This window comes from Winkia sp. C0117E2 (assembly GCF_056590455.1).
In genome coordinates this window covers 57,672-276,251 of the sequence record NZ_JBWPWD010000004.1, presented here as the reverse complement: position 1 = coordinate 276,251, position 218,580 = coordinate 57,672, and the positions used below count along the sequence as shown (strand labels likewise).

General features: G+C 58.1%; 204 protein-coding genes, 6 tRNA genes, 1 other RNA gene and 2 pseudogenes (1 of these 213 cut by a window edge). 137 read left to right on the top strand and 76 right to left on the bottom strand.

The genetic code is table 11. The annotated features are described in order from the left end of the window. Positions 1 to 321, bottom strand: a 321-nt coding sequence (locus AC1EKG_RS07355) for a hypothetical protein (RefSeq protein WP_481067795.1), incomplete at its 3' end; no start/stop codon positions are given. Here AC1EKG_RS07355 and AC1EKG_RS07350 point away from each other — a divergent pair. From AC1EKG_RS07350 to AC1EKG_RS07340, 3 genes are all read left to right on the top strand, one after another. Then, complete coding sequence (locus AC1EKG_RS07350; protein WP_004807230.1) at positions 307 to 915, top strand: GNAT family N-acetyltransferase; 609 nt, start codon at positions 307 to 309, stop codon at positions 913 to 915. The two genes, AC1EKG_RS07355 and AC1EKG_RS07350, sit on opposite strands and share 15 nt — an antisense overlap. Before the next feature lie 153 nt (positions 916 to 1,068). Continuing rightward, positions 1,069 to 3,594 (top strand): ATP-dependent Clp protease ATP-binding subunit, encoded by a 2,526-nt coding sequence (locus AC1EKG_RS07345; protein WP_004807232.1) that lies wholly within the window; start codon positions 1,069 to 1,071, stop codon positions 3,592 to 3,594. 104 nt (positions 3,595 to 3,698) lie between these two features. Next, the gene (locus AC1EKG_RS07340) at positions 3,699 to 4,943 is read left to right on the top strand and encodes a TIGR04053 family radical SAM/SPASM domain-containing protein (protein ID WP_004807233.1); all 1,245 of its coding nucleotides are present in this window, start codon (positions 3,699 to 3,701) and stop codon (positions 4,941 to 4,943) included. Positions 4,944 to 4,967: 24 nt separating this feature from the next. Here the strand turns inward: AC1EKG_RS07340 and pdxT are convergent, their stop codons facing one another. After that, positions 4,968 to 5,606, bottom strand: a complete 639-nt coding sequence (pdxT, locus tag AC1EKG_RS07335; protein ID WP_004807235.1) for a pyridoxal 5'-phosphate synthase glutaminase subunit PdxT — start codon at positions 5,604 to 5,606, stop codon at positions 4,968 to 4,970. Then, a complete protein-coding gene (pdxS, locus tag AC1EKG_RS07330; protein ID WP_004807237.1) occupies positions 5,606 to 6,538 on the bottom strand; it encodes a pyridoxal 5'-phosphate synthase lyase subunit PdxS in 933 nt (310 codons plus the stop codon). Before pdxS ends, pdxT begins: the two co-directional genes overlap by 1 nt. A gap of 185 nt (positions 6,539 to 6,723) precedes the next feature. Between pdxS and AC1EKG_RS07325 the strand changes: the two genes are divergently transcribed. From AC1EKG_RS07325 to AC1EKG_RS07315, 3 genes are read left to right on the top strand one after another with little or no spacing between them, the layout of a single operon-like run. Continuing rightward, positions 6,724 to 7,833 carry an ABC transporter substrate-binding protein gene (locus AC1EKG_RS07325; RefSeq protein WP_004807240.1) on the top strand — a complete coding sequence of 370 codons (1,110 nt, stop codon included), beginning with the start codon at positions 6,724 to 6,726 and terminating at the stop codon, positions 7,831 to 7,833. Further along, complete coding sequence (locus tag AC1EKG_RS07320) at positions 7,826 to 8,815, top strand: FecCD family ABC transporter permease (protein WP_004807242.1); 990 nt, start codon at positions 7,826 to 7,828, stop codon at positions 8,813 to 8,815. Before AC1EKG_RS07325 ends, AC1EKG_RS07320 begins: the two co-directional genes overlap by 8 nt. Then, entirely contained in the window at positions 8,812 to 9,576 is a 765-nt protein-coding gene (locus tag AC1EKG_RS07315; protein WP_004807244.1) for an ABC transporter ATP-binding protein, read from the top strand. The genes AC1EKG_RS07320 and AC1EKG_RS07315 overlap by 4 nt, the downstream gene beginning before the upstream one ends. Here the strand turns inward: AC1EKG_RS07315 and AC1EKG_RS07310 are convergent. The 9 genes from AC1EKG_RS07310 to AC1EKG_RS07270 form a co-directional block, all read right to left on the bottom strand. After that, complete coding sequence (locus AC1EKG_RS07310) at positions 9,573 to 10,457, bottom strand: FAD:protein FMN transferase (protein ID WP_481067794.1); 885 nt, start codon at positions 10,455 to 10,457, stop codon at positions 9,573 to 9,575. The two genes, AC1EKG_RS07315 and AC1EKG_RS07310, sit on opposite strands and share 4 nt — an antisense overlap. Then, complete coding sequence (locus tag AC1EKG_RS07305; RefSeq protein ID WP_004807249.1) at positions 10,441 to 10,956, bottom strand: FMN-binding protein; 516 nt, start codon at positions 10,954 to 10,956, stop codon at positions 10,441 to 10,443. The genes AC1EKG_RS07310 and AC1EKG_RS07305 overlap by 17 nt, the downstream gene beginning before the upstream one ends. Continuing rightward, complete coding sequence (locus tag AC1EKG_RS07300) at positions 10,953 to 11,678, bottom strand: ABC transporter ATP-binding protein (RefSeq protein ID WP_004807250.1); 726 nt, start codon at positions 11,676 to 11,678, stop codon at positions 10,953 to 10,955. The genes AC1EKG_RS07305 and AC1EKG_RS07300 overlap by 4 nt, the downstream gene beginning before the upstream one ends. 10 nt (positions 11,679 to 11,688) lie before the next feature. Further along, positions 11,689 to 12,903, bottom strand: a complete 1,215-nt coding sequence (locus tag AC1EKG_RS07295; RefSeq protein WP_004807252.1) for an ABC transporter permease — start codon at positions 12,901 to 12,903, stop codon at positions 11,689 to 11,691. Positions 12,904 to 12,906: 3 nt separating this feature from the next. Beyond that, the gene (locus AC1EKG_RS07290) at positions 12,907 to 14,181 is read right to left on the bottom strand and encodes an ABC transporter permease (RefSeq protein ID WP_004807254.1); all 1,275 of its coding nucleotides are present in this window, start codon (positions 14,179 to 14,181) and stop codon (positions 12,907 to 12,909) included. A 10-nt stretch (positions 14,182 to 14,191) separates the two neighbouring features. Then, on the bottom strand, positions 14,192 to 15,490 hold the full coding sequence (locus AC1EKG_RS07285) for a Fe-S-containing protein (protein ID WP_004807255.1): 1,299 nt from the start codon (positions 15,488 to 15,490) through the stop codon (positions 14,192 to 14,194). A gap of 26 nt (positions 15,491 to 15,516) precedes the next feature. Beyond that, on the bottom strand, positions 15,517 to 16,167 hold the full coding sequence (locus AC1EKG_RS07280) for an iron transporter (RefSeq protein ID WP_004807257.1): 651 nt from the start codon (positions 16,165 to 16,167) through the stop codon (positions 15,517 to 15,519). A gap of 29 nt (positions 16,168 to 16,196) precedes the next feature. Next, positions 16,197 to 17,783, bottom strand: coding sequence for an FTR1 family iron permease (locus AC1EKG_RS07275; protein WP_004807258.1), 1,587 nt, complete (start codon positions 17,781 to 17,783; stop codon positions 16,197 to 16,199). A 195-nt stretch (positions 17,784 to 17,978) separates the two neighbouring features. Further along, positions 17,979 to 18,911: a DUF3152 domain-containing protein gene (locus tag AC1EKG_RS07270; protein WP_004807260.1), complete on the bottom strand. Its 933-nt coding sequence runs from the start codon at positions 18,909 to 18,911 to the stop codon at positions 17,979 to 17,981. A gap of 249 nt (positions 18,912 to 19,160) precedes the next feature. Between AC1EKG_RS07270 and ppdK the strand changes: the two genes are divergently transcribed. The 4 genes from ppdK (at position 19,161) to AC1EKG_RS07250 (ending at position 29,552) form a co-directional block, all read left to right on the top strand. After that, complete coding sequence (gene ppdK / locus AC1EKG_RS07265) at positions 19,161 to 21,866, top strand: pyruvate, phosphate dikinase (protein ID WP_004807262.1); 2,706 nt, start codon at positions 19,161 to 19,163, stop codon at positions 21,864 to 21,866. Between the two features lie 255 nt (positions 21,867 to 22,121). Next, positions 22,122 to 25,274: an FG-GAP repeat protein gene (locus AC1EKG_RS07260; protein WP_070425062.1), complete on the top strand. Its 3,153-nt coding sequence runs from the start codon at positions 22,122 to 22,124 to the stop codon at positions 25,272 to 25,274. Between the two features lie 163 nt (positions 25,275 to 25,437). Next, complete coding sequence (locus AC1EKG_RS07255; protein WP_065420863.1) at positions 25,438 to 28,299, top strand: FAD-binding and (Fe-S)-binding domain-containing protein; 2,862 nt, start codon at positions 25,438 to 25,440, stop codon at positions 28,297 to 28,299. Positions 28,300 to 28,352: 53 nt separating this feature from the next. Beyond that, entirely contained in the window at positions 28,353 to 29,552 is a 1,200-nt protein-coding gene (locus AC1EKG_RS07250) for a hypothetical protein (RefSeq protein WP_004807269.1), read from the top strand. Here AC1EKG_RS07250 and AC1EKG_RS07245 read toward each other — a convergent pair. The 3 genes from AC1EKG_RS07245 to AC1EKG_RS07235 form a co-directional block, all read right to left on the bottom strand. Further along, complete coding sequence (locus tag AC1EKG_RS07245; RefSeq protein ID WP_004807272.1) at positions 29,549 to 30,685, bottom strand: alpha/beta fold hydrolase; 1,137 nt, start codon at positions 30,683 to 30,685, stop codon at positions 29,549 to 29,551. The two genes, AC1EKG_RS07250 and AC1EKG_RS07245, sit on opposite strands and share 4 nt — an antisense overlap. Further along, positions 30,682 to 31,794, bottom strand: coding sequence for a homoserine O-acetyltransferase MetX (gene metX / locus AC1EKG_RS07240; protein WP_040315323.1), 1,113 nt, complete (start codon positions 31,792 to 31,794; stop codon positions 30,682 to 30,684). The genes AC1EKG_RS07245 and metX overlap by 4 nt, the downstream gene beginning before the upstream one ends. A 212-nt stretch (positions 31,795 to 32,006) precedes the next feature. Further along, positions 32,007 to 33,305, bottom strand: coding sequence for an O-acetylhomoserine aminocarboxypropyltransferase/cysteine synthase family protein (locus tag AC1EKG_RS07235; protein WP_004807275.1), 1,299 nt, complete (start codon positions 33,303 to 33,305; stop codon positions 32,007 to 32,009). Positions 33,306 to 33,759: 454 nt separating this feature from the next. Here AC1EKG_RS07235 and AC1EKG_RS07230 point away from each other — a divergent pair, with 454 nt between their 5' ends. Continuing rightward, positions 33,760 to 35,139 carry a C40 family peptidase gene (locus AC1EKG_RS07230; RefSeq protein ID WP_004807277.1) on the top strand — a complete coding sequence of 460 codons (1,380 nt, stop codon included), beginning with the start codon at positions 33,760 to 33,762 and terminating at the stop codon, positions 35,137 to 35,139. Between the two features lie 35 nt (positions 35,140 to 35,174). After that, positions 35,175 to 36,128, top strand: a complete 954-nt coding sequence (locus AC1EKG_RS07225) for a PfkB family carbohydrate kinase (protein WP_004807278.1) — start codon at positions 35,175 to 35,177, stop codon at positions 36,126 to 36,128. Positions 36,129 to 36,302: 174 nt separating this feature from the next. Here the strand turns inward: AC1EKG_RS07225 and AC1EKG_RS07220 are convergent, their stop codons facing one another. Further along, the gene (locus AC1EKG_RS07220) at positions 36,303 to 36,839 is read right to left on the bottom strand and encodes an inorganic diphosphatase (protein ID WP_004807280.1); all 537 of its coding nucleotides are present in this window, start codon (positions 36,837 to 36,839) and stop codon (positions 36,303 to 36,305) included. A gap of 101 nt (positions 36,840 to 36,940) precedes the next feature. Between AC1EKG_RS07220 and dacB the strand changes: the two genes are divergently transcribed. The 5 genes from dacB (at position 36,941) to folE (ending at position 42,787) form a co-directional block, all read left to right on the top strand. Then, positions 36,941 to 38,416, top strand: coding sequence for a D-alanyl-D-alanine carboxypeptidase/D-alanyl-D-alanine endopeptidase (gene dacB / locus AC1EKG_RS07215; RefSeq protein WP_004807281.1), 1,476 nt, complete (start codon positions 36,941 to 36,943; stop codon positions 38,414 to 38,416). 5 nt (positions 38,417 to 38,421) lie between these two features. Continuing rightward, positions 38,422 to 39,492, top strand: coding sequence for a tRNA lysidine(34) synthetase TilS (gene tilS / locus AC1EKG_RS07210; protein ID WP_004807284.1), 1,071 nt, complete (start codon positions 38,422 to 38,424; stop codon positions 39,490 to 39,492). A 62-nt stretch (positions 39,493 to 39,554) separates the two neighbouring features. Next, complete coding sequence (hpt, locus tag AC1EKG_RS07205; protein ID WP_040315281.1) at positions 39,555 to 40,106, top strand: hypoxanthine phosphoribosyltransferase; 552 nt, start codon at positions 39,555 to 39,557, stop codon at positions 40,104 to 40,106. Between the two features lie 87 nt (positions 40,107 to 40,193). Then, positions 40,194 to 42,212, top strand: coding sequence for an ATP-dependent zinc metalloprotease FtsH (ftsH, locus tag AC1EKG_RS07200; RefSeq protein ID WP_004807287.1), 2,019 nt, complete (start codon positions 40,194 to 40,196; stop codon positions 42,210 to 42,212). Between the two features lie 5 nt (positions 42,213 to 42,217). Continuing rightward, positions 42,218 to 42,787, top strand: a complete 570-nt coding sequence (folE, locus tag AC1EKG_RS07195; RefSeq protein WP_004807290.1) for a GTP cyclohydrolase I FolE — start codon at positions 42,218 to 42,220, stop codon at positions 42,785 to 42,787. Here folE and AC1EKG_RS07190 read toward each other — a convergent pair. The 3 genes from AC1EKG_RS07190 to speC all read right to left on the bottom strand — a co-directional run bounded on the left by AC1EKG_RS07190 (position 42,777) and on the right by speC (position 47,506). Then, positions 42,777 to 43,685, bottom strand: a complete 909-nt coding sequence (locus tag AC1EKG_RS07190) for a DMT family transporter (protein ID WP_048706778.1) — start codon at positions 43,683 to 43,685, stop codon at positions 42,777 to 42,779. The genes folE and AC1EKG_RS07190 overlap by 11 nt on opposite strands. A gap of 124 nt (positions 43,686 to 43,809) precedes the next feature. Then, positions 43,810 to 45,261 carry a putrescine-ornithine antiporter gene (potE, locus tag AC1EKG_RS07185; protein ID WP_004807294.1) on the bottom strand — a complete coding sequence of 484 codons (1,452 nt, stop codon included), beginning with the start codon at positions 45,259 to 45,261 and terminating at the stop codon, positions 43,810 to 43,812. 43 nt (positions 45,262 to 45,304) lie between these two features. Then, a complete protein-coding gene (speC, locus tag AC1EKG_RS07180) occupies positions 45,305 to 47,506 on the bottom strand; it encodes an ornithine decarboxylase (protein ID WP_048706779.1) in 2,202 nt (733 codons plus the stop codon). Between the two features lie 518 nt (positions 47,507 to 48,024). Here speC and folP point away from each other — a divergent pair. The 4 genes from folP (at position 48,025) to AC1EKG_RS07160 (ending at position 51,351) form a co-directional block, all read left to right on the top strand. After that, the gene (gene folP, locus AC1EKG_RS07175; RefSeq protein ID WP_004807297.1) at positions 48,025 to 48,876 is read left to right on the top strand and encodes a dihydropteroate synthase; all 852 of its coding nucleotides are present in this window, start codon (positions 48,025 to 48,027) and stop codon (positions 48,874 to 48,876) included. Further along, positions 48,873 to 50,132 carry a 2-amino-4-hydroxy-6-hydroxymethyldihydropteridine diphosphokinase gene (gene folK, locus AC1EKG_RS07170; RefSeq protein WP_004807299.1) on the top strand — a complete coding sequence of 420 codons (1,260 nt, stop codon included), beginning with the start codon at positions 48,873 to 48,875 and terminating at the stop codon, positions 50,130 to 50,132. The genes folP and folK overlap by 4 nt, the downstream gene beginning before the upstream one ends. Continuing rightward, a complete protein-coding gene (locus tag AC1EKG_RS07165; RefSeq protein ID WP_004807302.1) occupies positions 50,132 to 50,608 on the top strand; it encodes a DUF3180 family protein in 477 nt (158 codons plus the stop codon). The genes folK and AC1EKG_RS07165 overlap by 1 nt, the downstream gene beginning before the upstream one ends. A gap of 170 nt (positions 50,609 to 50,778) precedes the next feature. Further along, positions 50,779 to 51,351, top strand: coding sequence for a DUF4232 domain-containing protein (locus AC1EKG_RS07160; RefSeq protein WP_004807304.1), 573 nt, complete (start codon positions 50,779 to 50,781; stop codon positions 51,349 to 51,351). On the opposite strand, the gene radA is transcribed toward AC1EKG_RS07160, so the two are convergent. Genes radA through AC1EKG_RS07145 form a run of 3 tightly spaced genes read right to left on the bottom strand, consistent with a single transcriptional unit; the run spans position 51,348 to position 54,967 of the window. After that, on the bottom strand, positions 51,348 to 52,739 hold the full coding sequence (gene radA / locus AC1EKG_RS07155; protein ID WP_004807305.1) for a DNA repair protein RadA: 1,392 nt from the start codon (positions 52,737 to 52,739) through the stop codon (positions 51,348 to 51,350). The genes AC1EKG_RS07160 and radA overlap by 4 nt on opposite strands. 35 nt (positions 52,740 to 52,774) lie before the next feature. Next, on the bottom strand, positions 52,775 to 53,446 hold the full coding sequence (locus tag AC1EKG_RS07150) for a potassium channel family protein (RefSeq protein WP_004807307.1): 672 nt from the start codon (positions 53,444 to 53,446) through the stop codon (positions 52,775 to 52,777). Positions 53,447 to 53,479: 33 nt separating this feature from the next. Then, entirely contained in the window at positions 53,480 to 54,967 is a 1,488-nt protein-coding gene (locus AC1EKG_RS07145; RefSeq protein WP_004807309.1) for a TrkH family potassium uptake protein, read from the bottom strand. Between the two features lie 190 nt (positions 54,968 to 55,157). Here AC1EKG_RS07145 and AC1EKG_RS07140 point away from each other — a divergent pair, with 190 nt between their 5' ends. Together AC1EKG_RS07140 and AC1EKG_RS07135 are read left to right on the top strand one after the other, a co-directional pair. Then, positions 55,158 to 55,373, top strand: a complete 216-nt coding sequence (locus AC1EKG_RS07140; RefSeq protein ID WP_004807312.1) for a helix-turn-helix domain-containing protein — start codon at positions 55,158 to 55,160, stop codon at positions 55,371 to 55,373. Positions 55,374 to 55,439: 66 nt separating this feature from the next. Beyond that, entirely contained in the window at positions 55,440 to 55,538 is a 99-nt protein-coding gene (locus AC1EKG_RS07135; RefSeq protein WP_003792170.1) for a 30S ribosomal protein bS22, read from the top strand. A 63-nt stretch (positions 55,539 to 55,601) separates the two neighbouring features. Here the strand turns inward: AC1EKG_RS07135 and AC1EKG_RS07130 are convergent, their stop codons facing one another. Further along, on the bottom strand, positions 55,602 to 56,435 hold the full coding sequence (locus AC1EKG_RS07130; RefSeq protein WP_004807314.1) for an HAD family hydrolase: 834 nt from the start codon (positions 56,433 to 56,435) through the stop codon (positions 55,602 to 55,604). Positions 56,436 to 56,469: 34 nt separating this feature from the next. Between AC1EKG_RS07130 and AC1EKG_RS07125 the strand changes: the two genes are divergently transcribed. Beyond that, complete coding sequence (locus tag AC1EKG_RS07125) at positions 56,470 to 57,135, top strand: histidine phosphatase family protein (protein ID WP_004807316.1); 666 nt, start codon at positions 56,470 to 56,472, stop codon at positions 57,133 to 57,135. Here the strand turns inward: AC1EKG_RS07125 and AC1EKG_RS07120 are convergent. The 4 genes from AC1EKG_RS07120 to AC1EKG_RS07105 form a co-directional block, all read right to left on the bottom strand. Next, complete coding sequence (locus AC1EKG_RS07120) at positions 57,132 to 57,500, bottom strand: PLDc N-terminal domain-containing protein (protein ID WP_004807318.1); 369 nt, start codon at positions 57,498 to 57,500, stop codon at positions 57,132 to 57,134. The genes AC1EKG_RS07125 and AC1EKG_RS07120 overlap by 4 nt on opposite strands. 40 nt (positions 57,501 to 57,540) lie before the next feature. Further along, positions 57,541 to 57,687, bottom strand: a complete 147-nt coding sequence (locus AC1EKG_RS07115) for a hypothetical protein (RefSeq protein WP_155855899.1) — start codon at positions 57,685 to 57,687, stop codon at positions 57,541 to 57,543. Between the two features lie 64 nt (positions 57,688 to 57,751). After that, positions 57,752 to 58,057, bottom strand: a complete 306-nt coding sequence (locus AC1EKG_RS07110; RefSeq protein WP_004807323.1) for a hypothetical protein — start codon at positions 58,055 to 58,057, stop codon at positions 57,752 to 57,754. Further along, positions 58,057 to 59,022 (bottom strand): hypothetical protein, encoded by a 966-nt coding sequence (locus AC1EKG_RS07105; protein ID WP_004807325.1) that lies wholly within the window; start codon positions 59,020 to 59,022, stop codon positions 58,057 to 58,059. Before AC1EKG_RS07105 ends, AC1EKG_RS07110 begins: the two co-directional genes overlap by 1 nt. Positions 59,023 to 59,299: 277 nt before the next feature. On the opposite strand from AC1EKG_RS07105, the gene AC1EKG_RS07100 reads away from it, so the two are divergent. Further along, complete coding sequence (locus AC1EKG_RS07100; protein WP_004807328.1) at positions 59,300 to 61,672, top strand: carbon starvation CstA family protein; 2,373 nt, start codon at positions 59,300 to 59,302, stop codon at positions 61,670 to 61,672. 5 nt (positions 61,673 to 61,677) lie between these two features. Beyond that, a complete protein-coding gene (locus AC1EKG_RS07095; protein ID WP_004807330.1) occupies positions 61,678 to 61,866 on the top strand; it encodes a YbdD/YjiX family protein in 189 nt (62 codons plus the stop codon). A 74-nt stretch (positions 61,867 to 61,940) separates the two neighbouring features. On the opposite strand, the gene AC1EKG_RS07090 is transcribed toward AC1EKG_RS07095, so the two are convergent. From AC1EKG_RS07090 to AC1EKG_RS07075, 4 genes are all read right to left on the bottom strand, one after another. Then, entirely contained in the window at positions 61,941 to 62,816 is an 876-nt protein-coding gene (locus AC1EKG_RS07090) for a 1,4-dihydroxy-2-naphthoate polyprenyltransferase (protein ID WP_004807332.1), read from the bottom strand. A 53-nt stretch (positions 62,817 to 62,869) separates the two neighbouring features. Then, positions 62,870 to 64,006: an AMP-binding protein gene (locus AC1EKG_RS07085; RefSeq protein ID WP_481067793.1), complete on the bottom strand. Its 1,137-nt coding sequence runs from the start codon at positions 64,004 to 64,006 to the stop codon at positions 62,870 to 62,872. Further along, complete coding sequence (locus AC1EKG_RS07080; RefSeq protein WP_481067792.1) at positions 64,003 to 65,298, bottom strand: YkvI family membrane protein; 1,296 nt, start codon at positions 65,296 to 65,298, stop codon at positions 64,003 to 64,005. Before AC1EKG_RS07080 ends, AC1EKG_RS07085 begins: the two co-directional genes overlap by 4 nt. A gap of 151 nt (positions 65,299 to 65,449) precedes the next feature. Next, complete coding sequence (locus AC1EKG_RS07075; protein WP_004807339.1) at positions 65,450 to 66,430, bottom strand: 1,4-dihydroxy-2-naphthoyl-CoA synthase; 981 nt, start codon at positions 66,428 to 66,430, stop codon at positions 65,450 to 65,452. A gap of 69 nt (positions 66,431 to 66,499) precedes the next feature. Here AC1EKG_RS07075 and AC1EKG_RS07070 point away from each other — a divergent pair, with 69 nt between their 5' ends. The 4 genes from AC1EKG_RS07070 (at position 66,500) to AC1EKG_RS07055 (ending at position 71,086) form a co-directional block, all read left to right on the top strand. Then, complete coding sequence (locus tag AC1EKG_RS07070) at positions 66,500 to 66,832, top strand: hypothetical protein (protein ID WP_040315282.1); 333 nt, start codon at positions 66,500 to 66,502, stop codon at positions 66,830 to 66,832. After that, positions 66,822 to 67,805, top strand: a complete 984-nt coding sequence (locus tag AC1EKG_RS07065) for an o-succinylbenzoate synthase (protein ID WP_004807342.1) — start codon at positions 66,822 to 66,824, stop codon at positions 67,803 to 67,805. Before AC1EKG_RS07070 ends, AC1EKG_RS07065 begins: the two co-directional genes overlap by 11 nt. Beyond that, on the top strand, positions 67,805 to 69,523 hold the full coding sequence (gene menD / locus AC1EKG_RS07060) for a 2-succinyl-5-enolpyruvyl-6-hydroxy-3-cyclohexene-1-carboxylic-acid synthase (RefSeq protein ID WP_004807344.1): 1,719 nt from the start codon (positions 67,805 to 67,807) through the stop codon (positions 69,521 to 69,523). The genes AC1EKG_RS07065 and menD overlap by 1 nt, the downstream gene beginning before the upstream one ends. A 78-nt stretch (positions 69,524 to 69,601) precedes the next feature. Continuing rightward, entirely contained in the window at positions 69,602 to 71,086 is a 1,485-nt protein-coding gene (locus AC1EKG_RS07055; RefSeq protein WP_004807346.1) for a S1C family serine protease, read from the top strand. On the opposite strand, the gene AC1EKG_RS07050 is transcribed toward AC1EKG_RS07055, so the two are convergent. Next, positions 71,083 to 72,339, bottom strand: coding sequence for an isochorismate synthase (locus AC1EKG_RS07050; RefSeq protein ID WP_004807347.1), 1,257 nt, complete (start codon positions 72,337 to 72,339; stop codon positions 71,083 to 71,085). The genes AC1EKG_RS07055 and AC1EKG_RS07050 overlap by 4 nt on opposite strands. 52 nt (positions 72,340 to 72,391) lie before the next feature. Between AC1EKG_RS07050 and AC1EKG_RS07045 the strand changes: the two genes are divergently transcribed. From AC1EKG_RS07045 to AC1EKG_RS06945, 21 genes are all read left to right on the top strand, one after another. Beyond that, on the top strand, positions 72,392 to 73,177 hold the full coding sequence (locus AC1EKG_RS07045; protein ID WP_004807349.1) for a demethylmenaquinone methyltransferase: 786 nt from the start codon (positions 72,392 to 72,394) through the stop codon (positions 73,175 to 73,177). A 228-nt stretch (positions 73,178 to 73,405) separates the two neighbouring features. After that, the gene (locus AC1EKG_RS07040; protein ID WP_004807350.1) at positions 73,406 to 74,806 is read left to right on the top strand and encodes an FAD-dependent oxidoreductase; all 1,401 of its coding nucleotides are present in this window, start codon (positions 73,406 to 73,408) and stop codon (positions 74,804 to 74,806) included. A gap of 91 nt (positions 74,807 to 74,897) precedes the next feature. Next, positions 74,898 to 75,278, top strand: a complete 381-nt coding sequence (ndhC, locus tag AC1EKG_RS07035) for an NADH-quinone oxidoreductase subunit A (protein WP_004807352.1) — start codon at positions 74,898 to 74,900, stop codon at positions 75,276 to 75,278. Between the two features lie 13 nt (positions 75,279 to 75,291). After that, positions 75,292 to 75,876: an NADH-quinone oxidoreductase subunit B gene (locus AC1EKG_RS07030; RefSeq protein ID WP_004807354.1), complete on the top strand. Its 585-nt coding sequence runs from the start codon at positions 75,292 to 75,294 to the stop codon at positions 75,874 to 75,876. Next, positions 75,873 to 76,595: an NADH-quinone oxidoreductase subunit C gene (locus AC1EKG_RS07025; RefSeq protein WP_004807356.1), complete on the top strand. Its 723-nt coding sequence runs from the start codon at positions 75,873 to 75,875 to the stop codon at positions 76,593 to 76,595. The genes AC1EKG_RS07030 and AC1EKG_RS07025 overlap by 4 nt, the downstream gene beginning before the upstream one ends. Beyond that, the gene (locus tag AC1EKG_RS07020; protein WP_004807357.1) at positions 76,595 to 77,962 is read left to right on the top strand and encodes an NADH-quinone oxidoreductase subunit D; all 1,368 of its coding nucleotides are present in this window, start codon (positions 76,595 to 76,597) and stop codon (positions 77,960 to 77,962) included. Before AC1EKG_RS07025 ends, AC1EKG_RS07020 begins: the two co-directional genes overlap by 1 nt. Beyond that, positions 77,962 to 78,693, top strand: coding sequence for an NADH-quinone oxidoreductase subunit NuoE (gene nuoE, locus AC1EKG_RS07015; RefSeq protein ID WP_004807359.1), 732 nt, complete (start codon positions 77,962 to 77,964; stop codon positions 78,691 to 78,693). Before AC1EKG_RS07020 ends, nuoE begins: the two co-directional genes overlap by 1 nt. After that, complete coding sequence (gene nuoF / locus AC1EKG_RS07010) at positions 78,690 to 79,988, top strand: NADH-quinone oxidoreductase subunit NuoF (RefSeq protein WP_004807360.1); 1,299 nt, start codon at positions 78,690 to 78,692, stop codon at positions 79,986 to 79,988. The genes nuoE and nuoF overlap by 4 nt, the downstream gene beginning before the upstream one ends. Beyond that, positions 79,985 to 82,549: an NADH-quinone oxidoreductase subunit G gene (locus AC1EKG_RS07005; protein ID WP_004807362.1), complete on the top strand. Its 2,565-nt coding sequence runs from the start codon at positions 79,985 to 79,987 to the stop codon at positions 82,547 to 82,549. The genes nuoF and AC1EKG_RS07005 overlap by 4 nt, the downstream gene beginning before the upstream one ends. Before the next feature lie 11 nt (positions 82,550 to 82,560). Beyond that, on the top strand, positions 82,561 to 83,868 hold the full coding sequence (gene nuoH, locus AC1EKG_RS07000) for an NADH-quinone oxidoreductase subunit NuoH (RefSeq protein ID WP_040315340.1): 1,308 nt from the start codon (positions 82,561 to 82,563) through the stop codon (positions 83,866 to 83,868). Continuing rightward, a complete protein-coding gene (gene nuoI, locus AC1EKG_RS06995; protein WP_004807365.1) occupies positions 83,852 to 84,517 on the top strand; it encodes an NADH-quinone oxidoreductase subunit NuoI in 666 nt (221 codons plus the stop codon). Before nuoH ends, nuoI begins: the two co-directional genes overlap by 17 nt. After that, complete coding sequence (locus AC1EKG_RS06990) at positions 84,514 to 85,485, top strand: NADH-quinone oxidoreductase subunit J (RefSeq protein WP_004807368.1); 972 nt, start codon at positions 84,514 to 84,516, stop codon at positions 85,483 to 85,485. The genes nuoI and AC1EKG_RS06990 overlap by 4 nt, the downstream gene beginning before the upstream one ends. After that, a complete protein-coding gene (nuoK, locus tag AC1EKG_RS06985) occupies positions 85,482 to 85,781 on the top strand; it encodes an NADH-quinone oxidoreductase subunit NuoK (RefSeq protein WP_004807370.1) in 300 nt (99 codons plus the stop codon). Before AC1EKG_RS06990 ends, nuoK begins: the two co-directional genes overlap by 4 nt. Before the next feature lie 13 nt (positions 85,782 to 85,794). Further along, positions 85,795 to 87,741, top strand: a complete 1,947-nt coding sequence (nuoL, locus tag AC1EKG_RS06980; protein ID WP_004807371.1) for an NADH-quinone oxidoreductase subunit L — start codon at positions 85,795 to 85,797, stop codon at positions 87,739 to 87,741. Between the two features lie 15 nt (positions 87,742 to 87,756). Next, entirely contained in the window at positions 87,757 to 89,292 is a 1,536-nt protein-coding gene (locus tag AC1EKG_RS06975; RefSeq protein WP_004807373.1) for an NADH-quinone oxidoreductase subunit M, read from the top strand. A gap of 1 nt (position 89,293) precedes the next feature. Next, positions 89,294 to 90,853, top strand: a complete 1,560-nt coding sequence (gene nuoN, locus AC1EKG_RS06970) for an NADH-quinone oxidoreductase subunit NuoN (protein ID WP_004807375.1) — start codon at positions 89,294 to 89,296, stop codon at positions 90,851 to 90,853. After that, entirely contained in the window at positions 90,850 to 91,863 is a 1,014-nt protein-coding gene (locus AC1EKG_RS06965) for a polyprenyl synthetase family protein (RefSeq protein ID WP_004807377.1), read from the top strand. The genes nuoN and AC1EKG_RS06965 overlap by 4 nt, the downstream gene beginning before the upstream one ends. Before the next feature lie 114 nt (positions 91,864 to 91,977). Then, positions 91,978 to 93,174 (top strand): MFS transporter, encoded by a 1,197-nt coding sequence (locus tag AC1EKG_RS06960; protein ID WP_082149271.1) that lies wholly within the window; start codon positions 91,978 to 91,980, stop codon positions 93,172 to 93,174. A gap of 16 nt (positions 93,175 to 93,190) precedes the next feature. Beyond that, positions 93,191 to 94,189, top strand: coding sequence for an EamA family transporter RarD (gene rarD, locus AC1EKG_RS06955; RefSeq protein ID WP_004807380.1), 999 nt, complete (start codon positions 93,191 to 93,193; stop codon positions 94,187 to 94,189). A gap of 27 nt (positions 94,190 to 94,216) precedes the next feature. After that, the gene (locus AC1EKG_RS06950) at positions 94,217 to 94,432 is read left to right on the top strand and encodes a hypothetical protein (protein WP_004807382.1); all 216 of its coding nucleotides are present in this window, start codon (positions 94,217 to 94,219) and stop codon (positions 94,430 to 94,432) included. An 86-nt stretch (positions 94,433 to 94,518) separates the two neighbouring features. Next, complete coding sequence (locus tag AC1EKG_RS06945) at positions 94,519 to 95,961, top strand: FAD-dependent oxidoreductase (protein ID WP_004807383.1); 1,443 nt, start codon at positions 94,519 to 94,521, stop codon at positions 95,959 to 95,961. 52 nt (positions 95,962 to 96,013) lie between these two features. On the opposite strand, the gene AC1EKG_RS06940 is transcribed toward AC1EKG_RS06945, so the two are convergent. Continuing rightward, positions 96,014 to 96,511, bottom strand: a complete 498-nt coding sequence (locus tag AC1EKG_RS06940) for a YajQ family cyclic di-GMP-binding protein (RefSeq protein ID WP_004807386.1) — start codon at positions 96,509 to 96,511, stop codon at positions 96,014 to 96,016. Positions 96,512 to 96,677: 166 nt separating this feature from the next. Here AC1EKG_RS06940 and AC1EKG_RS06935 point away from each other — a divergent pair. The 5 genes from AC1EKG_RS06935 (at position 96,678) to AC1EKG_RS06915 (ending at position 98,584) form a co-directional block, all read left to right on the top strand. Continuing rightward, positions 96,678 to 96,760, top strand: a tRNA-Tyr gene (locus tag AC1EKG_RS06935). A gap of 91 nt (positions 96,761 to 96,851) precedes the next feature. Beyond that, positions 96,852 to 96,924, top strand: a tRNA-Thr gene (locus AC1EKG_RS06930). A gap of 21 nt (positions 96,925 to 96,945) precedes the next feature. Next, a tRNA-Met gene (locus AC1EKG_RS06925) sits at positions 96,946 to 97,019 on the top strand. Between the two features lie 52 nt (positions 97,020 to 97,071). Continuing rightward, a complete protein-coding gene (gene rpmG / locus AC1EKG_RS06920; RefSeq protein WP_004807388.1) occupies positions 97,072 to 97,242 on the top strand; it encodes a 50S ribosomal protein L33 in 171 nt (56 codons plus the stop codon). A gap of 109 nt (positions 97,243 to 97,351) precedes the next feature. Further along, on the top strand, positions 97,352 to 98,584 hold the full coding sequence (locus AC1EKG_RS06915) for a UDP-N-acetylmuramate dehydrogenase (protein ID WP_004807389.1): 1,233 nt from the start codon (positions 97,352 to 97,354) through the stop codon (positions 98,582 to 98,584). Positions 98,585 to 98,586: 2 nt separating this feature from the next. On the opposite strand, the gene AC1EKG_RS06910 is transcribed toward AC1EKG_RS06915, so the two are convergent. From AC1EKG_RS06910 to AC1EKG_RS06890, 5 genes are read right to left on the bottom strand one after another with little or no spacing between them, the layout of a single operon-like run. Beyond that, positions 98,587 to 100,254: an alpha/beta hydrolase gene (locus AC1EKG_RS06910; protein WP_004807391.1), complete on the bottom strand. Its 1,668-nt coding sequence runs from the start codon at positions 100,252 to 100,254 to the stop codon at positions 98,587 to 98,589. Between the two features lie 41 nt (positions 100,255 to 100,295). Then, on the bottom strand, positions 100,296 to 100,967 hold the full coding sequence (locus AC1EKG_RS06905; RefSeq protein WP_004807393.1) for a response regulator transcription factor: 672 nt from the start codon (positions 100,965 to 100,967) through the stop codon (positions 100,296 to 100,298). After that, the gene (locus tag AC1EKG_RS06900) at positions 100,964 to 102,514 is read right to left on the bottom strand and encodes a sensor histidine kinase (protein ID WP_004807395.1); all 1,551 of its coding nucleotides are present in this window, start codon (positions 102,512 to 102,514) and stop codon (positions 100,964 to 100,966) included. Before AC1EKG_RS06900 ends, AC1EKG_RS06905 begins: the two co-directional genes overlap by 4 nt. Positions 102,515 to 102,517: 3 nt before the next feature. Then, on the bottom strand, positions 102,518 to 102,658 hold the full coding sequence (locus AC1EKG_RS06895) for a hypothetical protein (RefSeq protein ID WP_004807396.1): 141 nt from the start codon (positions 102,656 to 102,658) through the stop codon (positions 102,518 to 102,520). Between the two features lie 8 nt (positions 102,659 to 102,666). Further along, positions 102,667 to 103,875: a pyridoxal phosphate-dependent aminotransferase gene (locus AC1EKG_RS06890; protein ID WP_004807398.1), complete on the bottom strand. Its 1,209-nt coding sequence runs from the start codon at positions 103,873 to 103,875 to the stop codon at positions 102,667 to 102,669. Positions 103,876 to 104,079: 204 nt separating this feature from the next. On the opposite strand from AC1EKG_RS06890, the gene AC1EKG_RS06885 reads away from it, so the two are divergent. The 12 genes from AC1EKG_RS06885 (at position 104,080) to AC1EKG_RS06830 (ending at position 112,614) form a co-directional block, all read left to right on the top strand. Further along, positions 104,080 to 104,155: transfer RNA gene (locus AC1EKG_RS06885), tRNA-Trp, on the top strand. Between the two features lie 91 nt (positions 104,156 to 104,246). Then, positions 104,247 to 104,471 carry a preprotein translocase subunit SecE gene (gene secE, locus AC1EKG_RS06880; protein WP_004807399.1) on the top strand — a complete coding sequence of 75 codons (225 nt, stop codon included), beginning with the start codon at positions 104,247 to 104,249 and terminating at the stop codon, positions 104,469 to 104,471. A 19-nt stretch (positions 104,472 to 104,490) separates the two neighbouring features. Continuing rightward, positions 104,491 to 105,342, top strand: a complete 852-nt coding sequence (gene nusG / locus AC1EKG_RS06875; protein WP_004807400.1) for a transcription termination/antitermination protein NusG — start codon at positions 104,491 to 104,493, stop codon at positions 105,340 to 105,342. Positions 105,343 to 105,493: 151 nt separating this feature from the next. After that, positions 105,494 to 105,928, top strand: a complete 435-nt coding sequence (gene rplK, locus AC1EKG_RS06870) for a 50S ribosomal protein L11 (RefSeq protein WP_004807402.1) — start codon at positions 105,494 to 105,496, stop codon at positions 105,926 to 105,928. Between the two features lie 76 nt (positions 105,929 to 106,004). Then, positions 106,005 to 106,715 (top strand): 50S ribosomal protein L1, encoded by a 711-nt coding sequence (gene rplA / locus AC1EKG_RS06865; protein WP_004807404.1) that lies wholly within the window; start codon positions 106,005 to 106,007, stop codon positions 106,713 to 106,715. 141 nt (positions 106,716 to 106,856) lie between these two features. Then, the gene (locus AC1EKG_RS06860) at positions 106,857 to 107,627 is read left to right on the top strand and encodes a TSUP family transporter (RefSeq protein WP_196793462.1); all 771 of its coding nucleotides are present in this window, start codon (positions 106,857 to 106,859) and stop codon (positions 107,625 to 107,627) included. Next, positions 107,615 to 107,767, top strand: coding sequence for a hypothetical protein (locus tag AC1EKG_RS06855; protein ID WP_176744649.1), 153 nt, complete (start codon positions 107,615 to 107,617; stop codon positions 107,765 to 107,767). Before AC1EKG_RS06860 ends, AC1EKG_RS06855 begins: the two co-directional genes overlap by 13 nt. Before the next feature lie 91 nt (positions 107,768 to 107,858). Then, positions 107,859 to 108,380, top strand: a complete 522-nt coding sequence (gene rplJ / locus AC1EKG_RS06850) for a 50S ribosomal protein L10 (protein ID WP_004807409.1) — start codon at positions 107,859 to 107,861, stop codon at positions 108,378 to 108,380. Between the two features lie 78 nt (positions 108,381 to 108,458). After that, complete coding sequence (gene rplL / locus AC1EKG_RS06845; RefSeq protein WP_004807411.1) at positions 108,459 to 108,842, top strand: 50S ribosomal protein L7/L12; 384 nt, start codon at positions 108,459 to 108,461, stop codon at positions 108,840 to 108,842. Positions 108,843 to 108,946: 104 nt separating this feature from the next. After that, positions 108,947 to 109,858, top strand: a complete 912-nt coding sequence (gene rsmA / locus AC1EKG_RS06840) for a 16S rRNA (adenine(1518)-N(6)/adenine(1519)-N(6))-dimethyltransferase RsmA (RefSeq protein ID WP_004807413.1) — start codon at positions 108,947 to 108,949, stop codon at positions 109,856 to 109,858. Beyond that, positions 109,855 to 110,793 (top strand): GHMP family kinase ATP-binding protein, encoded by a 939-nt coding sequence (locus AC1EKG_RS06835; protein WP_004807415.1) that lies wholly within the window; start codon positions 109,855 to 109,857, stop codon positions 110,791 to 110,793. The genes rsmA and AC1EKG_RS06835 overlap by 4 nt, the downstream gene beginning before the upstream one ends. Continuing rightward, positions 110,794 to 112,614, top strand: coding sequence for an ABC-F family ATP-binding cassette domain-containing protein (locus AC1EKG_RS06830; protein ID WP_004807416.1), 1,821 nt, complete (start codon positions 110,794 to 110,796; stop codon positions 112,612 to 112,614). It abuts the gene before it with no gap. Here AC1EKG_RS06830 and AC1EKG_RS06825 read toward each other — a convergent pair. Continuing rightward, complete coding sequence (locus AC1EKG_RS06825) at positions 112,611 to 113,219, bottom strand: TetR/AcrR family transcriptional regulator (RefSeq protein ID WP_040315344.1); 609 nt, start codon at positions 113,217 to 113,219, stop codon at positions 112,611 to 112,613. The two genes, AC1EKG_RS06830 and AC1EKG_RS06825, sit on opposite strands and share 4 nt — an antisense overlap. Before the next feature lie 94 nt (positions 113,220 to 113,313). Between AC1EKG_RS06825 and AC1EKG_RS06820 the strand changes: the two genes are divergently transcribed. The 21 genes and pseudogenes from AC1EKG_RS06820 to AC1EKG_RS06720 all read left to right on the top strand — a co-directional run bounded on the left by AC1EKG_RS06820 (position 113,314) and on the right by AC1EKG_RS06720 (position 129,360). Then, positions 113,314 to 113,384 (top strand) — tRNA-Gln (locus AC1EKG_RS06820). A gap of 46 nt (positions 113,385 to 113,430) precedes the next feature. After that, positions 113,431 to 114,189, top strand: coding sequence for a sugar phosphate nucleotidyltransferase (locus AC1EKG_RS06815; RefSeq protein ID WP_481067791.1), 759 nt, complete (start codon positions 113,431 to 113,433; stop codon positions 114,187 to 114,189). A gap of 38 nt (positions 114,190 to 114,227) precedes the next feature. Continuing rightward, positions 114,228 to 115,217, top strand: a complete 990-nt coding sequence (locus AC1EKG_RS06810; protein ID WP_004807422.1) for a ribose-phosphate diphosphokinase — start codon at positions 114,228 to 114,230, stop codon at positions 115,215 to 115,217. Between the two features lie 199 nt (positions 115,218 to 115,416). Continuing rightward, the gene (locus AC1EKG_RS06805; RefSeq protein WP_004807424.1) at positions 115,417 to 116,052 is read left to right on the top strand and encodes a 50S ribosomal protein L25/general stress protein Ctc; all 636 of its coding nucleotides are present in this window, start codon (positions 115,417 to 115,419) and stop codon (positions 116,050 to 116,052) included. A 66-nt stretch (positions 116,053 to 116,118) separates the two neighbouring features. After that, complete coding sequence (gene pth, locus AC1EKG_RS06800; protein ID WP_004807426.1) at positions 116,119 to 116,709, top strand: aminoacyl-tRNA hydrolase; 591 nt, start codon at positions 116,119 to 116,121, stop codon at positions 116,707 to 116,709. Between the two features lie 5 nt (positions 116,710 to 116,714). After that, entirely contained in the window at positions 116,715 to 120,281 is a 3,567-nt protein-coding gene (gene mfd, locus AC1EKG_RS06795) for a transcription-repair coupling factor (RefSeq protein ID WP_004807427.1), read from the top strand. Between the two features lie 234 nt (positions 120,282 to 120,515). Further along, positions 120,516 to 120,812: an ammonia-forming cytochrome c nitrite reductase subunit c552 gene (locus AC1EKG_RS06790; RefSeq protein WP_141740547.1), complete on the top strand. Its 297-nt coding sequence runs from the start codon at positions 120,516 to 120,518 to the stop codon at positions 120,810 to 120,812. A 92-nt stretch (positions 120,813 to 120,904) separates the two neighbouring features. Beyond that, positions 120,905 to 121,567 carry a tetratricopeptide repeat protein gene (locus AC1EKG_RS06785; protein WP_004807432.1) on the top strand — a complete coding sequence of 221 codons (663 nt, stop codon included), beginning with the start codon at positions 120,905 to 120,907 and terminating at the stop codon, positions 121,565 to 121,567. A gap of 7 nt (positions 121,568 to 121,574) precedes the next feature. Beyond that, positions 121,575 to 122,285 carry a cytochrome c biogenesis CcdA family protein gene (locus tag AC1EKG_RS06780; RefSeq protein WP_040315285.1) on the top strand — a complete coding sequence of 237 codons (711 nt, stop codon included), beginning with the start codon at positions 121,575 to 121,577 and terminating at the stop codon, positions 122,283 to 122,285. Beyond that, entirely contained in the window at positions 122,282 to 122,443 is a 162-nt protein-coding gene (locus AC1EKG_RS06775) for a hypothetical protein (RefSeq protein WP_004807436.1), read from the top strand. Before AC1EKG_RS06780 ends, AC1EKG_RS06775 begins: the two co-directional genes overlap by 4 nt. Before the next feature lie 67 nt (positions 122,444 to 122,510). Next, a pseudogene (locus tag AC1EKG_RS06770) lies at positions 122,511 to 122,810 on the top strand (cytochrome c biogenesis ResB family protein); the annotation flags it as partial. A 56-nt stretch (positions 122,811 to 122,866) separates the two neighbouring features. Then, positions 122,867 to 123,094: a hypothetical protein gene (locus AC1EKG_RS06765; protein ID WP_040315286.1), complete on the top strand. Its 228-nt coding sequence runs from the start codon at positions 122,867 to 122,869 to the stop codon at positions 123,092 to 123,094. Positions 123,095 to 123,115: 21 nt separating this feature from the next. Next, positions 123,116 to 123,439: a cytochrome c biogenesis ResB family protein gene (locus tag AC1EKG_RS06760; RefSeq protein WP_004807440.1), complete on the top strand. Its 324-nt coding sequence runs from the start codon at positions 123,116 to 123,118 to the stop codon at positions 123,437 to 123,439. Then, positions 123,439 to 123,627 carry a hypothetical protein gene (locus AC1EKG_RS06755; RefSeq protein ID WP_004807442.1) on the top strand — a complete coding sequence of 63 codons (189 nt, stop codon included), beginning with the start codon at positions 123,439 to 123,441 and terminating at the stop codon, positions 123,625 to 123,627. Before AC1EKG_RS06760 ends, AC1EKG_RS06755 begins: the two co-directional genes overlap by 1 nt. A gap of 135 nt (positions 123,628 to 123,762) precedes the next feature. Continuing rightward, positions 123,763 to 124,272, top strand: a complete 510-nt coding sequence (gene ccsA, locus AC1EKG_RS06750; RefSeq protein ID WP_004807445.1) for a cytochrome c biogenesis protein CcsA — start codon at positions 123,763 to 123,765, stop codon at positions 124,270 to 124,272. 58 nt (positions 124,273 to 124,330) lie between these two features. Then, positions 124,331 to 124,948 (top strand): TlpA family protein disulfide reductase, encoded by a 618-nt coding sequence (locus AC1EKG_RS06745; RefSeq protein ID WP_004807446.1) that lies wholly within the window; start codon positions 124,331 to 124,333, stop codon positions 124,946 to 124,948. Positions 124,949 to 125,001: 53 nt separating this feature from the next. Continuing rightward, positions 125,002 to 125,514, top strand: coding sequence for a hypothetical protein (locus AC1EKG_RS06740; RefSeq protein WP_070425068.1), 513 nt, complete (start codon positions 125,002 to 125,004; stop codon positions 125,512 to 125,514). A gap of 162 nt (positions 125,515 to 125,676) precedes the next feature. Further along, a complete protein-coding gene (eno, locus tag AC1EKG_RS06735) occupies positions 125,677 to 126,957 on the top strand; it encodes a phosphopyruvate hydratase (protein WP_004807450.1) in 1,281 nt (426 codons plus the stop codon). Between the two features lie 120 nt (positions 126,958 to 127,077). Then, on the top strand, positions 127,078 to 127,920 hold the full coding sequence (locus AC1EKG_RS06730; protein ID WP_081499190.1) for an FtsB family cell division protein: 843 nt from the start codon (positions 127,078 to 127,080) through the stop codon (positions 127,918 to 127,920). Further along, positions 127,917 to 128,438 (top strand): DUF501 domain-containing protein, encoded by a 522-nt coding sequence (locus tag AC1EKG_RS06725; RefSeq protein WP_004807453.1) that lies wholly within the window; start codon positions 127,917 to 127,919, stop codon positions 128,436 to 128,438. The genes AC1EKG_RS06730 and AC1EKG_RS06725 overlap by 4 nt, the downstream gene beginning before the upstream one ends. Next, positions 128,431 to 129,360: a Ppx/GppA phosphatase family protein gene (locus AC1EKG_RS06720; protein ID WP_004807455.1), complete on the top strand. Its 930-nt coding sequence runs from the start codon at positions 128,431 to 128,433 to the stop codon at positions 129,358 to 129,360. The genes AC1EKG_RS06725 and AC1EKG_RS06720 overlap by 8 nt, the downstream gene beginning before the upstream one ends. Here the strand turns inward: AC1EKG_RS06720 and nhaA are convergent. Beyond that, on the bottom strand, positions 129,346 to 130,617 hold the full coding sequence (nhaA, locus tag AC1EKG_RS06715) for a Na+/H+ antiporter NhaA (protein ID WP_231288196.1): 1,272 nt from the start codon (positions 130,615 to 130,617) through the stop codon (positions 129,346 to 129,348). The genes AC1EKG_RS06720 and nhaA overlap by 15 nt on opposite strands. A gap of 146 nt (positions 130,618 to 130,763) precedes the next feature. On the opposite strand from nhaA, the gene AC1EKG_RS06710 reads away from it, so the two are divergent. Beyond that, positions 130,764 to 130,840, top strand: a tRNA-Leu gene (locus AC1EKG_RS06710). A gap of 23 nt (positions 130,841 to 130,863) precedes the next feature. On the opposite strand, the gene AC1EKG_RS06705 is transcribed toward AC1EKG_RS06710, so the two are convergent. Beyond that, complete coding sequence (locus AC1EKG_RS06705; RefSeq protein WP_004807458.1) at positions 130,864 to 132,102, bottom strand: metal-dependent hydrolase family protein; 1,239 nt, start codon at positions 132,100 to 132,102, stop codon at positions 130,864 to 130,866. Between the two features lie 234 nt (positions 132,103 to 132,336). Next, positions 132,337 to 132,620: pseudogene (locus tag AC1EKG_RS06700) on the bottom strand (pyrimidine dimer DNA glycosylase/endonuclease V). Positions 132,621 to 133,152: 532 nt separating this feature from the next. Here AC1EKG_RS06700 and AC1EKG_RS06695 point away from each other — a divergent pair. Further along, the gene (locus AC1EKG_RS06695) at positions 133,153 to 134,016 is read left to right on the top strand and encodes a hypothetical protein (protein WP_004807460.1); all 864 of its coding nucleotides are present in this window, start codon (positions 133,153 to 133,155) and stop codon (positions 134,014 to 134,016) included. 135 nt (positions 134,017 to 134,151) lie between these two features. Here AC1EKG_RS06695 and AC1EKG_RS06690 read toward each other — a convergent pair whose 3' ends face one another. Next, a complete protein-coding gene (locus tag AC1EKG_RS06690; protein WP_004807461.1) occupies positions 134,152 to 134,661 on the bottom strand; it encodes a helix-turn-helix domain-containing protein in 510 nt (169 codons plus the stop codon). A 344-nt stretch (positions 134,662 to 135,005) separates the two neighbouring features. Here AC1EKG_RS06690 and AC1EKG_RS06685 point away from each other — a divergent pair, with 344 nt between their 5' ends. Both AC1EKG_RS06685 and AC1EKG_RS06680 read left to right on the top strand, forming a co-directional pair. Next, the gene (locus tag AC1EKG_RS06685; protein WP_004807463.1) at positions 135,006 to 135,878 is read left to right on the top strand and encodes a Bax inhibitor-1/YccA family protein; all 873 of its coding nucleotides are present in this window, start codon (positions 135,006 to 135,008) and stop codon (positions 135,876 to 135,878) included. Positions 135,879 to 135,941: 63 nt separating this feature from the next. Further along, positions 135,942 to 136,349 carry an FKBP-type peptidyl-prolyl cis-trans isomerase gene (locus tag AC1EKG_RS06680; RefSeq protein ID WP_004807464.1) on the top strand — a complete coding sequence of 136 codons (408 nt, stop codon included), beginning with the start codon at positions 135,942 to 135,944 and terminating at the stop codon, positions 136,347 to 136,349. 43 nt (positions 136,350 to 136,392) lie between these two features. Here the strand turns inward: AC1EKG_RS06680 and msrA are convergent, their stop codons facing one another. After that, positions 136,393 to 137,007, bottom strand: a complete 615-nt coding sequence (gene msrA / locus AC1EKG_RS06675) for a peptide-methionine (S)-S-oxide reductase MsrA (protein WP_004807466.1) — start codon at positions 137,005 to 137,007, stop codon at positions 136,393 to 136,395. Between the two features lie 92 nt (positions 137,008 to 137,099). Here msrA and AC1EKG_RS06670 point away from each other — a divergent pair, with 92 nt between their 5' ends. Continuing rightward, the gene (locus AC1EKG_RS06670) at positions 137,100 to 138,581 is read left to right on the top strand and encodes an AI-2E family transporter (protein WP_257993923.1); all 1,482 of its coding nucleotides are present in this window, start codon (positions 137,100 to 137,102) and stop codon (positions 138,579 to 138,581) included. 54 nt (positions 138,582 to 138,635) lie between these two features. Here the strand turns inward: AC1EKG_RS06670 and greA are convergent, their stop codons facing one another. Together greA and trhA are read right to left on the bottom strand one after the other, a co-directional pair. After that, on the bottom strand, positions 138,636 to 139,115 hold the full coding sequence (greA, locus tag AC1EKG_RS06665; RefSeq protein WP_048706824.1) for a transcription elongation factor GreA: 480 nt from the start codon (positions 139,113 to 139,115) through the stop codon (positions 138,636 to 138,638). A 105-nt stretch (positions 139,116 to 139,220) separates the two neighbouring features. Beyond that, complete coding sequence (trhA, locus tag AC1EKG_RS06660) at positions 139,221 to 139,910, bottom strand: PAQR family membrane homeostasis protein TrhA (RefSeq protein ID WP_082149273.1); 690 nt, start codon at positions 139,908 to 139,910, stop codon at positions 139,221 to 139,223. A 176-nt stretch (positions 139,911 to 140,086) separates the two neighbouring features. Here trhA and AC1EKG_RS06655 point away from each other — a divergent pair, with 176 nt between their 5' ends. Continuing rightward, the gene (locus AC1EKG_RS06655; protein WP_048706826.1) at positions 140,087 to 140,845 is read left to right on the top strand and encodes an isoprenyl transferase; all 759 of its coding nucleotides are present in this window, start codon (positions 140,087 to 140,089) and stop codon (positions 140,843 to 140,845) included. Here the strand turns inward: AC1EKG_RS06655 and AC1EKG_RS06650 are convergent. Both AC1EKG_RS06650 and xseA read right to left on the bottom strand, forming a co-directional pair. Then, positions 140,842 to 141,060 carry an exodeoxyribonuclease VII small subunit gene (locus AC1EKG_RS06650; protein ID WP_048706827.1) on the bottom strand — a complete coding sequence of 73 codons (219 nt, stop codon included), beginning with the start codon at positions 141,058 to 141,060 and terminating at the stop codon, positions 140,842 to 140,844. The genes AC1EKG_RS06655 and AC1EKG_RS06650 overlap by 4 nt on opposite strands. Then, on the bottom strand, positions 141,053 to 142,321 hold the full coding sequence (gene xseA, locus AC1EKG_RS06645) for an exodeoxyribonuclease VII large subunit (protein ID WP_048706829.1): 1,269 nt from the start codon (positions 142,319 to 142,321) through the stop codon (positions 141,053 to 141,055). Before xseA ends, AC1EKG_RS06650 begins: the two co-directional genes overlap by 8 nt. Before the next feature lie 139 nt (positions 142,322 to 142,460). Between xseA and AC1EKG_RS06640 the strand changes: the two genes are divergently transcribed. Beyond that, positions 142,461 to 143,468: a 4-hydroxy-3-methylbut-2-enyl diphosphate reductase gene (locus AC1EKG_RS06640; RefSeq protein WP_004807477.1), complete on the top strand. Its 1,008-nt coding sequence runs from the start codon at positions 142,461 to 142,463 to the stop codon at positions 143,466 to 143,468. A 52-nt stretch (positions 143,469 to 143,520) separates the two neighbouring features. Then, positions 143,521 to 144,606: a redox-regulated ATPase YchF gene (gene ychF / locus AC1EKG_RS06635; RefSeq protein ID WP_048706831.1), complete on the top strand. Its 1,086-nt coding sequence runs from the start codon at positions 143,521 to 143,523 to the stop codon at positions 144,604 to 144,606. A 53-nt stretch (positions 144,607 to 144,659) separates the two neighbouring features. Here ychF and AC1EKG_RS06630 read toward each other — a convergent pair whose 3' ends face one another. The 4 genes from AC1EKG_RS06630 to AC1EKG_RS06615 form a co-directional block, all read right to left on the bottom strand. Then, entirely contained in the window at positions 144,660 to 145,304 is a 645-nt protein-coding gene (locus tag AC1EKG_RS06630) for an MOSC domain-containing protein (RefSeq protein WP_481067790.1), read from the bottom strand. A gap of 112 nt (positions 145,305 to 145,416) precedes the next feature. Next, on the bottom strand, positions 145,417 to 145,863 hold the full coding sequence (locus AC1EKG_RS06625) for a PACE efflux transporter (RefSeq protein ID WP_004807485.1): 447 nt from the start codon (positions 145,861 to 145,863) through the stop codon (positions 145,417 to 145,419). A gap of 102 nt (positions 145,864 to 145,965) precedes the next feature. Continuing rightward, the gene (locus AC1EKG_RS06620; protein WP_004807486.1) at positions 145,966 to 146,499 is read right to left on the bottom strand and encodes a type 1 glutamine amidotransferase domain-containing protein; all 534 of its coding nucleotides are present in this window, start codon (positions 146,497 to 146,499) and stop codon (positions 145,966 to 145,968) included. A gap of 58 nt (positions 146,500 to 146,557) precedes the next feature. Continuing rightward, the gene (locus tag AC1EKG_RS06615; protein WP_004807488.1) at positions 146,558 to 147,562 is read right to left on the bottom strand and encodes an amidohydrolase family protein; all 1,005 of its coding nucleotides are present in this window, start codon (positions 147,560 to 147,562) and stop codon (positions 146,558 to 146,560) included. Between the two features lie 88 nt (positions 147,563 to 147,650). Here AC1EKG_RS06615 and AC1EKG_RS06610 point away from each other — a divergent pair, with 88 nt between their 5' ends. Next, positions 147,651 to 149,675: a Na+/H+ antiporter gene (locus AC1EKG_RS06610; RefSeq protein WP_481067789.1), complete on the top strand. Its 2,025-nt coding sequence runs from the start codon at positions 147,651 to 147,653 to the stop codon at positions 149,673 to 149,675. On the opposite strand, the gene AC1EKG_RS06605 is transcribed toward AC1EKG_RS06610, so the two are convergent. Both AC1EKG_RS06605 and AC1EKG_RS06600 read right to left on the bottom strand, forming a co-directional pair. Beyond that, positions 149,672 to 150,790, bottom strand: coding sequence for a glycosyltransferase (locus tag AC1EKG_RS06605; protein WP_004807492.1), 1,119 nt, complete (start codon positions 150,788 to 150,790; stop codon positions 149,672 to 149,674). The two genes, AC1EKG_RS06610 and AC1EKG_RS06605, sit on opposite strands and share 4 nt — an antisense overlap. Beyond that, on the bottom strand, positions 150,791 to 151,456 hold the full coding sequence (locus AC1EKG_RS06600; RefSeq protein ID WP_231288197.1) for a glycosyltransferase family protein: 666 nt from the start codon (positions 151,454 to 151,456) through the stop codon (positions 150,791 to 150,793). A gap of 538 nt (positions 151,457 to 151,994) precedes the next feature. Here AC1EKG_RS06600 and wecB point away from each other — a divergent pair. After that, positions 151,995 to 153,077, top strand: coding sequence for a non-hydrolyzing UDP-N-acetylglucosamine 2-epimerase (gene wecB / locus AC1EKG_RS06595; protein WP_481067788.1), 1,083 nt, complete (start codon positions 151,995 to 151,997; stop codon positions 153,075 to 153,077). 9 nt (positions 153,078 to 153,086) lie between these two features. Beyond that, positions 153,087 to 154,232, top strand: a complete 1,146-nt coding sequence (locus tag AC1EKG_RS06590) for a glycosyltransferase (RefSeq protein ID WP_004807499.1) — start codon at positions 153,087 to 153,089, stop codon at positions 154,230 to 154,232. On the opposite strand, the gene AC1EKG_RS06585 is transcribed toward AC1EKG_RS06590, so the two are convergent. Next, positions 154,229 to 155,515, bottom strand: coding sequence for an oligosaccharide flippase family protein (locus tag AC1EKG_RS06585; RefSeq protein ID WP_004807501.1), 1,287 nt, complete (start codon positions 155,513 to 155,515; stop codon positions 154,229 to 154,231). The two genes, AC1EKG_RS06590 and AC1EKG_RS06585, sit on opposite strands and share 4 nt — an antisense overlap. Positions 155,516 to 155,639: 124 nt before the next feature. Here AC1EKG_RS06585 and AC1EKG_RS06580 point away from each other — a divergent pair, with 124 nt between their 5' ends. Then, the gene (locus AC1EKG_RS06580; protein WP_004807503.1) at positions 155,640 to 157,217 is read left to right on the top strand and encodes an asparagine synthase-related protein; all 1,578 of its coding nucleotides are present in this window, start codon (positions 155,640 to 155,642) and stop codon (positions 157,215 to 157,217) included. On the opposite strand, the gene AC1EKG_RS06575 is transcribed toward AC1EKG_RS06580, so the two are convergent. The 4 genes from AC1EKG_RS06575 to mgtE all read right to left on the bottom strand — a co-directional run bounded on the left by AC1EKG_RS06575 (position 157,214) and on the right by mgtE (position 162,673). Further along, positions 157,214 to 158,062, bottom strand: a complete 849-nt coding sequence (locus tag AC1EKG_RS06575; RefSeq protein ID WP_004807505.1) for a DNA-methyltransferase — start codon at positions 158,060 to 158,062, stop codon at positions 157,214 to 157,216. The genes AC1EKG_RS06580 and AC1EKG_RS06575 overlap by 4 nt on opposite strands. 106 nt (positions 158,063 to 158,168) lie before the next feature. Next, positions 158,169 to 159,563 (bottom strand): L-serine ammonia-lyase, encoded by a 1,395-nt coding sequence (locus AC1EKG_RS06570; RefSeq protein WP_004807507.1) that lies wholly within the window; start codon positions 159,561 to 159,563, stop codon positions 158,169 to 158,171. Between the two features lie 33 nt (positions 159,564 to 159,596). Then, positions 159,597 to 160,889: an SLC5/6 family protein gene (locus AC1EKG_RS06565; protein ID WP_004807509.1), complete on the bottom strand. Its 1,293-nt coding sequence runs from the start codon at positions 160,887 to 160,889 to the stop codon at positions 159,597 to 159,599. A gap of 440 nt (positions 160,890 to 161,329) precedes the next feature. Beyond that, on the bottom strand, positions 161,330 to 162,673 hold the full coding sequence (gene mgtE / locus AC1EKG_RS06560; RefSeq protein WP_004807513.1) for a magnesium transporter: 1,344 nt from the start codon (positions 162,671 to 162,673) through the stop codon (positions 161,330 to 161,332). A gap of 59 nt (positions 162,674 to 162,732) precedes the next feature. Between mgtE and AC1EKG_RS06555 the strand changes: the two genes are divergently transcribed. Continuing rightward, positions 162,733 to 163,503 (top strand): Fpg/Nei family DNA glycosylase, encoded by a 771-nt coding sequence (locus AC1EKG_RS06555; protein ID WP_040315288.1) that lies wholly within the window; start codon positions 162,733 to 162,735, stop codon positions 163,501 to 163,503. Here the strand turns inward: AC1EKG_RS06555 and AC1EKG_RS06550 are convergent. The 3 genes from AC1EKG_RS06550 to AC1EKG_RS06540 form a co-directional block, all read right to left on the bottom strand. Continuing rightward, positions 163,500 to 164,102, bottom strand: coding sequence for a lysophospholipid acyltransferase family protein (locus tag AC1EKG_RS06550; RefSeq protein ID WP_004807517.1), 603 nt, complete (start codon positions 164,100 to 164,102; stop codon positions 163,500 to 163,502). The genes AC1EKG_RS06555 and AC1EKG_RS06550 overlap by 4 nt on opposite strands. Positions 164,103 to 164,154: 52 nt before the next feature. Beyond that, positions 164,155 to 165,681 (bottom strand): glycerol kinase GlpK, encoded by a 1,527-nt coding sequence (gene glpK / locus AC1EKG_RS06545; RefSeq protein WP_481067787.1) that lies wholly within the window; start codon positions 165,679 to 165,681, stop codon positions 164,155 to 164,157. Between the two features lie 162 nt (positions 165,682 to 165,843). Continuing rightward, positions 165,844 to 167,586: a glycerol-3-phosphate dehydrogenase/oxidase gene (locus AC1EKG_RS06540; protein ID WP_102201666.1), complete on the bottom strand. Its 1,743-nt coding sequence runs from the start codon at positions 167,584 to 167,586 to the stop codon at positions 165,844 to 165,846. A 108-nt stretch (positions 167,587 to 167,694) separates the two neighbouring features. Between AC1EKG_RS06540 and AC1EKG_RS06535 the strand changes: the two genes are divergently transcribed. From AC1EKG_RS06535 to AC1EKG_RS06510, 6 genes are all read left to right on the top strand, one after another. Then, positions 167,695 to 168,696, top strand: coding sequence for a sugar-binding transcriptional regulator (locus AC1EKG_RS06535; protein ID WP_231288198.1), 1,002 nt, complete (start codon positions 167,695 to 167,697; stop codon positions 168,694 to 168,696). A gap of 128 nt (positions 168,697 to 168,824) precedes the next feature. Continuing rightward, entirely contained in the window at positions 168,825 to 170,288 is a 1,464-nt protein-coding gene (locus AC1EKG_RS06530; RefSeq protein WP_004807525.1) for an amino acid permease, read from the top strand. Positions 170,289 to 170,683: 395 nt separating this feature from the next. Continuing rightward, positions 170,684 to 172,324: a peptide ABC transporter substrate-binding protein gene (locus AC1EKG_RS06525; RefSeq protein WP_004807527.1), complete on the top strand. Its 1,641-nt coding sequence runs from the start codon at positions 170,684 to 170,686 to the stop codon at positions 172,322 to 172,324. 60 nt (positions 172,325 to 172,384) lie between these two features. Then, the gene (locus tag AC1EKG_RS06520; protein ID WP_040315289.1) at positions 172,385 to 173,311 is read left to right on the top strand and encodes an ABC transporter permease; all 927 of its coding nucleotides are present in this window, start codon (positions 172,385 to 172,387) and stop codon (positions 173,309 to 173,311) included. Then, positions 173,304 to 174,245, top strand: coding sequence for an ABC transporter permease (locus AC1EKG_RS06515; RefSeq protein ID WP_004807531.1), 942 nt, complete (start codon positions 173,304 to 173,306; stop codon positions 174,243 to 174,245). Before AC1EKG_RS06520 ends, AC1EKG_RS06515 begins: the two co-directional genes overlap by 8 nt. Then, positions 174,245 to 175,993, top strand: coding sequence for a dipeptide ABC transporter ATP-binding protein (locus tag AC1EKG_RS06510; protein WP_004807533.1), 1,749 nt, complete (start codon positions 174,245 to 174,247; stop codon positions 175,991 to 175,993). Before AC1EKG_RS06515 ends, AC1EKG_RS06510 begins: the two co-directional genes overlap by 1 nt. 67 nt (positions 175,994 to 176,060) lie before the next feature. Here AC1EKG_RS06510 and AC1EKG_RS06505 read toward each other — a convergent pair whose 3' ends face one another. Then, positions 176,061 to 177,641, bottom strand: a complete 1,581-nt coding sequence (locus AC1EKG_RS06505) for an aminopeptidase P family protein (RefSeq protein ID WP_004807535.1) — start codon at positions 177,639 to 177,641, stop codon at positions 176,061 to 176,063. 50 nt (positions 177,642 to 177,691) lie between these two features. Between AC1EKG_RS06505 and AC1EKG_RS06500 the strand changes: the two genes are divergently transcribed. Beyond that, a complete protein-coding gene (locus tag AC1EKG_RS06500) occupies positions 177,692 to 178,534 on the top strand; it encodes a PHP domain-containing protein (protein WP_004807537.1) in 843 nt (280 codons plus the stop codon). A gap of 17 nt (positions 178,535 to 178,551) precedes the next feature. Here AC1EKG_RS06500 and AC1EKG_RS06495 read toward each other — a convergent pair whose 3' ends face one another. Next, a complete protein-coding gene (locus AC1EKG_RS06495; RefSeq protein WP_004807540.1) occupies positions 178,552 to 180,099 on the bottom strand; it encodes a DEAD/DEAH box helicase in 1,548 nt (515 codons plus the stop codon). A 170-nt stretch (positions 180,100 to 180,269) separates the two neighbouring features. Between AC1EKG_RS06495 and AC1EKG_RS06490 the strand changes: the two genes are divergently transcribed. Further along, positions 180,270 to 180,887 (top strand): ferritin-like fold-containing protein, encoded by a 618-nt coding sequence (locus tag AC1EKG_RS06490; RefSeq protein WP_081499191.1) that lies wholly within the window; start codon positions 180,270 to 180,272, stop codon positions 180,885 to 180,887. Here AC1EKG_RS06490 and AC1EKG_RS06485 read toward each other — a convergent pair. Beyond that, positions 180,884 to 181,105 carry a DUF3107 domain-containing protein gene (locus tag AC1EKG_RS06485; protein WP_004807545.1) on the bottom strand — a complete coding sequence of 74 codons (222 nt, stop codon included), beginning with the start codon at positions 181,103 to 181,105 and terminating at the stop codon, positions 180,884 to 180,886. The two genes, AC1EKG_RS06490 and AC1EKG_RS06485, sit on opposite strands and share 4 nt — an antisense overlap. A 113-nt stretch (positions 181,106 to 181,218) precedes the next feature. Between AC1EKG_RS06485 and AC1EKG_RS06480 the strand changes: the two genes are divergently transcribed. Continuing rightward, entirely contained in the window at positions 181,219 to 184,236 is a 3,018-nt protein-coding gene (locus AC1EKG_RS06480; RefSeq protein ID WP_040315290.1) for a PD-(D/E)XK nuclease family protein, read from the top strand. Beyond that, positions 184,233 to 187,385, top strand: coding sequence for an ATP-dependent helicase (locus tag AC1EKG_RS06475; RefSeq protein WP_004807548.1), 3,153 nt, complete (start codon positions 184,233 to 184,235; stop codon positions 187,383 to 187,385). Before AC1EKG_RS06480 ends, AC1EKG_RS06475 begins: the two co-directional genes overlap by 4 nt. Here AC1EKG_RS06475 and AC1EKG_RS06470 read toward each other — a convergent pair. Together AC1EKG_RS06470 and AC1EKG_RS06465 are read right to left on the bottom strand one after the other, a co-directional pair. Then, positions 187,372 to 187,578: a hypothetical protein gene (locus AC1EKG_RS06470; RefSeq protein ID WP_004807550.1), complete on the bottom strand. Its 207-nt coding sequence runs from the start codon at positions 187,576 to 187,578 to the stop codon at positions 187,372 to 187,374. The two genes, AC1EKG_RS06475 and AC1EKG_RS06470, sit on opposite strands and share 14 nt — an antisense overlap. 132 nt (positions 187,579 to 187,710) lie before the next feature. Continuing rightward, positions 187,711 to 188,784 (bottom strand): phosphotransferase, encoded by a 1,074-nt coding sequence (locus tag AC1EKG_RS06465; RefSeq protein WP_004807552.1) that lies wholly within the window; start codon positions 188,782 to 188,784, stop codon positions 187,711 to 187,713. A gap of 275 nt (positions 188,785 to 189,059) precedes the next feature. On the opposite strand from AC1EKG_RS06465, the gene AC1EKG_RS06460 reads away from it, so the two are divergent. The 17 genes from AC1EKG_RS06460 to AC1EKG_RS06380 all read left to right on the top strand — a co-directional run bounded on the left by AC1EKG_RS06460 (position 189,060) and on the right by AC1EKG_RS06380 (position 202,612). Next, complete coding sequence (locus AC1EKG_RS06460) at positions 189,060 to 190,241, top strand: TadA family conjugal transfer-associated ATPase (RefSeq protein WP_040315291.1); 1,182 nt, start codon at positions 189,060 to 189,062, stop codon at positions 190,239 to 190,241. Further along, positions 190,242 to 191,090 carry a type II secretion system F family protein gene (locus tag AC1EKG_RS06455; protein ID WP_004807556.1) on the top strand — a complete coding sequence of 283 codons (849 nt, stop codon included), beginning with the start codon at positions 190,242 to 190,244 and terminating at the stop codon, positions 191,088 to 191,090. After that, positions 191,087 to 191,971, top strand: coding sequence for a type II secretion system F family protein (locus AC1EKG_RS06450; RefSeq protein ID WP_004807557.1), 885 nt, complete (start codon positions 191,087 to 191,089; stop codon positions 191,969 to 191,971). The genes AC1EKG_RS06455 and AC1EKG_RS06450 overlap by 4 nt, the downstream gene beginning before the upstream one ends. A 3-nt stretch (positions 191,972 to 191,974) precedes the next feature. Continuing rightward, positions 191,975 to 192,151 (top strand): hypothetical protein, encoded by a 177-nt coding sequence (locus AC1EKG_RS06445; protein WP_004807559.1) that lies wholly within the window; start codon positions 191,975 to 191,977, stop codon positions 192,149 to 192,151. Next, complete coding sequence (locus AC1EKG_RS06440) at positions 192,144 to 192,551, top strand: hypothetical protein (protein ID WP_040315292.1); 408 nt, start codon at positions 192,144 to 192,146, stop codon at positions 192,549 to 192,551. The genes AC1EKG_RS06445 and AC1EKG_RS06440 overlap by 8 nt, the downstream gene beginning before the upstream one ends. Continuing rightward, a complete protein-coding gene (locus AC1EKG_RS06435; protein WP_004807564.1) occupies positions 192,541 to 192,951 on the top strand; it encodes a hypothetical protein in 411 nt (136 codons plus the stop codon). The genes AC1EKG_RS06440 and AC1EKG_RS06435 overlap by 11 nt, the downstream gene beginning before the upstream one ends. After that, positions 192,951 to 193,397: a pilus assembly protein TadG-related protein gene (locus AC1EKG_RS06430; RefSeq protein ID WP_004807566.1), complete on the top strand. Its 447-nt coding sequence runs from the start codon at positions 192,951 to 192,953 to the stop codon at positions 193,395 to 193,397. The genes AC1EKG_RS06435 and AC1EKG_RS06430 overlap by 1 nt, the downstream gene beginning before the upstream one ends. A gap of 36 nt (positions 193,398 to 193,433) precedes the next feature. Further along, complete coding sequence (gene prfB / locus AC1EKG_RS06425) at positions 193,434 to 194,549, top strand: peptide chain release factor 2 (protein ID WP_040315293.1); 1,116 nt, start codon at positions 193,434 to 193,436, stop codon at positions 194,547 to 194,549. A gap of 110 nt (positions 194,550 to 194,659) precedes the next feature. Next, positions 194,660 to 195,349 carry a cell division ATP-binding protein FtsE gene (gene ftsE, locus AC1EKG_RS06420; RefSeq protein ID WP_004807570.1) on the top strand — a complete coding sequence of 230 codons (690 nt, stop codon included), beginning with the start codon at positions 194,660 to 194,662 and terminating at the stop codon, positions 195,347 to 195,349. A 2-nt stretch (positions 195,350 to 195,351) separates the two neighbouring features. Then, positions 195,352 to 196,266 (top strand): permease-like cell division protein FtsX, encoded by a 915-nt coding sequence (gene ftsX / locus AC1EKG_RS06415; RefSeq protein ID WP_004807572.1) that lies wholly within the window; start codon positions 195,352 to 195,354, stop codon positions 196,264 to 196,266. Beyond that, complete coding sequence (locus tag AC1EKG_RS06410; RefSeq protein WP_004807574.1) at positions 196,267 to 197,517, top strand: murein hydrolase activator EnvC family protein; 1,251 nt, start codon at positions 196,267 to 196,269, stop codon at positions 197,515 to 197,517. A gap of 41 nt (positions 197,518 to 197,558) precedes the next feature. After that, complete coding sequence (gene smpB, locus AC1EKG_RS06405; RefSeq protein WP_004807576.1) at positions 197,559 to 198,089, top strand: SsrA-binding protein SmpB; 531 nt, start codon at positions 197,559 to 197,561, stop codon at positions 198,087 to 198,089. A gap of 69 nt (positions 198,090 to 198,158) precedes the next feature. Then, positions 198,159 to 198,527: a transfer-messenger RNA gene (gene ssrA / locus AC1EKG_RS06400) on the top strand. A gap of 715 nt (positions 198,528 to 199,242) precedes the next feature. After that, on the top strand, positions 199,243 to 199,527 hold the full coding sequence (locus tag AC1EKG_RS06395; RefSeq protein ID WP_004807577.1) for an HU family DNA-binding protein: 285 nt from the start codon (positions 199,243 to 199,245) through the stop codon (positions 199,525 to 199,527). Positions 199,528 to 199,691: 164 nt separating this feature from the next. Beyond that, positions 199,692 to 200,009 carry a DUF3039 domain-containing protein gene (locus tag AC1EKG_RS06390; RefSeq protein WP_231288199.1) on the top strand — a complete coding sequence of 106 codons (318 nt, stop codon included), beginning with the start codon at positions 199,692 to 199,694 and terminating at the stop codon, positions 200,007 to 200,009. Positions 200,010 to 200,044: 35 nt separating this feature from the next. After that, complete coding sequence (locus AC1EKG_RS06385) at positions 200,045 to 201,808, top strand: DEAD/DEAH box helicase (protein ID WP_101485998.1); 1,764 nt, start codon at positions 200,045 to 200,047, stop codon at positions 201,806 to 201,808. A gap of 57 nt (positions 201,809 to 201,865) precedes the next feature. Further along, positions 201,866 to 202,612, top strand: coding sequence for an apurinic/apyrimidinic endonuclease family protein (locus tag AC1EKG_RS06380; RefSeq protein ID WP_278614514.1), 747 nt, complete (start codon positions 201,866 to 201,868; stop codon positions 202,610 to 202,612). Here AC1EKG_RS06380 and AC1EKG_RS06375 read toward each other — a convergent pair. Next, entirely contained in the window at positions 202,609 to 203,961 is a 1,353-nt protein-coding gene (locus AC1EKG_RS06375; RefSeq protein ID WP_101485941.1) for a nicotinate phosphoribosyltransferase, read from the bottom strand. The genes AC1EKG_RS06380 and AC1EKG_RS06375 overlap by 4 nt on opposite strands. A gap of 118 nt (positions 203,962 to 204,079) precedes the next feature. On the opposite strand from AC1EKG_RS06375, the gene AC1EKG_RS06370 reads away from it, so the two are divergent. Genes AC1EKG_RS06370 through AC1EKG_RS06355 form a run of 4 tightly spaced genes read left to right on the top strand, consistent with a single transcriptional unit; the run spans position 204,080 to position 206,589 of the window. Next, positions 204,080 to 204,361 (top strand): ATP-dependent Clp protease adaptor ClpS, encoded by a 282-nt coding sequence (locus AC1EKG_RS06370; RefSeq protein WP_101485940.1) that lies wholly within the window; start codon positions 204,080 to 204,082, stop codon positions 204,359 to 204,361. 1 nt (position 204,362) lies between these two features. After that, positions 204,363 to 204,962 (top strand): DUF2017 family protein, encoded by a 600-nt coding sequence (locus AC1EKG_RS06365; RefSeq protein ID WP_101485939.1) that lies wholly within the window; start codon positions 204,363 to 204,365, stop codon positions 204,960 to 204,962. A gap of 9 nt (positions 204,963 to 204,971) precedes the next feature. Further along, a complete protein-coding gene (murI, locus tag AC1EKG_RS06360; RefSeq protein ID WP_101485997.1) occupies positions 204,972 to 205,775 on the top strand; it encodes a glutamate racemase in 804 nt (267 codons plus the stop codon). 10 nt (positions 205,776 to 205,785) lie between these two features. Beyond that, positions 205,786 to 206,589, top strand: coding sequence for an MBL fold metallo-hydrolase (locus AC1EKG_RS06355; RefSeq protein WP_278614515.1), 804 nt, complete (start codon positions 205,786 to 205,788; stop codon positions 206,587 to 206,589). A 3-nt stretch (positions 206,590 to 206,592) separates the two neighbouring features. On the opposite strand, the gene rdgB is transcribed toward AC1EKG_RS06355, so the two are convergent. Together rdgB and rph are read right to left on the bottom strand one after the other, a co-directional pair. Next, positions 206,593 to 207,216 carry an RdgB/HAM1 family non-canonical purine NTP pyrophosphatase gene (rdgB, locus tag AC1EKG_RS06350; RefSeq protein ID WP_481067786.1) on the bottom strand — a complete coding sequence of 208 codons (624 nt, stop codon included), beginning with the start codon at positions 207,214 to 207,216 and terminating at the stop codon, positions 206,593 to 206,595. Then, positions 207,209 to 207,943 (bottom strand): ribonuclease PH, encoded by a 735-nt coding sequence (gene rph / locus AC1EKG_RS06345; RefSeq protein ID WP_040315296.1) that lies wholly within the window; start codon positions 207,941 to 207,943, stop codon positions 207,209 to 207,211. Before rph ends, rdgB begins: the two co-directional genes overlap by 8 nt. A gap of 58 nt (positions 207,944 to 208,001) precedes the next feature. Here rph and nudC point away from each other — a divergent pair, with 58 nt between their 5' ends. Together nudC and AC1EKG_RS06335 are read left to right on the top strand one after the other, a co-directional pair. Then, entirely contained in the window at positions 208,002 to 208,952 is a 951-nt protein-coding gene (gene nudC / locus AC1EKG_RS06340) for an NAD(+) diphosphatase (protein ID WP_048706849.1), read from the top strand. Between the two features lie 20 nt (positions 208,953 to 208,972). Continuing rightward, positions 208,973 to 211,033: an ATP-dependent DNA helicase UvrD2 gene (locus AC1EKG_RS06335; RefSeq protein ID WP_278614517.1), complete on the top strand. Its 2,061-nt coding sequence runs from the start codon at positions 208,973 to 208,975 to the stop codon at positions 211,031 to 211,033. Here AC1EKG_RS06335 and AC1EKG_RS06330 read toward each other — a convergent pair. The 5 genes from AC1EKG_RS06330 to AC1EKG_RS06310 form a co-directional block, all read right to left on the bottom strand. Beyond that, positions 211,011 to 211,964: a hypothetical protein gene (locus AC1EKG_RS06330; RefSeq protein ID WP_101485933.1), complete on the bottom strand. Its 954-nt coding sequence runs from the start codon at positions 211,962 to 211,964 to the stop codon at positions 211,011 to 211,013. The genes AC1EKG_RS06335 and AC1EKG_RS06330 overlap by 23 nt on opposite strands. 85 nt (positions 211,965 to 212,049) lie before the next feature. After that, positions 212,050 to 213,564: a zinc-dependent metalloprotease gene (locus tag AC1EKG_RS06325; protein ID WP_101485932.1), complete on the bottom strand. Its 1,515-nt coding sequence runs from the start codon at positions 213,562 to 213,564 to the stop codon at positions 212,050 to 212,052. Between the two features lie 197 nt (positions 213,565 to 213,761). Continuing rightward, positions 213,762 to 214,601: a hypothetical protein gene (locus tag AC1EKG_RS06320; RefSeq protein WP_101485931.1), complete on the bottom strand. Its 840-nt coding sequence runs from the start codon at positions 214,599 to 214,601 to the stop codon at positions 213,762 to 213,764. Continuing rightward, a complete protein-coding gene (locus AC1EKG_RS06315) occupies positions 214,598 to 215,188 on the bottom strand; it encodes a DUF6318 family protein (RefSeq protein ID WP_101485930.1) in 591 nt (196 codons plus the stop codon). The genes AC1EKG_RS06320 and AC1EKG_RS06315 overlap by 4 nt, the downstream gene beginning before the upstream one ends. 311 nt (positions 215,189 to 215,499) lie before the next feature. Then, positions 215,500 to 216,201 carry a DUF6318 family protein gene (locus tag AC1EKG_RS06310; RefSeq protein ID WP_481067785.1) on the bottom strand — a complete coding sequence of 234 codons (702 nt, stop codon included), beginning with the start codon at positions 216,199 to 216,201 and terminating at the stop codon, positions 215,500 to 215,502. Between the two features lie 108 nt (positions 216,202 to 216,309). On the opposite strand from AC1EKG_RS06310, the gene AC1EKG_RS06305 reads away from it, so the two are divergent. Continuing rightward, positions 216,310 to 217,386: a YlbL family protein gene (locus tag AC1EKG_RS06305; protein WP_004807612.1), complete on the top strand. Its 1,077-nt coding sequence runs from the start codon at positions 216,310 to 216,312 to the stop codon at positions 217,384 to 217,386. Between the two features lie 3 nt (positions 217,387 to 217,389). Here the strand turns inward: AC1EKG_RS06305 and AC1EKG_RS06300 are convergent, their stop codons facing one another. Continuing rightward, positions 217,390 to 217,929: a PPA1309 family protein gene (locus AC1EKG_RS06300; protein ID WP_004807614.1), complete on the bottom strand. Its 540-nt coding sequence runs from the start codon at positions 217,927 to 217,929 to the stop codon at positions 217,390 to 217,392. A gap of 146 nt (positions 217,930 to 218,075) precedes the next feature. On the opposite strand from AC1EKG_RS06300, the gene AC1EKG_RS06295 reads away from it, so the two are divergent. Next, positions 218,076 to 218,580 carry the 5' portion of a UPF0182 family membrane protein gene (locus AC1EKG_RS06295; protein ID WP_004807616.1) on the top strand. 2,489 nt of this gene lie beyond the right edge of the window, so the window shows 505 of its 2,994 coding nt (coding positions 1-505); it begins with the start codon at positions 218,076 to 218,078; its stop codon lies off the right edge, out of view.

Sequence of the window (218,580 nt, the reverse complement as noted above, 5' to 3'; positions counted from 1 at the left end):
CTGAAAAGACGACATAGAAAAACCCGTTGGCCTCGAAAGGAAAATGGCTAAAACGAAAAAAATAAAACCTTTTACTCTTTGATTTTTGCGCCCCTGAAAGCGCAGATAAAACGACCAATAATCGGGTTTTCTGTAATCTGCAATGATTTGCGGCGGACGCTGCCACTCGCTGCCCATCCCGGCAGTATTTTGCCCGAAACTAGAGAACCGCCCCGCGTGATTCGCCCTACAATAGCTTGCGTTTTTGTCTAATTTTGCTAACTTAGAAGAGCGGATAAATTTAGAAATGCGAGGAATAAACAGAAATTGGTTCGCATCCAAGAAGCAAATAGTAACGAACAGATTAGACAAGCCGCACAGATTTTCGCAGATGCCTTCGCTAACGACCCCTCGTGCAGGGCAATGTTTCCCAGCGAAGAAGCCTGCCGCAAACTTATGGCCGCAGACGTAACGCTAGGCCTAAAAATCGGCTACATCTCCACACTCGACGTGGCGATTGACGAGGAAACCGGCAAGGTGATCGGTGCCCTTACCTCCCAGTCTCCAGACGGGAAGGTGAACAAGATTCGCAACACCCTGCTGGACATTTTTGAACGCTTTACTCCAAGCGGGCGGCGCGAACGCTTCCACGAAAGCAAGGTGGAAGCATTCCGCCCTCAGGAAAAGCACTGGTACCTGCGCACGCTCGGGGCGGCCCCCGAAGCGCGTGGGCAGGGCATCGGCTCGAAGCTGTTGCAGTACCGGTTGGGCATCATCGATTCTGACCCGGCTCCGGCGTTCCTGGAATCGACCACCCCCGCTAGCCAGCGGCTATACAAACGCTTTGGCTTCGAGACGGTGGCGGACGTGGCTACGCTGCCCGGGATTACGGTCTACGCCATGATCCGGCCAGCTAAAGTCAAAGCGCTGGTCTGAGCCAACTAGCGGCACTAAATAGTCAACCTAAAGGGCGTCCCCACTACCGAAAGGGGCGCCCTTTAACCTGTGCTGGCAGCGAACATTGCCGCAAGGGGGCGCGCGAAGCCTCCATAATGGAAGCAGTTTTTGCAATCGCCAAAAGGGAGTTTCATGTTCGAGCGGTTTACAGATCGGGCCCGCCGCGTCATCGTGCTGGCGCAGGACGAGGCTCGAAACCTCAACCACAATTACATCGGCACTGAACACCTACTGTTGGGGCTCATCACTGAGGGTGAAGGGGTTGCCGCCAAAGCCCTAGAGATGATGGACGTATCCCGCGACAAGGTGCGCGACGAAGTAGTGACCATCATTGGTTCGGGCGATCAGCCTGTCCCCGGGCACATCCCGTTTACTCCGCGCGCCAAGAAGGTACTCGAGCTGTCTTTGCGCGAGGCTCTTCAGCTCGGCCACAACTACATTGGCACCGAACATATTCTGCTTGGCCTAATTCGCGAGGGCGAGGGCGTGGCCGCCCAGGTGCTAACCAACCTGGGGGCTGACCTACAGACTGTGCGCCACAACGTAGTCCAGTTGCTTTCTGGCTACCAGGGCGGGCAGGCCGAGGGCGGGGAAACCGTCGGCGTCGGAGGCTCCTCCTCGCCACAGGGGCAAAAGTCCGGCTCGGCCATCTTGGACCAGTTCGGGCGCAACCTGACCAAGGCGGCCCACGAACAGAAGCTGGACCCGGTTATTGGCAGGAAGAACGAAATGGAAAGGGTCATGCAGATCCTTTCCCGCCGCACCAAGAACAACCCGGTGCTTATTGGCGAACCCGGCGTGGGCAAAACCTCCGTTGTCGAAGGCTTGGCACAGGCGATTGTGGCTGGCGACGTCCCAGAAACCCTGAAGGACAAGCAGCTTTACAGTCTGGACATGGGCTCGCTGGTGGCCGGTTCGCGTTACCGTGGCGATTTCGAAGAGCGTCTGAAGAAGGTACTGAAGGAAATCCGCACTCGCGGCGACATTATTCTTTTCATTGACGAGATCCACACCCTGGTAGGTGCGGGTGCCGCCGAGGGCGCAATCGATGCGGCTTCCATCTTGAAGCCGATGCTTGCCCGCGGCGAGCTGCAGACCATTGGTGCCACCACTAACGACGAGTACCGCAAGCACATCGAAAAGGATGCCGCCCTCGAACGCCGTTTCCAGCCGGTTCGGGTGGAACAGCCCACGGTTGAAGAGACGGAATTGATCTTGAAGGGGCTGCGCGACCGGTACGAAGCGCACCACCGCGTCATCATCACCGACGAGGCCATCAAGGCAGCGGCAACACTTTCCGACCGCTACATTTCTGACCGGTTCCTGCCGGACAAGGCGATCGACTTGATCGACGAGGCCGGTGCCCGCCTGCGCATTCGCCGCATGACCGCGCCGCCGGAACTTCGCGAGATTGACGAGAAGATTGCCGACGTGCGCCGCAAGAAGGAATCGGCGATCGACGATCAGGACTTCGAAGCCGCTGCATCCCTGCGCGACCAGGAAAAGAAGCTGTCCGAGGAGCGGGCGTCGAAGGAATCCGAGTGGAAGTCCGGCGACATGGACCGCATCGCCGAGGTGACGGAGGAATCCATCGCCGAGGTGCTGGCAATGTCTACCGGCATCCCGGTGTTCAAGCTAACCGAGACCGAATCTGCCAAGCTGCTGCACATGGAGGACGCGCTGCACAAGCGCATCATTGGCCAGGATGAGGCCGTGAAGGCCCTGTCCAAGTCGATCCGCCGTACCAGGGCTGGCCTGAAGGATCCGAAGCGTCCTGGCGGCTCGTTCATCTTTGCTGGCCCTACTGGCGTCGGCAAGACCGAGCTGGCAAAGGCTCTGGCCGAATTCCTGTTCGGCGACGAGGACGCCCTGATCCAACTGGATATGTCCGAGTTCGGCGAGAAGCACACCTCTTCCCGCCTGTTCGGTGCCCCTCCGGGATACGTCGGCTTTGACGAGGGCGGCGAGCTAACCGAGAAGGTCCGTCGCAGGCCCTTCAGCGTCGTCCTCTTCGACGAGGTAGAGAAGGCCCACCCGGACATCTTCAACACCCTGTTGCAGATCCTGGAAGACGGCCGCCTGACCGATTCGCAGGGGCGCCTGGTCGACTTCAAGAACACGGTCATCATCATGACCACCAACTTGGGTACGCGCGACATCAATAAGGGAGTCATGACCGGTTTCCAGGCCGCTGGGGAACTGTCTACCGACTACGACCGCATGCGCTCGAAGGTCTCGGAAGAGCTGAAGCAGCACTTCCGCCCCGAGTTCCTAAACCGTGTGGACGAGGTTGTAGTGTTCCCGCCGCTGAAGCGCAACGAGATCGTGCGCATCGTGGACCTGATGATGGGCCAGCTTTCCGAGCGCATGGCCGATCGCAACATGAAGATCGAACTGACCGCCGATGCTCGCGAACTGCTAGCGGACAAGGGCTACGATCCGGTGCTCGGTGCCCGTCCGTTGCGCAGGGCTATTCAACGCGAGATCGAGGATCCGCTGTCCGAGAAGATCCTGTTTGGCGATTTCAAGGATGGCGAGTCCGTGCAGGTTGACGTCGATCCAGACAATCCGCTGGAATTCGTGTTCAACCACCTGGGCGAAACCGTCCTAGAAGGTCAGCAAGAGGGCCAGCAGGAAGAACAGGTAGAGGCCGAATAGGCATTACAAGCACATAAGAATGTGGGCGGGGCGAAGGCCCCGCCCACACGTGTTTTCTGACGAGTAAAATGCGCCTGTCAAAAACCCGAATTTAGGAGTGAGCGATGGCTCCCCACCCACATGCCCTCTCAACTGGAAAAACGCGTAAGCACCCGGTGGTTCGCCAGATTAGACACGACTTAACGAAAAAGCCATTTATTGCAATTTGGGAAGTGACGCGAGCCTGCGCCCTCGTCTGCAAACACTGCCGTGCCGAGGCGCAGCCGCACGCTGCCCCCGGACAGCTGAGCACTGAGCAGGGGAAGAACCTCCTGGAACAGCTGGCGGCATATGACAAGCCGCGGCCGCTAGTGGTGTTCACCGGCGGGGATTGCTTTGAACGCAAAGACCTGGTGGAACTTGTCCAATACGGCACTGATTTGGGCCTGTCCGTATCGATTTCGCCCTCGGTGACCCCGCTGTTCACCCGCGAACGGCTGCAGGCTCTGCGCGACGCGGGCGGCAAGGCCATGTCGGTATCGATGGACGGAGCCACCCCAGAAACCCACGACGCCTTTCGGGGCATTACGGGTACTTTCGAGAAGACGGTCGAAGCCACCCGCAGGATCAACGAGGTAGGTTTCCGCCTGCAAATAAACTCCACGCTTACCCGCGGCAACATTCACGAGGCACCGGCAATGCTGGCGAAGGCCATAGAGCTGGAAGCCTTCATGTGGTACGTGTTCTTCCTGGTGCCTACCGGGCGCGGATCCCAGCTGAACATGCTCAGTCCTGCCGAACGCGAGGACGTGCTGCACTGGTTGCATGACGTGTCGGACCGAATCGCCATCAAAACCACGGAGGCGCCCCAATACCGCCGCGTTGCCTTCCAGCGCGATGAAGCACAGCAAAAGGGCGAGGCTTTGCCCGAGCGCGGCGAGCTCTACCACTGGCTGAGCGAGGAGACGACGCGGCTGATAGGGGCGCACGCCCGCAAGCCGCGGCTGCCACGCACGCCCTTGGCTATCAATTCCGGCTCTGGCTTCGTATTCATTGACCACGTTGGGGGCGTCTACCCGTCAGGGTTCCTGCCCATTCACGTGGGCTCGGTAAAAGACACCCCCTTGGCTGACCTGTACGCCAACAGCCAGGTTATGCGCGACCTGCGCACGCCCTCGGCATTCCACGGCAAGTGCGGGGTGTGCAAGTACAACCACTTCTGTGGCGGTTCCAGGTCAACGGCATACGCACTTACCGGCGACCCCTTGGCTAGCGATCCCACCTGCGTCTATGTGCCAGACGGGTACGACGGGCCCATGCCTAAGGGGTGGTCTGCCGACTCGCGGCCGTTGCCCCCAGGCTGCAACTAAGAGCTGCCTGAGGGCGGAGGGCCGCTAGGCCAGACGGTTTAGCAGGTCGGTGTGGAAGGTGGCGTCCCCGGTTAGTTCCGGGTGGAAGGACAGGGCCACAATGTTGTTCCCACGGACGGCAACAATGTCGCCATCTTCTTCAAGGCCCCCCTGCTCGGGCATGCGCCTGGCGAGCACCTGCACGTCCTCACCCACGCGCACAATCTTCGGCGCCCTGATGAAGGCGCCTCGAACGGGCCCCAAGGTGGTATCCAAGGTTACTTCTGCCGAGGCAGTCTGCGAGCCGTAGACATTCCTAGAGACGGTCGTATCCAATACCCCCAGGCTGGTCTGGCCAGGGGCGGCATCTAGCACCTTCCTGGACACCAAAATCATGCCGGCACACGTAGCCAGGCAGGGCAGGCCGTCTGCCAACAGGTCGGCCAGCAGCTGCTTCATATTGAAGATCTTCAGCAGCCGGTCAATGGTAGAAGATTCCCCGCCGGGCAACACGATGCCATCCAGGTGGGATTCCAGGTCTGCTTCTTTCCGCACCAGGCGCACCGTGGCGCCCAGGTCAGAAAGCATCTGAGCGTGCTCGGCAACCCCGCCTTGCAGGGCCAAAACTCCAATAGTAGGCCCGGAACCCGACTGGCGGGTTCCGGGCAATACCTGTGCCTTCATTACCAGCCGCGCTCCGCTAGGCGGTGCGGGGCAGGAAGGTCGGCAACGTTGATGCCAACCATGGCCTCGCCCAGGCCACGAGAGACGTCGGCAACTACTGCCGGATCGTCGTACTGGGCAACGGCCTTCACGATCGCCTTTGCGCGTGCCTCGGGGTTGCCGGACTTGAAGATGCCGGAACCGACGAACACGCCCTCGGCGCCCAGCTGCATCATCATGGCCGCGTCTGCCGGGGTGGCTACACCGCCCGCAACGAAGAGGACGACGGGCAGCTTGCCCTCGCGTGCCACTTCCTCGACGATCTCGTAAGGAGCCTGCAGTTCCTTAGCGGCAACGTACAGTTCCTCGGGGTTGGCCTGGTAGGTGGCCTGCAGCTTCGCGATCTGCGCGCGAATGGTGCGAATATGGGTGGTTGCCTCCGACACGTCGCCGGTGCCGGCCTCGCCCTTGGAACGGATCATGGCCGCGCCCTCGGCAATACGACGGATCGCCTCACCCAGGTTGGTAGCACCGCAGACGAAGGGGACCTTGAAATCGTGCTTGTCGATGTGGTGGGCGTAGTCGGCGGGGGAGAGTACTTCGGACTCGTCAATGTAGTCGACGCCCAGGTGCTCCAGGACCTGTGCTTCAACAAAGTGGCCGATGCGGGCCTTTGCCATGACCGGAATGGACACTTCGTCGATGATGGAGTCAATCAGATCCGGATCGGACATGCGGGCCACGCCGCCCTGGGCGCGAATGTCGGCAGGAACGCGTTCCAGAGCCATTACGGCAACTGCGCCTGCGTCCTCGGCAATACGAGCCTGTTCGGGAGTGACCACGTCCATGATCACCCCGCCCTTCAGCATGTCAGCCAAGCCGCGCTTGACTAGAGGGGAACCGGTACGAACTTCTTTTTCTGCGTCGCCCTTAGCGACATTGTTTTTCGTCATGACTCAATCTTGGCGGTAATTCTGGTCTAGCGCAAGATCCAGAAAAAGCGAAAACCAATAGACCAGTATTCTAGGCTGAGGTAGTCCGCAGATGCGGGATAGGGGTAGCTAATTTGCCATTTATGATTGAATTTATGAAGAACCGCACTGGATTTGCGGAATGTTTATAGAAAGTAGATATACCAATGCGAACCTCTAGAATCCTGGCTGCACTGCTGCCGCTAGCGCTCGTGCCGGCATTGGCCGGCTGTGGAGAACAGGCCAAAAATACCGATGCGAAGACGTCTGCTTCCCAAAGTCAGCAGGCCTCTAAGGAACTGAAATTTACAGACCAGGCCGACCACCAGGTGTCGGTCAAAGTCCCCGTGAAGCGTATGGTTGTGCTGCAACACCACAGCGCGGACATCCTTGCCCAGCTGGGAGCCCAAAAACAGGTAGTGGGCATCGAACAGAAGTGGAAACGCAACCTTGGAGACTACATGGTCGATGTGTTCCCGGGAATCGAGAAGCTGCCCACTCCGGGGCAACTCGACTCCATGAACGTCGAGCAGGTTGCAGCGCTGAAACCTGACATCGTCATCGTCGCCTCCCAAGCCAATCCCGCAGACCTGAAGAAGCTCGACGGCCTAAAGATCCCCTACGCCACGGTGTCCCTGCGTGCCGAGGGCAAGCAGGAAGAAGCCCAGAACCCGCGGCTGGCAGATTCAGACAAGGCCTACACCGACGGGCTGGAATGGTCCGTAAAGACCTTGGGGAAGCTGACCGGTAAGGAAGAAAAGGCCAAGAAACTGTGGGACTTCACCACGCAGTCCCGCAAATATGTAGAAGACAAAGTTGGCAAGGTTGCCGAACCCAAGACGGTGCTAGTTGCTAACGAGGGCGAACAAACCTACGGCAACGACAAGTACGTGGGCGCCCAGATGGTGCGCGCAGGCGCAAAGAACGTGGCTGCCGACGACATCCAGGGGTACAAGCAGTACAACTTCGAACAGGCCCTTGCCTGGGACCCCGACTATGTAGTGGTGCAGGACCGCTACCCGGAGGTGTACAAGGAAGTGACCACCGCGCCGAAGTGGCAGGCGATGCGCGCGGTCAAGGAGGGCAACGTCATCAAGGCCCCATACTGGACCAAGCCGTGGGGTAACCCCGATACCGATTCGATGGCCCTGGGCGAACCCTACTTCGCCCACAAGTTCTACCCGAACCTGGTAAGCGCCGACTACGTCCAGAAGAGGGTGGAAGACTTCTACAAGACCTTCTACGGCGTCCTCTTCAAGGGCAAAGTCAGTGAGTAAAACTACCCGCCTGGCCAGCGCAATCGGATTCGTAGTAGTGCCGGTCGCGCTGGCCTTGGCAGCTGCGGCAATCGGGGCTTTCCCCATCCCGCTGTCGCAGGTATTAGCGGCATTGGTAGGCAAAGCCGACCCCCAGATGGCAACTGTGCTGTACACGGTTCGCCTGCCCCGCATCGGCGCTGCCATCCTAGTGGGGGCGGCGCTCGCGGGGGCCGGTGCCGTATACCAGGCCATCTTTCACAACCCGCTGTCTTCGCCCTACACGCTCGGGGTAGCTAACGGAGCCGGCTTTGGGGCTGGCTTGGCCATCATCTTCGGAGCCTCCTCCATCCTGATCCAGGCCAGTGCCGTGGGGTGGGCAATCGTATCGGTTGGGCTCACCTTCTTACTGGCTAATGCCTCCCGGTCTGGACCGGTCACGTTGATCCTGTCGGGCATGCTGGTAGGTGCCTTCTTCGCCTCCCTTGTGTCATTCCTGAAATTCGTTGCTGACCCGTACGAAAAACTGCCCCAGATTGTCTTTTGGCTGATGGGTTCCATCTCGGCCATCTCAACTGCGCAGCTGCTGTCTATCCTGCCCGCCCTCGCCGTGGCCGGGGTAGTGATAGCGGCGTTCCTGTGGCGGCTGAACGCTATCAGTTTTGACGACAGATTTGCCCGGTCAATCGGCATCAACGTGACTACAGAACGCGCCGTCGTTCTTTTTGCCGCATCCGTACTAGCGGCCGTCGTAATTTCGGTGGCCGGCATCGTCGGCTGGGTAGGGGTAGTGGTGCCCCACTTCGCTCGCATGATAGTAGGTAACGACATGCGCAAAGTATTTGCCGCCTCCCTGTCCATGGGAGCCACGATGCTGCTAGGAATCGATCTGTTGGCTCGGACTCTAACCTCTGGGGAACTGCCACTAGGGGTGCTTACCGGCATCGTGGGGGTACCCATTTTCCTATTCCTGATAGTGCGAGGGCGGGTGAGCTTCGAATGATCGAGGTTGCCCACCTAGATTTCTCCTACGGGTCCCACCAGGTGTTACACGATGTTTCTTTCCGCATCGAGGCGGGGCAAATATTGAGCCTGCTAGGCCCAAACGGCATCGGCAAATCCACCCTCTTGGAACTGTTAGTAGGGTCCCTGAAACCGGGTCGCGGCAAGGTCTTATTGCAGGGCAAGGAAGCAAGTGCGCTCACCCCCAAGCAGATTGCCCACCAGGTGGCATATGTGCCCCAGCAGCTGCGCGCCGCATTCAACTTCTCGGTGCTCGAGGTGGTCACTATGGCCCGCACTGGAAGGCAGGGGTACTTCGCTTCGCCCTCGAAAGCCGACCGCGAGGTGGCCCAGCAGTGTCTGCAAACAATGGGGATCACCCACCTGGCAGACAAAGGCTACTCCCAGATTTCGGGAGGCGAACGCCAACTTTGTTCCCTAGCAGGTGCGCTAGCCCAGGACACCAAGGTAATAGTGCTAGACGAACCGACCTCGCATCTAGATCCCGCCCGCGCCCATATGCTGCTAAAACAATTGCGCGAACTGAACCAGCAACTGGGCAAAACCATTGTTCTTACCACCCACGACCCAAACCACGCCTTCTACTTGGGCGGATCGGTGCTGGCCTTGGCACGCGGTCGAGTAGCCGCATTCGGGCCGGTAGCTGAAGTAGCCACTGAGAAGTGTCTTGCCAGCCTATACGGTTGCCCCTTCACCCTGGGGCGTGTTGCTGGATGCACTGTGGCCGTGATTGCTGACTAGGAACGGGCCACTACGGTTACGCCCTCGAATAGAGCAGGAGGCATCTTGCCCACCAGCGCTGCCGTGGAACAGACCTCGGCCCGCATCCCGTTCGCGCAAGTAACGCTAACCTGGCGGGTGCCACTCGCGGCGGGACGCCCGGTGGCCGGATCGATGATGTGGTGCACCACCTGCCCCGATACCAGCTCGGGCAAGCACTGCAAGTAGTCTCCGGAGGTCGACAGCGAAGTGTGGGAGGAAAGCTCTACCACCTGCGAAATGGAGTCGACCCCTGCACGGATCCCCACAGTCCAGGGGCCTCCCAGCGTGGCTATAGAGGAGGTGCCGATGTCTACCAGGGCCCGCTCTATTCCCTCCTGTTCGCACAGGTCCCTGACCCGATCTGCCGCGTACCCTTTTGCTACCCCGCCGAGGTCGAGCATGCTACCTTCGCGAAGCCGGAAACGGAGTCCGCCGCCGTGTTCTAGAAGGTCTGTGGAGCAACTTGCACGGGCCGCAGCGATGGCGTCCTCTGAGGGGAGAGTAGGCGTCGTTCCGGCAGCTAACGCGGCCAGGTAGGCTTTGACGTCCCATAACTGGGCCAGCCGACCGATCAGGGGAGAGAAGGCCCCCTGCGAGAGCGCAGCGAGGTCCATGGTGGCAACCAGTACCCGGCCGGTCATCGGGTGGACTTGTACCCACCCGCCCCGGTTCAACTTCGAGATGTCAGAATCGGGTAAAAACTTAGACAGCAGCTGTTCCAGGCGAAACAATTCGCCCGCCACCTTCTGCTTTACCGAGTCAGGTAGCGGGGTAGCGGTGGTAATTGTAGCTACCGTCCCCATGGTGGGGACGGCAAAACGGCTGCGGTCTGAAAGAGCTGCCTTAGTAGTCTTCGTCATCCAACTTCAACGACGGGACGTCGATGCTGTCTACCGCTCCGTCATCCTTGACTCCCTGCGACTTGTAAATGGCTCGAACCGCGGCCTGCAAGAACTGACTGTGGGCTACCGTTGCTCCCGAGATGACGTCTACCTTCGTGGGGTCGCCCACCTCGGTCAGCTTCTTCGAATACTGGTCGTAGGAATGGACCACCGCCTGGGCGCGTTCGTAGTATTCCTGGTTACCTACCTCGCCGCCCTTGGTCTTGCCGTATTCCTTGTCCTTGACCTGCCCGTCTGCGGTCTTGGTCTGGTATTTCGTGTCGGTGATCTTCCCGTCCTTGACGGTGATCTGCACGGTACCAACCGCGCCCTGTTCGTCGGGGTTAGAGGCGCCCTCGAAAGTGCCGTCCTTTAGCGGCTTGGACATGTCCACCAACTGTGGCGGGGTGCAGGCACTTAGTACTACGGCCCCCAACATGCCAAACGCTGCCAGTTGCAGCGACTTCTTTGCGCTCACTTTGCCTCCTTGAGGATTGACCCAATGCCGGTGCGGTCGAAGCCTTCGCCCAACTTGTGGTTAGCTTCGCCCACCACCTTGCCGTGGTCCAAGCGAATTTCGCGGGTACCCTGGCTGGCCACCGTGGTGTCGTGTGTCACCACGATCAGCGTGGTGCCGTCCTTGTGCAGCTGCTTGAAAATGTCGAGCACAATGCGCTCATTCTTTTCGTCGAGGTTGCCGGTTGGTTCATCCGCAAGCACCAGCTTGGGGTAGTTTATCAGCGCTCTAGCAACGCAAACACGCTGCTGCTCCCCACCGGACAGCTGCGAGGGCAGGTGGCCGGCACGCTCCGCCAGCCCCACCCGATCAAGGGCGGCTAGCGCCTCCTTCTCGTCGGGCAGCGAATGGTAGTACTGGGCCACCATCACATTTTCGAGGGCGGTCAGGTGCCCAATCAGGTGGAACTGCTGGAAAATTAGGCCGATGGTTTCGCGCCGCAATTGCGTCAGATCGTGTTTGCTGGCCTTGGAAATGTCGTGGCCATCCAGCGTAACCTGGCCCTTCGAGGCCGTGTCCATGCACCCAATAATGTTCATCATGGTGGTCTTGCCAGACCCGGACGGGCCTACGATCGACAACCAGTCTCCCTGCTTTACAGTCAGGTCGACGTTGTCCAGGGCGTGCAGGTCGCCGTAGATCTTCGATACGCCTTGCAGCTGCAAGAGGGCGTCTTCACTCACTTTGAACTCCTTACTCTCCGCGCAGTACCAGGGCGGGATCGACTTCAACGGCTCGGCGCACAGGAATGGCGCTGGCCAGCGTAGATACGATGATGGACAGGATGATCGTGCCGAAGATGACCGACCAGTGCAGGGCCACAGTGCGGTGGAAAACGTTCAGCGAGATCACCTGTGCCAGGCCGTAGCCTAGGGCCGCCCCGGCGACGCCACCGACCAGGCCTAGGACTACGCCCTCGCCCAAGAATTCGGTGACAATGGACTTATCTTCAGCGCCGAGTGCCTTGCGCAAACCAATTTCGTTGCGCCGCTCAGTCACTACCGCCATCATGGTGGTGGACACGCCGATCATGATCAGTGCCAGCACGATCACCGTGATGATGACCATCAGCGAGCGCAGCATGTCCAGCACGGATGCATCCGAGTGGGCCAGTCGCGCTACCGGGGTGGCGGTGTAGTCGGCGTTCTTGGACACCTTCTCCGACAGGCTTTGCAGCGAATCCGAAGAAGCCGCAATCGAGAATTCGGCTACGGTAAGCGCAAACGGGTGCCCGGTCAACTGTTGCATGTCCTGCGGGAACATGTAGACGAAGCCGTCTTCGGGGCCACCAGTTTCGACGATGCCGGCCACCTCAACTGTTAGCTTTTGCGTCTTCCCGCCAGCTCCCGGGGCAGACTTCGAATAGTCGATGCTGCCGTCCTTCGCGGTGGGGGAGGGCTGCTTGGGCTGCGAGCTTTGCTTTTCAGCCAGCTTGGTCAGTTCGATCTGCGAGCCGCGCTTTGCCTCTGTTGCGTTCGCAATCTGCTTGCCAAGAAGGACGCTACCGGCCTTCTTCGGCCAGGCACCATCTACGTACCAGTACGGGGACATTTTGCGGACCGCGTTCAGGTCTGCGCCCACCGACACGTAGGGGAGGTCGTTGATGGTGATGGGCTGGTATTCGTAGCCCACAGCGCCTACCAGCGAGCCGTCCGGCACCTGCTTGGACACGTCCTGGACGACTTTCTTGTCCAGCGTCTTGCCTTCGCCTTGTGGCAGCACCACCATGTTCGCGCCGTAAGAGCGCATCTCCCGGGCCATCTGCCGGGGCACGTCCACCGCAATCGTGGCGAGGGCGGACAGGGTAGTAGCGCCAATTGCTACAGCCAGCATCGCTACCAGCACGCGCGAGCGGCGGCGCACGATGGAGGCCATGACCATGCGCAGAAACATTTTGCGTTTGTTCACGATTTACCTCCCGTGGAGCACTTCGGTCGGACGCAGCTTCAGCAGGAAGCGCACTGCTGGGATGGACCCGCCTACCACTACCAGTAGGACGAGGGCGGCTACGATGCCTGCCACTGCGGGGATTACCGTGATGGACGAGCCGAAGACCAGGTGGCCGATCAGCTGGGCGAGTCCGATTCCCGCCCCATAGCCGACGAGCCCGCCGACTAAGCCGATCAGAACGATTTCGGTAAGTAGCAGCCCGGCCACGGCGCGGTCGCGTGCGCCCAGGGCCTTTAGGAGCCCAATTTCGCGGGCGCGTTCCATTACGTTAGCGGTCACTAGGTTGGCAATGGCGAGGGCGGATCCTGCCATTGACAGGACCGTCACCAAGACCATCAACAACTGGGTCTTTTCTAGTATTGTGCCTTCCGACTGGGCCACCGCGCGCACCGGCCTGGCTACCGAGTCGGGGATCGCCTCTTCAATCTGGTAGGCGATGGAAGAGACGTAGGCGGTGCAGTACCAGGTTTCCTTCTCGGAAATTGACAGGGACTTGGGGTCCTTCGCTGCCTTGCGGGCCAGTTCGTTGTCAGGGGTAGTAAGCGCCGAAACTTCTACCTGCCCCACGGCGCCGGGCTTCTTCAGCAACTGTTGTGGCACCGAAATGTCGGCGTACACCTGCCGGTCCTCTTCGCCTCCGGTATTTACGATCGCGCGAGCGGTCACGGCAGCGGAAGCGCCTTCCTCGGAAATGGTGAAAGTATCACCCACCTTGATGTTCGCATCCTTGGCCACCTTCGCACCTACGATGGCGCCCCTGGTGTCTCCCTTCACCGGCCAGTTGCCCTGCAGCTTCCACCAGCCCCGCAGATTTTCCAGGCCCGTGTCATACTTTTCGCCCGACGGTAGATCCATGTGCTTGTTGAACCAGGTGCCAACCACGCGCACAGTGTTACCGCCAACCTGCGCGTCAGTGTCCAGCAGGGGAGCGAAATCCAAAATGTTGTAGGTCCAGAAGATCGTCTTGATGTTGCCCAGAGAATCTTCCTTCAAGTAGGACTGCTGGCGTTGACTCTGCTTGAAGTTGTACAAGTCCTGAATCACCGCGGCGCCCTTGGGGCGAACCACAATATTTGCGCCGTAAGCCTTCAGTTCCTGGGAGACCTTGTCGCCAACGCCGAACATGACAGACAGCATTGCGGTAGCCACCGAGGCGCCCAGAGCTACCGTTGCCATGATCATGAGCCTTCGCCCACGTTGGCGGAATAGGGCTCCTTTTATCATTCGCAAAAACATATATTCCGCCTTACTTGAAAATCTTTACCGAACCTTCGAGGGCGGACTTGGGGACGGTAAGTTTGCCCTCAGTCACCGAGTACTCCAGTGGGATGGGGTTACATCCGCCCTTGAACCCGATGGTCGCAATGTTCATTGCTACTTCGCAAAGCTTGCAAATGACATGCCCATCTTTTTCGTAGTAGCCGGAGGCGCCGCAAATGTCGCAGGCATCCAAGCCTACGCCGTAGGCGCTGCCGGCCTTCTTGATGACGATGAAGCGTACCTTGGTGCCATCCTTGGTCGGGTACTCGAAGCGGTGCAGGTGTCCGTCGTCAATCTGCTTTAGCGGGATCACCACGTTGGTGCCCTCTTCCTGGAATGCCTCCGGAGGGGACAGCTGGATCTCGCCGCTAGCAAAGTGAGCGCCCACAGTCAGCACGATCAGCGAGATGACCATGGCAATTACGTTGGTCCAGCCTGCCCTGCGCATCGAGCGCGAGCGGGCCCTCTTGAGCCTCTTCGCAGCCGGGTTCGGCCCGGAAATCTTTAGTGCCCGTCCTCGTACGTATAGGTAGATGGCGGCGCAAACGGTAATAGCCACGGCTGCGAAAGTGAGCATCGGTTCGTGGTTTACCAGGAAAGTCAAAAATGCTACGCCGGCAGGAACCAGGTAGATCGCCCTGATCGAGTACAACAGGCGCAGCAGCAAAAACACGTGCCCGGAGCTAACGAGCAGCATGAACAGGGTAGTAATGATTAGCGCGAAGGTGGGACGCACGCGGCACATGCGGGCGACCCCCAGTCCGGCCACCAGCACCAGCGCTAGTCCCAGGCAGTAGCCCACAATGTTCAAGAAAGTGGGAGTGGAAAAGAAAGTGGCACCCACGGGAACGAAGGTGCGTGCCTGCATGTAAACCTGCTGGCTGGCCCTGAACACTGTTAGGACAACCCACAGGGAACCGCACAGCTGGGCTGCCAGCGCCCACGGGCGGCGGACCGGCCTATCAGAGGGCGAAAGCGGCATCGCCTTCAGCGTTTTCCGCCCATTGATCCAGATGAGCACCAGCGTTACCAGTCCCAAGCCAATAGTCGGCTCCAAGGTAGTCAGCGTTAGGTGCTGCCGGTCAAAACGAATAATGGAATACAGGTGCACAATGACCATCGCCAGCCCCAACAGGGCCCCCAGCACCGTGCCCCACAAGACAGGGCGGGAACCCGGACGAACCGGGTCCCCGCCACTTGCCAGTGCAAGGGTAGGCGACAGTGCTCCCAACGTTAGGGACACGAGTAGCAGTGAAGCGACTACTTGTACCAGTTGTTCGAGCACTATCTTTCCTACCTATCTAGATTGATTTACCACCACGGGGAGGTCGCGGGATCCCAGTGCCAATTCTTGAACTCAGCAACGATCGGCTTGGTCCAGAACCTGCCCGGAACGCCAGTTTCCTTGTCGGTGTGCAGCATCCAGCCGTTGGCCTCAGGCGATTCTACGCTGACGCGCAGGGTGTAGTCGCCGGCCTCCAGCTTAGGCAGGTTTAGGCCGTAGTGCGGGCCGTCGGAGGCGTTCATGGGCATGAAAGTGCCGTCCTGAACCTTGTTGCCGTCCTTGCCGAGGATCTCGTACTTGACGGTCAGGCCAGGAATGAAGTCACCTGCGCCGTAGCCAAGCTTGTTGTCCTTGACTGCTGCGATGTCTGCTTCAAGGTGCATGGAAGCTTCAGCAGCAGAGACACCCATCTTGGGTTCCATTTCGACGGGCTGGAAGTAGACGGCCGAGATCTTGATGGGGCCTTCGTAGACGTCATCGCCGATCGGCTGTTCCTTGAAGCCGCCCTCGTCGCCTCCATCCTTCTCCTCGTCAGCCTTGTCGTCAGCCTTCTGCGAGGTAGAGGAATCCTTAGCGGAGTCGGCACCCTTGTCATGGCCTGCCGAGCAAGCGGTCATCGAGCCCGCCAGAGCAAGCCCCGCCACCAGCGCGGTCAGACGCTTCAGAGAGGTTTTCATTTATATCTCCATGTTGTATTGAGACGGTACTATTTTGTTTCATCTAGCGCGCGTGCACGCCTCTGCTTGAGGTAGGCATACACGAACAGGCCGCCAATGATCACGAGAACTATAGCTTGTGCAAGCAGGTTCTCGACTCTGGGGTAAATTCCCAAGAGGTCTACGGTGGGCCAGCCATCAAGCGGGGTAGCAGGCAAGGCGTCTGCCTCCTGCAGTTCCTTGATGCCCGAGCCGGTGAAGGTGAACGCCATGATCGCAAGGAAAATGGAGGTCACGATGAAGAACGGGCGCAACGGGATGCGCACGCTGAAGATGCGGATGAGGGCGTAGATGATGACTAGGCAGACAACGCCCACTGCCAAGCCGATCCACACCAGGTGCATGTCGTCGCCTGCCATGGCGATAACGGGCTGGTAGAACAGGATGGTTTCTGCGCCCTCGCGGAGCACTGCCAAGAAGGCAACGAATGCCAGCGATATGAGCGAGCCGCGGGTAAGGGAAGTGTCCGTCTTGTCTTTGATGAACTTGTCCCACGCCTTCTGGTTGGATTTGCCCAACATCCAGTTAGAGACCCAGATCAGCATTGCCACGGCAACCAGTGCGGTTAGACCTTCCAGCAGCTCCTGGTTCTTGCCTGCCAGCGAGGCGAGTTCTGAGAAGGCTACTGCTAGGCCAATGGACATCAAAAGCGCGATAGCCGCGCCCATCCACACGTACTTGGTCTTGTTGGCGTGACCGGCCTTCACCAGATAGGCGATGACGGCAGCTACCACCAGGATTGCTTCCATGCCTTCGCGCAGGATCACTAGGAACGAGCCAAGGAAGATGGAAGTTGATCCGCCGGCGGACTTGCCAGAACCATCGAAGCCGTCAAGCTTGTTGGCATCTTCGATCAGCTGGGGCTTCAGCTGATCGATACGCTGGGCTACCTCGTCGGTCTTCTTTTCGGAAATAGCCTTCTTGATCAGCGAGAATTCAAGCTCGATAGAGGAAACGCGGGCGCCGTTGACGCGGGCGCCGGTCATTTTTTCAAAGCCGGTGGTCTCGTAGTGGCCGTAGTAGGCCTCGTTCACCTTGTCTTTAGCGGTGTCGGCATTGCCCTTCTTGGACTCCTTTACCGCCTGATCCAAGATGCCGTTCATGGTGGTGGCCACCTGGCCCCACTTGCCGTTGCTGACGCGCAGGTCCTTGGTCTTGACAGTGCCGCCGTCTAGCACCCTCGCGTTGTCGCTGATGTGGGATTTTAGACCGTCGATAATCCTCTTGGCCTCGGCGGTGTCGCCCTTCTTGATGGCCTGGCTGAGGGCGCCGAACTCCATGTCCGAATGGGACGCGTCTCCACCCGAGATCTTGCCGTTTACGGCAGACTCAAAGCCGGTGCGAACAAATTCGCCGTAGCGGGCCTCCTGCATGGCCTCTTTGGCGCCGTCCTTGTCGCCCTTGTCCAGGGCTTTCTGGGCCTTGTCTAGGTTGGTTCCTATTCGCTCTGCTACCTGGGTCCACTTTCCGCCCTCGTCGGCTAACGAGTTAGGAGCTAATGAGAATACTAGTAAAGCAACAAAAACTAGCAGTAGAAGACCGCGCAGTTGCGTCTTCGATGACCGCGTAGGGCTCACAGGATTTCACCTCTTATTAGATAGGATCAACAGTGCTCCATAAGGTAAGGCAACACTATCTAAGGGTGATCATAGGCATTTCAAATTACAGATCGCAAGAAAGCAAATTAGCGCAGTTTAACGTATTTTTGCGGAAAATAAGCTGTCTGTGCGCCGGCGCCCCTAAATTTTCAGATTAGGTTAGGTGGACCTAGTTTACGGCTTCGCGGTGGGGTTTACCCACCCGTTCGGAGTGCACTGGGTGACCATGCCGCCGGTCTGCTGCATCATCACTTTGGCAAGCCCGTCCTCGCGGCATTCAAAATCGTGCCCATGACCCAAAAAGTGGCCTACTTCATGCGAGACTAGATAGATTCTGTAATCGTCGTCGCTCTTACCCGCATTGCGCCACAGGTCAGCGGAGGCAGTCCACCGTTTCGCGTTGAGGGCGACGAAGTTGCCATTGTTGCAGCTGTATTCGCCATCTGTATCTAGCGGGGCACAAATGGAATCGATCAGGGTGGGCGAGCCGAGCACAATCCGCATCTGCGGGTTCTTGTCAGTGCGCGTAAACGATACTTGCCCTCCTTGGGACCAACCGCGCGGGTCGTTCAAGATCTGAAAAATCGAGTCGGCCGCCACCTGCTTGTCAATGGGGAGTCCGTCTTCGACCTCGACGCTAAAAGTGATCTGGCGGTCGGCGCTGAGGCCGGCGATAGTACCCGTTACCGCTGGGTGGGCGCCCGTACCCGACGCGGGGATGGCCTTGCCGTTCCAACCCGTGGGGACCTTATTTCCCTGTAAGTGATCCGAGGGCGTGAGGCTCATTTTGGGTCCGTCCTGAGCTTCCTTCTTCACGCTCTTCGAAATAGTGGTCGGAGGGTTGACGGAGGCTGCCCTCTTTTGCGCCGCCCCGGAATGGTTGCCCGCCAGCGCGCCAATGCCAACGCCCGCCACCAGTGTCAGCACGGCCGCAATTGGGAGGAGGCGGGGAATCGAGTGAGCGCGAGGAGCGCGGCCCGGGCGCGGGGGCGCTTTATGGGAAGTCGGCTTAGGCTTCGGCGAAGTGGCGCTACGCCGTAGACCGCTGTAAGGAGCGGGAGGAGTTCGCCGCTGCGGGGAGTGCCTTATTTCTACCTCTTCCGACATGCCCTCAGTATAGGGCTGTTATGTAAACGTGACCTAAATTCGCGACTGCGTAGCATGCCATACTACCGTTCGGTAAGGAATCGAGTGGGACGAACATCACAGAGTGGATGTGTTTGGGATGGGATGTTTATGCAGGTGAGACTGTTTGTTTTCAAAAATAGTGTCTTACGTCCCAAAGTTGCTAGAATCTACCCGGAAGAAGCGAATTGCATTTTTCATCAAAATTGAACCAATGGAGGCCAATTAACGATGGTCAAGTACGTCTACGACTTCTCTGAAGGCGACAAAGACATGAAAGACCTGCTGGGTGGCAAGGGCGCTAACCTGGCAGAAATGACGCGGCTAGGCTTGCCCGTTCCCCCGGGATTCACTATCACCACCGACGCTTGCCGCGCCTACCTGAAGGACGGCGAAGTCCCCGAATCTTTGGGTACTGAAGTAACCCGCTACCTGCGTGCAGTAGAAGACAAGCTGGGGCGCAAGCTGGGCGATGCCAAGGATCCGTTGCTGGTATCGGTCCGTTCCGGCGCAAAATTCTCGATGCCCGGCATGATGGAGACCGTCCTGGACGTTGGCCTAAACGACAAGTCGGTAGAAGGACTCGCCGAGGTAGCAGGGGATGCCCACTTCGCTTGGGATTCCTACCGCCGACTAGTGCAGATGTTCGGCAAGACAGTGCTGGACCTAGACGGGGACCTGTTCTCTGACGCCCTCGAGGCAATGAAGGAAAAGCGCGGCGTCAAGCTGGACATGGACCTCAGCACCGACGATCTGAAGGAACTGACCGAACAGTTTAAGGAGATCGTCAAGGAACAGACTGGCAAGCCCTTCCCGCAGGATCCGCGCGAACAGGTAGATCAGTGTATTGAGGCCGTGTTCCGTTCCTGGAACACCGAGCGCGCCCACATTTACCGCCGCCGCGAGCGCATCCCGCACACGCTGGGCACGGCGGTAAATATTTGCACCATGGTGTTTGGCAACATGGGCGAGACTTCCGGTACTGGTGTTTGCTTTACTCGCGACCCCTCTTCGGGGCACTCGGGCGTGTACGGCGACTACCTGATGAACGCTCAAGGCGAGGACGTGGTTGCCGGTATCCGCAATACGCACCCGCTGTCCGACCTCGAAACGCAGGACAAGAAGTCTTACGACGAGCTGCTGGGCATCATGCGTACGCTGGAGACGCACTACAAGGACATGTGTGACATCGAGTTCACCATCGAGCGCGGCAAGCTGTGGATGCTGCAGACCCGCGTGGGCAAGCGTACTGCTGCGGCGGCATTCCGGATTGCTACCCAGCTGGTAGACGAGAAGCTGATTACTAAGGACGAGGCGCTCGAGCGCGTCACCGGTGCGCAGCTGACTCAGCTGATGTTCCCGCAGTTCGACGTCAGTGCTGATCGCACCATGATCGCTAAGGGCATGGCTGCTTCGCCGGGTGCTGCCGTTGGCGGTGTCGTCTTTGATAATGACGAGGCCGAGGCATTTGCCGCCGAGGGTAAGAAGGCGATTTTGGTGCGCCGCGAGACTAACCCCGACGATCTGCCGGGCATGGTGGCGGCCGAGGGCGTACTCACCGCTCGTGGCGGAAAGACTTCGCACGCGGCAGTGGTTGCGCGCGGCATGGGCAAGACCTGTGTTTGTGGCGCCGAAGCCCTGCACATTGATGCCAAGGCGCGGGAGCTGCGCATTGGCGATAAGGTCTTCCACTCTGGCGACACCATTGCGATCGACGGCACTACCGGCGAAGTGTTTGAAGGGGAAGTGGCAGTCGAGGATTCCCCGGTTACCACTTACCTGACCCACGGTCTTGATGCCGGTCTGGAAGCTTGCAAGGGCAAGAAGGAAGACGAAGACCTGGTGCACGCGGTAGCACGCATCATGGAACATGCTGATTCGCGGCGCGCCCTGGATGTGCGTGCCAACGCGGATACTCCCGAGGACGCGCAGCGAAGCGTAGACTTCGGCGCACAGGGAATCGGCCTGTGCCGTACCGAGCACATGTTCCTTGGCAAGCGGCGCAAGCTGATTGAGCGCGCTATTCTTTCCGAGCCCAATTCGCAGGCACGCCAGGATGCCCTGGACGAACTGGAAAAGTTGCAGACTGGCGACTTTGAGCAGATGCTGCCGATCATGGATGGCAAGGCTATGACCGTGCGTCTGATTGACCCGCCGCTCCATGAATTCCTGCCTGACCTGGTCGACCTCGAAGTGAAGGTGGCCGTGGCAGAAGCGAAGGGTGAACAGTGCGAAGAAGATAAGAAGATGCTGCTGGCAGTGCGGCGCATGCACGAAGCTAACCCGATGCTGGGACTTCGTGGCGTCCGCCTCGGCCTCTACTTCGACGGCCTATTCGAACTGCAGATCCGCGCGCTCATCGGCGCTGCCGCCAGGCTAAAGAAGGAAGGCAAGGATCCGCGTCCAGAAATCATGGTGCCGCTAGTCGGGTCCGTGAACGAACTGCGCTATGTACGCGAGGAAGCCGAGAAGATCATCGCTTCCATCGAGGAGGAATACGATGTGAAACTCGATATTCCAATCGGTGCCATGATCGAGCTGCCGCGCGCCGCCCTCACTGCGGAAGCGCTTGCCGAAGAGGCCGACTTCTTCAGCTTCGGCACTAACGATCTGACCCAGACCACTTGGGGCTTCAGCCGTGACGACGTCGAGGGCGTGTTCTTCCCCGAGTATCTAGAAAAGGGCATTTTGGGTGTCTCCCCGTTCGAAACGATCGACCGCCGCGGTGTTGGCCGCATGGTCGAAATGGGTGCGCAGAACGCCCGCTCTACAAAGCCGAACATCAAGCTTGGGGTTTGTGGCGAGCACGGCGGCGACCCCGAATCGGTGCGCTTCTTCGACGAACTGGGCATGGCTTACGTGTCCTGTTCGCCGTTCCGTGTTCCGGTAGCCCGGCTCGAAGCGGGCCGCGCCACCGCAATGCGTGAACACGCCTAAATAAAAGCGCTAAAGGAGGGCGGTCCTTGCCGGGGCCGCCCTCCTTTTTGCTTTCGGCAGCTTTCGCGAGCCTTGGTCTAGTTTCGTAAACCTTGGTCGACAATGCCATGTTTCGCGTGTTCGACTTGGTTTCGTGAAGAAGCGCCAAGCCTAGCGGCACAACACCAAACATTGCGGCAGGTGCCCCAAATGCAAATAAGTAGTAGCTTAGGCTACCCTAAGTAGGTCTTATTTGTTTCTTGGAAAGGACCTTGCGTGGAATTTGCAAGATTCCGCAGGGGAAGCGCAGGCATCGCTGCCGCACTCCTTTGCGCAACCATTATCCCTGCGGCAAATGCTGCAGAGAAACCTGCAACCGGAGCAGACTCAAACCTGCCTAAGTGGTCAGCCGTAGACGGCACCCGCTTCAACGACGTGGCTCGCCGCACCGATAGGGTTACCTACCCCGACGCTGGTCACGTGCCCGCGGTAGGGTGCGATATTACCGGTGACGACCTGGCAGACATGATTTTCACCAACCCGCAAAAGCGTAAAACCTACGCGGTTCCATATATTCCGTACGGGTCTGACAATGACGAAGTAACTCGTAGTATCGAAGAACAGAATGCGGTGAAGACTGTCTCAGAAGAGGCGGAAGGGTACGGCCTTGCAGCAGCCTGCCTACCAGATTCGACTCGTCTTGCCGTGGCAGCGAAAAATAAAATCTTCATCTACAGTGCCGGACTGAAGAAGGCCGCAGAAGTCGAGGTCGCGGGCATCCGCGCCATGGCCAGCAGTGGAAATAGGTTGGCAGTAGCATCCGGACACAAGCTCTACTTCTACGATGCCACCGGCGAGCGCCAAGGAAAGCCCCTCGATCTGGGCGCAAATATTGAAGTGGTAGTTGCACTAAGTGACGGCACGTTCGCGCTCGGAATGTCTGAGGTGGGAAAAGTACAAATTGTAGAACCGCGCTCAGGCGCGATCACCATGACCGCAACTGGGGACGCAGACGCTCGTTTCGGGGCCGCCATCACCTCTACCGGTGACCTAAATGGGGACGAAGACGACGACTTGGCAATTGGCGCACCCCTGGCCAACAATGAAACCGGGGCGGTAGCACTAATTACTGACCTAAATAACGATGTCAAGGTAGACGTCACCTCGACTGATGACAGCCCGGTCACGGCAGATGGGAAATCAGTAGGGTACCTGCTGCGGGCACCATTGCGCGCTCACCTTGGGGCATCCCTCGCCTGGGTGGACGGCGGCGACAAACCCGGTGCGCTGGTGGTAGGCAAACCGGTGGACGAAGAACACACGGGCGCCCTCGTTATATCTGCGCAAGCCCTAAACAAGAACTACAACAACGGGCTCGGTATCGACGGCATTGGCGAAAAATACAAGCTGTGGCTGGCCGGTGGTGACGAAAAAGATGATGCAGGAGTGGAAGTGGGCGTGATGCCCCGCCGCGGAGAAGACACTCTAAACGGTATCTTCACAGTGAACTCCACTGGCAAAGTGGACGTGTGGACCATCGATCTGACTCATCAGGGCGAACCGAAGAAACAAAAGATAGACCCGCCATATCCGGCGCCGGAGCCCGAAAAGCGCGAATCGGCCGTGCAATCGCTAGATACGCCAGAGAAGAAAATCTGGAAGGGAGAGTTCTCTTCCGGTCTTGGCTCGTCGCTGGTCAAGGGCCAATGCGACGTGACCGGTGACGGCAAGGCAGACATTATCGCTGGCATGCCTACCCGTTCGGAATGGAAATTTGACCCCTTCTATCTGGACTCGACCTCGACCCATGGATGGCTTCCCAATGTAACTGGCGGAGTGCAAATCATTCCCGGTGGCACCAAGGGCAAAGACGTGCCGGCAGCAGACACGATCGCGCTTAACGGTCCGAAAGAGACAACCGACCCCGGCACGGATTCTTCTGTTGGATTGTCGGTAGCCTGCCTTGGCGACACGAATGGTGATGGTATCGCCGACCTGGCGGTCAACTCGCACACGATGGCACGAGCCTGGGTCATCTACGGCGGGCCTCACCTTGCCAAAGTGGACCTGAACAACCTGCATCCGGATCAGGGGTGGTGGATTGATCTGCCCGAATATGGTTCCTCTCCGGTGCAAATATCCAGGGCCGGCGATGTGAACGAGGACGGATTGGCCGACATTGCCGTAACGCTAGGCGACGCCAATCTAGCCAGGGGCGAGAAGGGGCACAAGGGCGCCCTCTACATTTTTGCGGGCAAGAAGCATGCGGCCAATGTGGATATGAAAAAGATGACCCCGCCCGAGGGCGCGGTAGTGAGAACCGTCTTTGCTCCCGAAGGGCATTTCCTTAGCCAGTCCGTTCCCGTCGGCGACGTAAACGGTGACGGTGTGGTCGACTGGGTGTTGACGGACTTCCAAGCTGAGCAAGGCGGTGGCATATATCCGGGCAAAGCTTGGTTGGTCTACGGGTCTACCGAGAAGGAGGTGCAAGTTGCCCCCGGTAATTCCTTTGAGCTGACCATGTCTCCTGATGCGTCGCACCGGCTAGGCGCGGGAGCCTCGGTGGCGCCCGTTGGCGATGTGAACTCCGATGGTTACAACGATTTTGTCATTGGCTACGATGGCGGCCAGATTATGCACCAAAGCGAGGGCGGGCTGCTACTTGTTTACGGGCACAAGGGACAACGCACGAAGGTGAGCGTTTCCGTTGCAGATGGTGCTCGAAATGAGGGCGTACGAGTGGTGCGCGGTCCGGCAAAAAACAGCGGTTTCGGCTGGGCAGTAGATGCCCTCCCGGGGAAGAAGAAGGCGCTCATTGCGGTCGGTGCCCCCACCATGGAAAAGGATGGACGCGTTTTCCTCTTTGACACTTCGGTGTTTAAAGAGACTCCGACCACTCTGCCGGAATCGGTGAGCGTGATTCGCTCCCCCGGCGAGCAGGCACGCTTCGGGCGCGCCCTCGCCTTTGTAGGCAACGTGCTAGAGGGGCCAACCCTTGCCATTGGTGCGGACGGGGTCATTTCGGAAGAGGGCGAAGGCCGCGAAGGGTTTGCCAATTCAGCGCATGTGCTGGCAATGCGCATAAACCCGTGGGAGGAAGAGGAGTCCTCTGACTCTTCGGAAAGCTCGGAGCCGGCAGATGCCGAAAAACCTGCAGAAACCGATCAGGAAGGTAAGGGCCATCTTCCCGCCGGTGCAGAGCAGGCAGACGAAAGTAAGAATGATGCTGCTCCCAAGCAAACCGGCGGCAACAAGCTAGGTGCTGTGAACACTCATGCGCAGGAGAGAAGGCCAGGCGTGGGGAGTACTGTCATAGTAAAACAGGGGCAGCTAGCTCATTCGGGCAGTGTCGCGTTACTGGCTGGTGCGATGGCGCTAACGCTGCTTGCTGTAGGGACGGGAATATACATGCTAAGGCGAGAGCACTGATTTGGCCTGTGTGGGTGTAGTCGAGGGCGGCTTAAGCCGCCCTCGACTACATTCTCGAAGAATACGGGTGATGCAGGTGGAACAAAACTGGTTGGTAGTGCAACATTGGGGCCACAAACAGTGAGAGCATTGAAACATGGGATCATCGGGGACGGCGCAGGCAATGGCACAGCATCTGCCAGTCCAAATGCGCTCGCAATTGGACACTAGTCGGCTTACGCGCGGCATGTACTCGACCGATGCCGGCATCTACCGGGTTATTCCCGCAGCCGTCTATTTTCCCCGCAACAAGCAAGAAGCCATCGCTGGAATAAAAGCCGCCCTGAAAGCAAAACTGCCATTGACCAGCAGGGGAGCGGGCACTTCCTGTGCCGGCAACGCCATAGGGCCCGGAGTGGTAATCGACTTTAACAAGCACATGAACCAGGTGCTGGATATTGATCCGCAACGGTGCACCGCCCGCGTGCAACCAGGATGTGTAGAAGCAACGTTGCAGGCGCGTGCCGCCCAATACGGATTGCGTTTTGGGCCTGATCCCTCTAGCCAGAACCGGTGCACTATCGGCGGAATGGTAGGAAATAACGCCTGCGGGCCGCATGCAACAGCGTGGGGCAGGACGGCGGTAAACATTGTGTCGCTGGAGTGCGTGGACGGGGTTGGCAATATCTTTACTGCCCGAAACGACTCGCTCGCCCCGCGAGAAGACTTGCAAGCGCTGATTGACCAGAACCTGGCCACCATCCGCAAGGAATTCGGTAAATTCTCTAGGCAAGTCTCGGGTTACCAATTGGATATGGCCCTACCAGAATCGGGGCGGAATCTGGCCGGGTTTTTGGCGGGTAGCGAGGGCACTCTGGTGACTGTACTCGAAATAGAAGTAAAACTTGTGCCCATACCTGCTTCTCCGGTGCTCATGGCGTTGGGCTATGCGGACATGATCGAAGCGGCCAGGGACGTTCCCACCGTGTTGGCGTTTCGGCCTCTTTCTGTCGAGGGGCTCGACCGCAACCTGGTAGAGGTAGTCAAACAAAACCGCGGCCAGGTTCCCGCACTGCCCAAGGGCGGCGGCTGGCTAATGTGCGAAGTGTCGGCAGCAGATGAGCCGCAATCTTTAGCACTGGCGAAAAAAATAGCCGGCGCCGCGCACACGGATCAGGTAGCCATCTATCCTCCCGGCGAGGACGCAGCCGCCCTCTGGCGCATCAGGGCCGACGGGGCCGGCCTGGGCGGGCGCACCCCAATTGTCCGAGACGAGCATGGCAACGTAACTGGCGGCGAGCAGGCGTGGGCAGGTTTTGAAGATGCTGCCGTCCCTCCGCAAAAATTAGCCGACTACTTAGAAGACTTCACCACCTGTATGAACAGGCGCGGCATCAACGGCCTCCTCTACGGGCACTTCGGGGACGGCTGCGTGCACGTGCGCCTAGACTTTCCCCTGACCGAGCCGCAAGGCGTCGCCCGTACCCGCGCCTTCTTAGAAGAAGCAGCGGACATCGTTGCCCGACACGGCGGTTCCATCTCGGGCGAGCACGGGGACGGGAGGGCCCGCTCAGAACTGCTCGCCCGCATGTATTCGCCCTCGGCGCTAGCACTATTTAGCCAGGTAAAAGGCATCTTTGACCCGGATGGGTTACTAAATCCCGGCGTGCTGGTAGATCCCGAACCGATAGATGCACACCTACGCCGCCCAGCAGCAAAAGCCATTCCTGCTCGCGGCGGATATGCTTTCGGCGCCGACCACGGCGACTTCACCACCGCAGTGCACCGCTGCACCGGCATTGGCAAATGTCGAGCCCAAAGCAAAGGCGTATTCATGTGCCCGTCCTATGCTGCTACCGGCAACGAAAAGGACTCCACTCGCGGGCGGGCTCGCATCCTAGAAGAAGCGGCAAACGGAAACCTGATTGAATCCTTCGCTTCCCCAGAAGTACTGGAAGTGCTCGACCTGTGTCTGGCCTGCAAAGCCTGCAGCGCCGACTGCCCAGCCGGGGTGGACATGGCAAAATATCGCAGCGAGGCCTACTACCGCATTTACCGAGGGCGACTTCGCCCACCCAGCCACTACCTGCTGGGCGCCCTCCCAAGGTGGGTGGGGCTGGCAACGCGCCTGCCCGGCCTCGCTAAAGTCATAAACGCCGCGATGGCCACCCCGCTACGTAAAATCGCCTTCAAAGTTGCCGGCCTAGATACGCGCCGGCAAGCACCCCGCCTAGTCACTGAACGATTCAGCAAATGGGCAAAGCGGGTAGGAATAGAGCAGGCGCTCGCGGGAGCGCGCCCGCAGGATAGGTACGTCGCACTCTGGGCAGACTCCTTCAGTGAAACACTCGATTCGGTGGGCGCAAAGGCCACTGTGAAGGTTCTGCACGAGGCCGGATACAAGGTGCTGCTCGCGCCCCCTAGCTGCTGCGGGCTGACTTGGATTTCCACGGGGCAGCTTCCCGCTGCAAAGAAGCGCCTCCGCCAGCTGCTAGAAAACCTGGCCCCACTGGCCGCAGCGGGGATCCCGATCGTAGGGGTGGAACCGTCCTGCAGTGCCGTCCTCCGCGACGATCTTCCAGAACTACTGCACCAGGACAGGCGGGCGCACCTGGTGGCGAAGAACGTTTACACATTGGCAGAACTGCTTAGCACTCCCGCGCCCATAGGCCCAACTAACTGGAAGCTACCTGACTTGCACGGCCTAAAGGTGGTTGCTCAGCCACACTGCCACCACTATTCGGTGATGGGGTGGCAGCGGGATCGGCAGCTGCTGCGCCGCGCTGGAGCCCAGGTGATAGAGGTTTCTGGCTGCTGCGGGCTGGCAGGAAACTTCGGCATGGAAAAGGGTCACTACGACGTGTCGGTAAAGGTGGCAGAAAACGACCTGCTGCCCTCGCTGAGGGCGAACCCCGATGCGGTGTTGTTAGCCGACGGATTCTCTTGCCGCACGCAGGCGCTGCAACTGGCGGGACGCAAAGGTATACACCTGGCTACGCTGCTTGCAAACGGAAGCGCACACCCCGAAACAACTGCACTAAACTGAGCTGATCCGTGGAAGAATAGAAGACACGTGTGCCAGCAGCAGGAGGAACGATAATGCCACTTTTTGAACTTGATCAGGGCCGGCTAGTCCCAGCACAGTTCGGTCGTCCCGTGGAACGCGGATTTAGTGCAGATGTTCTGGAGTCCGTGCGGGCACAAGTCCTAGAAGTGATATCCCGTCCCCTGTTTCCCGTTGCCTGGGATCATGACGAGGCCGACGAGGTTTCCGGCCCGCACCGCCTTACCGCCCTGGACGCGTCCGGGCAGGTAGTGGCCGTGGAAGTGCTGGGCCGTCTGGATGCCATTTCTCTTATTGCGGCACTGTCTAGGTTGGGCGACATCTCCTCGATGGGGTGGCTGGACCTTGCCCACATGTATCCCGGTGGGGCCGAACGTTTCCGTTCCGGTTGGACCGAGTTCCGCGAATCCATGCCCCCGGATGCCAAGCCGGGCCCACGCATGATCATTGTTGCTGCGGACATCGACCCCTCTGTGCGCCCCTCCCTGGACGTACTCTTCTCCTCGGGCCTAGAGGTACACGAGATCGCAATGCGCGCCATGGCGAACGGGCGCCGCTTCCTAGACGTGCAACCGGTTGGGCCTAGCTACTGGTCGCCGAACCCGGCACTGATGCGCGCCCGGCATTCGCGCCGCCCTCGACTGTCGCAGTATTCAACAGACGATGGTCGTATCGAAGGCCCATCCGCTCCCGGGTCCACGGCCCCCGAGCCGCAGCAGGACGAATCGGATGTACCCGCGCAGCCGGCCGCCCCCAAGGTGGAAGAACAGCAGATGCGTTCCCCGAAACAGGAGGATCGCATTGTTGGTGGCATCCATTACCCGCAGGTCTACGCGGTGGGTGACACGGTGGTGGCCCAGGGCTTCGACAAGAAGCAAGAAGAGGAACCGCCGGCTACTACCGGCGAACACGAGGCCGTGCAAAAAGAGGTCCCGGCGGTGCTTGGACACGACGCCGAAGGGCTGGCAGCTATTGCTTCCGTGCTGGGTTCTGACACCCCAATCGTGGCGGTGGGAGCCGATTCGTTCAAGGAAGCTACTTTGCTGGCAGGTGGGCAGATCAGCTACAACGGCGGCCAGCAGACCACCGATGCTGATCAGGCAATTGAAGAACTGCTGGGTATCAGCGCCGACGGCTGGGTACACTTCCGCCTAGGCCACGCGGAAGGCCCGTCTTTGGCCGAAGCAATCCTCGAGATAAATGAGGAGATTGACCGCGAATCCAAGGCCCGCTAGGGGCAAATCTGGGTGCAGGCCGCCTCGCCTAATATCGAGGGCGGGTTGGCGGCCTGCGGCAGAGCCATAGGCAGCCAGGCGTGGAAGGAAGCCCACGCGCTCTGGCGCACGTCCGGGTCAGACAAGATTACGTCGTGCAGCGATTCAAACCGGCGCAAGGTTACGTTGGTAGAAAGCTTGTGCGCGGTAGCAGCTACCTTGTCCGCATCCAAGACGGCATCGCGGCGGCGGGCCAGTAGGTTCCATTTGCCGCCAAAAGATCCCACAGATGCCCACACCAGGGTCGGGCAAGTAAGCTGCAATCCCTTAGCTATCTCCGTGTGCCCAGCTAGGATGGCCTGGAGCCAGCCCGGCCTGATGGGGGCAGATTTAGACGTCTTCCACTGCGGGATCAGATTCCAGCCGCGCACGGAAGGATCCTCCCTCCACGGACGCAAGTAGTCCGGAAGAGGCCCGTCCTCGCTGTCCCAACCCGCCAGCGAGCGGGCGTAGATGTTTTCGCCCTCGGGCATGGGCACCACCTGGCGGGGGGCCCGCCAAGACCACGCGCGCACCAGTGGGGTAACCACCGTTTTCGAAGTGTTGTCGTACTGCCAGGTGATCCAAGGCGAATTTAGGAGCAGGGCAGAAACCTGGTCGCGGTGCCGGTTCGCCCACAGCGCCGCCGACAATCCGCCGGTGGAGTGGCCCATCAGGAGTAAAGGCAGGTGGGGGTGTTCCGAGCGAATCAGCCGCAGCGCCGCATCCAAATCCTCGTCGTAAGTGTCTAGCGAATCGACATACCCGAAGGACTGGTACAGCCGCCACGACCTGCCGTACTTGCGCAGGTCGATCGCGTAGAAAGCGCCCCCCGCAGCGGCCACGTGGCGGGCCTGCTCGCGCTGGAAAAAGTAGTCATTCCACCCGTGAATGTAGAGCGCCACGAACCCCGGTTCTTTAGGAGTACCCGCGATGGCCTGGGGATCGGCCTCGGCGCGGTGCGCGACCAGGGTAGCCATGACGGGCCCCTCGGAATCGGCATGCAAAGAGAGCGTTTGCGCCTCGAATCCGGGCCCTAAAATGTCGGGGCCCCACTTGCCTTGCGGCGGTGCCTCATCGGGGACTTCCGTGGGCAGAGGGCGAAAATCGGTCATTCTAGTTCTTCCATAAACTCCGCGAGGATGGCATTGACTTGGGCAAATTCTATCAAGAAGCCGTCGTGGCCAAAGGGGGTGTGAATCTGGGCGAAGCGGCCACCCGGAAGTGCCTTCGCCATCTTTTCGCAGTCGCGGGCGTAGAACAGCCGATCCGAATTTACTCCAACCACTAAGGCTGGTCCGGAAAAACGAGCGAGCGCTTCGGCCACGCCGCCCCGTCCTCGGCCCACGTCGTGGGTGATCATTGCCTTAGAGAGGATCCGGTAGCTGCCCGCATCAAAGCGGGCCGCCAATTTGCGGGCGTGGTAGTCCAAATAGGACTGCACCGCTAATCTACCGCCGGCCAGTGGTTCCTCGTCGCCCTGGCGGTTTCGCCCGAATCGCTCGTCCAGTTCCAGTGGGGTGCGGTAGGTGGTATGGGCGATCTCGCGCGCAAGCCCTAACCCGCGCACCGGTCCTTCGTCGCTGTGGTAGTAGTCGCCACCGTTGAAATGCGGATCCAGCTCGATGGCGGCAATCTGCGCGTGGGCCCATGCCGCCTGCTCGGCGGTGGTGCATGCTGCCGTTGCCACCAAGATCAGCGTGCGGGTCCGTTCCGGGTAGGTGACAGCCCATTCGACTGCCCGATGCCCGCCCGCAGAAGGGCCCACGATAGCTGCGAACTGGTCAATGCCCAGCAGATCTGCCAAGCGGGCCTCCGCCCTGACCATGTCGCGCGTGGACAGCTGCGGGAAACGCGACCCCCACTCGCGCCCATCCGGGGCTAGCGAGGAAGGACCGGTAGAACCCATGCACCCGCCCAGCACGTTTGGTGCCACGATGAAGTACTTGTCGGTATCGAGCGGGAGCTTCGGCCCCACCGCCTGCGCCCACCAGCCGGGAGTGGGTTGACCCGGCCCGGCTGGGCCGGCGACGTGGGAATCCCCAGTCAGAGCGTGAAGGATCAAAATGGCGTTGTTCCTGGCCGGGTTTAACTTGCCCCACGTTTCATAGGCAAGACGAACCGCGGGCAGCTTCCCGCCGCCCTCTAAAGGCAGCGGCCCTAATTCGGCGTACATGCGGGGGCCGCGAGCCTCGTCCTCGCGCCAAGCCCCGGTTACAGGCAGAGCGTCGCCCTTGGCAACGGCGGAAGCATCAGTTGCTGGTGCGCTGGCCCAGTCACCTTTGGGGGGTTTCAGTAAAGAAGCAAAGGGGAGGGGAGTGTTGGTTCTGGAAATGCCGGGAGCTGCCCGGTCGGATGCACCGTGCCGGGCAGCTCTTTGGGCAAGCACCGTAAGGGGTGGAAGGTCATCCCACCCCTTACAACACGCCTCGTTGCTCACAGGCCCACAGCCTTGAACGCGGTTTCGAGGGCGTCGATCAGGTCTTCGACGTTTTCGATGCCAACCGCAAGTCGGATCGTGCCGCCGGTGATGCCGGCCTTCTTCAGCCCTTCCTCTTCCAACTGCGAGTGGGTGGTGGAGGCAGGGTGGGCTACTAGCGAACGCACGTCGCCGATGTTTGCCAGGTTCGAGAAGAGCGGCAGGTTGTCGACGAACTTCTCGCCTACCTCGCGGCCACCGGTGATGTCGAAGCTGACCAGGGCGCCCGCACCGCGCGGGGTGTACTTCTTGGCGAGCTCGTAGTAGGGGCTCGACTCCAGGCCGGAGTAGCTGATCGCGTCCACGCCGCGGCCCTCGTTCTTGCGCTTTTCTAGGTACTGCGCGATCTTGAGGGCGTTGTCCACGTGCCGTTCAATGCGCAGCGAGAGCGTTTCGATGCCCTGTTCAATTAGGAAGGCATTGAACGGGGAGGCGCTGAAGCCTAGATCTCGCAACCCCTGGGCGCGTGCCTTCAGGATGAAGGCCTGATTGCCCAGGTCGGGGCCGTAGGTGAGGCCGTGGTATGACGGGTCGGGCTGGTTGAACTGGACGAAGCGTTCCGGTTCCTTGGTCCAATCGAAGTTGCCCGAATCGACGATGACGCCTAGCACGGAGGTGCCGTGTCCGCCCAGGTACTTCGTGGCCGAGTGCACCACAATGTCTGCACCCCATTCGATCGGACGCAGCAGGTACGGGGTCGGCACGGTGTTGTCGACGATTAGCGGTACGCCAACTTCGTGCGCCGCCTTGGCTAGCGGTTCTAGATCCAGAATGTCTCCGGCCGGGTTGGGAATGGTTTCCCCATAGAAAGCCACGGTGCGTTCGTCAGCGAGGGCCTTCCACGATTCGATGTCGTGGGGATCTTCGACCAGGCGGGTCTCGATACCGTACTTGGGCAGGGTGTGTACGAACAGGTTCGTGGTGCCGCCATATAGCGAGGGCGAAGCCACAATGTTGTCTCCGGCCTGGGCGATCGTCAGAATCGACAGGCTGATTGCGCCCGCGCCAGAAGACGTGAGCAGGGCGCCGACGCCGCCCTCCAGAGTTGCCAGTCGTGCCTCGACCACATCCCAGGTGGGGTTCGTCAGGCGCGAGTAGATGGGGCCTTGATCTTTGAGGGCGAAGCGGTCAGCCGCCTGCTGGGCGGACTCGAACACGTAAGAGGTGGTCTGGTAGATCGGCAACGCCCTCGCCCCGGTGGTGGGGTCGGGCTGCTGGCCGGCGTGGATCTGGTTAGTTTCAAAATTCCAAGACATGAGGGTTCCTTATAGGTTCAGATGGTATTAGGGGCCCCATGAAAATACAGAAAAGCCGTGCAAGGCCCCTTGAGGACTGCACGGCAGACACGATGTATGGCTTCTTGAGCTTTGGCTGACGCGCAGTCAGCTGAACATTCGTGTAAACATGCCAAAACCATACACCGACCGTGATCGGGGATGGCAAGTCCAATTCGGAAAATGTCCGAGCTGTGGGATTTACGCATGAATTTTTGGGGTGATGCTGCGGAAGAGGTGTCTGTGCAAATTAAGGAAGAGTTCCCCCTCCTCGGCGTGTTGAGTGGAAGTTGACTTATAAAAGCTAGCCAAAGCTTGGCCAGCCAGTGTATGTTGTTACTGTGAAAATTGTTGTTGCTGTGTAACGTGTGGCTAGTGTGTCTAATGAGTCGCACCATTCTGGGCTGCAACAACACCCTTTTTCAGGAGACGAAACGTGAGTTCAAAGAAATTCTCTTTGCGCGGGCGCGCACTTGTAAGCAGCCTGATCATAGGCGGAATCGCGCTGTCCGGACTAGGCGGTACCTTCGCCCTGGCTGCGCCCTCGGATGACGACATTGCCCGGGCAAAGCAGGCCGAAAAGGCGGCGGCAGGATCGGTCGCTGACATCGAAGTAAAGCTGGCACAGAACACTGCCAAGTCAGAAGAGGCACTAACTGCGGCTCAGCGTGCAGGCGAACGCTTCGCCCAGGCGTCTGTGAAGGCGGATGCGGCTTCAAGGGCGGCAGATAAGGCCCGCAAGGACGCCGACCAAGCCAAGAAGAAGGTAGAAGAAGCCCGCAAGTCCCTAGGGGATGTGGCCACCACCGTTTACCGGCAGTCCGGTTCACTCTCGTCTGCGGTGCCCTACCTAAATGCCGACGGGCTCGAAACTATTGAAATGCGCCGCGTTGCCATCGAACTATTCGGTGGTAAGGCCGATCAGAAGATGCAGACCTTCTCGGCCATGCAGCAGGTCGCCAACGTCATTGAAGAGCGCGCTACGAAGGCGGAAGCCACCCAGAAGGCCGCCGCCTCCGCAATGGAATCGCGCGCGAGTGCTGCCCAGCAGGCTGCAAGTGCCGCCGAAGCTGCCCAGCGTTCCACCGCGCAGCGCCGCAGTGAGCTCATTGCTCAGCTGGCTGCTGCCCGCGGTACTACCAAGGAACTGGAAACCAAGAGGCAGGAAGAGCTAGAACGCCAGCGGCGCGCCCGCGAGGCAGAAGCCGCCCGCCGCGCCCTGGCCACTCAACGGGCGCAAGAGGAAGCGCGTCGCAAGGCTGCCGAAGCGGCGGCCGCTCAGCAGGCGGAAGCGCAGCGACAGGCAGCAGCCCAGGCGCAGGCCCAAGCTCAGGCGCAGGCTCAGGCGAACGATTCCAGTGCCGAGGACGAAACTCCCGCACCCGCACCCGCTCCCGCACCTGCTCCCGCACCGGCCCCGGCCCCAGCTCCCGCTCCCTCGGGTGGCGGCGGCAATGCCGTGGTAGCTGCAGCAGCTAGCCAGATTGGCGTTCCCTACGTGTGGGGTGGTGCGGCACGGTATGCGGGCCTGGATTGCTCTGGCCTGTCCATGACTTCGTGGGCTCAAGTGGGTGTCGACCTGCCGCGTACTGCCGAGCAGCAGTACCTGTGGGGCGTAAATTCCGGACGCGGTGTCTCAATCAATAACCTTCGCGCTGGTGACTTGGTATTCTGGGGCGATGCAAGCGGCGTCTACCACGTGGCGGTTTATGCCGGGGGCGGGGAAATTATTGAAGCCCCTTATCCCGGAGCTACAGTGAGGCGAACCGGCCTGTACTATGGCAACTTGATGGCGCTTGGGGTTCGCCCAGCGTAGTCGCCACAAATCGTCTTGCCCGCTAAGGAGGAAAAATGACTGCAAGTCCGCGCGTGCTGTGCGTCGGAGAGGCCCTGATGGACCGCATCGAACGCGACGGTTCCGCAAAGGAATACGTGGGCGGATCGCTGCTGAATGTGGCCCGCGGAATCGCCCAGCTGGGCCATGACACGACCTTGGCCTCGTGGTGGGGCGAGGACGAGCGGGGCCAGCAGCTGGCCAAGGCGCTAGCCGAGGGCGACGTGCATGTCTTGCCAGGTACTTCGGGTGCAGATCACACCACCGTGGCCTACGCGCACGTCGATTCTGAGGGGCGCGCTACCTACGAGTTCGATCTGTTGTGGGACCTGCCGGAACAGGCTCGTACCGACACTTACGATCACCTGCACACCGGCTCGTTTGCGGCAACGGTGGAACCGGGTGGCAAGAAGGTGCTGCGGCTGGTGAAGGAAGCGGCTCTTACCGGGACTGTTTCCTACGATCCGAACATTAGGCCGTCCGTGATGGGTAGCCCGGAACAGGTGCGCAGCCGGATTGAAGAGATCATTTCCTTCTGCGACATTGTGAAGGCCTCCGACGAGGATATTTCCTGGCTATACCCTGACCGCGCGGTGGAAGATGTCATGCGCTCCTGGCTGGCCATGGGGCCCGCCATGGTCATTACGACTCGTGGCCCGTGGGGTGCTTACGCACGGCTAGCCGGCGAACGCGACATGCTGGTCATTGACCCGTTGAATGTGGAACTGGGTGACACCGTGGGCGCCGGTGATTCCTTCATGGCCGGGCTGATCTCGGCACTGCTGGATGCCGGTCTTGCCGGTAGTGGGCAGGCTCGCAGGAAGCTGCGCGAGGCAAAGTGGGCGGATGTGCTTTCCGCGCTGCACCGCGCCACCGTCACCTCGGGCCTGACCGTTTCCAAGCTTGGCGCTTTCTCTCCGAACCGCGCCGACGTAGCTCGGGTAACTGACGGGCATCCGGAATTGAAGTAGGACTTTCCCATCTCATGCCCCTTTGGCGGCCACTCGGCCCCAAAGGGGCTCCCCATTTAAGACGCCTCTTCCCTTGACACCAGCTCGAAGACGCCAGCTTGAGGGCGGCCGGTGGGCGGGGAAAAGAAATGGTCCACGCCGGCGGCGTGGACCAAAACTCTTTTTAGGTGAAGCTTACTGCTCGGGCTCGATCACCGGAACCGGATTTACTGCGTGCCCGCCGGCAGCAATGCGATCCTGTTCGCGCTTGATAGAGACGCGAATTTCTTCTTCCGCCTCTTCGCGGCCAACCCAGTGTGCGCCCTCGACCGATTTGCCGGGTTCTAGATCCTTGTACACCTCGAAGAAGTGCTGGATTTCCAGGCGGTGGAACTCAGAGACGTCCTCGAGCTCGGTACGCCATGCCATGCGCTGATCAGCGGTGGGAACTGCAACAACCTTGTCGTCGCCGCCCTTCTCGTCGCGCATGCGGAACATTCCCAAGGCACGGCAGCGGATGACGCAGCCGGGGAAAGTTGGCTCTTCAAGAAGCACCAGAACGTCGAGCGGGTCGCCGTCCTCGCCTAGCGTGCCGTCGATAAACCCGTAATCGTCTGGGTAACGGGTAGAAGTGAACAGCATACGGTCCAAGCGGATGCGACCAGTTTCGTGGTCGACCTCGTACTTGTTCCTATTCCCTTTCGGGATTTCGATGGTTACATCAAACTCCATTTAAGAGCCCTTTCAACAGTTGGGTCGATGCGATAATAACCCAATGGTACCGGTACAGTTAGACTGGTCGTTACACAAAACAGGACTGTGAGGCGGAATAGATGCGAAAGACAGTAGCGGCAGCCACTATTGGCACGCTTCTGCTAGTGGGCGGTTCAATCACCTACGGCGCCCTGGACGCTTACGACGTAGTTCCGGGCGTGTTTACGCTTTCACCAGCGCCGCCATCGCCGCAACCAGTTCCTACCGCTGCCGCCGTGGCTGCCGAACCGACGCCGGCTCAGGCCGATGCGGCCAAGGGGGAGTTACCGAACTCGGAGCAGGTCCAACAGATCGCAGCTTCCCTGTCGGGAAAGATCAAGAAGGCGGCTACCGACGCGCGGGCCGCGGCTAAAGCGCAGGCCGATGCCGAGGACGCCCAAGAGAAGCCGAATGCGGACCAGGACAAGGGCGAGGTCGAGCCCTCCCTGCGCGTGGGCGTGTCTGTTCTGGACGTGGCCACTGGCAAGGAATTGGCAAATGTGGCCGCAGGTACTCCGCTCACCCCTGCTTCTTCAACGAAGGTGCTTTCGGCGGTGGCTGCTCTGCAGACGTTGCCGGCAGACACCACGTTCAAAACTAAGGCGGTCTTTGCCGGGGACACGGTGACCTTGGTAGCGGGCGGCGACGAAATGCTCGCGGCGGGCTCATCGAATCCCGCCGTCGTCAACGGGCGGGCTGGACTGGCAGATTTGGCGGCCCAGACCGCGCAGGCGCTGAATAAACAGGGCATCGGCTCTGTGAAGCTGACCTATGACACTTCTGCTTTCGGTACCGATCAGGTCAACGCGGACTGGGACGGGTACATGCAGTTTGTTACCAAGATCCAAGGTCTTGGCATGAACGCGGGCCAGGATTCCTCCAAGAATGACTTGCAGACTGATCCGGCGCAACGGGCAGCAGCGGCCTTCAAAGAAAAATTAGCCGCCCAGGGCATCAGCGTGAACGGGCCTACCCCTGGCAAGGCCGCCAAAGCGGCCACGGTCGTGGGCCAGGTAAGCAGCGCTCCCGTTACCGATGTGCTGCGCCACACCTTGAAGCCTTCCGACAACACGATGGCTGAAACGGTTTGCCGAGCAGCGCTGGTATACGCGGGCAAGGAACCCAGCTTCGAAAGCGCCGTCACCATGGTGCGCGAGGCGGTGGGCAAGCTGGGAGTGGATCCCTCCGAGGTCCTCCTGCGGGATTGCTCCGGACTGTCAGACAAGGGGAAGATCTCCCCGCACGCCCTGGCCAAGGTGCTCCAGCAGGCGGCCGTATCAAAGAACCCCACCTTGCGGTCACTGCCGTCGATGCTGCCCGTGGCTGGGCTGGACGGCACCCTGCACAATCGGATGGTTTCGGGTGCGGGCACCGGAAATGTGCGCTCCAAGACTGGCACGCTCGATTCGGCCCGCTCCCTTAGCGGCTACGTACACACCGCTTCGGGGCGTCCACTGGCATTTTCGATCATTGTAAACGGCTACGACGACGAGGCAGCCGGCGGGGTAGTTGAGGCCATCGATTCGGTAGCTACCGAATTCGCAGAACTGAAGTGAGGGGAATGAAGAAGGCAAGCGAACTTGTAGGAGCCACTCCGTCCGCCCAGGTGCGGCCTGTGTCATTGGCGCTGCGGCGGGCAGTAGCTACCTTCGACGCGCTCGCCCCCTCGCTACCCATTGTCGTGGGCTGTTCCGGAGGCGCCGACTCGCTAGCGCTTGCCACCTGCCTGATTGACGCCGGTTCACGAGCCGGGCACGACGTGTACACGATCACCGTCGACCACGGTATCCGCCCCGAATCCACCGCCGAGGCCGAAGAAGTAGTACGCAAACTTACCTGGTTGGGAGCCGACAAGGCAGTGCGCGAGCAGGTGCAGGTCGGCTCTGCCGGAGGCCCCGAAGCTGCCGCCCGCGACGCCCGCTACGAAGGACTAGCCCGAGCGGCAGCCGAACTTTCTGCCGCGGGCGCGCCCATCTGGCTCGGCCACACCCTAGACGACCAGGCCGAGGGCGTCCTCCTCTCGTTAGCGCGCGGCTCCGGCACCCATTCGTTGGCGGGCATGCGCCAGGGCTTCGAGGGCGGCCACGTGCACTCGCGGATTCGCCCCCTTCTAGGGTTGCGGCGGGCAGACACGGAAGCCTGCTGCAACGGGCTTGGGCTCCAATACGTCGTGGATCCGTCCAACAAGGCGGACGGGCCGTGGAAAACTGCCGACGGGCAGGCGCTGCGCCGGGCTGCCTTGCGAGAGCGCGCCCTGCCCGCCCTAGCCCAAGCGCTGGGCAAAGACGCCGCGCCCGCACTAGCCAAATCCGCCCTCCTGGCCCGGCAAGACGACGAGGCCCTGGAAGCGATGGCCCAGACCATCCTCGCCGAGGTAGCGACCGACGAGGACGGGCAGATACTTCTACAAGCAAACGCGCTGGCCAGCCACCTACCAGCCCTGCGCAGACGCGTGCTTCGCCTAGCGGGCGCCCGGGTGGGTCTTACGGAACTTACCGCCACGCACCTGCAGGCGCTCGACGCCCTCGTCAGCAACTGGCACGGCCAGGGCCCGGTAGATCTGCCGGCAGGGCAGGCATTGCGCGAGGCAAAGACGGGCCGGATGTGGCTGCGGGCCACTTCAGAAAGGTGATCTTGTTCTAGTCCGGTACTGCTCGGGCCCACTGGTAGGTATTTATGCCTATTATTAGGAGAGTGGATGCAAAAGATATGGGCACGGACCTAGAAGAAATTCTTATCTCCGAAGAACAGATGCAGGCTCGGCTAGCCGAAATGGCAGCGGAAATCGACAAGGATTACCAGGGCAAGCGCCCGATCGTGGTGGGAGTCCTGAAGGGCGCCGTCATGGTGGTAGCTGATCTGCTGCGCAAGATGCACACCGAAACTCTGATGGATTGGATGGCCGTATCCTCTTACGGTTCCGGCACTAAGTCTTCTGGCGTGGTGCGTATTCTGAAGGACCTGGATTCTGACATTCAGGGTAGGGACGTGCTCATTGTCGAGGACATTATCGATTCCGGTCTTACCCTGTCGTGGCTGGTCACGAACCTGAAGGCAAGGGGTGCGGCTACCGTGCAGATCGCGGCTGCGCTGCGCAAGAAGGAAGCCATGAAGGCTGACCTGGACGTGCGCTACGTCGGCTTCGACATTCCAAATAAGTTTGTGGTCGGGTATGGGCTCGATTTTGCGGAGCAGTACCGCAACCTCCCCTTTGTGGCCACTTTGGCCCCGCACGTATACGCTTAGTGTTCACCGCTAGCGCATAACCGGTAGGGGCAGTTCTACTTCCCGCTAGGCTTTTGTTCATAGTCTCAACTTGAAGGGATCCCATTAATGGCGACGGCTAAGAAAAAGGCGCCCAAGCGTAACTATCTCGCATGGTTTTTGCCGTTTTTGATTATTGCGTTGATTATTTGGGCGGCGACGCGTCTTTTTGCTCCTGCCGAGGTCGACACGTCCGAGGGCGTGGACCTGCTGAAGGGGGACACGGTTGCTCGCGCCGTGGTCAATGATGGATCGCATCTGGTTACCCTGAATCTGAAGAAGGAATACAAGCCGAAGGTTCGCACTGAAGAGAAGTCGTTCTTGGCGTCTGCTCCGAAGCCGACTAAGAAGGTGCAGTTCCAGTACACCGATGGGCAGGCCAAGGATTTGGCGAAGCTCATTTCCGATGCGAAGCTCGACAAGGGCTACAACTCGCTGTACCCGGTGCCGTCTTGGTGGCAGGGCATCGTGCAGATGTTGCTGATGATTGCCGTGTTTGTGGGCATTTTCTGGTTCCTCACCTCGCGGATGCAGGGCGGGGCCGGCAAGATCATGAACTTTGGCAAGTCCAAGGCTCGCATGAAGGATGCCGATGCGCCGAAGGTGCGTTTCACTGACGTGGCGGGGGTCGACGAGGCCGTTGAGGAACTGCAAGAGATCCGCGAATTCTTGTCCACTCCGGGCAAGTTCCACCAGCTGGGTGCCAAGATTCCGAAGGGCGTGCTGCTGTATGGCCCTCCGGGCACCGGTAAGACTCTACTTGCTAAGGCTGTTGCTGGCGAGGCCGGGGTGCCCTTCTACACCATGTCCGGTTCCGAGTTCGTAGAAATGTACGTGGGCGTGGGCGCTTCGCGTGTGCGTGACCTGTTTGATCAGGCTAAGCAGAACGCTCCGGCGATTATCTTTGTTGACGAGATCGACGCGGTGGGCCGTCACCGCGGCACCGGTATGGGCGGCGGCAATGACGAACGCGAACAGACTTTGAACCAGCTGCTCGTCGAGATGGATGGTTTTGACGAGAACACGAACGTAATCATGATCGCCGCTACTAACCGTCCGGACGTGCTGGATCCGGCGCTGCTGCGGCCGGGCAGGTTCGACCGGCAGATTTCCGTTGAGGCTCCCGACATCAATGGCCGCTTCGAAATCTTGAAGGTACATGCCAAGAACAAGCCCATGGTGGATTCCGTGGATCTGCGCCAGATTGCTAAGCGCACCCCGGGCTTTGCCGGTGCTGATCTGGCGAACGTTCTGAACGAGGCCGCGCTGCTGACGGCCCGTTCTAATGCGGACCTAATCGACGAGCGCGCCCTCGACGAAGCTATCGACAGGGTGATCGCGGGACCGCAGAAGCGCACGCGCGTAATGCTGGCGCACGACAAGCTGGTCACTGCGTATCACGAGGGCGGGCACGCGGTTGCGGCCGCTGCGTTGCGGTACACCGATCCGGTCACCAAGGTGACTATCTTGCCGCGTGGGCGCGCATTGGGATACACGATGGTGATGCCGAACGAGGACCGCTATTCGAAGACCCGCAACCAGCTGCTCGACGAACTTGTCTACGCGATGGGCGGGCGAGTCGCCGAGGAATTAATCTTCCAGGATCCGTCTACGGGCGCCTCTAACGACATTGATAAGGCCACCCAGACGGCACGCAAGATGGTTACCGACTACGGCATGTCCGACAAAGTGGGCACCATCAAGCTGGGCTCAGAGGACACCCAGCCGTTCCTGGGCCGCGAGATGGCTTCGGGCTCGGGCATGTCCGGCGAGTTCGCCGCCCTCGTCGACCACGAGGTGCAGGCACTGCTAGAACGCGCCAACAGGGAAGCGTGGCAGGTGCTGTCCGCTAACCGGCACGTGCTGGACCGGCTCGCCGAACGGCTGCTGGCAAAGGAAACGGTACTCGAAAACGAGCTAAACGAGATCTTTGCCGACGTGCACAAGCAGCCAGAGCGGGCCGTGTGGGCTTACAACGCGGACGCCGCGGTGGAGGGTACTACCTTTGGTGACCCAATCGGTAACGACGCGGATGCGCAGACTCCGTCCCAACCCGTTCCCCCGCAGATTGATTCCGCTACCGAATAAAATCCATGAGTAACAATTTCGATTACGAGCGCGCCCGCCAGGCCGCTTATGACCTGCTGTGTGCCATTGGCGAGGACCCGTCCCGGCCGGGACTCGAGGAAACCCCTGACAGGGTGGCGCGCGCCTGGCGCGAACTGTCGGTGGGTCTGCACGAAGATCCGGGCGCCCATTTGGAAAAGCAGTTCGAGGTCGGCACTGACGAGATCGTGCTGATCCGCGATATCCCGTTCTATTCAGTGTGCGAACACCACCTGCTGCCGTTCTTTGGCATGGCGAACGTGGCGTATTTGCCCTCGCACGGCAAGGTCACTGGGCTGTCGAAGATCGCCCGTTGCGTCGAGGGCTTTGCCCGCAAGCCGCAGGTGCAGGAACGCCTTACGGCTCAGATTGCAGACGCCATTGCGGACAAACTGCATGCCGCTGGGGTGGCAGTAGTTCTAGAGGGCGAGCACCTGTGCATGACGATGCGGGGCATCAAGAAGCCGGGGGCAAAAACGGTTACCTCGGCACTGCGCGGGCAGATGCGAAGGAATCAGGCTACTCGTGCCGAGGTATTGCGCCTAATTACGCACTAGGCGTCGAGCTAACCGAGTACTTCTTTGCCTTGCGGGCCGAGGATAATTCCGAGGCGATAATCGCCGCTACGATCAGCCCGCCGCCCAGAAGCAGACGCATCGTTACTGATTCGCCGCCGAATATGACTGCGGTGATCGCTGCGAAGACCGGTTCGGTGGTCATGATGATGGCCACCCTGGTCTGACTAATACGTGATTGTGCCCAGGTTTGCAGCAGCATTGCCAGCGAGCCGCCCAGTAGCGCCATGTAGAACAGGGCGAACCAGGAAAAGGCGGTGTGGGGGATAGTGATGCCGCCCGGCGCCGCTAGCCCCAGCGACAGCAGCCCCATCATGATGAGCTGGGTAGATGCCAGTGTCGAGGAGTCGGCCCGCTTCGAAAAACGGCCGAGCATTACGATATGCAGCGAATAGCAGATGGAGCCCGCAAGGGTGTAGATCTCGCCGATGCCAAAAGAGAATCCGCGCAGCGAGAGGATCGCCAGTCCCAGCGTTGCAACCACAGAGGCGTATATGACGGTTGGGCGGGGAGGCTGTCGGTAGATGACCAGCAGCAAAATTGGGGTCATCACCGCGTACATGCCGGTAATAAAGCCCGAAATGGAAGCATCTACGGTAGCTAGACCGATCGATTCAAGGTATTGCGCGCCCACGTATAGGATCGCCAGAATAAAGCCGTAGAACCAGGCTTTTTTGCTCGCCCTCAATACCTGCTTGTGGAAGATGAGCGCCGTGAAGATGGCGGTGAGCCCGAACCGCCACCCCAGAAAGTCCAGTACCGGGATCTCGGTGGTGACTTTCTTGATCATGAAGAACATGGACCCCCAGATAGTCGTAGCCAGTATCAGGCCCAGGCTGGGGAGCAGAGTGCCGACTGACTTGGTGGGGGAGGAAAACATGGCTAAGAGCTTTCGTTGACTGTTAGAAGAGGGGAACTTTAGTAGTTATTTGTGCTGGTCGCACATAGAAGTGTGGCGCAGCAGCCGAAGCTGCCACGCCACACCTTTTTGGTTCAGGAGCATCCTATAGGGCTTCTGCGCCACCTTCTACCTTGGAAGAACCTTCTGTGAGTAGATCGTCCTTCTTGGGGTCGTAGTGGTCAGAGAGCCTGGAGTTCTCGTCTACCTCGTGCTTGTAGCCCTTCAGGTCCATGACCTTGGGAGCTGCAAGACCGAACAGCAAGAAGCTGAAGAAGAAGACGAGGGCGCCGCCCATCATCGCAGATTCGCCTGCAGTGTAGAGCGCGTAGCACGAGTAAATACCAGCAATAATTGCGACGATATTGGTGATGCGCGCTTCGCGACGAGGAACGTTGGAGACCTTCTGCATTACCATCAACGAGCCCATGCAGAGGATGTACGGGACCACGTTGGTGATAACCGCCAGGTTGACCAACACCTCGAACTGCTCGGACAAACTTGGGCTGATTGTCATCAGCGACAGCAGCGTCTGAGCGATGGTAATGATTACCATGCCAACGATAGGTGCGTTTGCCTTGGTGACCTTGGTGAAGGCCTTCGGCATCATGCCTTCCAGAGCCAGCGAACGGGCCACCTGGGCGATGGTGAACTGCCAGCCCAGCAGGGAGCCGAAGCAGGAGATAACCATCATTGCCAGCACGATCTTGCCGATGGTCGGGTTGAACATCTGCGAGAACGCTAGGCCGAACGGGCCGTTGGAGTTAGCAAGGGCCTTGTAATCGACAATACCGAACATGACGTTAGTGGAAACGATGTACATGGCAGCTGCACCCAAGCAGCCACCCATAACCGCTAGCGGTACGTTCTTCTCGGGGTTCTCGACGGAGTCCGAGTTTGCGGACGCCGACTCGATGCCCAGGAAGCCCCACAGGGTCATTGCAATAGATGCGCTGATAGCGGGGAAAGTACCCATGTGGTGCGGGTTCCATGCGTTTACCCACATGTGGCCGCTGAACCAGAACCAGCCGATGATCGAGATACCTGCGACGGGAATGATCACGCCCCAGATAGTGAAGGTCGACAGCTGGCCGGTAATGCGAGCGCCACCGAAGTTGAGCACGGTAGCTAGCCACAGGGTCACAATGGTAAGAACGCCAACCAACAGCGGGCCGTTGCTCATCTTGTCGGTGTCAACCTGGAAAAGGCTGAGGGCGTAGCCAACCGCCGAGATCGCAATTGCGATGTTAGCGATAACCAACGAGATGAAGTAGGCGAAGTTGGTTAGGAAGTTACCGGACTTGCCGAATGTGTATTCTGCATAGCCGCCCATGCCGCCCGGCTTCTTGGTGTAACGTCCGGCTTTTGCGAATGCGTACGCCAACAAAGTCGCGCCACCAGCGGTGATGATCCACGACAGAATCGAGATCGTACCGACTTGGGCTAGCTTGGTGGGGAGCATAATGATGCCCGAGCCCATCATGTTAACCATGGTGAGCACCGTGAGCTGCACTACGCTCATGCGCTTCTTATCAGGAGCGCTCTTAGTGTCTGACATATCTTTCCTTGTATCTGCGAGATGAGATTACTAAGGGGCTACCTTAGTTTTCCTTGAGCGCTTCTTCCTTCAGCACGTAGCCGTAGGCGCGCTGGCGGCCGTCTTCCTCGGTGACCATGTGGACACCCTGGAGCTCGGGAGCGAATCCGGGCAGAACGTTGATGCCTTCCTCAAGTGCCATGAAGTACTTGAGCTGGGAGTCTCCCCAAACCTCGCCCGGAGCAACACAGATGATGCCCGGAGGGTAGGGCAGAGCGCCCTCGGCAGCGACGCGGCCTTCGGCCTCTTCGATCGGAATGAAGTCGATCTGGCCACGCAGGAAGGCGAAGTTTGCCTTCTGCGGGGAGGTAGCTGCCTTCGGGAAGTGCTCCTCGCGGAACATGTCCTTCTGCAGCTGGGCCACGGTGCGGTCCTTGTAGAAGTCGTGCATCTCCTGGCACAGCTGACGGATGGTGTAGCCCTCGTAACGGTCGCGGTTGGCGGCGTAAATGTCGGGCAGAACCTCCGAAAGCGGAGCGTCCTCTTCCACGAGCTTTTCGAAGCGAACCAGAGCAGCAACCAAGTCCTCCATCTTAGAGAGGGTCTCGGCCGGAGTCATCAGGAACAGAATCGAGTTGAGGTCGTTCTTCTCCGGGATGAAGTTCTGGGTGCGCAGGTAGTAGCAGAGGATATTGGCAGGAATGCCGAAGTCCTCGTACTCGAAGCCGCCGGTCTTGTTGATCAGGCCGGGAGTGGTCAGCAGCAGCTTCATCGGGTCAACGAAGTACTGGCCCTCTTCATAGGAATCGAAGCCGTGCCAGGACTCGCCGGGAACGAACTCGAAGTACTTGCGTTCCTTCGCGATCTCCTCGGTATCTGCATCTTCCCAAGCCTTGCCGTCCACAGTCGGCGGCACGAACGGCTTTATCAGGTGGCAGTTCCGCAAAATCATCTTGCGGGTCTCGATACCGACGCGAATAGCGTCTGCCCAGAGCTTCTCGCCGTTGCCGTTGGCGTGCATCTGAGCGTTCACGTCCAAGGAGGCGAAGAGCGGGTAGTAGGGGCTGGTCGAGGCGTGCATCATGTAGGACGCGTTGAACTGGTCGAAGTTGACGTAACGATCCTGGTCCTTGATGTGCGAATCCTTCTTGTGGATCTGCGAGGCCTGCGAGAAGCCGGCCTGCTGCTTGTGCACAGACTGGGTGACGATGATGCCCGGATCCTCCGGTCCAAGCTCCAGTTTCATCGGTGAGCACGGAGCCATCATTGGGATCCACTGCTCGTATCCGACCCATGCGGAGTCGAACAGGATGTAATCGCACAGGTGACCAATGCGGTCAACTACCTGACGTGCGTTGTAGATGGTGCCGTCGTAGGTGCCTAGCTGGATGACAGCGAGGCGGAACGGACGCTTCGCATCCTTCTTTTCGGGGTTAACCTTGGCGATGCGCTCGCGCAGGTAATCCTCTTCGAAGCAGTGCGAATCGATGCCACCGATCAGGCCGAAGGCGTTACGGCCGGTCTCTAGGTAAACGGGGTCTGCGCCAGCCTGGGTCAGTGCACCAAGGTGAACCGACTTGTGGTTGTTGCGGTCGAACAGTACCAGATCACCGGGGGTGAGCAGGGCGTTCAGCACAACCTGGTTAGAAGCAGAAGTACCGTTCAGAATGAACCAAGTATTGTCAGCGTTGAAAATCTTGGCAGCATTCTGGGTTGCAGCAGCCGGCGGGCCATCGTGGATCAGCAGGTCACCCATTGAAACGTCAGCGTTGCAAAGGTCGGTGCGGAACACGTTGTCGCCGTAGAAGTCGAAGAAACGGCGTCCGGCAGGGTGCTTGCGGTAGAACTGGCCGCCCTGGTGGCCGGGGCAGTCAAATGCGGTGAAGCCCTTCTCGTGGTACTTCACTAGGGAGCCGAAGAACGGGGGCAGGATCTTGTCCTCGTACTTACGGGCCGCTTCTTCAACCTTGCGGCCGTAGAAAGCGGACTGGCCGGCGTCGGCAGAGATAGCCCCATAAATGCCTTCGAAAGACTCTGGAGACTTGTTACCGGCGACAGTGAATACGGGAATGCCCCATCCGGTCTCTGTGATCTCTTGTAGAGTCCCGTTGGTTAGGTCTTCACCTTCCAAAATGACTACGGATACATCGGTGTAGTCGGTGTCCTCGACACGTACCACTTCGCGGTCGGTCGGAACGAATTCATTCTCTTTCTCAAACAGTGTCGAGCTAAGCGCTACTTTGCCCTGTTTGGCCAAAGAACTCACCCCTTCTGAAGTAAGTATTCATATTTCTGGCAACGCCTGAGTCACCAGAGCGTGCACGGATAAATCTCCAAGCTACGCCGCATCTAGTTTTACACTTGTGCATCAATCATGAAAGGACTTAAGTCTAGGAGGCGAGATGGCCAATTTCTGGCTAAATTTCGCCTAATTTGATTAAAAAATACGCAAAGGTAGCAGGTGGCACGGGGTTGCCAGTGTCCTGTACGCCACTTTTTTTTAAAATCTATTAAAAAAGATGTTGTTATGCATATTCTTGTCATTTTCAACTGTTTTTCAGTGTGAGGTTGTATGTACAGCTGCGTTGTTTCCCGGGAACCGGGTTTGTCTTTGTGGGGAAAAATAGTTGCGCAGAAAAGTAAAAAGTGCGATATCGCATGAAGTGCTGGGGCGGCTATTTGTGAGATAAATTGCCATAAATTGCCAAAACCTTCCGGGTGGAATTCTCGCAGGTCTTCCGCGTCAACACTCGTTAAAGGGTTCCTTTTCGCTAGGATTAAAGGGTGAGCAACTCCAGCATGAAAACCCTGTTGATGGCCGTCTGTAACGTCACCCCCGATTCCTTCTCGGACGGGGGCGATCACCAAGATCCTGCTCAGGCGATCGAATACTCCTTGAATGCCATATCCGCCGGGGCGGATCTGATTGACGTCGGTGGGGAATCGACACGGCCGGGTTCCACCCGCATCCCTGCTTCCGAAGAGATCAGACGGATCGGGCAGGTTGTGCAGGAACTAGTGAACAAGAATATTAAGGTTTCGGTCGACACTATTCACGCTGCCACTGCCGAATATGTGCTTTCGCTGGGGGCTTCCATAATTAATGACGTCTCTGGGGGCGCCTACGACCCGGACATGATGTCAGTCATCGCCGATGCAGATTGCGATTACGTGCTCCAGCACATGCGCGGCACTCCGGACACCATGGATCAGCTCACTGATTACCCAGACGGGCTAGTGTCTACCGTGATCACAGAGCTGACGCGCTCTACTGAAAAGTTTGTTGCCGCTGGGGTTTCGCCCTCGCGCATCATCTGGGACCCGGGGCTTGGCTTTGCGAAGACCTCGGCTCAGTCCTGGGCACTCTTGGGGGCAACTGGCGAATTAGTGAAGGCAAGCCCATCAGGAAAAGTGTTGATCGGTACCTCGCGCAAACGCTTCCTGCAGAGCGCAGTAGCTCAGGGGAGACGCCCTCTTCCTGACTGGGACGGAATCCACGCGCACGAGCGTGACCTGGTTACCGCAGCCACCTCCGCCCTCGCCGCTACCTCCGGCGCTTGGGGAGTGAGGGTGCACGATGTGGCCCGCACTAAGTCAGCTTTAGAAATGGCAAAACGGTGGGAGGAAGACGCATGAGCGACCCCAAGGACTGCATTAGCCTGGTTGGCATCACCGGCTACGGCAAACACGGTGTGTACGACTTTGAACGTGAAGAGGGGCAAACCTTCACCGCCGACGTCGACCTGTACACCGACACCCGTACGGCAGCGAGCACTGACAATCTGGAAAACACCATCGACTACTCCGTGCTAGCAGAAGATATTCGTTCCATCCTGGCAGGCCCGCCCTCCAATCTGATCGAACAGGTAGCCGAGCACGTCGCCCGCGTCGCGTTAGAAACCGGAGCCGTTGCTACCCGCGTATGCATTCATAAGCCCGACGCTCCGATCGAGGCCAAGGCCAAAGACGTAACAGTAACCATTTGGCGGGGTGCAGAGGTCGTTCAGACTGTCTCTGACCTGCTGGCTGCTAATAGTGGGGACCTGCCGAACGGTAGCAAAGCGGCTCCGGTTCCGGACTTGGACGAGGCCGCAGCGCGGCTGCCCGCCTCGGGGCAGACGACCCTGGACATCCCTGCAACGCGTACCGCGGTGTTGGCGTTGGGTGCCAATCTTGCCGATCCCATCGTGACTTTGCGTCGAGCGGTTGCCGACCTGGACAAGGTAGAAGGCATTACCGTCCGGCAGGTTTCCCCCCTGGTGCGTTCGGCAGCGGTACTGGAAAAAGACCAGCAGGGACAACCCGACTACCTCGACGCAGTGCTGCAGGTAGAAACCTCCCTGGCTCCGCTGGAACTGCTGCACGAATGCAACAGGATCGAAGACGCTCATGGGCGCATCCGCACCGAGCATTGGGGCCCGCGGACCCTGGACATCGACATCATCACCATAGAGGGAGTCCACAGCCAAACGGAGGAACTAACCCTGCCTCATCCGCGGGCAAGGGAACGAGCCTTCGTGCTGGTGCCGTGGGCACGCATGGATCCGAGCGCCAAGTTGGGCACCGAAGCTATCAGTGACCTGGCCGAAGTCGCTCCTGACCGGGCGGGCATCAAGCGCACGTGGGAAAACTGGTTGGACGTAGTAGAGGCCGCCCGCGAGGACGGTGAACCGGCACCCTTCACCGGTACGCTGCCGCTACCTTCCTGGGAGGCTGTGGTTCGGGGCAACCAAACCATCCGCGTTGTAGACGACGACGGCGGATTCAGCCCGGTAGGGGCAATCCCGAAGATTCCGCAGCCGGCTCCAAAGAAGCGCGGCGTGTTCGGGCGAATGTGGGATTTCCTGCGGCGGGAGCCCACGCCATCGCCAGAGCCGAAAGATGAGCGCTAGTGGTACACCTGAAGTGGTGGGCGTATGCCCTATTAGTGGTTGCTGGAGCCGGAATTAACCTGGTTCTTTCAGCGGTGCTGTTGGCTCTGGGGGAACTGCCCCCAACCCTGCATCCGATAGTGGGGGGCTTGATCGCAATAATGGCGCTGGCGCTGCTGTGGGCTGGGCGGCGGGTGGTTGCCTACCGCAAAAAGAAGAGTTCGATGAGCCCGATTGCTGCGGCCAACATCGCTTTGCTTGCCCAGAGCGCTTCAATTTTTGGGGCGTTCCTGGCGGGCTTTGCCGCCACCGGAATAGCGGTTGCTTTGACCCAGTTGGGGGCGCATCGTGAAAGCGCCGCCGTATCGGGTGGGGTGGCACTTCTAGCAGCAATATTTTTCCTAATAATCGGGTTGCTAGTACAGCACTGGTGCCGCATCGACGATGACGATGACGAGGGCGAAGATGGCCCGCCCCGCACCGCCCAACCTGCTTAAATAAGTCTTCCCGGCGTGCCAGCTCCCGCCTGCCCGCCCCGGCCGGTACGGTCGGTTATATGAGCCCAACTAATCGCAACCGCCCTAAAGCAAAACAAACAAATCGGTCGCGACCAGGTTCAACGCGCCCAAAAAAGACTAGAAAAAGACCCACTAAGGGCCAGTTCTGGGTGCGGCGGATAGTAGCTCTAGCGATCCTTATCGGACTGGTCTGCTTTGCGGTATATGTAGTCAACTGGGCAAAGGGCAAACTGGCTGAGGATCAACAGGTTGCCGCTCACAAGGCTAAGCAAGAGGCGCAAATTGAAATGCCGAAGGATTGCAAAGCGGGAAACCTAGAAATATCGGTTAGCCCTGAACAAACCGTCTACCCAGTAGGCGGGCAAGTAGGGTTGGTACTTTCCCTGAAAAATACCGGGGGTGCGCCCTGCACTGCGGATGGGTCTTTTGCGCAACTGGGCGTGCACATCAAGAGCGGCGATCAGAACGTTTATTATTCCATCCCTTGTAATAAAGATCTGCCCGCCAAGCCACTCCTGCTAGATAAGAATCAGACCTGGCAGGATACCCTGGAATGGGACACTTCCACTGCGGACAACAAATGTCAAGCCACCGGTAAGGCAGCGGCCGGGACATACAAACTTATCCCGGTACAAAACGGCAAAGAATTCCCAGGCCGGCAGGCCATAGTGAACTTGGAAGGCGAATCGGAAAAGGCCCCGTCCGAGGGCGAGGACAACTAGTCCTTCTTCTGCCTGGGCAACCCAGCCCCGACTGCCTGGGCAACGTTGGATACCGGCAGCAGCTGCATGCCCTCTGGAGCCGTAAGCTCGTCGGCGCCCTGGGAGGGCACGATTGCCACCTTGAAACCAAGGCGGGCTGCTTCCCCTAGGCGTCTTTGCAGGCCAACGCATGCGCGCAATTCGCCGGTAAGGGATACCTCGCCGCAAGCAATCCAATGCGGGTCGGCCACCCGGCCCGTAGCGGCAGAAACCACCGCCAGCGCGGTAGGCAAATCTATAGCCGGCTCAACGGCCTTCGCACCGCCGACCGTGGAAACGTACACATCCTGGTGAGTCAGATCCAGCCCCAGCCGGGCCTGCAACACGGCCAAAGTCATTGCCACCCTAGAGCGGTCTAATCCGACGGCTGCCCGCCGCGGCGAGCCGCCCGAGACCGCGGGAGCCACCAGCGCCTGCACCTCGGTTGGCATGGGGCGCCGCCCCGCCAAACTGACCGTGGCACATGTGCCCGGAACGGCCTGGCGATCTTGCGACAGGAACAATCCGGAAGGATCCTCTAGACCGATGATCCCCTTTTCCCCTAGCTCAAAGCAGCCCACCTCGTCAGTGGGGCCGTAGCGGTTCTTGACCGCCCGCAACAGCCGCAGCCGCGAGTGGCGGTCGCCCTCGAACTGGCACACGACGTCAACTAGATGCTCCAAAATGCGGGGACCGGCGATGCCCCCGTCTTTAGTTACATGCCCTACCAGCAACACCGGGATAGAGCGAGATTTGGCTGCCTGGATAAGTGCGCCCGCTACCTCGCGCACCTGCGCGACGCCGCCTGGGGAGCCTTCTACCTGCGCTGACGCGAAAGTCTGGACGGAGTCGGCCACTACCAGCGAGGGCGAATTGGCCTCGATATGACCTAGCACGGTACCCAGGTCTGTTTCGGAAGCAAGCAACAAAGAAGGATCCAGTGCGCCGATCCGCTGGGCGCGCAGGCGCACCTGCGAAGCCGATTCCTCGCCGGTCAGGTACAGGACTTTACCCATGCCCTCCTTGCGTGCCTCCGCTGCCGCCTTGGCCGCCACATCTAGCAGCAGAGTTGATTTTCCAACGCCCGGTTCCCCGGCTAACAACACTACTGCGCCGGGCACTATGCCGCCGCCGAGTACGCGGTCCAATTCGCTAACCCCGGTGGGGCGGGCGGTAGCAGCATCGCCGTCTACCTGCGCAATTGGCAGCGCCTGCTTTACCGGGGTGGTAGCGGCAGATTTGGTGCCAGCCGGGCCGGCCCCGACCTCGTCAACCGTTCCCCACTGCTGACACTGCCGGCACTGCCCCACCCACTTGGGTGAAGTCCATCCGCATTCACTGCACCTGAAAAGCGTCTTTTGTTTGGCCATATTCCCAACCTAGCCGCTGCCACCGACAGATGGCGCTAGGGGCGTTCGGCGAAGCGCTCAAGTAGTTCGGCGTCGCCAGAAACAATAATGATGTCGTTCTTGTCGATGCGCGTATGGGGGGTGGCGTATTCGAAGGGCTGGCCGGGGCTCATTACCCCTAGGATGACCACGCCAAAACGGGCCCTGATGTCCAATTCATCCAGTGTGAAGCCGTAGCATTCCTGCGGCGGCCTCATCTTCACAATCGAGAAGCCCTTGCGGTCCATCTCGATGTAGTCGAGCATGCGCCCGCTTACCAGGTGAGCGGTACGCTGGCCCGCGTCGAATTCAGGGTAAACCACGTGGTGGGCACCGATGCGCTTCAGGATTCGACCGTGTTCACGGCTAGTGGCTTTTGCCCAGATGGAAGGCATGCCTATGTCCACTAAGTTGGCGGTGATCAGCACGGAAGCTTCTAGCGAGGTGCCAACGCCTACCACGGCGTTTTGGAATTCGCGGGCCCCAAGCTGCTCCAGCGCTTCCATGTTGGAGGCGTCGGCCTCGACCAGGGGAAGGCGTCCCTGCCACCGCTGCACAATCGTGGGGTCCTTCTCTACCGCCAGGATTTCGCGCCCCAGCGAATCGAGTGTTGCCGACACTGCGGAGCCGAAGCGGCCTAGACCGATTACCAAAGTTGCGGATGCCTCGGGGGCGTCTTTCTTAGCCATAGGCCAATCCTAAACCGATTTGCCGCCGGCTTCTTAACCAATCGCTGGCCGCTCTTCGGGCATCCGGATCACGCGGCGACGCTCGCGCAGGGCGAGGGCGGCGGCCACGGTCATGGTGCCCATGCGGCCAGAGAACATTAGCGCGGTAAGCAAGTATTTGCCGGCTGCAGGTAGAAGCGGAGTAATGCCCGTGGATAATCCGACGGTAGCGAAGGCCGAGATTACTTCGAAGCTGATTTCGTCAAGTGAAAACTCAGTGAATACCAGCAGCCCGAAGATGGACACCGCAACAAGTAGTGAGCCGATCGATACTACGGCAACAGACAGGCGCACGGTCTGGGGTGGAATCCGCCGCCCGAAAGCTTCGATGTCGCGATCGCCGCGGGCCTCGGCGATAATCGCCAGCACCATCACTGCCAGCGTGGTGACTTTGATGCCGCCCGCAGTGGATGCGGAGCCGCCGCCGATGAACATCAAAATGTCTTGCAAGAACCAGGTGGCGCTTGTTTCGTCGCCGACGTTAATAGTAGAGATGCCCAGGGAACGGGAATTGACGCCCATCAGTATGGACGTGAGCATTTTCGCGTGGGCGGGCATGGGCGAAAGCGTCTTGGGGTTGTCCCATTCGGAGGCGCCCAGAATGGCTGCGGCGCCGATAGTAAGAAGCACGTAGGTGGTTAGCGTCATCTTCGTGTGCAGCGTCCACAGGCGGGGATTGCGCCACCGCCTGGCTATGTCCAAGGTGACGGGGAAGCCGAGGGCGCCCACGAACATGCCCACGATGATCGGCATCATGATCCACCAGTCAGAGAAATAGGCGGTCATGGAATTGGGGAGGACGACGAAGCCCGCGTTGTTGAACGCCGAGATGGCCATGAAGAAGGCGTGCCACACCGCCGTACCAATGGATTCGCCCAGCATGATGAAGCGGGGCAGCATGATTACGAAGAGCAGTCCTTCCATGGTGAAGGACGTGACGATGACGGCTTTGATCAGGGAGCCTACTGCGCCCAGCGAGTCGGTTTTTGTTTCCGTTGCTGCCAGCATGCGCTGGGTTAGCCCAATGTGGCGCGAGACAGCTAGAGCCAGGATGGATGCCAGCGTCATTACGCCCAGGCCGCCGACCTTGATGGCTGCCAAGATCACTGCCTGCCCGAATACTGACCAATAAGAGGCAGTATTCACAGTAGTCAGCCCTGTCACACACACCGCTGAGGTGCCGGTAAAGAGGGCGTCGACGAAGGGGGCGCGTTGGCCAGATTGCGTGGCAAATGGCATCTCTAGCGCAATTGTGACCAACGCAATAATGGTTAGGAAGGTAAGGATTGCGAGCCGGGCGGGGGACTGCTTTGCCACCTTGTCCGCATACAGTTTTACCCGTCCAAACGGGGTGGTGGCGTCCGCGGAAGTGACGTGGTCGCCACGGGTGAAGTCCAGCGTGGGCGGCTCCGCAATTGCGTCTTTAGGGACTTCAAGTGCACTGATGTGTCCAGCGGGCCTAGAGATTGCGCGACGCGGCATAGGTGCCGGCCTCCTTGAAGTGGGAAGACTGGTAAGTGGCGCCCAGCAGAGCGCAATATCAAGAGTACCTACAATAATGCGTTACTTGCCAACAAAGTATGAAACGGGTGGGCAGAGCGAACAAAATGCCATAGAATAACCCTGTGCCGTCACACCGTCGGTAGTTTTTCCAGTCCAAGGTGGAGTTTAAATGTCGCAGCAGCTACCCCGCTTCGTAACCGTAGCCGAGCTAGCTGACCTTATGCGCGTCTCCAAAATGACCGTCTATCGCATGATTCACAACGGCGATATTCCCGCAGTTAGGGTTGGAAAGTCCTACCGAGTGCCACAGGTGGCTGTGAAACAGCTCATTGATGCCAGCATTGGTGACTGGTCTGATAGTGGCAATGCGGCAATTGGCGGGTAGAATCTTTTAGGTTACGTGCCGAAGGGCATGTGAAGCTGTACGAATCCGATTATTTAGGAGGCACCTATGGGCTCCGTTATTAAGAAGCGCCGTAAGCGCATGGCAAAGAAGAAGCACCGCAAGCTTCTGCGCAAGACTCGTCACCAGCGTCGTAACAAGAAGTAGACGCCTCAGGCCCGGGAATTTCCCCGGGCCTTGCCATTTAACGAGGGCGCTCGGGGCGCGGCATTAGCGGAGGATGCGGCGAAGCTGCCGCACGACCAGGCGCGTAAGCCAGATGGCGGCTGCGACCTTAGCGGATCGTTTGGCCGTCTTCTTGGCACTGTTGGAAAGATCGCCGCGTTTGCGCCAGCGCATGTCGTAGATGCGCCAGCCGGATGCCAGTGCGGCTAGGCGCAACTTCGGATCGGGATTGATGGCTGCTGGGTGGCCCACCGCGCGCAAGAGGGGTAGGTCGTTTGCCGAATCTGAGTAGGCGTAAGACAGAGACAGGTCGATGTTGCGTTTGCGGGCTAGCCAGTGAACTGCCCCGACTTTGCCGGCGCCGTGCATGAGCGGAGAGATGAGACGCGGCAGGCACCTGCCGTTTTCATCTAAGGCGACTCGCGTGCCGATGCCTCCGGTGGCTCCGAGCCGGCGGGCGAGAAGGTCGGTGATTTGCGAGGGGGTAGCAGAGATGAGCCACACGTCGTGGCCGCGGCCTCGGTGGTCTTCCAGTAGTTCTTTTGCTCTGGGGAAGATTCGGGACGCGAAGAACTGGTCGTATATCTCTTCGCCAATGGCAATGATTTCGGCCTCTGAGTGCCCTTCAAGGCATTTGAGCGCGCGCTGTACCAGCGCGTCTATTTCTTCTTTGTCCTCGCCAAACAGGACATATTTCCAGGCTCCTTTAGCCGCTGCCGCGATGTCGGCCCAGCCAACTATGCCGCGGCGCCAAAGTTCTTGGGCGAGGATGAATGAGGATGACCCGCGGATTAGGGTTTCGTCGACATCGAAAAATGCTGCGACACGATTAGGGGACGTGCCCTTGGCCGCCAATGCATCATTTTCGGTGTATGTCACGACTTAACCCTACATGGCCAGTTAGGGTTGTTCCATGACCAAAACTATTGTGCACGTTATGCGACACGGAGAAGTGGATAACCCGCAGGGGATTCTATACGGTCGGCGGCCAGGTTTTTCGCTTACTGACCACGGCAAGAAGATGACTGCCGCGGTGGCTGACCATTTCAAGCAGATCGGTGCTGATATTCGCGCCGTGGTGGCTTCTCCATTGCTGCGGGCACAAGAGTCCGCCGCTCCTACAGCGAAGGCCTACGGCTTACCCGTGCTGAATGACAAACGGTTGGTGGAGGCCGGCAATTCTTTTGAGGGCGTCGCGGTAAACGCCAACCGCAAGTCTCTAGCTCAGCCGAAATACTGGTGGCGCTACCGGAACGTATTCGAGCCGAGCTGGGGTGAGCCGTATACCGAGATTGCCCGCCGCATGGTGGCCGGGGTAGCCCATGCGAAGGCAATGGCCGATGGCGGGGAAGCCCTGGTCGTGTCCCACCAGCTGCCAATATGGACGCTGCGGCGTTTTGTGGAAGGGCACCGGCTGTGGCACGATCCGCGCAAACGGCAGTGCTCTTTGGCCTCACTTACCTCATTTACCTTTGAGGATGACACTCTGGTGGCCCTTACCTATTCAGAGCCAGTGGGCTACATGCTTTCGGAAGCTGCCGACATGGTCCCGGGCGAATCCGAGGCGAAGCTGGCCTAGGCGTCGCCCTCTTCTTCTTGGTCGCGCCGTTTTTGTAGGTCGCGCTTCAGCTTGAACAGGAATTCCGGATCGTCATCGGGGGCCATGGTGCGTGGGCGCGTCCCCGGAGCGTTGTGCCGGAAGTTTAGCGGTTCTGCCGAAGACCACATGGTGGCGTCGATCTTGCCGTCGTTGGCCTCTGCCGCCAGCACCCTAGAAATAACGATCCAAGCTAGTGCCCCTAGTGGTGGAAGCAGGATGATAAGTAACAACCAGATGGCCTTTGGGAGGCGTGCCGGTAGTTTGTCTGAGGGAGTGCGCGCGCAGTCTGCAGCCGCATAAATGGTTACTGCCAGCGTCAAGATTGCCATTACTACCCGTGCCATATAGCCAAGTGTAATGGCCGCCTAGGGGAGTCGGCCGGTACTACGCGCGGGGCGAACTGTACTGTCTGTACTGCTGCCTATGCGAATCTTTTTCCTTGTCGATCTTGTTGGTTCGGAAATACCAGCCGAGTCCTGCTACCAAGGTTGTTAGCAGGACTATTACAAGTGCCCAGATTGCCCAATACATGTGTTCCTTCCGTACCCCGGTCATTGAACCAGGGAGAGGTTTACGGTCGGTTAACAGGTGGTGTCTATAGGGAAAGTGGATCCTGGCCGGGTACGTAGGTGATGTTGTCCATTGGGCCCCAACCGCTGTAGTGGTCGCTGATTTTGCCGTCGCAGAATTGGGCGTGCACTTCCAGATAGTGGGCCAAAGTGAGGACGTAGTGGCGTTGACAGTAGGTCAGGGGCGTGACGTTGCCGCTGCCTTCGCGCGTCAGGATCACGTGGGTGGGGCTTTCCGAGCAGTACCCCTCCTCGTAGCAGCACCTAGAGAGGTTGCCGGAAGAGCCCAATATCTGATCGACGTTTACGTCGTCCATTGTGCGCGTGGCCATTATTTTTCCGCTTCCGCTAGTTTGTCCAGGGCGGCCTGCATTTGTGCCTCTACCTGCACGGTGTGGGCGTGTAGTTCTGCCTCGGTGAGAGGCTGGCGCATGTCATACCAGCGGGCCCACCGTTCGTGGTGGCAGCGATGCTCCCGATTGAAGGGAACCATGGTAGCTTCAGCTTCTGTTTCGATGCCGAGGGAAGCTCCATCTTGATCCCAGTGGGCCAGCACTACCTGGTCTTTTGCGGGTACGACGAGGGCGTATGGCAGTTGGGAGGTGTAGATCGCGTAGGCCGGGGTAGGGCCGAGGTAAGAAAGGTCCGTGAGGGCGGGGGACAGGGGCTGGTATTCGACTCCCGCGTTGAGCGCGTAGTCTTCGACTTTCGCCCCATCCATTAGCAGGTCCACAGAACACGAGGGCGGGATCTCGGAGATCGGTACTGAGCCGGGGCGCAGCGCCCGCACATGGAAGGTGGCGGCAGTCTTAGACAGGGCCTTGCGCAGCCACTCTTGCAAGCCGGCGGCATCGGTGAAATTCGATGTGTTGGTGTAAAAGTTTCCGAAGCCCACGATGTCTAGTTCAACGCGGGCCAGGTCGCCCTCGACGCCCTGTTGGCCCCACGGCTGAGTGGATTCGTAGGCACTTTCGCGGGCAACCGCATTGCCAATTGCGTCACGGCGGATGATTAGTTCGTACCATTTTGGCAGTGGCGCTAGCGTGCCCAAGTCTTTAAAGCTATCGGGATCGGTGTAGTGCACGAGCATGCCATCGACACTAAAAGTGGCGCCCTCTTCCTGCAGGGCAAGGATACCTTCACGGCTAGTGCCATCACTGTCGCAATAGCGTACGCGGAAGCTACTCGGGTCGTCTTTGAGCTGCACAAATGAGGCTGGGCTCAGGTTCGACCCGTGAATAGTGAAGCGCCGAGTAGCACTATCGAGCAGCGCGGTGTCGGCCAGAGTGCAAGTCACGAAACCTCCAAATAGCGTCAACTCGGCCAGCCTAGTACATCAGGCCAGCAAAGGGGAATGCCTGCTCGCCCAGCAGTTGCCGGAAAAGGTCACCTACGGTACTGTTTTTTCCGATTTGGTAGTTCGTGACATGGGGCAATGCTTGCAACGAGGCGGTTTTAGGCATTGAGGCCTATATTTCTAAGGCCGCCCTAAGTATTATCGAACTGGTTTGCCCTGAACTCAACTAGTGATGGGTAGGCAATGGTAAACACCATCTAGAAAAGCGAGAAATTAAATGGCAACATCATCGCAGCTTGAGAAGCCATCATATACCTCTGAAGAGGAAAAACTCGTTCTTAGAAATAAGGACGGGGTCCCTGTTGGGGTTAAACCTCACACCAAGTGGACACCAGCAAAGATTGCCCTTTGGGTTGCTATTGCTCTACTAGGAGCCATCGGCTGGACAATGCTAGCCATTGTCCGTGGCGAAAAAGTCGATGCAATTTGGTTCGTAATCACCGCGATTTGTTCTTACGCAATTGGCTACCGTTACTATGCGCTATACATTCAGCGCAAGATTATGAAGCCATCCGATAGGAACGCGACGCCGGCTGAACGTATTAATAACGGTAAAGACTTCGACCCCACTCACCGCGTGGTCCTGTACGGGCACCACTTTGCGGCTATTGCGGGTGCAGGTCCCCTCGTAGGCCCGGTGTTGGCTGCACAGATGGGATACCTCCCCGGCACCCTGTGGATTATCTTCGGCGTAATCTTCGCCGGCGCAGTCCAGGATATGCTCGTCCTGTTCTTCTCGATGCGCCGTGGCGGCCGCTCCCTAGGACAGATGGCCACCGACGAGATCGGCAAGATCGGCGGCACCGTCGCCACAATCGTGGTCTTCGTAATGCTAATGATTGTGCTGGCAGTGCTCGCAATGGTCTGTGTGAACGCGCTAGCAGCCTCCCCGTGGGGCGTCTTCTCGGTAGGTTCCACCATTCCGATTGCGATCGCAATGGGGCTGTGGCTGCGCTACGTCCAACCCGGCAAGATCACCCAAGTTTCCGTGGTCGGCTGCACCCTGCTGATCGTCGTCATCATCATGGGCCGCTACGTAGCAGAATCCAGCTGGGGGCAGCAGTACCTGCACCTATCCCCGACCACCTTGGTTTGGTGCATGGTTGTCTACGGCTTCCTAGCAGCAGTTCTGCCCGTGTGGGTGCTACTCACCCCGCGCGACTACCTGTCCACCTTCATGAAGGTGGGCACGATCTGTGTACTCGCCCTCGGCATTGTGTTCATCCGCCCGATCGTGCAGATGCCCGCAGTAACCGAATTCGCGCTCTCTACCTCCGGCCCGGTATTCGCCGGCGAGCTTTTCCCGTTCCTGTTCATCACCATCGCCTGTGGCGCCCTCTCGGGCATGCACGCCATGGTTTCCTCGGGCACCAGCCCCAAGATGATCCAGAAAGAATCCCAGTCCCGCATGATCGGCTACGGCGGTATGCTCATGGAATCCTTCGTAGCGATCATGGCGCTGGCTGCAGCAGCTTCGCTGAACCAGGGCATCTACTTCGCGATGAACACCTCCGAAGCAACCTCCGACCAGCTGGCTGGTACTTCCGTCACCCAGGTGACTAAGGACCGCGAGGAAATCTCGAACGCTGCATTGGCCAACCTGGGCGTCACCGACGTCAAGGGACAGCCCATCAAGGCAAAGTGGGAATCCTGGGATGACGCAGGCAACCCCAAGACCTTCCACGGTGCAGACGCACTGAAGCAGGTCGCAAAGGACGTAGGCGAGCCCTCCGTCGTCTCCCGTACCGGCGGCGCTCCCACCCTGGCCGTATCCATGTCTCACATTCTGCATAAGGTCGGTGGCGGCAAGGCCATGATGGGCTTCTGGTACCACTTCGCAATCATGTTCGAGGCACTGTTCATCCTGTCGGCCGTGGACGCGGTAACCCGTGTGGCCCGCTTCCAGCTATCGGATGCACTCGGCAACGTGATCCCGAAGTTTGCCGATCCTTCCTGGCGTACCGGTGCGTGGCTATCTACTGGTGTAGTTGTCGCCGCCTGGGGTTCGCTGCTGCTGATGGGCGTTACCGATCCGCGTGGCGGCATTCAGACGCTGTACCCGCTATTCGGTATCGCAAACCAGCTAATTGCCGCGGTCGCGTTGCTAGTGGCACTGGTGATGGTGGTGCGCAAGGGTTATACCAAGTACGCGTGGATCCCTGCAATCCCCTTCGTCTTCGACACGATCGTTACCTTCACCGCTTCTTGGCAGAAGATCTTCAGCACCGACGCCAAGGTCGGTTACTGGCAGCAGTGGCGCGAAGCCCGCGCAGCCCTGCCGGGGCAGACCGGTGAAGAAGCCGAGATCACTGAGGCGATTATTCGCAACACGTTCATCCAGGGCACTCTGTCCATCGTGTTCGTGGTAGCTGTTGCATTCGTGATCGTCTGCGCTGCAATCCGCATCTGGAAGACCGTGCGCACTGGTGACACCACCACCTCGGAAGACCCGTTCGTAGAATCGAACTTCTACGCTCCCGAGCACTTGATCGCGAACAAGCTCGAGAAGAAGCTGGTGGCCGAATACCGCGTGGTAGGCGACCCGAAGCTGATTCCAGGACTGAAGCAGAGCGAGATCGCAAGTAAGTAGGAAAAATGGCACTGATGGAAAAATTGGCGTACATGCGGCGGCTGTGGCGGGACTTCACGGGCGAAAGCGCGTATGACAAATATGTCGAACGCCACCGCCTGGAACACCCCGATCATGAGCCCATGAGTGCGCGAGCCTTCTGGCGAGCCCGCGCCGATTTTGACGAGGAGAATGTTTCCTCAGGGTGCTGTTAGATGCGCTGATGCCCGCGACCAGCTGGTCGCGGGCATCTTTTTGTCTAGGCAGGGTTGCGCGCCCTCGCTACAGATTAGAACAAGGCGGCTAGGAGAGTAATGAGCCCTGCTCCCAAAGTAAGTTTGCCGGTGCTGGCAAGCACTGCCAAGAGTGCCCTTCCCCGGGCTCCTCGCACCAGCGGCAAGCAGATGATTATGCCCGCAACCTCAAGCCCTACCACCGCAGGGATGACGATGGCGCTTGAATGCAAACCGATGCCAATCAGTACGGGCGCAAACACCAGATAGGCAACGTAGGTACGCCGCGACCGGGCATCCCCCAGTCGCACTGCCAGCGTATTCTTGCCAGCCTCCCGGTCAGTGGGGATATCCCGAATGTTATTTACCATCAGCAGCGCGCAAGAATACAAGCCCATGGCCGCGCCCGCTAGCCAAGCACTCATGGGGGCGTGTTCCAACTGCACATAGACGGTGCCGACGGTAGCCATCAAGCCAAAGAAAACGAATACAAAAAATTCCGCAACCCCCAAGTAACCGTAGGGATGCTTCCCCCCGGTGTAGAACCAGGCGGCGATAATTGCCGCGAGGCCAGCTAGCAGGAGCCACCACTTGCCAGACAGTGCCACCAGAACCAGGCCCAAAACTGCTGCCGCTGCAAAACAACCAAGGGCCACTGCCAGCACAATCTTCGGGCGCACCTTGCCGCCTCCCGTCAGACGGGGCGGCCCAGTCCGGAAATCGTCAGTGCCCCGAATGCCATCGGAATAGTCGTTGGCAAAATTACAGCCTATCTGCAGTAGCAACGCCACCAGCAAGGCAAGGAGGGAGCGTGGAAAAGAAAAACCGCCCGCGCCAGCCGCAATACCAGCACCGCCTAGTACCGGAGCAGCCGCGGCGGGCAAAGTGCGCAGGCGGGCGCCCTCGAGCCAATCATTTACGGTAGTAGACATCTAAAACCTTTCGTCCTAGCAAGCATAGGTAGCAATGGCAGTGCGAAGAAAATTTATTTAGCCCAGGTCGGGTGGGCTAGCAGTGCCGTGGCACGTTTTCTATCCAGCTTGCCAGAGGCCAACATGGGGATCTTACCCTGCACAAATAGGCGGGGCGGGGCGGCCTTGCCCAGCTCAGAGCGCACGTGCTTGCGCATTGCTTCGGCCTGCGTAGCCACTGCAAAATCTGCCTCCACAACGGCGCCCACAGCCTGCCCCCACCGGGGATCGGCCACGGGCAGCACAGCTACATCGCGAACGCCCGGAAACTCGCGCAGCAAATCTTCTACCTGCCTGGCAAAAACTTTCACGCCACCAGAAATGATGGCGTCATCGAGGCGCCCAAACACCTGCAAGTAGTCAGTAAAAGCCCCCGCATCAGAAGTAATGTGCCAGCGTCTGCCCTGCTCAAAAGCAAAAGCGGGCGAGCGGGGATCATCTAAATACCCCTGTGCCAGCATCGGCCCACTAAGACAAATCCGCCCATCGCTGATGCGTATATGCACCCCGTCCAAAGGCAGGCCGTCGTAGACGCAACCACCTGCCGTCTCGGTCATGCCGTAGGTGGTAACCACGGGCAACCCTGCCTGCCGGGCGCGGTCCAGCAAAGCCGGCGAGGAAGCCGCTCCACCTACTAAGATCGCGCGCAACGACCGCAGTGGGGCCAAGTCGTCTTCGCCCTCGAGCAGGTCCGAAAGCTGCGTAGGTACCAGAGAAGCGAAGCCGGCCTCGGGAGCAAAAGAAGCCACCTTGCGCTCGCGGAAAGAGCGCCCGGGCGGCGGCAGGATTGGGAAGGTGCCGCCCGCACAGGAACGTGCCAGCACCTGAAACCCCGCAACGTGATGGGCAGGAAGGGCCAGCAGCCAGCGCCCTCGTCCTCCGAAACGCTTGGCAGTAGCAGCTTCAGAGGACGAAAACGCTCCCGCAGTAAGGCCTACCAAGTGCCCGTGCCCGGTAGTCGATCCGGAAGTTTGCAAAATGAAATCGGCCCCGTCCGCATCGCCAATACGGCGCTCAGCGGCAGCGGTGTCTGCCCCGGCGGAAACCGGCATGAGCGGGCCGTACTTGCCTGGATTTTCAAGACGTAGACAGATTAGGTCGTACAGCTCCCGGACGCCTTGAACCTGCGGGCAACAAAAGGTGAGGTTCACTCTGCCTCGGTTTCGGCCTGAGCCTCTTCAATCTCGGGCAGAATATCGTAGTCCACGTTCTCCTCTTCTAGCTGATCGACTGCAGCAGAGCCTACAGTCGAATGCAGGTCCTCCGCGTCGGCCGGAGAATCTTCAAGAGCGGTCTGCAAGGCGGCCTCGTGCTTCTTCGAGAACCTCTTGTCATTACGCATCTTTAGGCGGAACAAACGCAACATCTTGCCACGCCTTGTCGTCTCTTCTCTTATGTCAGAACGAGTCTTCGCGTAGGAAACCAGCATTACGATTACCAGGGCCAGACCGCCCCACCCGGCAATGGGGTAAACGTAGCTGACGACGTTCTGGAAGCCCATGAACGATATGGCAAAGCCAATGCCAGAGAGGGCCACCAATAAAATAATGAAATGCTTCCTAGAAGAGCCGGCATACCGGGTCGCAAGCGCATAGTAGATGCCAATTGAGGTATTGAAGATCATCAGGAAGATGACTACGGACATGAAAGTGCCCAGCCACGGGTGGATCTGATTTACCAAGGTCAGCATGGGCAGATCGTCGCCAGCAACCACATCGATACGGGTCAGCAGTGTCAGGGTGGCAATGACCATCAAGACGCCGAAGACGGAACCGCCAATGATCCCGCCTAGGCCAGCAACCTTCGGGTTGCCGATGTCGCCGCCGATGACAATCGCCATCGACACGGCCAACGTCAATGCTAGCGGAACGTAGTTCAGAATCGACATGGACCAGTGCGGTACTGCGGTATGCACCGACTTTGCCGCCGCATCCATTTCGGCGAAGGAAAGGTGCATGTGGGTAAAGGCATAGCCGGCAGCAATGATGACGAAAATGATCATTATTGGGGTGATACCGCCAATTACTGCGGTCACCTTGTCAACATCTAGCAGGCCAATACCAATGGTTAGCGCCAGCATGATGGCAGAACCCACCCACACGGGGAGGCCGAATTGTTGTTTCAATGACGAGCCGCCGCCAGCCATCATGGCGATGCCCATGCAGAACAGCGAAAAGGTAATGATTACGTCAAAGAAGACTGCCACGTACTTGTGTGTGACTTCGCTGAAGACATCAGAATGGTCGTTGGCAAGTACATATGAACCGAGTTGAACGAAGGCCAGCCCAGAGACGGCGAAAATGATGGCCGAGATGGCTGCTGCCACCACGCCCCAAATACCGAATCCGGCGAAATATTGGACTACTTCCTGCCCGGAGGCAAAGCCTGCCCCGACAGTAATGCCCACGAAGGCCATAGCTACGGTGAATATTCTTTTGTACATAAACTTCTTTCGTAGAGTGCGGGCCCCAGCTTACCGGCACGAGAAGACTTAGGCATTAGTAGTTGGGAAGACTCACACCCCAATGTTGCAGCATTTCGGCCTCTCAGAGGCCTCTCCCGCATCCAAGCCGGGACCGCCCTCGGCGAAGTAGTTAGTAGTAGTAGGGGTAGTCCTGCCAGTTTGGCGTACGGTGCTCTAAGAAAGCGTCCCTACCTTCCTGTGCCTCTTCCGTCATGTAGGCCATGCGGGTTGCCTCCCCAGCAAACACCTGCTGGCCGGCAATGCCGTCGTCTGCCATGTTGAAGGCGAACTTCAGCATTCGGATAGCTTGTGGGGACTTGGTGGCGATGATGCGCGCATATTCGAGGGCTACGTCCTCTACCTTTTCGTGAGGTACGGCCTCGTTCACCACGCCCCAAGCGGCTGCCTGGGAGGCAGAGTATTCGCGGGCAAGGAAGAAGATCTCGCGGGCACGCTTGTCGCCAGCCTGCCTGGCAAGGAGGGCCGAGCCGTAGCCCGCGTCGAAAGACCCCACATTCGCGTCGGTTTGCATCAGGCGGGCGTGCTCAAGGGACGCTACCGCCAGATCGCACACGACCATCAGCGAATGTCCGCCTCCTGCAGCCCAACCGGTGACCGCTGCGATGACTGGCTTCGGCATTGTGCGGATTAACCGCTGTACTTCCAAGATATGCAGCCGGCCTGCCCTTGCCGGATCAATTTGTTCGCGCCGCTGGGACAATTCGGCATCCGGGTTGGCCCCTTCGACCTCGTACCGGTAGCCATCTTTTCCGCGAATGCGCTGGTCGCCGCCAGAACAAAAGCCGTAGCCTCCATCGCGGGCGGACGGGCCGTTGCCAGTCAAAATAACCGCGGCCACATCGGAAGTCATGCGGGCGTGATCCAGCGCCCGATACAGTTCGTCCACGGTCTGAGGGCGGAACGCGTTGCGCACGTCGGGACGGTCAAAGGCAATTCGCACCACCGGCATGTCATCCCCAGCTGGGCGCCCATCCTGTTCGGGGCCGCGAGAGATCCCGCGGTGGTAGGTGATGTCAGAGAAATCGAAGCCTTCTACCTCGCGCCAGCGGGCAGCGGCGAAAGTGTCGGATACAAATGGAAGCGTGCTCATGGGTCCAGTGTAGCGGCGATGTGTAATTTGGCTTCGCCCGCTAGCATTGGTAGGGCGAAAGGGGAGACATTGATTATTGTCGGGTTGATTTTTGGGCTGGCCGCGCTCGCGGTTTCTGCCTGGTTTCGTGCGGGCAAGTCGCCACGAGCGCGTGCGTGGGCACGCGGAAAAGGCATGTTTGACGCGCACTTTGCGTTGCTGCTGTTCCCGGGGCTGGGGGTGGCTGTGCTGGGCCTGTCTCTGGTGGGGATCTTGCAGATGGTCCATGGCCCGATCGGAACTATTGGGTCTGTCCTGGCGCTCCTTCTTACCCTCGCCGGGGCAGCTTGTGGGGTGTGGGGCCTGTTTTCGTTCCGGATCCCGCCCTCGCTTTACCCGGAGTGGGCGCGCGATGATAACTGAACTAGACAACCCCTTCGATCAGCTGAAACGCGTCTTTGCGTACTCGTTGCCGCTGCGGCGAAAGTTCCGTCGCATCACAGTCCGCGAAGGGCTACTTTTCGAGGGCGAAGCCGGGTGGGGCGAGGCAGCGCCGTTTTGGGATTACGACGCCCAAGAATCCTCCCGGTGGTTGCGGGCAGGGCTGGCCGCAGCTACCACCGCATTCCCGGCGGCTAAGCGCGAGCAGGTACCGGTGAACGTGACAATCCCGGTCACCGCCCCTGAAGTGGCTGCGCAGCTGGTGAAGGAATCGGGCGGGTGTACCACGGCAAAGGTGAAAGTGGCCGACCCGGGCTCGAGCCTCCGCGGCGACTGTGAGCGCGTGGCCGCCGTTGCCAGCGCGCTGGGGCCGCAGGGAAAGGTGCGGGTAGATGCCAACGCCGCCTGGGACACGGACCAGGCCGTCAAGGCCATTGGAGAACTGCAGGCGGCGGTACGTGACGGCGGCATTGATGGCTTGGAATACGTGGAGCAGCCCTGCCCAACCGTGTCGGAATTGGCACAGGTGCGCCGGCAAGTCGAACCCAAGATTGCGGCAGACGAATCTATTCGCCGCGCCGAAGATCCCCTGGCGGTAGCCCGCGCAGGGGCAGCAGATGTGGCGGTAGTGAAGGTGGCCCCGCTCGGCGGGATCGAGCGGGCTGTAGAAGTAGCCCACGAATCCGGATTGGAATTAGTCATTTCCTCGGCTCTAGATTCTTCCGTTGGAATCAGTGCCGGCGTGGCCGCAGCGGCCGCCCTCGACCACCTGGATCACGCCTGCGGACTTGCCACGGTAGCGCTGTTTACGCAGGATGTGACTAAAGAATCCTTGCTCCCCACCGCCGGTACGCTGCCGCTTCGCCGCATCGAGGTCGACACCACTCAGGGCCAGGACGCCCCCGCTCTCGCCGCCCGCTGGCAAAAGCGCTTAAAAGAAATGATGAGGTACTAATGCGTTTTGGTTCTGCCCAACCCGAATATGGCACCGATCCGACCGCGCTGCTAGCCCGCAATATCGTTGGTGCCCTGGTAGGCTCCGGGGTGAAACACATAGTGATAAGCCCCGGCTCCCGCAACGCGCCCCTTACCTATGCGGCGGCAGCAGCCGAACGAGCCGGGCTGGTGAAGACGCACGTGCGCATTGATGAGCGCACCGCCGGATTCTTCGCCCTCGGCCTGGCGCGCGGGGAAGCTCTTGGTGGGGAAGTATCCCCGGTTGCCCTGTGCACTACCTCGGGTACAGCCGTAGCTAACCTGCACCCGGCCATTGCGGAGGCCGACGCCAATGGGATCCCGCTCATTGCGGTGACCGCAGACCGGCCCGCCCGCTTGCGGGGTACCGGCGCGAACCAAACCACCTGGCAGGTAGGCATCTTCGGGCAGAACCTGCGGGCCCAGGCCGATCTGCCTGCCACTGACAGTGCCCCCGCAGCGGTAATCGGCCAAGTATTTCGCCTGAGCGCTGCTGCAACCGGGCAGGACGGCCGGCCCGGCCCGGTGCAACTAAACGTGTGCTTAGACTCGCCGCTGGCCGGTATCGCCGCCGAACCGCAAATCTTTACCGCCCCAACCCGGCCGAAAACTGAAGGGGGCGCCCCCGGGTGGCCCGCCGCCCTCAAGAAAGATGCGGCTACGGTGATCGTTGCCGCCGATGACACCGGGGACGGCGCAAATATTGTGGCCCTGTCACGGGCAATGGGGTGGCCCCTGCTTGCGGAACCCACCTCGCCGGCCTGCTACGGTCCTGCGCTCGCACACTACCTGTACTACCTGGACAAGATGGAGGGCATCGAACAGGTGCTCGTGTGTGGACACCCCACGCTGTCACGCCCGATCACCGCCCTGCTTTCGCGCTCAGACATAAATATTGTGGCGGTCAAAGACGCCACCGGCCGGTACACGGATATTGCCGGCACCGTAAACGCCGTGCTCGAGCGCGTGCCGGAAGCCCCGGCAAGCCAAGTGCCGCTGCCGCGCAAGTGGCTCGCCGCGGATAAGGCGGTAGAAAAAGTACTGGCAGAACGCCTCAGCGTCCGCGCCGAGGCCGGAGAAGCCCTAGACCCGCTGCAGGTCGCATGCGCCATTTGGACGGCCCACGCCACCGATCCGCACACCGCCCCACGGCTCCTATTCGGAGCATCCAACACAATCCGCCTAGTCGATCGGGCAGGCCACACGCCGGATAGTGCTGTCAACGCGCTGGCAAACAGAGGACTAGCAGGCATCGATGGCACCATCAGTTGTGGGCGCGGCATTGCCACCGCCACCGGCGCGCCCGTCCGAGTCGTCGTTGGCGACTTAACCTTCCTGCACGATATAGGCGGGCTTATAAACGGCCGCTACGAACAGGACGCCGACCTGCAAATCGTCGTCCTCAACGACGCCGGCGGGTCCATTTTTGCCGGGCTCGAACACGGCGGCAGCAACCATGTAGAGGATTTCCCCAGATATTTCGCCACGCCCCAAAACTTCTCCTTAGCCGCGCTCGCGGCGGGGCTGGGAGCCGAATATCAGATGGTTGGTGACTTAGGCGATCTGGAACGCCTCCTGGCAATGCCCGTGCGCGGCGTCAGCATCATCGAGGTGGATACGGCAGTGCCCGGCCTAGCCCAACTAGACCGAAATGTTGCGGAAAAAATTAGTGCCGCCCTTCAGCCGCTATTTTCATAGAATGGTCACAGCAGCACTAAAGTGCCTACTTATACATGTCTGTTTGACTTAGAGGCACGCTAAGACATGGAGGAATAGATGAGCCAGGATAACTTTTACACGCCCGATCCGAATCGTCCGTCAGAGGGCGAGCGGGCCAACTATTCGGCGGGCGAACAGCACCAGAACTACTCCGACGGGCAGCAGACGCGCCGGTACAACTTCGGGACAAACGAGACCCCCGGGCAGGCAGACGCTTCGGCGGAGAGGCCGCAAGAACAGCAAGAGCAGCAGGAGCAGGCTAACTACCAGGGCCAAAGCACCTATGGTTACCAGCAGGGCGCGCAGTACCAGAGCCCCTACCAGCAGCGGCCATACCAGCAGGGCTCCCAGCCTCTTCCAGGCGGAGTGAGCGGCCAATACCAGCCTTCCCAACAGTTTGCCCAACCTGGCGCCGCGGCTAAGCGAAGGTCGTCCCGACCCGGCTGGGGAGCCCTGATTACCACCGGCGTCATCGCCGCGATGGTAGGGGGCATCGGAGCCGTGGGCATCACGCAACTTACCTCCAGCTCGCTGGGAAGCTCGGTAGCAACCCAGGCGCCGGTGACCCAGGCGAAGAACACGAAAGCTACCGACTGGGAGACGGTGGCAAAGAAGGTTACGCCCGCGGTTGTTGCAATCCAGGTATCCGATGGCCAGTCCGCTGCGGATGGCTCTGGCGTGATTTTTGATTCCGCCGGCCACATCCTTACTAACCATCATGTGATTGCTAGTGCCGCCAAGGGCGGGCGGATAGCAATAACCACCGCCTCCGGCGAGATCTTTGAGGCCGAAGTCGTAGGCACCGACCCCACCACCGACCTAGCTGTACTTCGGCCTATCGACCCCCCGAAGAACCTGCAAATGGCGAAACTGGGAGATTCTTCATCGTTGACCGTCGGTTCGCCGGTGGCCGCGATCGGCAACCCGCTCGGCTATTCCTCAACGATGACCACGGGTGTTATTTCCGCCCTCGACAGGCCAGTGTCGGTGCAGCAAGAATCTTCGGGATTCCAGCGCGGCGAACAGGTGGTTACGAACGCTATCCAGGTTGATGCTGCGGTAAATCCGGGTAACTCCGGCGGGCCGCTGTTCAATTCTTCCGGTGAAGTAATCGGCATCAACTCCTCGATTGCCTCCCTGTCCGATGGGGCGGGTGAAAGTACCGGTTCAATTGGCCTAGGGTTTGCCATCCCGATCGATTTGGCTAAGCAGGTGGCCAGCCAGCTGCTGGAAAACGGCAAGGTACGCCACGCCTACATCGGTGTAATGGTGACCAATGGCAGTGCCCGGGTCGACGGAACTATCCGCGCCGGCGCGAAGATCGCCGAAGTGATTAAGGGGGAGGCCGCCTCCAAGGCAGATGTGAAGGCAGGCGACGTTGTAGTGGCGGTAGACGGTAAGTCCGTCTCGTCAGGCAATTCCCTAATCGGGTATGTGCGTCGCTACGCTCCCGGCGACAAGGTGAAGCTGACGCTTGTGCGCGATTCCCAAAAGAAGGATGTCGAGGTAACGCTGGGATCGCAGGATGCCACGCAGCGCTAGCTTATAGAGCGCAAAGCTTGCATCATCGGCTGCATCTTTGCTTCTGTTTCGGCAAGCTCAATTTGTGGTACTGAATCGCCCATGATTCCGGCGCCCGCATAGATTCTTATCTGGCGGGCGTCGGCGCTTATCTGGCCGCCGCGAAGGGCAATGCCGAACGCGCCATTTCCGGCCGCGTCAACCCAGCCGACCGGCCCGGCGTAGCGGCCGCGCTCCATACGTTCTGCCTCGGTCAAAATCTGCCGTGCCACCGGCGTTGGGGTACCACACACCGCGGCGGTGGGGTGAAGCGCGCCGGCAGCTGCCAGCGCCGACCTATCAGTGAGACCATGCACGTCGGTGGCCAGGTGGCACACGTTGGGTAGCCGCAAAATACTGGGCGAGTCGGGTATTTCCAATTCGGTGGTGATAGGGGAAAGAGCTGTCCTGACCGATTCCACCGCAACTTGGTGTTCCCGCTGGTCTTTGGCGGAGTTTAGGAGCTGGCGCGTTTCGGTAGGGCCGGCTGTGCCAGCCAGCACTCGACAAAAGAGGCGGCCACCGCTGGCAGAAGCCAGCAGCTCCGGGGTGGCTCCCACCAGATTTTCTACCGCGTACACCCAGCAGGTGGGGTAGGCAGAAAAGAGGGCGGCACATAGTTTGCGCTGGTCGATCGGATTGAGGCTGGCAATGGTCTTGTCCCTGGCAAGGACCACCTTCTTGGCCTCGCCGTGCCTGATTTGCTCACTAACCCTGCCTACCGCCTCGGCCCACTCGGCTGGAGGCAACGCCCCTTCGCCCTCGGCCAAAGTGCCCAATGCGGGCAACTGCGCCAGGCGAGCCGCCCCTTCCTGTCTAAACTCGGCGGGCGTAGCCGTCCACGGCGCAAAGAGAGGGCGCAGATCCTGCCCCGACAGCGAGATCAGCCAGGTAGCAGTTGGGGTTGCTACCAGCAGGTTCTCGGGAACCTCAAGGACTCCGCCCCGAGCAAAGCCGAACGACCCAAAGGCGACGGGCAGATGAACGGGCAGCTCCTCGGTAGCTACCGCCTCAGCGGTGGCCTCCTGCCAAAGCACGTCAGCATGCTTAAGGGCGTCCTCGCCCTCTTCCGTTACGGAAAAATTTTGCCCCCACCCGAGCAGGGCCAGATCGGCTCCCACCCACGCGCTCAGCCGGGCAGTAGGAATGAAACCAAAAATTTCCGGGCAAATTGGCACCTGCTTTGCCAGCCTTTGCACGTTGGGTTTCGTGTCCGGCAATGTTAGGGGCGCCAATGTTACCTCCGCTTGTTACTAATGTGGTCCGCGAACATACTACGCAGTAAACATGACATTGTCCGCAACGGGTGCCAAAATAAAACCCATGACCTACAGCTTCAAGCGCGCATTTTCGTCCTCTGCCACTACGCCCGAAGGCGAGGTAGCGGCAGACCTAGCCAAAGATCCCAAGACTGTGGCTTCCATGTTTGACCAGGTGGCACGCCGCTACGACATTACTAACGATCTGATGTCGGTGGGTCAGGATCGACTGTGGCGGCTGCAGACGCGTAAGAAGCTAAACCCCAGGGAGGGCGAACAGATTCTGGATTTGGCGGCGGGCACCGGCACGTCCACCGTCGAATATGTAAAGAGCGGTGCGGATGTAGTGGCCTGCGACTTTTCAATCGGCATGGTTACCGAGGGCAAACGCCGTCACCCGGACATAGATTTTGTTGCCGGTGACGCGACCGCGCTGCCTTTTGCGGACAATAGTTTTGACGCGGTGACTATTAGCTTCGGGCTGCGCAATGTCAACGACACGGTCAAGGCGCTGTCCGAGATGCGGCGTGTGACTCGCCCTGGTGGGCGCATCGTGATCTGCGAATTCTCTAGGCCCACCCTTGGAGGGTTCCGCCAGCTCTACAACTGGTATCTGCGGCACGTCCTGGTGCGCATTGCGAAGAGGGCGGGATCGAATAACCCGGCCTATGCCTACCTTGCCGATTCGATTATTGATTGGCACGACCAGCCGACGCTGGCGCGGCTGATGCGCGAGGCCGGATGGGAGAACCCGCAGTGGAAGAACCTCACCCTTGGCATCGTGGCCTTGCATTCAGCTGTAAATCCGGCGTAGTTATTGCTGCTATTTCGCAGTATTTCGAAAATCTAAAAACCTCTAATAAACAACATCGCCCTTGCATAAAGTGGGCAAGTGTGCTGGGGGTGGGCACTCTATCAGGGGCCTGTTAACAGGGCATACGCCCACCCGGGGCGGCCAAAGAAGCTTCCGAGTAATCTGACAGCTGATATTTGCGCATTTTCGCAGATATTGGCTAGGAAAGATTAGACAAAGGAAACTACTTTGGGGTTGAACAAGAACCGCGTCCAAGCTGACGCAGTTGTTGTGGGCGCCGGCCCGGCAGGGGCATCGGCAGCGTTTTATCTCTCGCGCGCCGGCCTTAATGTAATTGTTCTGGAACGCGCGGTATTTCCTCGCGACAAGACCTGTGGTGACGGCCTCACCCCGGCCGCCGTGGTGGAGCTTTTGCGCATGGGCATTAATCCGCGCAAGAGCCCTGGCTATCAAACGAACGAAGGCCTGGTAGTTATAGGGGCCGAAAATAGGGTAGAGCTGCCGTGGCCCGAGCAGGCAAGCAGGCCGGGATTTGGTTCATCGCGGCCGCGCATCTCTTTAGACCAGTCCCTTGCAATGCATGCGCGTACCCAGGGGGCCAAGGTTTGGGAAGGGTGCAACGTCACCGGCCCAATTGTCGAGGGCGGACGCGTAGTGGGCGTGCAGGTTGCCCGAAAGGCGGATCCGCTTGCGGGGCCTACCGCAAAAGATCAGGAACTCTTTGAGGCGCTCACTCCTAAAGAAGCTTGGCCTAGCGAGGGCGAGCGCCAAGCTGCCACTGCTGATCGGGAGCAGGTGAGCCAGCTTCCCACCGAGTTTGAGGTGCGGGCGCGCCTGGTTGTAGATTGCGGTGGCGTCGCTGCGAAACTTGCCACCAGGGCAGGGCGAATCAAACTCGAAAACCGGCCAATGGGGGTTGCCGCGCGTACCTACTACCGCAGTGAGCGCGCCAAAGAAGCCAATATGGAATCCCAACTCGAACTCTGGGATGGCAAGCCGGGCGAATCCAACCTGCTGCCCGGCTACGGGTGGATGTTCCCGCTAGCTGGCGGCGTCGTAAACGTGGGCCTCGGATCCGTGTCATCGACCTCGGCCGCCACGAAGCTGCCCTACAAACAGATCTTTAAATCCTGGACGGCTGCTACGCCCTCGCAGTGGGGCTACAACAGCGAAAACCAGATTGGGCAAATGAAGTCTGCGGCCCTGCCCATGGCGTTCAACCGCAAGCCGCAATATCAAGGTGGGCTGGCCCTGATTGGGGACGCGGCCGGAATGGTAAGTCCATTTAATGGCGAGGGCATCGCCCCTGCTCTTGCTGCCGGACGGATGCTCGCCGACGCGGCAACGCAAGCCTTTGCTCGGACCGGCGAAGCGGCCTTCGATTCGGCCATGGAAGCATTTGTGCAACACATGAGTGACGAATGGGGCGGGTACTACCGTCTCGGAACCGTGTTTGTGAGACTAATTGAACGTCCAAAAATTATGCAGGCGTGTACTCGCTATGGACTGCCCGTAGACCGCCTTATGGTCGCAGTTCACAAGCTTTTGTCTGACGGATACGAACGGCATGGCGGCTCAATCGACGATCGAGTAATTGCTTTTTTGGCAAGGCTGGTGCCGAAAGTATGACGTGTATGATTTACCCTCGAATAAAAGACGCATGCGTACGAGTCTGCGAGCTCGCTGTGCATGAACTGTCGCGAATAAAGATGGAGGCAAGATGTCGCAGTTTCTGATCATGGCTGCCGCTGCGCTAGTACTAGCAATCGGTGGTCTGGTGCTGTCGGCTTTCCTGGGAACGAAGAAGTTTTCGCGCACTAAGGAACAAACGTACGAATGCGGCATCGATCCGATCGCTGCAAAATCAGCCCACGAAGGTAGATTCCCGATTAAGTACTACTTCGTGGCAATGACCTACATCGTGTTCGACATCGAAGTCGTCTTCCTTTACCCGTGGGCAGTTTCGCTGAACAAGTTCGGTGCCCTGCCCGATGGGCAACGCCTGGGGCTGATCTCCCTGGCCGCAATGATGATCTTCCTAATACTGCTCGTGGTTCCCTACATTTACGAATGGCGCCGCGGCGGACTTGACTGGGACTAGGAAAGGGTTGAAAATGGCTGAAATTGGTGGCCGCCGCGAGCAGATGGAAAATGATCTGCCGAACGGTTTCGCAATTACCTCAATGGAGCGCCTGGTAGGCCTAGCCCGGAAAGCATCGGTATGGCCCGTCACTATGGGCCTCGCCTGCTGCGCGATTGAAATGATGTCTGCGGGCACCCCGCGCTACGACATCTCTAGGTTTGGCATGGAGGTCTTCCGTGCTTCGCCCCGCCACGCAGACCTAATGATCGTTTCTGGACGAGTAGCCCACAAGATGGCGCCTATTATTCGCAACGTCTACGATTCGATGCCCGAACCGAAGTGGGTTATCTCTATGGGCGCGTGTGCCTCCACCGGCGGCATGTTCAACAATTACGCGGTAATTCAGGGCTGCGACCACGTGGTTCCCGTGGATGTGTATTTGCCCGGCTGCCCGCCGCGGCCAGAGGCGCTGATCAATGCGATCTTGGTTCTTCACGATCAGATCCACTACCAGGAGCCGCTTACTGAGAAGCGTCGCCGCGAAGTAGCCCGGTTGGCCGAACAGGCCGCCCTCGAAGCTACCCCCACTCACATGCAGAAGGGACTGCTGGCATGAGCGAAAACAATATTGTTCCCTCCTCGGAGCAGGCAGGCGCAGAGCGCGCCAAGCCCGGTCCGGAACTGGTGGGCACCAGGCAGGGGTTATTCCACGTAGCCGACGCCGGCGACACCACCGGCTTTGGGGGCCTGGAACAGAAGATCTTCCTTCCCGGCGAATCTGCTCGGCCCTACGGTGGCTGGTTCGATGCCGCCGTCGACGCCCTTGAAGAAGACATCCGCGAGGCCGGACTGGAAGTTGGCAAGGTTATAGAGCGCGTTGTTGTCGATCGCGACGAACTGACCCTCTTCATCAGCAAGGAACACATCGTCCAGGTGTGCAAGATGTTGCGTGACGACCAGGATCTGCGCTTCGAAATGTGTCTAGGCGTCAACGGAGTGCACTACCCGGCCGATGCTGGCAGGGAACTACACGCCTGCTACATGCTCCTGTCCTTCACCCACGGCAGGCAGCTCCGTCTGGAAGTCACCTGCTCCGAAGAAGATCCGACCATCCCTTCGGTGGTTTCGGTGTACCCCGGCAACGACTGGCACGAGCGCGAAACTTGGGACCTTATGGGCATCGTGTTCACCGGTCACCCGTCTCTTACTCGCACGGCGCTGCCCGATGATTGGGTAGGTCATCCCCAGCGCAAGGATTATCCACTAGGCGGCATCCCGGTTCAGTACAAGGGCGCCACCGTTCCGCCCGCGGACGTACGGAGGTCTTACAACTAATGTCGCATTCAACACCTCTTTACCAGGCTGCTCCTCCCGTCATTGATGACGAGGAACTGCCAGAGTTCACTTCCTCTGGTGGCGACTGGGACGAAGTTACCCAGCAGATTGAACAGCAGTCTTTACACGAGAAGCTGGTAAACGAACGCATCGTTGTGAACCTAGGCCCGGTTCACCCCTCCACCCACGGGGTGCTTCGTCTGATCGTCGAAATTGATGGCGAGATCGTGCGCAAGGTACACGTGGGCACCGGATACCTACACACCGGCATCGAAAAGAACATGGAATACCGCACGTGGGCGCAAGGTTCCACCTTCTGCACGCGTATGGACTATGTGGCGTCGATGCTGAACGAGGCGGCCTATGTGATGGCGGTCGAAAAGCTGATGGGCATCACCGATCAAATTTCGGAGCGCGCCCGGTTAATTCGCGTGCTGATGATGGAGCTCACCCGAGCGGCCTCGCACATCGTGGCCATCGGCACTACCGGTAACGAGCTGGGTGGCACCACGCTAATGACCATCGCTTTCCGTGGCCGCGAAGAGATCTTCCGCATCTTCGAACGCGTCACCGGGTTGCGTATGAACAACGCGTATCTGCGCGTAGGCGGGGTGGCCCAGGACCTGCCCGCTGGTACTACAGAATATGTGCGCGATCAGCTTCCGAAGGTGCGCCGCGATCTTGGCGAGCTGGAAGACTTAATCATGGATAACCCGATTTTCAAGTCGCGTTTCCAGGGCGTTTCTTACATCTCCCCGGAGGCAATCTTCGCTATGGGCCTTACCGGTCCGTCCTTGCGCGCCGCAGGTTTTGCCTATGACGTGCGCAAAATGATGCCTTACAGCGGCTATGAAACGCTCGATTTTGATGTGTGCACGCAGGAAACCTCTGATGCCTACGGTCGTGTGCGCGTGCGTTTCGACGAGTGCTACCAGTCCTTCCGCATCATTGAGCAGGTGCTCGATCGGCTGGATCAGTGCGAGGGCGAGCGCGTGATGGTAGAGGACAAAGCAATTGCTTGGCCGTCGCAGCTCTCGGTGGCAGCCGATGGGCAGGGCAACTCGCTCGAGCACATCCGACACATCATGGGAACCTCCATGGAGGCTCTAATCCATCACTTCAAGCTGGTTACTGAGGGCTTCAAAGTCCCGGCTGGACAGGCCACCCAGATCATTGAACACGCGAAGGGCATCATGGGTTGCCACGTGGTTTCGAATGGCGGCACTCGCCCGTATAGAGTCCACTTCCGCGAACCCTCCTTCTCGAATCTGCAGTCACTTTCGTTGCTTGCCGAGGGCGGCATGATTTCCGACCTCATCGTTTCGCTGGCATCGCTAGATCCGGTATTGGGAGGGGTTGACCGCTAATGAGTAAGTATTCATCCGAGGTCGAAGAAAGGCTGCGGCGTGAGGCCCAGCAGATCATGGACCGTTACCCAAAGGGGCACCAGCAGTCGGCGTTGATCCCGATGCTGCACTTGGTTCAGTCCGAGGACGGGTTTGTTAGTGCCGATGGCATTGCTTTTTGCGCGCAGATGCTAGAGCTCTCGCGCAGCGAGGTTTCGGCGGTTGCCACCTTCTACACGCAGTTCAAGCGTCACCCTGCCGGCAAATATAACGTTGGCATTTGCACTAACGCTCTGTGCGCGGTGCTGGGCGGGGATGCCATTTACGAGGCGGTCTCGTCGCAGCTGGGAATCGGCACTGACGAGACTACTGAAGATGGAAAGATCACGTTGGAAGCAATCGAGTGTAATGCTGCTTGCGATTATGCTCCGGTGGTCATGGTCAATTGGGAGTTCTTCGACAACCAGACACCGCAGTCCGCATTGGACCTGGTTGAAGACATCAAGGCAGATCGACCGCTTCATCCCACTCGCGGCCCGGAGGTGTGCCCGACTTTCAAAGAGAACGAACACCTGTTGGCGGGGTTCTTGGATGGCCACCAGCACGAAGGTCCTTCGGCTGGGGAACCTTCCACGTTGGGCCTTCGCATTGCCCGGCAGAAGGGCTGGAAGGCGCCGGACAATCAGCAGGCAATTGCCGCTGCTGAGGCGGAGCGAGCCAAGGCTGAAAAAGAAGGGGAAGAGGACAAGTGAACGGCATAACCACTGACACTCTGACGCCTATCCTCACCGAACATTGGGGCGAGGACCGGTCGTGGACCCTTGAGCACTACCTGGCTCACGGGGGTTATGAGGGGCTGAAGAAGGCCCGGACAATGAAGCCCGAGGACGTGGTGAGCGCGGTAAAGTCCTCCGGTCTGGCCGGCCGTGGCGGCGCAGGCTTCCCGGCGGGCATGAAGTGGTCCTTCTTGCCTCCTGACGACGGCGGCCCGCGGTACCTAGTAGTAAACGGCGACGAATCGGAGCCGGGCACTTGCAAGGACATGCCGCAGATCATGGCCAATCCGCACTGTCTGGTAGAGGGCATGGCCATTACTTCCCATGCTATTGGGTGTAAGCAGGCCTTCTTGTACTTGCGTGGCGAGGTAGCCCATGTGTACCGGCGCATCCTGTCGGCGATTGCCGAGGCTGAAGCTGCCGGCATTCTTGGGGAGCTGAAGATCGTGGCGCACGCCGGTGCGGGCGCTTACATCTGCGGCGAGGAAACTGCGCTGTTGGATTCTTTGGAAGGAAGACGCGGTCACCCAAGGCTGAAGCCGCCCTTCCCGGCCGTTTCGGGCCTCTACTCGCGCCCGACTGTGGTGAACAATGTCGAGACCATCTCGCAGGTTCCCGGCGTCTTCAAGAACTCGGTTGACTGGTACGCCTGCATGGGCACCGAAAAGTCCCGTGGGCATGGCATCTTCTCGATCTCCGGGCACGTGAAGAACCCGGGCCAGTTTGAGGCTCCGCTGGGTATCACCATGCGCGAGATGCTAGAGATGTGCGGGGGAGTACGCGAGGGCCACGAACTGAAGTTCTGGGCCGTTGGCGGTTCTTCGGCTCCAATTTTCACGCCTGAACAGCTAGACGTGCCGTTGACCTACCAAGATGTGGCGGCTGCTGGTTCGATGCTGGCAACCCGTGCAATTCAGGTCTTTGACGAGACGGTATCTGTGGTTCGCGTAATCGCGCAGTGGATCGATTTCTACCAGCATGAATCTTGCGGTAAGTGCACGCCGTGTCGCGAGGGCACTTACTGGCTGAAGCAGATTATGCACCGCCTGTTGGAAGGCAAGGGGCGCCCCGGCGATATCGAGCTGATGGAAGACATCTGTTCAAACATCGGCGGTAGGTCTTTCTGCGCCCTCGGTGATGCGGCCGCTACCCCAATCCCGAAGTCCCTCAAGTACTTCCGGGAAGAATTCGAGGCCGGCTACCGCACTCCCGCCTGGGAGCTTTTCCCCTACGAAGCATCCACCAAGTTCAGTGAAGGAGGCGCCCGATGAGTGAAGCGAGCGAGTTGATCACTATCCAGATCGACGGGCAGAGCGTCGAAGTCCCCAAGGGGACGCTGATTATCAGGGCTGCTGAAAAACTTGGGATTCACATTCCTCGTTTCTGTGACCATCCGCTGCTAGACCCGGCTGGTGCCTGCCGGCAGTGTCTTGTAGAGGTGGCAATGCCGAACCGGTCTGGCGAAGTTTCAAAGATGCCTAAGCCGCAGCCGGCTTGCACCATGACGGTGGCTCCAAAAATGGAGGTTTTCACCCAGCGCACTTCTGACGTGGCCAAGAAGGCCCAGCACGGAATTATGGAGTTCCTGCTGATCAACCACCCCTTGGACTGTCCAATCTGCGATAAGGGCGGCGAGTGCCCATTGCAGAACCAGGCAATGTCGCATGGGCAAGGAGAATCGCGTTTCGGCGAAGCTAAGCGAACCTTCCCCAAGCCGGTGTCGCTGTCGTCTACTGTGTTGCTAGACCGCGACCGCTGTATTCTGTGCCAGCGCTGCGTCCGGTTCCAGAAGCAGATTGCGGGCGACCCGTTTATTGACTTGCAGGGGCGCGGCGGCGGTTCCTCCCCGCGCGATCACCATGTGTTCATGGGGGAGCAGATCGGCCGCTTTGATACCAAGAGCCTCGGCATCGCTTCCGAGGATTGCTGTGGTTCCACTGCTGCGAATGCTTCCAAGATTTCTGGTCCTAGCGGGCAGGCTGGTGCCGCCCAGGGCTTCCACACGGGTCAGATCGTACCGGCTGACGAAGATCAGTCGGGTCGCCGTTTCTCTAGTTACTTCGCCGGCAACGTCATCCAGATTTGCCCGGTGGGTGCGCTGACTTCTGCCACCTACCGGTTCAGGGCTCGCCCCTTCGACCTGGTTTCCACGCCAGCTGTTACCGAGCACGACGCTTCCGGTGCGGTCATCCGCAACGACGTAAGGCGCGGCAACATCGTCCGCCGCTTGGCGGGGCGCGATATGGACGTAAACGAGGAATGGATTTCTGACAAGGACCGTTTTGCCTACCAGTGGCAGTTTGGCGAGAACCGCCTGTCCATGCCGCTAGTGCGCGAGGACGGAAAGCTAGTTCCGACCTCGTGGGCAGATGCTTTCGACAGGGCCGCCCAAGGTTTGGCTAAGGCAAAGAACCCGGCATTGCTGCCAGGTGGCCGCCTGACCTTCGAGGATGCCTTCGCGTGGAGCAAATTCGCCCGCGTCGCACTGCGCACTAACAACGTTGATGCCCGATTCCGCACTACCGGGGCCGAAGAAGAAGCATTCTTGGCTTCCAGCATTGCGGGCAGCGGCCTGGACGTAACTTACGCCGACATCGACAAGTCCGAACAGGTGCTTCTTGTAGGGCTGGAGCCCGAAGATGAGTGCGCCACCTTGTTCCTGCGCTTGCGCAAGGCATCCCGCAAGGGACTGAAGGTCGCAACCGTGGCGCCGATCTTTACCAATGGCTCGGCCAAGATGGGGGCTGTGCACGTTCCTGCCGCTCCTGGCACGGAACCGGAAGTGCTTGCTTCTATACAGAAGGACGCGGAAGGTGACCAGTCGCATATCGCGGAAGGTCTTACTAATGGCGTCATCTTCGTAGGCGAACGCGCCGCCCAGGTTCCCGGATTGCTAACCGAAACCGTCAAATTGGCCGAACGTACCGGCGCAAAGCTTGCGTGGGTACCTCGCCGAGCCGGGGAAAGGGGCGCTTTGGAGGCTGGACTCGTGCCTTCGATGCTTCCCTTCGGACGCGCAGTCGCCGATCCGGCAGCGCGCGCTTCGCTAGAGCAGCTGTGGGATGAGGTACCGGCAGGTGAAGGCCTTGATTTGGCCGGAATCTTGCAGGGCGCATCGACCGGCGAGGTCGACGCCCTCGTAGTGGGCGGGGTAGATACCCGCGACCTGCCCGGCGATGCTTTGGCAGCCATCAAGAATGCCGGCTTCGTCGTAAGCCTCGAGGTGCTGCAGACTCCTGTTACCCAGATTGCCGACGTGGTTTTGCCCGTGGCACCGGTTGCCGAGAAGGCTGGCACGTTCATCAACTGGGAAGGTCGACTGCGGCCGTTCGGACAGGCACTGTCCACCCCTGCGATGAGCGATAGGGAAGTGCTAGACCAGTTGGCCACCGAGCTGGAACGGCCAATTGCTTTTGCTTCCCTGCGCGACGTGCACGCCGAAGCTAACCAGTTGATGAACTGGGAAGGCAAGAGGGCGCTGCGCCCGCATCAGGCGCCAGCGGCGCTGGCGGCTCCCGGTGCTGGTCAGGCCGTGCTGGCAACGCACAAGCCGCTGCTCGACCACGGTGTGCTGCTAACCGGCAACCCTGCCTTGGCAGGAAGCGCCCGCCGCTCTGTGGCATGGGTACCGAAGTCGTTCGGCATTGCCGAGGGCGCACGGGTAGACATCTCTACCGAAGCGGGAACCATCACCCTGCCAGCGCACGTGTGCGACATGGTTGATCGCGTGGTCTGGTTGCCGCAGTGCTCTGACCGCTCCCACGTATACGAAACCTTAGGCGTCGGAAGCGGCGCTGTAGTAAGCGTTACTGCCTCGGAGGTGACCCGGTGAACGCTCTAACAATGTTCTCGACGGCAGGCCATGAGGTCCAGCCGGCAGATTTTAGCCAAGAGACATGGTGGCTGACTCTTATCAAAGCGGTCTTCATCATTGTGTTCTTGCTGATCACAGTCATTATGGCGCTGTGGGTGGAAAGGCGTGGTCTTGCTCGCATGCAGACTCGTCCTGGCCCAAACGTCCACGGTCCGCTGGGCTTGCTCCAGGCAGTGGCAGACGCGGTGAAACTGCTAGTCAAGGAAGACTTCAATAAGCAGGGCGTGGATCGAATCCTGTATCTGGTTGGTCCGTTGGTTGCGGCATTTAGCGCCTTCATGGTGCTAGCGGTAATCCCGTTCGGCCCCAACGTGAATATTCTTGGCCACTCCACTCCGTTGCAGCTGATGGATCCGTCGATCGGCGGCCTTTACATTCTGGCCATTGCCTCATTGGGGGTGTACGGCATTATTCTGGGCGGCTGGTCTTCTAAGGGCACCCTGCCACTGCTAGGCGCAATGCGTTCGTCGGCTCAGGTCATCAGCTACGAACTAGGCATGGGCATGGCGATGGTGACGGTATTCATCGTCTCTGGTTCCATGCGCACCTCGCAGATCGTGGCGGCCCAATCGCCAGTGTGGTGGATCTTCGCCCTCATTCCGGCAGCATGCATCTATTTCATCTCCTCGGTTGCCGAGATCAACCGTCTGCCGTTCGACCTTCCCGAATGTGAGGGCGAGCTGGTAGCCGGCCACGAAACGGAATATTCCTCGATGAAGTTCGCCTGGTACTACCTGGCCGAATACATCAATATGTTCAACGTCTCGTGCGTGTTTACCACCCTGTTCCTGGGCGGTTGGCGATTCCCGTTCGGCGACCACATTCTTGGCGGCGTACTAAACACCGGCTTCTTCCCAATGATCTGGTTCATCACCAAGATGTGGGCCGTGGCCTTCTGCATCATTTGGGTTCGCGCAACTTTGGTGCGTGTGCGCTACGACCAGCTGATGAATCTGGGTTGGAAGGTGCTTCTGCCCATTTCGCTTGGTTGGCTAGTAATCGTGGCGCTGATGCGCGGAATCAGCTTGTACGCGAACGTCACCCTTACCCAGCTGCTCATCGGTATCGCCGTAATATTCCTGATCGCGCTGGTCATCATCGGATTTACCGGGCGCGAAAAGAGGGCGGATACCGGTCCCGAGAAGCCATTTGATCCGATGGCAGGAGGCTATCCGGTGCCGCCGCGCCTAGGCCAACAAATGCCTGTCAGCCCGCGTGCCGGTCGCGCAGAAGTAGCCCTTGCTACCGCAGGGAAGGAAGATGAACCCAGTGAGTAAACGAAATCCAACCCGCGAGGACATGCGTTACGAGCATGATCCTAAGGGCCCACTAGGGAAGCTGTTTTCGCCATGGGCAGGATTCGGAGTAACCATCTCCTCGTTCTTCCGCCCCACGGTAACGGAACAGTACCCATTCGAGGGACCTTATGTGCAACCTCGTTTCCACGGCAGGCACCGCCTAAATAGGTATGCCGACGGCCTAGAAAAGTGCATCGGTTGTGAATTGTGTGCATGGGCATGCCCAGCCGACGCCATCTTGGTCGAAGCCGCGGTAAACCGGCCCGACGCGCAGTATTCGCCCGGGGAACGCTATGGGCGCGTTTACCAGGTGAACTACCTCAGGTGCATTTTCTGCGGCTACTGCATAGAGGCATGCCCCACTCGAGCACTCACCATGAGTAATGACTTCGAGCTGGCAGAACAGCACCGCGATCGGTTGATCTACGAAAAGGATCAGCTGCTGGCTCCGATGCAGGAAGGCATGCTCGCTGCTCCGCACCCGATGGTCGAAGGTACTACCGACTCGGACTACTACAAGGGAGCCGTCTCCGGTCCGACTCAGGCACAGATCCAGTGGGTAGAGCAGAAGCGCCCTGACGATCCCACACTCAAGACTGCTAAGGCGGTAAAGGAGGAAGCACTGTGAACACGCTCTTACCGCTAGCGGCGCAGTCCATCAGCACCGGCGAGACGGTGATGTTTTGGGTTGCTGCACCACTGCTGGTGCTTGCGGCCCTAGGGGTGGCCCTATGTCGCAAGGCAGTCCACTCGGCAATTTGTATGGTGGCAGCAATGCTGATTCTGGCTTTGCTCTACATCGAGCAGGGCGGACTCTTCCTGGGTGTCGTCCAAGTAGTTGTCTACACGGGCGCAATCATGATGATGATCTTGTTCGTGGTCATGATGGTGGGCGTGTCGGCCTCCGATAACTACCGAAAGTCTACGGCTTCATTGAGGTGGTTCGCATACTTGGCCGGTGCAGTCCTAATTGCGCTACTCACTTGCGCGATCGTCGCCTCGAAACTTCCGGCGGTGGGCCATCTTGCCGATGCTAACGGAGCCGATAATCCGGTCGCGGTTGGCATCTCAATCTTTACCCAGCACACTCACACGTTGGTACTCGCCGACGTGCTGCTGATTACCGCGGTGGTTGGTTCGATGTTGCTGAACCACGCAGATCGACTGGCTCCCAAGGCAGACCAGCGGCACACGTTGGCAGCACGCTGGAACGCATGGCGTACCCGCGGCACCCACATCGGTCAGTTGCCCGCGCCTGGCGTTTACGCCTCCACTAACGCGGTGGACGTACCTGCGATCTCCGGTGAAACCGGCGAGCCCATTGAGGCGTCGGTATCGCGCGTGCTGCGTGCCCGTGGGGAAGCTAGGACCCTTTCAACTGTTGAACCTTCCGCCTCGACCGCGCTGCGCGAACAGCGGCACGGCGACAAGGCAAAGGGTCTGCACGGACGCGAAGCCACTCAGGCCGTGGGTCGCTCTGGAGCCTGGGGGATGCCTGGGCAGTCAGCTCCCACAGGTCTTATGCAGCCCGGTAAGCGCGAGGTCGAAAAGGCCCACTCGCAAACCGTCGAGGGAAAGGAAGGTGAAGACAAGTGAGTCTCACCAACTACATCGTCCTGGCGATAGTCCTATTTGCCATTGGCGCTGTCACCGTGCTTACTCGACGCACCGCACTGATCGCCCTCATGGGGGTCGAACTGATGCTCAATTCGGTGAATCTTATGCTCGTCACTTTTGCGCGCATGCACAACAACATCGAAGGCCAGACAATGGCGTTCTTCGTGATGGTTGTTGCTGCTGCCGAAGTAGTGGTCGGGTTGTCCATTGTCGTATCGATCTTCAAGACCAGGCGCACCACTTCCGTTGATGCGCTGAACTTGATGAAGAACTAGGAGGCTAGCTCAAATGAATGCTATGGCACCTGGGGTAGCCACCGGTGCGGCCGCCTACGCGTGGCTGATGATCGCGCTCCCGCTAGTGAGCGCCGGAGTCCTGCTGCTCCTAGGACGGGCAAGCGACCGCTGGGGGCACTGGATTGGCGTAGTTGCCTCCTGGGCTTCTTTCGTCGTCGGATTGCTCGTCATCTTGCAGCTGTACGGCATGGAACCTGGTTCGAGGGCGTTGCGCACGCACCTGTTTGAATGGGCGGGCCTCGGCTCCGACCACGCGATCGATCTGGGACTGCTTCTCGATCCGCTCTCGATGACCTTCGTAATGCTGGTGACTTTCGTCGGCTCGCTTATCCATGTCTACGCAGTGGCGTACATGGAACACGATGCTGACAGGCGCCGGTTCTTCGCCTACTTGAACTTCTTCATCGCGGCCATGCTCACCCTGGTGCTGGCCGATTCCTACCTGCTGCTGTTCTTCGGTTGGGAAGGCGTAGGCCTTGCCTCCTACTTGCTGATCGGCTTCTGGAACCACGTGCCGGAAAACGCCACTGCTGCGAAGAAGGCATTCGTCATGAACCGTGTTGGCGACATGGGCCTGCTGCTGGCAATGATGGCGATGTTCAAGGTAACCAACTCCTTTGCCTACTCCGACGTGCTGGGGGCTGCGGCCGACGGCTCGATGGGGCGGCACTGGGCAACCATTATCGGAATCTTCCTATTGGTAGCTGCCTGTGGTAAATCCGCGCAGTTCCCGTTGCAAGCATGGCTTGGCGACGCAATGGCCGGTCCGACACCGGTGTCTGCACTGATCCACGCCGCCACCATGGTGACCGCGGGCGTCTACCTGATGGTACGCTCGGGCGGTATTTACTCTGCAGCTCCTACAGCGCAGCTGCTGGTGGCAATCGTCGGGGCAATCACGTTGCTGTTCGGCGCCATCGTCGGTTGTGCCAAGGACGACATGAAGAAGGTGCTGGCCGCATCTACCATGTCCCAGATCGGTTACATGATGCTGGCCGCCGGGCTCGGCCCGATTGGCTGGGCCTTCGCAATCTTGCACCTGGTTGGTCACGGCTTCTTCAAGGCGCTGATGTTCCTGGGAGCCGGCTCGATCATGCACGCAATGAACGAACAGGTGAACATGAGGCGCTTTGGTGCCCTGTCTAAGGTCATGAAGGTAACCTGGCTGACCTTCATGATGGGGTGGCTGGCGATCCTCGGCATCCCGCCATTCACCGGTTTCTTCACCAAGGATCCGATTATCGAATCCGCCTTCGTGCCGGAAGCATTCGGCACCACTGGCGCCTGGATCTTCGGCCTCATTGCGTTGATTGGCGCGGGAATCACCGCCTTCTACATGTCCAGGCTGTTCTTCATGACATTCCACGGCAAGGCCCGGTGGACTACCGTCAACGACGGTGGCCAGGTGCACCCGCACGAATCCGGTCCGCTCATGACTGTGCCGATGATCATCCTGGCAATTTTCGCAATCGGATTTGGTATAGCGGTTGCTCCGACCGGATTCTTCGCCAAGTGGCTGGAACCGGTTACCGGGCACCACGCGCACGGTGAACCGGTAATTCCGGCGCTGGCAATTACCATCTGCACACTGGCAGTAGTACTAATCGGAGCTGTTCTGGCCTGGGTCAGGTACGGGCGCAACTCCGTTCCCAAGATTGCTCCGGCCGCCAACCCGATGGTGGTGGCTGCCCGCAACGATCTGTACCAAGACTCGATCAACGAATCGCTGTTCATGCACCCGGGCATCGCCCTCACCAAGGGCGTCACTCTTGCCGACAAGGGTGGCATCGACGGCATCGTGGGCGGACTCGGCAAGGGCTCGCTCGGGCTTGGCAATTTCATCCGCAGAATCCAAAACGGCCACATCCGCTCTTACGCGGCTTACATCGCCTTCGGTGTGCTGCTCGCGCTTGTCGCTGTGTTCGGAACCAGGCTCTGAGGCGGTAGGTAAGATATGCAAGTTATAAACGCAACGTTCCCGCTACTTACTCTGTTAGTAGCAATCCCCGCGCTCGCAGCCCTGCTGCTGTGGCTGGTGCCCTCCTTGCGAAAGAGCGGCAGACTGATTGGTGTGCTCACCTCCGGTGTAGTACTTATCGGTGCCATAGCCGCAGCCGCCAGTTTCGACTTTGGCAAGTCGGGCGCATACCAGTGGGCAGAAACCTACTCCTGGATTCAACAGCTGGGCGTTTCTTGGGCACTGGGCGTAAATGGGCTCGGCCTGGTAATGGTCCTGCTGTCGGCCCTGCTCACCCTGCTGGTGATCCTCGCTTCCGGCAACGAAGGAGGCTTCTACAACTCCTCCGAATCCTCCGAGGGCGGATACATCGCCCTCATCCTGGCTACGGAAGCTTTCATGGTGCTGATATTCAGCGCTCGCGACGTGTTCCTGTTCTACCTGGCATTCGAGGCCATGCTGATCCCGGTCTACTTCATGATTGGTAGGTATGGTCGGGGCGGACGGGCCGCAGCCCTGAAGTTCCTGCTGTACTCGTTGGCAGGCGGATTGGTCATGCTAGCCGGCGTAATCGGCCTGTACGTGGTGGCTCCGAATGGGCGCGGTACCTTCCTTATCGAGAACCTGGCCGGACAGCTGCACACTAGTGCGGGTGTCGAGATGGCACTATTCTTGAGCTTCTTCGCCGCGTTTGCTGTGAAGGCTCCAATGGTTCCCGTCCACACCTGGCTACCCGATGCAGCAGAAGTGGCCCGCCCGGGCACCTCGACACTGCTAGTTGGCGTCCTGGACAAGATCGGTACCTTCGGAATGATCACCATGTGTCTGGCAATCTTCCCGGGAGCTTCTCACAGAGCAGCGCTACCGATCGTAATCGTTGCGGTCATCTCGGTGCTGTGGGGCGGAATTGCCGCGATCGGGCAAAAGGACCTGATGCGACTGATTTCCTTCACCTCGGTGTCCCACTTCGGGCTGATGGTTATGGCCATCTTCATTGGTAACCAGACCGCCTTAATCGGCGCCATGGTGTACATGGTCGCCCACGGCCTATCTATCGCGGGCATGTTCCTGATCTCGGGCTTCATGACCCAGCAGGCACACACCCAGAAGATCGCCGAATTTGGTGGGTTGCAGCGGATCACCCCCGTGCTCGCAGGCACGTGGCTGATCTCGGCCTTGGCCGCCATCGCGTTGCCCGGCCTATCGGGCTTCCCCGCAGAATTCATGGTCTTCGTAGGCACCTACAAGGTGCAGCCGGTGATTGCCTTCTTCGCAGTATTCGGCGTGATCTTGGCAGTGCTTTACGCGCTGATTCCATACCAGCGAATCTTCACCGGCCCGCCGAACCCGGAACGCAAATCCATGGTCGATCTGACCGGATCGCAAAAGTGCGTAGTCGGTGTTTTGATTGCCGCCATGCTCGTACTTGGGTTCTTCCCCAAGGGCGTTACCACCATGGTCGAACCCACTGCCTCCCAGGTTGTGCCTGCTCCAGTGCAGGTAGGCGCCGGGGCAGATACGGAAGGGAAGTAACATGCAAGCAACCCAGTTCAGTCAGTGGCTAATCTTGTCCCCGCTAATGGTGCTGTTGGCAGGGGCCATTGTTGGTGTGCTTATTGAAGCATTCGTTCCCGCCGGCGCAAGGCGCAAGGTGCAGGTGGTGTGGTCCGTGATCTCGGTCCTAGCGGCTGCAGTAGCCCTAACCATCGTCGGCATCGAAACCTACGGCAAGATGCCCCAGACGGTTGGCGCGGGCGAATACAACGCGGACGGGCTCACCTTCGGCGCCCAGGCCATCATGCTGATTATCGGCCTGCTTTCCATCTTGGTGATGGCCGATCAAACAGAGCACGGGGACGGCTCGTTCGCGGGCCAGCCCGCGGATGTACCCGGTTCCAGGGCAGAAGAGATGACCCAGCACCTTGGCTACCAGCGTTCCGAGATGTTCCCGCTAGCACTGTTCAGCCTCATTGGCCTAATGGTGTTCCCGGCAGCGAACTCGCTGCTCACCCTGTTCATTGCTCTTGAGGCATTCTCGCTGCCGTTCTACATCCTTTGTGCCACCGCAAGGCGCAGGAGGCGTATCAGCCAGGAATCGGCTATCAAGTACTTCGTCTTGGGAGCCTTCTCTTCAGGCTTCTTCCTGATGGGCGAAGCAATGCTCTTCGGCTACTCCGGCACCTTGACACTGAGCGACATTGCCAAGGCGGTCTCCTCTAAGGGAGGCAACCTTGACTGGCTACTTCTTGCCGGCGTAGTGCTGATGACGGTAGGCCTCCTATTCAAGGTCGGAGCGGCTCCGTTCCACGCCTGGACCCCAGACGTCTACCAGGGCGCGCCAACCCCAATCTCGGGATTCATGGCTGCCGGAGTGAAGGCAGCGGCGTTCCTGGCAATGGCACGCTTCTACTTCACTGTGGCAGGGCAGCTGGGATGGAACCTCGTGATCTTCATGTGGATTGTGGCAATCCTGACCATGTTCGTCGGCACCTTCTGGGGCCTGGTACAGGAAGACATCAAGCGGATGCTTGCCTTCTCGTCCATCGCTCACGCAGGCTTTATTTTGATCGCCGTGATTGCAATGGATAACCAGTCCACCTCGGCCATCATGTTCTACCTGCTGTCCTACGCGATCGCGACCGTTGGTGCCTTTGCCGCCATCACGCTCGTTCGCCAGACGGATGCCGAGGGCAACATCCTTGGCGAAGCTAACCAGATCGACGCGTGGGCCGGGCTGGGACGCAAGTCTCCGCTACTGGCAGGGTGCATGTTGGTGTTCCTGCTTTCGTTCGCAGGCATCCCGCTAACTGCCGGATTCATCGGTAAGTTCGTCCTGTTTGCAACCGGCTTGAGGGCCGGGCTGTGGCCACTCGTGGTAATCGCAGTTGCAGCATCCGCAATCACCGCCTTCTACTACTTCAACCTGGCCCGCACCATGTTCATGGACGAGCCAGCCAGCACTTCGAAGGCAGTGAAATCGCAGGGTATTACCATGCCAGTAGTGGTCATCTGTGCCATTTTGACCGTGCTACTTGGCGTTCTCCCCGCGCCGGTCCTGAATTTCCTGACAAATGCGACTATCTTCGTTCCGTGAGCCAAACTGCAGTAACACTAAAATCAGCTGACTTGCAGAGCGAATTAGAAGAAGCTCTGGAAGAGGTCGAGCGTCGCCTCCGCGATTCTGTCGTGGGGGCACGCGGCCTAGTTGACGACCTGACCGCACATCTGATGGCAGCCGGGGGCAAGCGCATGCGCCCGATGCTGGTACTCCTCTGCGCCCAACTAGGGTCGCCTTCGCGCCGCAGCGCGAACGACGTGCTAGACGCAGCAGTAGTGGTAGAGCTGACCCACCTGGCAACGCTGTACCACGACGATGTGATGGACTCGGCGCCCTCAAGAAGGGGAGCGCCTGCGGCACAGCGCATCTGGGGCAACAACCGCGCCATCCTGGCCGGAGACGTGCTCTTCTCCAGGGCATCGCGGCGAGTAGCGAAGCTCGGCCCCGAGGCAGTGGCACAACACGCCACTACCTTTGAGAGACTGTGCATGGGCCAGTTGAACGAAACCTTCGGTCCCGCCGAGGACGAGGACGCGGTTGCGTTCTATCTGCAAGTTCTTGCCGATAAGACCGGGTCACTAGTGGCCCAGTCTGCCCGCTACGGTGCGGAAATGAGTGGGGCAGGACCCGAGGTTGCCAACTATGTTGCCGAGTACGGCGAAAAGGTGGGCGTAGCCTTCCAGATAGCCGATGACGTGATTGATTTGGCCTCTGACCCGAAGACCTCTGGAAAGACGCCCGGTACCGATTTGCGCGAGGGCGTGGACACGCTGCCCACTCTGCTGTTGAAGGCCCAGGCTGCCAACGGTGAGATTGACGAGGCCGGAGAGCGCATTCTGCACCTGCTGGAGCAGGATCTGAGCGACGACGCCGCCCTCGCTGAAGTGGTGTCCGCGCTGCGTGAGCACCCCGTGCTGGAACAGACTCGGCAGATGGCCAGGGAATGGGCGGCCGAAGCAAAACAGATCCTGGACGCGCTTCCCAAATCTGATGCGCATGCAGCGCTGTGCGAGTTTGCCGATCTGCTAGTAGATCGCATGTCGTAGCAGGATAGCTAAACCCGTTAGACAGAGGCGCCGGCAACGGTGCCTCTGTCTGTTAAGCCTCAAATAGCTTCCTCGCCTTGGAATTCATATGTGAATCCCTATACTGGGCAGGGTATGAGTAAATCGAATCTTTCCCCCAGACTATTTACCCCATCGTTCATAGCCCTTACCTTTTCGTCATTCTGTGTAATGTCGACCATGTACTTCCTAATGGCTACGATGGTGGGCTACGCTGCCGCCGAATTTGGGGCAGGTTCCTCGGCTGCTGGACTAACGTCCGGCATTTTTATTTTTGGAGGCTGCTTCGGCCGCATCATTGCGGGTCGAGCCCTGGAGAGATTCGGCGAGCGCGGCCCTGCAGCCGTCTCCTTTGCCCTGTTCGTGCTGAGCGCCGGGGCATATTTTTTGGCGTCCTCGCTAATGTCTTTGCTGATAATTAGGCTGATCCACGGTGTTTGCTTCGGCGTCACCGCTACGATACTTGCCGGCGCTGCCATGCGCACTGTCCCGGCAGCAAGACGCGGCGAAGGTTCGGGCTGGTTTTCTACGGGAACCTCCCTTGCCACAGGTGTCGCCCCGTTCGTAGGGATGCTGCTAGCTAGTATGAAGAACGGGTACCAGATCCAATTCGCCGTATCCACGGGGATCGCTGCAGCCGCGACTATCTTGGCGCTGGGCTGCTGGAAACACCTTTCTGTAGCTGAGCCGCGCAACAAGGTTTCTACAGAGCACGGGATCAACAAGTGGGTAGCACCGAAGGCGCTGCCGATCGCACTGGTGATTTCCTGTTGCTCCGCTCCGTACGGTTTCCTGCTTTCCTTCCTGCAGCCGTATTCCGAGCAGCGCGGCCTGGAAGGGCCGGCCCGCTGGTATTTCGTGGTCTATGCGATCGTGATCCTGCTGTCGCGTCCTATAGGCGGAGTAATGCAAGACTGCCGTGGCGACGACGTGGTAATCATCCCCACCCTGGTGTGCTTTACCTGCGGCTACCTGCTATCTGCCAACGCTACCAGCGGGCTGACGTTGCTGATAGGAGCCGGGCTGCTGGGGCTGGGCTACGGCACCGGCATCTCGGCATGCCAAGCCACCGCGGTGGCAAAGACCGCCCAGCGGCGGGCGGGCATGGCAGTGTCTAGCTATTACCTGCTGGTCGACCTGGCTACGGGCGTCGGCCCCTTTATAATCGGTGGCCTGGTTAGCATACTGGGATACCACCTGACTTTCTCAGTTGCTGGCTTCCTCGCCCTCGTTGGCCTTGCCTTGTACCTAACATGGGCGCGAGGCATCCCAGATGCAAAAAACGTTCTCTAACCGGAAGAAAAGGTAAATGTCCGAGCAAGTTCGGCAAATCGACAAAACAGGCTACCTGGTAGGAATAGCCGCCTACATAATTTGGGGAATGTTCCCCTTGTATTTTATCTGGCTGGCGCAGGCCGATGCTGTAGAGGTCGTATTCTACAGGGCGGTCTGGGGCCTGGTTGCGGTGATGGCATTCCTAGCAGTTACCCGCAAGATGGGGGATTTGCGGAGGACCTTGCGAAATAAGAGGACGGTGCTCACCCTTGCAATTGCCGGTCTGCTGGTAGCAGGAAACTGGACCATCTACGTCTACGCGGTGAATTCCGGTAGAACCGTAGATGCCGCCCTCGGCTACTTCATCAACCCCATCATGACCGTGGCTCTGGGAATTATTGTGCTGCAGGAAAAGGTCTCGAAACTGCAGGGTGCGGCTATCGCCTGCGGCATGCTGTCCATCATCGTGATGGTCGTGGGCATGGGCTACCTACCGTGGATCGCCATTGCCCTGCCACTCTGCTTTGCCTTCTATTCGCTGGCCAAGAAACAGGTAGCTACCTCCGCCCCGCCGGTAGCAGGCATGGTTATAGAGACAGCCGCAATAGTGCCGCCACTGGGACTGTACGTGTGGTACCTGGCAGCGCAGAGCAAAGACGTATTCGCAAAGATTCACGCCGCTGGCGGGGGAGCGACCGAAGTGTGGATCATGATCGCCCTCCTGGCCGGTAGCGGCATCGTCACCATCGTGCCGCAAACCATGTTCGCGTGGGTATCTACCCGCCTGCCCTTAGGCGTGCTGGGGATGATCCAATATTTCTCGCCCGTCATGCAGCTGATCATTGGCGTGTTCATCTTCCATGAGCACATGCCGCTGGCCAGGTGGATCGGTACTGGAATCGTCTGGATTGCCCTGATCTTCCTAACTGCAGACATGATGGTGGCTTCCCGCCGCACCAACCGGATGCTGGCAGCAGCCACGCGGGGAACCGCTCCGGACACTAAAGGTGGGAAGGGCAATCTGGCGCACTGACCGGTAGGGTAGAGCGCGGGAGGAAAAATGGGTAGTTTTGGGCGCAGGCCGGCATTCATACTATTTTGCGTAGCGATAGGGCTGTTCCTACTCGCCAAAATCAGCCAGGCTTACATCAATCACACCCTGGCAGTTGTTTGTGGCGTCGCCGCCCTCGTTGCTGCCGTGGCAGGGTTGCTCATGGCGATCTTCTGGAGACCTCCCACCGATCCAGATCAACTGTGGTGGTCACGTCGTGGCTAAGCCCACTATTGGTACATTCGGCCCCATTAGTGCACTAAACTGACGAATTAGTGAAATAAGCAAGACATATCTATCGAAAGGCTCGTATGAGTGAGCGTCCGCTAAGCGTTGCTGTAATTGGCGCCGGCCCGGCCGGCATCTATGCCTCTGACATCCTGGCCAAGTCCGGGTTAGACGTACAGATCGACTTGTTTGAACGCCTTCCCGCCCCCTACGGGCTGGTTCGCTACGGGGTGGCTCCTGACCACCCGCGCATCAAGCAGATCATCCTGGCTCTGTTCCGGATTCTGCAGCGGGGAGACATTCGCATGTTCGCCAACGTCAACATTGGCGAGGACGTAACCGTGCAGGACCTGCAGGAACACTACGACGCGGTGATCATGGCTACCGGTTCTGACCGCGATCGCCCGCTGGATATTCCCGGCGTGGATCTGCCGCAGTCCTATGGTGCCGCAGATTTTGTGTCCTGGTATGACGGCAATCCGGATTACCCGCGCCAGTGGCCGCTTGAGGCCGAAGAGATCGCGGTCATCGGTGTTGGCAACGTCGCCCTCGACGTGGCTCGCGTGCTTGCCAAGCATGCCGAGGACATGCTGGTAACCGAGATCCCCGAAAATGTTTATGAGGGGCTGAAGAAGAACCCGGTCAAGACTGTGCACGTGTTTGGGCGGCGCGGTCCCGCGCAGGTGAAGTTCACTCCTTTGGAGCTGCGCGAGCTGGGCAAGCAGCCTGACGTGGACGTGATTGTTGACGAGAAGGACTTTGACTTCGACGAGGGCTCGCAGCAGCAGTTGAAGGCCTCTAACCAGGCCCGCCAGGTGGTAAAGACCCTTACTAACTACGCGATGACGGATCCATCGGAGCATACCGCTTCCAGGCGCATCCACATTCACCTGTTCGAAGCCCCCTCCGAGATTCTGGCGGACGAGGACGGCAACGTGAAGGCGTTCCGTACCGAACGTACCAAGTTGAACGGCGACGGCACGGTGTCGGGCACTGGCGAATTCACCGACTGGCCGGTCCAGGCCGTATACCGGGCAGTGGGCTACTTCTCTTCCCCGATCGAGGGGCTGCCCTTCGATCAGGTGCGCGGGATTATTCCGAACGTGGAAGGGCGCGTCATTGGAGCCGACGGGCAGGCGCTGCCGGGCATTTACGCTACCGGTTGGGTAAAGCGTGGCCCGGTTGGGCTGATCGGTTCCACCAAGTCGGATGCGCAACAGACCATCTCGCATCTTGTGGAAGATTTCAACGAGGGCAAGCTGCATGCCGGAGACGAGAAGGCGGTTGGCCATGACGCCATGGTGCACCTGCTCGAGGACCGCAATGTCCGCTTCACCACCTGGCAGGGCTGGGAGCTGCTGAACGCTTACGAGGAGCAGCTAGGCAAGGACTTTGGCGAAGTCGAGGGCGGCAGGGGAGCGCGTGAACGCGTCAAGGTCGTCTCTAGGGAAGCTATGACCCGCATTTCGCGCGATGAGCTCTCGAAGGACGAGGTGCTAGATCTGATCGGCGATATCGACAAGTAACACCAGATAGCGTAAAGAACAGGCCTGGGCAGTGACCCGGGCCTGTTCTGTTTTATCGGTAGTTCACGAACTGCAGTGCAACTTCAACGTCGGCTCCTTTTAGGAGCGCGATGGTTGCCTGGAGGTCGTCACGAGACTTCGAGGAAACGCGAAGCTCGTCACTTTGGATCTGGGCCTTTACGGATTTGGGGCCCTCGTCGCGGATTAGCTTTGACAGCTTCTTAGCAACGTCCTGGGGGATGCCTTCGCGAAGTGAGCCGGTGAGCCGGTAGATCTTTCCGGACGGTTTTGCTTCCTTGTCGCCAAAGTCGACTGCCTTGAGCGAGACGCCGCGGCGGAACAGCTTCGACTCTAGAATGTCGATGATCGCAGCTACTCGCTCGGCGGTATTTGCTTCCAGGGTGATCGTGTCCCCATTCAGCTTCACGAGGGCGTCCACGCCCCTAAAGTCGTAGCGGTTTGCCACCTCTTTTGCGCACTGGTTGACCGCGTTATCTACTTCCTGTCGGTCTACCTTTGAGACCACATCAAATGAGGACTGACCAGCCATAACTTCCTCCTAATCTAGCTGTAAGATAAGCCTAGTTTTGAACTGCAAATTACCCTTTTATTTCGACAGTGGCAACTGTCACGTCCTGGAGATTAGCGTTTAGGGGTTTAACTTTGCTATTCTTTCGGGGCACCGTTCGTTACGGCGCAAGCGTGAAAATCGCTTCGGCGGGTTACCAAAGCGGCCAAATGGACCTGACTGTAAATCAGATGGCTTTCGCCTTCGGGGGTTCGAATCCCTCACCCGCCACGGTCAGCAGCTAGCTGCTGATTTGTGTGACGAGCCTCGCAAGGCCCGGTCTTGCTCTTGCAAGGTTGGCAGGCTAAGCTTGTTCACTGTTGCCCCGATAGCTCAGGCGGTAGAGCGCATCCTTGGTAAGGATGAGGTCACGAGTTCAAATCTCGTTCGGGGCTCAGGTTCTTTTTAGAACCAGTGGCGAGGTAGCTCAGCCGGTCAGAGCGCACGACTCATAATCGTGAGGTCGGGAGTTCGAGTCTCCCCCTCGCTACTATAAAAGTTAGCCATCCGCTCCGGCGGTCAAGCGAAAAGAGGAATGAATCGTGGCAAGCAAGTCATCGGACGTGCGCCCTAAGATCACTCTGGCCTGCACGGAGTGTAAAGAGCGCAACTACATCACCAAGAAGAACCGTCGTAACACGCCGGATCGCCTAGAACTTTCCAAGTTCTGCCCGCGTTGCCGCAAGGCCACTACGCACCGCGAAACGCGCTAAGTAAAAAGCTTTTCAGAAACTCCTCGCCGATTCGGCGAGGAGTTTTTGCATTGGTGAGCAGGCGCCCATGGGGTGCGATGCTGCCGGTTTATCCCTGTAAGGTTGAAGCATGGAATTTGTTGATTCGTGTGGCCCCATCCCATCTGTTCAAGAAACGGAGCGCCCTGCTCCTGTGCCATGGTGCGCAGCTGGTAGGCAGAAGGCGGTTGAGGCGGGCAGTGCTGCCCTAGCAGACCTAACGACAATGGGCGTTGGCGGGCCTATCGCCGAACTGGTGGTCGCGGACACCGAAGAACAGATAATAGACACTGTGCAGGCGGCTGACGCTGCCGAACAGCCGTTGCTCGTTGTTGGGGGCGGTTCGAATATTGTTGCCGGCGATGAGCCCTTTGAGGGAGTTGTCCTGATTGATGATCGCCGTGGCATTACCGTGCCGGACGAATCTGCTTGCGGTGGTGCCACCGTTTCGGTGGTCGGCGGTCACCCGTGGGACGACTTTGTCTGCGAGGCCGTTTCGCGGGGTTGGGCTGGCGCAGAAGCCATGTCGGGCATCCCCGGCTCAGTAGGAGCAGCTCCAGTGCAAAATATTGGCGCCTACGGGGCAGAGGCAGCGGACATCCTGGCCTTGGTAACCGTGTGGGATCGTGCCCGCAGTGTCCGCCGGGTGCTGCCGCTAGCTGACCTAAAGTTGGGCTACCGTACTTCGGTGCTGAAGCGTTCCCTAACCGATCCTGAGGCCGGAGGAGGGCGCACCTGGGGCCCCACTGGCCGGTACGTGGTCTTAGAGGTGCAATTCCAGATGCAGCATGCCACCCGTTCCGCGCCGATCCGCTATGGCCAGCTTGCTGGACACCTGGGGGTCGAGGTCGGAGACCGGGTGCCGGCGATTCGCTTGCGGGAAGCAGTGCTGGAGTTGCGCCGTTCCAAGGGGATGGTGCTAGATCCTGCGGACCCGGATTCCGTAAGTGCAGGGTCGTTCTTTACCAACCCGATTATGTCTGCCGAGCAGGCGAAGACGCTGCCAGAAGAAGCGCCGCGTTTTGCTGTGCAGGACCATTCTTTGATTAGCCCTGTCAGCGGGCAGGGGCCAACTGTGGAAGGGCTGGTCAAGTCCTCGGCGGCTTGGCTCATTGACCACGCTGGAGTGGCGAAGGGAAGTGTAGCCCCCGGTTCTAATGGCAGGGCAGCTATCTCTAGCAAACACGTATTGGCCCTAACTAACCGCGGGGGCGCGACGGGAGCAGATATTGCCCGTCTCAGCGAGTACGTGCGCGACCAGGTCCGCAAGACCTACGGCGTTAACTTGGTGCCGGAACCGGTTGCTGTTGGAGTAGACCTGTAGTTTCAGCTGCGCGGGGTAGCGATGCCGGTGAGCACTTTCATGAGCATCGCCCTCGAATCCTCGGATGTTAGCAGGCGCATATGTCCCACAGCTTTTGAGACGAGGTTGTGGGCGCCAGCCAGCTTCGTGCGGGGCACGTGTTCGTCCCACCGGGCGCTGATGGTAGTGATGCGTTCATCTACCTGGGGGAGTCGCTGGCTTTGCCATTCTGCTTCGGCAGCGCTTGGCCGCAGGTCGGAGGTGTGGGAAGCCCTCCCAAGTATCCCGTTTGCCAGGGGACTGCCTTCGAAAGGTGTCCCAAGGGTGACCATGGCTTTTACGCGGTGCCCCTGCGGGCCTGCCATGACCCGCCTACCTACCAGGCCACCTTTAGAGTGAGCAACCAGCACCACGTCTTTAGCATCCCGCTCCTCTAACCGGTCCTCGACGATTTTGGCGAGCTCTGGTACGGGCCCCATCATGTTTCCCAGTCTGGGTAGCATCCTCACTCCGCCGCCGCGGGCCACAATGTCTTCCGCAATTGCGGACATGGCCATGGGCTGTTCCCACACGCCCGGAATCGTCCAGCATTCCAGCCCTGACAAGGGTCCGCGCAAAGGGATCTTGGAGGTGGTTTTGGCTACCTCGTCATCATCCGAAAAATCGGCTGCAATGGCCCTTGGCACGGCAATGAAGGCTCCCAGCGTGTAGTCGGTGATCATCTCGATTGCCTGGCGGAGCCGGTGCAGGGGTGGTAGTTCCCCGTCCTCGGTAATCTCGTATTCACCTACGCGCAGCTGGATCCAGGGCGAGGGCGAATCTGTGGCCCACTTGTCCGCCCTCTTCTTGACCTTTCCCAGTTGGGCAAGCTCGTCGGCAACTACGTCCGCATACTTGTAGATGACAGAGTGGGCTCCACCGGAGACCTCTACCAACCGAGTGCGTCCGTCCTGCCCCCGGGAAGTACACAGTTCTGCGAGCCACCTGCGCGGGGCAATGGAATCGTATTCGCCTCTAGAGATGACCAGGTCGCCCCTATATTCTTCGATTCGGTCCTCTATGGCGAAGTGCATCATGGCCGGCAGGGTCTCTAAGAACCAGGCCACCCCGCTGAGCAGGTAGGCGCGGGCAGCAATGAGGCCCAGTTTGATTGGCTCGTGAGCGCTGGACTGAAGGAAGCGCAGTGCCGCCTCGTGCAGAGACCGTTCGCGCGCATTGACCGGAGCCCCCTGAAGCATGACCCCATCGATCAGTGTCGGTTCGATGTGCGCCAGTTCCATAGCCACCTGCGCGCCCATCGAATGGCCCAGCACAATGACCTGCCCGGACAAGCGGCCCTCTTTAGCCAGAGTCGTAAGCGTCCGCGCGACCGTGCGCGCGAACGCCTTGATATTCATAGGTTCGTTCGGCTTGGGCAGACCACCAAATCCGGGAAGATCAAACAGGATCGCGTCCCCATACTTGGACAGCTCATGTGCAAGCGGCACAAAATACCTGGCAGACACGCCAATTCCGTGAATAAGCACGAAGGTAGGCAATCCCACCTTGCGTTCCTTAGCAGCAATTAGGTGGTAGCGGACGAATACTCCGTCGATGCGGCGCACAGAAACCATAGAGGTGCCCGCCTGCTCGTTGGCATGGTCTACTACCCACGAATCAAGTACTACTTTATGGCGACGCTTGCTTATCATTTTTCCAGCCTACCCAACTAATGCAGGCTGTAGCTAACTTCTTAGATAGTCGCGAGTCGGTAGCCCATCCCGCGGACGGTAACAATGCGCTTCGCACCGATCTTGCGGCGCAGATAGCGAACGTAGACGTCAATCACGTTGGAACCCGGGTCAAACCCGTAGCCCCACACCATTTCTAAGAGTTGACTGCGCGAAAGCACCTGGTCGGGGTGTTCCATGAATGCGCGCAGCATGGTGAATTCGCGTGAGGAGAGCTCCACCGGCTTGGAATCGACCACAGCCTGCCGCCGCCTGGTATCCAATTCCAGGTTGCCCACCTGAATAATGTGGGAAGGCTTATCCGAACCGCCCCCGGACTGCTTGATGCGCAGTTTGATGCGGGCCACCAGCTCCTCGAAGCGGAAAGGCTTCGGCATGTAGTCGTCTGCCCCGCCCTCGAGCCCAGCAACCGTATCTTCTACCGAGGAACGGGCGGTCAGAATGATTACGGGCATAGAGGCACCCTGCCCGCGGATCTGTTTGAGTACCTCGAAGCCGTCCATATCGGGCAGGCCGATGTCGAGGATGACCAGGTCGAATTCAGATTCCAGTACCTGCTCCACGGCAGCGCTGCCGGTTGCGGCGACTACGGCCTCCATGCCCTCTTCGGCAAGGCCCTGGGCGATGAAGGAAGAAATGCCTGCTTCATCTTCTACAACGAGTATTTTGCTCACTCGTCCTCGTTCCCTTCAATGTCGGCGGTTGACGTGTCGGTAGGCAATGCGATTGCAAAGACTGACCCGGCCCCTTCCCTGGAGCGAAGCTCAAGGAAGCCCCCGTGTGCAGTAGCAATAGCAGTTACGACGGCTAGCCCGAGCCCAGATCCTGGCCTCGACGAATCGGCTCGCATGTAGCGTTCGAAAACGCGGCTCTGCGAGTCTTCTGGGATGCCGATGCCATTATCACGGACCCAAAGTCGCATTATTCCACAATTTTCGTGCACATGTGTCGGCCAGGTGGGGTTTGCCCCGTTCTTGGAATTCGAACGCCTTATGACCTTAGTGGAGATTTCCTGGCCTGATTCATCCAAAAGTGGGGGGCAAGAGGAAGTGGTGAGACCGATTTCTATGGTGGAGCTGTCTTCGGAGTACTTCACCGCGTTCGATACCAGAGCCATCCATGCCTGCTGGATGCGTTGCCCGTCGCCGATGTAGACCAAGGGGGTGATTTCGCCAAGCTTCCACTTGCGTTTTCCGAGCACTTTGGCGCCCTGATAGACGTTCATAGCCAGGTCGAACATGTCTATTGGTTCGGATTTGAAATAGCCCGTCCGCCCGGCTGCGGCCATGGTGGTCACGTCGTTAGTCAGGCGCTCCATGCGGGATAGTTCTTCGAGGGCGAGCTCCTTCACCCGCTCGATCTGCGCCGGGTCGTGCGAATTCATAACTTGCAGGTGTCCCGAAACAACGGTGATGGGGGTACGCAATTCATGGCCCACGTCGTCCATCAGGTTGCGCTGCGATTCCAGCGAGGTCTCGAGTCGGTCAAGCATCTGGTTGAACGAGGAGGCCACGATGGACAGTTCGGTGGTTGAAGAGACGGGCATGCGCTGGGTCAGGTCGTCCTTGTCTGTTGCCTGCGAGACCTTCACCATCTGTTCCAGCGAACCCAGCATGACCCCGGCCATGATTCTGGTGCCGATATAGAGCAGGATGATCGAAAGAGCTGCGAAGCCACAGTACAACCAGAGGAATTTGAGGGATTCCCACAGGCGAGCGTTGCGGTCTTGGACCAGCACGAGGGCGCCGGGCTGGTCGCCTTTTACCTGCAGCGGCAGCACGGTAACTAGGTACTGGGTGCGAGTGGTCTTTACGACTTGCGTGGTGCCGCGCCGGGCGGGCAGGTAGTCGTGAAGAGCTGCCAGCAACTGTTTGTCGGTGTAGGCGGGGATACCCCATTTGCCTTGGTGAGCGTCCAAGGCGCCGTTGTAAAAGCCCAAGTAGGCAGAGTAGTCGAAGGGGTTTCGCCTAGAGAGGTAGCCGTAGACGGCATTGGAAGTGCCCGGGAATTTGGCGTCGTCTAGGAAGGTGTGGACTGATTCGCTGAAGGTGTCGGCGTTTTGGAATTCCCGCGAGGACGCGGTGGCCATAGCCGAAAGCATCAGGGTTAGCCCAAGAAATGCCACGCACACCGTTGCCACTGACACGGTCAGGGTGGTGATGCGGGAGCGGAAGTTACTTAGAGGGCGGGGAGGGCGCAGCGTGCGGGGCTTGTGGCTCACTTACTATTCCGCCCGGTCGATGACGATGATCTGGCCCTCGTCGCGCGGGTCAGGGTTGCGAATATCTGCGTAGGTGAATCCGAGTACGCACAGCGCGACCGTCACCAGGATGGTGGCGATCGCCGCTGCAGTGCGTACCCTCAAGAGTTTCCTTACTTAGTGCCGATCAGCTTTTGCACTCTAGAAATGCCTTCTACCAGGTCCTCGTCGCCGAGGGCGTAGGAGAAGCGCAGGTAGCCGGAGGGGCCAAAGGCTTCGCCGGGAACGGCGGCTACTTCAGCCTCGTGCAAAATAATCTGGGCGAGTTCGGCGGAGGTGTGGGCCACCTGGCCAGCAATCTCGCGACCCAACACGTCTTTAACGGAGGCGTAGACGTAGAAGGCTCCCTGCGGGGTGGGCACGGTGAAGCCGTCGATCTGGTTCAGCATCTTCACCATGGTGCGCCGGCGCCTATCAAATGCCTCCCGCATCTCTTCGACCGCGGTAAGTGGTCCAGAAACCGCTTCGAGGGCGGCGCGCTGAGCCACGTTGCACACGTTTGAGGTCAGGTGCGACTGCAGGTTGGCTGCGGCGGTGATTACATCCTTGGGGCCAATCATCCAGCCGACGCGCCATCCGGTCATCGCGTAGGTCTTGGCGACGCCGTTGATCACTACCGTTTGGTCGGCGAGCTCGGGCACCTCTTTTACGATGTGTGCCGGTTCGGCGCCGTCGTAGAGCAGGTGTTCGTAGATCTCGTCTGCGATTACCCATACTCCCTTTTCGAGCGCCCACTGGCCGATTTTACGCAGTTCGGCAGGAGTGTAGACAGCGCCGGTCGGGTTGGTTGGGCTACATATCAGTACGGCTTTGGTTTTGTCTGTCCGCTTTTCTTCCAGCTGGGCAACGGTGATCTTGAAGTTCTGCTCAGCATCTGCGAACACGGGAACAGTGACGCCCCCGGAAAGACTGATTACTTCGGGGTAGGTCGTCCAGTAGGGAGTGGGCATTAGCACTTCGTCGCCCGGGTCCAGCAGGGTGGCGAAGGTTTGGGTGACGGCCTGTTTGGCGCCGTTGGTGACTAGAACGTTTGCCGGGTCCACCTCGTATCCAGAGTCGCGCAAGGTCTTTTTCGCAATAGCTTCCCTGAGCTCTGGAAGGCCGCGGCCGGGCGAGTACTTGTGGTTTTCGGGATCCTTAGCGGCAGCCACAGCCGCTTCGACAATGTAGTCGGGGGTGGGGAAATCTGGTTCGCCAGCGCCGAAGCCGATGACGGGCTTGCCCTGGGCCTTTAGTTCTTTCGCCTTGTTAGATACTGCCAAGGTGGCAGAGGTGGCGATGGCGCCAATCCGTTTGGAGACGCGGGAGGTTACGTTTGCCATGTCCCTCATTCTGCCACGAATCTAATCTGTCCACCTGGTGCGCAATATTGGTCTTTGCGTTCTCAGTGAGAATATTTTGGGCAAAATTTACTTTTGCGCTGCCGCCTGGTAGGGGAAAGGTCACAGTTTACCGTAGGGATTTTGAATAGAGGCTACCACTCAGCTAGAGTAAACGAGCTAGTTAGTTACGTAAGGCTGACTAATAGGGCAGTGGCGCAATTGGTAGCGCACCGGTCTCCAAAACCGGCGGTTGTGGGTTCGAGTCCCTCCTGCCCTGCCACTCAGGCAGGTTCCCGGGTAAGCTGGGAGCAGTTGGAAAGTGAAAATCCGGCTCCCACCTGTATAGCGGAGTCGATACCAGTGAGGTGAACGTGGCCGAAACAGCTAAGGGGACCGAGCAGCAGAAGACGGGAATCTTCGCCCGTATTGCGCTGTTCCTTCGCCAGGTTATTGCAGAACTCAAGAAGGTTGTCTACCCCTCTCGCGAGGAGCTGTGGACGTACTTCCTGGTAGTAATCATCTTCGTCGTCTCGATTATGGCGTTCATTGCCCTGGTAGACTTCGGATTTTCCGCCCTCGTAAAGCTTATCTTTTAGCGTCTAGGAGTGTAATTTCGTGTCAGTAGAAAACGAAGTTCCCGAAGAGGAGACCGTTTCGCAGGTAGACCAGGTCGAGCAGGCCCCGGCAGAAGAAGCTCAGGTGGAAGCTCCGGTCCAGGCCGAAGAGGACGCGCCAGCTCCTGCCGCAGAGGGCGAAGAAGAGGCTCCGGTTTCGGAAGAGGTCGAAGAGGCTCCTGCTCAGGCTGAAGAGCAGGCTCCTGCCGACGCCAGCCAGGATGCAGCCGAGGCTGCCAAGCAGCTGCGTGAAGAGCTCGAATTCCTGCCCGGTTACTGGTACGTGCTGCACACCTACTCCGGTTACGAACGCCGCGTGAAGGCAAACCTGGAGCAGCGTATCCAGACTTTCAACATGGAAGATTTCATCTACCAGGTGGAAGTACCCATGGAGAAGGTCATCGAGATCAAGAACACCAACCGCAAGGTGGTTGACCGGGTTCGTATCCCGGGCTACGCCCTCGTGCGTATGGAATTGGTCGAGGAAAACCCCGACGCATGGCGCGTAGTTAAAGACACTCCGGCCGTTACTGGATTCGTGGGGGATCGCCAGGCTCCGGTGCCGCTCATGCTTGACGAGGCCGTGAACCTGCTCGCGCCTACACCCGAGTCCCAGGCTGCCGCCGAATTCGAGGCCGGCCAGGCCAAGCCTAAGAAGGAAGAACCCCTTCCCATCAAGGTCGACTACGAAGTTGGCGAATCCGTCACCGTTATCGACGGGCCATTCGCCACCATGCAGGGCACTATTTCCGAGATCATGCCCGAAAACCAGAAGCTCAAGGTGCTCGTTGTAATCTTCGAACGCGAGACCCCTGTCGAGCTTGGCTTCAACCAGGTAATGAAGTCGGCCTAACCCAAGTCTTTGCGTGAACTCACTCACGCAAGTCGCATTTTGGCGCCCTCGGGCGCTAAGATCGGTGTTTGTGCCCATCGCCAGGGCACGAATTGTAATCACATGAAGCGGGGCAACCCGCTTTACGCAATCAGATTGAGAAGGACCCAAAATGGCACCTAAGAAGAAGGTTGTCGGCCTGATCAAACTGCAGATCCAGGCAGGCGCCGCAAACCCGGCTCCTCCCGTCGGCCCGGCCCTAGGCCAGCACGGCGTGAACATCATGGAATTCTGCAAGGCCTATAACGCCGCTACTGAATCTCTCCGTGGCAACATCGTTCCCGTCGAAATCACCGTTTACGAGGATCGCTCGTTCACGTTCATCACCAAGACCCCGCCGGCTTCCCAGATGATCAAGAAGGCTGCGGGCCTCGACAAGGGTTCGGGCACCCCGAACACTGTCAAGGTGGGCAAGGTCACCATGGATCAGATCCGGGAAATTGCCCAGACCAAGAAGGAAGACCTGAACGCAAACGATCTGGATGCCGCATGCAAGATCATTGCTGGCACCGCTCGTTCCATGGGCATCACCGTCGAAGGTAAGTAGCCCCACTGAAAGATCCCGTAAAGGGGAGTGGAAGAGGTAGAGCACCTCGTTCACCACAACTGCAAGGAGAAGCAGAATGAAACGCTCTAAGAGCTACCGTTCCGCAGCTGAGAAGGTCCACAAGGGAGAGCTGTACGCCCCCCTCGAGGCCATGAAGCTGGCTAAAGAAACGTCCACCACTAAGTTCGATGCGACCGTCGAAGTTGTCATGCGTTTAGGTGTTGACCCGCGCAAGGCTGACCAGGCGGTTCGCGGCACTGTGTCCCTGCCGCACGGCACTGGCAAGACCCAGCGGGTCCTGGTCTTTGCTGCTGGCGAGCGTGCGCAGCAGGCTATCGATGCCGGCGCCGACGAAGTTGGCGCAGAAGAACTTATCGAAAAGGTTCAGAAGGGCTACACCGATTTTGACGTCGCTGTTGCCACTCCCGACATGATGGGCAAGGTCGGCCGCCTAGGCCGCGTGCTTGGTCCGCGTGGGCTCATGCCTAACCCGAAGACCGGCACTGTCACCATGAATGTCGAGAAGGCTGTCAAGGAAATTAAGGCTGGCCGTATCGAATACCGCGTTGACAAGCACTCCAACCTGGCATTCGCAATCGGCAAGGTCTCCTTCACCGCCGAGCAGCTGACCGAGAACTACGCGACCGTGCTGGATGAAATCCTGCGCGCGAAGCCGGCCTCCTCCAAGGGCCGTTACATCATCAAGGCCACCGTGTCCACCACCATGGGCCCCGGTATCCCGCTTGATGCTTCGCTAACTCGCGACCTGCTAGGCGACGCTCACTGAGCCTAACTAGCTGAAGAATGCCCCGGAGCTAGCCTCCGGGGCATTCGTATATCTATGGGTTCTTCTATCTATCGAATCTGCCGAGAGCTCTTACCGGGTAGGGTTTCCCCTAAGTTAGGTACTGCCGTATGATGTGTGGCCGTGAGTATTTCGCTGTGGGCCCTTATGTTGGCAGGATCGGCTGTAGCCGGTTGGATAGACGCGCTAATCGGTGGCGGTGGGCTGGTGCTGATACCGCTGATCATGTCTGCCATGCCGCAGCTGGCACCGGCGGTGGCATTGGCGTCGAATAAGCTGGCGGCCGTGTGCGGCACCGCCTCGGCGGCGGTGTCCCTGACGCGCAACGTGGGGGTTTCCAGGCAGCAGTTGATCAAATACGTGCCGATTGCCCTGATTTGCTCTGGGATTGGGGCGGCCGCAGCTTCCGCTATCAACTCCGACTACATGCGGCCCATAGTTATTGTGCTATTGCTGGCTTCAGGCACTTTCGTGGCACTGAAGCCCTCCTTCGGAAAAGAGATAGAAGGCGCTAGGAAGGCGAGCAAGAAAGGTCGCGTCCTCGCCCTAGTGCTGGTAGGCGTAGTAGGCGCCTACGACGGGCTTTTTGGTCCCGGAACCGGCATGTTCCTAATCATGGGTTTCACCGCTCTGCTCAGCCAGAGCTTCCTGAAGTCTGCCGCGCTAGCTAAGGTTGTAAACACCTGCACCAACATCGGGGGACTAATCGTTTTTGCCCTCGCCGGGCACATCTGGTGGACGCTGGGGCTCACCTTGGCCGTGGCCAACGTCATCGGCGCCCAAATTGGCGCGCGCACGGTAGTGAAAGGCGGCACCAGGCTGATCCGTTTTGCGCTGCTAACCATGGTCATAGTCATGTCCTGCTATCTCGGCTACCAACAGTGGCTAATGTAGCCTTGCGCACAAAGAAGCCCTACTCCTTGGAAGAGGTAGGTCAAGCTGCTACCCTAATAACTGCCCAAGACCGCAGGTGTCCGCAAAGCGTGGACTCAAATCCGGATGGAGCCGGCGTAGGTGACCTAGAAGCAACATAGCTTACTGCAGTTATTTGCCCCCGGCGCCTATGCCCGGGGTTTTTCTTTTACCCCCGAACTCCGGCCTGTGGCACGATCGGAAGGAGGGCCTATGGCAAGGCCTGAAAAGTCTGCGGCAATCGCCGAACTAGAGGAACTGTTCCGTTCCTCTAACGCGGTGCTGCTGACGGAATACCGTGGGCTTTCCGTGGAGCAGCTCAAGACGCTGCGCCGCTCGCTTACTGGTATTGCTACCTACTCCGTCGTGAAGAACACGCTTGCCCGTATCGCAGCCAAGAATGCTGGCGTGGAAGGCCTTAGCGAGGATCTGGTTGGTCCGACCGCTATTGCTTTCGTCAGCGGTGAAGCCGTAGATGCGGCAAAGGCACTGCGTGACTTCGCGAAGGAAAACGAAGCACTCGTAATCAAGAACGGTGTCATGGATGGCGCTGCTCTTACTGTTGAAGACGTCAAGAAGCTCGCTGACCTCGAGTCTCGCGAGGTTCTGCTGGCCAAGGCTGCCGGGGTCCTCAAGGCTCCTATCGCCAAGGCTGCGCAAGTCTTCAACGCGCCCGCCCTCAAGACGGTGCGCACCATCGATGCCCTGCGCGAGAAGCAGGAAAAGGCAGCCTAGTCTGCTACACCCCGACCTGAATAGGTCAAAAAAGAAAACCTCTGCTCGCGAAGCAGGACAAACCGAAAGGATGCCAAAATGGCTAAGCTCACTACCGACGAGCTACTCGATGCTTTCAAGGAAATGACCCTCATCGAAATCTCCGAATTCGTCAAGAAGTTCGAAGAAGAATTCGATGTTGAAGCTGCTGCTCCGGCCGCCGTTGCCGTTGCTGCTCCGGGTGCAGGCGATGCCCCCGCAGCCGAAGAGAAGACCGAATTCGACGTCGTCCTCGAATCCGCTGGCGACAAGAAGATCGCCGTCATCAAGGCTGTTCGCGCCGCTACTTCGCTCGGCCTGAAGGAAGCCAAGGACCTGGTTGACTCCGCTCCTAAGGCCATCCTGGAAGGCGCCCCGAAGGACAAGGCTGAAGAGCTCAAGGCTGCTCTGGAAGAGGCTGGCGGCACCGTCACCCTGAAGTAGTTTTCCTAAAAACTGCAAGCGTTCTGGTTGGCACCCTGCTTTGGCAGGGTGCCGCCTTGCGTTAACCGTGACTTTTCTTTGCTGGTAAGGCGGCGTGTAACCTTATGCATGTGAACAACTCTTCCCTAGAAGCCGGCCTGCTGGGGCCCGCAGAAGTACGTGACATCTGTGCCGCCTTGGGCGTGCAACCAACCAAAGTGTTGGGACAAAATTTTGTTCACGATGCCTCCACCGTACGTAAGATCGTGCGTGCGGCAGGTGACGTAGCTGGGATGCACGTGCTCGAGGTTGGTCCGGGCCTGGGCTCCTTGACACTGGCGCTGCTCGAGGCCGGAGCCGCGGTTACAGCAGTGGAAATCGATGCCCGCCTTGCTACCGCGTTGCCGCAGACGGTCTTGGCCCGGCAAAAGGAGGCGGCTGACAGGCTGCGCATCCTGCGCTCGGATGCCATGGAAGTAACCGAGCCACAGAAACTGTCGGCGGCTGTGCCGGTGGGGGATGCGCCCTCGGAAATATTTGATGAGCCGCCCACGTACATCGTGGCGAACCTGCCCTATAACGTGGCGGTGCCTGTACTGCTCACGCTGCTTGAAGCGTTGCCGACGGTGCAGACCGTGTTGGTAATGGTCCAGGCAGAGGTTGCAGATAGACTCGCTGCCGGGCCGGGAAGCCGCACCTACGGGGTGCCCTCGGTGAAGGCTGCCTGGTATGGGGACGTGGAGCGTGCCGGAACAGTCGGCCGCGGCGTATTTTGGCCCGTGCCGAACGTGGATTCTGCCCTTGTGCGGATCAGCCGCAAGCCCAGTCCAAAGGCGGATCGCTCGGCAGTGTTTGCACTGGTAGATGCCGCCTTCAACCAGCGGCGCAAGACACTGCGCCAAGCGCTCAAAAACTACTTCGGATCGGCAGCTAAGGCGGCAGAGGTATTAGAGAAGACGGGCATAGACCCGTCCCGGCGCGGAGAGACCCTGACCGTTGCCGATTTTGTGAAGATCTCGCAAGAGGCGGATTCGTGAAGGCTTCCGCACCCGGAAAACTAAACGTCACCCTTGCCTGCTCCAGCCCCGACGAGCGGGGCTACCATCCGCTGCGCACAGTGTTCATGGCAGTGGGCCTTCGCGAGGAAGTTGAGGTTATTCCTGCAGATAGGTGGAGCCTGCAGACCACCATGGTGGACAGTGCTGGAAATGAAATGCCGCTGCCCGCGGAACTATCCGCCCTCGCCCCGCAGGAAAACCTTGCTGTCAGGGCTGCTTCGGCCCTCTTGCAAAAAGCGGGCATCCGTGGGGCGGCACAGCTGCGGATCACCAAACGAGTGCCAGTCGCCGGGGGAATGGCCGGCGGTTCAGCCGATGCTGCCGCCGCGCTCGTGGCAACGGCAGCTACCTTTGCCATTGACCAGGATTACTCGGACCTAGCCCGGCAGCTGGGAGCCGATGTGCCCTTTGCGCTGGCTGGGAATGTCGCCCTCGGCACCGGCTATGGGGATCGGCTACAACCGATTGGGCAGGCGGCCGCGCGACATTGGGTGTTTGCGTCCGCGGCGGGGCAGGGGCTGTCCACGCCCACGGTGTTCCGCCGTTTTGACATGATGGGCCAGCCGCACACCCCGCCGTGGGCGCTGCCGGGAACCGCGGCAGGTCCCCTCGAAGAACAGTTGGCGAGCGCGCTAGCGGATCCGGATCCCCGCCCACTCGGGCAGCTGATGTTCAACGATCTACAGCCGGCCGCATTGGCGGAACGGCCCGCGCTGGCTCAGGTGATTGAGGTAGCCCGCGATAGCGGCGCACTGGGGGCGCAGGTATCCGGTTCCGGCCCAACAGTAGTGGCCCTGGCAGAAAATGGGGAGCAAGCCCGCAAGATTGGTTCAGCTTTAGAATCTTTGCCCCAGGTGGGACGCGTGGTCGTGATTACTGGTCCGGCTGGCGGCGCAAGGATTGAAAGGGAGTAGATGGCTCACTTATTAGGAGTGCAAGACGCAGGAACGCTAGCGGGGTCCCGCAAGATCCTCGCCGATTTTACGGCTGGAATTGCCGATGGGGACCGCATCGGCGTGCTGGGCCCGAACGGCGCTGGAAAATCTACGCTGCTGCGCTTGCTTGCCGGAACCCAGGAACTGGAGCAGGGGCTGCGCACCGTTACCGAGGGCGTCGACTTGCGCCTAGTAGGCCAGGTCGACCAGCCCGACCCGCAGGCGAGCGTTCGTGAGGTATTGCATGGCGATAGCCCGGAATATAAGTGGGCTTCTGATCCCGATGTGCGCTCGATCCATGAGGGGCTACTTTCTGGGATTTCGCTGCAGGCCCGCACCGGGGAGCTTTCTGGCGGGCAAAGGCGCCGGGTATGCCTAGCGGCCGCCCTCGTAGCGAAGCCTACGATTTTGCTGCTGGACGAGCCGACCAACCATTTGGATGTCGAGGGCGTAGCTTGGCTGGCCCAGTACTTGCGCAACCATCGTTCCAATACCGGAGCACTGGTGGTAGTCACCCACGATAGGTGGTTCCTAGACGCTGTCTGCTCCTACATTTGGGAGGTCGTTCCCGGCGTCGATCCGGGCTACGGTAAACCGCAGATCCCCGGGCACGTAGAAATCTACGAGGGCTCCTATGCCGCCTACATTTTGGCCAGGGAGGAACGTGCTCACTCGGCGCAGGTTGCCGCTGAAAAGAGGCAGAACGCCTTGCGCAAGGAGCTGGCATGGTTGCGCCGAGGAGCCCCGGCCCGCACTTCCAAACCGAAATTTCGCATTGAGGCTGCCGAGGCACTGATCGCGAACGTCCCGCCGCCCCGCGACAAGGTGGAGCTGGTATCCATGGCCACCTCCCGCCTGGGCAAGCGGGTCATCGATCTAGAGGACGTGTCGTTCGCCTACCCGGATTCCGAACCGATCATCAAAGATGTCACCTGGCGGCTGGCTCCAGGGGAGCGCGTAGGGATCGTTGGCGTGAACGGCGCCGGGAAGACCACTTTGCTGCGGCTACTTAGAGGCGAATTGGAACCTACCAGTGGGCACATTCGCCGCGGGAAAACAGTCCAGCTTGCCACGTTGTCGCAGGCCACCCACGAACTGGATGCGTTGGCGGAGCGGCGCGTGGTCGAAGCAGTAGCGGATGTAAAACAGTCCATTCAAGTGGCAGGCAAGGAAGTAACCGCCACCCAGCTAGTAGAGCGACTGGGCTTTACCAGGGAACGGGCTTGGACGCGCATCGCAGAAATTTCAGGTGGGGAGCGCCGCCGCCTGCAGCTGATGCGACTACTGATGGCCGAACCGAATGTGCTGCTACTGGACGAGCCCACTAACGACTTGGATACTGACACGCTCGCCCAGATGGAGGACCTGCTGGACTCCTTCCCGGGCACCCTAGTAGTGGTTTCCCACGATCGCTACCTGCTCGAGCGAGCCACCGACCACCAGATGGCACTCCTACCTTCGGGAGCGCTCGCGGATCTGCCAGGGGGAGTGGAACAGTATTTGGCGATGCGCGAGGGGCAGGTGGAAAAGCAGGCGCCCGCGCCGAAGAAGCAGAATACGGATGCGGCAGCCCAGTACGCGGCACGCAAACAGGCGCGTTCGCTAGAGCGAAAACTGGATAAGTCCCGCGCACAAATAGCCAAGGTGGAGCAGGAAATGGCTGCCTTGTCGGCCTCTCTGTCCCCGCAGGACGTGGCAAAGCTAGCCGAGCTCAACAAGAAGTTGCAGCAGATGCAGGCGGGCCAGGATCAGCTGGAAGAAGAGTGGTTGGAGGCTGCCGAGAAGGCCGAAGGTAACTAGTCCGTTTCAGTTACCGTCACCAGCTTCGGGTCGGGGCGCATCCCGCGCAACCCATACCAGGCCAGGTTGATGACGTGCGCGGCGACGGTCTGTTTGTCGGCGCTGCGCTCTTCTAACCACCACTGGCCGACCTGCGAGACGATTCCGACCAGCATTTGCGCGTACATTGGCGAGGGTGTGGGGTCTAGTCCCACCGCCTCTAGGGTTTGCGCCAGCAGGTACTCGGCCTTTACCGCAACGTCTCCCATGATCGAAGAATAGGGTCCGGTCGACTGCGACACTGGTGAGTCGCGCATCAGCAGGCGGAATCCGTCCTCGTTGTCTTCAATGTAGGTGAGTAGGGCGATGGTGGAAGATTCGACCATGGCCCGCGGCGAGGTAGCAGACTCTAGCGCCCCAATGATTGCTTTGGTTAAAGAGGAGACCTCGCGGTCAACGATCACCGCGTACAGCCCTTCTTTGCCGCCGAAGTGCTCGTAGATAACTGGTTTGGAGACCTTAGCCGCGGCAGCGACCTCTTCTACCGAGGTGGCCTGAAAGCCGCGCGAGGCGAAAATGGGGCGGGCGATAGAGATAAGTTGTTCGCGCCTTTCCAGACCGGTCATGCGCGCCTTCGACACCAAAATTCCGCCCTCCCAAGAGTGTGACTTTAGTCCAGCAGTTTTTACTATAGAGAAAAACATGGCATGCTTGAACCATTCCGCCCTAGTGTAATGGCAGCACGCGGGTTTTTGGTACCTACAGTCCGGGTTCGAGTCCTGGGGGCGGAGCTGCCAGCAAATGCTGGTGCTGCAAAGCAAAAAATCGGGGGACAACGTGGAACGCACGGTAATCATTTTGGCCGCCGGCCAGGGCAAACGAATGCGCTCAGCCCTACCAAAAGTTCTCCACGAAATGGGTGACAAAACACTGCTGGGACATGCCGTAGCCGCAGCCCAGGGAATCAATCCAGATCGACTTTGTGTGGTGGTACGCCACGAGCGCGACCAGGTAGTCGCACACATCAACCAGATTGCACCCGAGGCCGTAGTAGCCGACCAAGACGAAATCCCAGGCACCGGTCGAGCCGTGGCCTGCGCCCTCGAAAAACTTGCTGAAACCAAACCTGTCACCGGTACCTGCGTGGTCACCTCGGGGGACGTGCCCCTCTTAGAATCGCAGACGCTTTCCGCTTTGGTTGCCGCCCATGAAGAGGCCGGCGCAGCGGTTACCCTGCTTTCCACAAAAGTCGCAGACCCCACCGGATACGGACGCATCCTGCGCGATGCAGACGGCAATGTGAAGGGAATCGTAGAACACCGCGATGCCAGCTCCGCGCAGCTGGTAATAAACGAGATAAATGCGGGAATATACGCTTTTGATGCCGAATTCCTTCAGGCCGCATTACAGAACTTGGACACGGATAACGACCAGGGCGAGGTTTACTTGACGGATACCGTCGCAATCGCCGTGAAAGACGGATTGGGGGCGGCGGCCCACATCCTTGCAGATTCGGTCCAAGCAGAAGGCGTCAATACACCCGAACAGCTGGGTGCTTTGGCTAAGATTTATGCGGAGCGGCGTTCGCGCCGCTAGGCAGGGCAAGGCAACAAAACTTTAGAAGGGACCAGTCGATGACAGGCATCATCTCCTCCGGCGAGAAACGACTAGTAGTTGTTTCAGGACGGGCTTACCCGGAATTGGCGGAGGCAGTGGCAAAGGAGCTGAAAACTGAACTGCTTCCCACCACGGCATACGACTTCGCGAACGGGGAAATTTACGTTCGTTTCAACGAATCGGTGCGCGGTGCGGACGCGTTCGTAATTCAGTCCTACACCCAGGATTTGAACAAGTGGCTGGTTGAGCAGCTGATCATGGTTGACGCCCTTAAGCGTGCTTCCGCGAAGCGCATTACCGTGGTGGCGCCCTCTTACCCCTATGCCCGCCAGGACAAGAAGCATCAGGGCCGCGAACCTATTTCCGCCCGCCTGGTCGCTGACCTGTTCAAGACGGCAGGCGCCGACCGCATCATGTCGGTGGATCTGCACGCCTCGCAGTCGCAGGGCTTCTTCAACGGCCCGCTGGACCACCTCTATGCCATGCCCGTACTGGTCGACTACGTGAAGACTCGCGTTGGCGCCGACAAGGATAAGATCACCGTTGTGTCCCCGGATGCCGGCCGCGTTCGCGTTGCCGAGAAGTGGGCAAATCGCCTGGGCGGTTGCTCGTTGGCGTTCGTGCACAAGACTCGCGACACCACCAAGCCGAATCATGCAGTAGCTAACCGAGTTGTAGGCGAGGTCGAAGGCAAGCACTGCGTGCTGGTCGACGACATGATCGATACCGGCGGCACCATCGCCGAGGCGGTCAAGGTGCTGCTGGCCTCCGGTGCAGCAGATGTGATCGTTGCTGCTACGCACGGCATCCTGTCGGATCCGGCTACGCAGCGGCTATCTGAGTGCGGCGCCCGCGAAGTGGTAGTTACCAACACCCTGCCGATCGAGGGCTCCAAGCGTTTCGACAAGCTCACTGTCCTGTCGATTGCCCCGTTGCTGGCGCGTGCGATCAAGGAAGTTTTCGACGACGGTTCGGTCACCTCGTTGTTCGACGGCCCCGTAGCTTAGTTTTAGGTTGCTGCCCTCCCCGCCAAGGGGAGGGCAGCGGCGTTTAATGTGAGACTGCCCGCGCTCGTTGCTTCGGTGGCCACCAGCAAGTTAGACTATGTGAGTTGCCTCGGCGAGGGAGGTCAGTTGACACTCCGTTATCGACGCGGCCGCAGGAAACCCTGCGTCCTCCGGGGCCACTACTACCCGAAAGGACATCATGGCTGAAAACAAGCTTGAAGCTACCGTTCGCTCTGACTTTGGTAAGGGCTACGCCCGCCGCGCCCGTGCAGCCGGCCGTATTCCCGCCGTCATCTACGGTGGCAAGGATAAGAAGACCACTCACGTGAGCCTGCCGGCACACGAGACCTTCCTGATCGTGAAGGACAACGCCAACGCTCTGGTCGAACTCGATATCGATGGCACCGAGCAGCTGGCACTGGTTAAGGACATTCAGCGTCACCCGGTTCGCTGGGATATCCTTCACCTGGATCTGCTCGCCGTTACCCGCGACGAGAAGGTTAACGTTGAGGTTCCGCTCGAAGTCGAGGGCGAGCCGGCTCCCGGCCTCACCCACGTGCAGGAAACCTTCGAACTGCCCGTCATTGCTCCGGCTATCGCAATTCCGGAGTACTTGGTTGTCAACATCGAGGGCCTGGAAGCCGACGTCACTGTTCGCGCAGAAGACATCAAGCTGCCCGAGGGCGTCGAGCTTGACATTGAACCTGATGCCGAGATCCTGACCGTTCGCGAGCCCGAGGAAGTTGACATTCCCGAGCCCGAGGCCGGCGAGGAGTCCGAAGGCGAAGCTGAGGGCGAGTCCGAAGGCGAAGCTGAGGGCGAATCCGAAGAATAAGAATCGCGATAGAATCCGGGGCGGGGGACTGCCCCGGATTTTTGTTGCCCTGGGAGGGAAAGAATTATGACTTGGTTGGTTGTTGGGCTTGGCAATCCCGGGCAAAAGTATGAGCGGACGCGCCATTCTGTTGGCCACATGGTGATAAATGCGGCAGCTGAAAAGTTTGGCGGCACTTTGAAGAAGCATCGCGCCGGCGCATTCTTGGCTGAGCCGCGCGTGGGCACTATGCCCGGGGGCGCGCCCGGTCCGAAGACGATGCTGGCTACCCTTACCTGTTTCATGAACGTGTCGGGCGGGCCGGTGGCTCAGCTATGCAAGTACTACGATGTGCCGGCGGACAAGCTGCTTGTGGTACATGACGATCTGGACTTGCCGGATGGGCAGTTGCGTCTGAAGGTTGGCGGTGGCGAGGGCGGCCACAACGGCCTGCGTTCTATTTCGAAATCTTTGGGAACGAAGCACTATGCCAGGTTGCGCGTTGGTATTGGCCGGCCGCAGGGCAGGCAAGATCCTGCCGACTACGTGTTGGCTCCCGTAGCGGGGAAGGCTCTTACGGAGCTCGAGGTGACGGTCGCTCGGGCTGTTGATGTAATAGAAGATATTGTGACCACTGATTTTTTGGGGGCGCAGATGCGTCTTCACTCTAATGGCTAGGTTTTATGAGTATTTCTAAGTCGCGTCTTGCAGGGGTTCGTCAGCAGGTAGCCGGGCTTGTTCCGGAGTTGGATACTAACTACCCGCATTTTGTGCTAACCGCGCCTAAGGGGGTCCGTCCTCCGTTGGTGGATTTGTTAGCGCGGCGCAATGAGTCTTTGACCGTGGTGGTTACCGCTTCGGGCAGGGATGCCGAGGTACTTGAGGCACAGCTGGGCAACTACACCGATGGGGTGGCGGTGTTTCCATCCTGGGAGACTTTGCCACACGAACAGCTCTCTCCTAGATCTGACACTATGGCCAAGAGGGCGCAGGTGTTGCGGCGGCTGCTGCACCCGATCCAGGGCGACCCGCACACCCCGCCGGTGAAGATTTTGTTGCTGCCGGTGCGGGCGCTGCTGCAGCCGCTCACTAAGAGCCTTGCCGAGGTGGAACCGGTTGTGGTGCACGAGGGCGATAGCGTTTCCCCGGCAGCTTTGGTGGCACGGCTGCTGGAGCTGGGCTATACCCGCACTGATCTGGTGGAACGTCGCGGCGAGGTGGCCGTGCGCGGCGGTTTGGTAGACGTTTTTCCTCCTACCGAATCACATCCGCTGCGACTGGAGTTTTTTGGCGACGACGTAGACGAGATCCGCACTTTCGCGGTGTCGGATCAGCGCACTATCGAGAAGGCTGCATCAGGGTTATGGGCACCGCCGTGCCGCGAATTGCTGTTGACTGAATCGGTACGGGAGCGGGCGGCATCGCTGCAGAATTCGCTGCCGGGTTTCGCCGAGATGTTGGAGCGGCTGAGCCAGGGCACCGCAACTGAGGGCATGGAAGTACTTATGCCCGTGTTGAAGGATGACATGACGCCGCTGGCCAAGTTGTTGCCAGAAGATGCACTATTTATTGCGGACGATCCGGAGCGCATTGAGGCGCGTAGTACGGACCTGCTGAAGATGACTGCCGAATTCATGGAGGCAGCCTGGTCCTCGGCGGCGGCGGGCGGCAAGGTGCCGTTTTCGGTTCGCGAGCTTCCATTCGAAAATATCGAGGACACGAAGGAATTGATCCTGCAGCGAGGCATGCGCTGGTGGGAGCTCACTTCGCTGCGCGCTTCCGGAGACGATGGGATCCCTACCGCCGAGGTCGCAGCTACAGAACCAGCTGCGTATCGGGGCGATGCGCGCAAGCTGGGTAAGGATTTGAAGGAATGGATCTCTAGTGGGTGGCAGGTAGTGTGTGCCACTCCGGGCGCTGGCGGTGCCGCTAGGTTGCAGGCGCGCCTTGCCGAGATCCAGATCCCGGCGCGCATGGTAGAGCAGATTGATGCCGAGCCGTTTACCGAACCTGTGGTTCGGGTGATCCCCGCCGCGGTGCAAAATGGTTTCGTTTCGGAAAAAGCCCATTTCGTGCTGCTTTCCGAGGCCGACATCACGGGTAAGTCCCGGGCGAATGTAGGGGTAAAGAACAAGGTTCCGGCCCGCCGAAAGAAGGGTGTGGATCCGCTTGCGCTGCAGGCAGGCGACTACATTGTGCACGAGCAGCACGGAGTGGGCCGCTTCATCGAATTGGCAACGCGCACAATGGGCCGGGGCAAGGATCAGGTTACGCGCGAATACCTGGTAGTCGAGTATGCGCCCTCGAAAAAGGGAAGGCCCACAGACCGCCTGTGGGTGCCTACTGATTCGCTGGATCTGGTTAGTAAGTACACCGGAGGCGAGACCCCGCAGCTGTCCAAGATGGGCGGCTCTGATTGGGCCAAGACCAAGGCGAAGGCGCGGAAGGCAACGCGCAAGATTGCTGCGGAGCTGATTCGTCTCTACGCTGCTAGGCAGGCTACGAAGGGGCACGCATTTGCTCCGGATACGCCGTGGCAGCATCAGCTCGAAGATTCTTTCGAATATGTTGAAACCCCTGATCAGCTGACGGTGATTGACGAGATAAAGGCCGACATGGAAAAGCCTGCGCCGATGGACAGGTTGCTGTCCGGAGACGTGGGCTACGGCAAAACTGAGATTGCTATTAGGGCGGCTTTCAAGGCAGTACAGGATTCGAAGCAGGTGGCGGTGCTGGTGCCCACCACCTTACTGGTGCAGCAGCATTTCGAGACTTTTTCAGAACGCTATGCGGGCTTCCCGGTGAAGGTGGCTGCGCTGTCGCGGTTTACGTCGAAGAAAGAGGCCGAACATATTAAGGATGACCTGCTTGCGGGCAAGATTGACGTGGTGATCGGCACGCATTCGCTGGTTACCGGCCAGGTGCGTTTCAAGGACCTGGGGCTGGTGATCATCGACGAGGAACAGCGCTTTGGTGTCGAACACAAAGAGACTCTGAAGCAGCTGCGCACTAACGTGGATGTGCTGTCTATGTCGGCAACTCCGATTCCGCGCACGCTAGAAATGGCGGTCACCGGGATCCGCGAGATGTCTACCCTTGCTACTCCTCCCGAGGAACGCCACCCGGTGCTTACCTATGTTGGGCGGTATACCAATAGCCAGGTGAAGGCCGCGATTAGACGCGAGATGTTGCGTGACGGGCAGACTTTCTTTGTGCATAATCGAGTGGATTCCATTTCTAAGGTGGCTGCCGATATTGCCGAGTTGGTGCCTGAGGCACGGGTTGGCATTGCCCACGGCAAGATGTCAGAGAGCCAGCTGGAATCGGTCATCATGGACTTTTGGAATCGCGATTTGGATGTGCTGGTTTGCACTACGATTGTCGAAACCGGGCTGGATATTTCTAACGCCAACACGCTGATTGTGGACCGTGCTGACCGGATGGGACTGTCGCAATTGCACCAGCTGCGCGGCCGCGTAGGACGAGGGCGGGAACGCGCTTACGCCTACTTCTTGTATCCGGGGGATAAGCCGCTTACAGAGACGGCGCATCAGCGGCTTTCTACTATTGCGGCTAACACGGACCTGGGTGCCGGTACGGCAGTGGCAATGAAGGATTTGGAGATCCGAGGTGCGGGCAACCTGTTGGGTGGGGAGCAGTCTGGCCATATTGCCGGCATTGGTTTTGACCTGTACGTGCGGATGGTTTCCGAGGCTGTTGCGGAATTCCGCGGAGAGGAGAGCGCTCCGAAGGAAGAGGTCAAGATCGAGGTGCCGATCGACGCTCACGTGCCCGAGGATTACGTGCAGGGCGAGCGGCTGCGCATGGAGATCTATGCCAAGCTTGCCTCTGCGCAGAACGCGGAGGAGCGGCAGAGCGTGCGGGCCGAATTGGAAGACCGCTATGGTCCGCTGCCGGCTCCCGTACTTCGGCTGTTTGCCGTGGCGCAGCTTCGCGAGAAGGCACGCCAGGCGGGCGTCAGCGATATTGCCATGCAGGGCAAGTACGTGCGGTTCGCCCCGGTAGAGCTGGCAGATTCGCAGATGATGCGGCTTCGCCGAATCCATCCGGGGACGGTCATGAAGCCCGCTGTCCGGCAGGTGTTAGTGCCCGCTCCGACCGACGGCAAGATTGGCGGTTCCAAGATCGTGGGCTTGCAGTTGCTCGAATGGATTGAGCAGGTGCTGGTGTTGGTATCGACCAAGGTCTCGACGCTGAATGCTGACCCGAACACGGGAGCAAAAGACTGACGGAAATTAGGTACACGATCCTTTTGTGATTAGGGCGTGCATCTATGCTGTTTTGGTTCTTTTGCGAAATTACGAGGGCGAATTTTTCGGGTTCACTATGCCCGAAACACAATTTTTGTGACAATATGTCTCAAAAAAATTGCCCGCTCTGAAGAAGCTGAAAGTGTAGGGCATAAATCCCGGTTCTACTGTGTGGTCGGGCAGACACTTGGCTCGTAACCATGTATTCGAGCAATGGATTCGTTGGTGACTTTGATTCACGGTATGGAGAAGTTGAAGGCAGAGGATCCGGAGTCGCCTCAGCTGGCCCTTGCTGGAAAGTATCAGCGCAAAGCCAGCATCTACTTGTACTACATCTATTCCGAGAACTCGCACGGTGCTCACGCTCCTTACTATGCCCAAGAAATCTTGAATAAGTCCTTGGATGCATCCGGGAAGGGGCAGCTGGCACTGAATAGGGCAAGCGAATCCCACCTAGCAGCTTCCGAGGTTGCTCAACGCCATAGCAAGGAAATAGCTAATCGTAAATGAACAGTCAGGACGACGCGTCGCGAGCATCTTTGAAACTCGATCCTGAACAAAGACAGGATTTACAGGAACTGATGGAGTAGGCCCCGCCCTCGTTGGAAGGGTGGGTACGCCAGCAGAGGAGGCAGTATCTGAACCCGGCCCCTAGGAAGGTTGAGCAAGCTCCCGAGGATTTTGCGGCCGCGGAGCTTGGCGAAGATATAGATAAGCCGGTGCTGCGGCGGAAGAACAAGCCCAAGAGCGCTACCCGCAAGGTGGGTGCTGTACCCAAGGTGCTTCTTTCCCTGATCCTTGTAGCAGGGATAGTAACGGGAGTGTACTGGATAGGCCATCCAGGCTCTTCCACGCAGACCCCGCACGCCGGCATGTCGAATGTTCATGCGCAAAGCCAAGGCAAGAGCGAAGCGCAAAAGAAGGCCGACCTGGATCGAGTACAGCAGCTAAAGGTGGGCCTACTCGACAAGCCGAATGACGCGGACGCACTGCTGGAACTCGGAGTGCTGCAGCTCGGATTGAACGACCCCGATGGGGCCCGAGAAGCATGGAAGAAGGTGTTGAAGATAGACCCGAACCGGGTCGAGGCTTTCTATAATTTGGGCTTCTATTACATGTTGCAAACTCCGCCGCAGACTATCAAGGCAGAGCAGATGTGGCAAAAGGTAATCCAGAAGGCGCCGGATTTTGACATGGCGGCTACCATCAAGATGCACAGGAAATACCTGGGGCAAAATGGTTCGCAATCTATTAAAGAAAACTAAGCCTTACATGGACGTATCAATTCCCGCCGCATTGCTAGCTGGCATGCTCGCCTTTGTATCCCCTTGTTTTTTGCCGATAGTGCCGGTGTTCGCCGCTTACATGACTGGCATGGAAGTAGAACGAGGCCGCCGCCAACGGATTAGGGCCGCCTCTCATGCAGTGGTGTTCGTAAGCTGCTTTTCAGCGGTATTCATTTTGGTGTGGGTGCTCATAGGAACCCTGGGGTATGTAGTTGCTGACTACCGCAACATTGTCCGGATTGCCGGAGGGGCAATCCTGATCTTCTTGGGGCTGCAGGTAGCGGGGCTAATTAGAATCCCGGTCCTGGAACGGACCATCCGCATGCGGGTAGACGCAGATGTTTCGCAGGCCCCCTCTTATCGCCGGTCAGCTGTATTGGGACTGGCCTTTGGAGCTGGGTGGACCCCCTGCATTGGGCCGATCCTAGGGGCAGTTATAGGGCTGGCTTCATTTTCTGGAACCCTCGCCAGGGGAATCTTACTGATGGTCATCTTCTGTATCGGACTGGGCACGCCAATCGTGCTGGTAGCCGTTGGCTCCGCCATGATCAGTCGGCAGATCGACTGGTTTAAGAATCATTACCGCCTTACCACCGGGGTAGCAGGCGGGGGCCTGGTCATTGTCGGATTCTTGATGATCATGAATCTTTTTGCACGCATAGGTGGATTATTTCCTGAGTTAGTTGGTGGATTATGACGCAGTCGGGCTCAACGGCATCCCAAGAAGAACCGGTAGAGGTGGGGCTGAAAGATTTCCTCGCCAGGATCTACCGCCTGTTCTACAACAAGTCCTTTGGGCTGGTCCCCATCATGGTGATGGCAGCGCTCACCATGATGGGAACACTGATTGAGTAGGCTCCTCCGGGAGCAATGGCGGACCCTGCCAGCAAAGAACAGTTTCTTGCCAGCGCGCGGCAAACCTATGGCGGCTGGGTCTCAGTATTCTCGGCGCTGGGCGTGTTCAATATGTTCTCCTCGCCGCTTCGAAATGACTACCTATGCCGGAGTCGAAGAGGCGCACAAGTCCGCGAAAGGCGTGTTTGTTCGGCGCCGCTATCGCGTACTCAATGATGAGGCCGCTCCGCACAGTTTTTATGCGGGCCATTTCGCATGGGGCCCCTTCGGCACCGTGATTGCCCACCTCGCATTTGTGCTCATATTGATGGCGTTAGTAGTGAGCACTTACACCTCTTTCGAGCAAAACGTGAACATTGGGGTAGGGGACAAAGCGGGCGCGTCAACGAACTGCTGCGGTATGACGGCTATCGCTTCCACCAAATGTCATTCGGAATCGCCGCGCGGATCAAAGTCACTTACCAGAGCGGAAAAGCACTCTTTGCCGGGGCAGTACCACTGCGGTGGAAATCTGCCGACGAAACCAACAGTATTGGTAAAATTACCCCGCCAAAGACAGGCAAAGAAAACTTGATCGTGGCTCCCGCCTCGGGCGCGCAATCAGAAATTCCCGCCGGCAGCGTGCAGGTGGAAGTCTATGCCAACGGGTAGGACCAACCTTCCCAAGTCTTCATGCTCGATCCCGGCAAGAGCGGTAAGGCAGAAGGGCTCACCGTACTTTTTGGTCGCGAGATGCAATACGCCGGCGTGAGCGTTCGCAAAGACCCGGGGGCCGTGCTCATCTGGATCGGGACCGCTCTAATCATGGTGGGACTAATCATGACCTTTGCCTACATACATCGGCGGATGTGGGGGCGAGTGGATGAAACCGAAGAGGGCACCAGGAATCGCGTTGCCTTCGCCGATAAAACTTCCAGCTTGTCCACTGCGCCCTTCGCGAAGATGGCTAGGGCGCTGTACAACGACCCCAACAATGACGTTAGAAAGGCAGACTGATGCTGCAAACGCTTGAATACATTCTGATTGGTGCCATTGTGGTGCTCGCACTGGCACTTATCTGCTACGTTGTGGTTGTGACTGCGCGAAAGCGGGGTGTGCCCGTAAACGAGCGTGCCAGGAAGCACGAAGCTGACCACTCTGCGGTGAAGGTGTCGACCGTGGCATTGGAATCCAAAGGACCATAGCAGAAGCGGATGGCCCTCTACGGAACCGCCCTCACCCTAACTGCCTTCGTTCTTACTACCTTGTACTTGGCAATGCGCTGATACCTGTCCGGGCACGGTCCCTTCGAAAACCAACATGAGATCGCAGTCTCGTTCGTGTGGGGAGCCCTGCTGGCTTACCTAGTCTTCGAATGGCGCTTCTCGGTACGCATGCTTACCCTGGTCGTGCTGCTTTTTTCGCTGACAATGCTGCTGTACGCCATGAGCCAGCAATCGGGTATTGAACCACTTATCCCGGCGTTGCAGAACAATCTGCTACTGCCTCTTCACGTCACCTTCGCAATTCTTGTCTACGGCGCCGCCTGCGTCTCTTTTGCTGTCGCCGTGCTGTACCTGCTTCGCCCTCTGCTAGGCGACCGCATCCGCGCCTACCCGTCGGCACGCGTGCTGGACGAACTGGGCTACAAGGCTGGCGTCATCCCACTACTAACCCTGATGATTTTGCTGGGCGCAATGTGGGCGAACGTGGCCTGGGGCAGGTACTGGAGCTGGGATCCGAAGGAAACCGCAGCCCTGGTAACTTGGTTGGCCTACGGAGCAAACCTACACGCGCGAGTCGTAGCTAAGTGGCGCGGAAAGCGCGCCGCCTGGCTGCTGGTTATATGATTCATTACGATCCTTATTGCCTACTTCGGCAACCACTTCTTTGGGGGGCTACATTCCTATGGCGTCTGAACATCCAATTGATCGGATTCGCAACTCTTCCATGGGCAACCTTGTGGTTATTGCAATAGCGGCCGTTGCCATTGTGGGGGCGGTAGTGTTCTTCGCTACCGGATTCGGCAGCGACAAGGCCCAGGAAAATAAGGCAGGCTCCAACATGGCCCAGGTGCAGGCAAAGAAAAAGCCTCTCGGTCCCGCACCCAAGCTGAACGAACAAGCTCCGAAGTTCCAAGCTAAAGATCTGGACGGCAAGGACATTTCCTTGGCTGAACTGCGTGGCAAACCCGTATGGCTGGTATTTGGTGCCAGCTGGTGTGCTGCCTGCAGGGCGGAAGCTCCCGATATAAACGAGGCCGCCAAACGCTACGGCAATAAAGTCAATTTCGTTTCCATCAATGCTGAAAGCGCAAAAGATGCCAGTGACTACGCGAAGAAGCTGGGCCTGGCCTACCCGGTGATTGCGGACGAGGATACACAGCTATCGGCCAGCTACAGGGTCTCGGGAATCCCCGCGCATTTCGTTATTGATGCGCAGGGGAAACTGGTTGCCACCCCAATCGGCGCGGTGGGGCCGGAACAGATTGCCCGAAACGTCGCCCTCGCCCAGGGAGCCCGGTGAAGGCACATTTAGATACACTGAAGTAGATTACGCGAGGAAGGTAGAAACTAGCAGTGAAGTTATCGAAGTTTTTAGCCCTGGGAGCCGGTGCCGCCCTGGCACTGTCCGCCTGCTCGGCTCACCCAGGAGCAGCCCTAACCATTGATGGCAAGCAGTACTCTGACGCGCAGATCTCGCAGACTGCGCAGCAGCTGTCAGAGCTGACCGGGCAGAAGCTGAACAATCTTTACGTAGCTCAGTTCCTGTCCATCTCGCCCGGCGTGCAAGATGTAGTCAAGCAGCAGAAGCTGCCCGCTACGGATTCGCAGATTCGCTCGCAGATCGCTAAACAGCAGCAGGCTGGCCAGCTGAAGAAGATGGATGTTTCTGACCTGTCCGTGCGGTTCTTGCAAACCATGACGGTGATGAATGGGCTGGGGCAGAAGTCGGGGCTGGTTTTTGACAGCAATGCCAAGCACGATGTCTCGCTCAGCCCCCGCTACGGGAAGATGCGCTCTGACGGCAGGCCGGGAAATGCCCTGCCGGCCAACGTGGTTACCGCGCCTAACATGGGGGCGGCTCAGTAGCGTAGACCACAATTTCGCTGGGACTTATGTCAGCGCCTTCTACCATGTTAGCGCCCTGTAAGCTCCCAGCGATCTTTTTTGTGGGATCGTTAATGCAACTTGGCTCACTTCCAGACTAGGCTAGAGGTGTATTAGCGGCCAACAGAATGATTGGAGTATCACGTGGCAAGCATCATTAACGTAAGCGCACGCGAGATCTTGGATTCGCGCGGCAATCCCACCGTCGAGGTAGACGTTCTTCTCGAGGACGGGGTTTCTGCCCGTGCAGCGGTTCCATCCGGAGCTTCTACCGGCGCTTTCGAAGCCGTGGAGCGTCGCGATGACGACGAGAAGCGCTACCAGGGCAAGGGCGTGCAGGATGCCGTCGAGGCCGTTGTAGATGTGATTGGCCCCGAGATCCGTGGCGAGGATGCTGAGGACCAGCGCCGTATTGACCAGATCATGCTGGATCTGGACGGCACTGACAACAAGGGTAAGCTGGGCGCCAACGCCATCCTGGGTGTTTCCCTAGCCGTTGCGAAGGCTGCTGCCGAATCCGCAATGTTGCCCCTGTACCGTTACATTGGTGGGCCGAACGCGCACGTTCTGCCCGTCCCCATGATGAACATCCTGAACGGTGGTTCCCACGCGGATTCCAACGTCGACATTCAGGAATTCATGATTGCTCCTATTGGGGCTTCTTCCTTCGCTGAAGCACTGCGTTGGGGCGCCGAGACTTACCACACCCTGAAGAAGGTCATCAAGGACCGCGGTCTTTCCACCGGTCTTGGTGACGAGGGCGGCTTCGCACCGAACCTGGAATCCAACGCTGCTGCGCTGGATCTAATTGTCGAGGCAATCGAGAAGGCTGGCTTCAAGCCCGGCCAGGATATTGCTCTGGCACTGGACGTTGCTTCCTCTGAGTTCTTCGAGAACGGCAAGTACAACTTCGAAGGCGAAGCACGCGACACCGAGTACATGGTCAACTACTACGATCAGCTGATCGACAAGTACCCGCTCGTGTCCATCGAGGATCCACTTTCCGAGGACGAATGGGAAGACTGGGCGAAGCTGACCAAGCATGTCGGTGACAAGGTGCAGCTGGTTGGCGATGACCTGTTCGTCACCAACCCCGAGCGTCTGGCCAGGGGCATCAAGCAGGGCGTTGCTAACGCACTGCTGGTGAAGGTAAACCAGATCGGTACTCTAACCGAGACCCTGGATGCTGTAGAGAACGCTCACCGCAGCGGCTACGCCACCATGACTTCGCACCGCAGTGGCGAGACGGAAGACACCACTATTGCTGATCTGGCAGTTGCTACCAACTCCGGTCAGATCAAGACTGGTGCACCGGCTCGTTCTGAGCGCGTTGCCAAGTACAATCAGCTGCTGCGCATCGAGTCGCAGCTGGGCGACGCAGCCGTATATGCAGGCCGCAACGCTTTCCCGCGTTTCCAGGCCTAAGGGCTAACTGAAGACTGGGCTTACCCGAAATAGGTAAGCCCAGTTTTATTTTTGTCTCAACTGGGCGGCAGGCCCGCAGTGAAGAACGAAAGTTTGTCACTTTGCTGGCATGATTGAACCATGGGAACTAGACGGCCGCCGCAACGAGCGCAAAGGCGCTCTTCAGCTGCGCCTACCCGCGAACCGCATAGCCCAACTGCTGCGGCAGCATCTTCTAAAACTGTGCGTAGCGGAAAACCACAGCCGAGGCCGCCAAAGTTCGTGCGCAGGAGCGCTGCGGCAGCGAAACCGGCAAAGAGCGGGCGCGCTGGCAGGTCGACCTCCCGGCAGGCTGAAAGCGGTAGGGGAAGCAAGGTTGCTGCTAAGCCGTCAGCAGTTAAACGCCCGGGAAAGTCGCCCTCAAGATTTCGGCGGACCTCGTCCTCGGCGGTAGAAGAAGCGAAGCAGACAGGGGCAAAAAAGGCAAGGAACGCCCACGTCCTCTCGCTAGGATTCAAGCGCGGACCGCGTCTGCGCGTGTCGGTGGTGGCCCTCCTTGGAATCATTGCACTGGTGGGGGCTTTTATTGTCCCGCCCGTGTTTAACCTGTTGGATCAGATTGGGCAGGCTCGGGCGTTGCATTCGAAACTAGAGCAGGCAAAGGATGAAAATGTAGACCTGCGGCGGCAGGTGAAAAGGTGGTCTGATCCGGCTTTTATGGCTTCGCAGGCCCGCGAACGCCTGGGTTATGTGAAGAAGGGCGAAACCCAGTACGTGGTAATGGATCCGGGCAAGAAGTACCAGCAGAAGGCACAGATCGAGTCCCATAAGGGGCCGAAGGAACCGTGGTTTATGATCATGTCTCAGACCACGAAAACTGCAGGGAAGGCCTCTAAAGCTAAGGCCGGAAAGCAAAGCAGTAAGGGAAGTCCGCAAGAGGGCGCCACGCAAGTGCCAAAGGAAAAAGAGGAACAGGACAATTGAACATTACCAAGGCAACTGAGGCAGATCTGGAAGAACTGGAACGGCAGCTAGGGCGCATTCCCCGAGGCGTGGTGGGAATTGCGGCACGTTGTGTGTGCTCGAAGCCGCTGGTGGTTGCTACCGCGCCAGTACTAGAGAACGGGGAACCGTTTCCCACTGTCTTCTACCTGTCCCACCCGGCAATTGTGAAAGCTGCTTCCAGGCTCGAGGCAGACAAGCAGATGGAAACCTACCAGGACATGCTGGCTGATCTAGACTTCGCTGCCCGCTACAAGAAGGCTTATGAAACTTACTTGCGCCAGCGCGAACAGGTGGCGCTTCAAGCTGGCGTCGAGGTGCCAGAGGCCATCGCGAAAGTGGCCGCTGGGGGACTACCTACCAGGGTCAAGTGCTTGCATGCCTTGATCGGGCATTCCTTGGCTTCCGGGCCGGGCGTGAATCCGGTGGGGGATTTGGCATTGGAGCAGATAGCCCAGAGCGGCGAGTGGGACGCTAAGAAGTGCTACTGCAATGCGTAAAGTTGCGGGAATTGATTGTGGGACCAATTCCATCCGCCTGATATTAGCCGAGGGCGAGGACGGCAAGATCTTCCGTTCTACGAAGACCATGAAGGTGATCCGGCTAGGCGAGAATCTGGATGCGACTGGCCAAATCAGTGAGGCTGCCCTGCAACGGGCCTTCGCGGCAACACAAGAATATGCGAAAAAAATAGCGGATTTCGGAGCCGAGAAAGTTCGTTTTGTGGCCACGTCGGCCTCGCGCGATGCAAAGAACGCGGAAGTTTTTGTGGGCGGCATTAAGCAGATTCTGGGCCAGAGCCCGCAGGTGATTCCGGGAAGTGTAGAGGCGAGCCTGTCCTTCCAGGGCGCCCTCAGTGGCAATGTGCCACCTTTGCCCGCGCTGATCGTCGACATTGGCGGTGGCTCCACCGAATTTATTTTGGGTGATGAACAAGAGCAGAAATGCCTCTCGACCCCTATGGGCTCGGTACGTTTTACTGAAAGGTATTTTCCGGGCGAGGACGGGATCGACCTTGCATCGCCGGCGAACGCGCGCGCTAGCGAACAGGCGCGGAAGCTGATTGCTCAGGCTGATGCCGCCGTCAGCTTGAAGAATACAAAGGCTCTGGTGGGGGTTGCCGGCACCTCGAACACGGTAATGGCTATGGCCTTGGGACTCAGCTATGACAACCAGCAGGCCTTAGACAGCGCCGTCCTTAGCTGCGAGGAGATGATCGCAGCATGCGAAAAGATGGCCACCATGACGGTCGCGGAGCGGGCCCGATTGCCCTACATGCCCAGTGGGCGCGAGGACGTAATTGGTGCGGGCGCCCTCATCTGGAAAGAAATTGTCGCGGCCGTAGCGGACGCTTCAGGCATTAGCCAGGTGCGTTGCTCCAGCCGCGACATTTTGGATGGGATCGCGCTAAGCCTTCTGTGAGCCGCGGGTCGGATTAGAAACCCGGCGCCGCAGTAACAGGGCCCCGATCAGCGCGGATATGGCAGTGCCCAGTACTACGCCCAACCGGCCGGCCTCGGTGAATTCCCCGCTGGCGGAGAATGCTAGCGACGCAATCAGTAGAGCCACGGTGAAGCCGATGCCCGCCACAAAGGCGATGGGCAGTATGTCCGCATAATCCACGCCGCCTCCCAGGCGCAGCGGCGTCAGCTTCGTAAGGGCAAGCACGGACCCGAAAATTCCGAGGCATTTGCCCAGCGGGAGCGCAATCATCACGGCGACTGCTACAGGGTGGGTAAGCATGGCTGCAGCCCCGCCCTCAGTATCCACAATGTTTACCCCCGCGGCGAAGAACGCAAAGATGGGTACGGCCACTCCAGCTGAATAAGGAGTGACCTTCTTTTCCATGCTGTGCGTGAGCGATTCTTCCTCACCTGCCCGACGTTTTGCGGGCACTACCATGCCCAGGCCAACCCCAGCGATGGTGGCGTGGATGCCGGAGCGATACATGAAATACCAGGCTAAGACTGCGAGCGGAAGCAGCAAATACCATCTGCCGAGCCGCAGCTGGGCCAAGGCCCCGAAGGCCGCGATTGCCAGCAAACACAGACCGAGGTCGACAAAGCTTAGGGCGCCCTGCGGATAGAAAATGGCAATGACTAGTATTCCCAGCAGATCGTCAACGACTGCCAAAGTCAGTAGAAAGGTGCGGGCGGCAGGCGGTAGCCCCTTCCCGAATATCGCCAGAATAGCCATGGCGAAAGCGATATCAGTAGCTGCCGGTATTGCCCACCCACTGGCAGCGGTGGGGGCTCCCTGCAGGAATACCAGCGTAGTGTAAAGCGCAGCAGGCCCAACCATCCCAAAGATGGCAGCCAGCATTGGCAGCGCGGCCTGTTTAGGCTCACGCAGTGAACCTGTTACAAATTCCTGCTTTAGTTCCAGGCCAACCACAAAGAAGAAAACAGTTAGCAGACCATCTTGGGCCCAATGCGTCACCGACATGTTTAGCCCGAGGTTAGCTGGCCCCAGATGGGCCTCACTTATCGCCTCATATAGGTGCCGAAGAGGGGAATTAGCCCAGGCCAGTGCCAATGCGGCAGCAGCCATCAAGAGTAACCCAGCTGCGGAATCATTTTGCAGTTTGTGGGCGATTGTTCGTAGTCGGGAAAGATTAGCGTTCGTCTTTTGCACGGACATCCTGTCCTTTGGTAAATCGTTGCGCTCGCGGTTTGCCATGTGCCACTTTGTAGGTGGCGCGAACATTCCTAGTTGTCTGTCCCGGTCAGTGTAACCATAAGAACGGGAAACATCCACGTTGGAACTTTGTGACAATGCGCGGATGATTTAGAGAATGCGCCCAGATAGGCTAATCTGTACTAGCTGCCCCCATAGCCCAATTGGCAGAGGCAATCGACTTAAAATCGATGTGTTGTGGGTTCGAGTCCCACTGGGGGCACCACTCGCGGCAGCGCCCAGACCTTTCTATTTTTGGGTTACTACCTCGCCCTCTTTCATGATCAGTTCCATGTTGGCAACGTTCAAGTTGCGAATGTCTTGCAGTGGATCGGCAGTAAGTACTAGCAGATCGGCACTCTTGCCGGCCTCGAGTGTGCCGGTCACATCGTCAACTCCCAGCATTTGGGCGCCATTTTTCGTGGCGCAGGTGAGGGCGAAGAGCGGATCGAATCCCACTTTCTCTACAAAGGAATAGACCTCGCCGATCAGCGTAGTGCCGTACGGGGTAAGGGAAGAGCAAAATGAGTCCGAACCAGTGGTAAGCACGATGCCCTTGTCGCGGGCCTTTCGAAGATTGTCGTAGACGCGGGCTAGTTCCCGTTCGGTACGGGTCTGCCCCGGATAGTTGTCCTGCTGCGGATTGTATTCCGGCGGGTAGGTCTTAAACCACTGCTCTAGGAACTGAATAGTGGGGCAGAAGTAGATGCCTTTTTCTGCCATTATGTCCAAAGTTTCCTCGTTCAAAGTCTGCCCATGGATGATCAGGTGTACCCCGGCTTTAGCAGCGGCTAGTGCCCCTTCGTATCCCTCGCAGTGAGCCCATACCGGCACGTGCACCATGTTGCCTTCATCCACTACGGCCTGGATTTCCTCGTCCGTGTAGTGCTGCAGCAGCTTGTCGTCGTGACGCCAGATGCCGCCCCCAGTGGCCCAGATCTTGATTGCATCGACGTCTTCACGCAACCTAGTTCGAACAGCCTTTCGGAGCGGCCACGGCCCGTCGACGCGCTGTGCCCAGGGATGGGAACAGTTGTTGTATTCCAGCGGCAGCTTGTGGGAATCGCCATGGCCGCCAGTGCGGCAAAAGCCCATGCCGGTGCACACCATGCGCGGCCCCTGCATAATGCCCGCATTGATAGCGTTGCGAATCTGCACCCCCGCACGCGATATTTCTGCAACGGTCGTTAGCCCTGATTCGAGTGCGTCGCGAGCTTGCTGAACTGCTACCACCGTCTTGTAGATGGGATCGTCTAGAACCCACTGTGTATCGTCATCAGATTCGTTGCCGGTGAAGTGGAGGTGCGAATCTACCAATCCGGGCATGACGGTCTTCCCGGAGCAATCGACCACCGGATAGCCGTCGGGGATATCTGTGGCGGGGCCGGCGTAGGTGATTTTGCCTTCGGAAATAAGAAGGGTGGCATCATCCAGTACGGATCCGGTGCCGTCAATTAGGTGGCTACCTGTCAGGGCGAGGGTACTCATGTGAGCTCTGTTCTTCCTTGGTAATAGAAGGGGGACTGCTTTGTCTTAGCTCATGCTAACGCGTATGGGCTAAGAGTGTGCCTTATTTCTTGGTTTGTTCCCAGTTAGCAACAGGGCCGGAGACTGCAGCAAATAGTGGGTGGCAGGGAGCAATCGGAGGAGTCAAGCTAAGCCTGTACATCTCTTCGGGAGCGCGGGCGGCAACCTTGGCGCGCAAGTGTTCTAACTCGAAGGTTAGCTGCCCGACGCGAGTGGGATGGTTTCTTCGGTTGGGGGAGCCAGAATGAGTGTGGTGTTGAAGGTGTAACCGCGCTTAGTTGCCTCTTCCGCTAGTCCGTTAAGAAAAGCAGCAATTGCGCTAGGTGGGGCGGAGCGGTTGCGGAATCGCTGTAATTGTGGGTGGTTTCTATATCCCTTTGTTCTTACCGCAAGCACTTTTGCGCTAATAATGCTTCTCTCCAGCAGGCTACCAGTGCCCTCCGGTCCAGTAGAGAGGGCGAGAGCGACCAGAGTCTCATAAACACCACCTTTTCTACTGCGAATAGCTTGCAATCTACCAGTGATGATGCGCGGACGCAGGAGCAGCGCTGCCTGGGAAAACAAGATGTGAGGCGCAGTAAATACCGGCGAGTAGCTAATAAATTCTTTCTATAAAAAAATCCTTGCCGTATTTAATGTGCTTAAATAGCAAAAAATTAACATTGCTCCTCTATTGCTTTTATGTGCGAGCTTTAGTTGCGTGAAACAGAAATTGCTGACTCCTAGAACTAAGACATGCTGGAGAGTTGGAGCGTGCTGGGGAGGTTGGAGGGGAAAATGTGGGTAAAACTGCGCCATATTGTGGGTTTTGGGGCAACGAAGCTGTTGAATTGTGAACGTAGATGACAATAAATGGCAAATTACGTATTTAGTAAAAATAATTTGACGAAAAATTATTGACGGTGGGCGCTAGTAAATAATTTTTCGCAGTTACTGGAGTTTGGAAAATGTGCTAAATTAAATCCAACGCGCGTGAGTTCTCAACAATATAAATCTCGAAAAGAGGATAAAATGCGGAAAACTACTAAAGTGTGCGCAACTGGTGTTCTAGCGCTGATGCTAGGCGGCATGGTGCAGCTGCCAGCTATGGCAGCAGATGCTCCGGCCACCGACGCCGCCCACAATCACACTGCGCCTGCGCCGGCTACTCACAATGCTGGTACCGGACACGAAGGTGACCACGCCAATCACGCTGCCACTCCGACCCCTGCCGAGACTAAGCCTGCCGAGAAGGCTGAGGAAAACGACTACGGCCACACTGGCAATGTAGATAAGAAGATGCGGGAAACTCGTGAGAAGCTGGAAAACTACAAGAACGCGCTTACTGATAAGGTTCCGGCTGGTTATGAGGAGTGGGCAAAGAGCAAGGATGTTCAGGATGCTCGTGCCAAGGCTAAGAAGGAATACAGCGACGCGCTAAGTCCAGAAAAGTTGTCTCGTGACGACATGAAGCTTGTTGTCGCCTACAACGAGGGTAAGGTTAAGTACCTGCCTAAGAAGCTGTGGAAGTACTCCCAGAAGGCTCAGCTGGAGAAGCCTGCTGAGGCTCCCGCAAAGCCGGCACCTGCTAAGAAGGCTGAGAAGCAGAAGTCTCCAGCAGCTCATCTGACTGCAGCTAACAAGGCGGGCGCTAAGAAGACTGCCAAGACCGACGGCAAGAAGGTCGTCGTCAAGAAGGTCGTCGTGAAGAAGACCGCCAAGACTGGTGTGGCTGATAAGGCCACCAAGAAGGGTGCTTCTGGTGCGACTGTTTCGGCCAAGAGCGATACCGCATTGGCTCACACCGGTACCACCGCTGGAGTGGTCGGGGGAGTTTCCCTTGCCCTGCTGCTAGCGGGCGGCGGCGTATGCCTCGCTACGCGTAAGCGCGCCTAGTTTTAGGCAATAAACAAGTTGGGGGGATGGCTCTTCGGAGCCTCCCCCCAATTGTTTAAGCGGCCTGTGGGGCGGACCGGCCGTGCCTATAAAAAACTGGCACCTTCTTAGAAGGTGCCAGCAAACGGTGTGAAGCTAGTCGTCCTGTCTGTTCTGCCGAACTAGATCGGAAGCCTTCTGGGGATCTTCTTCAAAAGCTCGCACTAAATTTATGGCATCCACTTTGGGGGCTGTGAGCCGATGCTCTTCTTTTAAGGATTTATTCAGATAGTCGATCACATCGGCTAAATATAGCTTACGGTATTTATTTACGACATGGTAGGGCAATTCGCCTTTTTTGCAAAGCTCTGCCACCGTGTAGCGTGATACGCCAAGTAAATCAGCAGCGTCCTGAAAAGAGATCAATTTTTCGTGAGGGCAGATTGTCACTGGTTGCCATGTAGCTAGTATTGTCGCCGCATTTATGAGGATTTCTCCAAGAGGGGAAGGGAGGTCTACCACTTCGGAGTTTACTACCAGCTCAGCTTTGCATCTGCCAGTAAAATTCTCGACAGTGCGGGCAACATGTCGATAGCTATTCTCCATTTCTTCCCGGTTGTGATTGTCGTCGGGGAAAAACGTCTTGTTCTGTGCTTGTAAACTCATGTCCCTTCTTTCGCTGCAAAAGTTGCGTCAAGTGGAGAATGTAATTCCCGGAGCCTCTCCATGTAGTGAGGAGCGCGCTATTGCTGTTGGAGCATGCTTTCCTACGATGACGTCGTTGTTCGTTTTTCTCTGCTACTAGATAATAATATTTTTTGAAGAAGTAAAACTAATTTACAAAAGAATGATTTTAGATTTATATAGCTTATAGTTATCGTAGGCGAACGCTACTTCAGGGAGCGGAGTAGATATTGCTTTGCGTGAAAACCTTGGTATCCACAGTGCATTCTTAGACTCAGGCAATACAATGGCGGTGAAACGCAACTCATACGTTAAGGAAGAAACTGATGGCAAACCCTGTAATCAACGGCGTTGAACAGGACCTGAGCAAGGGGCGCGTCGCTCAACAAGGCTACGTTCCGCCTCAGCAGGGCCAGTTCACGCAGCACTCTGGCTACGGCACACAATCGGGCCATTTTTCTCAGCAGGCTCCCTATGGCACTGGCCAGGGCCAGTACGTTGGTGCACCCGATCGCGCTATCACTTACGAGGACGTCATAAACAAGTCGGGCATCATGCTGGGGCTGCTGTTCCTGGCAGGATTGGGTACGGCCGTGGCCAGCCAGTACATCCCGCAACTAGGGGGAATGGCAGCCTCCATTGGTGCCATTGGCGCCTTAATTGTGTCCATGTTCTGCATCTTCAAGCGCACGGTTAGCCCCGGGCTCTTCGTCGCCTACTCTCTGCTAGAGGGCGCGGCCCTAGGTGGAATCTCATATTCCTTTGAGTATTCGTTCCCCGGTGTTGTAATGCAGGCCCTAGTGGGTACCGCCGCCATCTTTGGGGTCACCTTGGTCCTGTTCCGTTCGGGCTACGTGCGCGGCAGCTCCAAGATGATGAAGTTCGCCCTCATTTCGCTGATCGGCATCCTGGTGTATTCGATCGCCTCCTGGCTGCTCACAATGTTCGGGGTCATTTCGAACCCGGTGGGCCTTGACTCCGTAAGGGTCATGGGCATTCCGTTGGGCGTCCTGGTAGGGCTGTTCGCGGTGATCGTCGGCGCTATTTGCCTAATTCTGGACTTTGAGGTTGCCCGTCAGGCAGTAGAAACTGGCGCGCAGCGCTCCCTAGCCTGGAGGATTGCTTTCGGTATCGTCCTCGACACTGTGTACATATACATTCACCTGCTCCGCGTTTTAGCATCCATGCGAAATGACTAGCAGGACAGCATAAACGCTAATAGAAAACGCGCCCTCGGGCGCGTTTTCTATTACCCTAAGACCATGAGTGAACAAGAACTGCCACAGGTGCAAGGTAGCTTTGGCCAGAAGCCGAAGCTAGTCTTTTCCGGCCAGCAGGCTCCTGCCGAGCTGGAAGTTTCCGTAATCAAGGAAGGCGATGGGCAAGTCGTTGAAGAAGGCGACTACATCGCCTGTAACTATCTAGGTCAGGTTTGGGACGGCAACGTCTTCGACAATTCCTACGACCGGGGCCAGGCGCTCAGCTTCCAAGTGGGCGTCGGCCAGGTTATTGCGGGATGGGATAGTGCACTGGTGGGGCTGAAGGTCGGTACCCGCGTGCTGCTGTCCATCCCGCCGGAACTGGGATACGGCGAGCGAGGCGTACCGCAGGCAGGAATTAAGGGTGGCGACACCCTAGTCTTCGTAACTGACGTACTTGGAATTCTTTAGCCCAAACTAAAAGTGGCCCGGCGCTGCCGGGCCACTTTTACATTTACAGGACTCCCGTCGGACACGAGAAGCCGTTAGGTCCGTGCATGCAATATCCATCCGGATTCTTGAATAGGTACGCCTGATGTTCTTCCTCGGCAGGGTAGAACACCAGGTCCTCGCTGGGCTCGTGAATCTCGGTTACAATCTGGCCTTTTCCGGCTTCGGCAAGTACTTTCCCGAAGGCTTCTTTGGTAGCGACAGCTGCGCTGTACTGCCCGTCTGTAGTAGTAAAAATCGCGCTTCGGTATTGCCTACCGCGATCGTTACCCTGGCGGTTTAACGTGGTCGGGTCATGGTTTTCCCAGAAAACCTTTAGTACGCCCTCGTCAGAGATGGCGGTAGGATCGTAGATCACCTTGACTGTTTCGGCGTGGCCAGTGGTGTTAGTGCAAACCAGTTTGTAAGACGGGTTGGCAACCGTGCCTCCCTGAAAACCAACGGAGGTGTTGAGCACTCCGGGAGTATTCCAGAAGATCCTTTCGGCGCCCCAGAAACATCCCATCGCTAGATAGATCGTGCGGACGTTCTTGTCGAATGGCCCGTCTGGCGAGGTACCTAGTACAGGGTGACGTCCGGCCACAGTGGGAACTGTGTTAGCGGTAGGGAAGAAAACCATAATACCTCCAGTAATGAAAGAGTATTCAGGCACTATTTTAGGGTAGATGTTCTATAGCCGATAAGGTTGATCCAGAACTCGAACAAGGAAGAATGATGGCTACAGAGGAAAGTAAACGTGTCCCGGATTTTGCCGGTGCGGTTAGACGAGCATTAGACAAGATCAAGGATGCTCGCCAGGATAAGCAGACAACAAGGTGGAAGCCGCGCAAGCATGTGGCGGAGGCGCCCGTCGAACTCGAGGACGCAGCCCAGGCTGTGTCGCCAACGTTGCGGGTGGTAGCCGCATGGTCTTGGCGGTTGCTGCTGGTTGGCATCGCTACTGCAGCTGTGCTTTGGCTGCTATCGAAACTGACTGTGGTGGTTATTCCGCTGTTGATTGCGCTGCTGCTAACGGTACTGCTCGAACCGATTGTGAGGCTGTTCCCGGCGACGCCGCTATGGCGCACGGTGGGTACGGTAGTAGCCCTCTTAGTTGGACTGGGCCTGGTAGGTGGTCTGCTTTATCTATCTTCTAGCCAAATTGTGGCCAATATCGGTCCTCTCGCCGCTAAAGCTAGAGGTGGCCTGGATGACGCAGTAGATTGGATTGCGAATGGCCCGCTGAAACTGGATCAGGGGCAGATAGAAGAATATGTGCGCAAGATGCAAAACGAGATCGGTTCGTTTGTGCAGTCTAATGGTTCGCGTATTGCCTCCGGGGCGCTCGCTATCACCTCTTCCATTACCAATATTGTTACCTCGGCTTTAATGGTGCTGTTCTGCGTGTTCTTCTTCCTAAAGGACGGCCGGAAGATCTGGCAGTTCTTTGTTCGGTGCATGCCGAAGGCTGCTCGTAACCCCGCGAACGAGGCCGCGATCCGCGGTTGGGTGACTATTTCTTCTTACGCTCGTGCCCAGATGGAAGTTGCTGCGATCGACGCGGTTGGCATCGGAATCTCGGCGGCGGTGCTTGGGGTTCCGCTTGCTCTGCCCATTGCCGTGCTGGTGTTCTTGGGCGCGTTCATTCCGATTGTTGGTGCTATTGCCACGGGCGCCATTGCCGTGCTGGTTGCGCTAGTGGATCAGGGCCTAACAGTTGCATTGCTTATGTTGATCGCCATTTTGGTAGTGCAGCAGATCGAATCGAACTTGTTGCAGCCCCTGCTTATGTCGAACGCGGTTTCGCTGCACCCACTGGCGGTGTTGTTGGCTGTTGCTGCAGGCGGATTTACCATGGGGATCGCTGGCGCCATGTTCTCGGTTCCGCTCATGGCGTTTGTCAACACCGTGGTCATGTACCTGCACGGCTACGATCCGTTCCTGCGGTTGGTCTACGACCCGAAGCGGCCTGGGGGAGCTCCCGGCACGCTGGATGAGGAGATTGCCAAGTCGCTAGAGCCGAAGGCTAATAACTTGAAGCAGGCGGCTGAAGCGCGCAAGAAGTACGAAGGCGGCCCAGGTGCGCCCAAGGACGTAGATATAGAGGTCGTCGCCGCTGCGGAAACCCAGAAGGCAGTTGGCGAGGACGATGAGGCTAGCATCGCCCAGCGCGCTCAGGTTGAGCAGGCTGTGCGCAGTCAGTTAGACGAGTAGCTTTAAAAAATTTGTGGGGGCAGCGGTCGCTGCCCCCACAAATTTATATACGCCTTAGGCGGTGTACGGCTTTACTTCGCCGATCTGGACTTTGATGTCCTTGCCGTTAGGAGCCGTGTAGGTTACGGTCTCGCCGCTCTTGTGCCCCATGAGGGCCTTGCCGATGGGGGCGTCAGGAGAGAAGACTTCGACCCCGAGGCCTTCAGAGGCTTCGCGGGTACCTAGCAGGAATTTGATTTCGCGTCCTGCCATCTTCACGTTCACGATCATGCCGGGTTCTACGATCCCGTCGTCGGCGGGGGTTTCTCCGACTTCAGCGTTCTCGAGCAGTTCTTCAAGCTGGGCGATGCGCGTTTCGTTCATTGATTGCGCCTCGCGGGCTGCGTGGTATCCGCCGTTTTCCTTCAGGTCGCCCTCTTGGCGAGCCAGGTCAATGCGCTTGACGATATCGGGACGCTGCACGTCGCGGCGATCGTTCAGCTCCTCGACGAGCTTGTCATAAGCTTCCTTCGTAAGCCAGGTAGTGTCTGCCATAGCATCCTCCATTACTAAAACATGGTGCCCGGGACGGCCCGGGCACATATGCCGCCTAGAATACCAGCTTCGCCACCCCAGCTACAGTTAGGGCCGGCAAAATCACTAACCTAATAGCGCAAAATAGGCGGCAATGCAGTGGCATACCCAACCGGCCAAGGTGAAGGCATGGAATAGTTCGTGGAAGCCGAAGTAGCGGGGCGAGAAGTCGGGCCACTTGAAGCCGTAGACGATCGCGCCGACCGTGTAACAGATGCCTCCGGCTGTTAGCAGCCAGGTGAATGCTAGTCCGCCGAAGTGAGCTAGTTCGGGTAGATACCAGACGGCCACCCACCCCAGCACTACGTAGATTGGGGTGTAAACCCAGCGAGGGGCAGAGGGCCACAGCCATTGCAGTGCAATACCTGCGCCAGCGCCAATCCATACGACTAGCAGCAGCACTAGGATGTCGTGGGTTGGTAGCACCCCAACCGCCATTGGAGTGTAGGTGCCTGCTATCAGCAGGAAGATATTTGAGTGATCCCAGTTCCGCAAGAACTTATCTGCCAGGCGTCCCCAGTAGTGGCGGTGGTAGAACCCCGAGATGCCGAAAAGCATGAGTGAGGTAAGCAGGAATACCGAGGCTGCGGCGCGCCCTACCACCGTGGGTGTGAGGACGATGAGTACCAGTAGCGCGGCCATTGAAACTGGGGTGGCTACCGTATGAAACCAACCTCGTAGCAGAGGCTTTTTCACCACGGATTCCAGATTCCGCGGGTCTAAGCGGTGCCATGAAGAACGTTCACTCGTGTGCAAGGGGCCCCCTAAACTTACGTGTCCGTAACCTACGTTAGCGTAGGTTTATTGCTTTGGCCAGAATGAAAAGGCTCGTGCCAGTAACAATATTTGTTACCAATCGCAAAATGTTCGCCAGATAAGTTTTATTGCAGACAAGGCCCGGCGTGTGCACTACATTATTTAAAGGAGGTGCCATGGCCTACAACGTTTTATATGAGGTATACGAACGGCGACTAGTCGGCGAGATCGATACCGCCAACATGCCCCGTCACATAGGGGTCATTCTTGATGGCAATCGGCGTTGGGCAAAATCTGTTGGTATCGAAGCCAGCGCTGGCCATAGGAAGGGCGCCTCGAAGATTGAAGAATTCCTTGGCTGGGCGGACGAAGTGGGCACCGAGGTCGTCACTTTGTGGATGCTCTCCACTGACAACCTAAAACGTGATCCGGAAGAACTGTCAGCTCTTTTCGAGATCATTGCTGACGCGGTGGAACACATTGCCCAGGTTGGCAAATGGCAGATCCGCGTAGTGGGAGCGAAAGACGTGCTCCCAGAGAAATTTGCCGCCCGCCTGCGCGCCACCGAAGCGCAGACCGCCAGCTGCAAGGGCATGCAGGTAAATGTCGCCATAGGTTACGGCGGCCGCGAAGAAATAGCCGATGCTGTGCGGGCAATCCTTCGAGAACAGGCCCAGGCAGGCAAGAGCCTAGAAGAAGTGGCCGACGCCCTCACTGTACGCGACATTACCGAGCACCTGTACACCAAGGGACAACCGGATCCTGACCTGGTTATCCGCACCTCAGGCGAACAGCGGCTGTCGGGCTTTCTGCTGTGGCAAAGTGCCCACTCAGAATTCTATTTCTGCGAAGCTTACTGGCCCGATTTCCGCCGCGTCGACTTCCTGCGTGCCCTACGCGATTACTCCCAACGCGAGCGGCGCCTGGGACGCTAATCCTGTACCTGTTGCGGAGCAGCCGCGTCTAGGCGCTGCATAGCCGAATCCAAGAATGCCTGGCAGTGCTTTGCCAGCTCCTCGCCTCGTTCCCACATCTTGAGGGCGTCCTCTAGCGGCACCTGCCCGCCCTCGAGCTGACGAACGGTGGCCACCAGCTGATCGCGAGCCTGCTCGTAGCTTAGTTCCTGAACCGGGGGTAGATTGTCAGTCATTTTCTTCCTTCTTTGTTGGCAAAGTGGCGCCCACAACCTGGGTTACCATCCGGCCTTCTGCTAACAGGCCTTCAAGTAGATCGCCCTTCTTAATCTGGCTGGCGGAGGTAATAATTTGCCCGCTGGGACCCCGCAACACGCTGAAGCCGCGTTCCAAGATTCCCTGCGGTGAAAGTGCCCTAAGAGTTTGGCGGGCGCTATCTACCTGCCCTTGCGCCATATCCACTAGGGAGCGGGTGCGCAGCCGCAGGCGCTCGCGGGCCCCACTGAGCCTTTCGGCCTCGACATCGAACATGGCCGAGGGGCGAGACATGACGGGGCGGGCGCGCAGATTCGAAAGGCCGGTGAGCTCAGTGTCGATGCGCTGGCGCAGCAGGTGCTGCATCCGCGTGCGCGCATCGGTGAGCAAGACTTCCTGCTCAGCCACATCGGGCACAATCTTGCGGGCAGCATCTGTGGGGGTGGAGGCGCGGTAATCCGAAACCAAATCCAGTAGGGGAGCATCGGTTTCGTGGCCGATAGCTGAAACCAAGGGGGTAGTAGCGTTCGCTGCTGCTCGCACTATTGCCTCGTCACTGAACGGCAATAGGTCCTCTACCGACCCGCCGCCGCGCGCAATCACTATCACGTCGACTTGGGCAAGCTGATCCAATTCTGCGAGGGCGGCAGACACCTCGGGAACGCAGCGTTCGCCCTGGACTGCTACCTCGCGGATCTCGAAACGGGTGGAAGGCCAGCGGGCCTGCGCGTTTACTATCACGTCGTGTTTTGCTTTGGCATTGCGCCCGCAGATCAATCCGACGACGCGGGGGAGGAATGGCAGCGGCTTCTTGCGTTCGGAGGCAAATAATCCCTCTGCCGCCAGTCGCTTGCGCAGCATTTCAATCTGCGCGAGCAGATCTCCTAAGCCAGAAGTGTGAATCTCGTGGGCGAATAGTGACAGTGAGCCATTGACTTCGTAGTAATCCGGCTTCGCGTTGACTACAACCCGGGCGCCCTCGTCAAAACCGGGACCTGCCTTGTCTACTACTCCGGCGAACGCCTTCACTGTCATCGACACGTTCTGATGCAGATCGCGGATGGTGAAGAACGCCATGCGGGTGCCGGGGCGGCGCTTGTATTCGACTACCTGCCCCTCGACCCAAAGGGCGGACATGCGGTCGACATATTTCTTGATGTTGGTCGACAGTAACGCCAGCGGCCACGGGTTATCGCGGGTAGTAAGAGAGGCTCGCGGAGCCAAGTTCGAATTCGCGTTCACCCCCTAAGCTTTACATACTTTGCGCGAAGGCTGTTTTATATCCATAGCTTTGCCGCCGGCTTGGGGCGCAAGGCTAGCCCAAAGCGAAATATTTCTCACGAACGGGGCGGGAGCAATAAAGAGTAGGTACATTAGGGGCGTGAGCGAAAAGAAGAAGATCCTGCTGGCCGCACCTCGCGGCTACTGCGCCGGGGTAGACCGGGCGGTAGACGCTGTCGAAAAAGCTCTGGAACTTTATGGGGCTCCCATATACGTTCGCAAAGAGATCGTGCACAACAAGTATGTCGTCGAAACCCTAAGCAAGCGGGGAGCAATCTTCGTTTCAGAAACAGACGAGGTACCTGCCGGCGCTCGCGTAGTCTTTTCTGCTCACGGGGTGTCCCCTGCAGTACACGCATCGGCCGAGGCGCGGCAGTTGCAAACCATCGATGCCACCTGTCCGCTAGTTACCAAGGTGCACCGGCAGGCGGTCCGCTTCGCGAAGGACGATTACGACATTGTGCTCGTCGGCCATGAAGGCCACGAAGAGGTCGAAGGTACCCAGGGGGAGGCCCCCGACCACATCCAGGTCATCGACGGGCCAGACGAGATTGACCAGTTGCAAGTGCGCGACCCCGACAAGGTCGTGTGGCTATCTCAGACCACCCTGTCGGTAGACGAAACTAAGGCGACCGTAGAAAAACTGCGGGAAAAGTTCCCGAATCTTATCGACCCGCCCTCGGGCGACATTTGCTATGCCACCCAGAACCGCCAGGGTGCGGTAAAACAGATTGGCAAACAGGCTGATGTCATGATCGTAGTGGGGTCTGCCAATTCCTCAAACTCAGTGCGCTTAGTAGAGGTCGCCCTCGAAGCGGGCGCCGGGGCTGCCCATCGCATCGACAAGGCGGATGAACTGCAAGAAGAATGGTTCGAGGGTGCCACCACAGTGGGGCTTACCTCCGGGGCATCCGTGCCGGACATCCTGGTTCGAGACGTAATTACGTGGCTAGGCCAGCGCGGCTTCGACACGGTAGAGAAGGTGCGCACGGTAGAAGAATCCGTTACCTTCTCGCTGCCGAAGAACCTTCGGGCCGACCTGATGCAGGCGGGCAAGCTAGACCCGAAAGACCGCAAACGCAGGCCGGGGCCAGATCACACCTGCTAACAGAACACCCCTACAGATTTGGTTAGTACTGCCAAGCAGCTAGACTGTATGCGTGGCTTTGACAATTGGTATCGCAGGACTGCCCAACGTAGGCAAATCGACTCTGTTCAACGCGCTTACCCGCGCGACCGTACTGGCAGCGAACTACCCGTTCGCCACCATTGAACCGAACGTGGGGGTTGTGCCCCTACCAGATTCGCGGCTAAACGAGCTGGCCAAGCTGTACGATTCTCAGAAGATCGTGCCCGCCACCGTATCTTTCGTGGACATTGCGGGGATTGTGCGTGGCGCATCCGAGGGCGAAGGGCTGGGCAACCAGTTCCTTGCGAACATTCGCGAAGCCGATGCGATCTGCCAGGTGACCCGCGCATTTGAAGACCCTGACGTGGTGCACGTGGACGGCAAGGTCGATCCGGCCTCGGACATCGATACGATCACCACCGAATTGGTGTTGGCAGACTTGCAGACGCTGGAAAAGATGATTCCGCGGCTGGAAAAGGAAGTGCGCGGCAAGAAGACCGAGCAGGTAGTGCTCGACACCGCGTTGGAAGCACAGAAGATCCTCGAGGACGGCAAGACCATCTCTTCCGTGTCGGGCGATCGCGACCTAGATCCGGACGTGCTGAAGTCCTTCCAGCTGATGACTTCCAAGCCGTTCATCTACGTGTTCAACATGGACAGCGCCGGCATGGAAGATAAAGAGAAGCAGGCCGAGCTAGCCAAGATTGTGGCCCCCGCTGAAGCAGTGTTCCTTGACGCTGGGTTCGAGGCCGAATTGGTTGAGCTTGACGAGGACGAGGCCCGCGAGATGCTGCAGGAAGCAGGCCAGGAGGAATCCGGTCTGGACAAGCTGGCCCGCGTTGGCTTTGACACTCTTGGGCTGCAGACCTTCCTTACTGCCGGAGAGAAGGAGTCGCGGGCGTGGACCATCCACAAGGGTGATACTGCCCCGCAGGCGGCAGGCGTAATTCACACCGACTTTGAACGCGGGTTCATCAAGGCAGAAATTATCAGCTACGACGAACTGATGGAATACGGTTCCATGCACGAGGCGCGCGAACACGGCAAGGTGCGCATGGAAGGCAAGGACTACGTCATGCAGGATGGCGACATCGTAGACTTCAAGTTCAACGTCTAAGATTTTTTACCGGTGGGCGCGGGCAGTTCTTGCTGCTCGCGCCCAAAGTGTATTTAGCCCAGCAGTTTTACTAGCTTGTTGTGGTGGTGTGCTGGCAGGCAGGCGGCGGAAACTACTTTCGCTGCGGCCTCTTTGTTGCCCATTTTTGCTGCGAATGCTTGCCCCATTGTAATGCCATGGGTAGGGGAGGGCTCGAAATGGATCTGATCTCCGGGGCAGATTGTGCCCGCCGTTAGGACACGGAAGTAGCAGCCACAGTCGCCGCGTTCGGTAAAGGTTTTCACCCAGCCGCGCTCGTTGAGCCATACCGCGAAAGTGCGGCAGGGCGTGCGCGGCACCGACACCTGCAAAAGGGCGGATCCCACCCGCAGTTTTTGGTTGATTATCGCGCGGGCCCAGCAGATGCCTTCGGTGGTCAGGTTTTCCCCGAAGTATCCGTCGGGCAGCGTCCGGCCGAGGCGCCTTCCCCAAAAGTCCAACTCTTCGCGCGCGTAGGCGTAGACAGCTTTATCGGCGCCGCCATGATGCTTGGCATCGCCAATAAAATCGCCGGTAACTCCGGAACCATCCCCGTAATTTGGGCCGGGCGCAAACACGTCTATGCTCTGGCGCGGTAGCTTCTCGATTCCGGTGCGGGAACCCTTCCTTGCGGGATTGTCATGAGGGCGGGCAACACAGGTAGACAGGACAATTGGCATGGTTCAAGCCTACCTGCCCTGGTTCCGGCCCCTTTGAGTGGGAGCAGATTTGTACGCCGCCGCGCTGCCGAGGGCGCCGCTCTTTTTCCGCCTGCCGGTGGCGCTAAGGGGTTCAGTGAATACTTGCGGAGGCTTTCTGTTCCACCGGCGGGGCACACACGTAGTGGTCGAATACCCAAGAGAAGGCGTAGGTGTAGAACAGGAAGAAGACTAGTTGTCCGGCCTCTAAGGCCAGAGCCGTTAGCAGGGAAACGTTCAGTATCCAGGCCTCGATGGGGGTAAGCCACAGTGCCAGTCCGCCCTCGAAACCTATGGCCTGGACCGCGCGGCGCAGGGGGGTGCGCGGGCCGGCATCTGTACGCTCTTCCCACGTTTCTAAAAGCAGATTCCACAGGAAATTCCAGATGACTGCTACGGTCGAAGAAATGACGCCCATCAGTAAGGAGCCGGAGGCGCCGAAGTTGAAAACTAAAAGGAAGGCGGCAGTTGCAAAGACGGCTATGACCTCGTAACTGAGCGAATAAACGATTCGTCGCCGTCTTGGAGTTAGGTTGAGCATTTGCCCCCTTCCACCTGTCACGATACTTACCTGGACCTTCGCTGGGCAAATTACAAAAAGGTGGCTGGGGAATTTCTCCCCAGCCACCGGAAAAACGATTGCTCAGTGCTTGCCCTCGGCAAACTCTTCTACCAGCTTGGCGTTGAAAGCGGGCAGATCATCTGGAGTCCTGGAGGAAACTAGACCCTGGTCGCAGACCACCTCCTGGTCAGTCCAAATGGCACCTGCGTTGATCAGGTCGGTCTTTAGAGACGGGTAGGAGGTGAGAGTGCGCTCTTCTAGCACTTCGGCATCGGTCAGGATCCACGCGCCGTGGCAGATAGCTCCGAGCGGCATGCCGGCCTCGACGTGCTTCTTCACAATTGTGACGGCGGCTTCGTCCATGCGAATGTGGTCGGCGTTAGTGGTGCCGCCGGGCAGAATAATGCCGTCGAAGCTTGCTTCCACCGAGTCTGCGGTGGTGGCGTCCACGTCTACCTTGGTGCCCTTCTTGCCTTCGATCTGGCCCGCTTCGGGAGCTAGAACGACAACCTCGGCGCCGGCCTCTTTTACGGCCTGTGCGGGGGAGGTCAGCTCGGAATCTTCAAAACCGTCAGTAGCGATGACGGCGATCTTCTTTCCAGTCAGTTCACTCATGTCGATCCTTTCTAAGGCTCGTCTATAACGCTAACAAGATGCCCGGACCGCTTCTAGGTCACAGTCCCAAAAGCGTCTCGGCGTTGCGGTGGGCAATCTTTTCCCGATCGCCCTCATTGAGGTCCGCCTCATCGAGGAAAGTGCGAATGTTCTTGCACTTGATGTAGGGGATGTCTTCGCTCCACAGAATGTGGTCGGCACCTACTTGGGCAATAGCCAGATTTAGTTGCGCAGGCGTCAGTATTCCCGAGGGCGTAATCCACACTTGCTCGCGGTAGGTCTGCGAGAAGGGGCGCTCTAGGTAGGTGGCAGCAATCCCGATCTGGTCGTCGAACCGCTCCAGGTAGGCGGGAAGGGTTTCGCCCCAGTGCCCCGAGAGGATCCTGAGGTTAGGCAGTTCGTCAAACACGCCGGCGGCGATAAGGCGCAGTACCTGTACCCCCGCGTCCACGTGCCAGCCAAAGCCGGAAGAGGCAAGCATGTAGTCGACCTTGGCGGGCCAGGTGCCGCCCGAATAGTAGGCGTTCGCCACCGAATCCATGATCGGGCCGGGGTGAATGTACAGGGGGACGTTCAGCTCCGCGTGTGCCTTCAAGATGGGCCTAAATCGCGGGTGATCTAAGAACAGGTCCTGGTAGCGCCCTAATACTAGGGAACCGTGGAATCCCAGTTCGCTAACGCAGCGGTGCAATTCGTCTACTGCGGCCGCGGGATCGATAAGAGGCAGCGTGGCAAAACCTGCAAACCGGTCGGGTACCTCGCTGATCATCTTTGCAAGCCGGTCGTTTACCTCCTTACACATGTCCACTGCGGCGGGGTGGGCTAGCTGGCCGGGAGAGCCGTGCCCGTGCGAGACGACTTGGACGTCCACGCCCTCTTCATCCATCAGTTCTAGACGGCGGCCGGTCAGCGAATCCCAGCCTTGCACACCCTCGAAATAGCCGCCAAGGAATTCTTGCAGTTCCGGGTCCATCCGCTTGGGACGGGCAGGATCCAACTCGCGTACCTTGGCGAAGATGTCCTCGTAAGTGATGTGTTCTTCGACGGTGATCAGCTTGTCCATGATTCTCCTAACGCTGCTCCATTCCATCCTAGAGTGAATGTGCCGTCCTGTCTGAGTAGAATCTGGGTGGCTACCTGGAAGGAACAACGTGCAGACTCTCCATTTCGTTATCCTGCTCGCAACCATCGTGTTGCTATCGTCCGTGTTCGATCAGTTCCTGCCCCGACTAGCTTTGCCGCTAGTACAGATCGTCCTAGGCGCAGTGGGGGCACTTTTCCTTTCCCAACCGCTTAGCTTGGGGCTGGACCCCGACCTGTTCTTGGTCCTGTTTATTGCGCCGCTACTATTCGACGAATCGAAGCATGTTTCGAAAAGGGCTTTAGCAAAGAACATGGGCGGCATCTTGTCACTTGCGATCGCCCTGGTCTTCGCCTCCGTACTGGCGGTGGGATTCCTGCTGCACTGGGCCTCGCCCTCGGTCCCCTTGGCGGCAGCCTTCGCGTTGGGGGCCGCGCTTGGGCCCACCGATGCGGTTGCCACCTCGGCGCTGTCTCCCTCAGTGGCACTGGACGAAAGGCAGAACGCGCTCCTTTCGGGCGAGGCACTGATCAACGACGCCTCTGGAATCGTGTCTTTCCAATTCGCGGTGGCCGCCGCGGTAACCGGTCTCTTTTCGGTGGCGGACGCCTCTAGCGCCTTCGCGAAGACTTTCCTAGGCGGGTTGGGAATCGGCATAGTGCTGGGAATTGTCTCGCTGATCCTATTGGGGATAGTCCGTCTGATCGGGCTTGAATCTACCGTTTTCCACGTGACCTTCGAACTGCTCAGCCCCTTCGTGATCTACCTGCTGGCCGAATCTTTGCACGTGAGCGGCATCCTGGCGGTAGTTGCCGCAGGGCTTACCACCACGTTATTCACCCCGCGGGTAGGCACCTCTTACTCCGCCAGGGTTAGGCTGGTGTCGTCCTCGGTGTGGGAAGTGCTCACTTTCGTGCTGAACGGGGTTGTGTTCGTCTTGCTGGGCACCCAATTCCCCTCGGTCATGCGTAGTTCATGGCGCCGCGAAGGAAGTGGCCTGACCATGGTGGGGCTCGTCTTCTTGTTGTCCTTCGCCCTCATCGTCCTGCGTTTCGTGTGGATTTACGTGATGGAAGCACTCCGAGGGCGAACATGGCGCGTTCCGCTGCGCAAGGCTGCCACCACAACGCTTGCAGGCCCTAAGGGGGCCGTGACGCTGTCGATCATGTTCACGCTGCCCCAAATGGCCTCTAACGCCAAACCGTTTCCGGCTAGGGACGAACTAATCTTTCTAGCCTCTGGGATCATTCTGGTTACCTTGCTGCTAGCGAATTTTCTGCTACCGGTGCTGTCCCCGAAGAAGGGGGATGCGAAAGAAGAATCGCGAATGCGCTGGGGAGAGGCGGAAGTGCTTCGCCGCACCATCAGTGCGTTGCGCAGTAGGCACGGCACCTCTGCGCCCCTCGCTGTTGCGGCGCTGACCAGGCGGTACAATCGCGAAATTAGGGAATTGGAAGAGGCCGGCACCTACGCCGAGCAGATTCGCCAGGCCCGGCTCCAAGTTGTCACTGGCCAGCTGAATCATGCCGCCGCCTTGCGGGAAGAAGAAAAGATCACCGAAGCAACATTTAGGCAGTTGCAGATGATCCTGTCGCGCACGAAGGAAGGGCTAATTCGCCGGGGCAAAACAAAACGCAGGCTGCTAAAAACGCTGCCGCGCCTGTTCCAGCGTTTGCTACTTGGCTTCCAGCGGCGAAACCGCGCCGGAAGTGAGCAGATAGATCCGCATCAAATCCTGGCTGCCCGGGTATTGCTGGAAAAGAAAACTCTGGCTGAACTGGCCGAGCGCAAAGCTAACGGGGACGAGGCCGCAGCCCACCTGGTAGGGGAACATCAAGAACTGGCAGACCTGCTCAGGGAACGCCTAGAGGCATACCAGATGCGTACGCAGCGCCGGCCGATGGACGGAGACCGCACAAAGCAAAAGCAGGAGCTGTCGGCTTCGATGGAAGCTTTAGAAACAGAGGCCCTGCGGCTGCGCCTGGGCTACGTCGGGGAGCTGCGCGAGGAAGGCCGCATCACCGACCAAATAGCAAATGCCTTGCGTGATGACGTGTACCTGCTGCAGATGAACCTTTCAGGGGCAACTCTCTAGTTTGCAGTAAGGGCCTGGTAGATCTCTTCGAGCTGCGCGCACGAACGGGCGAGGCTGCGTTCTTTTACTACGAAGTTCCGCCCTCGGGTGCCCATGTCTGCCCGCTCGGCAGCGCTCATAGACAGCAGCACCCGTAGCTGCGCTGCCATGTCAGAAGCGTTGCCCCGTTGCGCGGTGAGGCCTGTTTCGCCATCTACCAGCATCTCTGGGGCACCCCCGGATCGGTTCACAAGTACGGGAGTAGCGCAGGCTTGCGCCTCCAGCGTCACTAGTCCTGCTGCTTCCTCCCGATTACCATTCTTTTCGGTTGCGAGGACGAAAATATCTGCCGCCCGCATGGCCTCGCGCACGCCGAGGCGACTCTGGCTGCCCAGGTAGTGCACTTGGGGGTGAGAACGGGCAAAGTCCTTCACGAAGCCAACCAGTGGGCCGGCCCCCACCAGCTGTAATTGGTGGGGGAATTCGTCCTCGATAAGTGCCGATGCCGCAAGTAGGCGGGGGATGCCTTTTGCCTCGCTGATGGCGCCCACGTGCAAAATAGTGGGAACTTCATTTTCAACAGGTTGTGAGGGCGGGGTGAAGAAATCCGTGTTGATGCCCTGGTAGTGGACGTGAATCTTCTTCTTTTTCACGCCGGCCTGGGCAGCCTTGTCAGCTAGGAACTTACTGACCGGCAATACCTTAGCGGCAGTGGAAGTGGCCGTATCGAAGTTCAGGTGGTGCCACCTTTGCATAAGGGTGCTAGGTGGGGCTAACCGCAGGAAAACATCAAAACCGTGCAGGGTTACCACCATAGGGATGCCAGACTTCCGGGCGGCTCTGGCAGCAGGCCGAGACCACACCCCGAAGTGCTGGTGGATGATATCTGGGTGCCACCTTCGAATCATGTTGGAAAGATGAGGCAAAAAGGCGGGCTCTAAATATTCGCGCATTCGGAAAGGAAGACGCCCACCTATCGATGGAACAGCCGCCTTGAATGGGATAGAAATCGAAGCGTCGTGTTTTTCGAGTACCAACCCAAATAGAGCAGCATCATTGTCCATCAACTCCGCGTGCTGGACAGTGAAGTAAGTCGGAGGGCACTTACTGATGCCCACGGTGTAGGCGACGCGCATCTACTTACTCTTCCCGGTTAGCGTATCGGCTACCGTGCGAGCCCGGTCAGCCCAGGTATTTACCTTCGCAGCCGAGACCGCGTTGGCTGCCTTGGCTTGAACCTCGGCACGATTACCCTGCAACCGCCGCAAAGTAGCGGCAATAGCCTCCGCCGTGTACGGGACAACCCAGCCGGCATTAAAACTACTAACTATCCGGGCAGCTTCGGTTCCCTCCGTCACCAGGATCGGTCGGCCCCTGGAAAGGTACTCGAAGAGCTTTAGAGGCACTGCGAAGCGGCGATAGTCCGAAGGCTCAACCGCCAACACTCCAATGTGGCTTTGTGCGTAAAGATCATCTAGCTCGTTGGCGTTTAGGTGATATGGATGAATTTGGGGCGACTGGAAGGTGGGGTAGGAAGCTATGGCTTCGTCCCATTGCTTCTTTCTGGTGACAAGATTTACCCGAATTTGCGGTATCGACCTTGCCGCATCTATGAATGCATTCAGCTTGTAGTGTGCGCCGATACCGCCTACATAGAAGAGTGTCAGAGCGGAGTCTGGCAACGGTAAGACTTGGTTGGAGTCCCCGGCCGGAGGCAGCGCGGAATAGCTAGTTTTTTCCGGCAGATCCAGGTACTCCGCCATTTGCTCTGAGGGCAGGAAGAAATGCGTGTGTGCTTTCAAGTACCCTTTCATGTCTAGCTTGTGGAAGGTAGGGGATAGCCGGGCGAGCAGGCCGTTTTTTTCTGATGAGAATTTCCAATAAATATCTCGATAAAACATTCCGACCGGGATTTTCGAGTTATTGGCCATCCGCATTATGCGGGTGTCCAATGTGGGGGCGAAGCCGTCCCGAATCGTTGTGGAAAAAACATTCGGTTGTGTAGAATTTTCGCTATATAAAAAGTCCGGCTTTTTTCCTGATCTCAATAGCTCCTTTAGGTGCTTCATGCTGGCTTTCCGTTGTGGGGTGCTGCCGGAAAGATCTACCACGTCATAGCCTATTTGCTTGAAAGCTTCACGCATTCGCAGAGGGCGCAATCTGGATGCTGAAGTTGGGTTAAGCTCCATGGGGTATGGAGCGTGGAATATCATCGATGCGCTCAAAATAAACCTCTTTGAATGGAAAATTAATATAGTAATTGCAACAGGTGAATTATACCTATTTGGGTGTTAAAAACAGTCAATAAGTAAGTACTGAGGAGCATTGTATTATGTGATTATGCGAGTTGTTTCAGTTGTAGGGGCAAGGCCGCAGTTCGTGAAGCTTGCGCCCATTGCTCACGCCTTCGCTAAGGCGGGAATAGAACATCAAATAATTCATACAGGACAGCATTATGATCCGATGCTTTCCGACGTATTCTTTGCCGATTTAAATATCCCGGCTCCGGATATTCATCTGGGAGTTGGTTCTGGTTCTTATGGGGTGCAAACTGGGCGCATCCTTGCTGCAATGGATGACGCATATGCAAGACTGAAGCCGGATTGGGTGCTAGTTTACGGTGATACAAATTCCACCCTGGCTGGTGCGCTAAGTGCTGTAAAACTGCACTACAAGGTTGCTCACTTAGAGGCCGGGCTGCGTTCTTACAACCGCGCTATGCCCGAGGAAATAAATCGGATAATGACCGACCACGCGGCCGACCTCCTGCTTACCCCGACCGCCGAGGGCGCCGCGCACCTAAAGGAAGAAGGACTGGCAGATAGGACGCGTATCGTCGGCGACGTGATGGGCGACATTCTCCTGCAAGTGCGCGACCAGGTAGCAGGCTCGCCCTCGCCCGTGATGCAGGAGTTTGCAATAGCGGAAAAGTCGTATTCGCTCGCAACTATTCATCGTGCGGAAAACACGGACGATCCGGCAAGGTTGCGAGCCATTCTGACTTCCCTGTCCCAGGTGTCCCACAAGGTGGTGCTGCTGGCTCATCCGCGACTCGTCGCAAAGTGCGAGGAGCACGGGATTGACCTGTATGGCATTGGAGGCAACCTGGCCTTGCATAAGCCCCTTGCCTACCCAGAGCTAATAGCTTCGGCGCTACACGCTAGGGGAGTGCTCACGGATTCGGGTGGGTTGCAGAAGGAAGCATTCATGCTCAGGGTGCCCTGTACTACTGTTCGCCCCCAAACGGAATGGGTCGAGACGGTAAAGCTGGGATGGAACGTCCTGGTAGAGCCGGGCGAAGAACTAGTGCGGGCAGCGCAGCGGGAACTACCTGCCGAACCGCCGGCAGAATTGGCTCACCCATATGGGGATGGCGCCGCTGCCGAAAAGGTGGCGCAGGTACTGCTCGCCGAGCAAAGGTAGGACAAGAGCATGCAGAAACGGTTGCACGTATTGTGGGTTCCTTCTTGGTATCCGAACGAAAAGAGCCCCTTCAACGGCTCTTTCTTCCGGGAACAGGTGGCCATGCTGCGGGCAGCCGGAATGAAGGTTGGGGTGCTGGCTCTGGACGCGGTTAAGCCGTGGGAGGTCGACCTGACGCTGCGGCCAACTATCGAGGACGGAATTCGGGTCATCCGGGGAGCCGTTGCAGGCATGCCTCACGAGCGGCTGCCGCTAGAATCCGCGATGTTCAAAGTCCAGTGTCAGCGGGCATTGCGTGAGTATGAGCGATTGGAAGGCGTGCCGGACATAGTCCATGCGCACTCGGTGTACCCGGCTATTACCATTGCCGCTAGCGCCTCCCGCAAGTGGGCGGTTCCTTACTGCCTCACCGAGCATCGCCCGTCCTCGACCAACCGGAATGTGCGGGTAGGGCGCGGCAAACATATCTACAAAGAGGTGCGGGCGGCCGGTGCGCGGGCGACGGTGTCCCAGCCCTTTGCCGACGTGTTGGCAGAGTACTACCGCACTGCTCCGTGGCAGGTCATTGCCCTGCCCGTGCCGCAGGAAGCTTTTGATGCCCCCATGCAATCGGGGGAGGGCTTCACCCTCTTGCACGTTTCCCACTTGGGCGAAAACAAAAGGCCCAAGCTGCTTCTTTCAACCTTTGCGAAAGCGCGCGAGCAACTGCCGGAACTTCGCCTGCGGATTGGCGGCAAGGGGCAGCCCGGCGAAATCGACCAGCTACAGGATTACGCCCGGACCCTGGGCGTGGACGCCGCGGTGGAGTTCCTAGGTGCCGTAGAGCGCGACCAGGTATTTGCGCTGATGGGTAGCGCTGACGCCTTCGTGCTTGCCAGTGCTGTGGAGGCCGGCGGCACAGTTCTGGCTGAGGCACAAGCTTGCGGCCTGCCATGCATTGCCACGCGCACCTGGGCGGGCAAGTTCATGGTGCCACCGGAGGCAGGGATAACCGTGCCTATCGACAACGCGGAGGCACTCGCGCACGCCATGGTGCAAGTGGCCGAGGCCGGCAGGTTCGACCGGCAGCAGATTCGCTCCCACGCCCACGAACGTTTCAGCGAAGCCGCTTTTACCAGGGCGAACCTCGCCCTCTACAAAGAGGCGCTCGGCTAGGCGCGCTTGTCGTAGCGGGCGGCGCAGCACCAGGCCATAACCAGCTGTACGACCAGTAAGAATGCCATCAGGGCGCCCAAGACAAATATAGACGGCAGCAGAGCTAGCGGTGAGAACCAGAGCCACGCTAGCGGCACCACGCAGTAGAAAATGGCGAATACCAGCATTTGTTTCTGGTTCTCGGTGACCACAAAGATGTTAGAAATGGGCGAAGTCAGCACCGTCATGTAGAGCCAAGGCGTGAGCGCCTGGGCGAAGTAGCCCGCCTGATCCCACTGCGCGCCAAATAGGAACGGGAACAGCCAGGGGGCTACCACGAAGAGGGCGGCGAAAGGCACTACCGCCACCATCGCGGCCCGGACCAGCGTAAAACGTACTAGGGTGCGCATCTTGCCGGGTTCGGTCACCGCCAACTTTTTCAGGAAGACCTGCGAGACTGACCCAGCGATGAGCGCAATTGGCACCTGCATGATTGCCCAGGCCAGCTGGAACTGGCCCAACGCGGCAACCGCAACGGAGCCGATGAGCAGGTTGATGCCCATGTTCCTAATCGAATCGACAAGCACGTTCGGGCCGTTTAGCAGAGGCATGTTCTTGTAGCGCACTAACATCGAGCGCATCGAGGGCGCGTCTTCGGGAAGCGGGCGGCGCAGCTCCGGAGTGCGAATGTGGATGGCGATGAATGCAATAAGCTGGCCGGCCATTGTGCCAATTACCAAGCCGGTCAAAGACCCGTGTAGCACCAACCCCATGACAAGCTGCAAAACTACGATAGAGACGGTCTGTAGCACCCTGTTAGAGGCCAGCTCTCCGAAGCGCTCCTGGCGCGTAAGCCAATATTGGATATTGGTTATTTCGGCTAGCAAGAACACGGTAATGCCACTTACCATAAGCCATTTAGCTAGCTCAGGGGAATGGTGATAGTGATCCGTTAGCGCCTTCGAAAAGACAATGCAGAATAGGGAAGTAAGTAAGGAACTAACTACGATAGATCGCGTAGCAAGTTTCTTAAGCACTCTTGCAGAAACATTGTCTTTCGGCAGTATTAAGGTGATATCGAAACGCAAGGCAGCCACGGCGATCACAAAAGTAGTGATTGTGCCGTAGATTCCGAATAGGCCCTTTTCATAGTCGGTATAGATCCGGTTAATAAAGATCTGGAAGATGAAGGTTACAACCTGCGACAACATGGTGCCGGACATCAGAGTAAGGATAGCGGCAAGAATGGGACTCTTCTTTTTTTGAATCTGTACCCATTTTGCAGTGCGCTCGCGGAAATTCATTGGGGCGCCCTTTCCTTCTGCCTAGTTCTGGACTAGTTTATACCAGCCAGTTTTCATTCCCCCACTGCGGCGAAGGATAGAATACACGCAGATATCACTTCTACAATGCAGCCAGTGAGGGAAAATGGGCTATGAATTGGCGTTAACTAGCGGGAATTGGGTTAGTGACGAAAGTGGAAAATTACATTTGTGGACTCCGCTATCGACCTCGGCTGAAACTCTTAAACTCCTTCGCGGCGACCTGACGGACGAGGCGCTTTCCGCTATTGCCGGGCAGTGGATGGTAGTAGATCGGCGTGCGGACAAGCTCGTGGTGGCCAGCGACAGAGTGCGTTCGCATCCGCTTCTATACGCCTGGGATGGGCGCAAGTGGATCATTACTGACGATGTAGAGCTATTTCGGAGCCGAAACCTGTGGCACCTGAGTAGGGCGGACGCGCAGCTGTTTGCGCACATGGCGTTTGTGCTCGCCGATCGCACTTTGCTAGACGGGGTGTATTCCTTGCAAGCGGGCACCAAGGTGACCTTAGAAGAGAACGGAGAGCGTCGCGTCAGCCCGTACTTCACCTACGCCTTCGATCCAGAACCGATCACTGACGAGGGCGAATACCACGCACTCTTTGAAGAGGCGCTGACCACCTCGCTGCAGCGAGTATTGGACCAGGCTGGTTCCCGGCAGTTGGTGGTGCCACTTTCCGGTGGGCTGGATTCTAGGCTTATGGCAGCGTTGCTAAAAAAGCTTGGTGCTGCCAATATCCTCACCTTCACCTATGGTAAGGAAAACTCCCCAGAAAGTGGCATATCGAAGGCGGTAGCCGATGATCTAGGGCTGCCATGGATATATGTGCCCATGCCGGTGGAAGAGGTGCAGCAGGCATGGCATTCGGAAGAAGGACACCGCTTCGTCGCGCAGACGTGGAAGGGAACGTCGCTGCCGCACGTGCAGGACTTCTTTGCCCTGACCCAGATGCGCGAGCAGGAACTGGTCGCCCCTGATGCCGTCTTCTTGCCCGGGCATACCATCGTGGGAAACATGCACGATGAACAGATCCTTGAGCATCGTCCTAGCGGCCAGGAGCTGAATCTAATCTTGGCTAGCCATCACGCCTCCCAGCAGGGGAGGGCTAGAAGTGTATGCGCGAACCCGCTCTGGCTGGAATCTGTCCGCGCAGTCGCCAGCCAGGTAGGCCTCGGCCACGCCAACCGGGATTTGCAGGCATATTTGGAATGGTTCAACCTGATCGAGCGGCAGGCAAAATACATCAACAATTCCATGTGTGGCTATGAGTTCTTCGGCTACAGCTGGGCGCTGCCGATGCTTGACCTTCCCATGTGGCAGGCGTGGCTAGCTGGCAGCGAAGCACTGACTGCAACCAGAGCGTGGTATGCGCGTTTTACTGCCGATATCTACTATCAGATAACGGGCAAAGAGATGGGGCTGTTTGCCCCAAGGTCCACACAAATGAACGCCTCGCTAAAGGCTAGGCTATTGGCAGGTATGCGGCTGGTAGGAGCCGACAAGGCGCTCTCTAAGTACCGGTCAATCCGCACGATGCTCAACCATCCCATGTCTTTTGAGGCGTTTGCCAGCACAGATAAGGTGCACCAGTTGGGAAGCTACCTAGCCGGCGCAACGCAGATGGGCCTTTGGGCAGATGAATTCCTGACCGGGCGTTGGGGGGATGTGCTTCCCCGCAGCTAGCGGAAATCTACCTGCTGGTCCGCAAACCTGGTCTGCATCGTTTCTATGGCAGCCGGGTTTTGGTCGACCAGTACGAAATGGCGTCCCAGTTCGCTGGCTGCAGCCCCTGTTGTACCCGAGCCGGCGAAGAAATCCAGCACCCAATCGTCCTTTGCCGAAGAGGCCGCCACTATCCGCCGAAGTACCCCCAAGGGCTTTTGGGTGGCATAGCCAGTTTTCTCTTTGCCAGTAGGGGACACGATCGTATGCCACCACACGTCGGTGGGGAGTTTGCCGCGCTCGCGCTTTTCCGGGGTAACCAGGCCGGGAGCCATGTAAGGTTCGCGGTCGACCTCGGCATTGTTGAAATAGTAGGCCGTTGGGTCTTTTACGTACACCAAAATGTTGTCGTGCTTGGCCGGCCACTTTCGTTTAGCACGGGCACCGTAGTCGTAAGCCCAAATAATTTCGTTCAGGAAGCAGGAGCGCCCAAAGAGGGCATCCAACAGCACTTTTGCGTAGTGGACTTCCCGAAAATCTAGGTGAAGATACAGGGTGCCGGAGGGTTTTAATAGCCGCCAGGCTTCCTGCAGCCTGGGGTAGAGGAACTCCCAGTAGTCCGCAAAGGAATCGTTGTAGGAATAGATCCTGCCGCGCACTTCCTTATAGCTTTGCCCCTTGAAACCGATGCGCCCACCATCTTCTGCCGCGACGGTCTTTAGAGACTGGCGTTTTTGCACCTTGCCAGTATTGAATGGGGGATCTATGTAGATGAGTTGGAAAGACTCGGAGGGCAGATGGCCCAGCACGTCCATATTGTCCGCATGAAAGACGGTATCGGCTGTGACGGTCCAAGTGTGTTCCATGCCAATAGCTTATAGGCACGCACGTACCGAAGGAAAAGCAGCCGGGCATTTCCCATTAAAAGAAGATGTCCCCGGCACAGGCCGGGGACATCTAAAAGCTAGCGTCCTAACATTCGACTACCGTCACAGCAAGACCGCCAAGGGCAGTCTCTTTGTACTTGTTCGACATGTCGGCACCCGTTTCCTTCATGGTCTTCACAACGGCGTCCAAGGAAACCATTGCCGAATCGCCATCATCGAACAGGGCCATGCGGGCCGCATTCACAGCCGTGGCGGCTGCAATAGCGTTGCGCTCGATGCACGGAACCTGTACCAGACCACCAACGGGATCGCAGGTGAGCCCCAAGTGGTGTTCCATCGCGATTTCGCCCGCATTCATCACCTGGGTGGGGGTTCCGCCCATCACCTCGGCAAGTCCGGCAGCAGCCATCGAAGACGCAGATCCGACCTCGCCTTGGCAGCCGACCTCGGCACCCGAGATGGAGGACTGTTCCTTGATCACGGAACCTACCGCGCCAGCAGCAAGAAGGAAGTCGCAGATGATGGAACGACGCGCCTCGTCAGTGTCCTCTTTCGCCCGGTCCGTGTAGTGCAGGGCGTAGAACAGTACAGCTGGGATAATCCCCGCAGCACCGTTAGTAGGAGCGGTGACAATGCGTCCGCCCGAGGCGTTTTCTTCGTTGACTGCAAGCGCAATCAAGTTGACCCATTCGAGCCAGTGGCCCACGTCGTGGTTCGGGTCGATGCGCTTCAGCCGCTCGTACCACTTGGGGGCACGCCGTTGGGTCTTTAGCCCGCCAGGCAGAACGCCCTTACGGGTGAGGGAGTGCTTGGCGCATTCGTCCATGACGCTCGCGATCTCTAGAAGACGCTCGACAACCTCTTCCTTCGAAGAGCGCGCAGACTCGTTAGCCATGCCGACCTCAGAGATGCGCATGCCCGTCTCTTTGCAGTGGCGAGCCAGATCTTCCCCCGAAGTGTATTCGTAGGGCAGCTTGGCGCCATCTTGCACAATGGCAGTGGCATCCTCGCCATCGTGTACTACGAACCCGCCGCCGATTGAATACGAGTAGCGGTCGAACAGGTTGTTTCCGGCGGCATCAAAGGCCTGGAAGCGCATGCCGTTGGCGTGCCTAGGAAGCACGGTCAACGGCCGCTTGATCAGGTCGTCAATCCCGTATTTGATCGACGGGCCGTCCCCACCCAGACGAAGTGGGGACCCGTCCGCGATCTCGGCTAGGCGACCGTCGACCTCGTCGGGGCCAATCTTTTGAGGGCGGTTGCCCTCTAGCCCTAGCAGCACGGCACCGAAAGTGCCGTGGCCAAGGCCGGTGGCAGCAAGTGAACCAAACAAGTCGACCTGGATATTCGCCACCTTGTGCAAATAGCCGTCCTCGCGAAGTTTGTCAATGAAATCGGCAGCGGCCGCCATTGGACCCACGGTGTGGGAAGAGGAGGGGCCGATCCCGATGCTGAACAGATCAAAAACGCTAACCGTCATGATTCTACTTTCTGCCGTTGGCCTTGATGGAACTTATGCGACGAGCTTGAAGATAATCGCGCTTACCGCAAGGAGTCCCATCACGATAACAAAGATGTTGGATGCGCGATGGCGATACTTCTTGAGCGAGGGAACCGTGTAGAAGGCAACCATCGGCATCAGGTACAGGATCGAAGCGATGACCGGGCCGGACAGCGATTCGATGAGGTCCAAGATGGATGGGTTGAAGATCGCAACGATCCAGGTGAACAGGAATACGAACACGGCTACGTAACCGTAGATGCGGCGTTCGCCGACCCTGCCTACGTAGGAAGGAGCAACCTGACGGACGATGCCGACAGCGCCCTCAGCAGCGCCTAGGTAGTGGCCGAAGAAGGAAGAAACAATTGCCGCAATAGCGATTGCTGGGCCGAGGTATTCAATTACTGGGGTGTGCAGCACGTTCGCCAAGTAAGACAGCACCGGAAGGTTGGTGGAACGAGCCTTTGACAGGCCGTCCTCGCCAAGAGTGAGCACGCAAGACCACACGAACAGCATGGTGAAGACCACCAGCATACACGTGGTGTACAGCAGTACGCGCGAAGCCTTCTTTGTTGCCTTCTCGCCGTAAATACGCTGCATAGCTAGCGAGAACTGCGAAATGGCGGGGGAGTGGTTGAATGCGAAAACCAGTACGGGGATCGAAATCCAGATGTACTTCAAAAGGTTTCCGAACGAAGGGAACTCACCTAGACCACCCGAGAAATTCCAGTGCGGAATCAGGTATAGCGAAATGCCGAACAGGCACAGGATCAGCGGGTAAACCAGGGCAGAAGTGACGATGAGCATCAGCTTTTGGCCCAAAACCATAACCAGCATCATGGCGCCAATTAGCACGCCGGAAAGGAGCCAGCGCGGCCACGGGGACATGTGCAGCTGGTTTACCATCAGCGAATCTACCGCGTTGGTGATGGAGACGCCGTAAATCAAAACGATGGGGAAAATTGCAAGGAAGTATAGGGCAGTAATGAAACGGCCCCAGCCAAGCCCAAAGTAGCCTTCTGCCACCTTGGTGATGTCCTCGCCCTTGCGGGGAGAATCACAAACAAAGTGGGACAAGGCCCTGTGAGCGAAATAGGTCATTGGCCCAATCAGGATCGTGACGATCAGCAAGGGCCAGAGGCCGTTTGCACCAGCGTTGATGGGGAGGAACAAAATGCCTGCGCCCACCGCGGTGCCGAAGAGGCTAATTGCCCAAGTGATATCGGTGCCGGTACCAGGCTTCTGCACATCCTTACTGGAGCCGGGATCGGAAGTCGGTTTCTTCTCAACTCTTGAATTGGACATCGGTGTCCTTTGCTAGGCGGATACGGAACTTACGAGGCTCACCCGAAGGTGAGCGTACCTATGGAGGGTACCTTGAATCTGACAAAAATCGCAGTTTGTAAAAGAAAAATGAGTAAAGAGAAAGTAAGGCAATATGTGGCCTAACGCAAAATAATAGTAGGTCTTAACGGTGGGGGAGAGTAGTTTATTAATTTTTCCAGCTTTATTGCATGTGACAGTGGTCTCTGTGGTGCCTAATGGCGCAGAAGTTTTCCGGGGCCCACCGCCTGGTTTGTTTTCGTACGGGGCTTTAGTCCCGCCAAGCTAAGAGGAAATTATCTATAAGGTGCCTAATGTAGGTGTTGTTTACTTTCGCAGCCCCGTGCGGACCGTTTAGAGACGAAGATCTCATTTCAGATTAAAGCGTCCTAAGGTATGTGTGCTAGCTCGCGCTGGCGGGACTAAAGGCCGAGCAGTGTTTTGGCAACCATGAAGTAGACCAGCAGGCCGGTAGCGTCGCAGAACGTAGAGATAAACGGGGTCGAAAAAACTGCCGGATCAACCTTGCAGGCTTTAGCAACCAGTGGAATTACGCCACCGACGGTAGCGGCAATTGGGCAATTCAAGATCAGGGTTAGCCCAATTACGCTGCCAATATCGATGCCGTAAACCAGGGAGGCAATTATTAGTGCCACTACCGCTAACAATGCGCCTACCAGTAGTCCGGTGCGTACTTCCTTGAAGGCCACTTTGCCAACGTCGCGAATGCCGATCTCGCCGGTGGCGAGGGCGCGAGTGACGGTAGTTGCGGCCTGCGAGCCGGTATTGCCCCCAATGCCAATCAGTAGGGGAATAAATAAAGATAGCGCGATCTTCTGAGACAGGGTCGCCTCGAATACCTCTAGTACCTGCACGGTCAAAGTGGCCGAAATGCCCAATACCAGTAGCCATACGATACGGGAGCGAGCCACCTTAAAAACAGAAGTGAGTAAGTAAGGCCTGCGCAGTGGTTCAGCTGCACCTGCGCGAGCGTGGTCCTCTTCGGCTGCCTGGTAGTCAATGCGGGCCGCGTCCAACAGGGGAACGATACCTACCAGTCGCTTCTCGGAATCCACTATGGGGTGGATCAGCTCACCGTGACGCAAAATCTCGCGCGCCACCTTTTCTTCGTCCTCGTAAGTGAAAGAGTAGAACGGGTCGATCACCATCAGATCGCCCACCTGGGTCTCAGGTGGAGCCGACAGCAGCGATTTCAATTCCACTTTGCCTACCAGTTTGCGGTCGGTAGTGAGCACCGGAATTTCAGACAGAATGTCGTTGTCTGCGTCGTGAGCGCCAATGCGCTCCAGCAGGCCCGCGGCAGTTTCGGAAGGATTCGACCGCAATTCCTGGGGCGACATGCGCCGGCCAATAGAATCGCGCCTATAGCCCAGAAGATTCATAGTGTCTTCGACTTCGGCCGGATCCAGGCTGGAAACAATTTGCTTGGCAACCTTAGAAGGCACCTCGTCAAGGAGCCAGGTCTGATCTTCTGGATCCAAAGAGCGGAAGATGTCGAGGACTTGGCTACGCGAGAGTTGGCTGATCAAATCCGCCTGGGTGGGCTGGTCCAATTCCTCGAAGGCCTTCAGCGACATGTTCTTCTCTAGAAGCCGGAAGACAACCGCGGCCTCTTTCAAAGGAAGCTCGGACAGCACCCTAACGGTGCGGTTAGTAGAAAGCCCACGTACCAGCGCCGCCAGCGAGGTGAGGTCGCGATGGTCAATGAGGTCCCGAATCTTGGCGGTGCTTACGTCGTCTTGCAAAGGAGCCTCCTGGTAGGGGAACTGGCCTAAACTAGGATAGTTGACTTTAGGGGGAAAGGGTGCCTGAAGGCCATAAGATTCATCGACAGGCGCGGATGCTCGAGGAACTATTCCGGGGGAGGCCGGTAGCGGCCTCCTCGCCGCAAGGACGCTTCGTCTCCCAGGCAGCACGGATCAACGGGCAGGTGCTGCAGGAGGCCTTCGCCTGGGGAAAACATCTATTTCTGCACTTCAGCGACCTCTACGTGCACGTTCACCTTGGGCTATACGGGGACTGGCGGAGCAGCGGCGGGCCGAATGTGCGGCTGGCGCTTTCAAGTGGATCCAACAGCGCGTACCTGTCTGGTCCGAACACCTGTGAATTATTAGACGAAACAGGCGTGCGTGCCGTGATAGGCCGCCTCGGCCCCGACCCGCTGCGCGCCGATCCGCAGGGCAAAGAGCGTTTTTGCCTGGCGATCAAGAAGAAGGCGGTGCCCATCGGCAAACTGGTCATGGATCAGAAGGTGGTGTCCGGGCCGGGGAACATCTATCGCGCCGAGTGCCTCTTTCGCGTGGGCATTTCGCCGTTTCGAAAAGGCCAGAACGTGGCGGTGCCCAGACTAGAAAGGTTGTGGGATGACCTGGCCTGTGCAATGGGGCAAGGCCTACAAAGCGGAATCATCGACACCTTAGAAAGCAAATACAAGAGGGCGGGCGCCGACGAGGTAGATACCCGCTTCGCCGTCTACCACCGGACTGGGCGGGCCTGCCCGAGGTGTGGGACCACCGTAAAAGAAACCCTGATGGGCGGGCGCAGGCTGTTTTGGTGCCCCGGCTGCCAGCGCTAGTTGGTAAGCAAACTCCTGGCCCGCAACAGGAAAGAAGCAGGCGAGTCCGTGCTCCGCAAGACAAGCGGAGGCAGGAAAGCAACTGTTGCCCTGTGCAAAGACGGAACATGCTGGCCCTTTGGCAGAATCCTAGCAAGATTGCGCAATCGGATAGGAACCACCGGTACGTCCGGGTTCTGCTTCGCCAAGAAATATAACCCGCGGTGGAATCGGCCTAGGGTTCGTCCATCGCCCCGGGTGCCCTCGGGAAAAATGAGGATCGAATCGCCTGCTGCCAGCACCTGACTCATGCCCTTCACCTGGTTTCTTCTGCCCCGACCGCCCCGATCGACCAGGTAGGCGTGAAAAAAGCGAGCGGGTGCCGAGCGGGGAAATACCTGCCAGTAGTCTTTGGCCGCCACGGGATGCAGTTGCCCGCGAAGCGGCAACAGCGTCCAAATCAGCAAGAAATCTAGGTGAGAAGTGTGGTTCGCGTAAAAGATAGTTGGGGAAGAAAAGCTCTTCGGGGAAAGGCTCTCTTCTTCTAGCCGCACCCGACCAATTTTTACGAGGGCGTAGGCTAAGCCGGAACGGAGCGACTTGCTTAGCAGGTTGGCCATAACAAAAGGCTAGCCCAAGGCAAAACCTTGGGCTAGCCGGAACAAACTGGGATTACTCGGTTGCTACGTCCTTGTCAACCCATTCGAAGGTGCGCGTTACAGCCTTCTTCCACAGCCTGTAGGTGCGATCGTATTCTTCGCGATCCTCGCCAGGATTCCATTCGTCCTTCTTGGCCCAGTTGGCTTCCACGTCGGATTCGCCCTCCCAGAAACCAACCGCGATGCCCGCAGCATAGGCCGCACCGAGCGCGGTAGTCTCCATGACCTTCGGGCGCACAATCTTGCATCCGAGCTGATCAGCCTGGAACTGCATGAGCAGGTTGTCATTAGTCATGCCGCCGTCCACACGCAGCTCGGTCAGCTCCACGCCAGAATCAGCATTCATGGCCTCGAGCACCTCGCGCGTCTGGAAAGCCGTAGCCTCCAATGCCGCCCGGGCAATGTGTGCCTTGGTGTTGTACCGAGTCAGGCCCACAATCACGCCGCGAGCATCATCCTTCCAGTACGGGGCAAACAGACCCGAGAAAGCGGGAACGAAGTAGACGCCCCCATTGTCCTCGACGCTGGAAGCCAGCTCTTCGACCTCGGAAGAAGAAGAAATAATTCCCAAATTGTCCCGCAGCCACTGAATCAGCGATCCGGTAACCGCGATCGAACCCTCGAGCGCGTAAGAAGGCTCCTGGTCGCCAATCTTGTAAGCAACGGTGGTCAGCAGACCGTTCTCGGAGAAGACGGGCTCCTTACCCGTATTGATCAGGGTGAAGCAGCCGGTGCCGTAAGTATTCTTAGCCATGCCCTTCTTGAAACACGCCTGCCCGAAAGTAGCCGCCTGCTGATCGCCCAAAATACCCGCAACAGGAGTATCGATCAGCAGACCATTCTTCCTACCGTAGCCGTAAATTTCCGAAGACGAGCAAATCTCGGGAAGCATCTTCATAGGAATGCCGAAATCCTTGCACACGTCCTCGCGCCACTTCAGCGTCCTAATATCCATCAGCATCGTACGCGAAGCGTTAGTGACGTCAGTCTTGTGCACGCCACCGTTGACCCCACCAGTTAGATTCCACAGCACCCAAGTGTCCGTGTTACCAAACAGCAGCTCCCCGGCCTCCGCGCGCTCGCGGGCACCCTCGACATTGTCCAAAATCCACTTCAGCTCCGGGCCGGAATAGTAAGTGGACAGGTCGAGGCCGCAAATGTTGCGGTACTTAGACAGCCCGTCCTCGCCGGCAAGCTCGCGAATAATCTTGGAGGTACGAGTATCCTGCCAGACGATTGCGTTGTAAACGGGCTCGCCAGTGTTCTTATCCCAAACGACTACGGTTTCACGCTGGTTCGTAATGCCTACCGCTGCAATCGCGTGCCTATTGATCTGTGCCTGTTGCAAAGTAGATGCCACGCAGTAACGCATGTTGTCCCAAATCTCGATGGGATTGTGCTCTACCCAGCCTGGCTTCGGGAAGATCTGTTCGTGTTCCTTCTGTGCCGAAGCCACAATGTCGCCACTATGGTTGAACAAAATAGCGCGCGAAGAGGTAGTCCCCTGGTCGATAGCTAGTACATAATCTTTGTCAGTCATCATTGTCCTCCAGATTAATATGCGAGATACAGCCGGCATCTCAATGGCAATCGTACCCTGGCATGCCGGCCCATCTGGGCCGATTCGTCTTTGAACCGACCGAAGTATAAAGATCCCCCGCCGGGAGAACCAACCAGTTCCCGAAGCGGCGGGGGAAAATGTTTAGTTTTCGCTCTTCAGCGGGTAGAAGTCAGTCACGTCGCCAATGTGGTCGCGAATTGCCTGCGAGGAGGCATCGTCGGTGGCGGTGCGTGCCTTTTCTTCGGACTGCACCCGAGCGGTGTAGGAATCGATCTCGAACTTCTTCTTCTTGTCGTCCCAGCCGAGCAGCTGCGCCATGATCGAGGCGATCTCCTCGAGGGCGGACAAGCCGTGATCCCTATGCTCATAGGTGAGGCGGATGCGGTGGCACAGCACGTCCTCGAGGTGCATGGCGCCCTCGTGGGTGACTGCGAAAGCAACTTCGGCGCGCAGATATTCAGGAGCGCCCTGCAGTTCCTTAGCCAGCGATTCGTCTTCCTTGATCGAAGCCAGAACCAGCTCGATATCCGAGCCGTAGCGGTCCAGCATATCTTCGATGTGCTCTACCGACAGTCCAGAGTCGGATGCCAATGCGCGCCTGCGGTTCCACAGTGCGTGGTAGCCCTCGGCGCCACGAAGCGGGGTAGTGGCCGTCAGCGACTTCAGCGACTTGGCACGATCGCCAAGGGCAAAGTCAACTGCATCCTCCGCCATCGGGCGGTAGGTGGTCAGCTTGCCACCGGCAATGACAACCAGGCCGGGGGCTGCCTCGGTCACGGTGTGCTCGCGCGAAACCTTTGTGGACTTAGCAGAATCGCCGTCCTTGGTGCCCGGCTGCAGCAGCGGGCGCAGGCCTGCGTAGACGCCAATAATGTCGTCGTGGGTGAGCGGGTCGTTCAGAACCTTGTTCGCCTGGTCCAGTACATAGTCGATATCGGTCTTGTTGGCGACCGGGTTGCGCAGGTCCTCGACGTACTTGGTGTCGGTGGTGCCGATGATCCAGTAGCGCTTCCACGGGATGATGAACAGCACGGACTTTTCAGTACGCACGAACATGCCGGTCTTGCCCTTGATACGTTCCTTGGGAACAACGATGTGAATGCCCTTGGAGGCCAGTACCTTCAGGCCGCCCTCGGTGCCGCCCATTGCCTCGGTCTTTTCGGTCCAGACGCCGGAAGCGTTGATGATGGTGCGGGCGCGAACCTGGTATTCCTTGTCATTTTCCAGATCGCGGATGGTGGCGCCAGTGACGCGTCCGGTTGCATCCTTGGACATGTCAGTGACCATGGTGCGCGAAGCGGCAAGTGCGCCGTAGTCGACCGCGGAACGGACCAGGTTTACAACCAGGCGAGCGTCGTCAACGCGAGCGTCGTAGTAAACCATTGCGCCGATCAGGGAATCGCGCCTTAGGTCGGGGACCAGCTCGAGGGCGCCCTTGCGGGTGACGTGCCGCTGGATTGGTGCGGAGCCGCGGTGGGCCATCTGGGCCATTGCGTCGTACATGCCGACACCGACGGTGGAGTAGGCGCGCTCGATAACGGGAGTCTTGAAAGGCCACAGTAGCGGAAGCTTCTTCACCAAGTGCGGAGCGGTGGTTTCGAGCAGCAGGCCACGTTCGGTCAGTGCTTCGTGGACCAGCTTGAAATCAAGCTGGTAGAGGTAACGGAGACCGCCGTGAACCAGCTTGGAAGAACGGGAGGACGTGCCGGATGCCCAGTCCTGTGCCTCAACGATGCCGACGCGCAGGCCGCGCAGCGCCGCGTCATAAGCAATGCCCGCGCCAGTTACGCCGCCGCCGAGAACGAGGATGTCCAGCTCTTCACCATTTGCCATTTCTTCAAGTGCCTGTTGGCGGTGCTGAAGATTTAGCGCACCTTCTGTCATTACTAACTCCTTTGTTGGGTGAGTCACTGTTGCAGCTTTTTTCCATTGTTTCGGACCTAGGTCATATGTGCAATCTATTTGCACATATGTGCAGCTATACTTTGAAGTATGAATAAAATGTCTGGTCAGCATGCGTTGGTGACTGAGGGGAAGGCCAAGGCCGAGGCTGCGCGCAAGGCGGCAGTGTTGTACTATGCCGAATCTCAGACAATGGCGGCTATTTCTAAGAAGTTGGGTGTTTCTCGCTCTACCGTCTCCAGGCTGCTTGCCTATGCCCGAAAGAGCGGGATTGTACAGATTACGATTCGCCCTCCTTTTTCCTCCGAATCGGTTTTGACAATGAAACTCAAGCAACGCTTCCACGTAGACGTGCAAATCGTCGACGTGGAATCCACTCTTAGCCAGAATCGCCTGCTGCAAGTGGTTTCTAAGGTGGCCGCGGGCGCGCTAGACCAGATGGTGCAAAGTGGGGACACGGTGGGGATTGCCTGGGGCAACACCACCTCGGAAGTGGTCCAGCACCTGCCCTCGCGCGACCTCGGGGGTGTATCCGTGGTGCAGCTGAATGGTGCGGTCTCCACTACTAGTTCCGGCAGTGCCCATGTTGGCTTCATCCTGTCGCAGGCGGCTGACCGGTGGAATGCCAACGTAATCCACTTTCCGGTGCCCGCTTTCTTCGACAAAGCAGACACAAAGAAAGCCATGTGGCAGGAAAGCGCCGTCAAGCGCGTGCTTGAGTATCAGCGGAAGACCTCCGTTGCCGTTTTTGGGGTGGGGGCGTTTAAAGGGGAAATGCCTTCCCACGTCTATTCGGCCGGCTACCTTTCGACTAAAGAGGTATACAGCCTTTCAAAAGGCGGGGTAGTAGGGGACGTGTGTACCGTGCTCCTAAAGAAGGATGGCACGTGGCGCAACATAGAACTCAATAAGAGGGCGTCCGGGCCAAACCCTGCGATGCTCGCCCGCATTCCGCGCCGCCTGTGTGTAGTGGCTGGGCCTGCGAAAGCGGAGGCGCTGCTGGCCGCGTTGAATGCTGGAGTGATGACCGACCTGGTTTGTGATCGCCCTACGGCTGAACTGGTATGGAAGCTCGCGAACAGGGCTAAATGATATTTTTGTGGAAGATATGTCTCAGTTTGGCAACGGTATCGACTAAGGCTTTGAATCTGCGGCAGAATGCTCTTATGCTCGATTGGATCTAGCAATTCTAAATCGATAGATGTGTTTTGAGGTGGACTATGGCGGACATTGAAGCAGCTGCAAGCGGCAGCACTGACTTGCAGCGATCCCTCAGAGCTCGACACCTAAATATGATCGCCATTGGCGGGGCTATTGGCACCGGCCTCTTTGTCGCATCTGGTGCAACCATTTCTGACGCGGGCCCGGGAGGGGCTCTGCTGGCCTACGCACTGATCGGGATCATGGTGTACCTGCTCATGCAGTCGCTGGGCGAGATGGCAACGTATATTCCTACAACGGGTTCCTTTGAAGACTATGGAACCCGTTTTATTAGCCCTTCCTTCGGTTTCGCTATCGGGTGGAACTACTGGTACAACTGGGCGATCACGGTGGCCGCTGAGCTCGTCGCAGCGGCGTTGGTGATGAAGTATTGGGCCCCCAATGTGCCGTCCTGGATATGGTCTGCGATCTTCCTAGCGTTGCTTGTAGTACTGAATTCTGTCTCTGCCCGAGCATATGGCGAGGGCGAGTTCTGGTTCGCTACCATCAAGGTGGTTACCGTCTGCGTGTTCTTAGTGCTCGGACTGGGGATGATTTTGGGCATTATGGGATCGCCCTCCCCAGGTTTTAAGAACTGGACAGTTGGAGATGCGCCCTTCGTTAACGGGGGAATGGGCGTGCTCTCGGTATTCATGATTGCCGGCTTTTCGTTTCAAGGCACTGAACTGGTCGGGGTCGCGGCGGGGGAGGCCGAAAACCCCAGCGAAACGATTCCGCGTGCAATCCGTTCTATTTTTTGGCGAATCTTGCTGTTTTACATTGGCGCCATTGCAGTAATCGGCTTCCTTATTCCGTATACCAACCCGGATCTCTTGAACGCCGACGTCGACAACTTGTCAGTGAGCCCCTTTACCCTCGTATTCCACAACGCCGGTATTGCGGCGGCAGCAGCGGTGATGAACGCCGTCATCTTGACCTCGGTTCTGTCGGCAGGAAACTCCGGGCTCTACGCCTCTACGCGCATGCTCTACGCGCTAGCCAAGTCTGGCAAGGCTCCGCGCGTATTCGCCTCGACCTCTTCCCATGGGGTACCGGTGCCCGCACTAATTGCAACCACCATGGTGGGAGCGGCATGCTTCCTCACCTCTCTTATCGGAGACGGGGGAGCCTACACCTGGCTCGTTAATGCCTCCGGTCTGGCTGGTTTTATTACTTGGGTGGCGGTTGCATGGTCCCACCTGCGCTTCCGGAAAGCATTCCTAGCGCAGGGGCACTCTCTAGACGAATTGCCGTACAAGTCGTCCTTTTTCCCGCTTGGGCCGATTATTGCCCTCATCATGTGCATCGTCGTGATACTCGGGCAAAACTACGAAGCCTTGCTAGGGCGCGGTGACTTTACGACCCTGCTTACTAGCTACATTGGCTTGCCTATCTTCTTGGCAATTTGGGCAATTCATAAGCTGGTTACTCGGGCGCCAGCGGTGAGTCCCAAGGAGGCTGACCTAAGCAGACCGGAACGCTAAATCAACGAATCAATCTCTAGCGGGGAGGAGCGATGCCTCCCCGCTTTTGTATGCCATATCGGGCGGTACTAGTCGCTGCAACGCTTCTAGGTGGGGAAAGTCCCGCAAAAAGGGGTTTGCCCGACTAAAAGTTCTAGAAATGGGACTTTTGTGAGTTCTTGAAATACTCATTAGGAAATTCTTTAGGAACTTTGTGTCCATACTGTGAGATATCGCAAAAGCCTTGATCGGCGCGGAAAAGGAGCGGCCAAGGAGGGGATACATTGGAGAAATCTAATCTGGATTTGGAAAAGCCTTTACCTTCGTTAGTAGAATAAACCAACGGAGACCTCCGGTGGAGTAAAAATCCCTTTACCCCACTTGCAGGGGCGCTCCGGCCTATCCCGGAGGAAATAGTGAAAAATAAGCGCATTCTTGCCCTAGTTTCCGCCGCCGCGTTAACGCTGACCCTTTCCGCATGTGGCGGGTCAGGTTCCGGTTCAAACGCAGGTGGCGACGGGGCGCAGGTCGTTACTGCAAACATTTCTGAACCCCAAAATCCTCTCATCCCCTCCGCAACAAACGAAGTAGGTGGCGGCCGAGTCTTGACGAACATTAACGCGGGACTGGTCTACTACACCAAGGACGGGAAGACCGAAAACGAACTAGCCGATTCTATTGAACACAACGGTGACTTCACCAAGTTCACTTTCAAACTAAAGAAGGGGCTCAAGTTCTCTGACGGCTCGGATCTGAAGGCGAAGAACTTCGTCGACGCGTGGAACTGGTCGGCCAATCCGAAGAATGCGCAGACGCAAGCCCCCTTCTTTGAAGCAATCAAGGGCTACACTGCGGCTCCCGAAAAAGAAGGTGCCCAAGCCCCAGACGTTCCAAAAATGGACGGCTTGAAAGTAGTAGATGACACTACCTTTACTGCGGAACTAAATGGGTCGACGCCTGACTTTGCCGACCGACTCGGCTACCAGGCATTTGCCCCGCTTCCTGATGTGGCTTACAAGGACATGAAGGCGTTCGGCCAGAATCCGGTCTGCTCAGGCCCCTATAAGTTGGCCGAAAAAGATGGGTGGGTACACAACGAAAAGATTGATTTGGTACCCAACGAAAACTACGACGGACCGCGCAAGCCTAAGAACAAGGGCATCAGCTTCCAGGTATTCGCTCAGCAGGATGCTGCATACCAGAAGTTGCTGAGCGATGAAATCGACGTCATCGACGCTATTCCGGATTCCGCCTTCGAGTCGTACCAGAAGGATCTTGGAGATCGAGCTGTAAACCAGCCCGCCGCCGTGTTCCAGAACTTCACAATTGATGTGAACGCTCCGCACTTCGGCATGGATGAGGAAGGCCGCCTGCGCCGAGCAGCACTTTCTAAAGCTATCGACCGTGAAGAAATCACCAAGACTATCTTCAAATCCACCCGCACCCCGGCCAAGGACTTCACCTCTCCGACTGTTGACGGCTACAATGAAAACCTACCTGGCAACGACGTACTGAAATTCGACGCCAAGGCCGCTAAGGATCTGTGGCAGAAGGCAGATGCCATCAAGAAGTACGACGGCACATTCGAACTCGCCTACAACTCTGACGGCGGACACCAGGCATGGGTAGATGCAGTCTGCAACCAGCTGAAGAACAACCTCGGCATCAATGCCCAGGGCAAGGCATACCCCGACTTCAAGTCCATGCGTGACGACGTTACCAACCACGCCTTGCAGTCCGGTTTCCGTGCCGGCTGGCAGGCCGACTACCCGGGGGTGTTCAACTTCCTGGCCCCGGTCTTCAAGACTGGCGCTCCCTCGAACGACGCTCGCTACTCCAACAAGGATTTTGACCGTCTAGTCACCGAAGGCTCGCTACAGTCCGATAAGGCCAAGGCCAACAAGAAGTATGATGAGGCTCAGGGGATCCTGCTCAAGGATCTTCCAGCCATCCCGCTCTGGTACTCGAACGTCAACGGCGGCTACTCCACGAAGGTTACAAACGTCGAATTTGGTTGGGACTCCTTCCCGCTGTACTACCAGATCGAAAAGAAGTAACTATCAGTAGGTTTGATGCGGGGCCCGGTGGCCCCGCATCGTCCTGTCATGAGGAACAGAATGGGAAAATACATACTTAGGCGCCTCCTCCAGGCAATTCCGGTATTCTTCGGCGCCACACTCTTGATATATGCGATGGTCTTCCTTATGCCTGGTGACCCGGTTGCCGCCCTTGGCGGAGACCGAGGCCTAAACCCGGCCATTGCAGCGCAAATCCGAGCTGAATACAACCTCGACAAGCCCTTAATCGTGCAATACCTGCTGTACTTGAAGGGCATCCTCACCCTAGACTTCGGCACCACCTTCTCGGGACGTCCCGTCCTCGACGTGATGGCCGGTGCCTTTCCGGTAACAATCCAACTTGCCGTTATGGCACTGATCTTCGAAGCCGTCCTCGGCATAGGCTTCGGTGTATTCGCTGGCATACGCCGCGGCGGCATCTTCGACTCGACCGTCCTGGTCATGTCCCTGATTGTTATCTCGGTCCCCACCTTCGTAATCGGCTTCGTGCTGCAGTTCCTCTTCGGTGTAAAACTCGGAGTGCTTCCAATCACTGTTGGCTCAAACGTCACCTTCACCTCCCTACTGCTACCCGCTATCGTGCTGGGGGCAGTATCGTTCGCCTACGTGCTGCGACTAACCCGCCAGTCTGTCAGCGAACACCTAAGCAGGGACTACGTCCGCACCGCCCGGGCTAAGGGCCTAGATAACGGCGCAGTAATGCGACGCCACATCCTACGCAATTCACTCATCCCTGTCATAACGTTCCTCGGTGCAGACCTCGGATCGCTGATGGGCGGCGCAATTGTCACCGAAGGTATCTTTGCCATCAACGGTGTCGGTGGCACGCTCTACCAGGCAATTATCAAAGGCGAACCATCCACCGTGGTTTCATTCACCACCGTGCTCGTCCTGGTGTACATTGTGGCCAACCTGCTAGTTGACCTCCTCTACGCAGCTCTAGACCCAAGGATTCGCTATGTCTAACATCTACCCCGAACAGGCACACCAAGTAAGCGAAATAGACGAAACTGGTCTGGGCGCCGTGGACGCAGTAGCAGACGAGAGCGCGCCCTCGTCCATGTGGGGCGAAGCATGGCGCTACCTCCGTAGGCGCCCGCTGTTCTGGGTGTCGGCAGTCATCATCGCAATTGTGCTGATCGTAGCCGCCTTCCCTGGACTCTTCTCGTCCGTCGACCCAAACTTCTGCGAACTCTCCAAGTCCTCGGCCGCCTCCGCGCCGGGGCACCCCTTCGGCTTCGATCGGCAGGGTTGTGACGTATACTCGCGCGTCATCCACGGCGCCCGCACCTCGGTGCTGGTCGGTGTGCTCACCACCATAGTCGTGTCCGTCCTCGGCGTTATCTTTGGCGCCCTTGCCGGTTACTTCGGCGGCTGGATTGACACCCTCCTCTCCCGCGTCACCGACATCTTCTTCGCGATCCCGTTCATCCTGGCAGCCATCGTAATCATGCAGCTGTTTAAAGAACACCGCACAGTGTGGATGGTCGTAATGATCCTGGCGGCCTTCGGCTGGCCACAAATTGCGCGCATCACCCGCGGTAGCGTGATGACTGTCAAGAACGAAGAATTCGTAACCGCCGCCAGAGCCCTTGGGGTGTCCGGCTGGAAGATTCTGACCAAGCATATCCTGCCCAACTCCGCAGCCCCAGTGATCGTATATGCGACCGTGGCACTCGGTACCTTCATCGTTACCGAAGCAACCCTGTCCTTCCTGGGAGTGGGTCTGCCCACCAACGTGGTCTCCTGGGGCGGAGACATTGCAAAGGCACAGATGTCGCTGCGCACCAACCCAATGATCCTGTTCTACCCGTCCATCGCGCTGGCAATTACCGTACTGTCCTTCATCATGATGGGCGACGTAGTGCGTGATGCTCTGGATCCGAAGGCGAGGAAGTAATGAGTAACTCCAAAGTTCAATTCACGCCCACCACCGGCGGGCCGGGACAGCCGCTACTTCGAGTCACCGACCTAGAGGTCGCCTTCCGATCCTCCACGGGAATGGTACCTGCCGTCCGCAAAGCCAACCTGACCATCTACCCCGGTCAGTCGATCGCAATCGTGGGCGAGTCGGGATCCGGGAAATCCACCACCGCGGCAGCGCTCATCGGGTTACTTCCCGGCACCGGCAAGGTAACCGGCGGCACCATCGAGTTCGATGGCAGGGACATCACCAACCTGTCCGAAAAAGAACTGATCAAGCTGCGTGGCAGCCAGATCGGCATGGTGCCCCAAGATCCCATGAGCAACCTAAACCCGGTATGGCGAATTGGCACCCAGGTTGCCGAAGGTCTGCACGCCAACAAGACGGTACCGGACAAAGACATAAAGAAGCGGACCGTCGAGATCTTGGAAGAGGCTGGCTTGCCGGACGCCGACCGGCGCGCCGGACAGTTCCCGCACGAATTCTCAGGCGGCATGCGCCAGCGCGCACTGATCGGCATAGGCCTTTCCTCAGAACCTAAGCTGCTGATCGCTGACGAACCTACTTCCGCCCTCGACGTGACCGTACAGGCACGCATCCTGGATCACCTAGAGAAGCTGACCAAGGAATACGGCACCGCTGTACTATTCATCACCCACGACCTCGGCCTAGCAGCCGAGCGGGCATCACACCTTGTAGTAATGCACCGTGGGCGCGTGGTCGAGTCTGGTCCGTCAAAGGAAATTCTGACCAACCCGACCCACCCCTACACGCAGCGACTAGTAAAGGCAGCGCCCTCGCTGGCATCGCACCGCATTCAAAGTGCGCACGCAGCCGGACACGACTCGGAAGAGGAACTGCTTGGCGCCCACGCCGGCTCAAAGGCAAAAGAAGAAGTTATCCGCGTCGAAAACCTAACCAAGATCTTCGACGTGCGCGGCGCCAAGGGAGAAGACAAGATACTGAAGGCCGTAGACAACGTGTCCTTCGCCGTCCGACGCGGCACCACCACCGCCGTGGTAGGCGAGTCCGGCTCCGGTAAGTCCACGGTCGCCAACATCATCCTGAACCTGATCGATCCCACCGAAGGCAAGGTCTACTACAAGGGGACCGACCTATCGACCCTGGGGCGCAAGGAACTGTTCGACATGCGGCGCAAGCTTGCCGTCGTCTTCCAGAACCCCTACGGATCTTTGGACCCGATGTATTCGGTCTACCGCTGCATCGAAGAGCCACTGATCACCCACAAGCTGGGGAACAGGAAAGAACGTGAAGCCCGCGTAGCAAGACTGCTAGACCTAGTAGCCCTACCGAAGTCGGCAATGCGTAGGTACCCCAACGAGCTCTCTGGCGGACAGCGCCAGCGCGTAGCCATCGCTAGGGCACTCGCGTTGCAGCCCGAAGTGGTCGTCCTCGACGAGGCCGTATCCGCCCTCGACGTGTTGGTACAGGATCAGATCCTGCACCTACTAAACGATCTGCAGGCACAGATGAACCTAACCTACCTGTTCATCACCCACGACCTTGCTGTAGTGCGCGAAAACGCCGACGACATCGTGGTGATGGAATCGGGCAAGGTTGTCGAGCAGGGGCCTGCCGACAACATCTTCGACAACCCCTCCACGCAGTACACCCGCGAGCTGATCGAAGCCGTCCCAGGCGGTTCGCTGTTGGCCGGCCGTACCGACTACGTGGAAGCAATCATGGGTAACAAAACCAAATAGGCTAGGCAAGAAGATGGCCCCCAAGGAATCCTTGGGGGCCATTTCTATATCGGCTTACTTGCCTGGGCTACTTGCCTTGCACATCGGCTATCCAGGCCTCTACGGCCTCGACTGTGCGGGGAATGTCCTCGCTTAGCCGCTGCGCCTTGCCGTCGGCGGTAATGACAATGTCGTCCTCAATGCGCACGCCAATGCCTCGTAGCTCTTCAGGAACTGCCAGATCGTCCTGGTTGAAGTAGAGGCCAGGTTCGATCGTGAACACCATGCCGGGCTTCAGCTCGGCATCCAAGTACAATTCCTTCTTCGCCTGGGCGCAATCGTGGACGTCCAGTCCAAGGTGGTGACTAGTGCCGTGAGGCATCCACCTGCGGTGCTGCTGGCCTTCTTCCGAGATCGCCTCCTCGACAGAGACCGGCAACATGCCCCATTCGTCTAGGTGGTGAGCCAAGACCTCCATGGCGGCGTCATGGACGTCGCGGAACAGCGCGCCGGGTTCGTTAGCCTTGGCCAGAGCGGCCTCGCAGGCATCCAGTACCGCGTTGTAAACCTTGGCCTGCTCGGGCGAGAACTTGCCCGAGATAGGTAGGGTACGCGTGATGTCGGCGGTGTACAAAGAATCAGCTTCGATGCCTGCGTCCACAAGCACAAGTTCGCCCTCGTTCACCTTGCCGTCGTTGTCGATCCAGTGCAAGGTATTGGCGTGGTTGCCGGCTGCAGCGATGGTGTCGTAGCCGAGGCCGTTGCCTTCTTCGCGAGCAACCGCACCGAAAGCGCCCTCAATCACGCGCTCGCCGCGCCAGTGCTTGGTGGCTCGGGGAAGGGACTTGATGATCTCTTCAAAACCGCGCTTGGTCATTGCAATGGAGTGGCGCAGCTCGTCCAGTTCGTAATCATCTTTTTGCAGGCGGATCGTGGAAGTAGCCTCTTCAAGGGCGTCATCGAGCGACTTCGCCTCGGCTCCATGAGCCAGGCCGGCGCTCTGGCGAACCTGATTCACCTGGGCGTCCACGTTCGTGTCCTGGCCCGCGATGACTCGCAGCGAGATCTGGCCTGCATCCTTTGCAAGCGCGTCCGCAAAGGAGTCGATATGTGCACACTGCAGACCGGTAGCTGCTTCCATGTCTTCCAGCGACGGGCGGGCCCCAACCCAGAATTCGCCGTAGCGCGAATCGGCGTAGAACTCTTCAGAGCTACGCGGTGCCCTGGGCTTGAAGTAGAGGACGCCGACGTGAGTGGCATCTTCCGGGTAGCCCTCAGGAATTTCCCTACCGGCAAGCAGATTGCCCTCTTTGTCGGTCAGTGGTTCCAATACCAGCACTGCGTCGGGTTCCTGCTCGCCACCAAGGCCAGTCAGGTGTGCAAACGCCGAGTGAGCACGGAACCGGTAGTCGCAATCGTTATTGCGGACCTTGTACTGGCCGGCCGGAATGACTAGGCGTTCGCCCCTGAATTCCTTGCCAAGCTTCGTGTGGCGGGCAGGCAGATAATCGGCTGCCCCGCCCCTTTCCGGTTTCTGAGTTGAACGCGGTGCCCACTGGGTTCCAATGAACTCCCGAAAAGCAATGGAATCTGCGCGCCTGGACCTATTGTTGACGCGGTCGGACAATTCCTGTTTATCTTCGTTAATTACGTCTTCTTTTTCGGTCATAACCTCATTGTGCCACGCACAATAATTTTGGTGAACTGTATTCTGAAAGTATGAAAATCGATCCGCATACCCATTCCCTTCGTTCCGATGGCACGGATAAGCCAGCTGAACTGATGCGCAAAGGCGCCGCGTGCGGAATTGATGTGCTCGGTTTGACCGACCATGACACGCAAGCTGGTTGGGAGGAAGCAGCAGACTGCGTAGCCGAAACAGGGGTGGCACTGTTGCGGGGGACCGAGATAAGTTGCGCGGCATCAGGGCGCACAGTTCATCTGTTGGCTTATTTATTTGACCCCGCAGATGCCACCTTGCAGGGGTTCTTTAAGAAGTGCCGCGACTCGCGGCTTCACCGGGCAGAACGGATCGTACAGAATCTGGCTGCGGACTTTCCTATTACCTGGCAGCAGGTGGCCGCGCTTGCCCCCGAGGGCGGAGTCGTGGGGCGTCCTCACATTGCCGATGCGCTGGTGGCTATAGGAGCTTTTGCAAATCGAACGGAAGCTTTCCAAAAGGTACTGCACCCAAGCCACAAGTACTACGTCCAGCACTGGGCCCCGGATCCAGTAGAGGCAACTGCGGCCATCCGGCGGGCAGGGGGAGTGCCGGTATGGGCGCACCCGCGCGCCACCTCCAGGCAGAAGCTGGTGCCAACCACGGTATTAGCCAACATGGTAGAGGCCGGCCTATTTGCTTTGGAAGCCAACCATCGCGACCACACTCCAGAGATGCGGCAAGCAGTAATCACAATGGCGCAGCACTACGGGTTGGAAATAACCGGTTCCTCTGACTACCACGGCACCGGCAAGCCTAATCAGCTAGCGGAAAATACTACCGCCGAAGCGGTGCTGGAAAAGATAGAGGCGCAGGGGGTACTACCCATCCTGCGCCCCTAACCGTCCGGCTCTAAAAGCTAGTCTTCGCTGCGGCGCGAACGTGAGCGATTGCGGCGCCGGCGAGCCCGCTTTGGCTTTTCCCCAGTGCTCTTTTCCGAGCGCTTTTGATTCTTGGAACGACCGGTAGAGCGGCGACGCGAGCCAGAGCTGCGCCTCGACCGCCTGCGGCCGCGCCCGCCGGAACGTTGCCCGGTTTCGCCTAGGTCTTCGACCTCTTCCGCATCCAACCCGGCTCGCGTGCGCTGCGACCGAGGAAGACGACCGGTAACCTCGGGATCGATGTCCAGGTCGGTGTAGAGGTGCGGCGAGGTGTGGTAGGTCTCGAGCGGCGTATCGACGCCCAAGTTCAGGGCCTTTGAAATTAGCTTCCACCTGGGAACATCATCCCAGTCGACAAAGGTGATTGCGGTGCCCGAAGCACCTGCGCGGCCAGTCCTGCCGATGCGGTGTAGGTAGATCTTCTCGTCTTCCGGGCACTGGTAGTTGATCACGTGGGTAACGTCATCGACGTCAATGCCACGGGCTGCCACATCGGTAGCCACCAGGACGTCCACCTTGCCTTTGCGGAAGGCGCGCATGGCCTGTTCGCGCGCCCCCTGCCCCAAATCTCCGTGTAGCGCTGCGGCAGCAAAACCGCGATCGGACAAATCATCCGCCAACCGGGCGGCAGTGCGCTTAGTGCGAGTAAAGATGATGGACAGGCCGCGTCCCTTTGCCTGCAGGATGCGCGAGACCACTTCCAATTTATTCATTGCGTGGCAGCGGTAGACTACCTGCTTAACAGAATTGACCGTGGCGTTCTGATCTGCGGGATCCTGCGCCCTGATATGGGTCGGGTGGCTCATGTAACGCCTAGCAAGCGCAATTACCTCGCCTGGCATGGTGGCACTAAACAACATCGTGTGCCGGCCCGCCGGCGTGCGCGACAGAAGAGTCTCCACATCTGGCAGGAAGCCCAGATCTAGCATCTCGTCGGCCTCGTCAAGTACCACTACTTTGACGCCAGAAAGCTTCAGCTTTCCGTGCTTCAGCAGATCGATTAGGCGCCCGGGAGTGCCCACCACCAGATCCGTGCCCTTCTCAAGAGCCTTCAGCTGCGGTTCAAAGGCAACCCCGCCGTAGATCTGAGTGATCCTTACCGAGCGATTCTTTGCCGCCACCTTCAAATCGCGCGCGACCTGCTTAGCCAGCTCCCTTGTAGGCAGGATGATCAGTGCCTGGGGGCAGCCGGCGTTCAGCAGCTTCTCGTAGCCGTCCTCTTGTGGGCCAACGATCTGTTCCAGCGCCGGAATGCCAAAGCCTAAAGTCTTGCCTGTGCCGGTCTTTGCCTGCCCGATAATGTCGTTGCCTTTGAGGGCGACCGGGAGCGTTAGCGCCTGAATCGGGAAAGGATGGGTGATGCCTTCTTCAGCCAGTGCCTGGCAGATCGAGGCAGAAACGCCAAAATCGGCGAAAGTCTTTTTGTGCAGTTCTAACGCTTCGCCCTCGTCAGTAATGTCAGCTTGCACGTCTTCTTTGGGGGCGATTGCGTTTTCAATTTTTACTACTGCAGCAGAGTCAGTCATATTAGCCTTTCTATGCGGCGGAGACGGACGTCTCGACGCCGACTAGCCGATCGTGATGAGGAGCGGAACCCTTCCGCGAAACTTACTAACGTGACGACCGGGCTGTACTTAGTCTAACTGTTGAGAGTTCGCGCGCATACTTTAGTCCCGTACGCGATAGAGTGGGATTCATGACTACCTCTGATCCCCGCATTGTTTCGTTGCTCGGTTCCCTCTGCCTTTCCAGGCAAGGGCGGTTAGGAAAAGACATGACGCTCGCCCCGAATATGGAGCAGAAAGTGGCACTGGCTGCTATGAGCGCGCAGGGCTACGCCATGTTCCGGCGGATCGAGGAAGTATGTGGAATGAGCGACGAGCAGATGGCTCAGCTCATGGAGCCCACCATTTCGATAGTCGACGATCTGGAGGCAAGGCTGCGTCCAGGCGATTGGTGGGAGCGCCTAGTAAAGTCATTCATCCTGATCGGAGTTCTTTCGGACCTGTCAATCGAGATCTCTAGGTTGCATGCTAGTGAGCTACTGGATCAGATCGGCCCAGAAAACTATGACGGCGGCCATGGCAAGTGGGCTGCAGCCATCATCAAACAGGGAGCTGAGGCCGATCCACAGCTGGAATCCCGCCTGTCGCTGTGGGGCAGGCGCGTGGTCGGTGAGGCTTTAGGCGTGGCCCGGAAAGTCGCGCGTATTTACGATGAACAGCTGGATTTGGACATTGCCAGTGCCGTGGGCCTACACCCTCTGTTGGCCCGCCATGGCCAGCGGATGGCCAAGGCGGGATTGAAAGCTTAGAGGCCGAAGCCAACCTTGCGGGGTTCTTCGGTCACAACCTGTACGTAGGCAATCCCGGTTGCGGGCAGGATAACCGTGTCCTGCTTTTCGGCTTCGAAAACGAGGGCGCGCGCTTCTTTTGCCGCCGCCGAAATCTCTTGGGCTAAGGCCTGGGCGTCCAAGTCGGTTTTTACAATTAGTTCCCGTGAATTTTCGCGTAGGCCAATCTTGATCTTCATACCGCTCCTTTATAGCTATGTAGTAGAAACAATAGCGGCTTTAGAAGCGGAGGTGGGTTCAAGCTTCGGGAGTTCGCCATCAGATGACAGAGGTCGCCTATATGGTATTTGGTATGGAACAAACCCCTATGCTGGTCCTGCCCGAGCCACTTCTGGATAGCTATCACCCCACCGCGGAACAGGCGCGGGTGCTTACGGCTTTGGCAGCCGGAAACAGCGTGGGTGTCCTGGGGGCAGCAGGAACCGGAAAATCTAGGGTGGCGCTGCAGGCGCTAGCTGATTTTGATGGGGAAGGGCAAGCCGTATTCCTTACTCCTACCAGAGCTCGCGCCGATCAGCTGCTAGATGAGGCTACTGCAATCAGCGCGCGCGGTATTAGGCCGGTGCGTACCCCCGCATCGCTGGCTTTCGCTATTTTGGCTGGCCATGGCGCTCCCACCTTGCTTACGGGATCCGACGAACAAGCTTTGGTGGCCGAACTAATAGCGCACACGGACTGGCCAGATATCGTGCCTGCCGAATCGCTAGCCCTAGAGGCCTTCCAAAATGAAGTACGCAGTTTCCTAGCGCGCGCTGGCGAATTCGACATTTCTGCCGAACAGGTGCGGCAGTGGAACGCGAATCCGCTGTGGGAAACTCTGGCTGGGCTGCTCCAGGAATACCAGGATCGGTTGGATCAGTTGGGACTTGTTGACTCCGCTAGGGCGCAACGCAAAGCGGCTGACGTGCTCGCCAAAGCAGGCTCGCCATACTCACTTGTGCTAATCGACGACTGCCAGGACATGACGCACGCAAGTGGCGCCCTCATCAGGGCCCTGGCCCAAGGCGGGGCTACCGTGGGGCTATTTGCCAACCCGGACGTGGCAGTGGAATCCTACCGCGGCGGGGACCACCTCTTGCCTGCCCGACTCATGGAAGAATTATCGTTGCGTCCCTGCCAGCTCACGCGCCAGCAGCGCAGTGCAGCGCAGGTAGTGCAGGTAAGTCAGCGTTTTGTTCAGGGCATCGGCACCTCGGGCATAAGTAGCAGAGAAAATGAGGCCCAGCCGTATAAAAAGGACCTGCCCTGCGGAGTACGCCTTAGGGTGTCGGCGTCTTTCACAGACGAAGTCTTGCAGGTAGCCAATATGCTTCGTACTGAACACCTGTTACACGGCACCCCGTGGCAAGAAATGGCGGTAATCTGCCGTTCTGAGGCTCTGGCTGATTCCTGGAGGCAAATGCTGTCCGGTAGGGGCGTGCCGTTGGCTGCTACCTCGCGTCCCCTGGCGCTGGGGCTGGATCCGATTACTTCAAATCTTGCCCGCCTCCTGCAAGTAGAAGCGCAACTGCAAGATATGCCGGAAGCTCCGGCCGCCCTGGGGCTGATCGGGCAGAAATGCCTGCAGATTCTTCGCTCCCCACTGATGGGGGTGGATTCTCTTGCCTGGATTGCGCTGTCACGCCATTTTCAAGGCGACCCGCACCAGGAACTAGCCAAGCTGGTCAGCGATCCGCTGCTGGCCAAGTCCTTTTCCACCGCGTTGAAAGATTTTGCTGCTCACCGCTACTGCGAGCCTCTGCTCCGGATGGCGCATGCCATTGCCCAAGTGCGCGCTGAACAGGGTATTTCTACTAGATTGTGGGCTGCGTGGCAGGGCATTGGAGTAGCGGATGAGTGGGCCAAGGCAGCCTTAGCCGATTCGAAATACGACGACTATTTGGATGCGGCATTGGCGCTTTTCCGTTTCGCTGACGTTTACACGCAACGCAACCCGGAAGCATCTGAAAGCCAGTTCTTGCAAGAGGTACTGGAACAGACCCTTCCTACCGACCACTTAGCAGTAGCTGGGCAGCGCCCGGCCGGGGTAAGGGTGGCCACTGCTGCCGCCCTCGCTGGCATGCACTATCAGGTGGTAGCGATTGTGGGGGTAAATCAGGACGTTTGGCCAGACATGAGGATGCGCGATTCCTTCCTTGGGGCAGGTCTGCTGGCCGACCTAGCCAAGGGACGAGCCAGCTTTGGAAACGATGGCAAGGTCATGGCCGATCCGGATCCTTTTACTTCGATTCGATACGACGAGGCACGCATGTTTGCCTGCGCGCTCAGCCGCGCAAGTCGGTTTGTGCTAGTTACTGCCACCTCTGATACGGATGCTGGCCCGTCTGCATTTATGACCACGCTGCTTTCAGCAGGCGCACAGGGCAGCGTCGATCCAGAGGGGAACCTGGTTACTGATCCGGGGGCCAGTGCGCTGGATTTGCGAGGCTACGTGGGCACACTCCGCCACGACGCCATAGAAGGGGACCAGGATGCCGTAGCACTGCTGGGTTATTTAGCAGCCCAGGGAGTCCCTGCCGCCAACCCGCAGTACTGGTCGGCAGGACCCATTTCTACAGACAGTCCACTGGTTCTACCAGGGCAATTGGTAACGGTAAGCCCCTCGTCTTTGGAAGCCGCCCTGGATTGCCCCCTGAAGTGGCTCCTGACCCAACATGGTGGCAATCCGCCCTCTTCTGGGGAACAGCAGCTAGGCACTCTTATCCACCAGATTGCCTATGAGCATCCAGAGGCAGATCTGCAAACGCTAGAGGCGGCCCTCGCTGCCAAGATTGACTCTCTTGAACTACCAGACACGTTTTGGGGGCGGCTCGAGGTCGAGCGCGCCTATCAGATGGTCCGCAAGCTAGCTATGTGGTTTGCCGATGGAAGGGAACTAGTCAAGGAAGAAGCCGAATTTAGGCAGGTAGTCGGCGAAGTCAGACTGCGGGGATCAATCGACCGGGTAGAGCGCACAGAGGACGGCAATATTGCAATTGTCGATTTTAAGACTGGGCGTACTCCCAAATCCGCTAAAGAGGTAAAAGAAAATCCGCAACTAGCTGCTTATCAGGTGGCCTACCAGGCCATGACCGGCAAGGCAATAGAGACCGCGCAGCTGGTGTACCTAGGCGCCGATGGCGATAAATATAAGGCTCGTTCACAAGATGGGATCGGGGAAGATACCGCCAGCTTTGCCCACGAATTGGTTGCAATGGGGGCAACTGCCATGCGCGGCCCTGCCTATCAGGCAGTGGAAGGAACAGGGTGTAGAACCTGCCCGGTAAAGTCCTCTTGTCCTGCAATGACCGAAGGGAAAAAGTTGCTATGAGCTATACCCCAGCCCAGGTTGCGGAACTCTCGGGTATGGATTTTGCTCCGGGACCGCAGCAGGAATCCATCATTGCCCATCCCATGTCACCACTGCTAGTGGTAGCTGGTGCGGGAGCCGGCAAAACCGCCACTATCGCTGCCAGGGCAGTGTACTTGGCAGTAAATCAGCAGGTTGAGCCCGGCCGCATCCTGGGGCTTACCTTTACCCGCAAGGCCGCCCTCGAGATGAGGCAGCGGATTATCGCCAATCTAGCAACAGCTATCAAAGCGGGCGCTAGCACCGATAGCGACGTTAAGGTTGCGCTGCAAAAGCTGCAGGCGGCCCCGCCCACCGTCACCACTTACAACGCCTTTGCCGGGCAGATATGCCGTGATTACGGGTTGCGGATTGGGATAGATCCCCAGGCCAGGCTCATCACCGAAGCGGAGCGCTGGCAGATCATGAACCAGATCGTAATGGACTGGAAAGAGGACCTGAATACTACTAAGAGGCCCTCTTCGGTGGTCAGCTACGCACTCTCGTTAGCCGGAAAACTGATTGATAATTCCCTGTCGGTTTCGCAAGCCAAGGAAGAACTGCTAGTCGATGCTGCCGATATTTTGGACTCGGTTCCGGCCCCTAGGAAGAAGACTCCTTACAAAAGTGCCTTGGATTTGGCCGAATCATTGCGAGTTCGCGCTGGCTACATGGATTTGGTGCAGGCATATGAGGATTTCAAGAAAGCCAATTCTTTGATGGATTTTGCCGACCAGATTGGGGGAGCCCGCAGAATCGTTAGTAGCTGTCCTGATGTGCGCGACCTCTTAAGACTGCAATACCAGAAGGTTTTTCTAGACGAATTCCAGGATACTTCCGCCAATCAGATCGATTTCCTAAGTGACCTGTTTGCCGGCCATCCCGTTACCGCCGTCGGTGATCCAAACCAGGCAATTTACGAATGGCGCGGAGCCTCCCGACTAGCGTTGGATTCTTTTGCCGCAAGATTTGCGCCCACGCAAGGGGCACAGGTGAAGCCGCTGACCACTGCGTGGCGTAATCCCACCCAGGTGCTGCAGGCGGCAAATATATCGGTAGATAGATTGGCCGTTCCCGCCCAGTACTTGCCCAAAACTGATTTTGAACCGGTCAACCTGCCAAAGTTGACTGCTGCGCCGGGAGCAAAAACGGGGGCTGTGCTCGGCGCCTATTTTGCTACGGACCAGCAAGAGGCCGAGGCACTAGCGGAATGGTTCGCAAAACACTGGAATCAGACCAGCACAGCGGCGGTCCTATGCCGAAACCGAGCTTCGATGCCCCTGATTTACCAGGAACTTACTAAGGCAGGTGTACAGGCAGCAATCATTGGTGCTGGTGGACTAATTGAATCAGCAGGGGTAGCGGACTTGATCGCGGCGTTGGCGGTGGCTCATGACGGTGCTCGAGGCGACGCGATGATGCGGCTCCTTAACGCCAACAATCTAGGGGCCACCGACATTAGCGCGCTGTGGGCTGCGGCTAGGAGCATCGCCCGGGAGGTAAACAAGGAAGGCCACCCCGATGCGTATTTAGCCGAGGCCGTAGAGGCGCTTCGCCTAGGCAGGAAAATTCCCGATCTGTCTGCAACAGGGCAGCAGCGGGTGCTACGACTTGCTCAGCGGCTGGCGGCAATCCGTGCGCTCCTGGGCGGGTCGCTGAACTCGTTATTGCATCAGAGCATCCAGATCATGGATTTGGATTTGGACGTTGCCCTGCACGGAGAAGACTCGATGGGAGCACTCTCTCTGTCGCAATTCTTGGCGATAGGTGCCGAGTTCGCCTCACGCGGAGGAACACTGGAAGATTTTCTTTCCTGGCTCGAAGCTGCTGCCACTGAAGAACGCGGCATTTCGATGCCCGAAGTGCCGGCTCAGGAGGGAGTCGTCCAGATTCTTACCATCCACGCCGCTAAGGGGCTGGAATGGGACAGTGTTGCCGTTGTGGCATTAAGCGAGGGCGTGCTGCCCGGCACAGCCCCACGCAAAGACGGTTCTCGCGCCTCCTCCCGCTGGCTTACCGACCAAGGAGAGCTGCCCGCTTCGATGCGGGCTGACGCAGTAACCCTGCCGAACCTGCAGCTGTTCGCAGGAGCAACACATAAAGATGTGGACGAAGCAATCGCAGAGCTGAAGAAGAATAATGGCGAAGCTGATCTGATCGAAGACCGTAGGCTTGTATACGTGGCCTTCACCAGGGCGAAACAGAACCTGTTAGTAACCGGGGCGGCTTTGCGCGGAAGCAACATAAAACCAGCGCCGCCCTCGATGTTCTTCACGGAACTGGTAAAAGCAGAAGCAATAAAGCCGCTGCCGGGCGTGGAGGTGCCTTTCCCAAGTCCAGCACAGTTAGATGAATTGGTTGAGGAATCCCCACGGGTAGAAACCGAGGTGCTCTGGCCGCCAGAGCAAAGCAAACTGAACGTAGAGCTACAGAGGCTAGGCAAACAGGTCGCCTCCCTCTCGCAGAGCAAAGATCCTGCTCAGGGCATCAGTGAAAAGGCACTGCATTGGGCAAAACTACTCGTTGCCGAATCGCGTCAGGAAGTGGTCACCGAAGTGAAGCTGCCGCGACACATGGCAGCCACCACCGTGCAGAAGCTGGGACCCGATCTGGCTATGCAATTGCGCCGGCCCGTACCCACCCAGCCCTCTGACTCTGCATACTTGGGCACTCTTTTCCACGCCTGGGTAGAGGCACTACTATCGAACCGCAGCGAGCCTCCAGTAGCTGACCTGGATGAAGATGCCCTAAAGAAATTGCATAAGTGGCAACACAACTGGAAGAACTTTGACTTCCTTCGTAACTACCAGGTCATAGAGGCAGAAGCCGAACGAGACATCATCGTGTCAGGGGTGCGCATCATTGCCCGTATCGACGCCGTCATGCAGGCAAAGGACAGCGGGCGAGTACACATCATGGACTGGAAAACAGGCCGCGTCCCAGTCGGTGAAAACCTAGACGCGGCCAAAGTGCAACTTGAACTGTATCGCCTAGCCTGGGCCAAATCAGAAGGAATCGATCCGGCTGACATAGACGCATCATTGGTCTATGTAAACAGCGGCAAGATCGTTTCTTTGCAGAGTGCGGCCTGGACTAGCGAACAGGTTGCAAGGATCTTTAAGCGGCTTTAGAAAGCTGCAGACCCAGGTAAGACAGGGCGGCCTCGCGCTTAGATTCGTCAGTCAGGTGCGCAATCGCCCTCATAGTCTTTGCATCTGCGGTTTCGGCGAACCAAGGCCGAACCGCCTCGGCAAGGTTATCTAGGCGCAGGTAGTTGGCCTGGCGGGAACCTTGCAGATCACGAATGTTGTAGAACTTATTCAATTTAGATACTCCTCTTTCCTATATTCGGAAGGGGCCTCGTTGTTTGGGCCGGGACTTCCTGGTTGAACCCATGTCCAACCACAAGCAGTCTACTATAGTTCTATTGAGGGCGCAGCGTCAAGGGAGACTGGTTTAGTCTTGGTCACTTTCGGGTTCTATGTGGCCCTCTTCAACTAGCTGTTCAAAGGGGATCACGGTGGTATCGGCGCCGGCTTCCTTCGGTGCCTCCTCCTCAACGACAGGCGTGCCGATTACGGGGGAAGCGTCCTCGAAAGCTGCCGAAACTGATTCGCGCGGGTCAGGATTGTCCAGCACCAAATCGGCAAGGTCGCGAAGCATCTGCCGAGCGTCCTCAATTACCTGGATATCCTTCCTGTGCATGCCATGGAGCAACCACCGCACCAACGCCAGCTCGGAATCTAAGTCTGCGCGCTCGCGGAAGTGCGGGTCAGGGGTGGCGCCTCGGTATGCGGCAAGAGCTACCTCGTTTTGCTGTTCCGAAGCTATGGCGCTAAGCCAGGAAAAGTCACGCGCCGGGTCCCCGACATGGGCGGCGGAGAGATCTTGCATGGCGCTAATGCGGCCGCCCTCGAAAAGAAGGGAATCAGGACCGAGTGAGCCATGCACGAAGCGGGGAGTGAAGCGCCACCAAGAAACGTTCTCTAGCATCTCTTCCCAGCGGTGCCAGAGTCGTTTTGGCACGACTCTGGCGGGGGCTGCTTCGTCGAGGTCGGCAAGTAGCCGATTGCGGCATTCCTCAGCCGTGAAAGTTGGTAACCCCTGCGCCGTGAACAGGCTTGTCGGCAGCTGATGAAGCTGCGCGATGGCGTCTCCGAAGGCTTTCGCCTGCTCGTCAGAAAGATTGGCTTCGTCCAGGTGGGCGCCCTCGAAAGCAGGGTAAATGACTGCTTTCCCGCCGCTTAGTAGCGGTGCCCATCCGGCTGGAGCGGGGACGGCAAAAGATATCTTTCCTTCTTTTTTCGCCTCGAGTAGAAGCTGTAAGACCGAGAGTTGGCCAATGATTTCTGCGCCTGCGGCCTCGGTGTCCGGGCGAGCCAGAGTCCACTTGGCGCCGGTGGAGTCAACGACGTTGACCCTAGTTATGTCGCCACTGGATACAGCTTGCCCGCTTACCGCCACAAAATCGCGGTCGGGCAAGGCAGCCGTAGCAAGGGCAGCCAGGGTAAGTCGTACTCGCTCGTTCACGGCTTCTACCTTACGCGAAGGCGCCTTCCAAAGCAGCGATTGAAACGGCTAATGAAAGAGGTTGTGCCTGCAAAGGTTGCGATAAATGTTAAAGCAAAATGAAAAATTTGTGAAGATAAAATTAGAAGTACATATGCGCGTTATCGGGCAAAATAAAAAGTTATCCACAGATTTTGTCATCTCTCGTGAAAAATCATAATGTGTAAAGTATTCTCTGAACGTAAAGCAATTCCTACAGGAATGAGTTTGTGGTGACAACGGTGCCAACTGCTCTCATGAAGCAGGTGCAACAGGCCCTCTCAGATTCTGCGGTCGATCCTGCTGCGGATTTCGAGGGCGCCCGCAAGATCATCGAAATCCAGGTTGATAATTGTGAAAACGTTCTTCCGGAAGACCATGACGACCTGGTAGAACAGCTAATAGATAAGTTCTGCGGAATTGGGCCACTACAAAAATTCTTAGATGATCCAACTGTCGAAGAAATATGGATTGACTCGCCCTCTAGAGTGTTTGTGGCTAAGGACGGAAAGTCCGAACTAACAACGGTAATTCTTACGGACGCAGAAGTACGTGAACTGGTAGAACGAATGCTCCGCGCTTCTGGGCGTCGCCTGGATCTGTCTTCCCCGTTTGTGGATGCGCAGCTTTCATCTGGGGAAAGGCTGCACGCAGTGATCCCGCCGGTTGCGGCGCATCACTGGTCGGTGAACATCCGTAAACACGTAGCCAAAGCGCGCCGAATCAACGAATTGGTAAAACTAGGGATGCTCACCCCGCAGGTGGCCCAGTTTCTAGACGCAGCTGTCTTGTCCGGCATGAACATCCTCGTCTCGGGTGCGGTGGGCGCGGGTAAAACCACGGTACTTCGAGCGTTGGCTGGCGGCATGCCTGCGACCGCGCGGGTAGTTACCTGCGAAGAAGTTTTTGAGTTGGACCTGTCAGCCCGAGACTGCGTTGCCATGCAAACTCGCCCAGCAAACTTGGATGGCTCTGGCGAGGTCACGCTACGGCACCTAGTAAAAGAGGCGCTGCGTATGCGCCCCACGAATTTAATCATTGGCGAGGTGCGCTCTGCGGAAGCCCTCGACTTGCTAATCGCCCTCAATTCCGGCATTCCCGGCATGTGTACGATCCACGCCAACTCTGCTCGCGAAGCCCTGTCGAAACTAACGGTTCTGCCACTGCTGGCGGGCCCTAACGTTACCGAAGGATTCGTGGTGCCCACAGTTGCCAAGGCTTTGGACTTGGTGGTGCACGTAGCAATGGACCACAAAGGAGTCCGCCGAATCGACCACATCGATGCCGTTACCGGTCGTGTTGAGGGCGGCGTCGTAGAAGCAAACACGCTCTTTGCCTTGCGTGGCGGGCGCCTTAGCCGCGCAAACGGTACTTTAGATGCACACGAGCGATTTGCTGCCGCAGGTTTAGACCTCTCTTCGCTATTGGCGGTGGCGTAGATGGGAGTGGTGGTTGGCTTCTTTCTAGGGGTAGGCATAATCCTGGTCTATCTATCGCAAACTACTGCATTGCCGAAGAGGCAGAAACATAACGGGAAAGTCGCACAACTACTCAAGGCTGCCGAAATAAGAAACGTCAGCTCCACCCAATACATTCTTGCCTGCCTCGGCGCTGGCCTTGCAGTCTTGATCCTGGTTGCGGCCCTGACTCAGACGTGGATCGTAGCGCTCATCATTGCGCTCGGCGTTGGCGGGCTTCCCACGTTCTTGCTGCGATTGCGTAGCAAGCGGATTCAAGCTGCGCGTCGCGCGGTGTGGCCGGACGTTATCGACGACATGATCTCGGGCATCAGTGCCGGAATGGCGCTGCCTGATACCTTGATCGCCCTCGGGAGCAAGGGCCCCGAAGTGCTGCGTCCCTACATGGAAGCTTTTGCTTCTGACCTGGCCGCGAGCGGCAAATTCGACGAGGCGCTGACCCTGCTAAAAGAGCGGTTGGCAGATCCGGTTGGGGATCGAATCGTCGAGGCCTTGCGCATATCCCACACAGTTGGCGGATCTGACCTATCTGAATTGTTGCGGTCACTGGCCCACCTGCTTCGCGAGGACTCGCGAACCCGTGGCGAACTAGAGGCACGGCAATCATGGACGGTTAATGGGGCTCGATTAGCCGTAGTGGCGCCCTGGATAGTGGTCGCCCTCATGTGCTTAGAACCGAGCGCTGCGCACGCCTATCAAAGCGCTAAAGGGGCAGCGGTGCTGGTCGCCGGTGCGCTCATGTCGGCGTTGGCGTATTGGGCCATGGTAAAGATCGCGGCACTGCCAAAAGATCAGAGGACGCTCGCATGAGCTCGGGGGTAGCAGTAGGCATCGCATTTGCCTTGGGAACCATCTGCCTGTGGTGGTGGTACGAGGCCGGAAGGGCCACGCTGATGTCTCGGGTCAGTGCCTACCTGTCGCCCTCAAAGAAGAATGCCAGCTTCCTTACACAGCTTCTCTACGCAGCCGGGGAGTGGGCTAAATCCCTACTGAACAGCGCCGGCTCCACCAACCAGTCGGTGACGCGGCGGCTGAGGCAGCTCGGAGGCCGTCAGACGTTGGCATCTTTTCGACGCAGCCAAGGCCTTTGGGCAGGGTGCGGGGCAGCGCTGGGTATGGGTGTCGCGATCGCGGCGGTCACCCTTCGCAGGGTTCCCATTCCGTTTTCAATATTGTTTATAGCCTTGGGCGCGATCGGCGGAGGACTAGCCCGGGACCGATACCTGACTAGCCAGGCGAAAAACTACCAGCGCCTGCTCAACATGCAGCTGCCCGATGCTGCCGAGCTGCTTGCCCTTGCCGTAGGAGCAGGGGAGGGGTTGGCTGCGGCGCTAGAGAGGGTAGCTGCTTCCGCCTCCGGCATCGTCGGCCAGGAATTTGGGCGGGCAACGCGAGCCGTGAAGGCGGGCCTACCCATGTCGAGGGCGCTCTCTCAGATCTCAGCAGCCAATGACTCGCAGCCGCTTTCCAGACTGGTTGACGCCACCATTACCGCGGTAGAACGTGGCACTCCACTTGCTCCTGTGTTGCGCGCGCAGGCGGCAGATTGCCGTGCTCAGTCCAGAAAAATGCTTCTGGAAGAGGGCGGAAAACGAGAGATCGCAATGCTGCTCCCCGTGGTGTTTGTGATCCTTCCCCAAGTTGTCCTATTTGCCCTTTACCCGGGGCTACTAGCACTCAGATTGGAATAGAAAATGGGAACTAGAAAATTCAAGAACTTGCGCCCGTGGCGGAGCGAGCGAGGCGACGTGCCCGGCTGGGTTATGGTCACCGTGATGACTGCCGGATTAGTCATGATGATCTGGGGGCTGGCTGGACCGCAGCTAAAGGCCCTCTTTGAGCGCGCCATTTCTATGATCACAATTGGCTAGTTTCCCAACGGATCGTGAGCAAGGGTCAGCTATTGCTTCCTTTGTGATGATCAGCGCCTTACTACTCGCAGTTGTCTTTGCGCTGTTGCAATTGGCACTCGTATTGCACGTCCGTGCAATTGGTATAGATGCGGCGGGCGAAGGGGCACGGAGGGCGGCCCTGTACGGTGCTTCTTCCGCTGAAGGCGAGATGCGGGTGCGGCAAATGCTCCAAATGGGAGCACCTGGAGTGCGCGTCTCAAAGGTTTCTTTTTCGAAGCAGGCCGCTCCAGTTGCGGGCAGACGGATGATAGTGGCTAAGGTGCGGGTCGCTTTGCCGCTGATTGGCCCCTGGGGACCATCCGCTGGCATGACCCTCACCGGGCGCTCACTGGTAGAGGAGCCCGTGCATGTGTTCTGAAAGAGGAGACGTAACAATCGAGTTCATTGGGGTCACGCTCGTATTGCTGCTGCCGCTCATCCAATTGATCTTGATCGTTGCCACGCTGGAAAGCGCGTCTTTTGCTGCGGAATCTTCGGTCCGGGAAGTTTCGCGCGCCCTGGCAGTAGGCGCTGGCAAGGCGGGTGAGCTCGAGGCAGTAGCGAAGATGGCATTCGGGGATCAGGGATTGAAGGCTCGTCCTCAGGTAGTTGTTGCCTGCGAGGACGGGCAGTGTCGCCCAGGAAAGACAGCCAGTGTGAAGGTGAGCGCCCGCGTAACACTGCCTGGGGTCCCCGCCATTATTGGGAAGGCAATCGATACCAGTGTGCCGGTCTCGGCCGGTGGCAGCGTGTCAATCCCTAGGGATGGGTACGAATAATGCGTCGGCAACGCGAAGAGGGACGCATCCTTGTGCTGTCGATAGGCTTTGCGGTTCTGATCATGCTGGTAATTTTTGGAACGGCCTCCGTCTCTACCCTGTACTTGCAGCAAAAACAGCTGGTAGCCGCGGCCGACACGTTGGCTTCCAGTTCTACCCAGAGCGTTTCCGCCTCGGAGTACTACCAGGGACGCAACCCAGGGCGTCCTGTATTGTCGCGACAGCTAGTGCGGGCACGAGTGATGAGGCAGGCAAAGGCAGAGTTTGCGCTGCGCACCCGCCTACGTCGCCCTCGGGTTCTAGATGTAGACCTGCCAGAACCAGAGCTAGCCCGAGTGCACCTATCAGCCCAAGGCGAGTTGAGGTTTTTACCACCTGCGCTTAGAAATATTGCCCCGACAGTCAGGCTAAATGCCACTTCGACTGCGAGGATTGTTTCTGATTGATGCGGCTTTTTGGCAGTTGTGCTTTACCCTGGAGGGGTGGCTATTGATTATTCTGAAGAACTAGAGAAACTGCGGCACAAGCTTGGCGAGATCGAGGCGGTTACCGACCTCGACGCGTTGCGTGCCAAAATAGCCAAGCTTTCCGAGGAAGCGGCGGCTCCGGATCTTTGGGATGACCAAGAGAAGGCGCAGGCAGTCACTTCGAAGCTGTCGCATGCGCAGTCAGAATTGGAGCGGGTGCAAAAGATGGAACACCGGCTCGAAGATACTCAGGCAATGTTCGAACTTGCCGAAGAATCCGAGGGCGAAGAACGCCAGCTGCTCCACGAGGAGGCCCAGGCAGATCTTGCCGCCTTGGATAAGGACCTTAGCGAGCTGGAAATCCGCACGCTCATGTCTGGCGAATACGACGAACGTTCGGCGGTGGTAACCATCCGCTCTGGTGCGGGCGGTGTTGACGCTGCTGATTTTGCTCAGATGCTGCTACGCATGTACACCCGGTGGGCGGAACGGCACGGCTATTCCTACAAGGTGATGGATACTTCCTACGCCGAAGAAGCTGGCATTAAGTCCGCTACCTTCCAAGTCAATGAGCCATACGCGTACGGGCGTCTTTCTGTTGAGGGCGGCACCCACCGCCTGGTGCGCATTAGCCCCTTTGACAACCAAGGCAGGCGGCAGACCTCGTTTGCTGCGGTGGAAGTCATTCCTTTGATTGAATCTACTGACCACATTGACATTCCTGATTCGGACTTGAAGGTGGATGTCTTCCGCTCCTCCGGGCCGGGCGGCCAGTCGGTGAACACTACTGACTCAGCGGTCCGCATGACGCACTTGCCGACGGGCATCGTCGTGTCAATGCAAGACGAGAAATCGCAGATTCAGAATAGGGCTTCGGCTTTGCGGGTGTTGCAGTCCCGCCTGCTAGCGCTACGCCAGGAAGAGGAAAAGGCGAAACGCGATGAATTGAAGGGGGATGTGAAGGCTTCCTGGGGCGACCAGATGCGTTCCTACGTTTTGCAGCCCTTCCAGATGGTCAAGGATCTGCGCACCAACTACGAGTCGGGTAATCCCACCAGCGTCTTTGACGGAGACCTAGATGGTTTCATCGATGCGGGGATTCGCTGGCGTAAAGGACAGAAGTCCGAATAATCATCCTGTTAGATCTGCTTCGGAATCTGCGATACCTGCGTGTCTAAGGCATAAAGCGAGACTTGCGCTTTAGCCTAGATGCGTCAGTGCCGTCAACGAACCGGAGACCAATGATTACCTTCGACAATGTCTCGATGGTCTATAAGCGTGGTGCAAGGCCAGCTTTGGATGACATTTCGGTGCAGATCGACAAGGGCGAGTTTGTCTTTCTTGTGGGCCAGTCCGGCTCTGGCAAATCTACGTTCCTGAACCTGGTTCTGCGTTCTTTGCGCCCCACTTCGGGGCACCTGTTCGTGGCAGGTAAGGATGTTACTACTCTTTCTAGCTGGCGGGTGCCGCAGTTGCGCCGCCAGATCGGCACGGTGTTCCAGGATTTCGCCCTCTTGGATAACAAGACCGTCTTCGACAATGTTGCGCTTGCACTGCAGGTGATTGGCAAGCCGCGCCACACCGTTAAGACCGAGGTCCCCGAAGTGCTAGAGATGGTTGGCTTGGAAGGTAAAGGCAAGCGGTATCCGCACCAGCTTTCCGGTGGCGAACAGCAGCGTGTGGCTATAGCGAGGGCGATGGTCAACCGTCCGCTGCTACTGCTAGCAGACGAGCCCACGGGCAACCTGGATCCGACTACGTCCATTGGAATTATGCGATTGCTGGATCGCATCAACCGCACGGGCACCACGGTAGTGATGGCAACCCACGACGACGAGATCGTGGACGCGCTGCGTAAACGAGTAATCGAATTGGTCGATGGGAAGATTGTGCGCGATCAGCTCCACGGCGTTTACGGAGCTACGAGGTAAAAATGCGTTTCTGGTTAGTAGTTTCTGAGGCTTTCAAAGGTATTTTCCGCAACTGGGTTATGACTGTTTCGGTCATCCTGGTCACGTTCGTGTCGCTGCTGTTCGTAGGCGCTGGGGCGCTGTCCCAGGTGCAGGTAAACCGCATGTCGAAGCAGTGGTATTCAAAGGTTGAGGTCACCGTTTCGATGTGTGCCCAGTCTGATACCGCTGAGGGGTGCGGCGGGCAGGCGGCTTCTACTGAGCAGATCGACAAGGTGAAAGAACGGCTGAACTCTGCCGAAATGCAGAAGCTCATCCAGCATGTTGACTACGTCGATCAGCAGCAGGCGTTGAAGGAATTCCGCCAGCAGCTTGGGGATACCCCGCTTGGCGAGGCAACTACCGCCGATATGCTGCCCGTTTCCTTCCGAGTCAAGCTGAAGGATCCACGCCAGTACCAGGTTATTGCTGACGAACTTACCGGTCAGCCGGGGGTACAGTCGGTTCAGGACCAGCGCCAGGTGGTAGAGCCACTGTTCAACGTTCTAAACAAGGCGACCATCTTGTCGTGGGGGCTAGCTGGCATCATGTCGTTGGCGGCTGTACTGCTCATTGCCACCACGATTCGAGTAAGCGCGTTGCTGCGGCAAAAACGCACCGAGATCATGCGTTTGGTTGGCGCATCTAACCTGTTCATCCAGTTGCCGTTCATGCTCGAGGGCGCGATCGCTGCCATCATCGGTGCGATCTTGGCTGTGGGAGCTCTGGCAGCTGGCGTGCAATTCTTCATCCAGGGATGGCTCCGTGAGTCCTTCCGCTGGGTAGACCTAATTACAACTCACGATGTGCTGTGGATTTCCCCCTGGCTGCTACTGTCGGCCATCGTGGTCACCGCGCTCGCATCGCTCGGTTCGCTTGCTAGGTACACGAGGATCTAAATGAAGAAATTTCTTGCGGCATCTTTGGCTATTGCTCTGAGCGCGGGAGCAACCACTTTTGCTATGGCCGATGAGCGCGATGATGCTGTGCATGGACGCGACAGTGCGGCTCAGCGCGAAGCGAAGGCCCGCAGCGCCCTCGAAGGCATCAATGCGGATCTGTCAAAGTCCGCCCTCGAGCTGGATAAGGTGAATTCGCAGCTGCCCGGAGCGCAAAAGCAACTAGCTTCCGCCCAGGCAGAATATGGTGCTGCACAGCGTAAATACCAGCAGGTATCGGATCAGCTGGAAGTGGCCAAGGCGGAACAGCGTCGGCTCGCCGACAAGATCACTTCCTCGAAGGAGGAGGCAGAGCAGACGGCTGGAAAGATTGCTGCAGTGGCTGCAAAGGCATACCGCCAAAATGGACATTCGGCAACGTTGAAGTTGGCTATGACTTCGGCAACCACCGAACAGTTCTCGAAGGCTAGTGCTGCGGCTGATCAGGTGTCCAGGGCCGAGTCAGCCAATCTTGCCAAAGTACAGGCCGAGCTTGCCAGTACCCGCAATGCTCAGGACCGTCAGAACGCGCTGACAGACCAGATTGCCGGTCTTGAGGCGGAGGCGAAGAAGACCGCCGATTCGGCGGAGGCAGCGCAAAAAGCACAGCAGAAGCGGCTAAGCGACTTGAATGCGCTGAAGGCCAAGAATGAGGCTCTTAGCAAGGAGCTGTCTTCGCGCAAGGGCGAGGCGCAGAAGGATCTGGATGCCGCGTCTAAGGATGTGGCTAAATATCAAGGCAAGATCGACAAGCTAGATCAGAAGAATCGGGCCGCCGGTGGCGGGGGAGTGCCAGCTCCCGCGAAGGGAATCTTTGCCCACCCTGTTTCCGGGCCTTTGGTAGTTACTTCTCCTTGGGGTTACCGGACCCACCCAATTCTTGGTACGGCTATCCTGCACGAGGGCGTCGATCTGGGTAACGCCTGTGGCACACCGCAGTACGCCACCGCCAATGGCACTGTTGCTGAGGTCGGAGATTACGTTACCGGCGGCAATGGCGTCATGATCAACCATGGCGTCATCGGGGGCAGCTCGTGGGTGACCATGCACTTGCATCTGCAGCAGTACGTGGTGTCTCCGGGCCAGCAGGTAAAGCAGGGGCAGCTAATTGGTTACACCGGAGCGACGGGCCGCGTCACCGGATGCCACGTTCACTATGAGGTGCACCAGAACGGGCAGACCATTGATCCGATGTCTCTACCCGGTTTTTAGCAACCGTGTACAATAGCTAGCGCACTTTTTGGGGGTGAGTTATGGCTAAGGAATGGAAGAAGCAGAAGCAGAGCGCGGCACAAAAGGCTAAGGCGGAAGCTGACGCGGTGAAGGTGATTGCGCGTAATAAGAAGGCGCGTCACGATTATTTCATTGAAGACACGTACGAAGCGGGCCTTTCTCTTATGGGAACTGAGGTAAAGGCACTTCGCATGGGCCGAGCCTCCATTGGCGAGGCGTGGGTAGAACTGGACCGCGGGGAAGCATGGCTGCAGGGAGCGATGATTCCCGAATATCTGTCGGGGTCGTGGACGAATCATTCTCCGCGTAGGAAGCGGAAGTTGCTTTTGCATAAGCGGCAGATAGAAAAGCTGGCCATGGACGTGCAGGCAAAGGGATACACGGTAGTCCCGTTGGAACTGTACTTCGTCCGAGGGCGGGTAAAAGTGCAGATAGCACTGGCTCGCGGTAAACAGGACTGGGATAAGCGACAGGCCCTGCGGGAGGCACAGGATAAGAGAGAATCGTTGCGGGCCATGCGTGAATACGAGCGCACTGGCAACTGGGATTAACTCTTGCCTGGCCTGAACGGGCGATGCTAATATGTTTTCTTGCAGTTTTTGCTGTTTGAAAACTACATAGGGGATGATCGGTTTCGACGGTGGTCGTCGGTTTAGAGGAAGCGGGCCGAGGATGTGAAGTCCACTCGCTAACGCTCTTCACAAAACAATAGGTGCCGAACACAATCGCACCGATTTCGCTCTCGCTGCCTAAGCACGAAGCGAATCCGTCAGCCCAGGGAGTGCCTTCGACCTGGACCTGGCGTCGTCTAGAGGGCCACTGGTTGCGTAGCACGCCATCGGCTGCGTAACGACACTTAGATGGCTGGGCCTGTTACACATCTTGTCTGTGTGAATGTGTAAGGCCAAGAAAATCATTAGCAGACTGCGCCCGGAGAAGCTCTAAGGGCCGGCCGCCGGACCGGGGTTCGATTCCCCGCATCTCCACTATTACCCCGCCATTCTGTTGGAATGGCGGGGTTTTTCGTTGCAATAGTGTGGAAAAGGCTGAAGGGGCAATGTGCGTCGATGTGCGTCTATAGTCGCTAGTGTGCAACAAAATAGACCTAAAATAGACCCAGCTATATAAAGGGGAACCGCGGTAGTAACAGTCTTCGCCCGCCTCGAAGCCGGTAACGGCAAACCTGAAACTGCCCAGGCTCGACGTGGTGAAGGTCGGCATGGCTCGATCTCTGTGATGCCCCTGGGTAAGTATGTTCGGGATGCTGAAACCGCCTCGCCCTCTAAAATATGCACTACTGTTTATAAATATATTTTTCCACCTGTAAGAAATAGTGAACAAACATATCTATTTTCTAAATGAGTGGATAATTTCAGAGTTGAGTTCAGAAAATGTCGAATTATTTCAGCCTCACTATACTGACAAGTGTGTAGAAAATGCCACCTCCGAAGTTCGGAGGGCGGCTTATCTGGCAAAAGATTCCAGGTCTCTTGCGAAATAATGCCTTAAAGGGGGTAGTATGGTGCCCTGTACGACTGGTTCTGTCAATCTGATCCTACAATCCGGAAACAATAGTGAGAAACAGTGCATTTGGGCCGATTTTTCGGGCCAAAGTGGCTGTAATAGCTATACGATAAGGGCGGAACTTGTTGAACAAGTAGGCCCTGCGGGTGCCTAACTCTTTATCTACACGAGAGGAAAATAATGTCCGTAAATCGTACCGAGCTCGTCGCGAGCATTGCTGACCGCGCATCCTTGACCAAGGCTCAGGCCGATTCCGCTCTGGCCGCCTTCCAGGAAATCCTTATTGAAAACCTGTCCAAGGGCGAACCGGTAAAGATCACTGGCCTGATGTCGGTTGAGCGCGTCGAGCGTGCAGCACGCACCGGCCGTAACCCCCGCACCAAGGAAGAAATCCAGATTCCTGCTGGCTACGGCGTTCGCATCTCCGCTGGCTCCACCCTGAAGAAGGCAGTTGGCAAGAAGTAAATAAAACTTCGCTAAGACTTTGAAGAGGACGGGGTAACCCGTCCTCTTCTTTATGTTCGGGGGCAAGTGAGGACGAGATACACAAAACCTTGCTAACTGCGAAAATGGGTAAAAGTGGGCAATGGTGGCAAGCCAAGGGCAAATCAAATAGTTAGACTGGGGGCATGATCATTTCTGGAATACGGAACATGTCCGGCGCGCAAGGTGACCCGGGCTCGTCTACGTCAGTGCTTGAGCGCACAGAAACAGAAGTGAAACCAAGCAAGGGCGATGGGGACAACGAGCGCTTCGCACATTACGTACGTAAGGACAAGGCCACGGCCTCTGCCGTTACCGGTTCGCCCGTAGTCGCCCTCTGCGGCAAAGTGTGGGTACCGTTGCGGGACCCTAGCGGCTTCCCAGTGTGTCCCAAGTGCAAGGCCATCCACGAACAGATGAAGAACTTCGGACCGAACTGGCCTTTCGGGGCGGACGGCGAGTGAGCGCCGAACATCAGCGCCAACCCCAACAAGTTTCAATATTCGCAGCAGAGCAGCTGCCTCCTGCATACCCGAAGAGGGCGGCATGGGGGACTGCGGGGTCGTTGCGCGCTTGGCAGGCTGCTGCGCTGAAACAATACTTGACCACCGCGCCGCAGGATTTTCTGGCCGTTGCTACTCCCGGCGCAGGTAAAACTACGTTTGCGTTGCGTGTTGCTACCGAACTGATCGGTTCGGGCGTGGTCGACAAGATGACTGTCGTATGCCCGACCGAGCACCTGAAGGTGCAGTGGGCCGATGCCGCAGCGCGAGTCGGTATTCACATCGATCCCTCCTTCCAGAACTCTCAGGGGCGGGCAGGATCCCACTTTGATGGGGTAGCGGTTACCTACGCGCAGGTTGCGGCCAATCCCCGAGTGCACCAGCAGCGTACGGGCGAATTCCGAACCCTGGTGATTCTTGACGAGATTCACCATGCCGGCGACGCGAAGTCCTGGGGAGACGGGATTCGCACCGCTTTCGAGGGAGCTACTCGCAGGTTGGCTCTTACAGGTACCCCGTTCCGCTCGGATACCTCTGCGATTCCCTTCGTGCGTTACGCCGAGGACGAGCAGGGTATCAAGCGGTCGAAGGCAGACTTCACCTACGGGTACGGCAACGCACTACGCGACGGGGTAGTGCGCCCGGTCATCTTCTTGTCCTATTCCGGGTCGATGCATTGGCGCACTAGCGCGGGAGACGAGATTTCGGCCCGGCTAGGCGAACCGCTGACCAAAGACATGACTAAGCAGGCGTGGCGTACCGCTCTGGACCCGAATGGAAAGTGGATCCAGGAGGTACTCTCTGCTGCCAACCAACGCCTCGATCTGGTGCGTCGACAAATTCCGGACGCAGCGGGGCTGGTTATTGCCTCCGACCAGACTAAGGCTCGTGCCTACGCCGGGCACCTGGCGCGCATCACAGGGAAGTCGCCAGTAGTCGTCTTGTCGGATGATGACGGCGCTTCGGAACTGATTGATAAGTTCCAAGATTCCAAGGACCGCTGGATGGTTGCGGTGCGCATGGTGTCCGAGGGCGTAGACGTACCTCGCCTAGCAGTTGGCGTTTATGCAACTTCGGCATCCACGCCGCTGTACTTTGCGCAGGCTATCGGTAGGTTTGTGCGTGCGCGCAAACGTGGGGAGACGGCCTCGGTATTCTTGCCTTCTGTAGCCCCACTGCTGGACCTTGCCGCGTCTCTGGAAGTGGAGCGCGACCATGCCTTGAACAAGCCAGAGGCTGAAGAAGACGGCCAAATGAGTGCCGAAGAACGTGCTCTGGCAATGGCGAATAGGAACGAGAGCGCCTCTTCAGATCTGCTGGGAGGCTTCGAAGCAATAGATTCGGGTGCAGAATTCGCTGGCGTACTTTTTGACGGCTCCGATTTTGGCACCATCGCCGAAGTGGGATCTGTAGAAGAACAGGAATTCTTGGGCATTCCAGGCCTCCTAGAACCGGATCAAGTAGTAACCTTGCTGCACGATCGACAAACTAAGCAGATGGCTCAGCAGCGCAAAGCGCAGGCCGCAGCCATGACCAGGTCAAAGAACGCCGGGATTGCCGACCACAGAGCTAGAGCGCAGATGCGAAAGGAACTGTCCAAGCTAGTGGCGAAATGGGCGCGTTCTTCCGGGGAGGCACATTCGACAATCCACGCTAAATTGCGACGCATTTGCGGGGGGCCGCCGGTAGCTCAGGCAACCACCGAGCAAATTCAGGCTCGGATCTCGAAACTTCAGGATTGGTTTGTCGGAAGAAGGTAAAATGGGCACCGGAGACGTCTTTTTGTAGTGGCGTTTTTCGTGGAAGAAGGAACTCTCATGTGGCGTGTTGCTGGCCTGTTGACCGATAGCCCTGAAGACCAACTAGGTAGGCTGAATTCGCTCGGCGTCGCCGGGGTTGAGCTGCGGAGCGCATTCGGGAGGACCATCCTAGACTTGCCCGACTGCCAGATCCAGCAGATCCGCGATCTGCTAGACCAATACGACATGCAGGCCTATGCGTTGGGTACCGACTTGGCAACCATGCCGGTAGATGCCGACTATTCGATGGAGCGGGTGCACCGAGCCGTAGAGGTGGCTGCTCGCCTTGGCTGTAAAGAAATCTGTGGTTATTCGTTTAAAATCCCGGCCAGGGCCAATCCGGACCGCTTCAAAGGCGAGGTAGTTGAGCGCATTGGCCAAATAATAGAGGTCGTTTCGAAAGCCCAGATGGTCTATCTACACGCGAACGCGCTGGGATACTACGGGGACGTGCCCACGCGAGTATTGGACCTGGCCGAATGCTTCACCGAAGAAAGCTTTTCGTTGGTATTTGACCCGCTCAGCTATTTAACCTGTGGCGTGCACCCGATGGAGGCAGCCTACCCGCAGGTAGCTGATCGCGTCAGCTACGTGCGGTTGCAGCGCGACTTGAAGATTTCTCCGCGCCAGCGGCAGGCCTACGTGGAAGATCTGCTAGAACACCTGCAAAAAGACAACTTCACAGGAGTCATTGCCCTTGACGGCATTTCTGATCAGCAGGGCGACAAAGAACGCGAATCCTTCGCCGCCCTGCTTCAGAGCTAGCCCTTCGTGGAAATATCGACGTATGTGGTGGTGATCGCCGGGTCGCCCTCGGACAACCGCCACGCCTGGTAGGGAAGTTCGTTGCGCGCGGTTATGTGCCTTTCCGCGGCATCCTGCAAGGCCTGGGCGCCCATGAAGGATTCGTCAATAACGCCATCCTTTACGTAAGTCACCTGCAGAGGGCGAGCTCCCCGCTTCTTGAGTTCGGCCAGGGCGTCCTTTTCACAGTCGGCCATTACAAGTACTTCCTCGGAAGAATATCCTTCTTCGTTGCGGATACGGCCTGCCCACTTCTTGCCGCCAACGGTGGCCTTCGATGAGGACTTCTTGGCTACCGGCACCCTAGAGCCGTCGGGCCCTTCGTGTTCTACCAGTTTGTAGACCAGGGCTGCGGTGGGGATGCCCGAACCGGTGACCAAGCGGGTACCAACGCCGTAGGAATCAACCGGGGCCGCCCCCAGCGCCGCAATCTGGTATTCGTCCAGGTCAGAGGTGACAGTGATCTTGGTGTCAGTGGCGCCCAAAGAGTCTAGTTGGCCGCGCACGGTAAAGGCCTGGGCCACCAGGTCACCAGAGTCCAGGCGAACGGTGCCGAGCTCGCCGCCAGCGTCCCGGGCAGCCTGGACTGCCTTTTCGACTCCCTTGGCTACGTTGAAGGTGTCGACCAACAGGGTGGTGTCGGTTCCCAGCGACTCAATCTGTGCCGCAAAGGCGTCCTCTTCGGTGTCATGAATCAAGGTGAAGGAGTGGGCTGCGGTACCAATGGCAGGGATGCCGTAACGTTTCGCAGCTTCCAAGTCTGAGGTGCCCTTGAACCCACCAATGATAGCGGCGCGAGCAGCAGAAATAGCGGCCCGCTCGTGGGTGCGACGGGCACCCATATCCATGCAGGGGCGACCGTGTGCCGCAATGGTCATTCGGGAGGCTGCTGAAGCCACCGCGCAATCATGATTCAAAATGGACAGGGCGAGGGTCTCCAGGACCACGGCCTCGGCAAAAGTGGATTCGACGGTAAGTAGCGGCGACCCCGAGAAGTAACATTCGCCCTCGGGATAGCCGATAATGTCACCGGAAAAATGGAAATCCTTCAGAAAGTCCAGGCAATCGTCCGAGACGATTTTTTCCTTAGCCAAGTAGTCGATTTGCTCGTCTTGGAACTCGAAGCGTTGCAGTGCTTCCAGGATGCGAGCGGTACCCGCAACTACGCCGAAGCGCCTTTTCGAAGGCAGTTTTCGGCCGAAAAGTTCGAACACTGAGCGCCGTTGCGCAATGCCACTTTTCAAAGTCGCGTCGATCATTGTCAGTTCGTACATATCCGTCAAAAGCGACGTTACTGGTGAGGCAGTCATATGCACAGTGTACTTTCATCGCTTCGAAGAGTCCTGAAATAGGGCAAAAATGGCTTCAAGACACCTTTGACTGTCTCATTTGCCAATATTTGAGCCGAAACCTGTTTACTCTAGTGGCATGAGTCAGAGTTCACCCCAGATGCAGCCCAAGCTAGCGGCACAGCATGCCTGGTCGGTACAGATCTGGGATGATCCGGTGAATCTAGATCCGTATTTGCAGCGGGTGCTAGTGAAACAATTTGGGCTCAGTCTTGAAGCTGCTACTGAAAAGGTTGCCCTATTGCGGGAGCGCGGGAAGGTCTCGGTAGCTACCGGCCCGCGTGAGCGCGCAGAGGCGATTGCCGCCGCCTTACACGAATACGGTATTTCCGCTACCGTTTCGCAGCAACGCGAGGGCTAACATGCAGGCTTTTACCAGTGCCGAGGGCGGCTACCTTGCGCGGGTGAGCAGGGAAGAACGCGGAATCCTCTTGCAGGCAATCGCCGAGGTTGTGCGCGCCCTCGACGCGCCTTTGCCCAGTGGGGAACTGTTGCAGGCGCTGCGCGCTTTGGAACCGGAAGAAGAACGCGAGCAACCCAATTCGCTGTCTCTTCGCCGATTGCTGCCCCCACTGTCCGAGAATCCTAGGATTGCGGCCCAGCTGCGTGCTTTGACCGAGGATTCGTTGCGTTCGGTCAAATCGGAGCGTTTGCAGGTTCTTGAAAGGGAACTGGCGGAACCTTCGGGGCCAGACGGGCAAATTTTCGTTCCCGAAGAGCAACTGTGGCAGTGGCTTGCTGGCATAAACGATCTGCGTCTTTCCATCTCGGGGGCTTTAGGAATACATGCCGAGACTCCCGGCGGGGTGGGGGTGGCCGACGTGCAGGAGCAGTTTGGTCCCCAAAATTGTGACCCATCAGAAGAACAACGCAATGTTTTTGTGGCCTCCGTCTATTCTGCGTTGGGGTGGTGGCAGACTTCACTGATAGAGCGCATGGAGGCAAGCACTCAACCAACGTAGTCTTGAATGGTGAACGATGCGCCGATTGGGATATTTGACTCTGGTTTAGGTGGGCTAACTGTGGCCCGCTCCGTCATCGACCAGTTGCCGCATGAATCTGTGTACTACGTCGGAGACACCGCAAACACCCCTTATGGCGAGAAGTCGATTCCGCAGGTGCGCGAACTTGCCCTGGCGGTAATGGACGATCTGGTGTCGAAACGCGGCGTGAAGATGCTTGTCATTGCTTGTAACACTGCTACCGCAGCGGTCCTGCACGACGCTCGCGAACGCTACACCGCCAAGGCGGGCATCCCCGTTGTAGAGGTAATCCGCCCGGCAGCTAGGCGCGCAGTTGAGGCAACTCGTAACAATCGCATCGGTGTTATTGGCACGAAGGCCACGGTACGCTCTGGCGCTTATGCGGATGCTCTGGCTGCTGTTCCGGGATTACATGTTACGCAGCAGGCGTGCCCGCGGTTTGTGGAATTCGTAGAATCTGGCATCACCACTGGCGACGAGGTTCTTAAGGTCGCTAGAGAATACTTGCAACCGGTAAAAGAAGCTGGGGTGGACACGCTGATCCTAGGGTGTACCCACTATCCGCTGCTGCAGGGGGCAATCAGTTACGTCATGGGTTCGAAGGTGACGTTGGTGTCGTCCTCGGACGAGACGGCAGCTGACGTCTACCGCGAACTAATGGTCCGCAACCTCGAGGCCACGCGCGGCGAACCTGCACACCGTTTTACTTGCACGGGTCCCACTGAACCGTTCTTGTCTTTGGCAAAACGGATTATGGGACCGGGCATTCCGGTAATTCCAGAAAGCACTTAGGAGTGACGAAGTGAAGCTCACCGTTCTTGGCGCATCAGGATCCATGTCTGGTCCGAATTCTGCAGCTTCCAGCTACTTGGTTTCGGCTGGGAGCACACAGATCGTTATGGACATGGGGCCCGGCTCATTCGGGGCTTTGCTGCGTCACACAGATCCGGCGGACCTAGACGCGATCTTCCTTTCTCACTTGCACGCTGATCACTGCACCGACATTTTGTCGATGCAGGTTTACCGCCGCTGGCACCCCAAAGGAAAGCTGAAGCCGGTACCCGTTTATGCGCCCTCGGGAATCCTGGAGCGAGTTCGCGGTATCGAGGGCAACCCTGACACTTCTGAAACTTACGCGGACGTGTTTGATTTTCGCCCTCTACCGGCGGATGTGCAGATAGGTGACCTGCACGTTCGCTCCACTGCTGTGTACCACTCGGTCGAGGCATACGCGCTCACCGTTGAAGGGCCGGCTGAGGGCGGCGGCACGGCTTCTCTTTGCTACAGCGGCGATACTGACGAATGTGACGGCGCGGTAGAGGCATGCGCCGGGGTGGACCTGTTCCTGTGCGAATGCGGTTTCACTAGCGAAGACACTGCCGAAGGAATACACCTAAACGGCATCAAGGCTGCCCGCGTTGCAGCCAAGGGGCAGGCCCGCAAGCTGCTGCTAACCCACATCCAACCGTGGACTGATGCCAGCGTATGCCTGGACGAGGCCGAAGGGTTCCTAAAGAGCCCAGAGGGCGAACAGCTGGCAGGAACTGCGGGGCTCCTTAACGCCAAAGTAGGCCTTGCCGAAGATGGCAAGACCTACCTGCTGTAGCAGCTACAAGAGCGGGGCAATGTCCTTTGCCAAGGCTCTAAACAAGATGCCACGGTGGCTGATCTGGTTCTTCTGCTCGGGGCTCATCTGTGCGGTAGTTACCTCGTAGCCGTCAGGACGGAAGATCGGGTCGTAACCAAACCCGCCCTCGCCGTGGCGTTCGTGCAATAACTGGCCAGATACCTTACCCATGCGTACAACCTCGGTGCCATCGGGCAGAACCAAGGCCGCAGCGGACACGAAGGCGGCACCGCGATACTTATCGGGCACGTCAGCTAGTTGACCTAAAAGCAGGTCCAAGTTAGCGGCGTCATCGCCGTGGCGTCCCGCCCACCGGGCCGAGAAGATCCCCGGGGCTCCACCTAAAACGTCCACGCAGATACCCGAATCGTCCGCAATCGCAGGCAGCCCGGTGGCATCAGTTAGTGCGTGAGCCTTCAGCAGCGCATTCTGTTCGAAAGTCACCCCATCTTCTTTGGGCTCAGGTGCACCCAGCCCAGCCGCAGATACGACGGCGTCAGGATCAAAATTATTCAATTCCTCGGCCAAGATCTGGTGCAGTTCAAACAACTTGTGCTGGTTGTGCGTGGCAAGTACCAGCTTCACCTTGTCAGAGAGCTTATTCATCCAGGGCAGCCTTCTGTAGTTGGGCCAGATTAGCGCATCCGGCCTCAGCCAGATCTAGCAGCTTGCCCAATTCGGAACGATCAAACGGAGCGCCCTCTGCGGTGCCCTGGACCTCTACGAACTTGCCGGAACCAGTCATTACCACGTTCATGTCAGTTTCGGCGCGCACGTCCTCTTCGTAAGGCAAATCTAGCCTGGGTTCTCCGTCAATGATGCCGACCGAAATGGCACTAACCGAATCTGTCAGCACGGGGTTCTTCCCATCGGCGCGGATCAGCCCCTGCTTCTGGCCATAACGCACCGCATCCACGAGGGCGACATAAGCGCCAGTAATAGAAGCGGTACGGGTGCCCCCGTCCGCCTGTAACACGTCACAGTCAAGCACAATAGTGTTCTCGCCAAGTGCCTCAGTGTCGATGATGGCGCGCAACGAACGGCCGATCAGTCGAGAGATCTCGTGGGTGCGGCCGCCAATCTTGCCCTTCCTAGACTCGCGCTGGGAGCGCGTCGAAGTGGCGCGGGGCAGCATCGAATATTCGGCAGTTACCCAACCGCGTCCCTGTCCCTTGAGCCACCTGGGCACCCCTTCTGTCAGAGAAGCCACGCACAGCACAGTGGTATTACCAAAGGAAATCAGTACGTTCCCTTCGCCCTCATTTAGCCAATTGCGTTTGATTTCTACCTTACGAAGCTCATCTACTTCGCGTCCGTCTGCTCTACTAGTCATACCTTTACCATACAGGCGCGCGCAGGCAGAGCCAGCCCGGAAGCAATAGTGTAAAGGCATGGTGCAAAAACTTCCCCTAGCCCGCGGTGGCATAGATGCAGCCAGTCAAGACCGAGCAAATGTTGACCTAGCAGCCCTTGCGGCTGCAGCCCCCGTAATAGCGGTAGACATGCGGCGGCGCGTCCTGTTGCGACAAGAGGACAAACCCGCTTTAGCTGCCCTGACGCCCTCGGAAATAAGGCGGGAATTCTCCAGCCTCACCCAAGCTATTGCACAGGGGCGGATCTTCTTTCTGGGCAAAGTCGAAGGCAAGCCGGTACTTGGCTGCCACGTTTCGGATCTAGATTCCTTTAGGGGGCGGCGGATCAGCTCAATCCGCCAGGTAGGAGCATTACTAAGCCCGGCAGATTCTTCGCTCGCATCGGCAGCCATTGCGCTCGCGGTGTGGCACTCGGGGGCCGCATACTGCCCAGTGTGTGGGGCCAATACCGTTGCGCAAGCAGGCGGGTGGGAACGTAAATGTTCCGGATGCGGCAAAATAAGCTATCCGCGCACTGACCCATCAATTATCTGTTCGGTCATTGATGAGCAGGATCGGCTCCTAATCGCACACAATATTGCCTGGCAGGAGGGCCGTATTTCTGTTCTGGCCGGTTACGTAGAAGCAGGTGAAGCTGCAGAAGAGACGGTGCACCGCGAGATTGCCGAAGAGGTGGGATTGAGCGTTTGTAACGTGCAGTATTTATATTCGCAAGCCTGGCCATACCCACGCTCTTTGATGCTGGCATTTACTGCGACCACAGCCGCGACGGACGCGGACATAGTGTGCCAGGAGGACGAAATCGGGTGGGCCAAGTTCGTCACCAGAGAAGAATTTATTTCGCTTGCTAAGAAGCAACAGATAATTGTTCCCTCCGATACCACAATCGCTGCTAGCATGATCGAGCGCTGGCTAGGCCAGCCGCTTCCCAGACCTGAAGGGGAGGGCGCTAGTCTCATCTGTCAGTAGTAGGAGGCACAATCTAGACCATGGAACCTGCCAAATTGCTTGACGCCCTCGATCCGGAACAACGCAGGGTAGCCCAGCAGGTGACGGGGCCGTTAGTGGTAAGGGCCGGTGCCGGTACTGGCAAGACTCGGGCTATCACTTACAAGATTGCCTACGCGGTTGCCAGCGGTGTCTACGACACTCATGACGTGCTGGCAGTTACTTTCACTACCAGGGCGGCATCAGAGATGTCTGCCAGGCTGCGCGCCCTAGGAGTGCCGGGGGTGCAGGCGCGCACTTTCCACTCGGCAGCCCTGCGGCAGCTGCGGTATTTCTGGCCCACAGCGGTCGGCGGCCCCCCACCAAATCTTGTTGACCACAAGGCGCCGCTCGTAGCGGCGGCTGCTTCCAGGTTGGGCCTGCGCGCGGATAAAACTACGGTGCGCGATTTGGCATCCGAAATTGAGTGGGCCAAAGTGTCTTTGATCAGTCCGTCTGATTACGTGCAGACGGTTACAGAGCTAGGGCGGGACATGCCTGCCGAGCTTACGGCGGAGCAGACCGCTCGGTTGCTTACGGTATACCAGAGCGTGAAGAGCGAACGCGGCGTCATCGATTTTGAGGACGTGCTTCTGCTAACCGTGGGGATGCTTGCCGAGCGGGGGGACATAGCCGCAAAAGTGCGGGCGCAATACAAACACTTCGTGGTAGACGAATATCAGGACGTGTCCCCGCTGCAACAAGAACTGCTCAACCAGTGGGTCGGTTCGCGCAACAACCTATGCGTAGTTGGCGATGTTGCCCAGACCATCTACTCCTTTACCGGGGCTACTTCAAAATATCTGGTGGATTTTCCCAAGCGTTTTCCGGGGGCCGGAGAAGTTGAGCTAGTTCGCAACTATCGGTCGTCGCCGCAGGTGGTGTCTCTGGCCAACCGGATTGTGCGCAACATGGGCAGGGGCACCAGTAAGTTGCAGGGCGCAGTGCAGCTACAAACCCAACGGGAAATTGGAAAGGCTGTGCAATACCACGTCTACAGCGACGACGAGGCCGAAGCCCGGGCAGTCGTGCAGCAGATTATTAAGTTGCGCGATAGTGGGGTAAACCTGGCTGACCAGGCCATCTTGTATCGAATAAACGCCCAATCGCAGGCATTTGAGCAGGCACTGTCTGAAGCTGGGATTGGCTACTTAGTGCGCGGAGCCGAAAAATATTTCAATCGGCAGGAAATCCGCAAGGCAATGGTCCTCATCCGGTCTATGGCCAAAGCTGGCTCCCCGATCCCGCTAACCCAAGCCGTAGCCGATGCCGCCTCCTCGGTGGGGTGGACGGCGTCCCCGCCGGCAGGTACGGGCGCAGTGCGGGAACGCTGGGACGCGCTGGACGCCCTCGTAAAGCTAGGCGAAGACCGAGCCGAAAAGGGGCTAAGCCTGCGCGATTTTGCTGCAGAACTGGAAGAGCGGGCCGCCTCGGCGAACGCGCCGCAAATAAATGGTGTGACTCTGTCTTCAGTGCATGCTGCCAAGGGCCTTGAGTGGGATGCCGTTTTCTTTGTGGGGGTATCCGAGGGGTTATTCCCCATCTCGCAGGCGCAGACTCCGCAACAAATTGCTGAGGAACAACGCCTGGCATACGTGGCTGTCACCAGGGCTCGCGACCATCTGCACGTTTCTTATGCCAAGGCTCGTTCTGAGGGGCGGCGGTCCACCAGAAAGCCTTCCCGGTTCTTTGATGGGATTTGGCCACGGGAAGTATCCCGGACGCCCGCGCTCAGCAAAGCAACGGGAAGGGCGGCCGCGAAGGAATTTGAAGAGGAAGCAAGCCCAGAAGAGAAGGAACTCTTCGAAAAGTTACGCACGTGGCGTGCGGCAGTAGCGAAGGGGATATCTAAGCCTGCTTTTACCGTGCTTACAGACGTGACCTTGCGGGATACCGCCACTGTGCGTCCGGCTACGGTCAAGCAACTGTCACTGATTCGCGGGATTGGCAGGGTAAAACTCGACCAGTATGGGGCAGCAATACTGGCGGTTGTGCGCGGCGAGGATCCGGCGCGCATGGCAAAGAAAACCCTGGCTAATTTTACTGACTTGGCTGCAGACTAGCTCCGCAACCGCAGCCCGGTTCAACCTGCCAATGCTGGTAGGTTGGAATTGGGCTGTCGGTTGTAAAAGTCCAGGTAGCACCCACGGTGTCAGGGATGCGGCCCCGCGCTAAATCAGCAGCTTGACGCACGATAAACGCGCCCACGGCAAAAGTGAGGATAGATTCGGCCCGTTGGGGAAGGGTCTTGCCCAGCATGCATTTCAGGTTGGCCCACAGCGGATCTTTTCGTTGCTTGGCAATGTCAACGCAGTTGATGCACGGTGAAGCTGAAGGCATGACTAGCGGGCCCACCTCGATAGAAGTATCTAGCACGGTCACAACCAGGTGGGGGATCCCGTCGAACATGTAGGGAAGAGACCGGCTTGCGTCCGCTGCCGGACTAGAGATCAGAATGGCAAAGTTGGCCGGCCCGCGAAAGGGCGTTGCGGTGGGGGCTATCTTTTGCCGTACTAGCTGCGCGCGTGGGGAGCCTACGTCCTCGGCGCGGTAAAACAGTCCAACATCCTGGTCGCTCACAGCTGTAGGATCTTTCGGATCGACGCGGAGGAAGCCGGCCTTCGACAAGAGTACGGCGGTGTGTGCGCCTAAAGGATCTAGGCCTTCGATTCTGGTGCGCAAGTAGGCGCGGGCCTGCACTCCTTTTGCTGATCCTTCTTGCCGCACCCACCACTCTTGATCCGTCCCGGCCGGCCTGGTTCGCCCGTGCCAGACCATGTTGGCTTCCGACAGGAGGCTCCAGATTTGCTGATAGTCCTCTTGGGGAAGGGCACGCCTGCGTTTTGTTCCAGTCTTTGCCCTTCCGAGGGCGTGGATGTAGTTGCGCTGCTGCCTAGTTAGCCCTTCTAACCGGCAGGCGAGTGGCGGTGCGGTACCAAGCTGTATCGCCCCGCCGGGAAGCGAAACGATTGGAACTCCTGGCTTCAATCTCATGATTCCCCCTAACAGGTCAAGGGTTTCATGAGTTTGTAGCTGCTATGGCAGAAGCAAAAATGCTGTGGAAAAGCCTGTGGATAACCTACTCGTGGGGCTCGTCAGAGTCACCGGAGTCTGCAGAGTCCTCGTCTTGGGATTCCTCGATCTGCTGCTGTCCGGCCGATTCGTCGCCAGCATCTAGGCCTTTCGCGTACCCCAAGGTGCCGTCTAGTAGCGCTTCTAGTTCGGCATCTACCTGGGCGTCGGCCTCGGCTGCTTTTTGGCGCCCCTCCAGGAATGAGTCCGGGTTGTCCAGCTCTTCTGCTGTGGGCATCACGTCGGGGTGGGACCAGTACTTATCCCGCTCGGCTTGGCCCACTTTCTCGCCAAGAACGCGCCAGAGTTTAGCTGCATCGCGGACACGTTTCGGCCGTAGTTCTAGACCCATTAGCTGGGCTAGCACTTGCTCAGCGGGGCCACCCTGAGAGCGGCGCCTACGCATCATCTCTTGTAGTGGGGCAGCGGCGGGAAGATAGGCGCTGCACGCCTTGGCGGTTACTTCTTCAACCCACCCTTCGACTACCGCGAGGATAGTTTCGACCTCTTTTTTGGCCTGTTCTTGTGCCTCGGAGGAGGTAGGCGAGAACATGCCGGAGGACATGGCTTCTTGGATGTGGGCCGGATCCATGGAGTCTAGATCGCGAACCGTCTGCTCAATGTGGTCGAAGTCTATTTGGATTTGAGCAGAGTATTTGCTGATGGCTCGGAGTAGGTAGGAGCGCAGCCACGGGGCAGCGTTGTAAAGGCGAGCCGAGGCTGCTTCGCGCACCGCTAGGTACTGCAGCACGTCATCAGCGCCGATTCCCAGATCAGTTCCAAAATCATCCACATTTGAAACCACTAAGGCGGTAAGTGAGTCGTCAGAGAGGGGCAGCCCAACATCGGTAGAGCCTAGGGCTTGGCCTGCAAGAGTTCCAATGGCCTGCCCGATTTGCATGGCGAACACGGATCCGGACATTCGTCGAACCATGTCCGCTGGGTTCATCTTGCCTAGGGCTCCTGAGATGCCAAGGCCGGGAATTGCGAAGGAGCCTTCCGCCTGATCGAGTCCCATTCGGCCGAGCTGCTGCGAGAGGGCATCGGTCATGGCGTCAGCGGCGTGGGTGGCAACTGGCATGCACATGACTTTCCAGGTTGGCAGTGTTTGCCTGATCCATTCGGCGCGCGACCATGCGTGCCTATTTGCCCTTCCGGGGGTCAACACCGTCACTGAATCGAGCCACAGGTCAGCGATTGACAGTGCATCACGTGCTCGGGCGGCCTGCGCGGCGGTTGGGGCCGGGTCCGGTTTTGTGGAGCTGGTTTGGATGGCAATCTGCGAGACCATATCCCAATCCAGGGCTTCAGATGAGCCAGAGAACAACTGGGTTACAGACTGTATTAAGTGTTGAATCTGGGTGGGATCCTTCGGCAGGTTCATGCCTCCGGTAATAGCTTGAGGATCCAGCCCGCTTTGCCGCATCTGCTCTAGCATGCGTTCAGCGGCCTCGTCGCCCAGTAGCTGGCGTAGCATCTGCTCAATGCCAGATAGGTCGTCGTTGCTGTTAGAGTCGGCCATTTTCGATTCCCCCACTTGTCGGTTGCGACCAGTTTACAGGGCAAGGCATTTGACCTCGCTACGGGGGCGGGACTTATCGCCATCGGAGGAAGTGAGCATTGCGCGGGGCAGGCATATTGGAGCGGCAGGGCGATTAGACAGTTCCGGGTGCACCTGCCGATGCTGTGCAGATGAGCTCTTTTCTTTTAGAAGACGGGTTAGTGCCCCTGTTGTTTCTCGGCGTCATCTGTGAGGACGGTGCTGGTATTGCGGACGCGAAATTGGGTGGAAGTTGAGGTAGTGGTCATTAGCTGGTCAACTTTCTGATAGGGGTGACCGGCTGCCTGGTAGTAGACCTCCCAGGTGGTGGTTAGTGTGATTCGCCGCTGCTTTGCTGGGGCGTACGGGTGAGTGATGTTTTGGTTTGGGTAGGGCAATCCTGGGGAAGTGGTTGTGGTAGTTTTTCCGTCTGCCCAGTCCCACTCGTATTTAATGGGGCGAGCTTTGAGAGTCACTTCTATTGGCCCCACATTGATGGTTTGGATTTGGGGTTTTGCCGTCGTATAGGCGATTACCGGGGGATTGCCTGGCAGAACTGCATCGGTGTCCGGCTGACGGCGCACCGCGGGCGCCTGCAGGTCGGCGCTTTGCACCCATCTGTGTACTTGGGCTGGTACAGCTGCTAGAGCCAGTTGAACTGGCGTAGGAGCCTGCGCAGTAGAGGTGGGCTCAGGCGGACACAGGGGGAAGAGAGACTCATAAGCCCAGGTAAGTGAGCCAAATGCTAAGGCTAATGTGTCGCTGCAGGGGAAGGGATCCTGAACATGGGTATCAGGCGTTGCGGGCGCGCCCACCTTGGGCTGATAGCTCTGATTCGAATATCCGGTAGAACCACCGTAGCCAGGAGTTGACTGGCTTGCTTCGACGAAGAACTTATCGCCTTTGACTAGGGCGTCTAACTGACCATCAACGTCTGACGCTAATGCGTAGGAGGGGACGCATAGGACTGCTAAGAGCACGGTAATTAGTAAGGCTGTAGCCCGCTCTCTACCTCTCACTGCCCAGTCTTTCCTATGTTCTTAGCCTCGCGGATGCCATATTCTTTTACTTTCCAGGCTCCGTCTATGTAGAGGAAGTTGATCCCGTAGTCCAGCATCGCTCCGTTGTTCTTCTTTGTGGGGTCATCCACTGAAGTCTGTGGGGCATTATGTACAAGGTATTGGACGTACAAAACTCCGCCGTCTCTGGGTTCTGATGCTACGAATTTCATGGATGCTCGATCGCTTACCCACAAACCAATCTTCTTGATTTTGGCCTTTAGATGGGCGATTTCCTTCGGTGCGAGTCCTTCGTTGGCGATGGCCCGTTGCATTGGCGCGGTATCTCCGGTCTGGACGGCATAGTCGTGAGTCTTGATGAAGTATTCACCTGCGGCAATCGCGCCTTCCTGAGTGTTGCGTTGGGCCTCTATGGGGAGGGTTGGCGGTCCGTCTTCCCACCCTGACTTTGGGGTTGGTTTTTGTGAGCGGCTTTGAGAACTGGTCGGGGATTGCTTGGGGGAGGAATCCGCGTGGGTGGCGCAGCCGCCGCAAAGGAGGGCGCCAACTATTGCGACAGCAGTAAGATGCTTCGTTGCATGTTTCACATTTTCAAAGTTACCGGATGCTTTTCTGTCCCCGCAACAGGTATTGCCGCCCTTGTGGAAAACTGCTTTTTCTAGAAGTTATCGGGGGCGGCAGAATAGTTAGTGATGGCGGTGGCGCTGGGTTTACTCAGCTTTCCCTATGCTTCTATCCGCACGGAGGCCAAATGCCTTCCAGGCTCCATCTTGATTAGAGAATATTCGCCGGAGGCAACGATGCCTTCTCTTGTGTCGGGCTGCGCCTCGATGGGAATGAGGCGGACAGACCTCTATCCTGATTTTTGGGAAGGGGGCCGCCTGGGCAGCAAGAGCGGCTACTGGATGTTAGTTGCCGATGCTTGCTTGTGGCCTATCTTGTATGGATCCTGACTGTCGCGGGAAGGCGTGCGTCTTCCGTTGACGTCGTGTATCTGCCACCTGCCAGACTTGAAAGTAGCGTGCACGATATATTCTCCGGTAGACCGAGAACCTGTAATGGCTATGGTGACGACATACCTGCTGTCGCTGAGCCGCTGTACGTTTGCGACCTCGCCGTAAGTTGCGGCCCCTTTTACTGGCCCGTATTCCGTTAGCGTTTTGCGGATTGCCTGCAATTTCTGTTGTATGGGGGCACCCGTCTCGGCGACTCTGTCCAGCGGCTCCATATTTCCAGTACTCATTGCGTAATAGTGTGCCTCTAAGAAGTATTTAGCGGCGGCAATAGCACCTGTCTTGCTTTTCTCATGTAAATTCGCCGGCAGTTTGGGAGCGGTGCGCGCTGTCGGATCAGAGCTTGGCGAACTATTTCCGTATTCTTCGGACTCCTGGTCTTCTTGACGCTCTTCCTCTGAGTAGTCCCCGTCCCCTTCGTCGCTGTCTGAGAAGTTGTGGTCGTGGTCGCTACTCGACCGGGTGGTTGATTCCTCTGTTGGGGAAGAGTCGTCGCTGTCGGAGCTAAAAGGCGTGATGATGCACCCTGTGCATAGCAGGGTTATGGCGGTTGCGATAGCTAAAAAATGTGATGTTGTATGTCTCACACTTTATAGATATCGCGCCGCTGTCTCCGCTGCAACAGTAACGCGCAGAATGTCCAGTACATAGGCTCTTTTTAGGTAAGGGATAAGAAATCTTGGCACAATGGGGCCGTGGAAGAAAAACGTCCTTGGTATCGCAAGAAGTCTGCTCTAGGTGTAGCTGCTGTGGCGGTTGCTGCAATCGCTGCGGTGGCAGTGCCGTTACCGTACGTGATCGAGAGTCCCGGGCCCACTTTTAACGTGTTGGAAAAGCAGGGAGACAAAAAGGTGATTTCCGTGTCGGGGGCGACAACGTATCCCACCTCCGGGTCGCTGCGGATGGTAACCGTGTCGATGCGTGGGGGACCTGGCGCTAACGTGTCTCTGGCCGAATTAGTGGCGGCGTACTTGCGCGGGCACAGCCAGATAACTCCGGAAGAGGAAGTGTTTCCCAAGAATGTTACCCGCGAGCAGATCGAACAGGCCGCGGCGGCGCAGATGCAGGGCTCCCAGCAGAATGCGGAGGCTGCGGCTCTTGCCGAGCTCGGTTACAAGGTGCCCGCCATCTTCGAGATCATGCATGTTGCCAAAGGTACCGATGCTGACGGCAAGCTGAAAAAGGGCGATAAGATTCTTAGAATTTCCGAGGGCGGTAATTCTGTAACCACTGATACTGCCGGCTCCCTGTTCGCTTTTCTGAAGAAGGTGCCGCCTAAGAAAGTGGTGACGGTTAAGGTGCGTCGCGCTGGTAGGGACCAGGATGTTGCTGTGCGCACTTCCAAGGCCGAAGGTAGACGAGGCTCCGTTATGGGGGTCGTCCTAAAGCCCGATGTGAAACTGCCGGTAAAGGTGAATATTGCCCTGGCTGACGTTGGTGGACCCAGCGCCGGAACTATGTTCGCCCTCGGGATTATTGATCAGCTGACCCCGGGCGCGATGACTGGCGGCAAGCAGATTGCCGGCACGGGAGCCATTCGCATGGATGGCGAGGTCGAAGCTATTTCTGGTGTGCCCCAGAAGATGGCTGGTGCCTACGCAGATGGGGCAAGGTACTTCCTGGTCCCAAGACAGAACTGTGCGGACACTAATGGGGCGATACCCAAAGGAATGCGAGTAGTTCGCATAGATACTTTGACCGATGCTCGCGCGGCGGTGGAAAGCATTGGGAAGGGCAAGGTTGATGCGCTCCCAACCTGCTCCACGAAGTAGCCGCTATGCAGAGGGTGCGAAAGTGGCTAGCAGCGCCTTCTCTAGATCTGGTACCAACCCGGAGGAAGCTACTACCTGATCCTCGCTGTCGTGAGAGCGGGTGCGCACAGCAGTAAAAGAGGCGCCGGAGCGAAGCGCGCCAGCTACCATGCGGACCTCGTCTCGATCCGGGTGGGACATCAAGAACTCGGTGCGCTCCTGCGGATCTTCAGGAGCTTCGGCCTCGACCTGTGGGGGAACGATGATGCGCTCCATAGCCACTGCTGCGCCCTCGACCATCGGCGGCCATTCAATGCGTGCAAGCATGTCCCCAATATCTTCAGACACGTTCTCTTGTAAGACAGCCGTCAGGTTATCTGGCGAGGACTCCAGGAGCATGGTCAGCTTCTGTTTTGAGTCGTCATCCAACGCCTCGCCCTGCTCCAGAACAAAGCGGGTAGGAACGAGGGCGAAGAGGGAAGGGGCCTGGTTCCAGCCGAGGCCGGCGAGTTCCCGCTCAATGTCGTAGATTGCTGCAGCTAGTGCTTCTGGGGCTATATCCATGCCTAAATAGTGCCACTATCTAACATTCCTGCCCAATTCGTTAAGCCTGGTGTGAACGTAGCGGGCCCAGCTCCAACTAGTTGGAGGACAGGGAACAAAACGTGAAACAATAGGAGTGATTTTAACCCCTACGCACTAGGAAAGCTGTGAGTTCTAACAATCAGTTTCCCGGCTTCCCGGATTTTGGGAATTTTGGTAAAGGGCGGGCAGGCCGCTCCAGTGCGGCAAAACCGCAGTTGCCAAAGTTCAAGAAACCGGGACCGCTTGGTATTACCGTAATAATTTTGGCAGCGTTGTTGCTGTTCATCGTCCTGATGGCAGGGCTCTGGACCGAGGTCTTGTGGTACAAGCAGCTCGGGTATTTGCAGATCCTGTTCACCCAGTGGGGCTCGGCGGCCCTGATGGGATTGGTCGGCTTTGTGCTGGCGTTTGTGATCGTCGTAGTGAATATTTTCTTGGCGGTGCGCTCTATGAAACCGGGGCGCTCTGCCGCGTCGGTATCTGAGTATTCACGCCAGATCATCTCTCACCCGAAAATATTTACCTTCGGCATCGCTGCGCTAGTGGGCATCTATTCCGTGCTGAAATTGGCTCCTTCGTGGAGCGTGCTGCAGGTGGCGTTGAATTCCACCCCCTTCGGCAAGAAGGATC

What these genes read in the sequence shown, in the direction of transcription:
- AC1EKG_RS07080 (WP_481067792.1), bottom strand. Translation starts at nt 65,298, where the DNA reads ATGTACAAAAGAATATTCACCGTAGCTATGGCCTTCGTGGGCATTACT.
- AC1EKG_RS06915 (WP_004807389.1), top strand. Translation starts at nt 97,352, where the DNA reads ATGGAATTTGTTGATTCGTGTGGCCCCATCCCATCTGTTCAAGAAACG.
- folK (WP_004807299.1), top strand. Translation starts at nt 48,873, where the DNA reads ATGAGCGACCCCAAGGACTGCATTAGCCTGGTTGGCATCACCGGCTAC.
- AC1EKG_RS06720 (WP_004807455.1), top strand. Translation starts at nt 128,431, where the DNA reads ATGCGTAAAGTTGCGGGAATTGATTGTGGGACCAATTCCATCCGCCTG.
- AC1EKG_RS07055 (WP_004807346.1), top strand. Translation starts at nt 69,602, where the DNA reads ATGAGCCAGGATAACTTTTACACGCCCGATCCGAATCGTCCGTCAGAG.
- rplJ (WP_004807409.1), top strand. Translation starts at nt 107,859, where the DNA reads ATGGCAAGGCCTGAAAAGTCTGCGGCAATCGCCGAACTAGAGGAACTG.
- ftsE (WP_004807570.1), top strand. Translation starts at nt 194,660, where the DNA reads ATGATTACCTTCGACAATGTCTCGATGGTCTATAAGCGTGGTGCAAGG.
- AC1EKG_RS06975 (WP_004807373.1), top strand. Translation starts at nt 87,757, where the DNA reads ATGCAAGTTATAAACGCAACGTTCCCGCTACTTACTCTGTTAGTAGCA.
- AC1EKG_RS07030 (WP_004807354.1), top strand. Translation starts at nt 75,292, where the DNA reads ATGGCTGAAATTGGTGGCCGCCGCGAGCAGATGGAAAATGATCTGCCG.
- tilS (WP_004807284.1), top strand. Translation starts at nt 38,422, where the DNA reads ATGAAGAAGGCAAGCGAACTTGTAGGAGCCACTCCGTCCGCCCAGGTG.
- AC1EKG_RS06745 (WP_004807446.1), top strand. Translation starts at nt 124,331, where the DNA reads ATGGCGTCTGAACATCCAATTGATCGGATTCGCAACTCTTCCATGGGC.
- AC1EKG_RS07220 (WP_004807280.1), bottom strand. Translation starts at nt 36,839, where the DNA reads ATGGAGTTTGATGTAACCATCGAAATCCCGAAAGGGAATAGGAACAAG.
- AC1EKG_RS07340 (WP_004807233.1), top strand. Translation starts at nt 3,699, where the DNA reads ATGGCTCCCCACCCACATGCCCTCTCAACTGGAAAAACGCGTAAGCAC.
- dacB (WP_004807281.1), top strand. Translation starts at nt 36,941, where the DNA reads ATGCGAAAGACAGTAGCGGCAGCCACTATTGGCACGCTTCTGCTAGTG.
- AC1EKG_RS06825 (WP_040315344.1), bottom strand. Translation starts at nt 113,219, where the DNA reads ATGACCGGTCTGGAAAGGCGCGAACAACTTATCTCTATCGCCCGCCCC.
- AC1EKG_RS07145 (WP_004807309.1), bottom strand. Translation starts at nt 54,967, where the DNA reads ATGCCGCGTCGCGCAATCTCTAGGCCCGCTGGACACATCAGTGCACTT.
- AC1EKG_RS06960 (WP_082149271.1), top strand. Translation starts at nt 91,978, where the DNA reads ATGAGTAAATCGAATCTTTCCCCCAGACTATTTACCCCATCGTTCATA.
- AC1EKG_RS07250 (WP_004807269.1), top strand. Translation starts at nt 28,353, where the DNA reads ATGCCACTTTTTGAACTTGATCAGGGCCGGCTAGTCCCAGCACAGTTC.
- ndhC (WP_004807352.1), top strand. Translation starts at nt 74,898, where the DNA reads ATGTCGCAGTTTCTGATCATGGCTGCCGCTGCGCTAGTACTAGCAATC.
- AC1EKG_RS06510 (WP_004807533.1), top strand. Translation starts at nt 174,245, where the DNA reads ATGAGTAACTCCAAAGTTCAATTCACGCCCACCACCGGCGGGCCGGGA.
- AC1EKG_RS06410 (WP_004807574.1), top strand. Translation starts at nt 196,267, where the DNA reads ATGAAGAAATTTCTTGCGGCATCTTTGGCTATTGCTCTGAGCGCGGGA.
- AC1EKG_RS06450 (WP_004807557.1), top strand. Translation starts at nt 191,087, where the DNA reads ATGAGCTCGGGGGTAGCAGTAGGCATCGCATTTGCCTTGGGAACCATC.
- AC1EKG_RS07110 (WP_004807323.1), bottom strand. Translation starts at nt 58,057, where the DNA reads ATGGCCACGCGCACAATGGACGACGTAAACGTCGATCAGATATTGGGC.
- AC1EKG_RS06565 (WP_004807509.1), bottom strand. Translation starts at nt 160,889, where the DNA reads ATGTCCAATTCAAGAGTTGAGAAGAAACCGACTTCCGATCCCGGCTCC.
- AC1EKG_RS07280 (WP_004807257.1), bottom strand. Translation starts at nt 16,167, where the DNA reads ATGAAAACCTCTCTGAAGCGTCTGACCGCGCTGGTGGCGGGGCTTGCT.
- glpK (WP_481067787.1), bottom strand. Translation starts at nt 165,681, where the DNA reads ATGACTGACAAAGATTATGTACTAGCTATCGACCAGGGGACTACCTCT.
- AC1EKG_RS07100 (WP_004807328.1), top strand. Translation starts at nt 59,300, where the DNA reads ATGGCAACATCATCGCAGCTTGAGAAGCCATCATATACCTCTGAAGAG.
- AC1EKG_RS07075 (WP_004807339.1), bottom strand. Translation starts at nt 66,430, where the DNA reads ATGAGCACGCTTCCATTTGTATCCGACACTTTCGCCGCTGCCCGCTGG.
- AC1EKG_RS07005 (WP_004807362.1), top strand. Translation starts at nt 79,985, where the DNA reads ATGAGTGAAGCGAGCGAGTTGATCACTATCCAGATCGACGGGCAGAGC.
- AC1EKG_RS06335 (WP_278614517.1), top strand. Translation starts at nt 208,973, where the DNA reads ATGGAACCTGCCAAATTGCTTGACGCCCTCGATCCGGAACAACGCAGG.
- AC1EKG_RS06430 (WP_004807566.1), top strand. Translation starts at nt 192,951, where the DNA reads ATGCGTCGGCAACGCGAAGAGGGACGCATCCTTGTGCTGTCGATAGGC.
- AC1EKG_RS06830 (WP_004807416.1), top strand. Translation starts at nt 110,794, where the DNA reads ATGGCTCACTTATTAGGAGTGCAAGACGCAGGAACGCTAGCGGGGTCC.
- AC1EKG_RS06630 (WP_481067790.1), bottom strand. Translation starts at nt 145,304, where the DNA reads ATGCCAATTGTCCTGTCTACCTGTGTTGCCCGCCCTCATGACAATCCC.
- AC1EKG_RS07115 (WP_155855899.1), bottom strand. Translation starts at nt 57,687, where the DNA reads ATGTATTGGGCAATCTGGGCACTTGTAATAGTCCTGCTAACAACCTTG.
- AC1EKG_RS06380 (WP_278614514.1), top strand. Translation starts at nt 201,866, where the DNA reads ATGTGGCGTGTTGCTGGCCTGTTGACCGATAGCCCTGAAGACCAACTA.
- greA (WP_048706824.1), bottom strand. Translation starts at nt 139,115, where the DNA reads ATGGCAGACACTACCTGGCTTACGAAGGAAGCTTATGACAAGCTCGTC.
- AC1EKG_RS06500 (WP_004807537.1), top strand. Translation starts at nt 177,692, where the DNA reads ATGAAAATCGATCCGCATACCCATTCCCTTCGTTCCGATGGCACGGAT.
- AC1EKG_RS07135 (WP_003792170.1), top strand. Translation starts at nt 55,440, where the DNA reads ATGGGCTCCGTTATTAAGAAGCGCCGTAAGCGCATGGCAAAGAAGAAG.
- AC1EKG_RS06655 (WP_048706826.1), top strand. Translation starts at nt 140,087, where the DNA reads ATGGCCTACAACGTTTTATATGAGGTATACGAACGGCGACTAGTCGGC.
- AC1EKG_RS06590 (WP_004807499.1), top strand. Translation starts at nt 153,087, where the DNA reads ATGCAGAAACGGTTGCACGTATTGTGGGTTCCTTCTTGGTATCCGAAC.
- nuoI (WP_004807365.1), top strand. Translation starts at nt 83,852, where the DNA reads ATGAACCCAGTGAGTAAACGAAATCCAACCCGCGAGGACATGCGTTAC.
- AC1EKG_RS06530 (WP_004807525.1), top strand. Translation starts at nt 168,825, where the DNA reads ATGGCGGACATTGAAGCAGCTGCAAGCGGCAGCACTGACTTGCAGCGA.
- AC1EKG_RS07235 (WP_004807275.1), bottom strand. Translation starts at nt 33,305, where the DNA reads ATGTCTTGGAATTTTGAAACTAACCAGATCCACGCCGGCCAGCAGCCC.
- AC1EKG_RS06535 (WP_231288198.1), top strand. Translation starts at nt 167,695, where the DNA reads ATGAATAAAATGTCTGGTCAGCATGCGTTGGTGACTGAGGGGAAGGCC.
- nuoL (WP_004807371.1), top strand. Translation starts at nt 85,795, where the DNA reads ATGAATGCTATGGCACCTGGGGTAGCCACCGGTGCGGCCGCCTACGCG.
- AC1EKG_RS07315 (WP_004807244.1), top strand. Translation starts at nt 8,812, where the DNA reads ATGATCGAGGTTGCCCACCTAGATTTCTCCTACGGGTCCCACCAGGTG.
- AC1EKG_RS07045 (WP_004807349.1), top strand. Translation starts at nt 72,392, where the DNA reads ATGACATTGTCCGCAACGGGTGCCAAAATAAAACCCATGACCTACAGC.
- AC1EKG_RS06705 (WP_004807458.1), bottom strand. Translation starts at nt 132,102, where the DNA reads ATGAGTACCCTCGCCCTGACAGGTAGCCACCTAATTGACGGCACCGGA.
- AC1EKG_RS06620 (WP_004807486.1), bottom strand. Translation starts at nt 146,499, where the DNA reads ATGAGTGAACTGACTGGAAAGAAGATCGCCGTCATCGCTACTGACGGT.
- rph (WP_040315296.1), bottom strand. Translation starts at nt 207,943, where the DNA reads ATGACTAGTAGAGCAGACGGACGCGAAGTAGATGAGCTTCGTAAGGTA.
- AC1EKG_RS07325 (WP_004807240.1), top strand. Translation starts at nt 6,724, where the DNA reads ATGCGAACCTCTAGAATCCTGGCTGCACTGCTGCCGCTAGCGCTCGTG.
- AC1EKG_RS06325 (WP_101485932.1), bottom strand. Translation starts at nt 213,564, where the DNA reads ATGGCCGACTCTAACAGCAACGACGACCTATCTGGCATTGAGCAGATG.
- mfd (WP_004807427.1), top strand. Translation starts at nt 116,715, where the DNA reads ATGAGTATTTCTAAGTCGCGTCTTGCAGGGGTTCGTCAGCAGGTAGCC.
- rsmA (WP_004807413.1), top strand. Translation starts at nt 108,947, where the DNA reads ATGCATGTGAACAACTCTTCCCTAGAAGCCGGCCTGCTGGGGCCCGCA.
- AC1EKG_RS06575 (WP_004807505.1), bottom strand. Translation starts at nt 158,062, where the DNA reads ATGGAACACACTTGGACCGTCACAGCCGATACCGTCTTTCATGCGGAC.
- AC1EKG_RS06300 (WP_004807614.1), bottom strand. Translation starts at nt 217,929, where the DNA reads ATGGATATAGCCCCAGAAGCACTAGCTGCAGCAATCTACGACATTGAG.
- AC1EKG_RS07095 (WP_004807330.1), top strand. Translation starts at nt 61,678, where the DNA reads ATGGCACTGATGGAAAAATTGGCGTACATGCGGCGGCTGTGGCGGGAC.
- AC1EKG_RS06690 (WP_004807461.1), bottom strand. Translation starts at nt 134,661, where the DNA reads ATGAGTTTACAAGCACAGAACAAGACGTTTTTCCCCGACGACAATCAC.
- AC1EKG_RS07020 (WP_004807357.1), top strand. Translation starts at nt 76,595, where the DNA reads ATGTCGCATTCAACACCTCTTTACCAGGCTGCTCCTCCCGTCATTGAT.
- rplK (WP_004807402.1), top strand. Translation starts at nt 105,494, where the DNA reads ATGGCACCTAAGAAGAAGGTTGTCGGCCTGATCAAACTGCAGATCCAG.
- AC1EKG_RS06940 (WP_004807386.1), bottom strand. Translation starts at nt 96,511, where the DNA reads ATGGCTGGTCAGTCCTCATTTGATGTGGTCTCAAAGGTAGACCGACAG.
- AC1EKG_RS07190 (WP_048706778.1), bottom strand. Translation starts at nt 43,685, where the DNA reads ATGTTTTCCTCCCCCACCAAGTCAGTCGGCACTCTGCTCCCCAGCCTG.
- rarD (WP_004807380.1), top strand. Translation starts at nt 93,191, where the DNA reads ATGTCCGAGCAAGTTCGGCAAATCGACAAAACAGGCTACCTGGTAGGA.
- rplL (WP_004807411.1), top strand. Translation starts at nt 108,459, where the DNA reads ATGGCTAAGCTCACTACCGACGAGCTACTCGATGCTTTCAAGGAAATG.
- AC1EKG_RS07025 (WP_004807356.1), top strand. Translation starts at nt 75,873, where the DNA reads ATGAGCGAAAACAATATTGTTCCCTCCTCGGAGCAGGCAGGCGCAGAG.
- AC1EKG_RS06805 (WP_004807424.1), top strand. Translation starts at nt 115,417, where the DNA reads ATGGCTGAAAACAAGCTTGAAGCTACCGTTCGCTCTGACTTTGGTAAG.
- nuoE (WP_004807359.1), top strand. Translation starts at nt 77,962, where the DNA reads ATGAGTAAGTATTCATCCGAGGTCGAAGAAAGGCTGCGGCGTGAGGCC.
- AC1EKG_RS06765 (WP_040315286.1), top strand. Translation starts at nt 122,867, where the DNA reads ATGTCATTCGGAATCGCCGCGCGGATCAAAGTCACTTACCAGAGCGGA.
- AC1EKG_RS06455 (WP_004807556.1), top strand. Translation starts at nt 190,242, where the DNA reads ATGGGAGTGGTGGTTGGCTTCTTTCTAGGGGTAGGCATAATCCTGGTC.
- AC1EKG_RS06775 (WP_004807436.1), top strand. Translation starts at nt 122,282, where the DNA reads ATGACGCAGTCGGGCTCAACGGCATCCCAAGAAGAACCGGTAGAGGTG.
- AC1EKG_RS06890 (WP_004807398.1), bottom strand. Translation starts at nt 103,875, where the DNA reads ATGGCAAACGTAACCTCCCGCGTCTCCAAACGGATTGGCGCCATCGCC.
- AC1EKG_RS06390 (WP_231288199.1), top strand. Translation starts at nt 199,692, where the DNA reads ATGATCATTTCTGGAATACGGAACATGTCCGGCGCGCAAGGTGACCCG.
- AC1EKG_RS06365 (WP_101485939.1), top strand. Translation starts at nt 204,363, where the DNA reads ATGCAGGCTTTTACCAGTGCCGAGGGCGGCTACCTTGCGCGGGTGAGC.
- AC1EKG_RS07255 (WP_065420863.1), top strand. Translation starts at nt 25,438, where the DNA reads ATGGCACAGCATCTGCCAGTCCAAATGCGCTCGCAATTGGACACTAGT.
- AC1EKG_RS06680 (WP_004807464.1), top strand. Translation starts at nt 135,942, where the DNA reads ATGAGTGAACAAGAACTGCCACAGGTGCAAGGTAGCTTTGGCCAGAAG.
- AC1EKG_RS06910 (WP_004807391.1), bottom strand. Translation starts at nt 100,254, where the DNA reads ATGATAAGCAAGCGTCGCCATAAAGTAGTACTTGATTCGTGGGTAGTA.
- AC1EKG_RS07125 (WP_004807316.1), top strand. Translation starts at nt 56,470, where the DNA reads ATGACCAAAACTATTGTGCACGTTATGCGACACGGAGAAGTGGATAAC.
- pdxT (WP_004807235.1), bottom strand. Translation starts at nt 5,606, where the DNA reads ATGAAGGCACAGGTATTGCCCGGAACCCGCCAGTCGGGTTCCGGGCCT.
- smpB (WP_004807576.1), top strand. Translation starts at nt 197,559, where the DNA reads ATGGCTAAGGAATGGAAGAAGCAGAAGCAGAGCGCGGCACAAAAGGCT.
- AC1EKG_RS06945 (WP_004807383.1), top strand. Translation starts at nt 94,519, where the DNA reads ATGAGTGAGCGTCCGCTAAGCGTTGCTGTAATTGGCGCCGGCCCGGCC.
- AC1EKG_RS06950 (WP_004807382.1), top strand. Translation starts at nt 94,217, where the DNA reads ATGGGTAGTTTTGGGCGCAGGCCGGCATTCATACTATTTTGCGTAGCG.
- ppdK (WP_004807262.1), top strand. Translation starts at nt 19,161, where the DNA reads ATGGTCAAGTACGTCTACGACTTCTCTGAAGGCGACAAAGACATGAAA.
- pth (WP_004807426.1), top strand. Translation starts at nt 116,119, where the DNA reads ATGACTTGGTTGGTTGTTGGGCTTGGCAATCCCGGGCAAAAGTATGAG.
- AC1EKG_RS06810 (WP_004807422.1), top strand. Translation starts at nt 114,228, where the DNA reads ATGACAGGCATCATCTCCTCCGGCGAGAAACGACTAGTAGTTGTTTCA.
- AC1EKG_RS07290 (WP_004807254.1), bottom strand. Translation starts at nt 14,181, where the DNA reads ATGTTTTTGCGAATGATAAAAGGAGCCCTATTCCGCCAACGTGGGCGA.
- AC1EKG_RS07345 (WP_004807232.1), top strand. Translation starts at nt 1,069, where the DNA reads ATGTTCGAGCGGTTTACAGATCGGGCCCGCCGCGTCATCGTGCTGGCG.
- nuoH (WP_040315340.1), top strand. Translation starts at nt 82,561, where the DNA reads ATGTTCTCGACGGCAGGCCATGAGGTCCAGCCGGCAGATTTTAGCCAA.
- AC1EKG_RS06730 (WP_081499190.1), top strand. Translation starts at nt 127,078, where the DNA reads ATGGGAACTAGACGGCCGCCGCAACGAGCGCAAAGGCGCTCTTCAGCT.
- AC1EKG_RS06695 (WP_004807460.1), top strand. Translation starts at nt 133,153, where the DNA reads ATGCGGAAAACTACTAAAGTGTGCGCAACTGGTGTTCTAGCGCTGATG.
- msrA (WP_004807466.1), bottom strand. Translation starts at nt 137,007, where the DNA reads ATGGTTTTCTTCCCTACCGCTAACACAGTTCCCACTGTGGCCGGACGT.
- AC1EKG_RS06585 (WP_004807501.1), bottom strand. Translation starts at nt 155,515, where the DNA reads ATGAATTTCCGCGAGCGCACTGCAAAATGGGTACAGATTCAAAAAAAG.
- radA (WP_004807305.1), bottom strand. Translation starts at nt 52,739, where the DNA reads ATGGCCAAACAAAAGACGCTTTTCAGGTGCAGTGAATGCGGATGGACT.
- AC1EKG_RS07245 (WP_004807272.1), bottom strand. Translation starts at nt 30,685, where the DNA reads ATGACCGATTTTCGCCCTCTGCCCACGGAAGTCCCCGATGAGGCACCG.
- AC1EKG_RS07150 (WP_004807307.1), bottom strand. Translation starts at nt 53,446, where the DNA reads ATGGCTAAGAAAGACGCCCCCGAGGCATCCGCAACTTTGGTAATCGGT.
- ftsH (WP_004807287.1), top strand. Translation starts at nt 40,194, where the DNA reads ATGGCGACGGCTAAGAAAAAGGCGCCCAAGCGTAACTATCTCGCATGG.
- AC1EKG_RS06755 (WP_004807442.1), top strand. Translation starts at nt 123,439, where the DNA reads ATGCTGCAAACGCTTGAATACATTCTGATTGGTGCCATTGTGGTGCTC.
- potE (WP_004807294.1), bottom strand. Translation starts at nt 45,261, where the DNA reads ATGTCAGACACTAAGAGCGCTCCTGATAAGAAGCGCATGAGCGTAGTG.
- AC1EKG_RS06625 (WP_004807485.1), bottom strand. Translation starts at nt 145,863, where the DNA reads ATGCTCAACCTAACTCCAAGACGGCGACGAATCGTTTATTCGCTCAGT.
- AC1EKG_RS06375 (WP_101485941.1), bottom strand. Translation starts at nt 203,961, where the DNA reads ATGACTGCCTCACCAGTAACGTCGCTTTTGACGGATATGTACGAACTG.
- AC1EKG_RS06540 (WP_102201666.1), bottom strand. Translation starts at nt 167,586, where the DNA reads ATGACAGAAGGTGCGCTAAATCTTCAGCACCGCCAACAGGCACTTGAA.
- AC1EKG_RS06780 (WP_040315285.1), top strand. Translation starts at nt 121,575, where the DNA reads ATGGACGTATCAATTCCCGCCGCATTGCTAGCTGGCATGCTCGCCTTT.
- ftsX (WP_004807572.1), top strand. Translation starts at nt 195,352, where the DNA reads ATGCGTTTCTGGTTAGTAGTTTCTGAGGCTTTCAAAGGTATTTTCCGC.
- AC1EKG_RS07310 (WP_481067794.1), bottom strand. Translation starts at nt 10,457, where the DNA reads ATGACGAAGACTACTAAGGCAGCTCTTTCAGACCGCAGCCGTTTTGCC.
- AC1EKG_RS06495 (WP_004807540.1), bottom strand. Translation starts at nt 180,099, where the DNA reads ATGACTGACTCTGCTGCAGTAGTAAAAATTGAAAACGCAATCGCCCCC.
- AC1EKG_RS06570 (WP_004807507.1), bottom strand. Translation starts at nt 159,563, where the DNA reads ATGACGGTTAGCGTTTTTGATCTGTTCAGCATCGGGATCGGCCCCTCC.
- nhaA (WP_231288196.1), bottom strand. Translation starts at nt 130,617, where the DNA reads ATGGCAAACCGCGAGCGCAACGATTTACCAAAGGACAGGATGTCCGTG.
- wecB (WP_481067788.1), top strand. Translation starts at nt 151,995, where the DNA reads ATGCGAGTTGTTTCAGTTGTAGGGGCAAGGCCGCAGTTCGTGAAGCTT.
- AC1EKG_RS06485 (WP_004807545.1), bottom strand. Translation starts at nt 181,105, where the DNA reads ATGAAGATCAAGATTGGCCTACGCGAAAATTCACGGGAACTAATTGTA.
- nudC (WP_048706849.1), top strand. Translation starts at nt 208,002, where the DNA reads ATGGTGCAAAAACTTCCCCTAGCCCGCGGTGGCATAGATGCAGCCAGT.
- AC1EKG_RS07270 (WP_004807260.1), bottom strand. Translation starts at nt 18,911, where the DNA reads ATGTCGGAAGAGGTAGAAATAAGGCACTCCCCGCAGCGGCGAACTCCT.
- AC1EKG_RS06435 (WP_004807564.1), top strand. Translation starts at nt 192,541, where the DNA reads ATGTGTTCTGAAAGAGGAGACGTAACAATCGAGTTCATTGGGGTCACG.
- AC1EKG_RS06480 (WP_040315290.1), top strand. Translation starts at nt 181,219, where the DNA reads ATGGAACAAACCCCTATGCTGGTCCTGCCCGAGCCACTTCTGGATAGC.
- AC1EKG_RS06670 (WP_257993923.1), top strand. Translation starts at nt 137,100, where the DNA reads ATGATGGCTACAGAGGAAAGTAAACGTGTCCCGGATTTTGCCGGTGCG.
- pdxS (WP_004807237.1), bottom strand. Translation starts at nt 6,538, where the DNA reads ATGACGAAAAACAATGTCGCTAAGGGCGACGCAGAAAAAGAAGTTCGT.
- AC1EKG_RS07140 (WP_004807312.1), top strand. Translation starts at nt 55,158, where the DNA reads ATGTCGCAGCAGCTACCCCGCTTCGTAACCGTAGCCGAGCTAGCTGAC.
- AC1EKG_RS06505 (WP_004807535.1), bottom strand. Translation starts at nt 177,641, where the DNA reads ATGACCGAAAAAGAAGACGTAATTAACGAAGATAAACAGGAATTGTCC.
- AC1EKG_RS06370 (WP_101485940.1), top strand. Translation starts at nt 204,080, where the DNA reads ATGAGTCAGAGTTCACCCCAGATGCAGCCCAAGCTAGCGGCACAGCAT.
- AC1EKG_RS06515 (WP_004807531.1), top strand. Translation starts at nt 173,304, where the DNA reads ATGTCTAACATCTACCCCGAACAGGCACACCAAGTAAGCGAAATAGAC.
- AC1EKG_RS06550 (WP_004807517.1), bottom strand. Translation starts at nt 164,102, where the DNA reads ATGGCCAACCTGCTAAGCAAGTCGCTCCGTTCCGGCTTAGCCTACGCC.
- AC1EKG_RS06475 (WP_004807548.1), top strand. Translation starts at nt 184,233, where the DNA reads ATGAGCTATACCCCAGCCCAGGTTGCGGAACTCTCGGGTATGGATTTT.
- AC1EKG_RS06605 (WP_004807492.1), bottom strand. Translation starts at nt 150,790, where the DNA reads ATGCGCGTCGCCTACACCGTGGGCATCAGTAAGTGCCCTCCGACTTAC.
- AC1EKG_RS06490 (WP_081499191.1), top strand. Translation starts at nt 180,270, where the DNA reads ATGACTACCTCTGATCCCCGCATTGTTTCGTTGCTCGGTTCCCTCTGC.
- AC1EKG_RS06460 (WP_040315291.1), top strand. Translation starts at nt 189,060, where the DNA reads ATGAAGCAGGTGCAACAGGCCCTCTCAGATTCTGCGGTCGATCCTGCT.
- AC1EKG_RS07120 (WP_004807318.1), bottom strand. Translation starts at nt 57,500, where the DNA reads ATGGCACGGGTAGTAATGGCAATCTTGACGCTGGCAGTAACCATTTAT.
- AC1EKG_RS06330 (WP_101485933.1), bottom strand. Translation starts at nt 211,964, where the DNA reads ATGAGATTGAAGCCAGGAGTTCCAATCGTTTCGCTTCCCGGCGGGGCG.
- AC1EKG_RS06395 (WP_004807577.1), top strand. Translation starts at nt 199,243, where the DNA reads ATGTCCGTAAATCGTACCGAGCTCGTCGCGAGCATTGCTGACCGCGCA.
- rdgB (WP_481067786.1), bottom strand. Translation starts at nt 207,216, where the DNA reads ATGAATAAGCTCTCTGACAAGGTGAAGCTGGTACTTGCCACGCACAAC.
- AC1EKG_RS06650 (WP_048706827.1), bottom strand. Translation starts at nt 141,060, where the DNA reads ATGACTGACAATCTACCCCCGGTTCAGGAACTAAGCTACGAGCAGGCT.
- AC1EKG_RS06685 (WP_004807463.1), top strand. Translation starts at nt 135,006, where the DNA reads ATGGCAAACCCTGTAATCAACGGCGTTGAACAGGACCTGAGCAAGGGG.
- AC1EKG_RS06445 (WP_004807559.1), top strand. Translation starts at nt 191,975, where the DNA reads ATGGGAACTAGAAAATTCAAGAACTTGCGCCCGTGGCGGAGCGAGCGA.
- AC1EKG_RS06760 (WP_004807440.1), top strand. Translation starts at nt 123,116, where the DNA reads ATGCTCGATCCCGGCAAGAGCGGTAAGGCAGAAGGGCTCACCGTACTT.
- AC1EKG_RS06520 (WP_040315289.1), top strand. Translation starts at nt 172,385, where the DNA reads ATGGGAAAATACATACTTAGGCGCCTCCTCCAGGCAATTCCGGTATTC.
- AC1EKG_RS06790 (WP_141740547.1), top strand. Translation starts at nt 120,516, where the DNA reads ATGGATTCGTTGGTGACTTTGATTCACGGTATGGAGAAGTTGAAGGCA.
- folE (WP_004807290.1), top strand. Translation starts at nt 42,218, where the DNA reads ATGAGTAACAATTTCGATTACGAGCGCGCCCGCCAGGCCGCTTATGAC.
- AC1EKG_RS07090 (WP_004807332.1), bottom strand. Translation starts at nt 62,816, where the DNA reads ATGTCTACTACCGTAAATGATTGGCTCGAGGGCGCCCGCCTGCGCACT.
- nuoN (WP_004807375.1), top strand. Translation starts at nt 89,294, where the DNA reads ATGCAAGCAACCCAGTTCAGTCAGTGGCTAATCTTGTCCCCGCTAATG.
- AC1EKG_RS07065 (WP_004807342.1), top strand. Translation starts at nt 66,822, where the DNA reads ATGATAACTGAACTAGACAACCCCTTCGATCAGCTGAAACGCGTCTTT.
- rplA (WP_004807404.1), top strand. Translation starts at nt 106,005, where the DNA reads ATGAAACGCTCTAAGAGCTACCGTTCCGCAGCTGAGAAGGTCCACAAG.
- AC1EKG_RS06580 (WP_004807503.1), top strand. Translation starts at nt 155,640, where the DNA reads ATGGGCTATGAATTGGCGTTAACTAGCGGGAATTGGGTTAGTGACGAA.
- AC1EKG_RS06615 (WP_004807488.1), bottom strand. Translation starts at nt 147,562, where the DNA reads ATGGACAAGCTGATCACCGTCGAAGAACACATCACTTACGAGGACATC.
- menD (WP_004807344.1), top strand. Translation starts at nt 67,805, where the DNA reads ATGCGTTTTGGTTCTGCCCAACCCGAATATGGCACCGATCCGACCGCG.
- AC1EKG_RS07225 (WP_004807278.1), top strand. Translation starts at nt 35,175, where the DNA reads ATGACTGCAAGTCCGCGCGTGCTGTGCGTCGGAGAGGCCCTGATGGAC.